Annotated in this window: 147 protein-coding genes and 2 tRNA genes; 73 read left to right on the top strand and 76 right to left on the bottom strand. The window is 60.9% G+C overall.

Translation table 11 applies throughout. The features are described from left to right. Positions 1-498 precede the first annotated feature (498 nt). On the bottom strand, positions 499-906 hold the full coding sequence (locus tag AOA62_RS06385) for a response regulator (RefSeq protein WP_017136715.1): 408 nt from the start codon (positions 904-906) through the stop codon (positions 499-501). Between the two features lie 60 nt (positions 907-966). Next, complete coding sequence (locus AOA62_RS06380; protein WP_017136716.1) at positions 967-1,161, bottom strand: Flp family type IVb pilin; 195 nt, start codon at positions 1,159-1,161, stop codon at positions 967-969. A 331-nt stretch (positions 1,162-1,492) separates the two neighbouring features. On the opposite strand from AOA62_RS06380, the gene cpaB reads away from it, so the two are divergent. The 8 genes from cpaB to AOA62_RS06340 are packed head-to-tail and all read left to right on the top strand — an operon-like array spanning position 1,493 to position 8,905. After that, positions 1,493-2,419, top strand: a complete 927-nt coding sequence (gene cpaB / locus AOA62_RS06375; protein ID WP_099488030.1) for a Flp pilus assembly protein CpaB — start codon at positions 1,493-1,495, stop codon at positions 2,417-2,419. A gap of 15 nt (positions 2,420-2,434) precedes the next feature. Beyond that, entirely contained in the window at positions 2,435-3,655 is a 1,221-nt protein-coding gene (locus AOA62_RS06370; protein ID WP_099548151.1) for a type II and III secretion system protein family protein, read from the top strand. After that, the gene (locus AOA62_RS06365) at positions 3,652-4,845 is read left to right on the top strand and encodes a pilus assembly protein (protein WP_099548150.1); all 1,194 of its coding nucleotides are present in this window, start codon (positions 3,652-3,654) and stop codon (positions 4,843-4,845) included. The genes AOA62_RS06370 and AOA62_RS06365 overlap by 4 nt, the downstream gene beginning before the upstream one ends. Beyond that, on the top strand, positions 4,842-6,104 hold the full coding sequence (locus AOA62_RS06360) for a CpaF family protein (RefSeq protein ID WP_017136720.1): 1,263 nt from the start codon (positions 4,842-4,844) through the stop codon (positions 6,102-6,104). The genes AOA62_RS06365 and AOA62_RS06360 overlap by 4 nt, the downstream gene beginning before the upstream one ends. Positions 6,105-6,123: 19 nt before the next feature. Next, positions 6,124-7,005 (top strand): type II secretion system F family protein, encoded by an 882-nt coding sequence (locus tag AOA62_RS06355; RefSeq protein ID WP_026013678.1) that lies wholly within the window; start codon positions 6,124-6,126, stop codon positions 7,003-7,005. Position 7,006: 1 nt separating this feature from the next. Next, positions 7,007-7,900, top strand: a complete 894-nt coding sequence (locus tag AOA62_RS06350; protein WP_099548149.1) for a type II secretion system F family protein — start codon at positions 7,007-7,009, stop codon at positions 7,898-7,900. A 10-nt stretch (positions 7,901-7,910) separates the two neighbouring features. Then, entirely contained in the window at positions 7,911-8,633 is a 723-nt protein-coding gene (locus AOA62_RS06345) for a tetratricopeptide repeat protein (RefSeq protein ID WP_099548148.1), read from the top strand. Positions 8,634-8,635: 2 nt separating this feature from the next. Continuing rightward, on the top strand, positions 8,636-8,905 hold the full coding sequence (locus AOA62_RS06340) for a DUF3613 domain-containing protein (RefSeq protein ID WP_017136724.1): 270 nt from the start codon (positions 8,636-8,638) through the stop codon (positions 8,903-8,905). Between the two features lie 188 nt (positions 8,906-9,093). On the opposite strand, the gene AOA62_RS06335 is transcribed toward AOA62_RS06340, so the two are convergent. Both AOA62_RS06335 and AOA62_RS06330 read right to left on the bottom strand, forming a co-directional pair. Beyond that, positions 9,094-9,876: a response regulator transcription factor gene (locus AOA62_RS06335; RefSeq protein ID WP_017136725.1), complete on the bottom strand. Its 783-nt coding sequence runs from the start codon at positions 9,874-9,876 to the stop codon at positions 9,094-9,096. Positions 9,877-10,002: 126 nt separating this feature from the next. Then, positions 10,003-10,476, bottom strand: coding sequence for a prepilin peptidase (locus AOA62_RS06330; RefSeq protein ID WP_099548147.1), 474 nt, complete (start codon positions 10,474-10,476; stop codon positions 10,003-10,005). Positions 10,477-10,548: 72 nt separating this feature from the next. Here AOA62_RS06330 and AOA62_RS06325 point away from each other — a divergent pair, with 72 nt between their 5' ends. Next, positions 10,549-10,989 carry a TadE/TadG family type IV pilus assembly protein gene (locus tag AOA62_RS06325; protein WP_017136727.1) on the top strand — a complete coding sequence of 147 codons (441 nt, stop codon included), beginning with the start codon at positions 10,549-10,551 and terminating at the stop codon, positions 10,987-10,989. Next, entirely contained in the window at positions 10,986-13,715 is a 2,730-nt protein-coding gene (locus AOA62_RS06320; RefSeq protein WP_099548146.1) for a PAS domain-containing sensor histidine kinase, read from the top strand. The genes AOA62_RS06325 and AOA62_RS06320 overlap by 4 nt, the downstream gene beginning before the upstream one ends. Here the strand turns inward: AOA62_RS06320 and AOA62_RS06315 are convergent. From AOA62_RS06315 to AOA62_RS06295, 5 genes are all read right to left on the bottom strand, one after another. After that, positions 13,712-15,688, bottom strand: coding sequence for a pilus assembly protein TadG-related protein (locus AOA62_RS06315; RefSeq protein WP_099548145.1), 1,977 nt, complete (start codon positions 15,686-15,688; stop codon positions 13,712-13,714). The two genes, AOA62_RS06320 and AOA62_RS06315, sit on opposite strands and share 4 nt — an antisense overlap. Before the next feature lie 418 nt (positions 15,689-16,106). Further along, a complete protein-coding gene (locus tag AOA62_RS06310; protein WP_099548144.1) occupies positions 16,107-16,664 on the bottom strand; it encodes a DUF4136 domain-containing protein in 558 nt (185 codons plus the stop codon). A 45-nt stretch (positions 16,665-16,709) separates the two neighbouring features. Further along, a complete protein-coding gene (locus AOA62_RS06305; protein ID WP_017136730.1) occupies positions 16,710-17,312 on the bottom strand; it encodes a DUF4136 domain-containing protein in 603 nt (200 codons plus the stop codon). A gap of 24 nt (positions 17,313-17,336) precedes the next feature. Continuing rightward, positions 17,337-18,086, bottom strand: a complete 750-nt coding sequence (locus AOA62_RS06300; protein ID WP_099548143.1) for a methyltransferase domain-containing protein — start codon at positions 18,084-18,086, stop codon at positions 17,337-17,339. Next, entirely contained in the window at positions 18,079-18,387 is a 309-nt protein-coding gene (locus tag AOA62_RS06295) for a MazG-like family protein (RefSeq protein WP_017136732.1), read from the bottom strand. Before AOA62_RS06295 ends, AOA62_RS06300 begins: the two co-directional genes overlap by 8 nt. A gap of 154 nt (positions 18,388-18,541) precedes the next feature. On the opposite strand from AOA62_RS06295, the gene AOA62_RS06290 reads away from it, so the two are divergent. From AOA62_RS06290 to AOA62_RS06275, 4 genes are all read left to right on the top strand, one after another. After that, a complete protein-coding gene (locus AOA62_RS06290; RefSeq protein WP_017136733.1) occupies positions 18,542-18,835 on the top strand; it encodes a hypothetical protein in 294 nt (97 codons plus the stop codon). A gap of 3 nt (positions 18,836-18,838) precedes the next feature. Then, the gene (locus AOA62_RS06285) at positions 18,839-20,188 is read left to right on the top strand and encodes an MATE family efflux transporter (protein WP_017136734.1); all 1,350 of its coding nucleotides are present in this window, start codon (positions 18,839-18,841) and stop codon (positions 20,186-20,188) included. A gap of 124 nt (positions 20,189-20,312) precedes the next feature. Next, the gene (locus AOA62_RS06280; RefSeq protein WP_143521779.1) at positions 20,313-21,845 is read left to right on the top strand and encodes a M91 family zinc metallopeptidase; all 1,533 of its coding nucleotides are present in this window, start codon (positions 20,313-20,315) and stop codon (positions 21,843-21,845) included. A 130-nt stretch (positions 21,846-21,975) separates the two neighbouring features. Continuing rightward, on the top strand, positions 21,976-22,404 hold the full coding sequence (locus tag AOA62_RS06275; RefSeq protein WP_099548141.1) for a hypothetical protein: 429 nt from the start codon (positions 21,976-21,978) through the stop codon (positions 22,402-22,404). Between the two features lie 8 nt (positions 22,405-22,412). Here AOA62_RS06275 and AOA62_RS06270 read toward each other — a convergent pair whose 3' ends face one another. The 5 genes from AOA62_RS06270 to AOA62_RS06250 all read right to left on the bottom strand — a co-directional run bounded on the left by AOA62_RS06270 (position 22,413) and on the right by AOA62_RS06250 (position 27,756). Continuing rightward, positions 22,413-23,276 (bottom strand): alpha/beta hydrolase, encoded by an 864-nt coding sequence (locus AOA62_RS06270; RefSeq protein WP_099548140.1) that lies wholly within the window; start codon positions 23,274-23,276, stop codon positions 22,413-22,415. Between the two features lie 181 nt (positions 23,277-23,457). After that, positions 23,458-25,371: an arginine decarboxylase gene (gene speA, locus AOA62_RS06265; protein WP_056860452.1), complete on the bottom strand. Its 1,914-nt coding sequence runs from the start codon at positions 25,369-25,371 to the stop codon at positions 23,458-23,460. Between the two features lie 212 nt (positions 25,372-25,583). Further along, positions 25,584-25,955 (bottom strand): translation initiation factor Sui1, encoded by a 372-nt coding sequence (locus tag AOA62_RS06260; RefSeq protein WP_012722004.1) that lies wholly within the window; start codon positions 25,953-25,955, stop codon positions 25,584-25,586. A gap of 194 nt (positions 25,956-26,149) precedes the next feature. Next, positions 26,150-26,686 carry an NUDIX hydrolase gene (locus AOA62_RS06255; RefSeq protein WP_026013681.1) on the bottom strand — a complete coding sequence of 179 codons (537 nt, stop codon included), beginning with the start codon at positions 26,684-26,686 and terminating at the stop codon, positions 26,150-26,152. A 2-nt stretch (positions 26,687-26,688) separates the two neighbouring features. Then, complete coding sequence (locus AOA62_RS06250; RefSeq protein WP_017136740.1) at positions 26,689-27,756, bottom strand: DUF2333 family protein; 1,068 nt, start codon at positions 27,754-27,756, stop codon at positions 26,689-26,691. A gap of 299 nt (positions 27,757-28,055) precedes the next feature. On the opposite strand from AOA62_RS06250, the gene AOA62_RS06245 reads away from it, so the two are divergent. The 13 genes from AOA62_RS06245 to AOA62_RS06175 all read left to right on the top strand — a co-directional run bounded on the left by AOA62_RS06245 (position 28,056) and on the right by AOA62_RS06175 (position 44,938). Beyond that, positions 28,056-29,726 (top strand): PleD family two-component system response regulator, encoded by a 1,671-nt coding sequence (locus AOA62_RS06245; RefSeq protein ID WP_017136741.1) that lies wholly within the window; start codon positions 28,056-28,058, stop codon positions 29,724-29,726. Between the two features lie 53 nt (positions 29,727-29,779). Continuing rightward, on the top strand, positions 29,780-31,741 hold the full coding sequence (locus tag AOA62_RS06240) for a methyl-accepting chemotaxis protein (protein ID WP_099548139.1): 1,962 nt from the start codon (positions 29,780-29,782) through the stop codon (positions 31,739-31,741). 272 nt (positions 31,742-32,013) lie between these two features. Then, on the top strand, positions 32,014-32,469 hold the full coding sequence (gene aroQ, locus AOA62_RS06230) for a type II 3-dehydroquinate dehydratase (RefSeq protein ID WP_017136743.1): 456 nt from the start codon (positions 32,014-32,016) through the stop codon (positions 32,467-32,469). Between the two features lie 24 nt (positions 32,470-32,493). Next, positions 32,494-32,955 carry an acetyl-CoA carboxylase biotin carboxyl carrier protein gene (accB, locus tag AOA62_RS06225; RefSeq protein WP_017136744.1) on the top strand — a complete coding sequence of 154 codons (462 nt, stop codon included), beginning with the start codon at positions 32,494-32,496 and terminating at the stop codon, positions 32,953-32,955. A 17-nt stretch (positions 32,956-32,972) separates the two neighbouring features. After that, entirely contained in the window at positions 32,973-34,334 is a 1,362-nt protein-coding gene (accC, locus tag AOA62_RS06220; protein WP_017136745.1) for an acetyl-CoA carboxylase biotin carboxylase subunit, read from the top strand. 198 nt (positions 34,335-34,532) lie between these two features. Continuing rightward, entirely contained in the window at positions 34,533-35,411 is an 879-nt protein-coding gene (gene prmA, locus AOA62_RS06215; protein WP_017136746.1) for a 50S ribosomal protein L11 methyltransferase, read from the top strand. Between the two features lie 30 nt (positions 35,412-35,441). Beyond that, on the top strand, positions 35,442-36,668 hold the full coding sequence (locus AOA62_RS06210) for a DUF3426 domain-containing protein (protein ID WP_099548137.1): 1,227 nt from the start codon (positions 35,442-35,444) through the stop codon (positions 36,666-36,668). 185 nt (positions 36,669-36,853) lie between these two features. Next, a complete protein-coding gene (gene dusB / locus AOA62_RS06200) occupies positions 36,854-37,867 on the top strand; it encodes a tRNA dihydrouridine synthase DusB (RefSeq protein WP_099548135.1) in 1,014 nt (337 codons plus the stop codon). Continuing rightward, the gene (gene fis / locus AOA62_RS06195; protein ID WP_003221275.1) at positions 37,864-38,184 is read left to right on the top strand and encodes a DNA-binding transcriptional regulator Fis; all 321 of its coding nucleotides are present in this window, start codon (positions 37,864-37,866) and stop codon (positions 38,182-38,184) included. The genes dusB and fis overlap by 4 nt, the downstream gene beginning before the upstream one ends. Before the next feature lie 81 nt (positions 38,185-38,265). Continuing rightward, positions 38,266-39,873: a bifunctional phosphoribosylaminoimidazolecarboxamide formyltransferase/IMP cyclohydrolase gene (gene purH, locus AOA62_RS06190; protein ID WP_099548134.1), complete on the top strand. Its 1,608-nt coding sequence runs from the start codon at positions 38,266-38,268 to the stop codon at positions 39,871-39,873. A 125-nt stretch (positions 39,874-39,998) separates the two neighbouring features. Continuing rightward, positions 39,999-41,291: a phosphoribosylamine--glycine ligase gene (gene purD, locus AOA62_RS06185; protein WP_017136750.1), complete on the top strand. Its 1,293-nt coding sequence runs from the start codon at positions 39,999-40,001 to the stop codon at positions 41,289-41,291. A gap of 115 nt (positions 41,292-41,406) precedes the next feature. Then, on the top strand, positions 41,407-44,178 hold the full coding sequence (locus AOA62_RS06180) for a hybrid sensor histidine kinase/response regulator (RefSeq protein WP_099548133.1): 2,772 nt from the start codon (positions 41,407-41,409) through the stop codon (positions 44,176-44,178). Between the two features lie 163 nt (positions 44,179-44,341). Continuing rightward, positions 44,342-44,938: a MarC family protein gene (locus AOA62_RS06175; protein ID WP_017136752.1), complete on the top strand. Its 597-nt coding sequence runs from the start codon at positions 44,342-44,344 to the stop codon at positions 44,936-44,938. Here the strand turns inward: AOA62_RS06175 and AOA62_RS06170 are convergent. The 5 genes from AOA62_RS06170 to cobG form a co-directional block, all read right to left on the bottom strand. After that, positions 44,935-45,711, bottom strand: a complete 777-nt coding sequence (locus AOA62_RS06170; RefSeq protein ID WP_017136753.1) for a hypothetical protein — start codon at positions 45,709-45,711, stop codon at positions 44,935-44,937. The two genes, AOA62_RS06175 and AOA62_RS06170, sit on opposite strands and share 4 nt — an antisense overlap. Before the next feature lie 237 nt (positions 45,712-45,948). Further along, positions 45,949-47,586: a precorrin-3B C(17)-methyltransferase gene (gene cobJ, locus AOA62_RS06165; protein ID WP_099548132.1), complete on the bottom strand. Its 1,638-nt coding sequence runs from the start codon at positions 47,584-47,586 to the stop codon at positions 45,949-45,951. After that, positions 47,586-48,317 (bottom strand): precorrin-2 C(20)-methyltransferase, encoded by a 732-nt coding sequence (locus tag AOA62_RS06160; RefSeq protein ID WP_017136755.1) that lies wholly within the window; start codon positions 48,315-48,317, stop codon positions 47,586-47,588. Before AOA62_RS06160 ends, cobJ begins: the two co-directional genes overlap by 1 nt. Then, positions 48,317-48,943 carry a precorrin-8X methylmutase gene (locus AOA62_RS06155; RefSeq protein WP_017136756.1) on the bottom strand — a complete coding sequence of 209 codons (627 nt, stop codon included), beginning with the start codon at positions 48,941-48,943 and terminating at the stop codon, positions 48,317-48,319. The genes AOA62_RS06160 and AOA62_RS06155 overlap by 1 nt, the downstream gene beginning before the upstream one ends. Beyond that, on the bottom strand, positions 48,936-50,282 hold the full coding sequence (gene cobG, locus AOA62_RS06150; protein WP_099548131.1) for a precorrin-3B synthase: 1,347 nt from the start codon (positions 50,280-50,282) through the stop codon (positions 48,936-48,938). Before cobG ends, AOA62_RS06155 begins: the two co-directional genes overlap by 8 nt. Before the next feature lie 38 nt (positions 50,283-50,320). Between cobG and cbiE the strand changes: the two genes are divergently transcribed. Both cbiE and AOA62_RS06140 read left to right on the top strand, forming a co-directional pair. Next, the gene (cbiE, locus tag AOA62_RS06145; RefSeq protein ID WP_099548130.1) at positions 50,321-51,526 is read left to right on the top strand and encodes a precorrin-6y C5,15-methyltransferase (decarboxylating) subunit CbiE; all 1,206 of its coding nucleotides are present in this window, start codon (positions 50,321-50,323) and stop codon (positions 51,524-51,526) included. Next, positions 51,523-52,242 carry a cobalt-precorrin-6A reductase gene (locus AOA62_RS06140; protein ID WP_099548129.1) on the top strand — a complete coding sequence of 240 codons (720 nt, stop codon included), beginning with the start codon at positions 51,523-51,525 and terminating at the stop codon, positions 52,240-52,242. The genes cbiE and AOA62_RS06140 overlap by 4 nt, the downstream gene beginning before the upstream one ends. Before the next feature lie 29 nt (positions 52,243-52,271). On the opposite strand, the gene AOA62_RS06135 is transcribed toward AOA62_RS06140, so the two are convergent. Beyond that, entirely contained in the window at positions 52,272-52,520 is a 249-nt protein-coding gene (locus AOA62_RS06135) for a DUF6124 family protein (RefSeq protein ID WP_099548128.1), read from the bottom strand. A gap of 670 nt (positions 52,521-53,190) precedes the next feature. On the opposite strand from AOA62_RS06135, the gene AOA62_RS06125 reads away from it, so the two are divergent. The 9 genes from AOA62_RS06125 (at position 53,191) to AOA62_RS06085 (ending at position 63,306) form a co-directional block, all read left to right on the top strand. After that, positions 53,191-53,586 (top strand): DUF2946 domain-containing protein, encoded by a 396-nt coding sequence (locus AOA62_RS06125; protein ID WP_068931263.1) that lies wholly within the window; start codon positions 53,191-53,193, stop codon positions 53,584-53,586. Positions 53,587-53,632: 46 nt separating this feature from the next. After that, complete coding sequence (locus tag AOA62_RS06120; RefSeq protein WP_099548126.1) at positions 53,633-54,115, top strand: copper chaperone PCu(A)C; 483 nt, start codon at positions 53,633-53,635, stop codon at positions 54,113-54,115. A 10-nt stretch (positions 54,116-54,125) separates the two neighbouring features. Then, entirely contained in the window at positions 54,126-54,536 is a 411-nt protein-coding gene (locus tag AOA62_RS06115; RefSeq protein ID WP_017136763.1) for a DUF2946 domain-containing protein, read from the top strand. A 93-nt stretch (positions 54,537-54,629) separates the two neighbouring features. Further along, positions 54,630-56,690, top strand: coding sequence for a TonB-dependent copper receptor (locus AOA62_RS06110; protein WP_026013683.1), 2,061 nt, complete (start codon positions 54,630-54,632; stop codon positions 56,688-56,690). Positions 56,691-56,805: 115 nt separating this feature from the next. Continuing rightward, the gene (locus tag AOA62_RS06105) at positions 56,806-58,188 is read left to right on the top strand and encodes a PepSY domain-containing protein (protein ID WP_099548125.1); all 1,383 of its coding nucleotides are present in this window, start codon (positions 56,806-56,808) and stop codon (positions 58,186-58,188) included. A gap of 152 nt (positions 58,189-58,340) precedes the next feature. Then, positions 58,341-60,449 (top strand): TonB-dependent siderophore receptor, encoded by a 2,109-nt coding sequence (locus AOA62_RS06100; protein ID WP_099548124.1) that lies wholly within the window; start codon positions 58,341-58,343, stop codon positions 60,447-60,449. Between the two features lie 117 nt (positions 60,450-60,566). Then, positions 60,567-61,355 carry an ABC transporter ATP-binding protein gene (locus AOA62_RS06095; RefSeq protein ID WP_099548123.1) on the top strand — a complete coding sequence of 263 codons (789 nt, stop codon included), beginning with the start codon at positions 60,567-60,569 and terminating at the stop codon, positions 61,353-61,355. Further along, complete coding sequence (locus AOA62_RS06090; protein ID WP_017136768.1) at positions 61,352-62,299, top strand: ABC transporter substrate-binding protein; 948 nt, start codon at positions 61,352-61,354, stop codon at positions 62,297-62,299. Before AOA62_RS06095 ends, AOA62_RS06090 begins: the two co-directional genes overlap by 4 nt. Then, entirely contained in the window at positions 62,296-63,306 is a 1,011-nt protein-coding gene (locus tag AOA62_RS06085; protein WP_017136769.1) for an iron ABC transporter permease, read from the top strand. Before AOA62_RS06090 ends, AOA62_RS06085 begins: the two co-directional genes overlap by 4 nt. A gap of 2 nt (positions 63,307-63,308) precedes the next feature. On the opposite strand, the gene AOA62_RS06080 is transcribed toward AOA62_RS06085, so the two are convergent. Continuing rightward, the gene (locus tag AOA62_RS06080; protein WP_099548122.1) at positions 63,309-69,200 is read right to left on the bottom strand and encodes a DUF4329 domain-containing protein; all 5,892 of its coding nucleotides are present in this window, start codon (positions 69,198-69,200) and stop codon (positions 63,309-63,311) included. 299 nt (positions 69,201-69,499) lie between these two features. Here AOA62_RS06080 and urtA point away from each other — a divergent pair, with 299 nt between their 5' ends. The 11 genes from urtA (at position 69,500) to ureC (ending at position 79,642) form a co-directional block, all read left to right on the top strand. After that, the gene (gene urtA, locus AOA62_RS06075; protein WP_017136771.1) at positions 69,500-70,765 is read left to right on the top strand and encodes an urea ABC transporter substrate-binding protein; all 1,266 of its coding nucleotides are present in this window, start codon (positions 69,500-69,502) and stop codon (positions 70,763-70,765) included. Between the two features lie 140 nt (positions 70,766-70,905). Next, positions 70,906-72,408 carry an urea ABC transporter permease subunit UrtB gene (gene urtB / locus AOA62_RS06070; protein WP_099548121.1) on the top strand — a complete coding sequence of 501 codons (1,503 nt, stop codon included), beginning with the start codon at positions 70,906-70,908 and terminating at the stop codon, positions 72,406-72,408. Further along, a complete protein-coding gene (gene urtC, locus AOA62_RS06065) occupies positions 72,408-73,475 on the top strand; it encodes an urea ABC transporter permease subunit UrtC (protein ID WP_017136773.1) in 1,068 nt (355 codons plus the stop codon). Before urtB ends, urtC begins: the two co-directional genes overlap by 1 nt. Continuing rightward, a complete protein-coding gene (gene urtD, locus AOA62_RS06060) occupies positions 73,472-74,305 on the top strand; it encodes an urea ABC transporter ATP-binding protein UrtD (RefSeq protein ID WP_169986495.1) in 834 nt (277 codons plus the stop codon). The genes urtC and urtD overlap by 4 nt, the downstream gene beginning before the upstream one ends. Positions 74,306-74,433: 128 nt before the next feature. Continuing rightward, complete coding sequence (gene urtE, locus AOA62_RS06055; protein ID WP_065930636.1) at positions 74,434-75,132, top strand: urea ABC transporter ATP-binding subunit UrtE; 699 nt, start codon at positions 74,434-74,436, stop codon at positions 75,130-75,132. Positions 75,133-75,163: 31 nt separating this feature from the next. Beyond that, a complete protein-coding gene (locus AOA62_RS06050) occupies positions 75,164-76,003 on the top strand; it encodes an urease accessory protein UreD (protein ID WP_099548119.1) in 840 nt (279 codons plus the stop codon). A 159-nt stretch (positions 76,004-76,162) separates the two neighbouring features. Next, a complete protein-coding gene (ureA, locus tag AOA62_RS06045) occupies positions 76,163-76,465 on the top strand; it encodes an urease subunit gamma (protein WP_017136777.1) in 303 nt (100 codons plus the stop codon). 9 nt (positions 76,466-76,474) lie between these two features. Then, positions 76,475-76,987 carry a GNAT family N-acetyltransferase gene (locus tag AOA62_RS06040; protein ID WP_017136778.1) on the top strand — a complete coding sequence of 171 codons (513 nt, stop codon included), beginning with the start codon at positions 76,475-76,477 and terminating at the stop codon, positions 76,985-76,987. Between the two features lie 5 nt (positions 76,988-76,992). Then, entirely contained in the window at positions 76,993-77,526 is a 534-nt protein-coding gene (locus AOA62_RS06035; protein ID WP_099548118.1) for a GNAT family N-acetyltransferase, read from the top strand. Next, complete coding sequence (locus tag AOA62_RS06030; RefSeq protein ID WP_099548117.1) at positions 77,523-77,828, top strand: urease subunit beta; 306 nt, start codon at positions 77,523-77,525, stop codon at positions 77,826-77,828. The genes AOA62_RS06035 and AOA62_RS06030 overlap by 4 nt, the downstream gene beginning before the upstream one ends. A 113-nt stretch (positions 77,829-77,941) precedes the next feature. Continuing rightward, positions 77,942-79,642, top strand: coding sequence for an urease subunit alpha (gene ureC, locus AOA62_RS06025; RefSeq protein WP_099548116.1), 1,701 nt, complete (start codon positions 77,942-77,944; stop codon positions 79,640-79,642). Here the strand turns inward: ureC and AOA62_RS06020 are convergent. Both AOA62_RS06020 and AOA62_RS06015 read right to left on the bottom strand, forming a co-directional pair. After that, on the bottom strand, positions 79,639-85,653 hold the full coding sequence (locus tag AOA62_RS06020) for a DUF6543 domain-containing protein (protein ID WP_099548115.1): 6,015 nt from the start codon (positions 85,651-85,653) through the stop codon (positions 79,639-79,641). The two genes, ureC and AOA62_RS06020, sit on opposite strands and share 4 nt — an antisense overlap. 103 nt (positions 85,654-85,756) lie before the next feature. Then, the gene (locus AOA62_RS06015; protein WP_017136782.1) at positions 85,757-86,695 is read right to left on the bottom strand and encodes a DnaJ C-terminal domain-containing protein; all 939 of its coding nucleotides are present in this window, start codon (positions 86,693-86,695) and stop codon (positions 85,757-85,759) included. A gap of 238 nt (positions 86,696-86,933) precedes the next feature. Between AOA62_RS06015 and AOA62_RS06010 the strand changes: the two genes are divergently transcribed. Continuing rightward, the gene (locus AOA62_RS06010; RefSeq protein ID WP_099548114.1) at positions 86,934-88,208 is read left to right on the top strand and encodes an Hsp70 family protein; all 1,275 of its coding nucleotides are present in this window, start codon (positions 86,934-86,936) and stop codon (positions 88,206-88,208) included. Positions 88,209-88,331: 123 nt separating this feature from the next. Here AOA62_RS06010 and AOA62_RS06005 read toward each other — a convergent pair whose 3' ends face one another. The 3 genes from AOA62_RS06005 to AOA62_RS05995 form a co-directional block, all read right to left on the bottom strand. Further along, positions 88,332-89,345, bottom strand: a complete 1,014-nt coding sequence (locus tag AOA62_RS06005) for an AI-2E family transporter (RefSeq protein WP_017136784.1) — start codon at positions 89,343-89,345, stop codon at positions 88,332-88,334. 191 nt (positions 89,346-89,536) lie between these two features. Then, positions 89,537-89,839: a PsiF family protein gene (locus AOA62_RS06000; protein ID WP_017136785.1), complete on the bottom strand. Its 303-nt coding sequence runs from the start codon at positions 89,837-89,839 to the stop codon at positions 89,537-89,539. 72 nt (positions 89,840-89,911) lie between these two features. Continuing rightward, positions 89,912-90,700 carry a helix-turn-helix transcriptional regulator gene (locus tag AOA62_RS05995; RefSeq protein WP_017136786.1) on the bottom strand — a complete coding sequence of 263 codons (789 nt, stop codon included), beginning with the start codon at positions 90,698-90,700 and terminating at the stop codon, positions 89,912-89,914. A gap of 98 nt (positions 90,701-90,798) precedes the next feature. Between AOA62_RS05995 and AOA62_RS05990 the strand changes: the two genes are divergently transcribed. After that, the gene (locus AOA62_RS05990; protein ID WP_099548113.1) at positions 90,799-91,686 is read left to right on the top strand and encodes a DMT family transporter; all 888 of its coding nucleotides are present in this window, start codon (positions 90,799-90,801) and stop codon (positions 91,684-91,686) included. Between the two features lie 113 nt (positions 91,687-91,799). Here AOA62_RS05990 and AOA62_RS05985 read toward each other — a convergent pair whose 3' ends face one another. Beyond that, positions 91,800-92,690, bottom strand: coding sequence for a triacylglycerol lipase (locus tag AOA62_RS05985; protein ID WP_099548112.1), 891 nt, complete (start codon positions 92,688-92,690; stop codon positions 91,800-91,802). 201 nt (positions 92,691-92,891) lie between these two features. Here AOA62_RS05985 and AOA62_RS05980 point away from each other — a divergent pair, with 201 nt between their 5' ends. Further along, positions 92,892-93,422, top strand: a complete 531-nt coding sequence (locus AOA62_RS05980) for a bacterioferritin (protein WP_017136789.1) — start codon at positions 92,892-92,894, stop codon at positions 93,420-93,422. A gap of 204 nt (positions 93,423-93,626) precedes the next feature. Here AOA62_RS05980 and AOA62_RS05975 read toward each other — a convergent pair whose 3' ends face one another. Beyond that, on the bottom strand, positions 93,627-95,693 hold the full coding sequence (locus tag AOA62_RS05975; RefSeq protein WP_099548111.1) for an AsmA family protein: 2,067 nt from the start codon (positions 95,691-95,693) through the stop codon (positions 93,627-93,629). Between the two features lie 346 nt (positions 95,694-96,039). On the opposite strand from AOA62_RS05975, the gene AOA62_RS05970 reads away from it, so the two are divergent. Next, positions 96,040-96,450, top strand: coding sequence for a hypothetical protein (locus AOA62_RS05970; RefSeq protein WP_099548110.1), 411 nt, complete (start codon positions 96,040-96,042; stop codon positions 96,448-96,450). Between the two features lie 164 nt (positions 96,451-96,614). Beyond that, positions 96,615-97,247, top strand: coding sequence for a TetR family transcriptional regulator (locus AOA62_RS05965; protein WP_017136792.1), 633 nt, complete (start codon positions 96,615-96,617; stop codon positions 97,245-97,247). Between the two features lie 6 nt (positions 97,248-97,253). Here the strand turns inward: AOA62_RS05965 and AOA62_RS05960 are convergent, their stop codons facing one another. Beyond that, a complete protein-coding gene (locus tag AOA62_RS05960; RefSeq protein WP_017136793.1) occupies positions 97,254-97,742 on the bottom strand; it encodes a C40 family peptidase in 489 nt (162 codons plus the stop codon). A 339-nt stretch (positions 97,743-98,081) separates the two neighbouring features. Between AOA62_RS05960 and ureE the strand changes: the two genes are divergently transcribed. From ureE to AOA62_RS05935, 5 genes are all read left to right on the top strand, one after another. Then, positions 98,082-98,582: an urease accessory protein UreE gene (gene ureE, locus AOA62_RS05955; protein ID WP_017136794.1), complete on the top strand. Its 501-nt coding sequence runs from the start codon at positions 98,082-98,084 to the stop codon at positions 98,580-98,582. Next, positions 98,579-99,253, top strand: coding sequence for an urease accessory protein UreF (locus AOA62_RS05950; RefSeq protein ID WP_099548109.1), 675 nt, complete (start codon positions 98,579-98,581; stop codon positions 99,251-99,253). Before ureE ends, AOA62_RS05950 begins: the two co-directional genes overlap by 4 nt. 9 nt (positions 99,254-99,262) lie before the next feature. Next, positions 99,263-99,877, top strand: a complete 615-nt coding sequence (gene ureG, locus AOA62_RS05945; RefSeq protein ID WP_017136796.1) for an urease accessory protein UreG — start codon at positions 99,263-99,265, stop codon at positions 99,875-99,877. Between the two features lie 23 nt (positions 99,878-99,900). Continuing rightward, complete coding sequence (locus tag AOA62_RS05940) at positions 99,901-100,473, top strand: HupE/UreJ family protein (RefSeq protein WP_017136797.1); 573 nt, start codon at positions 99,901-99,903, stop codon at positions 100,471-100,473. A gap of 171 nt (positions 100,474-100,644) precedes the next feature. Then, entirely contained in the window at positions 100,645-101,754 is a 1,110-nt protein-coding gene (locus AOA62_RS05935; RefSeq protein WP_099548108.1) for an AGE family epimerase/isomerase, read from the top strand. A gap of 102 nt (positions 101,755-101,856) precedes the next feature. On the opposite strand, the gene AOA62_RS05930 is transcribed toward AOA62_RS05935, so the two are convergent. The 9 genes from AOA62_RS05930 to AOA62_RS05885 all read right to left on the bottom strand — a co-directional run bounded on the left by AOA62_RS05930 (position 101,857) and on the right by AOA62_RS05885 (position 113,056). Further along, a complete protein-coding gene (locus tag AOA62_RS05930; RefSeq protein ID WP_099548107.1) occupies positions 101,857-102,762 on the bottom strand; it encodes a cation diffusion facilitator family transporter in 906 nt (301 codons plus the stop codon). 257 nt (positions 102,763-103,019) lie between these two features. Continuing rightward, on the bottom strand, positions 103,020-103,787 hold the full coding sequence (locus AOA62_RS05925) for an SDR family oxidoreductase (protein WP_017136080.1): 768 nt from the start codon (positions 103,785-103,787) through the stop codon (positions 103,020-103,022). Positions 103,788-104,587: 800 nt separating this feature from the next. Next, positions 104,588-105,304 carry an ABC transporter ATP-binding protein gene (locus AOA62_RS05915; RefSeq protein WP_069786861.1) on the bottom strand — a complete coding sequence of 239 codons (717 nt, stop codon included), beginning with the start codon at positions 105,302-105,304 and terminating at the stop codon, positions 104,588-104,590. Then, positions 105,301-106,176, bottom strand: a complete 876-nt coding sequence (locus AOA62_RS05910) for an ABC transporter ATP-binding protein (protein ID WP_017136078.1) — start codon at positions 106,174-106,176, stop codon at positions 105,301-105,303. The genes AOA62_RS05915 and AOA62_RS05910 overlap by 4 nt, the downstream gene beginning before the upstream one ends. Beyond that, positions 106,173-107,450 (bottom strand): high-affinity branched-chain amino acid ABC transporter permease LivM, encoded by a 1,278-nt coding sequence (gene livM / locus AOA62_RS05905; protein WP_017136077.1) that lies wholly within the window; start codon positions 107,448-107,450, stop codon positions 106,173-106,175. The genes AOA62_RS05910 and livM overlap by 4 nt, the downstream gene beginning before the upstream one ends. A 2-nt stretch (positions 107,451-107,452) precedes the next feature. Then, complete coding sequence (locus tag AOA62_RS05900) at positions 107,453-108,367, bottom strand: branched-chain amino acid ABC transporter permease (RefSeq protein WP_017136076.1); 915 nt, start codon at positions 108,365-108,367, stop codon at positions 107,453-107,455. Positions 108,368-108,616: 249 nt separating this feature from the next. Beyond that, positions 108,617-109,753, bottom strand: a complete 1,137-nt coding sequence (locus AOA62_RS05895; RefSeq protein ID WP_099548106.1) for a branched-chain amino acid ABC transporter substrate-binding protein — start codon at positions 109,751-109,753, stop codon at positions 108,617-108,619. 374 nt (positions 109,754-110,127) lie between these two features. Next, the gene (locus tag AOA62_RS05890; RefSeq protein WP_056860510.1) at positions 110,128-111,411 is read right to left on the bottom strand and encodes an FAD-binding oxidoreductase; all 1,284 of its coding nucleotides are present in this window, start codon (positions 111,409-111,411) and stop codon (positions 110,128-110,130) included. Between the two features lie 154 nt (positions 111,412-111,565). Then, positions 111,566-113,056, bottom strand: a complete 1,491-nt coding sequence (locus AOA62_RS05885) for an aldehyde dehydrogenase family protein (RefSeq protein ID WP_017138439.1) — start codon at positions 113,054-113,056, stop codon at positions 111,566-111,568. A gap of 153 nt (positions 113,057-113,209) precedes the next feature. On the opposite strand from AOA62_RS05885, the gene AOA62_RS05880 reads away from it, so the two are divergent. From AOA62_RS05880 to nadE, 3 genes are all read left to right on the top strand, one after another. Then, positions 113,210-114,097 carry a LysR family transcriptional regulator gene (locus tag AOA62_RS05880; RefSeq protein WP_017138440.1) on the top strand — a complete coding sequence of 296 codons (888 nt, stop codon included), beginning with the start codon at positions 113,210-113,212 and terminating at the stop codon, positions 114,095-114,097. A gap of 214 nt (positions 114,098-114,311) precedes the next feature. Beyond that, complete coding sequence (pncB, locus tag AOA62_RS05875) at positions 114,312-115,526, top strand: nicotinate phosphoribosyltransferase (protein ID WP_017138441.1); 1,215 nt, start codon at positions 114,312-114,314, stop codon at positions 115,524-115,526. Between the two features lie 3 nt (positions 115,527-115,529). Beyond that, positions 115,530-116,357, top strand: coding sequence for an ammonia-dependent NAD(+) synthetase (gene nadE, locus AOA62_RS05870; protein ID WP_099548105.1), 828 nt, complete (start codon positions 115,530-115,532; stop codon positions 116,355-116,357). 124 nt (positions 116,358-116,481) lie between these two features. On the opposite strand, the gene azu is transcribed toward nadE, so the two are convergent. After that, positions 116,482-116,928 carry an azurin gene (gene azu, locus AOA62_RS05865; RefSeq protein ID WP_099548104.1) on the bottom strand — a complete coding sequence of 149 codons (447 nt, stop codon included), beginning with the start codon at positions 116,926-116,928 and terminating at the stop codon, positions 116,482-116,484. Between the two features lie 333 nt (positions 116,929-117,261). Between azu and AOA62_RS05860 the strand changes: the two genes are divergently transcribed. Beyond that, positions 117,262-117,444 (top strand): hypothetical protein, encoded by a 183-nt coding sequence (locus AOA62_RS05860; protein ID WP_017138444.1) that lies wholly within the window; start codon positions 117,262-117,264, stop codon positions 117,442-117,444. A gap of 46 nt (positions 117,445-117,490) precedes the next feature. Here the strand turns inward: AOA62_RS05860 and AOA62_RS05855 are convergent, their stop codons facing one another. From AOA62_RS05855 to rnr, 13 genes are all read right to left on the bottom strand, one after another. Then, entirely contained in the window at positions 117,491-118,381 is an 891-nt protein-coding gene (locus AOA62_RS05855; protein WP_017138445.1) for a transglutaminase family protein, read from the bottom strand. Continuing rightward, positions 118,381-120,867 (bottom strand): circularly permuted type 2 ATP-grasp protein, encoded by a 2,487-nt coding sequence (locus AOA62_RS05850; protein WP_099548103.1) that lies wholly within the window; start codon positions 120,865-120,867, stop codon positions 118,381-118,383. Before AOA62_RS05850 ends, AOA62_RS05855 begins: the two co-directional genes overlap by 1 nt. A 159-nt stretch (positions 120,868-121,026) precedes the next feature. Then, a complete protein-coding gene (locus AOA62_RS05845) occupies positions 121,027-124,317 on the bottom strand; it encodes a DUF2126 domain-containing protein (protein WP_099548102.1) in 3,291 nt (1,096 codons plus the stop codon). A 187-nt stretch (positions 124,318-124,504) separates the two neighbouring features. Further along, complete coding sequence (locus tag AOA62_RS05840) at positions 124,505-124,954, bottom strand: hypothetical protein (protein ID WP_099548101.1); 450 nt, start codon at positions 124,952-124,954, stop codon at positions 124,505-124,507. Next, positions 124,951-125,883: an NAD synthetase gene (locus tag AOA62_RS05835; protein WP_099548100.1), complete on the bottom strand. Its 933-nt coding sequence runs from the start codon at positions 125,881-125,883 to the stop codon at positions 124,951-124,953. Before AOA62_RS05835 ends, AOA62_RS05840 begins: the two co-directional genes overlap by 4 nt. A 161-nt stretch (positions 125,884-126,044) precedes the next feature. Next, positions 126,045-128,348, bottom strand: coding sequence for a YgiQ family radical SAM protein (locus AOA62_RS05830; protein WP_017138450.1), 2,304 nt, complete (start codon positions 128,346-128,348; stop codon positions 126,045-126,047). A gap of 190 nt (positions 128,349-128,538) precedes the next feature. Next, the gene (gene dnaB, locus AOA62_RS05825) at positions 128,539-129,936 is read right to left on the bottom strand and encodes a replicative DNA helicase (protein WP_017138451.1); all 1,398 of its coding nucleotides are present in this window, start codon (positions 129,934-129,936) and stop codon (positions 128,539-128,541) included. A gap of 110 nt (positions 129,937-130,046) precedes the next feature. Beyond that, on the bottom strand, positions 130,047-130,493 hold the full coding sequence (gene rplI, locus AOA62_RS05820; RefSeq protein ID WP_003171376.1) for a 50S ribosomal protein L9: 447 nt from the start codon (positions 130,491-130,493) through the stop codon (positions 130,047-130,049). 18 nt (positions 130,494-130,511) lie between these two features. Beyond that, positions 130,512-131,405, bottom strand: coding sequence for a hypothetical protein (locus AOA62_RS05815; RefSeq protein WP_099548099.1), 894 nt, complete (start codon positions 131,403-131,405; stop codon positions 130,512-130,514). Between the two features lie 36 nt (positions 131,406-131,441). Continuing rightward, on the bottom strand, positions 131,442-131,672 hold the full coding sequence (gene rpsR, locus AOA62_RS05810; protein ID WP_002551829.1) for a 30S ribosomal protein S18: 231 nt from the start codon (positions 131,670-131,672) through the stop codon (positions 131,442-131,444). Between the two features lie 28 nt (positions 131,673-131,700). Continuing rightward, a complete protein-coding gene (gene rpsF / locus AOA62_RS05805; RefSeq protein WP_003217491.1) occupies positions 131,701-132,123 on the bottom strand; it encodes a 30S ribosomal protein S6 in 423 nt (140 codons plus the stop codon). A 327-nt stretch (positions 132,124-132,450) separates the two neighbouring features. Next, positions 132,451-133,206: a 23S rRNA (guanosine(2251)-2'-O)-methyltransferase RlmB gene (rlmB, locus tag AOA62_RS05800; protein WP_017138453.1), complete on the bottom strand. Its 756-nt coding sequence runs from the start codon at positions 133,204-133,206 to the stop codon at positions 132,451-132,453. Beyond that, positions 133,203-135,839, bottom strand: a complete 2,637-nt coding sequence (gene rnr, locus AOA62_RS05795; RefSeq protein ID WP_099548098.1) for a ribonuclease R — start codon at positions 135,837-135,839, stop codon at positions 133,203-133,205. Before rnr ends, rlmB begins: the two co-directional genes overlap by 4 nt. Before the next feature lie 224 nt (positions 135,840-136,063). Here rnr and AOA62_RS05790 point away from each other — a divergent pair. The 4 genes from AOA62_RS05790 to AOA62_RS05775 all read left to right on the top strand — a co-directional run bounded on the left by AOA62_RS05790 (position 136,064) and on the right by AOA62_RS05775 (position 139,113). Continuing rightward, a tRNA-Leu gene (locus AOA62_RS05790) sits at positions 136,064-136,150 on the top strand. 153 nt (positions 136,151-136,303) lie between these two features. Further along, a tRNA-Leu gene (locus tag AOA62_RS05785) sits at positions 136,304-136,390 on the top strand. Between the two features lie 144 nt (positions 136,391-136,534). Then, positions 136,535-137,560: an extracellular solute-binding protein gene (locus tag AOA62_RS05780; protein WP_099548097.1), complete on the top strand. Its 1,026-nt coding sequence runs from the start codon at positions 136,535-136,537 to the stop codon at positions 137,558-137,560. Then, on the top strand, positions 137,560-139,113 hold the full coding sequence (locus AOA62_RS05775; protein WP_099548096.1) for an iron ABC transporter permease: 1,554 nt from the start codon (positions 137,560-137,562) through the stop codon (positions 139,111-139,113). The genes AOA62_RS05780 and AOA62_RS05775 overlap by 1 nt, the downstream gene beginning before the upstream one ends. A gap of 108 nt (positions 139,114-139,221) precedes the next feature. Here AOA62_RS05775 and AOA62_RS05770 read toward each other — a convergent pair whose 3' ends face one another. The 12 genes from AOA62_RS05770 to AOA62_RS05715 all read right to left on the bottom strand — a co-directional run bounded on the left by AOA62_RS05770 (position 139,222) and on the right by AOA62_RS05715 (position 153,571). Continuing rightward, positions 139,222-141,156 carry a methyl-accepting chemotaxis protein gene (locus AOA62_RS05770; RefSeq protein WP_099548095.1) on the bottom strand — a complete coding sequence of 645 codons (1,935 nt, stop codon included), beginning with the start codon at positions 141,154-141,156 and terminating at the stop codon, positions 139,222-139,224. Between the two features lie 140 nt (positions 141,157-141,296). Next, positions 141,297-142,586, bottom strand: a complete 1,290-nt coding sequence (locus tag AOA62_RS05765) for an adenylosuccinate synthase (protein ID WP_017138458.1) — start codon at positions 142,584-142,586, stop codon at positions 141,297-141,299. A gap of 54 nt (positions 142,587-142,640) precedes the next feature. Next, positions 142,641-143,828 (bottom strand): ATP phosphoribosyltransferase regulatory subunit, encoded by a 1,188-nt coding sequence (locus AOA62_RS05760; RefSeq protein ID WP_017138459.1) that lies wholly within the window; start codon positions 143,826-143,828, stop codon positions 142,641-142,643. A gap of 292 nt (positions 143,829-144,120) precedes the next feature. Beyond that, positions 144,121-144,987, bottom strand: a complete 867-nt coding sequence (hflC, locus tag AOA62_RS05755) for a protease modulator HflC (RefSeq protein WP_017138460.1) — start codon at positions 144,985-144,987, stop codon at positions 144,121-144,123. Further along, on the bottom strand, positions 144,987-146,165 hold the full coding sequence (gene hflK, locus AOA62_RS05750) for an FtsH protease activity modulator HflK (RefSeq protein WP_017138461.1): 1,179 nt from the start codon (positions 146,163-146,165) through the stop codon (positions 144,987-144,989). The genes hflC and hflK overlap by 1 nt, the downstream gene beginning before the upstream one ends. A gap of 96 nt (positions 146,166-146,261) precedes the next feature. Next, complete coding sequence (gene hflX / locus AOA62_RS05745; protein ID WP_017138462.1) at positions 146,262-147,563, bottom strand: ribosome rescue GTPase HflX; 1,302 nt, start codon at positions 147,561-147,563, stop codon at positions 146,262-146,264. A gap of 12 nt (positions 147,564-147,575) precedes the next feature. Then, a complete protein-coding gene (hfq, locus tag AOA62_RS05740) occupies positions 147,576-147,836 on the bottom strand; it encodes an RNA chaperone Hfq (RefSeq protein WP_003188059.1) in 261 nt (86 codons plus the stop codon). A gap of 93 nt (positions 147,837-147,929) precedes the next feature. After that, on the bottom strand, positions 147,930-148,901 hold the full coding sequence (miaA, locus tag AOA62_RS05735; RefSeq protein WP_099548094.1) for a tRNA (adenosine(37)-N6)-dimethylallyltransferase MiaA: 972 nt from the start codon (positions 148,899-148,901) through the stop codon (positions 147,930-147,932). After that, positions 148,901-150,799 (bottom strand): DNA mismatch repair endonuclease MutL, encoded by a 1,899-nt coding sequence (gene mutL / locus AOA62_RS05730; RefSeq protein WP_178075623.1) that lies wholly within the window; start codon positions 150,797-150,799, stop codon positions 148,901-148,903. Before mutL ends, miaA begins: the two co-directional genes overlap by 1 nt. A gap of 14 nt (positions 150,800-150,813) precedes the next feature. Further along, complete coding sequence (locus tag AOA62_RS05725) at positions 150,814-152,235, bottom strand: N-acetylmuramoyl-L-alanine amidase (RefSeq protein ID WP_017138465.1); 1,422 nt, start codon at positions 152,233-152,235, stop codon at positions 150,814-150,816. Positions 152,236-152,252: 17 nt separating this feature from the next. Next, complete coding sequence (gene tsaE, locus AOA62_RS05720; RefSeq protein WP_099548093.1) at positions 152,253-152,723, bottom strand: tRNA (adenosine(37)-N6)-threonylcarbamoyltransferase complex ATPase subunit type 1 TsaE; 471 nt, start codon at positions 152,721-152,723, stop codon at positions 152,253-152,255. After that, on the bottom strand, positions 152,711-153,571 hold the full coding sequence (locus AOA62_RS05715; protein ID WP_099548092.1) for an NAD(P)H-hydrate dehydratase: 861 nt from the start codon (positions 153,569-153,571) through the stop codon (positions 152,711-152,713). Before AOA62_RS05715 ends, tsaE begins: the two co-directional genes overlap by 13 nt. A gap of 63 nt (positions 153,572-153,634) precedes the next feature. Between AOA62_RS05715 and queG the strand changes: the two genes are divergently transcribed. Next, positions 153,635-154,699: a tRNA epoxyqueuosine(34) reductase QueG gene (queG, locus tag AOA62_RS05710; protein ID WP_017138468.1), complete on the top strand. Its 1,065-nt coding sequence runs from the start codon at positions 153,635-153,637 to the stop codon at positions 154,697-154,699. Here the strand turns inward: queG and AOA62_RS05705 are convergent. Both AOA62_RS05705 and orn read right to left on the bottom strand, forming a co-directional pair. Further along, entirely contained in the window at positions 154,696-155,313 is a 618-nt protein-coding gene (locus AOA62_RS05705) for a trimeric intracellular cation channel family protein (protein WP_169986743.1), read from the bottom strand. The two genes, queG and AOA62_RS05705, sit on opposite strands and share 4 nt — an antisense overlap. A 415-nt stretch (positions 155,314-155,728) precedes the next feature. Beyond that, complete coding sequence (orn, locus tag AOA62_RS05700) at positions 155,729-156,271, bottom strand: oligoribonuclease (protein ID WP_060767947.1); 543 nt, start codon at positions 156,269-156,271, stop codon at positions 155,729-155,731. A 107-nt stretch (positions 156,272-156,378) separates the two neighbouring features. Here orn and rsgA point away from each other — a divergent pair, with 107 nt between their 5' ends. Beyond that, positions 156,379-157,410 carry a small ribosomal subunit biogenesis GTPase RsgA gene (gene rsgA / locus AOA62_RS05695; protein WP_003171340.1) on the top strand — a complete coding sequence of 344 codons (1,032 nt, stop codon included), beginning with the start codon at positions 156,379-156,381 and terminating at the stop codon, positions 157,408-157,410. A gap of 455 nt (positions 157,411-157,865) precedes the next feature. Here rsgA and motB read toward each other — a convergent pair whose 3' ends face one another. Further along, entirely contained in the window at positions 157,866-158,891 is a 1,026-nt protein-coding gene (gene motB, locus AOA62_RS05685; RefSeq protein ID WP_017138471.1) for a flagellar motor protein MotB, read from the bottom strand. Between the two features lie 3 nt (positions 158,892-158,894). Further along, entirely contained in the window at positions 158,895-159,746 is an 852-nt protein-coding gene (gene motA, locus AOA62_RS05680; protein ID WP_017138472.1) for a flagellar motor stator protein MotA, read from the bottom strand. Between the two features lie 166 nt (positions 159,747-159,912). On the opposite strand from motA, the gene AOA62_RS05675 reads away from it, so the two are divergent. The 3 genes from AOA62_RS05675 to asd are packed head-to-tail and all read left to right on the top strand — an operon-like array spanning position 159,913 to position 163,197. Next, complete coding sequence (locus AOA62_RS05675; protein WP_017138473.1) at positions 159,913-161,448, top strand: HDOD domain-containing protein; 1,536 nt, start codon at positions 159,913-159,915, stop codon at positions 161,446-161,448. 57 nt (positions 161,449-161,505) lie between these two features. Then, complete coding sequence (gene rhdA / locus AOA62_RS05670) at positions 161,506-162,321, top strand: thiosulfate sulfurtransferase (RefSeq protein WP_099548090.1); 816 nt, start codon at positions 161,506-161,508, stop codon at positions 162,319-162,321. 15 nt (positions 162,322-162,336) lie between these two features. Beyond that, complete coding sequence (gene asd / locus AOA62_RS05665; RefSeq protein WP_017138475.1) at positions 162,337-163,197, top strand: archaetidylserine decarboxylase; 861 nt, start codon at positions 162,337-162,339, stop codon at positions 163,195-163,197. Between the two features lie 141 nt (positions 163,198-163,338). Here asd and serB read toward each other — a convergent pair whose 3' ends face one another. Beyond that, on the bottom strand, positions 163,339-164,553 hold the full coding sequence (gene serB, locus AOA62_RS05660) for a phosphoserine phosphatase SerB (protein ID WP_017138476.1): 1,215 nt from the start codon (positions 164,551-164,553) through the stop codon (positions 163,339-163,341). Positions 164,554-164,686: 133 nt separating this feature from the next. Between serB and AOA62_RS05655 the strand changes: the two genes are divergently transcribed. Further along, a complete protein-coding gene (locus AOA62_RS05655) occupies positions 164,687-166,219 on the top strand; it encodes an AhpA/YtjB family protein (protein WP_099548089.1) in 1,533 nt (510 codons plus the stop codon). Positions 166,220-166,408: 189 nt separating this feature from the next. Here AOA62_RS05655 and AOA62_RS05650 read toward each other — a convergent pair whose 3' ends face one another. The 7 genes from AOA62_RS05650 to cpdA form a co-directional block, all read right to left on the bottom strand. Then, positions 166,409-167,116: a membrane integrity-associated transporter subunit PqiC gene (locus tag AOA62_RS05650; RefSeq protein WP_026013799.1), complete on the bottom strand. Its 708-nt coding sequence runs from the start codon at positions 167,114-167,116 to the stop codon at positions 166,409-166,411. 176 nt (positions 167,117-167,292) lie between these two features. Continuing rightward, positions 167,293-169,557 (bottom strand): DNA topoisomerase IV subunit A, encoded by a 2,265-nt coding sequence (gene parC, locus AOA62_RS05645; protein ID WP_017138479.1) that lies wholly within the window; start codon positions 169,555-169,557, stop codon positions 167,293-167,295. A 10-nt stretch (positions 169,558-169,567) separates the two neighbouring features. Then, a complete protein-coding gene (locus tag AOA62_RS05640; RefSeq protein ID WP_017138480.1) occupies positions 169,568-170,089 on the bottom strand; it encodes a TIGR02281 family clan AA aspartic protease in 522 nt (173 codons plus the stop codon). Then, positions 170,086-171,081, bottom strand: a complete 996-nt coding sequence (locus AOA62_RS05635) for an esterase-like activity of phytase family protein (protein WP_099548088.1) — start codon at positions 171,079-171,081, stop codon at positions 170,086-170,088. The genes AOA62_RS05640 and AOA62_RS05635 overlap by 4 nt, the downstream gene beginning before the upstream one ends. Beyond that, on the bottom strand, positions 171,081-172,985 hold the full coding sequence (gene parE, locus AOA62_RS05630) for a DNA topoisomerase IV subunit B (RefSeq protein WP_099548087.1): 1,905 nt from the start codon (positions 172,983-172,985) through the stop codon (positions 171,081-171,083). The genes AOA62_RS05635 and parE overlap by 1 nt, the downstream gene beginning before the upstream one ends. 44 nt (positions 172,986-173,029) lie before the next feature. Further along, positions 173,030-173,638: a YqiA/YcfP family alpha/beta fold hydrolase gene (locus tag AOA62_RS05625; protein WP_099548086.1), complete on the bottom strand. Its 609-nt coding sequence runs from the start codon at positions 173,636-173,638 to the stop codon at positions 173,030-173,032. 178 nt (positions 173,639-173,816) lie between these two features. Then, the gene (gene cpdA, locus AOA62_RS05620; protein ID WP_099548085.1) at positions 173,817-174,632 is read right to left on the bottom strand and encodes a 3',5'-cyclic-AMP phosphodiesterase; all 816 of its coding nucleotides are present in this window, start codon (positions 174,630-174,632) and stop codon (positions 173,817-173,819) included. Positions 174,633-174,701 lie beyond the last annotated feature (69 nt).

Below are 174,701 nucleotides of genomic sequence, written 5' to 3'. Positions count from 1 at the left end.
CTGATGTACCGAGGTGTCTGCATCGCAGGCAAGCCAGCTCCCACAGAAAAGCAGCTCTTCAGTGTATGCAAATCCGCAGCCGACCTCATATTCAAAACTGCATGCGCTCCCACATTCAGACCGAGTTGTATCAAGTAGATAGGCTTTGGCTTTGCACTTGATCTGGCTTTTGCTTCAACCACTCAGGTCGGCTTTCAGGCCGCCGTGCTCTGCTTTTGATCTGAGGCGCCCCGTTAACCACGATGGCCGAACGCAGGCTTGAATCCGTGGGTAACCCGGCAGGACGCCGGGTTAGCCGCGCTGGGCCAAGGATGGCCCATCGCGGCGGCCCACGGATTCAAGCCGGAGTGAGGGCACACCGAGCCTAAGCGAGGTGCCGAGTGGTGGGGCACAGACCTTTTGGTTACTTTTGGGGCGTTTGCCAAAAGTGACCCGCTGTAAGAGCGGAACCATAGGCCGCCGTTACCGCAGCAACGGATATGTACTCAACAACCCCCGCTACAACCGAGACTTGCGCAAAGGAAAAAGACTGTTAAGCGTATCAATCAAGCGCACCAGATAAATGGGCTTGCGAAACAAATCCAACACCTGCAACCGCAGCATGTCACTCACATCATCCATCTCCGCATGCCCAGACATCACAATCACCGGCAAATGCTGACGATCCGTGTGCTCACGCAAGCGCTTGATCAACGATATCCCACTCTCCTCTGGCATACGCAGGTCAGTGATAACCAGGGCAATGTCAGGATTCAGCGTCAGTTCCTGCAATGCGTAAGTCACAGAGCTGGCGGTAAAACAAACGAAGCCCTCGTTCTCCAGCGACTCCGCCAGTTCTACGAGGGCATCTTCTTCGTCGTCCACCAACAGGATTTGTTGACGGAAAGGTACAGCTGCAGCATTCATGGGCACTACCTGATGTCACCACTCAAAACCATCTGAAATCAACAGCAGGCCGTCCCAAACTCACAACGCGGTGATCGCCGCCTGAATTCTGGCAAAGAAGGCCGTAATCTGAGGCCCCAGCGTCGTCCCGGCTGCCAGTATCACCAATGCTACAATCGCCACGAGAATGAGGTACTCAATCGCGGTCGCGCCCTCTTTGCGATGAAAAAGTAGCTGAAGTTGAACATGGAGTTTAATCAACAGTTCGAGGATCATCGTACTACTCCTATGGGCGACCAGACGCCCTAGCTCGGTGCTGCACAGTAATTGCCATGTGCCACCTGAGCATTGTCAACAAACCCCACCCTCACAACTGTAAGAACTGATTAATCACAAAGTAGTGGTCGTTTTGCTGGCGCCTGAATCCCTTGTTTTCAAGGCTATCGAGGCGCGCCACGAAGAAATCTTTCTGTCAGTAATGGCATTTTGTCCTAGCTGAACTACCTTCAAATAGCGAAATAGTTAGTCACTGTTCATAGCAGCCGAGTTGCGGAATTAGCCTGTTGGGATCGACGGGTTTTGGTGCAACAGGAAAAGGAGAGCCGTCATGAACACGCGTCTCAGCATGGTACTTGCCGGTGTGCTCTTGGTCGGTGCGCTGTTTGCCGGTTATTGGGGGTTGGTGCTCAGCCGCGAACCTGCCCCGGCGCCGCCACCACCGCCTACCGCACCGGTAGAAAAAGCCGTCGCCGTGGTCGAGGACCAGACCCGCCAATCGGTGGTGGTACTGGCCCACGATGTACCGCCCTTTATTGCCCTGACCGCCGCAGACCTGAGCATCGAAAAACTGCGCACAGCGCCAGCGGGCAGTATGACCAGTGTTGACCAGGCCATCGGCCGCACACCATGGCGCGCCTTGCAGGCCGGCACCTGGCTCAACGATGAGAGCTTCAGCCCCGGTGGCCCACTGGCCCGCATGATCCGCCCCAACGAACGCGCCCTCGCGGTTGCCGTCGATGAAGTGATTGGCGCTGCCGGCCAATTGAGCCCAGGCGACTATGTGGACGTGTTGCTGTACCTGCGCCAGGACGTCGCCAACGTCGAACAATCCGCTCAAGTGGTGATCCCTGCCATGCGCCTGCTCAGTGTCGGCGATCAAATGGGCCTGACCAACGACGGCGTTCCCGCTTCACCACCAGCAATGACCGCCGAAGAAAAAGCCCAACGCCATGCCCCCTCTCGCACCGTGGTGCTGGCCGTGCCCGAACAACTGCTGAGCCAACTGATGCTGGCGACCCAGGCCGGCACCTTGCGCCTGGCGGTGCGCAGCGCCGATGAACGCTTGCTGAGCCACTACTGGGCCGGTGAGAGCGATGCACCGGGCAAGCTGCAAAGCGCTAACCGCGACCTCTACCAATTCACCCAGCTGGCCTTCGTCCAGGCGCCCAAAAAAGTCGCCCAGGGTGGCCCCGCGCGCCGCACCGGTGTTGAGGTGATACGCGGTAATCAAGCAACCCAACAAACACCCGACTGAACAAGGATGCTGTGCATGAACCGACGTTTCGCACCGGTGTTCACGCTGAAAATCGCCTGTGCCCTGATGCTGTCGAACTTGTCTGTGGGGCTCGTTGCAGCCGCCCCGGGCAACTGCGGCAGCCTGGGCCAATTACCCGCAGCACTGTCGGTGGGCGAGGGCCTGCAACAGGAGCTGCAATCCCCTGTCGCCATCACACGCCTGGCCATTGGCGACCCGAAAATTGCCGACGTACACCTCAATGGCGATCGCGGTTTCCTGCTCACCGGCGTGGCCTCCGGCACCACCAGCCTGATGGTCTGGACCGCCTGTTCGAACACGCCGCGCCAGAGCATGGTGTTCGTCAAAGGCAAGGCTACCTCGGCATTGACCAGCCTGTCGCTGTCGCCGTCAGAAGACCCGACGCTGCCCAGCCAGGTACAGACCGATATCCGCTTCGTCGAAGTCAGCCGCTCCAAACTCAAGGAAGCCAGCACCAAGATCCTCGGCATCGGCAGCAACTTTTTCCTCGGCAGCCCCAAATTGCTCTCGCCTACCGTCGACACGTTCAAGCTGCCGGTGAGCACCACCAACTTTAATATCGGCTTTGGCGGCGGGCGGGTTTCTGCCCTGATCAATGCCCTGGAAAGCAGTGGTTTTGCCTACACCCTGGCGCGTCCAAGCCTGGTAGCCATGAGTGGGCAAAGTGCGACTTTCCTGGCCGGCGGCGAAGTACCGATCCCGGTGCCCAGCAGCGCCAGCAACAACATCTCGATCGAGTACAAAGAGTTCGGCATTCGCCTGACACTCACGCCAACGGTGATCGACCACAATCGCATCTCCCTCAAGGTGGCCCCCGAAGTCAGCGAGCTGGACTACACCAATGCCGTGGTCATTCAAAACATCCAGGTGCCGGCCCTGACCATCCGCCGCACCGACACCAGCGTGTCACTGGCCGACGGCGAAAGTTTTGTGATCAGCGGCCTGATCAGCAGCACCAACACCACCAATATCAGCAAGTTTCCAGGCCTGGGCGATATCCCGATTCTCGGTGCGTTCTTTCGTGATTCCTCGGTCAACCGCCAGGACAAAGAGCTGCTGATGATCGTCACCCCGCACCTGGTGCAGCCGCTGGCCGCGAACGCCCAACTGCCGTCCTTGCCCGGCGAGAAGCTGCGCAACTACGACCCGAACTGGTACCGCCTGTACTTCCTGGAAAATGGCAATTTCGACCGACTCAATGGGTTGTCTCAATGAGCGATAGCCTGAGCCAGACGTTTCTGGCAATCACCCGCAACAGCACCGACCTGGAATGGCTGCAGGGCGCGCTGGCACCGCTTGGCCAAGTGGTCAGCGCCGGCAGCGGCACCCTCGACGAGCTGCTCGCGCTGGTGGACGTGACCTTCGCCAACCTGGTGTTTATCGGCCTCGACCGCGAACACGTGGTGGCCCAAAGCGCGCTGATCGAAGGCGCGCTGGAGGCCAAGCCGATGCTCGCCATCGTCGCCCTCGGCGATGGCATGGACAACCAGCTTGTACTCAATGCCATGCGCGCCGGCGCCCGCGATTTTGTCGCCTATGGCTCACGCTCCAGCGAAGTCGCCGGGCTGGTACGTCGCCTGAGCAAACGCCTGCCGCCGGTGACCACCAACACCCAACTGGGTGGCCTGACCGTGCTCTACGGCACCCAGAGCAATGCCGACGGCGCATTGCTGACCAGCCACTTGGCGCTGGTGGTGCAAAAGAGCGGCCAGCAAACCCTGTTGCTCGACCTGGGCCTGCCGCGCGGTGACAGCCTGGCGTTGCTGGGGCTGGAAAGCTCGTTCAATTTCGGCGATGCCTTGCGCCACCTCAGGCGCCTGGACAGCACCTTGATCAACAGCGCGTTTACCTGCGCCGAAGACGGCCTGCGCATCCTCGCCTACGCCCCCAACGACGAGCCCCTGGCACAGACCAGCGCGGCCGAGCTGTACATGCTGCTCAGTGCCTTGCGCCAACACTTCCAGCACATCGTGGTAAACCTCGCCGGCCAGCCCGACAGCGAAGCGCTGCGCACCTTTGTCAGCCATTGCGACAAGCTGTTGTGGTGTACCGACCAGAGTGTGCTGGACTGCCGTCGCAACCTCGGCGTGCTGAACCAGTGGCGCGAAAAAGGCATGAAGCTGGAACACGCCAAGCTGCTGGTCGACCGTTACATCAAAGGTTGCGCGCCCGACGCCGAAGCCCTGGGCAAAAGCTATGGGCTGGAGGTGATCGCGGTGCTGCCGCTGAGCCCGGAGGTGCGCCTGAATGCCAAGAACCAAGGGCAAACCCTGTTCGCCCTGGCCCCACGCGAAACCCTGACCCACAACCTCAAAGCTTTGGGCGAGCGCCTGGCAAAGCGCTCCGAAGGCATGAAGCAACCCTCGCACACCTGGTTTGAACGCCTGCTGAGGGCTGGCAAATGAACGGTGAAAAACTCTTCGGCGCCCCCGCTCGCGGCCTCGGTGGCAACACTGACCACGACGGGCTCAAGCTGGTGCTGCATCGCTACATCATCGATGCCATCGAGGAGTCAGGCAAAAACTTGCTGGAGGGTTCACGCCCGCTGTTGGCGCAGTTTGTCATCGACAAAGTGGCTGAATACATCAACCGCATGCACCTGGCGATTTCCCGTTATGAGATGGAGCGCCTGGCCGAAGAGATCGTCGATGAACTGACCGGTTTCGGCCCGCTGGAAGTGCTGCTGCGCGACCCGTCAGTGACCGAAATCCTGGTCAACGGCCCGCACCGGGTGTTTATCGAACGTGACGGTTTGCTGCATCAAAGCGACCTGCGCTTTATCGATTCGCACCACGTTGAACGCGTGATGCAACGCATCCTCGCACCGCTGGGTCGGCGCCTGGATGAATCGTCGCCGATGGTCGACGCACGCCTGCCGGATGGCAGCCGGGTCAATGCAATCATCCCGCCGATTGCCCTGGACGGGCCGTGCCTGTCGATTCGTAAGTTTCGCAAGGACATGCTCAAAAGCAGCGACCTGGTGGCGATGCAGACCATCGACCAGAACATCTTTGACTTCTTCCAGGAAGCCGTGGGCAAGCGCTGCAATATCCTGATCAGCGGCGGTACCGGCACCGGTAAAACTACGCTGCTCAATATTCTCAGCCAACTGATCAACCCCCATGAACGCCTGGTCACCATCGAAGACGTGGCCGAGCTGCAATTGGGCCACCCCCACGTGGTGCGCCTGGAAACCCGCCCGCCGAATGCCGAGGGCCACGGCGAGGTCAAGGCCAGCGACCTGATTCGCAACGCCCTGCGGATGCGCCCCGACCGCATCATCCTTGGTGAGATCCGTGGCGTGGAAGTGCTTGATGTACTCACCGCCATGAACACCGGCCACGACGGTTCCATGAGTACCGTGCACGCCAACAACGCTGCCGATGCATTGCTGCGCCTGGAAACCCTGGTGGGCTTGACCGGCCGTGTGGTGGCGGAGAAAACCCTGCGGCAAATGATCTGCGCGGCGCTCGATGTGGTGATCCAGTTGACCCGTTTGCCGGACGGGCGTCGTTGCGTCAGCGAAGTGGTGGAGGTGGTGGGTATCCGCGAAGACGTGTACGTGACCAATACCCTGTTCCGCCATGACCGGCGCACTGGCTTCGGCTTCTTGCGCGAGGCGGTCAACCCTGCCGGCGATAAACTGCGCCGCGAACCGGCTTAGCCTTGAAAGGGACATGACCATGACCGGGGCCATCCTGCTACTCATCTGTTTGATCCTGATCGGCCTGTCGATCCGCTCCTTTCAGAACGGCCTGCGCCGTGCCCAGACCGAGCGGGTACTGAGCCGGCTCGCCGAGGGCCAGCCGCAGCTCACCGAAGAAGCCAACCAGTGGAGTGGCGTGGAACGGATGTTCCTGCGCGCAGGCCTGGGCAAACCCACGGACAGCCTGGGCCTGTGGCTGGCGATCTGGGCCCTGGGCGTGGCGTTGGGGCTGCTGGTGGCCGGCTGGCTCGGCCTGCTGGTGATGCTGGTGCTGCCGCCGGTGCTGCTGCGCCTGTACATCGCCTGGCGCTACCAGCGGCGCATCAAGCGCATGATCGAACAGCTGCCGCAATTGCTCGACCACACCGTGCGCAGCCTCAAGGCCGGGCGCACCCTGGCCGACTCGGTGCTGGGCGGTATCGAGATCACCGAAGACCCGCTGCAACAGGCCATGGGCCGTATCCAGCGCAATGTGCAGTTGGGCGTAAGCCTGCCGGAGTCGACCCACGACTTTGCCGAGTTCTACGAGCGTGATGAGTTTCGCCTGTTTGCGCTGGGCTTGAAGATCAACCATCGCTATGGCGGCAATGCCAGCGAACTGTTGGAAAACCTGATCAAGATGATCCGCGAGCGCGAGCAGGCCGCCCGCCAGTTGCGCGCCCTGACCGGCGAAACCCGCGTGACCGCCTACGTGCTCGGCGCCCTGCCCATCTCGATGATCGGCTACTTCCTGGTGGTGAACCCGGCGTACCTGATGACCATGTGGAACGACGGCACCGGGCGCACGCTGTTGTTCGTGGCACTCGGCATGCAACTGCTGGGCTGCTTCACCTTGTGGCGCATGCTGCGGAGTGTATGAGATGGCTATCCCACTGCTGATCAGCGCCGTAATGCTCCTGGCCGCCCTGGCGCTGGTGCTGGCCAACCTGCTCAAACACCGGCGCGGCCAGCGCCTGGTCGCCCAGCGCTTGCAGGGCCAGATGGGCCGTGAACGCACGCTCAATACGTTGATGCGCCAATTGGGCAACAGCCCTATCGCGCAACGCTCGGTCAGTCTGGACAACGAAACCCAACTGCTGCTCAGCCGCGTCGGTTGGCGCCAGGCCAGCCAACGTTCCATGTTCGCCGCCCTGCAGGTCGGCACGCCGCTAGTGGCGCTGGGCGTGGTGCTGGTGGGCCAGGAGCTGCTGTTTCCCCACACGGCCTCGCCGTGGCTGGCGCCCGCAATCGGTATGGGCATCGGTTACCTGTTGCCCAAACGCATCCTGGCCTGGGCCGCCAAGGCGCGTCAGCAGCGCATTTCCCGTGAGGTCTCGACCTTCATTCCGCTGCTGCGCATCCTGTTCGAGTCCGGCATGGCGGTTGAACAAGCGCTGCGCGTGCTGAGCATTGAAGCGCAGCGCCTGCTGCCGGACCTGACTTATGAACTGCGCCTGATCCTGACGCGTGTCGACTCCGGCCTGGAGCTGAGCGAAGAGCTGGGCAAGACCGCGCGGATGCTGGCCGTGGATGAATTCACCGACACCTGCACCATCCTCCAGCAACTGGTCCAGCAAGGCGGCGGTGCAATGAAATCGCTGCTGGCGCTCAAACAATTGCTCGACGACCGCCGCCTCACGCGCATTCAGGAGTTCGTGTCGAAGATGTCGGCAAAGATGTCGGTAGTGATGATGGTGTTCCTGTTTCCCGCCCTGCTGATCGTGCTCGGGGGGCCGGCGTTCATCGGCATCTCCCGGGCCTTGAGTAACTTATGAGGACCGCCCGATGAAAGCCTTGATAGCCGGTTTGAGCCTGTTGCTGCTCGGGGGGTGTGCCACCAACGGCCAAACGCCGTGGGCGGCCCTGACAGCGGGCGGCAGTTGCCCCAAACCAGGGTCGGACCAGGAACTGGCGCTGAACCTGGCCGATGAAATGGCCGGCGACGGCAAGCTGCACGCCAGCCTGGCGAACCTGCAGAGCCTGCCGGCCAACCTGCCCCAGGTGCGCCTGCGCCAGGCCAAGGCGTATCGCCTGCTCGGGCGTAGCGAGGCGCAGGGGCTTTATCAAAGCCTGATCGGCACCTGCATGGCGGCTGAAGGCGAACACGGCCTGGGCCAGTTGGCCTCGGCCGAGGGCGACAACGGCCAAGCCATGGCGCACTTGCAACGCGCGGCCCGGTTAGCGCCGACGGATGAAAAAATCCGCAATGACCTGGGCGTGGTGTACCTCAACCAACTGCGCCTGGAAGACGCACGCTTCGAGTTCATGACTGCCATGGAGCTCAAGCAGAGCGACCCGCTGGCGGCGATCAATCTGGTGACCCTGATGATCTATCAGGACAACTGGAAGCAGGCCGCGCAGGTGGCCAGCCAAATGAACCTGAGCCCTGAACAGGTTACCGACGCCCAGGCCCGCGCCGAGAAACTCAAAGGCGCCAGCGTTCCCGTCGCCAAGGTCAAAGACCAGGTGGCTACCATGAGTGATGCCGCAAGCACCCCGAGGAATTGATCATGAAAATGCTATATCTCACCAGCCTCGCCGTGCTGGCACTGCCCCTCAGTGTCATGGCCATTGAGCCCGGCCCGTCATCGCCGCAGCAGGCGGTGACCGAAAGCTGGCTGACCTTGCAGTCCAGCGGGAAAGCGGCCTCAAGCACCCAGCAAAAAGCTTCCGCCGCCGAGCGTGACCTGGCGGCGCAACGCTTGCTGGAAAGCTACAAGCACCCGATTCCGGAGTACTTCGATCAGAAGGCGGGCGGGACAGCCCAGGGCGGTAGTTGATAGCAGGACGCGGAGCGTCCTGGGCGGCATTCCCACGCAGAGCGTGGGAACGATCATTCAGACACAAGCGGGCTTTCTGTGGCGAGCAAGCTTGCTTGCGCTGGGGTGCGAAGCGCCCCCAAAAAAGCCGGAGACTGCTGCGCAGTCAACGGGAGCAAGCTCCCTCGCCACAGCAAGCCCGCTCCCACTCAGTGGGCGGTGACTCGCTGGCGCATCGCCGAGTTGTTGGGCGACAACGCCAGCGCCAACTGCGTGCGGTTATGCATGTGCGTCAGGCGCAGCACCTGGGACACATACAGCTTCACGGTGTTCTCGGTAATGCCCAGCTCACAGGCAATCTGATAATTGGTCTGCCCCTTGCCCACCAGCCGCGCCACATCCAGCTGACGTGGCGACAGTTGGTTGAAGATCGCCGGAATCTCCACCGGCCCGGCCTCCTCGGCCGACGCCTCGTCATTCTCATGCCCTGGCGGGCTGCGGCGTGCTTTGTCGAGGTCCTGGTACAGGTCGTTGATGGACTCGGAAAGAAATTGCAGCTTCTGGTTCAAGTGCCCCAGTTGCAGCTCTTTCTTGCGCTCCTCCAACGCCGCTTCCTGGCGCTGCAAGCCTTCGAGCAGCTCATCGAGGTTGATTGGCTTCTGGTAGTAATCCGCGATCCCCGCGCGCAGCGCCTTGATCACATCCTGCTTGTCCGCACGGCCGGTCAACATGATCGCCTCAAAGGCGCGTTGCTTGCCCGCTACCTTCTGCAGGGCCTGGACCAACTCGATGCCGTCCATGTCCGGCATATGCAGATCGCACAGCACCAGGCCAATCTCGGCGTCTTCGGTAAAACGCTTCAAGGCCTGCTGGCTGGATTCACACGGGACGCAGCGGAAACCGCTGCTTTCAAGAAATTCACAGAGCTCTTCCACGATCAGCGGTTGATCGTCGACCACGAGCACTTTTACTGCAGAGGTAAGCTTGTTCACGCGCTACTCCATGCATTGCAAGCCAAAAGTTTGACTAATCCTTCACCACGAATATTCCCGTACATCTACGTATTAAACGTAGACGTACTTTCCGACTATGTACATAGCGTTAATACCCTCAGGCGATTAATGGATCCAAAACCAGGTGGCGGCGAACCCCACCAGTAAAAACGGCGCAAACGGCAGTTTTCTTGACGGGTCCGGCGCCAGATAACCCAGATGCTTTTTAACCCCTTGACTCATAAGCGGCCAAAGCTTTGGCGCTGCCAATAGCCACACCAAATTGGCGATCGCGGCCCCCACAAATGAACCCAGCAAATAGTCGGCATTGGAGGCCAGCGCCAAGGCCGCGAGCAGCTTTACATCCCCCGCTCCAAGGCGGCCCAGGGCGTAACCGGGCAAGGTCAGCAGCAGCGCCAGGAAAAACGCCCACAGCCCCTGCCCGACGGAGGCGCCGAGCCAGGTGTTGCCCGTCCACACGAGGTAGATCAACGCCAACAACGCCGCGCCCAGCGTCAGGCGATTGGCAAGCAAGCGCTGGCGAACGTCCTGCACGGCACACAGCCCCAACCACAACAGCACCACTGCACTATGGATCACGTAAAAAACATCCCTTTTCGCCGATTGATTCTATGCTGATATCAAGTAGTAGCCGTCAGGGTAGACGCGGTGATGAAAACAAGCCTCCCGGAAAAGCAAAAAGGCGCGGCAGCCATCGAGTTCATTGCCGTGTTTGTGATTTTTTTTGCCGTGTTCTACGGCACGGTCAGCTATAGCCTGCCGCTGCTGCTGTTGCAGTCGTTCAACCAGGCCACCGCCGAAGCCGTGCGCCAGAGCGTAGGGCTGGACCCGAATATGCAAGGCTACCCCGCCGCCGTACAGGCCACTGCCAAAACGGCGGTCGCCAACCGTTTGGGGTGGATTCCCAACGCCTACAAATTCGACGCTTCCACCCAAGTCACCACCACCTTCACCAGCGGGCTGTTGTCGGTGCAGATCAACTACCCGTCGGCCAACCTCCAGGCGGTGCTGCCCTTTATTGTCCTGCCGGGCATCGGCACCGTGCCGCAGTTACCGGCAACTCTGCAGGCCCAGTCGAGCCTGCAGTTTTGACTTCGGGGGACAGACTTTTCGGGCGCTTGCTCGGTCGCAATGGCGCGCTGGAAATCGACACGCCCGCGCCGCCGTCTGCCGGGTTGCATGTGCAACTGGATAGCCAAGGCCGCGTGCTCGACCTCAGCGGCACGTTGCGCCCACAGTTGCCGCCACTGGTTAACTCGCCGCGTTTGCAAGAACTGCTGAGTGCCCATAGCGCCGTAACGGTTGAAGGCGTGCCCGCCGACTGGCAGCGCCACAGCCTCGACCTGGATTTTCACGGGATCGCCGGGCAAACCCTGCACACCCGCGGCACGCTTGAACCCCACGACAATGGCTGGCTGCTGCATGCCGTAGACATTGGTGATTTGCTCGGCGGCCGGCAATTGGCCGAGCAGCGCGAACAGAACCACCAATTGAGCAGCCGCGTCAGTGAACAACTGCGCGTGTGCAGCCTCAGCCGCCTGCCCGAGGTGTTCAACGAACAGTTAAGCAGCGTGGCGCAGCGCTGGCGTATCCCCTGCGTGGCCCTGGCGCTGCTCGATCAGGAAGACCAGGGTTGGAGGGTCTACAGCCAGTACGCCAACCATGATGCACCGTTGTTCTGGCACACTGGGCAACGCCTCGGGACCTGCCTGGACAGCCTCAACGGCACCACGCCGCTGAGCCTGAAAGCGCCTTATGGGCGCGGCGAGCACCCGCGTTTGCACAGTATTTTCGGCAATGCCGATGGGTTCCTTGTGCCCTATCGCGATGGCCAAGGCATCGCCGCATGGCTGCTGTGCGGCGCGTACAGTGGCCAACTGCACAGCAACGACCGCGACTGGCTGAACCTCGCCGCCGCCCTCGCCGCCCCACTGCTCAGCCGCCTGCGCGAACACCGTCACCATCAACAACTCGAGCGCCAGGAAGCGTTGCAAGGCCTGCTGGGCACGGGCTGGTTTGAGTTATTGCCCGCCAGCGGCGAAATCCAGCTCGCCCCCCAATTGATGCGCAACCTCGACCCGGAAGACGGCCCGACCCGGCAACCCCTCGAAGCGTGGCTGAACCACATTCACCCCGCCGACCGCCAGGAACTGCACAGCCGTCTACGCGACCTGCAAACCCTCGGCAAACCCTTGCTCGCCAGCGCGCGCCTCAACCGTGGCGACAGCGTCGCGCCGACCTGGTATCGCGTGCAGGGCCAGGTGCTGGGCGCCGGTGAACAGCGGCGCTGGGTCGGTTTTATGCTCGACATCAGCGACATCCAGAACCAGCAGCTGCAAGCCGATGCCGCCCGCGCCCGCCTGGATAACCTGATTGCCAGCTCACCGGCGGTGATCTATGTGCAGCGCTATGTGAATGGCGCGCTGCAGCCGGTGTTTTTCAGTCACAGTCTGCTGCCCTTGCTCGGTCGCACCCTGGCCGAATGCACCCATGACAGCCTGGTGCAATGGGTACACCCGGACGACCGCGACCTGTACTTCCAGCGCACCCGCCAATTGCTGCGTGAAGGCAGCGTGCGCAGCCGTTACCGCGTGCAAGACACACACGGGGATTACCACTGGCTGCTCGACGAAGCCAAGCTGCTGCGCGACGACTTGGGCGTGCCGGTAGAAGCGGTCGGCCTGTGGCTGGATGTGACCGAGGCAACCTTGGCCGCCCAGCAGGTCAAGGACAGTGAGGAGCGCTATCGCATCCTTGTGGAAGACTCCCCGGCAATGATCTGCCGCTACCGCCCGGACCTGACCCTGACCTTCGGCAACACGCCGCTGGCCAATTACCTGGAGTGCCTACCTGCGCAGTTGCGCGGGGTCAACCTGGGTGAATGGCTGTCGACCGAACAGCGCGAAGCGTTTGTGCAGCGCATACAGCAGTTGACGCCGGAGTTCCCGGTGAGCACAGCCGAAATCAGCCTGCAATTGCCCGGCCGCGAACATGCCTGGTGGGTGTGGTCGGACCGAGGCGTCTTTGATGAGCACGGCACCCTTGTGGAAGTGCAGGCCGTGGGCCGCGATAACACCGAAGTGCGGCGCTCCCAGCAGCAACTGACGCAAAGCGCGAAAATGGCCACCCTCGGTGAAATGGCCACGGGCCTGGCCCATGAGATCAACCAGCCGCTGAACGTGATGCGCATGGCCATCGTCAATGTGCTCAAGCGCCTGAGCAATGGCGACGTGCAGATCGACTACCTGACCGAAAAACTCCAGCGCATCGACGCCCAGGTACAGCGTGCGGCGCGGGTGGTCGACCATATGCGTGTGTTCGGCCGCCGCTCGGAGGTCGAGCAGCAACCTTTTGACCCGGCGCAGGCGTTGGAGGGCACCTTGTCGTTGCTCAGTGAAGGCCTGCGTGGCAAAGGTGTTGAAGTGCGCCTGACCCAGGCGGATATCCCGGTGCAGGTCAAAGGCTACGTCGACCAGCTTGAGCAAGTGCTGATCAACCTGATGGTCAACGCCCGCGATGCGCTGTTGAGCCAGCGCGAAAAGAACCCCGAGCTGCGCCCGTGGATTGCCCTGCACACCGAACACGACAGCCGCCACGTGCGCATCTGGGTCGAAGACAACGGCGGCGGCATCGACCCGCGCTTGCTGGAACGCATCTTCGAGCCGTTTTTTACCACCAAGCCGATTGGCGTGGGCACCGGGTTGGGCCTGTCGGTGAGTTACGGCATCGTCGAGAACATGGGCGGGCGCCTGAGCGTCAGCAACGGCGAACACGGCGCACGGTTCTGCGTGGAACTGCCCAGGGCCATCGACGTTTAAATCACCAGGTAAGCCTCGCCGGTCTGGCCACAGGTGAGGTTGGCGCCGACGTTCACATTCACCAGGCTGATGCCGAGCATACTCAGCAGGTTGTTAAGGATCGGGTTGAGCAGCGGGCCGAGCAAGCCATCCACCACCGGCGTGACAATCGCGCTGACGGCACTGAGCAGCGCTGTGACCGTAGGCGCCAGAATGCCCAACGGGCTTCCTCCGGACGGTTGGTAAGCCGTGATGCCCACGCCATTGAGCGTGGTTGAAAGGCTGCTCACCACATTGGTGGCGGGTGCCGCAGCCTGATAGGTCGGCGCAAGGCCCACGTTCGGCGGCGTGGCAAACGGCGTGGTACTGGAGAACACCAGGGTTTGATTGCTCTGCGCAATCGGACTGACCACCTTGATCGCGATGCCACCACCGGCAAACGGCACGCGCGGGTCACAGCTGCCGATGCCGAGTATCTTGTGGCAGGTCTTGGTACCAATATCGATCAGGGGTAACGGCGCTACCGTCATCGGCAAGGTGGTGGAAAACGCATTGGTAATACTGCCCACATTCAACGACGCCAGCGAGGTGGTGGTGTACGCCGTCAGGCTCTTGGTGCCCGCGTTGCCGGTGGGGCAGCTGTAGGCGGTGACGTAACTGCTCGCGGCCCCGGCATCCAGTACGATGTTAATCGGCAGGTTGCCGGGTAGCACCAGCAAATCCGCCTGCTGGCAACCAGCGCCCAGCAAGCACAAGGCCGAGTTGATCGTGCTCACCAGGTTCAGGTTCAGCAGGCTGCCGAGCACCGGCGTCAGTGGACCCAACAAGTCGTTTACCGCCGTGTTCAGCCCCGACAACGCACTTAATACCGGCAAGCTCACGGTCACTTCAGTGCGCACCTGGGCGGTACGTACGTAAATTTTATTTGGCCCTGTAGGGTTGGCCGCCGCCAGCACCGGGTTGCCGATCGCTGACAACTGTGGCGGTTCGATCACTTTGACCTGAGTGGTGATGTTGGCCAACCCCAGCACACTCACGGGCAAGGTCGCCGCCGCCGCGCTTTTGCTGTTGGACAGTTGCACCACGCCCTGGATCAGTTGGAACACCTGCAAGTTGGCATTCAGCGCCGCAGCGGTGGTGCCGGTCTGCAATTGCAAAATCTGCCCGACGGTCAACGGTGCCTGGTTGATCGCGGCGACTTGCAAGCTGCCCAGGGCGGTGATCACGTCCGCCGTTGCGCCATTGGCGGTCAGTACGGTGACCGCGGCCTGGATCAATTGCGCGGCGGTGACGTTGGTGTTGAGCAGCTGGGTGTAGTTACCGGCGGCCACGTTGAGGTTGACCGCCAGTTGGTTGAGGTAACTGAGCAGGTTGATATTGGTATTGAGCAAACCATTCCACCCGGCGACCGTCAGGTTGACGTTACCGCCGAGCAAGCCACTGAACAGCGGGTTCAACAGGCTCGCACTTGCGGTGTTGACGCTGGCCAGGGTGCTGTTGATGGTCAGTTGGGCCGAAGGTGGCGTGGGCACCGCCGCTACGGCGGTCGCGGTCAATACGGTATTGATGCTCACCGGATTGCCGGAGAACAACGCCCAAACCCCGGCGGCCACGCTGGTGGTCACGGTTTTGCTCACCACCACTTGAATCGCCGATGACACTGCAGGGTTGGCACTGAACATGCGTCGGCCCGACGCGCCGGTGGTCACGGTGCCGCATTGGGTCACCAGGGTATTGCCGCTGCCCACCACAAAATGATTGCGCGCCACACTCTGCCCGGCAAACGCTGCCGCGCTCAACCCGCTCAGGCACGTGCCGCTGCGGCTCACCGCTTCCAGCGCCGCCGTATCTGCCACGCCTTGCAGCTTGCGCTTCTCCAGGTACAGGCGGCCGCTGTCGATCATCAACAATGTAAAGGCCAGCGCCACCGCCAACACGCCGGCGGCCATCAGGCCGATTGCGCCACCTTGCCTGGAACCAAGTCGGGGAGACATCGAGCACTCCTGTGCCGGCGAGTTGCCGAGCGCTTACTCTCCTGGGATGCAATTGAGTGTAGACAAGGGCTGGAGGTGGTGAAGATCAAAAATGTGGGGCTTGCCCGCGATGGCCATCGATATCTATACAACCGGTTAGTGGCAAGTGGACTGTTGTGGCGAGCAGGCTTGTCCTGCGTTGGGTCGCGAAGCGGCCCCAGTATAGGCACTGCAGTTTTCCCGAAAGAACTCAGCGTCCGGGTTTGGGGCTGCTTCGCGACCCAACGCAGGACAAGCCTGCTCGCCACAGGAGAAATTGGCTGCCTTCAAACGTTGTGTAGATACCTGTGCCACGATGGCGGTGGATCAGTCAGTGCATCGGTGACTGACAGACCGCTATCGCGGGCAAGCCCGCTCCCACAGGGTTTGGCGGTGGTCTTTAGTGCGGAGGGTAGTTGGAGAGGATCCTGGTCACCGTGCTGCGAATGGCATCACTGCGATCCTGCGGGTTCGGCGTGCTGGCCATCATCTGCTCGTCGCTGCCACGCCATACCAGTTTGCCGTCCTTGCCGTCGAGCAGGTCGATCTGGATGGTCGCCACTTTGTAGGTGATGTTGCGCGTTTCGTTGTACATCGGCCCGCCCCAGTAGCCATTCCACGGGCCGCCCCAGGCGCCGCCGTAGTTGGTGGTGACTTGTTGCTGGCGCTCTTCGACGATCAGGTAGGCCTGTACATTCAGGTCGGCCCTGGTGCCTGCGGCTGCGGGGCGCAGGCCGCGCTGGTCGAGTTGCTCGCCCACGGCCTGGCGAATGCGTTGCTCGGTGAGGTCGCTCTTGATCCGTGGATCATCCGGGCGGTATTGCAGGGCAGGGTCTTTCCAGGCCCAGTTGCGGTACGCGCCAAAATCGCGGCTGGCATCAAAGTCATGGTTGACCTGGCTGGTCTGGCAGCCACTCAACAAGACCACTACAGCGAGTGCAGCAAGGCGACGAAGCATGGGGGTTCTCCAAAAAATGGAATAAGCCTGAGATGAGAATAGCTGCTAACTGGGTGGATAAGCGCTCATTGCCTTCTGCATCGCTTCGCGCAACGCATCAGCGCGTTCGCTCAGGCTACCCTGGCTGGTGGTTTCGGCGCTGGTGCTCCATACCGGCTGGCGCGTGCGGGCATCGAACAGGCTCACGCGGGCCACCGCAACTGTCACTTCATAGGTGCGTACCACCGGCACCGTGTTGTACATGCCGTAGCCATTGCCATAGCGGTTATAGCCACCGTAGCCGTAGCCATAGTCGTCCTGCACCTGGCGCAGGCGTTTTTCCAGACGCACGTCAGCAGTTACCAGCAGGTCGGGGGCGCGGCTGTCATGCAAAGGGCGCAAGCCGCGCTGATCTAGAGCGCCGCTGACCGCTTCGGCTATTTGCGCCGAATCCGCCCAGGCCGTCCCCGCGGGCAACTGGCCGTTAAGCCAGCCCCAACTGCGGTAGGCGCCATAGTCGCGCATCGGCGCCGGGTAGGCGCTGGCATCAAAGGTGTTCGCCGCCTGGGCCGGAGCCGGCGGCATAGGGGCCGAGGCGGCCACGTAGGGGTTGGGCGTGGAGCAAGCGCCCAAGCCGAGGGATAACAGGATCAAACAGAGACGACGCATTTCGACCTCCGCAGACTGGGCCGCTTAAACCGGACGGCAGATCCAGTGCAAATAACGCCCAAGTCCGGCAAAGCTTGGGTGACGACGGTGAGCGAGTTCCATCTCCAACAAGTCCTGCAGATTGGCGCGAGCCTGGAATTCCATCGGCATATAGTCGTGGAACACCCGCACGCCACTTTGGCTTTCGACCTGCCAAAGCCCCTCGAGTTGCGCCGCCAGTTCCCGTGGGTCGAGCGGTTGTTGCGGGGTAAGGCTCTGCTTCTCGCCGGCCATGTCGTTCTTGCGCATTTTGCGGAAGTGGCCTTTGAGCAGGTTGCGGTAAATCAGCGCATCGCGGTTGTAGAACGCCAGCGACAACCAGCCGCCGGGCACCGTGAGCTGGTGCAGCACCGGCAGGATCGCGTGAGGTTCGGCCAGCCATTCGAGCACGGCGTGGCACAGGACCAGGTCGTAGGGCTCGGTGAGTTGGCCGAGCAATTGCTGCCAGGGCGCATGGATAAAAGTCGCGGTCTGCCCGGCGTCGGCAAACCGCTGACGGGCGCCTTCAAGCATCGGCTCGGCGGGCTCGGCCAGGGTCACTTGATGGCCGCGCTCAGCCAGCCACAGCGACATATGCCCCAGGCCCGCGCCGATATCCAGTACGCGCAAAGGGCGCTCGGGCAAGGCTTCAGTCAGGTCGGCCTGCAACACTGCCAGGCGAATCGCGCCTTTGGCGCCACCGTAGATCTTCTCGGCAAAGCGCGTGGCCAAATGGTCAAAGTGACGGTCACTCATGGGCAAACCGCCGTTCGCTGTCGGCCAGTTTGGCGCGTACCACTTCGTTCATGTCCAGGCCCAGCTCACTGCACAGCAACAGCAGGTACAGCACGATATCGCCGACTTCCTGCCCGGCGTGGGTGAGTTTGTCCGCCGGCAGTTGGCGCGACTGGTCTTCGGTCAGCCACTGGAATATTTCCACCAGCTCGGACATTTCCACACTGGCGGCCATGGCCAGGTTTTTAGGGCTGTGGAAGCGCTTCCAGTCGTTGGTATCGCGAATACGGTGCAAGCGTTCGGTGAGGTGTTCGAGGTTCATGCGGGGGCTCCTGAAGGTGTATAGCTTCGGGCGGATGCCGGGCGAAGGCAAGTGAATCCCTGTAACGCGTAAACCTCTATGCTAAAAGGGAACTCGCTTGGTGTAATAACGACCAAAGGCTCAGCGACGCCCACCTCTTCATCAGGACACACACATGCAGGTAGAAAGCTTTTTCGAATGGTTGGGCCAGGCACTGGGGTCCGTCATCCGCTTTATCGTCGACGGGCTCAGCGGGCTGTTCGGCGCCTTGACCCACGCGGGCGGCAACTTTATTGAAGGCCTGTCGCGCACATTGGGCATGGACACCTCGATCATCAGCATCGCCGCCCTCATCATCGGGTTGATGTTGCTGTACTCGGCGGTGCGTGCGTTTATGCGCGCCTCGATCATTATGGGAATTATCTGGTTGATGCTGGGTTTGTGGTTGCTCAGCTGGGTTGTGCATTAATACTTGAAAACACTCACCCTGCTGACAGATTGGCGCGACCGCCGCACCCATCGCCGCGTCTGGGCATTGGCGGCGCCGATGATCTTGTCGAACATCTCGGTGCCGCTGGTGGCCCTGGTGGACAGCATGGTCATCGGCCACCTGCCCCACGCCCATCAACTGGGCGCTGTGGCCGTGGGCGCCAGCCTGTATACCTTCCTGGCCTGGGCCATGGGCTTTCTGCGCATGGGTTCCACCGGGTTTGCCGCACAAGCCGCCGGGCGCGGGGATGGCGCGGCGCTCAGGCAAATCCTGCTGCAAGGTTTGTTGCTGGCGCTGGGGCTGGCCATGCTGCTGGGCACGGTGGGCATTCCGCTGAGCCATCTGGCCCTGGAGTGGATGCAGCCCTCGCCCGAGCTGAACCAACTGACCCGCGATTTTTTCCACACCCGCTTGTTCGGCCTGCCCGCCGCGCTGGCCAGCTATGCCTTGGTCGGCTGGTTCCTCGGCACGCAAAATGCCCGCGCACCACTGGCTATCCTGCTGACCACCAACCTGGTCAACATCGCCTTGAACCTGTGGTTTGTACTCGGTCTGGATTGGGGTGTGGTCGGCTCAGCACGCGCCTCCGTTATCGCCGAATGGACCGGCGCCCTGCTCGGCTTGGCCCTCACGCAAAAAGCCCTGCGCGCGTATCCCGGGCATATCGCCTGGGCCGCTTTGCAGCGGTGGCAAAGCTGGCGGCCGCTGTTGGCGGTGAACCGCGATATTTTTATCCGCAGCCTGGCGCTGCAGTCGGTGTTTTTCATGATCACGGTGCAAGGCGCACGCCTGGGCGATGCCACCGTGGCGGCCAATGCGCTGCTGCTCAATGGTCTGCTGTTGACGGCCCACGCCCTCGACGGTCTGGCCCACGCAGTGGAAGCGCTGTGCGGGCACGCCATCGGCGCCCATGATCGCCAGGCATTGCGCCGTTCGCTGGTGGTCGCTTGTGGCTGGTCATTGATCGCCAGCCTAGGGTTCGCCCTGCTGTTCACCTTCGCCGGGCACTTGTTTATCGCCATGCAAACTGACATCCCCAGCGTGCGCGAAACCGCCGATATCTACCTGCCTTACCTGGCCGTACTGCCGTTGATTGCGGTGTGGAGCTATTTACTGGACGGCCTGTTTATCGGTGCAACCCGCGCGCGGGAAATGCGTAACGGCATGCTGTTGACGGTGGTGATTGTGCTGCCATTCGCATGGGCCTTGCAGGGCTTGGGCAATCATGGGCTGTGGGTCACCTTCCTGCTGTTCATGGCCCTGCGCAGCCTGACACTGTGGGCAATTGCCTGGCGCCTGAACAAACAGGACCGCTGGCTCAGCGCCCGTTAGTAAAGAATGGCCGGTTTGCAGCGTAAGAAAAACTCACAACTGCGCGTGGAGCCTTTGCAAGGGCTACAACCACAGAGGATCCGCCTGGCCCACTCTCGCGAGCCAGAAGGAAACAGGAGCCTGCGTGAACACAGTACTTCCCCGCATTCCCCTCGGCGCATCCGACGCTCCGACATTGGCACCCCAGCCTGAAACGCCCAGCCCCTCGGCACCCACGCCTGACATTGGGCACCAGACACATACGTTGTTCAACGAAGCCAATGTACTGATCAAACGCGAAGTGGAAACCTGGCAAGACAGTGCCGGCAACTATCACTCAGCCAGCATGACTCACATCGTCACCGGCGATCAGGCAGACAATATAAAGATCACAGCCCATGACAGCAGGACATTGACGGCCATCATCAATGGGAAAACCTACCCCTTCCCAATGCCCGAAAGCACAGACCTGCACATGATAAATATTGAGACCCAGGGCGGAAATGACTCGGTGGTCATTGGCCCTGGCGTTAAGGCACCTGTTCGGATCATCACGGGCGACGGCAATGACCGGGTCAAGACCGGCGCCGGCTATGCACGGGTCAATGGCGGCAGCGGCAACGACTCCATTCACCTGGGTAGCGGTGGCGGAATCGCCTTGGGTGGTGACGGCGATGATCGGATGCGCGCAGGCACGGGCAGTGCCGTGCTGAGCGGTGGCAAAGGCAATGACGTGCTGCATGCAGGCAAGGGCGCCAATCACCGACTGGTGTATTTGAACGGCGACCAAGGCAATGACCAGCTGTATGCAGGCGCAGGCATCAACGTTTTAAATGGAGGCCGCGGCGACGATAAACTGGTGGGCGCCCGCAAGACCACGTTTTACGCAGGCGCAGGCCATGACGTGATTCACTCCACGAGTAAAAAAGATCGCATTTACGCCAAAGCGTCCGACAAGATTCATCACAATGGGCCTTCAAACGTCACGTTTATGGAGGTCAAGAACGTCGGGAGAAAAGGGCTGAAGATAGAAGGCAAACCCGAGTTCATCGACGCCGTGCAAGACGTTCTCGACCAGCTTCGAGGTTCGCCTGTCGGCCAGCGGATGCTTGAGCAAATGGACGACTTCGTGGACGACATAAGGTCTCCCGTCACCCTGCGAGAGTCTGCCGACATGAACGCCAGTTACTACTACTTCCGCAACGCCTACAGCGACGCGCTTTCCGCTTGGCAAACTTCGCAGTTTCAAAGCGAATCAGAATTGGGCTACATCAAAAATGAGGTGGCCGGTGCAGTCGCCACTCACGCCGAAATAGAGCTTCAAACCTTCCACTTCGGCCAACAGCTGTCGACCACACCGATGCTTGCACTCCAGCACGAGTTGGCCCATGCCTTCAATGGCGCCACTGGCACCTACCAACCCGGAAACCAACAGGCTTTTGGCCTCGATGGAAACCCCATTGAGCGCTACGGTCAGCCGGTTTTCGTTAATAACGTCGAGTACCAAGCACTCGGCCTCGCCATTGAGGACGGGGAGCTGTTCGATCACGACAACAACCCGCTCACCCGGCCAACCACCCTCAATCCATCGCCCTTCACCGAGAATGCGCTACGCCAGGAAATGGGCGTGCCCTTGCGTGATCGCTACCTATGGGATGAGGCGCCGCACGCAGTTTAATCAATGGGCGGGAGCCAACCTGTCAGTTCTCACAGGTTACAAACCCGACTTTCCGGCGTTGAATGGAGATCGCCGCTGAAGAGCCTTCAGCTTAAGGCTGCGATCTTATTGCACTCAAGGAAGAACCCACATGAGTAACAACACCTACTTGCTTATCGGCGCGTTGATAGTGGTCGCATTGATCGCCGCCGCTGTTATTCGCTCGTCCAAGAAGAAACAAGCCAAGCCCCCTGTCGAAGCCGTCGCCGAGCCGTCCGTTCAGGTTCCCCCCGTCACTCCGGACACGGGCGAATGGACACTCAAACTGGACGACGCTCCGTCAACACTCCCAGCGCAGCCCGCCATCCAGAAAGGCGTGGAGGTTTGGAATCAAACGGATTTCCACTTCTTCGTGACACAACAAGGCATAAGAGCGACGCTGCCACCCCAGGGTCGAACACTGATGGACAATAGCGCTAGTCTGACAGTCAGCCCTTCAGCGCAAAACACGCTGCAGTCTGTAGCGCTGGAGGAAACCAGCCCCGAGAGCTCAGCGCAGTACACCCTGATAATCCGGTAAAGCTAGCCTCACTGGCCTGGAGTGGAGCGAATAAACGCCGTGACCCGATCCAGCACCGGCGCCAGCCAGCGCAATGGCTTGGCAATGGATGCCACTAATGTCGCGTGGCTGGTTCTGGTGAAATAAAACGCCTCGACCGGCACCCCCGCTTCGTGCAGCTTTTTCGCCAGCCCGCCCGTGTTGCGTGTGGGGTTGACCAGCGTGTCGCTCTGCGAGGCGATCAACAGGCTCGGCGGTGCATCATGACTGACGTGGTTGATCGGCTGGGAATCGGGCGGTGAGTCCGGGAAGAAAAACACAGGGCGCACATCGCGGTTTTCAATCGGCAGGAAGTCATAAGGCCCGGCCAGGCCGATCCAACCCTTGAGCATCGAGGGTGACAGGTTCACTTCTTTGAGCCAACGCGCATCCAGCGCCAGCATCGAGGCGTTGTACGCGCCGGAGCTATGGCCCATCAGGTAGAGCTGCTTGGGGTCGGCGCCATATTCGGCGATGTGCTGATGAGTCCAGGCCACCGCTTGGGCGCCGTCCTGGAGAAAAGCGGGGTAACGCACTTGCGGATAGAGCCGGTAGTCCGCGACGACCACCACAATGCCGCGTGAAGCCAGGGCTTCGCCAACGAAACCGTAATCATCCTTGGAGCCGCTGTTCCAGCTGCCGCCGTAGAAAAACACCACGACCGGGGCGCTGGGCAAGGCGGTGACAGGGCGATAGACATCGAGCCTCTGGCGCGGGTCAGGGCCGTAGGCAATCGATGAGGTTTTGGTGAACGTGCTGGAAGGGGTCAGTGCGTTGAGCACTTTGATCGGCGAGCAGGCCGTGAGGAATGCGGCGACCGCCAGGGTTAACGCTTGCAGCCATTTGCTCGACATCGTTCAGACCTCACACAGAAGGTACGACCAAACGAAAATCCAAATGTGGGAGCTGGCTTGCCTGCGATGGCGGTGTGTCAGCCCTGAATGTGCGGACTGATACACCGCCATCGCGGGCAAGCCCGCTCCCACACTGGATCTCTGTCACTTTGAGATCCTTGTCAGCCTGGGAGCAGTGTACTTACGAGGACAGGTAGGACGAACGCGTCAGCCCCAGACGCAACGCATCCAGGAACTGCGTACGCTCGCTGGCACTGATCTTCGCGCTGGCGCACTTGTCGCGGTAGTGCGTCATCAACTCCTCCGGCGACAAGTGCACGTAGCGCAGCATGTCTTCGATGGTGTCGTGGGTCTCGATCCCGGCGCTGTACACCGAACCGTCTTCACGCTGGTAGATGTTTACCGAGTCGGTGTCACCGAACAGGTTGTGCATGTCACCGAGAATTTCCTGGTAAGCGCCCACCAGGAAGATGCCCAGCAAATAGTCTTCACCTTCGTTCAAGCCATGCACCGGCAGGCTGGTCTCGATGCTCTGCTCGTCGACGTATTGCTTGATCTTGCCGTCGGAGTCGCAGGTCAGGTCTTGCAGCACGGCGCGGCGCAGCGGCTCTTCGTCGAGACGGTGCAGCGGCAGAATCGGCAGCACCTGGCCAATGGCCCAGGTGTCCGGCAAGCTTTGGAATACCGAGAAGTTGCAGATGTACTTGTCGGCCAGCTTGTCGTTGAGCTCGTCCAGCACTTGGCGGTGCGAGCGCTGGCGGGCTTTGAGCGAGTTGTGCAGGCGACGGCATACGGCGAAGTAGCACTGTTCGGCCAGGGCTTTTTCCGCCAGGGTCAGCTTGCCGTCGGCATACTGGGTGGCCACGTCGCTCATGTAGTGAGTGGCGCGCCAGTAAGTCTCGGTGACCATTTCGATGTCGGTCGGGCCCAGCAGGTCCACCAGCCACTGCACGGTTTCCGGCAGGCTTTCCTTGTTCTCGATCTGCGGGATTTCGTCGTTGTGTTTTTCAACGTCGGTGACCTGCACCACCAGCATGGCGTGGTGGGCGGTCAGGGAGCGGCCGCTTTCGGAGAAGATGTGCGGGTGCGGCAGGCTCTGCGCGTCGCAGAATTCCTTGAGCATGCCCACGACCACACCGGCGTAATCGTCCATGTCGTAGTTGATCGAACTGGCGTTACGCGAGTGCGTGCCGTCGTAGTCCACGCCCAGGCCACCGCCCACATCGATGTGATCGACCGGCAGGCCGAGGTTGCGCAATTCGCCGTAGTAACGAATGGCTTCCTTGAAACCGTGCTGGTAGTCGGCCAGGTTGGCGATCTGCGAACCCATATGAAAGTGCAGCAGGCGGATGCCCTGGTCCAGGCCGGCAGCGCGGAAGCGCTCGACCACCGACAGCAATTGCGCCGCCGACAAACCGAACTTGGACTTCTCGCCACCGGTGTCGGCCCATTTGCTCGACGCCAGCGACGACAAACGCACACGCAGGCCAACCTGCGGCTTGACCTTGAGGCTCGCAGCCTCTTCGATCACCAGGCCGACTTCGGATTCTTTCTCGATCACGATAAACACATTGTGACCAAGCTTCTGGCCCATCAGCGCGAGGCGGATGAACTCACGGTCCTTGTAACCGTTGCAGACGATGGTGCCGCCCTTGGGTGCCAGGGCCAGCACGGCCAGCAGCTCGGGCTTGGAGCCGGCTTCCAGGCCGATCGACACGTTCTGGGTGGCGATGATGTTCTCGATCACCGCTTCCTGCTGGTTCACCTTGATCGGGTACAGTGCGGTGTACTTGCTCTGGTATTCCAGGCGCTCGATGTTCGAATCGAACGCACCGGTCAGCTGGCGTACACGGTCTTGCAGGATGTCGGGAAAACGCACCAGCAGCGGCAAGGACAAACCGCTTTTGCGCAGCTCGTCAACTTGCTCGTACAGATCAACCGGTGTGCTGTTCGGGCCGTTCGGACGGACTTCAACGCGACCGGCATCATTGATCGCGAAATACCCGGCCCCCCAATGGCGAATCCCATAAACACTGCGGCTGTCCGCAACTGTCCATTGGCTGCCATCGTCTTTGCGTGTGCGTCGTACGGACATCGAAGTCCCCTATATAAAGTCGAAGATCACCACGCCCTTCTTGCAAGGCTGGCGAAGTCTAAAGAATGAAAATGACGATTTGCCTGTAAGGAAGGTAGACCCCACTCGCAGGACAGAGTTTAGACACCGGTCAGGAACAGGCTCTGTGAAAACCATGGAGACGACAGTTCGCGTTCAGCAAAGGGCCATCGGGGTGGGTTTCACAGAGGCTGCTAGCCGCCGGATTTCTTCGCTTTGTAACCCAGCTTGATCAGCTCGGCCAACAGCAACTCGACGTGATCGCCCTGGATCTCGATGACGCCGTCTTTCAACGCGCCACCGGTGCCACAGCGCTTTTTCAGCGTGGTAGCCAGTTCCTTCAGGGCTTCTTCAGCCAAGGGCACGCCAGTGATGGTAGTCACCGTCTTGCCGCCACGGCCTTTGCTCTCGCGTCGTACGCGGGCAATGCCGTCGCCTTCAGGGATCAGGGTCTGTTTGCAGGTACACGAATCCACGGGCTGACGACAGTCCGGGCAGTGTCGACCTGCGTCGGTGGAAAATACCAGGCCACCAAGGGCGGCGAAGGATGCGGCTTTTTTGGCCACCGGCAATCCTCTTGGGAGGACAAAGACTGATCGGAACCCGGCTCTCGTTACAAAAGGCAGCTTACCGACCGCGAAGCCCCACTCAGGCAGGGGCAGCGCTACCGAAACGCCAAGGCGGTTCGGGTGAAAAGGCGCGCAGTGTAACGGCAAAAAGCCGCCTTGCTAAGAGCCAAATAGCGCCAATTTATGCAACTTTAGCGACGTGAGGCCAGATAGCGCCGCAAGCCCTCTTGAGCATCCGGGCAGTAAGGCTTTTGTTGAGCTTCCTGCAGGACCGTTTCAAGGGGCAGAAACCGCGCTTCCATGACCTCCTCGGGCTGCAAGCGCAATGGGCCATCCCAGACTGCCGAGTAAGATTTGCACCAGAGCCGGCTGCCCTCCTCCTCAAAGTAGAAGTGGTCGTGCTCGACCAGTTCCACACCGCCCACGCCGAGTTCTTCTTCCAGCTCACGGGCAGCCGAAACCGCGTAGGTCTCGCCCGCCGCCACCATGCCACCTGCCGCCGTGTCCCAAAAGCCGGGATACAGGGCTTTGCTCAGGGTGCGTCGGTGCACACACAGTTCACCGGCGGAGTTGAACAGGAAGATAAAGGTGCAACGGCCGATCAGGCCGCGCTGACGCAGGTCGGACCTGACAAGGTCGCCGAGCAGGTTGTCCTGCTCGTCCACCCAGCAGATCAGTTCAGCATCAGAGGCCTCACGGTGTGCGACCTCCTTTTGAGAAGCGTCCATCATTACCCCTGGTTGAGGAGCTGACGCAAATCTATAACTGCAGCGTTTGCCCGGGAAATATAGTTGGCCATGACCAACGAGTGGTTGGCGAGGATGCCAAAGCCACTGCCGTTAAGAATCATAGGGCTCCACACCGGCTCCTGCGAGGCTTCCAACTCGCGAATGATCTGACGCACGCTGACGGTGGCGTTTTTCTTGGCCAGCACGTCGGCGAAGTCGACTTCAATCGCGCGCAACAGGTGAGACAAGGCCCACGCCTGGCCACGGGCTTCGTAGAACACGTTGTCGATCTGCATCCATGGGGTTTCCACCACTTCTTCATCGACCTGCGGCACTTCACCCGGCGCCAGGGCCTCGGTTTTCAGTGCGGTGTTGAGCTTCACCCGACCCACACTGGCCGACAGGCGTTGCGACAACGAACCCAGGCGCGTGGCGACATCACCCAGCCAGTTGTTCAGGTTGTCGGCGCGGGCATAGAACAGCGCGCCCTTCTGGTTCGGGTCGGACAGTCGTGCCTCGTAGCGGCTCAGGGAGTTGATGCCTTCCTGGTATTCCGACTCGCTGGACGGCAGCACCCAGCTCTTGTTGTCGAAGTTAAAGCGCGGTTCAGCCTTGGCCAGGTCCGCGTCTTCAGCCGACTGCGACTGTGAACGGGCGAAGTCTTTACGCAAGGCGCGGGTCAGGTCACGCACCTGCACCAGCACGCCATATTCCCAGCTCGGCATGTTATCCATCCACAGGCCTGGCGGGAAACGGTCGTTGGAAATGTAGCCACCAGGCTTGTTCAGCAAGGTGCCGACCACGGTCTTGAGGGTTTCGACGGTGGTGTAGCCAATCACCATCTGCTTGCCTTCCTTCTCGGCGGCAAGCTGGGCGTTTTGCTGGACCGGGAACAGCGCCGGCTCTTCGCTCCAGTACCAACCCAGGCCGCCGGTGACCAACAGGTACAAGGCCAGCACGCTGAGCAGCGCTTTGCTCATCAGCAGGTTACGAAAGTAGCCGCGTTGGGTCGACTTTGGCTCAGGGGCGGGGCCTTTGGCACTGCCTGCACGGTTTTTCCAGTCCAGCATGGCGATATCCTTTCAATCACTTGAGTTCATGCACGTCAATTGTCCGGGTGCGGTCAAACACTCCGACCACAACCCTACCCCATCGTGCCCATCGGCGCGGGGCTTTTAACCGAAAGTGGCAGGTGGGAGACGTTCGACTATAAAGGATGCACGCTTTTTACGCAGCGTGACCATTGGGTCGGTAACTGAATCCCCAAGACTTGCACTTAATTGACGTATGACACTCATGCAACAGAAAAGAGGTGCTAGCATAGAGCCATCAGTCGACCTCAGCATGCACCCTCACTAGTAGTCAGGATATGACCGAGCCAGAAGACCCCAGCCGTGAGCGTCTCAAGCACCATTTTGCCCAGCGGGTAATTCATCAGGCACGTCAAATTCTTGAGATCTGGCAACGCCTGCAACGCAGCGAATGGTCGAACACCGATTTGTCCGAACTCAGCGAAGCCAACCTGCGCCTGCTGCGCTTTGCCGAGCGTTTCGAACAGCCGGAACACGGCCAGCTGGCACGACACATCGGCGAATCGCTCAAGGTGGTGGACGAAAATCGCGGCCGGCTGAGCAGCCAGGTCATCACCGAACTCAACCGCCTGATGCAACGCCTGTCCCGCACCGGTCTGCGCCAGGGTGATCAGCTGGAACAAACCTTACTGCCGCCGATGCGCAAGCCCATCTACGTGATGCTGGCCGATCACGACCGCGCCGAACGCCTGGCCAAGCAGTTGGAATTCTTTGGCATGAGCGCCCAGTCCCTGGACAGTGTGCCGGCGTTTCGTGCCTCCCTCGCCGAGCGCCTGCCGTCGGCGATTGTGATGGATGTGGACTTCTGCGGGGCGGGCCTGGGCCTCAAGTTGGCCGCCGAAGCCCAGGAAGGCCTCGAGCAAAAGCTGCCACTGCTGTTTTTCAGCTTGCACGAAACCGACACGCCAACGCGCCTGGCCGCCGTGCGCGCCGGTGGCCAGGAGTTCCTCACCGGCACCCTGGAAGCGTCGAGCCTCTTGGAAAAGATCGAAGTGCTGACCTGCGTCGCGCAGTACGAACCTTATAAAGTGCTGATCATCGATGACTCGCGGGCACAAGCGCTGCACACCGAGCGCCTGCTCAACAGCGCCGGCATCGTCACGCGCACCTTGATCGAACCGATCCAGGCCATGGCCGAACTGGCGGATTTCCAGCCGGACCTGATCATCCTCGACATGTATATGCCTGCCTGTACCGGCACCGAACTGGCCAAGGTGATTCGCCACAACGACCGGTACGTCAGTGTACCGATCATCTACCTGTCGGCCGAAGACGACCTGGATAAACAACTGGACGCCATGAGCGAAGGCGGCGACGACTTCCTCACCAAGCCGATCAAGCCGCGCCACCTGATCACCACCGTGCGCAACCGAGCCGCCCGTGCCCGTAACCTCAAGGCGCGAATGGTGCGCGACAGCCTGACCGGGTTGTACAACCACACCCATATCCTGCAATTGCTCGAAGACTGCAGCTTCCGCGCCCGCCGCGAGAACAAGCCACTGAGCTTTGCGATGCTCGACATCGACCACTTCAAGCGCGTCAACGACAGCCACGGCCACCCCATGGGCGACCGCGTGATCAAGAGCCTGGCGCTGTTTCTCAAGCAACGCCTGCGCAAGACCGACTACATCGGGCGCTACGGCGGCGAAGAGTTCGCCATCGTGATGCCCGACACCGACCTGGAGTCGGCCTGCAAGGTATTGGACGAAATCCGTGGGCGCTTTGCCGAAATTCACTATCCGGCCCAGCCGCAGGATTTATGGTGCACCTTCAGCGCCGGGCTGGTAGAGCTGTGCGACGGCTCCGACAGCCTGATGATGGCTGCCCAGGCCGACGAGGCGCTGTACCGCGCCAAGGACGCAGGACGCAACCGCGTGCAAGCCGCTCGTACATCAAAGCAAAGTGCCACCTTTTCACCGGAATCCACCGAATCCGTCATAACTTTGTAATGGAAACGCAATAACTTCAGGCACTTATCTTTTGCTGTCGGTTGAAACCACGCATGCGCCTGAAGCTGCTGACCAATCTCAATACCCTTCTGCTGGTGGCCGTGTGCCTGGCCCTTGGAGCGACGCTATGGTGGTCGCAACGTGCGCTGGAACGGCCTTATCTGCTGATGGAACGCTACCTGGGCCTGTCGCAGACCTTTCAGAACCAGGCCGCACGCAACATTGATGATTACCTCTCCAGCGGCGATGCCCTGCGTTTGAGCAGCGCCAGTCAAAGCCTGGAAAACCTGTTGCAGCACCTTGACGAATTGCCGGCAGAACTTGGGCAAAACCTGCGCCCCAGCCTGGTGGATCTGGACACCTTCAGCAAAACCGACCTGCTCGCCGCCGGCAAACTGGCGGGCGACCCGCAAGCCCTGTTGCTGCAAGCCGAACGTGAGCTGGGCGCGAACCTTGAGCAACTGAGCCAATACGCCACGGGCGTCAACTCTCCAGACGCCGCTCGCTACCTGCCGCCCTTGCTGGCCGCGTCCCAGCACTTGGGTAAACTGTCCCTGGCCCGCGACAAACTGGTCAGCAGCGGGCGCGCGGAGTTGGCCGATGACGTGGAGCGCGAAGTCGCCAGTATCCGCACTCAGGCCGACGTGTTGGCGGCGTTGCCATTGCTTGGTGTCAAGGCCAGCAGTGAATCCAGCGCCGATGATTTTTCCGCCATGATGGGCCTGGAAAACAGCGAGAAAGCCGAAGTTCAGGACACCGGCGTCGACCTCAAGCGCGAACTCAACAGCCTGTTGACCCGCTACCCCGCCGAACTCAAGCGTACCCGCGAGCAAATCCAGCAGCGCACCGCACTGGCCGCCGCCACTCATTTAAAAATCGCCGCCGTGCAACAGGCCATCTCCGGCCTGGAGCCGGTGGTACGCGCCCAACACGCCAGGATCCAGGGCGAAGTTCGCCTGTTGCAAGGCGTGATGATCGGCCTGATCCTGCTGATTGCCTTGCTGATCGACACCCTGCAACGGCGCCTGGCGCGGGTGCTGACCAACCTCGCGCCCGCCCTGTCGACCTGGGCCGAAGGTGATTTCAGCCAGCCGATTGCGCTGGGCAAGACCAACCGCGAACTGCACGATATTGAAGCCTCGCTGAACCGCTTGCGCGCTTACCTGGTGGACCTGGTGGGCACCATTCGCGCAAATGCCGAACAAGTCGCCGGCAGCAGCCGCGCCCTGGCCGAGCTGAGCAGTGGCCTGCACGACGGGGCCGAGCGTCAGGCCGGCGATACCGCGCAGATCCGCGATTCCCTGGGCGAGCTGGAAGCCACCATTCAGCAAGTGGCCGGCGATGCCAGCCAGGCCGCCGGTGCCAGCCGCAGTGCAGGCCTGGCCGTGGAACAGGGCCAACGGGTGATCGGCCTGAGCCTCACCGGCTTGCACGCACTGGTGGGTGAAGTGCAGCAAAATGCGCAGATGATCGAGAAACTCGCGGAAGAATCCGCCACCATCGGCGGCGTGCTCACCGTGATTCGCTCGATTGCCGACCAGACCAACCTGCTGGCCCTCAACGCCGCCATCGAGGCTGCGCGCGCCGGGGAAGCCGGGCGTGGGTTTGCCGTGGTGGCTGACGAAGTGCGCACCCTGGCCCAGCGCACGGCGGGCGCCACCGCTGAAATCCAGGGTTTGATCACCGGCCTGCAAAGCGCCGCCCATCAGTCGGTGCAGGGCATGCGCGCGCAGGTCGAACACGCCGAAGCCACCGCCCAGCAGGCCCAGGCGGCCGACGGCGCGCTGGATGAAATCGTCGGGGCGATCCAGACCATTTCCGACACTGCCGTGCGCATCGCCGATGTGACCGCGCAGCAGAGTGGCGCCGTCAGTGAGATTCGTGACAACAGCGAGCGGATTCACCAGCTGGGCGAGGATAATCTGCTGCGAATCGGCCAAGGCCGCAGCCAGGGTGAGCATCTGTTGGAACTGGGTGGGCAACTGAACACTGCCGTGCAAGCGTTTCGCGTCTAATGCGATCGAGATCGTGCCCACGCTCTGCGTGGTCATGCATCCTGTGACGCTCTGCGTCACGACTTTAGAGCGGGACGCGGAGCGTCCGGGGCGGCATTCCCACGCGGAGCGTGGGAACGATCAATCACTGACCAAATCCAGCCTCACAGTCACAAATTTTGCGCAATCATCGCTAATCGTGCCGCCTACTGCATAGAACTGGACAGTCACAAAGGCTTTGCGGCATAGTCGCCGGGTTCTGACGCACCCACATCAATAACAAGGAACAGCCGATGGCGACCTTACTGGTTCTTCACGGACCCAACCTGAACCTGCTCGGTACCCGTGAACCGGGTGTCTACGGGGCGGTGACCCTGGAACAGATCAACCTTGATCTGGAACGCCGGGCGCGTGAAGCCGGCCACCATTTGCTGTACCTGCAAAGCAATGCCGAGTACGAATTGATTGATCGCATCCATGCCGCGCGTGGCGAAGGCGTGGACTTTATCCTGATCAATCCCGCCGCTTTTACGCATACAAGTGTTGCATTACGTGACGCGCTGCTGGCGGTGAGCATCCCATTTATCGAAGTGCATTTGTCGAACGTGCACAAACGCGAAGCTTTCCGCCATCACTCCTACTTCTCCGACGTAGCAGTAGGTGTGATCTGCGGCCTTGGCGCCAGCGGTTACCGACTGGCCCTGGAGGCCGCCCTGGAACAACTTGAACAACCGGCCAAGCGCCCCTGACCGACCCTTGGGAGTTGATGATTCATGGATATCCGTAAAGTTAAGAAACTGATCGAACTGCTGGAAGAATCCGGTATCGACGAGCTGGAAATCAAGGAAGGCGAAGAGTCCGTACGGATCAGCCGCCACAGCAAGACCCCGGCTCAACAGTTCTACGCGCCACAGATGCAAGCACCTGCTCCGGCTGCCGCACCTGCCGCCGCCCCGGCTGCTGCCGCTGCACCTGCCGCCCCAGCCGCGCCTGCGCTGAACGGCTTCGTGGTCAAGTCGCCAATGGTCGGTACTTTCTACCGCACCCCGGCACCGACCTCGCCAGCCTTCGTTGAAGTCGGCGCAACCGTGAAAGTGGGCGACACCATCTGCATCGTTGAAGCGATGAAAATGATGAACCACATCACCGCTGAAAAAGCCGGCGTCATCGAATCCATCCTGGTAGAAAACGGTCAGCCGGTTGAGTACGACCAGCCGCTGTTCACCATCGTTTGAACCGCGGAGCGCCTTCGATGTTGAAACCTGCGAAGAAACTGCAAAAAGTCCTGATCGCCAACCGCGGCGAGATCGCGCTGCGTATCCTGCGCGCCTGTAAGGAAGAGGGCATCAAGACCGTCGCTGTTTACTCGACGGCCGATACCGAATTGATGCACGTGAAACTGGCGGACGAAAGCATTTGCATCGGCCCGCCACTGGCCACGAACTCGTACCTGAAAGTCTCGAACATCATCGCGGCCGCTGAAGTGACCGGCGCTGATGGCATCCACCCAGGCTACGGCTTCCTCGCGGAAAACGCCGATTTCGCCGAACAGGTGGAAAAATCCGGCTTCGCCTTCATCGGCCCTAAAGCCGAAACCATCCGCCTGATGGGCGACAAGGTTTCGGCCAAGGACGCCATGATCGCAGCCGGCGTGCCAACCGTTCCAGGTTCCGACGGCCCACTGCCGGAAGACGAGGCAACCGCCCTGCGCATTGGTCGCGAAGTCGGTTACCCGGTGATCATCAAGGCCGCCGGTGGCGGTGGTGGTCGCGGCATGCGTGTGGTGCACAAAGAAGAAGACCTGATCGAAGCTGCCAAGCAGACCCGCTCCGAAGCGGCTGCCTGGTTCGGCAACCCGATGGTCTACCTGGAGAAGTACCTGACCAACCCACGTCACGTGGAAGTGCAGGTACTGTCCGACGGCCAGGGCCACGCCATCCACCTGGGCGACCGCGATTGCTCGCTGCAACGTCGTCACCAGAAGGTGTTGGAAGAAGCTCCGGCACCGGGCCTGGACGAAACCGCGCGCCAGGAAGTACTGGCTCGTTGCGTCAAGGCGTGCATCGACATCAACTACCGTGGCGCCGGTACCTTTGAGTTCCTCTACGAGAACGGCCGCTTCTACTTCATCGAGATGAACACTCGTGTGCAGGTAGAGCATCCGGTTTCGGAGATGGTCACCGGTATCGACATCGTCAAGGAGATGCTGAGCATCGCCGCCGGCAACGTGCTGTCCTTCACCCAGGACGACGTCAAGATCCACGGCCACTCCCTGGAGTGCCGGATCAACGCCGAAGACCCGAAAACCTTTATCCCAAGCCCTGGCCTGGTCAAGCATTTCCACGCGCCGGGCGGCAACGGCGTGCGTGTGGATTCGCACCTGTACAGCGGCTACAAGGTTCCGTCCAACTACGACTCGCTGATCGGCAAGCTGATCACCTGGGGCGCCACCCGCGACGAGGCCATGGCCCGTATGCGCAATGCCCTGGACGAAATCGTGGTAGACGGCATCAAGACCAACATCCCGCTGCATCGGGATCTGGTACGCGATGAAGGCTTCTGCGAAGGTGGTGTGAACATTCACTACCTGGAACACAAGCTGGCCAACCAGTAAGTGCTCCACCCAACAAAGCCGCCTTCGGGCGGCTTTGTTGTTTGTGGGCCCGCAAGAACACCGCCGCCCCCATGTGTGCGGGCTTGTGTGGGAGCTGGCTCCCACATAAGCCCGCTCGCCACAAACTCGCCGCTCGCGTAAACTTGCGCGCTTTCGCGACCCAGCCGTCGCACACTCATTTTTTCAAAGGTGCCCGCCATGCCTTGGCTGCAAGTCCGTCTCGCCATCAGCCCAGAACAAGCCGAAACCTACGAAGACGCTTTCCTCGAAGTCGGCGCCGTGTCGGTGACCTTCATGGACGCCGAAGACCAGCCGATCTTCGAACCGGAACTCAATACCACGCCGCTGTGGTCCCACACCCATCTGCTGGCCCTGTTCGAAGACGGCACCGATGCCGCCGCCGTGCTGGCCCACATGGAACTGCTCACCGGCAGCCCGCTGCCCGAGCACCACAGCGAAGTGATCGAAGACCAGGATTGGGAACGCAGCTGGATGGACAACTTCCAGCCGATGCGTTTCGGCCAGCGCCTGTGGATCGTGCCAAGCTGGCACGCCGCGCCTGAGCCGAATGCCGTCAACTTGCTGCTGGACCCGGGCCTGGCGTTCGGCACCGGCACCCACCCTACCACCGCGCTGTGCCTGGAATGGCTGGACGGCCAGGACCTGAGCGACTGCAACGTGCTGGATTTCGGCTGCGGCTCAGGGATCCTGGCGATTGCCGCGCTGCTGCTGGGCGCCAAGGAAGCGGTCGGCACCGATATCGACGTGCAAGCCCTGGAAGCTTCCCGTGATAACGCCGGGCGCAATAACATTGCTGAAGGCAAATTCCCACTCTACCTGCCGGAAGATTTGCCCCAGGTGCAGGCCGATGTGCTGGTGGCCAATATCCTCGCCGGCCCGCTGGTGTCGTTGGCGCCGCAGCTGTCGAGCCTGGTCAAGCCGGGCGGGCGCCTGGCGCTGTCGGGCATCCTCGCCGAGCAAGGCGAAGACGTGGCCGCTGCCTACGCCAAGGATTTCGAACTGGACCCGATCGCCAACCGTGATGGCTGGGTACGCATCAGTGGTCGTCGGCGCTAGAATGAGCGCTTGCCTGAATCGGATGGCCGCATGACCGACAGTTTCGTCACCCAGTGCCCACACTGCCAAGCCCGTTTTCGCGTCAGCCACGCACAACTGAGTGTGGCCCGCGGCGTGGTGCGCTGCGGCTCGTGCCTGCAAGTGTTCAACGCCGCTCGCCAGTTGCTGGAGCAGCGCGGCCAGGTGCCTGCGCCTGAGCAGCCGGCCGTTGCCGAGAAGGCCACTGAGCCGACCGCCGAGGCCCCACGGGCCATCAGCCAGAAGCAGTGGAACGCCGAAGAACTGGACCTGGACAACCTGGATCTGGACGAAGAACTGGCCAAGCTGGAGCGTCGTCAGGCACCCGCTGACCGTCGCCAGCCTGAAGATGCCCTGAGCGCTACGCGCGGCACTGCCAAGGCCGAAGAAGAACAGTGGGCCGCCAGCCTGTTCAGTGAACCGCCCGAGGAGCGCACCCCAGCGCCCGAGGACGAGCCAGAGCCAGAGCCAGAGCCAGAGCCGGCCACTGCGACACGCCAGCGCACCGAACCCTCCATGTCGTTTCGCCTTGACGACATCGACGATGAACCGCCACTACGCTCGGCGCCCCACGTTGAAGATGACGATATCGCCCCGCCGTTCACGCCCTTGACCCAGGCCCTGGACGAACCGGCCCCCGAAGATCGCCCGCAACCGCGTCGCAAGCGCACGCGCCCCGAGCCAAGTGTTCACGATGACGTACTCCAGGACCTGGAAGACGACCCGCTGCACCTTTACGCCCAAAAGCGCCCGTCCGGCTGGGGCCGCCGCCTGATCTGGATGCTGCTGGTGCTGATCGCCGCCGCAGGCCTTGCAGGCCAGTACATCGCGTATCAATTCGACGACCTGGCCCGCCAGGATGCCTACCGCCCATGGTTTCAGCAGCTGTGCCCGTCACTGGGTTGCACGGTGCCATCGCGGGTCGATATCGCCCATATCAAGAGCAGCAACCTGGTGGTGCGCAGCAACCCGGAGTTTGCCGGGGCGCTGGTGGTGGATGCGATCATCTATAACCGGGCGACGTTTTCCCAGCCCTTTCCGTTGCTGGAACTGCGTTTCGCCGACATGAACGGCAATCTGATCGCCAGTCGTCGCTTCAAACCCGGCGAATACCTGAGCGGCGAATTGGCCGGCGTCAGCGAAATGCCATCGCAGACACCGATCCACATCTCCCTGGATATCCTTGACCCAGGCAATAAAGCGGTGAATTACAGCCTGAGTTTTCACTCGCCCGAGTGAACCGGCGCAGGTTCTGAGGTTTGACGGCAAATTATTGACTTTGCGCTGCGCAACCAAACCGGCGGCGATAAAGAAATAACTGTTCAGATTTTATCCAATTCAGCCTTTATCCAGTCATCGAGAGCGGGTATCATGCCAACCCTTTTTCGAACTCTAATGATCCGGCCCCACAACAGGGAAGTCCTATGTCGGCGGTACGCATCGGCCCATACACATTGCAAAACGGCTTGATCCTCGCCCCGATGGCGGGCGTCACCGACCAGCCCTTTCGTCAGCTGTGCAAGCGTTTGGGCGCGGGTCTAGTAGTCTCTGAAATGGTCACCAGCGACATGAGCTTGTGGAACACCCGCAAATCGCGGATGCGCATGATCCACGAAGGTGATCCCGAGCCCCGCTCGGTGCAGATCGCCGGGGGTGATGCGCAAATGCTGGCAGATGCGGCCCGAGCCAACGTGGAGTTGGGCGCACAGATCATCGACATCAACATGGGCTGCCCGGCCAAGAAGGTCTGCAACAAGGCCGCCGGTTCCGCATTGTTGAAAGATGAGCAGTTGGTAGCCGAGATCCTGCAGGCCGTTGTCGCCGCAGTGGATGTGCCGGTCACCCTGAAAATTCGTACCGGCTGGGACCGGGACAACAAAAATGGCCTGACAGTGGCGAAGATCGCTGAACAGGCCGGGATTACAGCGCTGGCGGTGCATGGCCGCACCCGCGCCGACCTTTACACCGGTGAAGCCGAGTACGACACCATTGCCGCGATCAAGCAGGCGGTGTCGATGCCGGTCTTTGCCAATGGCGATATCGACTCAGCCGAGAAAGCCCGGCGCGTGCTGCACGCAACCGGCGCCGATGGCTTGTTGATTGGCCGGGCCGCCCAGGGGCGGCCATGGATTTTTCGTGAGATCGAACACTTTCTGCGTACCGGCGAAGTCTTGCCGGCACCGGAGTTGATCGAGGTGGAACGTATTCTGCTAGAGCATCTGGCCGCCCTGCACGCCTTCTATGGAGACGTGATGGGAGTACGCATTGCTCGCAAGCATGTCGGCTGGTATCTCGCCACCTTGCCGGGCGCCAAGGAATTCCGCGCTCAGTTCAATCGTTTGGATGAAACGCAGGCACAGGTCGCCACCGTTCGTGAGTTCTTCGCCGAACGTGACAAGAGCCTGGGAACAGGGGATGGAGAGGGGGTGGCCGCATGACGATGATGACCGAGACTTTAGTGAGTGGAACAGCACCCGTGAGCGACAACGTCAATTTGAAACAGCACCTGAACACGCCGAGCGAAGAAGGTCAGACCCTTCGTGGGAGTGTCGAGAAGGCGCTGCACAATTATTTCGCCCACCTTGAGGGCGCTTCCGTCACGGACGTGTACAACCTGGTGCTCTCCGAAGTCGAGGCGCCGTTGCTCGAAAGCGTGATGAACTACGTCAAGGGCAACCAGACCAAAGCCAGTGAGCTGCTGGGCCTCAACCGTGGCACCTTGCGCAAAAAGCTCAAACAATACGATTTGCTGTAAGCATTCAATCAAACCAGAAAGGCGCCCGCGTAAAAACGGTCGCCTTTTTTGCTGACTCCTTTGCTTTTGATGGAAATTGAAATGACCGACCAGACCACCCGCCTGCCGATCCGCCGCGCCTTGATCAGTGTCTCCGACAAGACCGGGATCCTCGAATTTGCCCGGGAGCTGGAAGCCCTTGGCGTGGAAATCCTCTCCACAGGCGGGACCTTCAAACTGCTGCAGGACAACGGCGTGGCCGCAGTAGAAGTCGCGGACTACACCGGTTTCGCAGAAATGATGGACGGTCGGGTCAAGACCCTGCACCCGAAAATCCACGGCGGGATCCTCGGTCGTCGCGGTATCGATGACGCCATCATGAGCGAACACGGCATCAAGCCGATCGACCTGGTAGCCGTTAACCTTTACCCGTTCGAAGCCACCATCAACAAGCCAGGCTGCGACCTGCCGACCGCCATCGAGAACATCGATATCGGCGGCCCGACCATGGTTCGCTCCGCTGCCAAGAACCACAAAGACGTGGCCATCGTGGTTAACGCCAGCGACTACGCGCAAGTATTGGAAAGCCTGAAAGCCGGCGGCCTGACCTACGCCCAGCGTTTCGACCTGATGCTCAAGGCGTTCGAACACACCGCCGCCTACGACGGCATGATCGCCAACTACATGGGCACCGTGAACCAGGCCGCTGAAACCCTGAGCACAGAAGGCCGCAGCCAGTTCCCGCGCACCTTCAACAGCCAGTTCATCAAGGCCCAGGAAATGCGCTACGGCGAGAACCCGCACCAGAGCGCGGCGTTCTACGTTGAGGCCAAGCCTGCCGAAGTCGGCATCGCCACCGCGACCCAGCTGCAAGGCAAGGAGCTGTCCTACAACAACGTGGCCGACACCGACGCCGCGCTGGAATGTGTGAAGAGCTTCGTCAAGCCAGCCTGCGTGATCGTCAAGCACGCCAACCCGTGCGGCGTGGCTGTGAGCCCGGACGCTGAAGGCGGCATTCGCCAGGCCTACGAACTGGCCTACGCCACTGACACTGAATCCGCGTTTGGCGGCATCATTGCCTTCAACCGTGAGCTGGACGCCGAGACCGCCAAGGCGATCGTCGAGCGCCAGTTCGTTGAAGTGATCATTGCCCCATCCGTCAGTGAAGAAGCTCGCGCCATCGTCGCCGCCAAAGCCAACGTGCGCCTGCTGGCCTGCGGCGAGTGGTCAGCAGACCGCGCCGCTGCCTGGGACTACAAGCGCGTCAATGGCGGCTTGCTGGTACAGAGCCGCGACATCGGCATGATCGGCAGCGAAGACTTGAAGGTCGTCACCAAGCGCGCCCCGACCGAGCAAGAGATCAACGACCTGATCTTCGCCTGGAAAGTCGCCAAGTACGTTAAGTCCAACGCGATTGTCTACGCCAAGAACCGCCAGACCATCGGTGTCGGCGCCGGCCAGATGAGCCGCGTGAACTCGGCGCGTATCGCCGCGATCAAGGCAGAACACGCAGGCTTGCAGGTAGCGGGTTCGGTGATGGCTTCCGACGCGTTCTTCCCGTTCCGTGATGGCCTGGACAACGCCGCGAAAGCCGGTGTTACCGCCGTGATCCAACCGGGTGGCTCGATGCGTGATGCTGAAGTGATCGCGGCCGCTGATGAAGCGGGCATCGCGATGGTCTTCACCGGCATGCGCCACTTCCGCCACTGATTGATCGTTCCCACGCTCCGCGTGGGAACGCAGCCAGGGACGCTCCGCGTCCCTCGGACGCAGAGCGTCCGTAGAGGCATTCCCACGCAGAGCGTGGGAACGATCATCCTAACGAGGGTTTTGAAATGAATGTTTTGATCATTGGCAGCGGTGGCCGCGAACACGCCCTGGCCTGGAAAGTTGCCCAGGACCCACGCGTTCAGAAGGTTTTCGTCGCCCCCGGCAACGCCGGCACCGCCATTGAAGCCAAGTGCGAAAACGTCGCTATCGACGTCCTGGCCCTTGAGCAGCTTGCTGATTTTGCCGAAAAAAATGTTTCCCTGACCATCGTCGGCCCGGAAGTACCGCTGGTTGCCGGCGTTGTGGACCTGTTCCGCAGCCGTGGCCTGGACTGCTTCGGCCCAACCGCCGGTGCCGCCCAACTGGAAGGCTCCAAAGCCTTTACCAAGGATTTCCTGGCTCGCCACAAGATCCCGACGGCCGACTACCAGAACTTCACCGAGATTGAGCCGGCCCTGGCTTACCTGCGTGAAAAAGGCGCACCGATCGTGATCAAGGCCGATGGCCTGGCCGCCGGTAAAGGCGTGATCGTCGCCATGACCTTGCAGGAAGCCGAAGACGCCGTACGCGACATGCTCGCCGGTAACGCGTTTGGTGATGCAGGCTCGCGTGTGGTGATCGAGGAGTTCCTCGACGGCGAAGAAGCCAGCTTCATCGTGATGGTCGATGGCAAAAATGTGTTGCCGATGGCCACCAGCCAGGACCACAAACGTGTTGGCGATGGCGACAGCGGCCCGAACACCGGTGGCATGGGTGCCTACTCCCCTGCCCCGGTCGTCACCGCCGACGTGCACAAACGCGTGATGGACCTGGTGATCTGGCCAACCGTGCGCGGCATGGCCGACGAAGGCAATGTGTACACCGGTTTCCTCTACGCTGGCCTGATGATCGACAAAGCCGGCAACCCGAAAGTCATCGAGTTCAACTGCCGCTTCGGCGACCCGGAAACCCAACCGGTGATGCTGCGTCTGCAATCGAGCCTGGTGCTGCTGGTGGAAGCCGCATTGGCCCAGGCCCTGGACAAGGTTGAAGCACAGTGGGACCCGCGCCCGAGTGTCGGCATCGTACTGGCGGCCGGTGGTTACCCAGCCGACTACGCCAAGGGCGATGTGATTGAAGGCCTGGATGCGGCTGCTACGCTGGAAGGCAAGGTGTTCCATGCAGGCACCGCGCTCAAGGACGGCAAAGTTGTAACCGCAGGTGGCCGTGTATTGTGCGCCACCGCAATGGGTGCCAGTGTCGACGCCGCGCAGCAACAGGCGTACAAACTGGCGGCAAAAATCGACTGGAAAGGTTGCTTCTACCGCACGGACATCGGCTATCGCGCCATTGCCCGTGAACGCGGCGAGAACAACTGAACAGCTACGCTTGCGTAGCTATCCGTTCGGCTAGGTAAGGGCCTCTGGCCCTTGCCGTACCCATGTCGCCCCGCGCATAGTTAACCCGTGCATCAACCTAAGAAGGGATTTCGCCGTGCGCTGGCTCAGGATCGCCATAGGTTTTACAGTCAGCTTGCTGACCCTGCTCTGCTTGTTCCCGGCCCAGGCCGCCGCGCAAGGCAGTGGCTGGGCAGTATTGCTTGATGAACAGGCCGACCTGCAACTGAGCGACATCCGCTCCGCCCGCTACACCAATCAATTCAGCCCCATCGAACTCGACCGGATTACCGCTGCGCAGCCGGACGGTGCGTTGTGGGTACGCTTCAAGCTGCAACCCGGCAAGCACGAACAAGTGCTGCGGGTATTCGCCCCGGACCTGTCGCACCTGAACCTGTATGTGCTCGACGGCGACATGCTGGTGGAGCAGCAAAGCACCGGTACCCGCCAGCCCCAGGCGGAACGCCCGCTGCCCAGCAGCGATTTCATGCTGCCGATGCCCCAGAGCCAGAAGCCCCTTGAGGTGTACCTGCGCCTGGTCTCGGAACACGAACTGCGCCCCTACATCACCCTGGAACCGGCCGTGCTCGCCGCCGCCGACCAGACCCAGACGCTGATCTACGGCCTGCTGTTCGGCTGCCTGCTGATGCTGATCCTGCACAACCTCACACGCTTCGCCTACCACCGCTCGCGCAGCAGCCTGTGGCTGGCGGCCTGCGAAGTATTGTTGATGCTGAGCCTGGCGCTGTTGCTCAACCTGGTGGGGCCGTGGCTGCCAAACTGGCACGCGGTGCAGACCCCGGGCGCCTACCTCGCGCTGCTGCTGACTGCGCCGTGCGGGCTGATGTTTGCCTATCGCTTCTTCATGCCCTTGGGCCCGCACCCGCTGAACAAGCTGTTGATGGCCGACATCCTGCTGATCGTGCTGTGCGGCCTGCTGCTGTTGTTTGTCAACACCTTGCCGCTGAACATCATCACCTACGCGCTGGTCGCCCTGGCAGGCTTGAGCATGTTGTTTATCTCGGCTTACCACTGGCAGAAAGGCTACCGGCCGGCGCGCTTGTTTGTGGTGGCGATGGTGGTGTTCAACATCGGCACCCTGATCATCCTGCCCGCCCTGCTGGGCCTGACGCTGGTGGCACCGCAAGGTTTGATCGTGACCCTGCTGAGCTTTATCTGCCTGAGCGGCCTGCTGATGAGCCTGGCCCTGGGCGAACGCCAGCGCGCCATTGTCGAAGCACGCTTCAGCCTCAGCCGCGACCTGGCGGCCAGCAATGCCGAGATCGCCGCCAAGGCCGAATTCCTGGCCAAGATCAGCCACGAAATCCGCACGCCCATGAACGGCGTGCTGGGCATGACCGAGTTGCTGCTCGGCACGCCGCTGTCGGTGAAGCAGCGTGACTATGTGCAGACCATCCACAGCGCCGGCAATGAACTGCTGACGCTGATCAACGAGATCCTCGACATCTCCAAGCTCGAATCCGGGCAGATCGAACTGGACGACGTGCAATTTGACCTCAACGCGCTGATCGATGACTGCTTGAGTATCTTCCGCGCCAAGGCCGAACAGCAGAACGTCGAGCTGATCAGCTTTATCCAGCCGCAGGTGCCCCGCGTGATCAGTGGCGACCCCACGCGCCTGCGCCAGGCGCTGTTGAGCCTGCTGGAAAACGCCCTGCAAAAAACCGATGAAGGCGAAGTGCTGATCGTAGTCGCCCTGGACGAACGCAGCACCAAGCCACGCCTGCGCATCGCCGTACAAGACAGCGGCCTGCCGATGGATGCCGCCGAACGCGACGCGCTGCTGCACAGCGAACTGCACAGCAAGAACTTCCTCTCGGCTACGCGCCTGAGCGGCCACCTGGGCCTGGTCATCGCCCGCCAGTTGATCCTGTTGATGAACGGCGAGTTCGGCATCAAGAGCGGCAGCCACCAGGGCAGCACGCTGTGGCTGACCCTGCCACTGGACCCGGAACGCCTGGAGCACCCGACGTCCGACCTCGACGGGCCGCTCAAAGGCGCGCGGGTGTTGGTGGTCGATGACAACGACACCTGCCGCAAAGTGCTGGTGCAGCAATGCACCGCCTGGGGCTTGAACGTCAGCGCTGTGCCGTCCGGCAAAGAAGCCCTGGCGCTGCTGCGCACCAAAGCGCACCTGCGCGACTACTTCGACGTAGTGCTGCTGGACCAGAACATGCCCGGCATGACCGGCATGCAACTGGCGGCGAAGATCAAGGAAGACCCGAGCCTGAACCACGACATTCTGCTGATCATGCTCACCGGCATCAGCAATGCGCCGAGCAAGATCATCGCGCGCAACAGCGGGATCAAACGCATCCTCGCCAAGCCAGTGGCCGGCTACACACTCAAGACCACCCTGGCCGACGAACTGACCCAGCGCAGCAAGGGCACAATTGCGCCGCGCCCTGCTCTCAGCGCGCCGGCAGCAGTCACCGTGCCCAGTGACTTCAAGATCCTGGTGGCTGAAGACAACAGTATCTCCACCAAAGTGATTCGCGGCATGCTCGGCAAGCTCAACCTCAACCCGGACACCGCCAGCAACGGCGAGGAAGCGCTGGAGGCGATGAAAGCCCAGCGTTACGACCTGGTGTTGATGGACTGCGAAATGCCGATCCTCGATGGCTTCTCTGCCACCCAGCAATTGCGCGCGTGGGAAGTCAGCCACCAGCGTATTCGCACGCCGGTGGTGGCGCTGACGGCGCATATCCTGTCGGAACATAAAGAACGCGCACGCCAGGCCGGCATGGATGGCCACATGGCCAAGCCGGTGGAGTTGTCGCAGTTGCGTGAACTGGTGGAGTTTTGGGTGGCGCAGCGTCAGCAACGCCCGGAGCACGCCCCGTCGTGACCTTGAAATGCAGCCTCCTGTGGGAGCTGGCTTGCCTGCGATGGCGGAGTGTCAATCACACACCCTTTGTCTGCTCCACCGCTATCGCAGGCAAGCCAGCTCCCACATTTGCCCGGTTGCGCCTGATAGACTCCGCAAACCTCTCCTATCGCGAGCCGCGCCCATGCTCCACGTGTTATTCAGCGTCTACCTGAAAATGCTGGTGCTCTACAGCCCGTTCTTTGTGCTGTCCTGCTTTATCAGCCTGACCCGTGGTTACTCCAGCAAAGAACGGCGCCGGCTGGCCTGGAAGGTCGCGTTGGCCACGCTGGTGTCGAGCGTGTTGCTCTACCTGTTCGGCCGGGTGATTTTCAGCGTGTTCGGCATTACCGTGGATGCATTTCGCATTGGCGCCGGCAGCGTGCTGTTTATCTCGGCCCTGGGCATGGCCCAAGGCAAGTCGGCGGTGCAGACCGACAATGTGCAGCAGGACGTGACCATCGTACCGCTGACCATCCCGCTCACGGTCGGCCCCGGCACCATCGGTGCACTGTTGGTGATGGGCGTGAGCCAGCCCCACTGGGATGACAAGTTCATGGCCATCGTCAGCATTGCCCTGGCCAGCTTCACGGTCGGTGTGGTGCTGTATTTGTCCAACCGTATCGAACGCATTCTGGGTGACCAGGGCTTGCAGATTGTCAGTCGGTTGATGGGGTTGTTCGTGTGTGCGCTGGCCGCGCAGATCATCTTTACCGGCGTGCGCGGTTATCTGGTGCCTTAAATCCGGTACTTCGCGATTGCCAGTTGCACCTTGTCGCCGGCACTCTCGCGCATCAGCTGGATGGTTTTTTCATTGACCACAGAGGTATTGAGCACCAGGCAAGTCTGGCCGCTGAAAGCCTCGACCGAAGAGCTGTCCCACTCCAGAAACGGCAGGCCCAGCTGTTTGCTCACACCGTGGGTGCTGTAAGTCACCAGCACCATCATCACCTCTCCCGCCGTTTCAGCACAGGACGCCAGGCCGAAATCACCGCCCTGATGCACGGTGCTATTGCGCTTGAACAGCTCAAACGAGGCAGGCTGTTGCTTCAAGGCCAGCAGCGCATCCGCCGCCAGTTTCGGCAACGCCGCCAGCAGCGGCCCTGCCAGCGAGGCCGCCGCCAGCGCGGCGATGATATTCAGCGCCGCCACCTGCACCGTCAGCCCTTTGCCGGAGCTTGATACCCGCTCAAAAGCGCTGCGCACCGGCAACCAGCCCAGGCTGACCATCACCTTGATAAATTCGTCATACCAGGCCTCACTCCCCCGTTGGACCTTCAACACATCACTCACATAACTGCTGGCCAGCAGGTAGCTTTTACGAATGTATTCACGGTTCAGCGCCGACATGCCCTCGATAAACGAAATCACGCCGTTGTTCACGACGGCTGCATTGCTGTCATCTTCCGCGTCCAGGAACACCGAGCGTTTGGCGCCCGGCGCCCCTGGCAGCTTGTAGGCGGCAATCAACTTGCGCCTTTTGGCACTGATGATCCTTTTGTGATGTCGCTCCATTTTCAGTTCTCCACAAGCACCCCACATGGGGCTTGTCTCCACACTAGTCCAGCTGCTGGCGCGCTTTCCAGACCACAAACATCGCTTGGCGCCCCCGTCGAAAAAACGTCAACCAGCAATAACGAGGCATACCGGTAGACCTTCCTTTTTTCATCGGCAAAAAAAGAAAAAGCCCCGAGTAACAACAGGTTTTCACCCTGCGTTACTCGGAGCCTTCTTACCTGCCGCGAGCTGATTTCAGGAAGCGGGTTTCTCGCCGTACCAGCGTGGCGTGTACACCCATTCGCCGCCACCGGCGCGGGGGAATACGCAGGTGGTGGACGAGCCGATCAGCACCATGGTGCGCATATCCACTTGCTCAGGCGTCAACTGCCCCAACGTGGTGACGCGCAAGGTCTGGCCAGGGCGGCCAATGTCGCGACCCAGCACCACCGGTGTTGCGGGCGTGCGGTGCAACGCGACGATTTCCAGGGCACGCCCCAATTGCCACGGCCGCGAACGCGAGATCGGGTTGTAGAACGCCAGCGCCAGGTCGGCCTGGGATGCAAGGTCCAGGCGTTTTTCGATAATCGACCAGGGCTTGAGGTTGTCCGACAACGACATCACGCAGAAGTCATGCCCCAATGGCGCGCCCGCCTGGGCGGCAGTAGCCAGCGAGGCTGAGACGCCCGGCAGAATGTCCAGCTCGACCTGATGCCAGGCCGGGTCACTGGATTCGTGCAACGCCTCAAGCACCGCCGCCGCCATGGCAAATACGCCAGGGTCACCGGACGACACCACCACCACCGAACGGCCTTGAGCGGCCAATTCGAAGGCATGGCGAGCACGCTGCATTTCTTCGCGGTTGTCGGTGCAGTGTTGCACTTGGTCGTCGCGGAACGGCCCGGCCATGCGCACATAGGTTTCGTAGCCCAGCACATCGGTGCAACGCGCCAGCTCGGCCTTCACCGCCGGCACCATCAACTCGGCTGCGCCAGGGCCAAGGCCGATCACGGCAAGGCGGCCACGGGCACGGCCGACCTGCGACAGGTCCAGCGGTTGCTCTGCCACTGTGATAACGATGTCCGCGCCTTGCGCCACTTGCGCAAAACGCAACGGCACACCTAATTCCACTGCGGCTTGCTGCAACGAGGCTTCGGCCATCTGCGTGTCGCTGGCCAGCAGGCACGCCAGGGATTGCACGGCGATACCGGCGTCATGCAAAGCCGTTCGCACGCGCAGAGCTAAATCCACACCTGGCTTACAGGTGACACACACCGTCTTCGGATAAATCAGCAACTCATTGGCAGCCGGCACGCGCTCGGCACTGCCCACGTGAATCGCCAACCGTGCGTGCTGATCCTGCGGCAAATTCGCCTGATCCAGCCACGGCGCCACACCTTCGATGCGCACGCTTTCGCCGGCCAACAGGTCCGAGACAAACCGCTTGCCCAGTTCCAGGTCCGCCAACGCATAACCCGCTGGCGGGTTGAGCAGGCAGGTGCCAAAACGCAGCTCGCCGCTGGTGGTGATTGCCGCGGCGACGCCGAGTGCCGCGCCAATGTCGCGCGCCATCCGGTTCACACCGCCCAGGCCGCCGAGCAACGGCACCACGGCGCTGCCATCTTCAGCCACGGCCAGCACGGCGGGCTCTTCGCCTTTTTCCAGCAGCAGCGGCGCCAGCGTGCGGATCACGATACCGGCAGCACACAGGGCAATCAGTGGCGTGCCTTGTTGGTAAAGCTGGCGCAGGGTCGCGCCGAACTCACTGTAGGTCTGGTCCGCCCCTTCAACTCGCCGGGCCAAGCCGTGGATCAGCGCGCCAGGGTATACCTGCGCGATCTTGCGCGCCGTCGCCAGGCTGCCTTGGCCGAGAATGACAATCGCCGGGCGCATCAACCTTGCCACCTTTCACCCGGCACGATGATCAGCGAGAAGTACGGCGAGGACGCTGGGTCGACTTGATCCAGCGGCACGATCTTCTGGTTGGCCATGGTCGCGCGTTCCACGTACAGCGCACGTTCGGCCAAACCGAGCTCTTGCAGCACCTGGCGCACCTTTGGAAAGTTACGGCCCAGCTTCATGATCACGGCGGCATCGGCATCCGCCAACCGACGCTTGAGGTCGTCGTGGGGCAACACGCCGGAGAGCACCGACAGGCTCTGGTTGCGGTACACCAACGGCGCGCCAAGCACCGAAGCGCCGCCGAGCATTGAGCAGACGCCGGGGATAACCTGGGCTTCATAACGCTCGGCCAAACGGTCGTGCAGGTACATGTAGGAGCCGTAGAAGAACGGATCGCCTTCGCAGATCACCGCCACATCGCGGCCAGCGTCCAGGTGCGCGGCCACGTCGAGGCTGGCGTTGTCGTAAAAGTCGCTGATGATCTGCTCGTAAGACATCGGTGCCGGCAGCACTTCGGTGGTCACTGGGTACACCAGTGGCATCAAGGTCTGCTGCGCCACCAAGTGGTCTTCGATAATACCGAAAGCATTGCCTTTCTTGCCCTTGGCCACGAAATACGCCACCACCGGCGACTCGCGCAGCAGGCGCAGCGCCTTGAGGGTGATCAGTTCGGGGTCACCGGGGCCAACGCCCAGGCCAATCAAACGTCCGCGTGCCTGCATTACTCGACCTCCGTGGCCAAGGCGTTGACCGCCGCGGCAGCCATCGCACTGCCGCCCAGGCGGCCTTGCATGATCACAAACGGCACGCCACGGCTGTCGGCCGCCAGCATCGCCTTGGATTCGGCGGCACCAACAAAGCCCACCGGGAAGCCCAGAATCAACGCTGGTTTCGGCGCGCCGGCGTCGAGCATTTCCAGCAGGTAGAACAGCGCCGTCGGCGCGTTGCCGATCACCACCACGCTGCCTTCCAGGTGCGGGCGCCACAGTTCCAGCGCGGCAGCTGAACGGGTGTTGCCCAGCTCCCGCGCCAACTCCGGCACGCTGTCGTCGCGCAAGGTGCAGATCACCTGGTTATTGGCCGGCAGGCGCGCGCGGGTCACGCCTTCGGAGACCATGCGCGCATCACACAAAATCGGCGCGCCAGCGGCCAGCGCATCGCGCCCGGCCTTGCCTGCGCCTTCGGAGAACTGCAGGCCGTCGATGGCATCGACCATGCCGCAGGCATGAATCACCCGCACCGCGAGTTTTTCCAGGTCGGCAGGGATGCGCTCCAACTTGGCTTCCGCGCGAATAATGGCGAAGGAGTTGCGATAGATCTCCTGACCGTCGCGGATGTAATCAATCATCGGTGTTGCTCCGTGTGCGGCCGCGTAACAGGGCGCCCGCCGCTTCAATGGAAAGAGTGCGTGCGTGCAGCCGGCCGAAACCGGGGTGGGCTGCCTCGCGAAAATAGACGTCGTAGTGGCCGGGGCTTACCGCCAGCAAGGTGACCGGCGCGGTGTGTGCGGCAGCGCAAGAGCGTGGGCAGCCGGACAGGTGCACCTCGGCGCCAGGTTGCAGCGCGGCCAGTTGCAGGGCATCGGCCTTGGTGTCGGCCAGGCCTTTGGCGCAGCCGCTTGAACCGGTGCAGGCGATCATGCGTGCCAGGGGTTGGTCGACTGAGCCAAGGAAGCCCAATTGCTCCAAGCCTTCAGTCACGGCGCCGTGGTTTTTAAGGTTGGGCAGCAGTACGCCCTGCCACGGCGTAAAACGCAACGTACCGTCGCCGAACTCACTGGCCAACTGTGCGGCGCCTTTGAGCATGCTTGAGTCCAGACGACCCAGCGGCGCAACGGCGGCAACGTAAAACAGATCTTTTTGTCGCTGTGGATAAGTGCCCAAGTGCAACAAACCCCCACTGGGCTGGCGTTTTAACCCATCCACCGACAGTAACGGCAGGTTCAGGCGGGCCAATAAGTTATCCACAGCCAGATGACGCATGCGGGTTTGCGTCGGTGTCGCCAGGTCGAGAAACGCTTCCAGCACGGCCACGACCAAGGCATAGCCTTGCTCGAGCGGCACAGCGCCCAAGGGTGCATTCAGCCCCGGACAACCGGCCAGGCCGAAGGCCAATAGTGTTTCGCCATCGCGCTCGAACGCCGACAGCCACAAGTCATGGTGATGTTCGAGCATCGCCAGGGCTTCACCGCCATCCAACTGCACGGCGAACTTGGCCGACAGCTCATGGAAACGTGGATGGTTTTGTAAGGTGGCAAGGATCTGATCGGCCAGCGGGCGAGTGTCGAACAGCATCTGGGTGTCGATACCTGCGCTGGGGCTGAGCATCAGGTTGCGCACGTCATCGCCAGCGGCGTTGTTCGGGCCAAGGCCTGCGGCCAGCAGCGCGGCGATCAACGCCTCTTGCTCGGCACCGATCCCGCGAATCTGCAAATTGGCGCGGTTGGTCGCCTCAATCACCCCACCCGCATAGGCCTGCGCCGCGTCCGCCACAGCAACTGCCTGGGCGGCAGTGATAGAACCACCGGCCAATTTGATCCGGCATATCCCGCCATCCAGCGCCTGGACGATACGCAGCAACCCCGGACAAGCCGAGGGGCGCATGGTATTCAGAGCAGGCGTTGGGTTCACGGGGCTACCGGTTGACGGGTAAAGGCGCGGTATTATGCCTGCTTTGTCCGGCGGCATGAAAAGCCTGCCCGTCGGATGTCGTTCAAGGAATTCTTATGTCGCCCTGGCTGACGGTTGTAGGCATCGGTGAAGACGGCTTCAAGGGGCTGGGCAGAAACGCCCGGCATGCCCTGTTGCGCGCCACCCGGATTATAGGCGGCCAGCGCCAGTTGGACCTGCTGCCGGTGTGTATTCGTGGCGAGCGCCAGCTATGGCCAAGCCCGTTTTCCCTGGAGCCGGTGCTGGCTAGTCGTGGCGAGCCGGTCTGCGTACTGGCCAGCGGCGACCCGATGTTCTATGGCGTAGGTGCCAGCCTGGCGCGACAGGTGGCCGCTGAGGAATTGCTGATTTTACCGGCGCCGTCCTCCGTGTCGTTGGCCGCGGCGCGTTTGGGCTGGCCGTTGCAGGAGGTGGTGACCTTATCCCTGGTGGCGCGGCCATTGGCGGCGATTAATACGCACCTGGCCACTGGCGTGCGGTTGCTGGTGCTGAGTAATGATGGGCGCAGCCCTGCCGCGATTGCAGCGCTGTTAGCCGAGTCCGGTTTCGGGTTCAGCCGGTTGAGCGTGTTTGAACACTTGGGCGGCGTAGATGAACAGCGCATCGACGGGCTGGCTGCTGATTGGCAACACGCTTCGGTTGCGGATCTGAATCTCGTCGCCATCGACTGCCTGGCCGACGCCCACACCCCGCGCCTGTCACGCCTCGCCGGGCTGCCGGATTCGGCCTTCAAACATGACGGCCAACTGACCAAGCGCGATGTACGCGCCATGACCCTCGCCCGCCTCGCGCCAATGCCGGGCGAATTGCTCTGGGACGTGGGCGCGGGCAGCGGCTCCATCGGCATCGAGTGGATGCGTGCGCATCCGAGTTGTCGCGCACTGGCGATTGAAGCCGACGCAGGTCGCCAAGGGCTGATCGAACATAACCGCGATGCCCTCGGCGTGCCCGGCCTGCAACTGGTTCGAGGCAAGGCGCCGGACGCGTTACTCGGCCTGGAAGCACCGGACGCGATCTTTATCGGCGGCGGCGTCACCCGCGACGGTGTGCTCGACACCTGCTGGCAGCACCTGCGCCCTGGTGGGCGTTTGGTCGCCAATGCGGTGACCCTGCAAAGCGAAATGACCTTGATGGCGTGGCGCGCGCAACATGGCGGCGAGCTGACGCGCATCCATGTGGCCCAGGCCCAGCCGCTGGGTGAGTTCGACACCTGGCGCCAGGCGCTGCCGATCACCTTGCTGGACGTGGTCAAGCCGCTATGAAACGCATCCTGTTGTTGGGCGGCGTCACCGAAGCGCTGGCCATCGCCCGCACGCTGGGGCCGGAGCATATCTATAGCCTGGCTGGGGTTGGGCGCGTGCCCACTGACCTCACCTGCCAAGTGCGCGTCGGCGGCTACGGTGGGCATGCAGGCTTGGCGCAATTTGTGCGCGATGAGCAGATCAGCCTGATCCTCGATGCCACCCACCCGTACGCGGCGCAGATCAGCCAGAACGCTGCCACGGCGGCAAAAATGTGCGGCATTCCCTGCTGGGCGTTGCGGCGCCCGGCGTGGCAGCCGCAGGCGGGTGATGACTGGCGCGAGGTGGGGGATTGGGCTGAGCTGATCGAAGCCTTGAAACCCTTCAAACGTCCGTTGTTCACCTTGGGGCGTGAGCCGTTGCAGCACCTTGACGAAATCCCCGCCGATCAATTCTGGACGCTGCGCGCACTGGATGTGTATCCGGGCAATGAGCGCTGTGAAGTCATCGGCGCGCGTGGGCCGTTTCTGATTGAGGACGAGCGCGCGTTGTTTGAACGGCGTGGAATTGATGTGTTGATCAGCAAGAACAGCGGCAGTGCGGCGACCGAGCCGAAGCTGGAAGTGGCACGCGAGCGTGGCGTGCCGGTGTTGGTGTTGAAGCGGCCGGTGTTGGCGCAGGTAGATCGAGAGTTCACCGACGTGGCTGCGGTGCTACAGGCAACCAGCACTCTCTAAACACCACCGCTCCCACACTTGGAGCATTATCAGGCTGCTGCCGTCGACTGCCCTATGCCTTCATGCACGCGTTCAGCCAGCAACTGCGCCAGCTCAATCAACTGCGCAACGCCCAGCAATTCCTCTCGCTTCGGGCCATCCAGGTCAAACGCAAGGTCGCAACTCAGCGCATTGGCCGAGGCGAGTGTTTCGCTGAGGTTGACCAGCAGGTCTTCGGTGCTGATTCCATCGGCTACGGTGAATAGCCGTACGGGGGGATTTGGGGTGGGTTTGATCATTGTGAATTTCCTTAATCTAAATGGAGCCGCCACTGATCGCCGCGATGCGATGGAGGGTGGCAGCTGTGCGCAGGTTCGCGGACCGGAGATTAAGGAAACCGGCATACCCGAAGGTATCCCGCGCACAGCCACCATAGCGCCGCACAGTAGACGATAAAAAAGCGTCAACTGAAAGGAGGCAATGCTTAATCAATCCGGGCCGCGACGCCCGACCGCTGCGTGTGCAGCGGCGTACACAGACTAGAGTTCCACCTTCCTAGGGACAACCTTAAATCCCTGTCGGACGTTTCCGTAGACGACCACTACACTTAGGTTATGTAGAGGCTCAACTAGAAGCGGCCTACATGAGCAGGGCATTGCTCGTGCAATCAGCAAGCTCAACACCAAGCCATAGCCAAACACACACCAAACTGTGGGAGCTGGCTTGCCTGCGATAGCATCGCCTCGGTACTGCAGGAAAACCGAGTTGTCCGCATCGCAGGCAAGCCAGCTCCCACAGGGTTCAGCGTCACGCTGGAGATCGCGACCCGTCGGTAAAATTGGCAATCCGTGGTTCCCGGCTATCATGAAGGCAACCACTGCGACACCAAACCACACCGCCGCTTTTTACTTATGCCCCCCGATCAGGCTAAATACCCACCTGATCGCTTAACCCTACGGATTGTCCGCCATGGCCCGTCAACGCTTTGCAATTGTGTGGATCGCCTGCTTTGCAGTGCTGTTCAACGCCTTTGCCATGCCGCTGGCCAGCGCGATGCAACAGTCGCAAGACCCCGTGCAGCAATTGCTGTGGGGCAGTTTCTGTTCCTCCAATGGCGCCAGCCTCAAGACCATTGCCTTGGGCAAGTTGGACATCCCGACGCCGCCCCAGGAAGATCATTCCGCCATGCAGCATTGCTGGTGTTGCTCGGGCTCACCGCCATTAGTGGCGTTGCCGGGGCATGTGCCGCAGCTGTATGTCACACGTTTTGATGCCGTGCCGGGCCTGTCGCCGCCCGCACTGCAAGCCCCTACCCCGCGCCAGCAATGGCCGAGTCTTAACCCCCGCGCCTCTCCAACGGTCTGATTTCTTCGCAAGTGAACTGCGTTTAGAACCGTTCTGGAGAACTGCCATGCTTAAATCTTCCCTGCTGCTGGCTGCATTGTTGCTGCCGGTGTTCAGTGCTGCCAATGCCGATGACTACAAGGCCGGCAGCCTGCTGGTCAGCGATCCCTGGTCCCAGGAATTGCCGCCGAATGCGCCGACTGTCGCTGCCTATTTTGTGATTCATAACCAGGGCGAAAGCGCTGATCGTTTGCTTAGCGTCGACACGCCTGTGGCGGCCAAAGCCGAGCTGCATGAGCATGTGATGCAGGGCGATTTGATGAAGATGCAAAAGGTGGAAACCGTTGCCGTACCGGCCAAAGGTGATCTGACCTTCGCACCGATGGCCTACCACGTGATGCTGCTGGACCTGAAAGACCGCAGCCAACTGCGCGACGGCCAACACTTCCCACTCACCCTGAACTTCGAAAAAGCCGGCGCGGTGCAGGTTGAAGTCTCGGTACAAAAAGCGCCGCCGATGGCCGGCCACGAGCATATGCACGCCCAATAGGCCAACGTAAATGGGCGCCCCTCGCGCCAGGTTGTCGCCACACCGCCGCAGGCCCATGAGCCTGGCGCGCGGCAGTTGGATCAGCCTGTTCGCCATGTTGATGATTTTTATCGGTCCGCTGATTTCCCAAGCGATGCCGATGGATCATCACGCCGGTATGTCGATGCAAATGTCCATGGACATGCCGTCGACCAGCCATGGCGAGCACACGCCAGCTCCCAGCGAACACCACGCCCTCTGGGCAAAGTGCGGTTATTGCGACCTGCTCTTCAGTTGCCCGGCCCTGCCCGGCAGCGTGTCCCATGTCAGCCTCGGCACCCCGCCACCGGCGAATGCCCTGACGCCCGCCACCCGCCTGGGCCACGCCCGGCAGAGCATCTTCCCTGGCGCCCGCAGCCGCGCCCCACCTATCGCTTCGTAAGCACTTCACAGCATCACTTCACACCGGCCGACTTTAGACAGACAGCCGCAGGCTGCTGGCCGTGTTGTTTACGATTGATTGATGGAATTTGTCATGTCCAGGTTTTCTGCTGACTCCCGATTGGGATGTACCCCCGTTCTCGCCGTTCTGTGTGGCGCGCTGTTGGCACCACACGCGCAGGCTGAAGATCATGAGTTGAGCCCCACGGTGATCACCGCAATCGCCCCCAGCTCACCGCTGACCGTTGTCACCAACCCCAAAGACCCACGCCAACCGGTGCCCGCCAGCGATGGCGGCGACTACCTCAAGACCATCCCCGGCTTCGCGCTGGTGCGCAACGGTGGCACCAATGGCGACCCGGTGCTGCGCGGTATGTTCGGTTCACGCCTGAATATCCTCACCAATGGCGGCATGATGCTCGGCGCCTGCCCAGGGCGGATGGACGCGCCCACCTCGTATATTTCGCCGGAAACCTACGACAAGCTCACCGTGATCAAAGGCCCGCAAACCGTGCTCTGGGGGCCTGGCGCGTCAGCCGGCACCATCCTGTTCGACCGCGAGCCCGAGCAATTCGGCGAGCTGGGCACACGGGTCAATGCCAGTGTGCTGGCCGGCTCCAACGGGCGCTTCGACAAGGTGGTCGATGCCGCTGCCGGTGGGCCTTTGGGCTATGTAAGGGTGATCGGCAATCAGGCCCACGCCGATGACTACAAGGACGGCAATAACAACACCGTCGCCTCGCGCTACGACAAGTGGAATGGCGACGTGGCCGTCGGTTTCACCCCCGATGCCGACACCCTGCTGGAGCTCACTGCCGGCCGTGGCGATGGCGAAGCGCGCTACGCCGGGCGCGGCATGGATGGCTCGCAGTTTCTGCGCGAAAGCCTGGGGCTGCGGTTTGAAAAGTCCAATATCGGTGAGGTACTGGATAAGGTCGAAGCGCAGGTCTACTACAACTACGCCGACCATGTGATGGACAACTACAGCCTGCGTACGCCGTCGGGCACCGGCATGATGGCCGGGCCGATGGCTTCCAACGTCGACCGCCGCACCCTGGGTGCACGCATCAAGGCGACCTGGCGCTGGGCCGATGTGCAACTGATCAGCGGCCTGGATGCGCAGACCAACGAGCATCGCCAGCGCAGCAGCATGGGCATCGACACCTACAAGGAACTGCCACGGGTCAAGGATGCCAATTTCCACAACTACGGCGTGTTCAGCGAGCTGACCTGGTACGCCGCCGACCGCGATCGGCTGATCACCGGCGCCCGCCTGGACCGCGCCTCGGCCAAGGATTTCCGCCAAACCACCGGTTCGGGAATGATGGCGCGCCCCAACCCGACCGCCGACAACACTCGCGCTGAAACCTTGCCATCGGGCTTTGTGCGTTATGAGCACGACCTGGCTGACACACCCACCACCGTCTACGCAGGGCTCGGGCATTCGGAGCGTTTCCCGGATTACTGGGAGCTGTTTTCGCCCAACACCGGCGCGGTCGGTTCGGTAAATGCCTTCGACGGCGTCAAGCCGGAGAAAACCACCCAACTCGACTTCGGCGCGCAGTACAAAACCGCCGACCTTGAAGCCTGGGCCTCGGGCTATATCGGCCGGGTGCAGGACTTTATCCTGTTCGACTACAAGCCCGGCATGATGGGCACCACGTCCCAGGCCCGCAATGTCGACGCGCGCATCATGGGCGGTGAACTGGGCGCAGCGTACAAACTGACCCAGCACTGGAAAGCCGACGCCAGCCTCGCCTACGCCTGGGGCAAGAACACCAGCGACGGCAAGGCGCTGCCGCAGATGCCACCGCTGGACGCGCGTTTGGGCCTCACCTACAGCCAGGACGACTGGAGCGCCGGCGCCTTGTGGCGTGTGGTCGCGGCGCAAAACCGCATCGACCAGAACAAGGGCAACGTGGTCGGCAAGGACTTCGACAAAAGCAGCGGTTTTGGAGTGTTCTCGCTGAACGCGGCGTACCGCATCAATAAAAACTTCAAGGTCAGCACGGGCGTCGACAACCTGTTCGGCAAAGCCTATGCCGAGCATTTGAACCTGGCGGGTAACGCAGGCTTCGGCTACCCGGCCAACGACCCGCAAGCCATCAAGGAGCCGGGGCGTACGCTCTGGACCAAAGTCGACATGAGCTTCTAAAAGCATCGCGGGCAAGCCCGCTCCCACAGGGAAATGCATTCCAAATGTGGGAGCTGGCTTGCCTGCGATAGCGGCCTGACAGACAAAAATATCTAAAGCCTTGCGGAGCCTAATGATGACCACCCCAAAAATTTCCTTCTACAACCTGGCCTGGCGCTGGCACTTCTACGCCGGCCTCTTCGTCGCCCCGTTCATGGTGCTGCTGGCCCTCACCGGCATCATCTACCTGTTCAAACCCCAGCTCGACCCGCTGATGTACGGCAACCTGCTCAACGTGCAAAGCGCCGAGCACGCCCTCAGCGCCGACGAACAACTGCAACGCGCCCAGGCAGCTTTTCCCCAGGGCAAAATCAGCAAATACCTGCCACCCGCCGACGCCACCAGCAGCGCGCAATTCGTGATGCACAACGATGGCCGCGAAGTGACGGTATTCGTCGACCCGTATCGCGGCACCGTCCTCGGTGAACAGGATGCCCAATACAACCTGCAAGCCATCGCCCGCGCACTGCATGGCGAGCTGATGATCGGCACCGTCGGCGACCGTTTGGTGGAACTCGCCGCCGGTTGGGGCGTGATGCTGGTGGTATCCGGCGTGTACCTGTGGTGGCCACGCGGCAAGTCTTCGGCGGGCGTGTTGTGGCCACGGCTCAACAGCCGTGGCCGAGTGTTCTGGCGCGATATGCATGCGGTCGCCGGTTTCTGGGGCGCGGCATTTTTGCTGGTGATGCTGCTCAGCGGCATGACCTGGACCGGCTTCTGGGGCAAACAATACGCCGAGCTGTGGAATAAGTTTCCCGCAGCGATGTGGAACAACGTGCCGCAGTCCGACCAGCAAGCGCGCAGTCTCAATACGGCCAGCCAGCAGACTGTGCCATGGGCAATGGAGAACACGCCAATGCCCATGTCCGGCGACCACGCCGAACATATGAACCACGGTGCGATGCATTCAGGTCCCGCCGCGCCGACGGTACGCCTGCAACAAGTGGTCGACCTGGCCAACGCGCGCAAGGTCGAACCCGGCTACAGCATCACGTTCCCCACCACTGCCGAAGGCGTGTTTACTGTCGCGGTGTTCGCCAACGACCCACGCAATGACGCGACCCTGCATGTGGACCAGTACACCGGCAAAGTGCTCGCCGATGTCCGCTGGGAACACTACAACCTCGTCGCACGCGCCACCGAAACCGGTGTAATGCTGCATGAAGGCAAGATGTTCGGCTGGGTCAATCAACTGATCGTGCTGGTGATTTGCCTGATGATTTTACTCAGCGCGGTGAGTGGCGTGCTGATCTGGTGGAAGCGTCGGCCACACGGTGGGTTGGGAGTGCCGCCGTTGCGCCATGACCTGCCGAAGTGGAAAACCGCGATGGTGATCATGTTCGCGCTGGCGATCATTTTCCCGTTGGTGGGTGCATCGCTGATCGTGGTGTGGGCGCTGGATCGCCTGGTGCTGGCGCGCCTTTTCAACCAACGTGAATCTGCCTCAGGTTCTGCATGAAGCAAGCGAGATGCCCACGGCAGAGGCCTTCTGTAGCCTTGCGCGACTTTTGTCGCGCAGCCAATAAGTGTTAACTTATAACACTTTCTGCGTTATCGTTGCTCGCCGCGCCCTGCGGTGAGCACCCCTCTCAAGAAGCGATTGATCGACCGATGAACAAGTACCTCGCGTCCGGCCTGTGCCTGCTCGCCCTGCATAACAGCGCCCAGGCCCTGACTCTGCCCGCCAGCCCCGTGACCGCGCCCGCCGTGGATGACGAGCGCGTTGACCTGAACACGCCGACCACCGCCGGTTCGCGCTTGAACCTCACGGCCTTGCAAACCCCGGGCAGTGTCGAGAGCCAGACCGGCGAGAAGATCCGCGAGCGCGGCGACGCCAGTGTGCAGGACGCCATCTCCCGCGCCACCGGCATCAGCCGCACCGGTTCGCCGGGCGACGGCGGCACGTCGTTGCAGGCCCGTGGTTTTACCGGGCAGAGTTCGGTGCTGCAGCTGTACGACGGGCAGCGCATGTTCGACGGCGCAGGCACTTCCACCTTCCCGGTGGACACCTGGTCGGTTGAGCGCGTGGATGTGCTGCGCGGCCCGGCCTCGGTGATGTACGGCCAGGGCGCCACCGGCGCGGTGATCAATACGATTGCGAAGAAGCCGTTCACCGGCGAAATCGAAAACCATGTGCGCCTGGGCTACGGTTCCTATGACCGCCAACAGCAAGCGCTGGACAGCGGCGGCTCGCTGACTGACACACTGAGCTACCGCCTGAACGTCAACCGCCTGCGCAGCAACGGCTTCATCGCACGCGGCGACTCCGCCAGCGATTTCGTCAGCGGCGCGCTGCGCTGGCAGCCGGCCGACACCCTGAGCTTCACCCTGGCCCACGACTATGGCGACCAGAGCCCGCAGAACTACTACGGCACGCCACTGATCAACGGCCAGTTGCACAAAGGCCTGCGCGACAAGAACTACAACGTCAGCGACGACAAACAGCACTACAACGACCAGTGGACGCGCCTGACCAGCGAGTGGCAGATCAACGATAACGTCACCGCCACCAACGAGCTGTCGTACCTGAAAAACCAGCGCCGCTGGCAGAACGCCGAGAGCTATAACTTTGTGAATGGCGGCCTGGTACGTCAGGACTACCTGGGCATCAAGCACAACCAGGAACAGGTCGGTGACCGCCAGACGTTCACCTTCAAGCACACGCTGTTGGGCCTCGACAGCCAGACGGTGACGGGCGTCGAATACAACCGCATTCGCTTCCGCCTGGCCAGCAACGCGCCGTTTAACGACGTGCCGGGCGGCGGCCAACCCGTGGATATTCAGCACCCGGTGCCGCAGCCGTTTGTGAGCGACAGCCCGTTTATTGCGCAGTCGGTCAGCACCACCAAACAGCTCGCTGCTTTTACCGAAAACCGCCTGCAGCTGACCGATAAACTCTCGTTGATCACTGGCGCGCGCCGCGACTACCTGCACATCGATAGCAATGATCTGACGGCTGCGAACACAGATTCCGACAAGACCCTGACCGGCAACAACTGGAAAGCCGGCCTGGTCTACGCGATCACACCGAGCACTTCGGTCTACGGCCAGTACGCCACCAGCACCGACGGTGTCGGCAGCCTGATCAGCCTGAGCCCGAGCCAGCAGCAGTTTGGTTTGTCCACCGCCAAACAGGCCGAAATCGGCTTCAAGCAGGCGTTCTGGGACTCGCGTGGTGAATGGACCCTGGCGGCCTATCACATCGTCAAAAAGAAACTGCTGGTGAGCATCCCCGGCACCACCCTCAAGGAGCAAGTCGGCCAGCAATCCTCCAACGGCCTGGAAGCCAGCCTGGACCTGCAACTGCCCAACGCCTGGCAGCTGCAAGCCAATGCGGCCATTGTGCGGGCGCAGTACGACGACTTTTCCGAAGTGGTCAACGGCCAGGCTGTTTCCCGCGACGGCAACCGCCCGGTGGACGTGCCCAACCGCACCGCCAACCTGTGGTTGAGCAAGGCGGTGACCGATGACATTCGCGCCGGTGCCGGTGTGCGTTACGTCAGCGCCCGTTATGCCGACACCGCCAACAGCAGCGAAGTGCCGAGCTACACCGTGGCCGACGCCAGCGTATCGTGGAAGGCCATGCGCAATACCACCCTGGGCCTTGAGCTGAACAACCTGTTCAACCGCACCTACGCCGTCAGCCAGTACAACAACGGCCAACAGTGGATACTCGGGGAGCCGCGCTCGTTCTTCGTCACGGCGGACTACACCTTCTAACTGAAACACATGGACTAGTGTGGGAGCTGGCTTGCCTGCGATAGCGGTCTGCCTGATACACCGCTATCGCAGGCAAGCCAGCTCCCACAATTTACTGTGTTGAACTTGAGAATATTGATGGCCTCACTCACCCTCACCGACCTTGGTTGGACCCCACCCGGCCACGACCACTGCAATCATCGCTTCCAGCTGCGAGATGCCAGCCTGCAGGTCGGCGCGGGCGAGTTTGTCGGGCTGATCGGCCCTAACGGCAGCGGCAAGACCAGCCTGTTGCGCTGCGCTTATCGCTTCAGCAAACCCGAACGCGGTGACGTGCTGCTCGAACACCAGAATGTGTGGAAACAAAGCGCAAAATGGTGCGCACAACGCATCGCGGTGGTGCTGCAGGAGTTCCCGGACACCTTCGGCTTGCGCGTCGACGAAGTGGTCGGCATGGGCCGCACGCCCCACAAGGGGTTGTTCGATGGCGACACACTGCACGACCAGCATCTCATCCGGCAGGCACTGGAATCGGTCGGTATGCACGGCTTTGAAGACCACGCGTTCGCCACGCTCTCGGGCGGTGAAAAGCAGCGCGTGATCCTCGCCCGCGCCTTGGCGCAGCAGCCGCAATTGTTGATCCTCGACGAGCCGACCAACCACCTCGACCCACGCTACCAGTTGGAGCTGCTGCGGCTGGTCAAGCGCTTGAACATCGGCACCCTGGCCAGCATTCATGACCTGAACCTGGCCGCGGCTTTCTGTGACCGTTTATACGTGATCAACCATGGGCGCATTGTCGCCAGCGGCACGCCTCACCAAGTGCTGACCGCCGAGTTGCTGCGTGATGTCTTCGGCGTCGAAGCCTTGATCGACGCTCACCCTTTGGCCGGCTACCCCCGAATCACCTGGATAACCCAACCATGATCCTGCGCTCCCTGTTGTCTCTCGCGTTGTTGTTCGGCACTGCCCAAGCGTTTGCCGAAGCCACCCATTACCCGGTGACCGTCAAAAGCTGCAACCGCGACGTGACCTTTCAGGAAGCGCCGAAATACGCGGTCAGCCACGACATCAACATGACCCAAATGATGCTCGCCCTGGGGCTCAAGGATCACATGGCCGGCTACAGTGGCGTCACCGGCTGGAAGTCGGTGACGCCGCAAATGGCCGACACTCTCGTCGGCCTGCCGGAGCTGGCGAGCAAGTACCCGTCGGTGGAAACCCTGCTCAACGCCAACGTGGATTTCTTCTTCGCCGGCTGGGATTACGGCATGCGCGTGGGCGGCGATCTCACGCCGCAAACTTTGCAGCCACTGGGCATCAACGTCTACGAGCTGACCGAGTCCTGCGCCTTCGTAATGAAGCGCCCGGCCGCGACCCTGGACGACACCTATAACGACCTGCGCAACCTGGGCAAGATCTTCAACGTGCAGGACCGCGCCACGGCCTTGATCGCGCAGATGCAGGCGCAAGTGGCCGAGGTGCAACAGCACCTGCCCGCCGACAAGCCTCGGGTGTTCCTCTACGACAGCGGCGAAGACCGCGCCATGACCTCTGGCCGCCTGGGCATGCCGCAAGCGCTGATCACCGCCGCAGGCGGGCGCAATATCCTCGATGACATCGACGCCAGCTGGACCCGCGTCAATTGGGAGACAGTCGTGGAGCGCAACCCGCAGGTGATCGTGATTGTCGACTACAGCGAAATCACCGCCGCGCAAAAAGAACAATTCCTGTTGGATAACCCGGCGTTGCAGTCGGTGGACGCCATCAAGAATCAGCGCTTTATCGTGATCCCGTATGTGCAGGCAACGCCAGGCATCGACAACGTGCTGGCGGTGGAAACCCTGGCCAAAGGGTTCCACGGCGAATGATCAGCCGCCGCTATGCTCTGCTGCTGAGTGCGCTTGGCGCGTTGTTGCTGGTCTCTTGCGTGATCTCGCTGGGGTTTGGCTCGGCGCGGGTGCCGGCGGACGTGGTGTGGCGGATTCTGCTCAACAAGGCCTTCGGCCTCGGTGACGTCAACTGGAGCACCGGCCAGGAACATATCGTCTGGTTGATCCGCGTGCCGCGCATGTTGCTTGGCGCACTGGTCGGGGCCGGGCTGGCGTTGATCGGCGCCGTGTTGCAGGCGGTGACGCGCAACCCGCTGGCCGACCCGCACCTGCTCGGCGTGACCTCCGGCGCCACTCTCGGCGCGGTGATCGTGGTGTTGCACGTAGGGGAAGTCGTCGGCTTGCTGACCTTACCTATCGCCGCCTTCATCGGTGCGCTGCTGAGCATGCTGGTGGTGCTGGCCGTGGCCAGTCGTAACGGCCGCCTGGAGAGTGATCGCCTGCTGTTGTGCGGCGTAGCCGTGTCATTCGTGATGATGGCGGTGGCCAACCTGCTGCTGTTCATGGGCGACCATCGCGCCGCCTCGGCGGTGATGTTCTGGATGCTCGGCGGCCTGGGCCTGGCGCGCTGGGAACTGTTGGCGATCCCCACTGCGACTGTGCTGCTGGGGCTGTTGATACTGGTGGGCATGGCGCGGCCGCTGAACGCATTGATGGCCGGCGAACAGACCGCCGTGACCCTGGGCATGAACGCACGTTCTGTGCGTTTGAAGGTGTTCCTGGTGGCGTCGTTGATGACCGGTGTGCTGGTGTCCATCAGCGGCTCCATAGGCTTTGTCGGGCTGATGGTGCCGCATATTGCGCGGCGTCTTGTGGGCGCTGAGCACCGGCGCTTATTGCCGGTGTGCGCGTTGCTGGGCAGCCTGTTCCTGGTGTGGGTTGATGTCGCCGCCCGCACCCTGATCGCCCCCGAAGACTTGCCCATTGGCGTGGCGACGGCGGCGATTGGCGGGCTGTTTTTTATCGGGTTGATGCGTAAGCGCTGAACTCAGAGTTCGTCCCGATTCCGTTCATACCAGAACTCTTCGGGTTCCGGCTCTGCCTCGCTCCACTCCTCACCCAATGGCCCTGCAACTCTCCAGAAGGCATCGGTGACCAGCACTGACAATTTGCCCAAGGTTCGCAATCGCGCGACGAACACACGGGGCACTGGTGCCATACCCGGGGCAAGCAATCGGTCTTCAGATGCCGTAAACGCCGGTACGTACTTGAGCAGCGCACCATTGCGGCAGGACAGATAACAACTCTCGGCGTCAGGGGCATTCGCCCTGGCTACCGACACGTAGTCGTGAAGATCGTCCTTGGCAACGAAGTTACCCAAGAGTTCTTTATCTATCGCTTCAAAGCTGGACGTCGACGCAATGGCTTTATAGAACGCCTGCACAGCGGCGATTTTGTAGGTACTCAGTGTATTTTCAGGCGGTACATCAAACCCGGCATGATCAGCCCAGAACAACAATTCCAGGGTACTGGTACTTCCCGTACCCTGATCTTCCACCGGGTCGAGCGCGACGTACCCCGGCGTTTGCCCCGGCACCAGCACAGCGCCCAGGTACTGCTTGCCCTTGAACGGTGCAACCAAGCCTTGTGCATAGCGGGCCGCATCATCGGTGTAAGTAAACAGCGGGCCGCAGAACGAATGAAAATGCGGATCGTCGGCGAAAGCATGAGGCGCTTCATTCGGCTCCCAATGCTCAGTGACCCTCTCTTTCTTACCCCAGACCTCACTGGTCACCCGAATGTACAACTTCCCCGCGCCCGCAAGGCGGCGCACATAATCACGTACCGTAAGGGAGCCATCGAGCAATTGTGTGCGTTCGATATGTGCCTTGCTCGTCCATGGGTACAACGGCGCCGTTTTGGGAAACTCATACGTGAGCAGCGCACCGTCGCTGCACAACAGATACAGCGTCGGAGCACTGCCGTTACGTGCATAGGTGACAACGTTGAGTGCCTTGGCGATGTACTGGGGCGGGAAAAAACTGCGCGCCATTTCATCATTGCTACCGGCGATGGCCACGGTCGAAGCACAGAGATACAAACCATCAAACACATAGCCCTGCGGCAATTGGCCGTCGATAAAGACCTGTTTAAAATCAGCAAAGTCGTCTCTGACAAGCGCCAGGGTTGCCTTATAGAACGGTTTGTTAGCCGACTTGAGTACGTAACCGAAGGCCACTTCGGTTTGAGGCTTCCATAGGCGTTGAGCGTAACGAACGGCATCGACCGCCCGGGTGAAAATCGGGCTGCAGGGCGCGTCCATGAACACAGCGCGAATATCCCCAGGATGGGTTGGCGGTATATTCGCCACAAAATCCCCCACCAACTTCCTGGGCGGGCCCCATACCCCATCGCCTTCTATCACGCTCAGATTGCCGGCTTTCACCACCTCGGTGATGAAGTCCTGCGGCGAGAGCGTGCCACTGCGAAGTTGCTGCTCAATACTGTTGTCACCGTAATCACCCTTGACCTTGTTAAGTGGCGCGAGACGATCCTTGAGTCGCTCCTCCTCGGCAGAGCTCGACAGGTGGTAACTGAGGATCGAGCCACTGGGGCCAAACACATATTCACGGTTAAGGTGGGCCTCACGACGCAACAGGTTTGACAATACCGCAGTCGGTATCATGGTTTTATAGATGGCTTTTTGGGCGACGGACAACAACAACGGCCCCTCTTGATCTATCAAAGACCGATAGCGCGCAACAATCGTACTGTTCTGAGGGTAAAGCGCTAAATCAGCAGCCCGATCCGGGTATATCCAGTGTAATGCCAACCCTTGAGGTGGAAGCGCCAGTGGTTCAGTCGAGACAAACAGACCATTTCCCAGCCTGAGTATCACCCCCGCAAAACGCCGATAGTATCCGTTGTTCACCCTGGCAGCTGCGTAGCGGGCTGCATCGTCAGCACTCGCGAAGCAGGGGCTTAAACGCCGCGGTGTCAGGGTTGCGTAACTGCTCCAGCTAGGGGCGACCTGACCTTTTTTATCCCAGAACTGGCTGGTACGTACCACATGCAGCATTCCCTTCAGCGCCCACTCACTAAGGAAGCTCTGGGGTGTCTTCTCGCCGGAGTCCAATGCTTGCTGCGCCTGCGTCAGCAATGTATCTGCCGGGCCGCCACTTTTGACGTCAAGCCGCGGGGGCTCATACCGCAACAGCGCGCCATCAAGGGTGGAAAAGTACACCGACAGGTTGCTCGGGCCACTCCGAATAGCGGCAAAAAGAGCAGAGAACAATACTGTTGGCGTGACAAAAAACAGCGTCAACCAGGCGTTCGACGTATTTTGCCCGGCACGTGACCATTGCTGCGAGCGAAACAGCCCGTGCAATATAAAACCATCGGGTAGCTGGTAACCCCCCTCGGGCTTAAGTTCAAACAGGCTGTTGAGATTGAACAGTTCGCTCTCACTGACAACGCCCACTACCTCACTGGCGATGTACTGCTCCTTGTCCCTATGCTTGAGGATGAAAGCAAAACAGGCCGCCTGCGCGAAGTTGCGCGCATGCACGCGTCCGTGCAGGTTACGGGCCGCCTCATCGGCACTGGCAAATACGGCACCGTAGGTGGTGTAGTCAGGTGGGCCCGATCTTGGTGCGTAGGAATAGTTAGGCGTCCAGTCGTTGTAGACCACCGAACGCTGGCCCCATAACGGGTTGCCCAGGATGATCTTGAAGTCCCCCGCCTCGGCCAGCCGCCGGACCCAGTCGGCCGGCCGGATCTGCCCGCTGTCGAGGCGCTTGCCGAGGCTGTTGTCGCCAGCCTGCGGGCCGATATTGGCCAGCAGCAACTGTTCCTGCGCCGAATGATTTGGGGTGTACTCCAACAGGCAATCACTGGCTCCCGACAGGTACGCCACGCGACCGGCCGGAATGATCGAGTACATTTCATCATCGGAGAACACTTGCAGGTTGATCTGCGCCTCCTCATGCGTCCAGCCGCGCCGCGCAACCCAGGACGGGCTCACCATCGACAGAGCGGTATGGGAACCGTAGCGAGCATGCAACACATAAGGCTCCGGCGGGATCAACGGCCCGTTACCGTCGCGTGGAAAAAACAGAGTGAAGGCAAATGGGTTGGCCGCACTGGACACTGGCTCAGTGATAACAAAACGGCCGTCTTCGCCCTTGAGTATATAACCGCCGTAGTAGCCGCCACGCCAGTTGTTGATTTGCTCATGGGCATACACCGCGGCATCGCGCGCCGAGAGAAACGAACGGCTAAGGGTTGCCTTGTAAAACGACTCTATCAGGTTCGAGCGGTTATCTACCCTCCCGACCTTGCGCCACAATCCTCCGGCCTGCACCACCGAAAGGTCCGTCGCCGCAATAACCCTGCGCACGTAAGCCCGAGGGCTCAACGTACCGGTGAGCATGGCCGCCTGAGCACCGTTATCGTTTAGCTCGCCCGTGTCGGTTTCCCGCACCAGATCGGTGGTGTTCGTGGCTGCGGGCACCCTGAAGCTCAACAGCGATGAATCCGAGGCCAGCATGTACAGCGACAACCCACGGGCCGGGTTCTGGATGTCCTGGCTTGCGCGCGCTTGACGGGTGGCGGCCACCACCTGCGCCGGGGTGAAAAACGTACTGGCCAGCCAGGTTTCCCGGGCGGCAATTTCGCCGGTCTCGTACCAACTGCTGAAGTAAATGGCTTCCAGCCGAAATTGCGAAGGCAAGCGCAGCTTGCCGTCTGGGCGTTTTGGAAACACCAGGTTTGGCGAAAACAGTGGATCACCCTTGGGCAGTGCCAACGTCGCAACATACGCGTCATCACGGGAGTGCTTGAGTACAAAGCCACACCGGCCGCCCTCGCTCCCCGCCAGCGAAAGTGCACGCAACACCGCAAGCTCAGGCCGTGAAAACACCTGAGTAAAAAACGGTTGTTGCGGTGCAAGGGTCGCCGGCGTTCTGATCCGCCATGTGTTGCTTATACGCCCGCGAACGCCTCCCCATACCGGGTTGGCAATCACTGCCCACAACTCACCCGCCGCAGCCAGCAACCGGATGGGATGCTCGAAATCACTGCTGGTTTCACCCGGCCCGCCGCGCAGTTGCAGGTCCAGCGTTTTTTCAGCGATCGAGCCACTGCTGACATACTTGAGCAGCACATCATCTGGCCCGGACAAATAGTGGACTTTGGCGAACGTTCTTTTTTCAAAGCTGAAGAGTTGATCGGCACCGGAATAGAAGTTGTTGAACACCTGCACCTGGTCCGCCGTGAAGTGTGGAAGTGCGCGCTTGATGCCCTCAGCATCGGCGGGATGAGAGTGGTAAAAGGCCTCGGCCTGGTAATCATCAGGGGCGATGAACTTGCCCTCACTGTCACGGGCCAACATGCGCCCGTGATCAAATTGAACGCGCTCTCCTGCGATGGGATCTGTGGCGTAGAAGCGATTGCCGCGCTTGAAGACCACACCACCATACTCAATGTCACGACGCTGGCCGATCACCGCATGCGCCCAACGCGCCGCATCATCGGCGGTGATAAAGGCCGGACTGAACACCGGTAAGGGAATGCCAGAAAAGGGTCGCCAGTTCGCCTCGACCGTGCCGGTTTTGTCCCAGAGTTGGCTGCCCTTGCCGGGAGCGCTGGCCTTGAGCACCGTCAATTGTCCCGCCGCCGCCAGGCGCTGCACGAACTCACTCGGTTTGAGGCTGCCGGCGATCAAGGTCGAATCGATTTGGTTATCCACAATCGCGCCGTCAGGCTCAACACGATAAAGCTGCGCTTCGATAGCCGAGAATGAACAGGTGTAGCGCAACACCGCGCCATCTTCGGTGTTAAGAAATATCGACAGCCCGGACTGCTTGAGCAGTTCAGGCACCAATCGCCCCTGGTAAAGGTGCCGGACCAGTTCCGGGGGTGAAAAGAAATTGCGGTACAGCCATGGTTGCCGGGTCTGGGCCAATGCCGCATAGCCCGTCTTGCCCAGGCAAATACCGATCAAGTGAAAATGCGCAGGCAGGCGATGTTTGCCGTCCATGTCCTTGGGAAAAACCTCTTGCACCGAGGGCTGGCGGTCGACCGTGCCAGAAGGCTCGGTCACCCCATACAAGTCCTGGGTATCATGCTTGAGCAGGAACACATACTGGGCCGCCCCTGGCATAGCGGCCAAACGCGCCCGAGCGTGGCTGAGCGCATCGGTGAGGCTCGCCTGCACGGGGCCACAGGGCGGCAGCTCCTGGGTTTTGGTTTTGAAGGCCCGGTAGGGCGTCCATGTGTGGGGCACCTCTCCCGTAGAGCCGCCCCACACGGCGTTGGACACGACAATCGACAGCTGGCTGACGCTGGCGACTTTCTTGAATAGATTCTCCACCACACCGTCATAGCCTTCGGGCCTGCCGAACGGTTCCTTGTCCCGCAGCCACACGGCAAAACGCCGCTCGGCCTCCGAACGGGTGGGGACGTGCTTGAACAACGAACCATCAGGGCCGGACACATAGAAGGCGCTGAAAAATACCGGATCCAGAATATTGCCGATCAAGTCAGGCTCGGAATAAAAGCTGTTCAGCGCCTTGATCTGACGATCTGAAAGCTCAGGGTTGTTGCTTTTGTACTGGGTGAAAAAGTCCGGGTGCGAGTGATACTCCGCCACGCACCGATAGCCTTCGGGATGCAGGAGCCGCTTATTACTGTCCTCGTTGAGAACCGTGCCCACATCAAAAAAATTCTCGCCGCCCTCAATGGGGTCGGTCGCGTAAAACAGATCGTCGGCCAGGCTTTGCATAATGACCCCGCCATACTCCGTGTCCTGCGTGCCACCCATCTGGTGATGGGCATACCGGGCCGCATCATCCATGCTGACAAACCCCGGCCCAACCGGGGGCAACTCCACCTCTGGCTTGGGGTCTGCCCCAAACCAGCCACGTTTGACTCGTGCCATCGCATCACCTTCCTATGACAGGCTTCATGGCGCCAGGATTGGCGGCCATAAAGCCCATCTTCGGCAATGGCAGGCGACCTGGGGTGCCAAATAGGCACCCCAACAAGTCCGCCCTCACGCGATGCCCCGTTTTGAGGCTTGCCCTGCACGGGGCCGCTTTAGCGGCGCCACACTGGTGCGCCATGCGACAGCGACTGGCGCCATAGCGCCCTGAAACCGGTACTGCACGGCGCAGGCACAGCCTTTGCAAAGCCCTGTGTATCTGCCCCACAACACTATCGGTTTACGGAGATCGCACCATGAAGCGTCGTAGCTTGATCAAGGCTTTCACTTTGTCGGCATCCATTGCCGCCATGGGTTTGACCTGGACCGTCCAGGCCGCAGAGACCATCAAGGTCGGCATCCTGCACTCGCTGTCCGGCACCATGGCAATCTCCGAAACTTCGCTTAAAGACATGGCCTTGATGACCATCGACGAGATCAACGCCAAGGGCGGTGTGAACGGCAAGATGCTGGAACCGGTGGTGGTGGACCCGGCGTCGAACTGGCCGCTGTTTGCCGAAAAAGGCCGGCAGTTGCTGACCCAGGACAAGGTTGCCGTGGTGTTTGGCTGCTGGACCTCGGTGTCACGTAAATCGGTATTGCCGGTGTTCGAAGAACTCAACGGCCTGCTGTTCTACCCGGTGCAATACGAAGGTGAAGAGATGTCGCCGAACGTGTTCTATACCGGTGCGGCGCCTAACCAGCAGGCGATCCCGGCCGTGGAATACCTGATGAGCGAAGAAGGTGGCGGCGCCAAGCGCTTCTTCCTGCTCGGCACCGATTATGTGTACCCACGCACCACCAACAAGATCCTGCGTTCGTTCCTGCATTCCAAAGGCGTAGCGGATAAAGATATTGAAGAGGTCTACACCCCGTTCGGCCATAGCGATTACCAGACCATCGTCGCCAACATCAAGAAGTTCTCGGCCGGCGGCAAGACCGCAGTGATCTCCACCGTGAATGGCGACTCCAACGTGCCGTTCTACAAGGAGCTGGCCAACCAGGGCTTGAAAGCTACCGATGTACCGGTGGTGGCGTTCTCGGTGGGTGAAGAAGAGCTGCGCGGCATCGACACCAAGCCACTGGTGGGCAACCTCGCGGCCTGGAACTACTTCCAGTCGGTGGAGAACCCGGTGAACAAGAAATTCGTTGCGGACTGGAAGGCCTACGCCAAAGCCCACAACCTGCCAGGCGCGGACAAAGCCGTGACCAACGACCCGATGGAAGCCACCTACGTAGGCATCCATATGTGGGCACAGGCGGTTGAGAAAGCCAAATCCACCGATGTCGACAAAGTCCGTGAAGCCATGGCCGGCCAGACCTTCGCCGCGCCGTCGGGCTTCACCCTGACCATGGACAAGACCAACCACCACCTGCACAAGCCGGTGATGATCGGTGAAATCCAGGCCGACGGGCAGTTCTCGGTGGTATGGCAGACCGAGAAGCCGATCCGCGCCCAACCGTGGAGCCCGTACATTCCGGGTAATGACAAAAAGCCGGACTATGCCGTGAAGAGCAACTGATCCGAGGGGTGTCGGCCCTTAAGGCTGACACACACCCTGTGGGAGCTGGCTTGCCTGCGATGCAGACAACTGGGTGTATCTGATACACCGCCATCGCAGGCAAGCCAGCTCCCACATTTGTTCGAGCAAGGCCCAAGACTATGCCCACTGCCCTTTACCGCCTCATCCTCGCCGCCCTGCTGTTGCTGCCCTTTGCCGCACACGCCAGCGACGCCGAAGACTTCATCAACGCCAACCCGATGCAACAAGCCAAGCTGCTCCAGGACTGGGCCGCCCAGCCCGACCCGGCGCGCATCGAGCTGGTGGACGCGCTGCAACAAGGCCAACTTAACGTCAACGGCGAAACCAAAACCGTGCGCCTGAACAACCGCCTGCGCGGCTTGATCGACAACGTGCAAGCCAGCCAGCAACTGCTCGCCGCCGACCCGAAGGTGCGCCTCGCTGCTGCGCAAACCCTGCAAAAAAGCGCACAACCTGCACAGCTCAAATTCCTCGACCAGCAAGTCGCCGCCGAGACCAACGAGGCCGTGCACACCGCGTTGAGCCTGGCCCTGGCCAACCTGCAACTGGTTGACCCCGACCCGGTCATTCGCCTCGCCGCCGTGCGCCTGCTAGGCAGTACCGGTGACCCGCTGGCGCGCACACGCCTTGAGGCGCTGCTGGCGCCCGGTGTCGAAACCGATGCCGCCGTGCACACCGCCGCCGAGACCAGCCTGGCTCAGGTCAAACGCAAATTGATGTTCGGCGAGATCCTCGGCCAGGCTTTCAGTGGCATGTCTTTGGGTTCGATCCTGCTGCTCGCGGCCCTGGGCCTGGCGATCACCTTCGGCCTGCTTGGCGTGATCAACATGGCCCACGGCGAGATGCTGATGCTCGGCGCTTACTCCACGTATGTGGTGCAGTTGATGATGCAGCGCTACGTACCGTCGGCCATCGAGTTCTACCCGCTGATTGCGCTGCCGGTGGCTTTCTTTGTGACTGCCGCGATTGGCATGGCGCTGGAGCGCACGGTGATTCGCCACCTCTACGGGCGGCCGCTGGAAACCCTGCTGGCCACCTGGGGCATCAGCCTGATGCTGATCCAGCTGGTGCGCCTGGTGTTCGGTGCGCAGAACGTCGAAGTCGCCAACCCCGAATGGCTGTCCGGCGGCATTCAAGTGCTGCCCAACCTGGTGCTGCCGTACAACCGCATCGTGATCATCGCCTTTGCCCTGTGCGTGGTAGTGCTGACCTGGCTGCTGCTGAACAAGACGCGCCTGGGCCTCAACGTGCGCGCCGTCACCCAGAACCGCAACATGGCCGCCTGCTGCGGCGTGCCCACCGGGCGTGTGGACATGCTCGCCTTTGGCCTTGGCTCCGGTATCGCGGGCCTGGGTGGTGTGGCGCTGAGCCAGATCGGCAACGTCGGCCCGGACCTGGGCCAGAGCTACATCATCGACTCGTTCCTAGTGGTGGTGCTCGGCGGCGTCGGCCAGTTGGCCGGTAGCGTGATGGCCGCCTTCGGGCTGGGCATCGCCAACAAGATTCTTGAACCGCAGATCGGCGCCGTGCTCGGCAAGATCCTGATCCTCGCGCTGATCATTCTGTTTATCCAGAAACGCCCGCAAGGACTCTTTGCACTAAAAGGACGGGTGATCGACTGATGAACCAGCCATTGATGCTTACCGCCGCGCAAAAGGCCGGCCCCAAGATCACGATAGCGGTGGGTACGGTGATTTTGATCCTGCTGCTGGCGCTGCCTTTGTGCTCGCTGCTGTCGCCGGCAAATCCGTTTTACGTCTCGGCCTACACCCTGACGCTGGTGGGCAAGATCCTCTGCTACGCCATCGTCGCCCTCGCGCTGGATCTGGTGTGGGGCTATGCGGGAATGTTGTCCCTCGGCCACGGTTTGTTCTTTGCCCTCGGCGGTTATGCGATGGGCATGTACCTGATGCGCCAGGCGTCCGGCGATGAGTTGCCGGCGTTCATGACCTTTTTGTCGTGGACCGAATTGCCGTGGTATTGGGTCGGCACCGAGCACTTCCTCTGGGCCATGTGCCTGGTGGTATTGGCACCCGGTTTATTGGCGTTGGTGTTCGGGTTCTTCGCCTTTCGTTCGCGGATCAAGGGCGTGTATTTCTCGATCATGACCCAGGCGTTGACCTTTGCCGGGATGCTGCTGTTTTTCCGCAACGAAACCGGGTTTGGCGGCAATAACGGCTTCACAAACTTTCGCAGCATTCTGGGCTTTGGCATCACCGAGCCGGGCACGCGGGCGGTGCTGTTTGTGGCCACCGTACTGTTGCTGGTCGCCAGCTTGTACACCGGCTGGCGCCTGGCGCAGAGCAAGTTCGGCCGCGTGCTGACGGCATTGCGTGACGCCGAGAACCGCCTGATGTTCTGCGGCTACGACCCACGTGGCTTCAAGCTGTTTGTGTGGGTGTTGAGTGCGGTGCTGTGTGGTTTGGCAGGCGCGTTGTATGTACCGCAAGTGGGCATTATCAACCCCAGCGAAATGTCGCCGACCAACTCTATCGAAGCCGCCGTATGGGTAGCCCTGGGCGGGCGCGGCACCTTGATCGGGCCGTTGCTGGGCGCCGGTGTGGTCAATGGCATGAAGAGCTGGTTCACCGTGGCCTTCCCGGAATACTGGCTGTTCTTCCTTGGGGCGCTGTTCATCATCGTCACCCTGTACCTGCCCAAGGGCATCATCGGCCTGCTGAAGAAATGAGGAACGTCATGCTTGAACCTATTTTCGATGCAGGCAGCGGCCGCGATGCCATCGGTATCGGCCAGGCTGCCGGCAAGGGCCTGAACACCCGCCACGGCACCATCCTGACCCTGGAAGACATCAGCGTCAGCTTCGATGGCTTCAAGGCGCTCAATGACTTGAACCTGTATATCGGCGTCGGCGAGTTGCGCTGCATCATCGGCCCCAACGGCGCGGGCAAGACCACACTGATGGACGTGATCACCGGCAAGACCCGCCCCAGCCACGGCAAGGCCTGGTTTGGCGAAACTCTCGACTTGACCAGCATGAGCGAAGTGCAGATCGCCCAGGCCGGCATTGGCCGCAAGTTCCAGAAGCCTACGGTGTTCGAAGCCCTGAGCGTGTTCGAAAACCTGGAGCTGGCGCAAAAGACTGACAAGTCGGTATGGGCCAGCCTGCGCGCACGCCTGAGCGGCGAACAGAAAGACCGCATCGAGGAAGTGCTCGATACCATCCGCCTGACCGCCTCGGCACTGCGCCCGGCGGGGTTGCTGTCCCACGGGCAGAAGCAGTTCCTGGAAATCGGCATGCTGCTGATGCAAGACCCGCAACTGTTGCTGCTGGATGAACCGGTGGCGGGCATGACCGACGCCGAAACCGAGTTCACCGCCGAGCTGTTCAAGCGCCTGGCGGGCAAGCATTCGCTGATGGTGGTGGAACACGACATGGGGTTTGTCGGTTCGATTGCCGACCACGTGACCGTGTTGCACCAGGGCAGCGTGCTGGCCGAAGGGTCGCTTGCACAGGTGCAGGAAAACGAGCGCGTTATCGAGGTTTACCTCGGTCGCTGACGCGCACCGCTTTATGTGGGAGCTGGCTTGCCTGCGATAGCGGTGAGCCTGATACACCGCCATCGCAGGCAAGCCAGCTCCCACATTTGATCCAGTTCCCTCAGTGGGGAATTGAGGAGGTTTTGAACATGCTGCAAGTCGACAAGCTGCATCAGTATTACGGCGGTAGCCACATCCTGCGCGGGCTCTCATTTGACGTGAAGATTGGCGAAGTCACCTGCCTGCTCGGCCGTAACGGCGTGGGCAAGACCACCTTGCTCAAATGCCTGATGGGTTTGCTGCCGGCCAAAGACGGCGCGGTGAATTGGGAAGGCAAGGCCATCACCGGGTTCAAACCGCACCAGCGCGTACACGCGGGCATCGCCTACGTGCCCCAGGGCCGGGAGATTTTCGGGCGGCTGACAGTGGAAGAAAACCTGTTGATGGGGCTCTCGCGCTTCCCAGGCTCCGAAGCCAAGGAAGTCCCGGCGTTTATCTATGAACTGTTCCCCGTATTGCTGCAGATGAAACATCGGCGCGGTGGCGACCTGTCCGGCGGTCAACAGCAGCAGTTGGCAATTGGCCGCGCATTGGCCAGCCGCCCGCGCCTGTTGATTCTCGACGAGCCCACCGAGGGCATCCAGCCGTCAGTCATCAAGGAGATCGGTGCAGTGATCAAAAAGCTCGCGGCGCGCGGCGATATGGCGATCCTTTTGGTGGAGCAGTTCTACGACTTCGCCGCCGAACTGGCCGACCAGTACCTGGTGATGTCTCGTGGTGAAATCGTGCAGCAGGGCCGAGGTGAAAATATGGAAAGCGAGGGTGTGCGCGGGCTGGTTACGATTTAATCTGTTGTGTCCTGACGATAAGTAAAAAAACATGAACCTGCCCGTTACCCCTGCCCTGTTCACCCCCAGCTGGCATGCCGAGCTGGAACTCGGCTACGCGCGCTTCGGCGACACCACGCGCCCGGTAATGCGCCGCCACCTCGGCCCGCTGCGGGTGCAAAAGCACTTGTACGCCGAAGGCCCCGAGGTGTGCCAGCACATCATCGTCCACCCGCCAGGCGGGATAGCCGGCGGGGACCGCCTGGACATCAGTGCACACGTGGGTGCAGGCGCATGGGCGCAACTGACCAGCCCCGGTGCGGCCAAGTGGTATCGCGCCAGCGGCCCGGCCTATCAAACACTCGACCTCACCGTGGAAGCTGGTGCGACCCTGGAATGGCTGCCCCAGGAAACCATCGTGTTCAGCGCTGCCCAGGCCGAACTCAGCACGCGCATCGACCTGCAAGGCGATGCCCGGCTGTTCTACTGGGACGTGATCGCCCTTGGCCGCCCGGCCAGTGGTGAACGTTTTGACCTGGGCCACTTTCAATCGCACCTGGATATTCGCCGCGACGGCCAGTTGCTCTGGCATGAGCGCCAGCGCATTGTAGGCGCCGACGGTTTGCTCGACTCACCCATCGGGCTGGACGGGCAACCGGTGTTTGCCACGCTGTTGCTGACCGGCGATATAGACCCTCAATTATTGGAAACCTGCCGCGCCCTGCCCCATGCGATTCGCGGCGACCTGACCCAACTGCCCGGCTTGCTGGTCGCCCGCTGCCTGGCCAGTGAGGCGCTGCTGGCGCGGGGTTGGCTGATTGATTTATGGAAATTGTTACGTCCGAGTGTGCTTGGGCGAGAAGCGGTTCCACCCAGAATCTGGAGCACATGAAGATCAACCTGTGGAACTGAGTTTATGTGGGAGCTGGCTTGCCTGCGATGGCGGTGTGCCTGATACACCGCTATCGCAGGCAAGCCAGCTCCCACACAAGCCTGTTTCCACAGGGGATCTGCGGTGTTTTTATGAATGCTGTTTGAAGGACCTTGAACCATGGATTTGACCCCACGGGAAAAAGACAAACTGCTGATCTTCACTGCTGGCCTGGTGGCCGAGCGCCGCTTGGCGCGGGGTGTGAAGCTCAACTACCCGGAAACCATCGCCTATATCTCGGCCGCGCTGATGGAAGGTGCCCGCGATGGCCGCACCGTGGCCGAGTTGATGCACTACGGCACCACCCTGCTCAGCCGCGAGCAAGTGATGGAAGGCATCCCGGAAATGATCCCGGATATCCAGGTGGAAGCCACCTTCCCCGATGGCACCAAGCTGGTGACCGTCCACCAGCCAATCGCGTGAGGCCCAGCCATGATTCGTGATGCTACCGAGCAAGACCTGCCGGCGATCCGCGACATCTACAACGATGCGGTGCTCAACACCACGGCCATCTGGAACGAGCAACCGGTGGACCTGGCCAACCGTCAGGCCTGGTTCGCTGCGCGTCAAACCCAGGGCTATCCGATTCTGGTGGCGGTGGAAAACGATGAAGTCACCGGCTACGCCTCATTCGGCGATTGGCGCCCGTTCGAAGGTTTTCGCTACAGCGTTGAGCACTCGGTGTACGTGCGCAATGACCAACGCGGCAAAGGCCTCGGCCCGCGGCTGATGCAAGCGCTGATCGAGCGCGCCGCAACCTGCGGCAAGCACGTGATGGTCGCGGCTATCGAAAGCGGCAACCAGGCGTCTATTCGCCTGCATGAGCGCCTGGGTTTCATCACCACCGGGCAAATGCCGCAAGTGGGCATCAAGTTCGGCCGCTGGCTGGACCTGACCTTTATGCAACTGACATTGAATCCGGGCGCCGAACCGCCCAAGGAGTGAGATCGATGAGCGCTACGCAACTGCGTCGAGTCAATGCTGAAAGTTTTGCCCACTACCGCCTGGGTTTGATTGAGCTGTTGCTGGACGCGGTAAAGCACGGCGCTTCAATCGGCTTTATGGCTGACTTCGATGACGCCCAGGCCCGCACCTATTTGAGCGGCGTGCAGGCAAGTATCGAAGAGGGCAGCCTGCTGCTGTGGGTGGTGGTACGCGATGAGCAAGTGATCGCCAGCGTGCAACTGGCGCTGTGCCTGAAAGCCAACGGCCTGAACCGCGCCGAAGTGCAAAAGTTGCTGGTACACAGCAGCGCCCGCCGCCATGGCCTGGGCCAACAGCTGATGAACAGCCTGGAACTCGCCGCGCGCCAGCACAAGCGCGGCCTGCTGTACCTGGACACCGAGGCCGGCTCCGGCGCCGAAGCCTTTTACCAGTCGCTGCGCTACACCAAGATAGGTGAGTTGCCCGACTACTGCCAAAGCCCGGACGGGCGCTACACCCCGACCGCCATCTATTTCAAGACCCTGGGGCAACCTGCATGATTCCTGGTGAATATCAGATCCAGCCTGGTGACATCGAACTCAACGTCGGCCGGCGCACCCTCACCCTCAGCGTGGCCAACAGCGGCGACCGGCCGATTCAGGTGGGCTCGCACTACCATTTTTTCGAGACCAACGATGCGCTGACCTTTGATCGCGCCGCCAGCCGTGGCATGCGTTTGAATATTCCGGCGGGCACGGCAGTGCGGTTTGAGCCAGGGCAAAGTCGCGAGATCGAGTTGGTGGATTTGAGCGGGGGGCGGCGGGTGTTCGGGTTTGCCGGACGGATCATGGGCGACCTTTAGGGCCTCATCGCAGGCAAGCCAGCTCCCACAGTTGGAATGCGTTCCCCTGTGGGAGCTGGCTTACCTGCGATAGCGATATCACATTCAACACCTATTTTTCAGGGCATACACACATGAAGATCAGCCGCCAAGCCTACGCCGACATGTACGGCCCCACCGTCGGTGACAAGGTCCGCCTGGCCGACACCGACCTGTTCGTCGAAGTCGAACAGGACTTCACCGTCTACGGTGAAGAAGTCAAATTCGGCGGCGGCAAAGTTATCCGCGACGGCCAGGGCCAGAGCCAACTGCTCGCCCATGAAGTGGTCGACACCTTGATCACCAATGCGCTGATCATCGACCACTGGGGCATCGTCAAGGCCGACGTCGGCCTGAAAAACGGCCGCATTCATGCGATCGGCAAGGCCGGCAACCCGGATATCCAGCCCGGCGTGACCATGGCCATCGGCGCCAGCACCGAGGTGATTGCCGGTGAAGGCATGATCCTCACCGCCGGCGGCATCGACAGCCACGTGCACTTCATTTGCCCGCAGCAGATCGAAGAAGCGCTGACCAGCGGCGTCACCACCATGATCGGCGGCGGCACCGGCCCTGCGACCGGCACCAACGCCACCACCTGCACCTCCGGCCCGTGGCACCTGGCGCGCATGCTGCAAGCCAGCGATTCGTTCCCGATGAACATCGGTTTTACCGGCAAAGGCAATACCAGCTTGCCGGAACCGTTGATCGAGCAGGTCAAGGCCGGGGCCATCGGTTTGAAGCTGCACGAAGACTGGGGCACCACACCCGCCAGCATCGACAACTGCCTGAGCGTTGCGGACGAGTATGACGTGCAGGTCGCGATTCACAGCGACACCCTTAACGAATCCGGCTTCGTCGAAACCACCCTGGCCGCGCTCAAGGGTCGCACCATCCACACCTACCACACTGAAGGTGCCGGTGGCGGCCACGCGCCGGACATCATCAAGGCCTGCGGCTTCGCCAACGTGCTGCCCAGTTCCACCAACCCGACACGGCCGTTCACGCGCAACACCATCGATGAGCACCTGGACATGTTGATGGTCTGCCATCACCTGGACCCGAGCATCGCCGAAGATGTGGCCTTCGCCGAAAGCCGCATCCGCCGCGAGACCATTGCCGCCGAAGATATCCTGCACGATTTGGGCGCGTTCTCGATGATCAGCTCCGACAGCCAGGCCATGGGCCGTGTCGGCGAAGTGATCACGCGCACCTGGCAGACCGCTGACAAAATGAAAAAGCAGCGCGGCCCTTTGCCCGGCGACGGCCCGGGCAATGACAACTTCCGCGCCAAGCGCTATATCGCCAAGTACACCATCAACCCGGCGATTACCCACGGCGTCAGCCATATCGTCGGCTCGATCGAAGTGGGCAAGTGGGCCGACCTGGTGCTGTGGCGCCCGGCGTTTTTCGGCATCAAGCCGACCTTGATCCTCAAGGGCGGCGCGATTGCCTCAAGCCTGATGGGTGACGCCAACGCCTCGATCCCCACGCCGCAGCCGGTGCACTATCGCCCGATGTTTGCCAGCTTCGGCAGCTCGTTGCACGCCACCAGCCTGACCTTCATCAGCCAGGCCGCCCAGGACGCCGGGTTGCCCGAGGCCCTGGGGTTAAAAAAGCAGATTGCCGTGGTAAAGGGCTGCCGCGATGTGCAGAAAACCGACCTGATCCACAACGATTACCTGCCGGATATCGAGGTTGACCCGCAGACTTATCAGGTCAAGGCCGACGGCCAGTTGTTGTGGTGCGAACCGGCTGATGTATTGCCCATGGCCCAGCGCTACTTTTTGTTTTAGGTCGCACGGGGGCCGACACCCTCAGCCACGTCCAGCGGATGATCGAGCAACTCCTGACGGGTCAGCGTCTCGATCAGCGCGGCGTCTTTAATCTGCAATTGCAACTGCAGTTCGCCGGACCGATGCTTATAAAGTGCCTCGGTGATCGCGTTGGATTCAAACCTGCTCCGCAAGTCCGCCAGCTGATCGTGCAAGGGATGGCGCAGAGCGTCAAATTGCACGGCGTATTTACCGGTCAGGTAATCCTGCCAAAAGCCCCTGGACAGCAGCGCCTGAAGCTCTTGCGCGGAGTTATCCAGGGCTTTGATCGTATCAAAGGCAGTATCGAGCATCGATGAGGTCACGCCGCCCAAGTTGATATACCTGACCTGCTGCGGCTGCCCCGGTAGCTGGAGCCGATCCTTGAGGCCGTAACGATACGCCAGTCGAATTTCAACCTCTTCGGCCAGGCGCTGGGTATGGGGCACCTTATTGGCTACCGACACGCGGGGGTCATTGACGATTGCCTCGCTGCGCTGGATATCCGCCGACGCGATCTTGTCCACTTCGTGCAGGCGGAACAAACCTCTGGATAACCTTGCCAGTTGCACGCCCTGGGTCTGATCCGTGGCCTGCAAACGAGCCTTGTAGGCCATTGTGCGCACCTCCAGGTTGCTGAAGGAGAAAGCCGCAAGGTCGCAACATCCTGGCTCACCGGCCAGGTCGAGGAGTTCCTTGCGCAGGGTTTCCGATTCGGCGGTGTCCTGGGTGATACTTTCGATCACTTCCCAGACGCGGCGCTGCAAGTCGGCGTGGCCGGCACCCGCCGGTTCCAGACGCTCAAGGATGTCGAAAAACGGGGCAGCCCTCGGAGCGCGCTCCAACGCCACCCATAGGGGCCGTTTGCTACTCGCCTCTTGCGTGGACATGCCTTGGGCCCAACGCAGAAATGGATCCTGCGCGCCAGCTGTGGGGGCCACACGGTTAGGGGCAATATCAGCCGTCAACCGGAGCATGTTCGGAAGAACCTCAGACATCAGCCCAGCCTCCTCAAGGCGCCGGCTGTGTTCGCGGACTTGTTGCCGGGTTTGCTCGGTCAAAGGGTTCTCGCCGATATCCGTCACACGAGTCACGCGTTCCGTCTGCGCCAACTGCTCATCCGACGGTGCAATGACTGAGTCCGGGATAGTGGTAATACTGTTTTGGCTCAGATCTACCCATAGCAGGTTCGTTCGTTCAACCAACCCCGCAGGCCAGGTATCAATCCCTGTATTTTTCATCTGCAAGGTACGCAAATCCGTCATTTGGCTGAAATCCGGCGTCAGGCCGAGGGGGTTATCATTGAGCATCAAGTCACTGAGTGTCGCTCGCGAGGACAGTAAGGCAGCCGACTCGGCAGTCAATCGGATTCGGTTGTTTTGCAGCGACAAACGGGCCAACTCGTTCATATTCCCCACGGCAGGCGGCAACTCGAACAAATGGTTATCCGACATGTCCAGCCAGCGCACACCTTGGCAGTGCGCCAGGAAACCTTCTGGTGACGTACGCAGGTTCAGGCGGTTCAGTTTCAGTGACGTCGGGCGAATGAAATTCGCGCCAAGGTCGGGCAGGCTCGACAGGCGCAACCCACTGAGGTCCAGTTCGACGTCGATGAGTGTGGCGTCGTTGCTCAAAACGAGGGGATTACCCGCCCTCCAGCAGCTCATGATGCGTTGCCTGGCGCGATCACGATCGTTGAACTCCAGCAGGCGCTCATTTCGCCCGACGCGCTCGTTACTCTGACGCTCGTTGGAGAGGTTCCAGGCTTTTAACTGACGCTTGAACGCTTTGAATTCCTGCTCACGCTGGGCCAACTCTGCATCGGCGCGCTCGCCCAGCGCCCAAATCATCTTCCGAGAAGTTTGCACGCTGTTGTCGGGATAGAGTTCCTGCATGACCCTGAGCCTTGGATTACCACTGTCAAAGGCGCCATCAAGGGCGCCTTGCAAAAGTTCGGGCCGCGTGCGCGTCAAGGTCTCCCAGTAGCGATCGAACTGCTGCCAATAGTCGGCAGGAAACTTATTGTGCTCAAGCATGACGACGTTGTTTGTCCGAACGATCGCTTCAAGCTGCTCAGGCGGTGGTGTCAAATGCTGTGGTGGAACCTCCTGCAGGCGGTTTTCGGACAAATCGACACGTCTCAATCCAGTCAGTGCGGTTAATCCCGAGGGCCACTGCTCAATCTGCGTGTTACTGAGGTTCAACTCCACCAGATTTGGCATACCGCTGACATCGGGGGCAGCACCCAGCGGGTTGCTGCGCAGATCAAGCGTGACAAGGGCGCTGAGGTTGCTCAGCATACGGCTGGTTGGTGGAGTCAACTCAAGATTATTACCGGTCAGGTTCAACGAAGTCAGGTAGCGCATTTCACCGATAGCACTGGGTAACTCGGTAAGCCGGCAACCGATCAGGGCCAAATGCTTGACGTGGGTGAACGATGTAAGGAAAGCATCAGTCTTGCCGGTCCAGCCGCTACCGTAGATCTCAAGCCCCTCAACATGGCTGAAGTCGACGCTTAGCAGTGGTAGTTCCAGATCGCCCCTCATCATCAGCTTCAGGGGGCCTTCACTCATAAGCCGCCAGTGACTCTTGATCTCGCGCGCGATATCGGACGCACCGGGAAAATCGGCATCCCAACCATCAGCACGCGGCGGCCCACTGGCGTAAACCCAGGCATCCAACTCCCTCGTAAACGTTTTGAACTCAGCCTTCCAGTGTTTCAACCCACCCTCGACGTCGTCGCCCAAAGTGCGGACAAACGCATTGACTGCCTCCTCGTCCATCAAAGGGAACAGATCGGTGACCTGCTCGTGTACTAAATCGACATCGCTATCGACATCACTGGCCGCCTGTCGGCTGGACCCGCCGCCACCACCGAGTAATCTCAGCGTCGAATCAATCGTCGGTTTGCGCACCGGATGCTCCAGCAACACCGTGCGCAGCGGCTCACGAGGCAAAGGCGACTGCTGGATCGCTGTCTTCAACTGCTGTGCATCGGTGAACCCGAGGCTCTGGCGTTCGGCGGTGGACAACAGGTCCCAGGTTGCCCCAAAGAAGTCCCTGGGCATGGGCGCCTCGAATAAACCATTGTCCTTGAGCACCAGGGTCTTGGTGGTGGTTGAATCCGGGGAACCGATAGCATCCAGCAACGTGCCTTGGGCCGAGTAGTGACGCAACTCCACCCGCGTTCCACGCTGCCATCCAGGCAAGGTTTCCAAAGTGCGCAAGGCGAGGCGCTGGCTGTCGATGCTTGCCAGAGTGTCCAGGTGCAGGCCTTCATAGGCACGCGATACCCGGGTTTCCTGCTCAAGCCACCTCGCCTGCTCAATACGTTCCTGGGGCAGAAACCCGGTATCTCGAAAGGTGTGCAACTGTTCAACGCTCAGCCTTCTGAGCAACTCAGTAGCCATCGACGCTGGCAGCCTGGGGTAAGTCGCCATGAGCAGGCGCACATCAGGATCGTTCGTGGCATTCAAGGCTTGATAGCGCTCTTCGATCAGCGAGCCCTTAAAGGTATCGACGACATTGGCGATGTGTTCACGCAGCTTGCCGGCCCGCACCGCCAGCGACTCTTCGGCACTGCCAGGGATGTCCCGGAGCGTGGGGTCCACGCCTTGCAAGCTGAACAGCACCTCATTGAGCCACTCACCGCTCGCCAACTGGTTGTCACGGACCACCACTACGCGTTTGGGGGCAGTTGCGAAGGTCTCCTCCCACAAAATCCTGTTGTGGCTGTCCATGACCCGCAGCGGCGCATCAGGCAACATCCCTCGTCGACGCATGATTTGCAGCAGCAGCGTGAGGTCCGCCTGGGCATAGACGGCCGAGTCGCTGCTTCTCAATTGCTCGACAAACGTCGTCAGTGCCTGATGAGCCTTGAAGTGCTGGATCGTGTCATCCAACAACAAAGGCACCGGGTCATGCTCAACAAAGGTCTGGCGCAAGACGTCTTCCTCGACACCGCTGGCCATACGGGCTTGTTCCAGCGTCGCGGAGTCAAGCCCACGCTGTTCCAGCCCCAGGCGCCTCATCAGGGTCGGTTTGTCCCAGGTCAGCGGTTGCTCGATTTCATGGCTCCAGGCGCCAGCATGGTTATGCTCCAACTGCGGCTCATACGCACCAGGGCGGCTGGGGTGCTGGATGCGATACTGCCCAGTGACGGGGTCCTGCCCAACTCGATAGTGGTCACCCTCATGGTGCAAAATCAACTGGCCGTCGTGCGAGTAAAGGCCCAAAGCGTCTGGCCTGGCGTCTGTGGCCAGCTCGACAGGCGCCTTATAGGGCGCAAGATCAGGCTTCCACAGGCGGATCTTGCCGCCGGGCAACGTGACGGCTTTGAGCCGTTCAATGAAGGGTGACACTGTGAAGCGCAACGCCACCGCCTGCGCCGCCAGCGTCGCCAGGTTTTCCACCACGTCGGTAACATGCGCCCAACCTGCCTCGCGGTCGCCTTCACTGAGTTCGACCGCACCCTCAAAGACCTCGTAAAGCAGCTGACCGGCCATCACCCCGGCCATCACCAGGCCCAAGGGTGGCACGGCCATCCCCACCAGGTTCAGGCCGAACATGCCGATACTCAGGTAATGGGCTGCACGCCTTGAACTCGATGCCTTGTCAGCAGCCTCAGTGCTCACGGCCTGGTGTTGGGCATCGTTAAACAGTCGCGTGCGCAGACTGGCATGGCGATACACCCACAAGTCCGCAGCCCGCCAGAGGCCAGCGATTTCGATGGCCTGAATATTGAATTCGGGGGCTTTTATCGGAACGCGTACGGTCGGTTGCGGCTCCCCCAGCGACGAGCCGGAGGAAAAGAATGGGGCCGTCAGTAAACGCCCCCATTCCGAACGCAGCGCCTGTGAACCGAACGGTTGCGGTGGCGCATCCACCACGAGTTCGGTCAGCCTGCGGTAGTAGTAAGCGCGATCCTTATAGGCTACAAACTGGGCAAAAAGCTGTTGGTATTGCGTGGTTTGTACCCCCATGGAGCGGTCGGCACCCTGGCTGACGCTCGCGGTCAGGCGATCAGTCAATTCGTTGCGAAACTCATTAAACGTTTCATAACGCTTGATGGGGTGCTCGAGGTGGTCAGGAATATAGACGATAACCCAGCTCGAATAACGCTGCTTGGCGCATGGGGCGATGATCAGGCAGTCATGCAGGTGCAGGTTCATCAGGCTCAAGCAGCAGTAACCGACCGGCTGGTTGCCGATCACGATGTGCTTTTCGCCAGCCGTCACACGCATCAGCAAGGTGTAATCGGTGGCACCGATATCACCCTTGAGCAAGGCCAGATACGCCGCCGCCTTGAAGGCATCTTTCTGATGGCGGATGAAGCGATCCCGAAACTCGGCACGGGACCGTACATCATCAGGTATCAACTGCGCCCTGAGGTGAGCCTGGTATTGACTCCCCAAATCGAGATCACGGCATAACTGGGCGAACTCATGAATTTTCAGGGTCGTGGTGTGGCGTTCGAAGTGCTCGCGAGTATCCGGCTCGGTGATAAATCCCGAAACGCTATCGTAAAAACCGTCCTCGGCCTCCCGCGCCTCAAAGTTGCCCAGGGCAGCCTTGAGCAAGGAGAACGTCTTGACCCTGGAACCGCCGGTTTTTTTGCCAAAGGCGTCTTCAACCGGAACATACAGGCGCAACCAGGTTTGATTGACGTCCAGCGCATAACCGGCAGCCTTTAATGCCGCTTCCAATAACGGCTGGGCGAATGCTTCCAGCGCCTGGACTTTGCTTAGGGATTTCTCCAGCTCATTCAGGGAGTGGCAACGGCTCTCTAACAGCGTCTTGAGCTGATCCTTCTGCGATTGAGACGTGGCGTCGTACCAAGAGGGGATATTCGCGGGGGTCTGTTTGAGGGCCTGGCGCCGCTCAGGTGAACTGCTGACCAGGCAGGACGGGATCGCCTGTTTGATTAATTCGTAGTGTTGTCCCTGTTCACCGGGCGGGAGCGTGGAGGAGGCAATAACCTGAAGTTCGAGCATGGGATGACAACCTTGTGGTGAGAAAGATTGTCATCCTATGCAGTGCGTTTTTTTGCTGGAGCTAACTATTTAGCAAGCTCGAAAACTCATCGGGTCAGCTCGTTCAGAAGTGCTCACGGGGGTCGAAAGCGGCCTTTTCAGCCAGCGCCTGCCACAATGCCTTGACCTCATCGTCTCCAGCCTTAGGCATCACAGCCTTGAGCTGGATAAACAGATAACCGCGTTGCCCGGCCTTGTTCAACAAGCCATGGCCCTTTGCGCGCATGCGTTGGCCGTTCTGGCTGCCGGCCGGCACCTTGAGGTTAATCTTGCCGGTAAGGGTCGGCACTGCGACTTCCGCGCCCAACGCCAGCTCCCACGGGGCCAGCGGCAGGTTGATGATCAGGTTTTCGCCATCCACCTCGAACTTGGCGTGCGGCGCAAACTTGATGATCAGGTACAGGTCGCCATTGGCACCACCGCCCACACCCGGTGCGCCCTGGCCCTTGAGGCGGATGCGCTCGCCATCGGCCACACCGGCCGGAATCTTCACATTCAGGCTCTTGACGGTATTGCTGACATGCCGGCCAGACGCATCGTATTGCGGCACCTGGAAGCTGATCTGCTTGGACTCGGTGGACAGCGTTTCCTCAAGGGAAACGCTCAGTTGCATCTCCACATCCTGGCCCTTGCGCCCGGTAGGACGGCGCTGGCCGCCGCCAAAGGCGTCGCCGCGCGCGCCGAAGATCGAGCTGAAGAAGTCCGAGAAGTCGCCCGTGTCCTGGCCACCGCCATAACCACCACGGCTCTGCCAGCCCGGTGGCCCCTGGAACGGCTGGCCATGCTGGCCGTATTTACGCAGCTCATCGTACTCGGCGCGTTTGTCGGCGCTTTTGAGCGCCTCATAGGCTTCGGACGCGTCTTTGAATTTCTCTTCGGCGTCCTTTTCCTTGCTCACGTCCGGGTGATACTTGCGTGCGAGCTTGCGATAGGCGGCCTTGATTTCCTTGTCATCGGCGCTCGGCTCGACACCCAGAATCTTGTAATAGTCTTTGAAATCCATCGGCGGTTCACCATCCTTAATCGAGATCGCACAGCCCGGGGCACAACGTGCGCTGCTTTGCACCTGTTGAGTGGTGTGGCCTGGGGGTGCGTCAAAGTGTTATCGGCGCTAGCCGTATGCAACAGATGTGGGGGCAAATACCCAACTTTCAAGCACGATTTAGCGGATAGTCGGCCTACGCATCTGCGCGCGAGTGACATACACTGCGCGGCCGTTTTTTAACCGGAACCTGGAAGACATGAACAACACATCCCCAGCCCGTGCCTGCGGCATCGACTTCGGCACGTCCAACTCCACCGTCGGCTGGATCCGCCCCGGCGAGGAGACGCTTATCGCGCTGGAGGACGACAAGATCACCCTGCCGTCGGTGGTGTTCTTCAACTTCGAGGAGCGCCGCCCGGTATACGGTCGCCTGGCGCTGCACGAATACCTGGAAAACTACGAAGGCCGGCTGATGCGCTCGCTCAAGAGCCTGCTGGGTTCCAAGCTGATCAAGCACGACACCAGCGTATTGGGCACGGCCATGCCGTTCACCGACCTGCTGGCGCTGTTTATCGGCCAGCTCAAGAGCCGCGCCGAAGCCAACGCCGGTCGCGAGTTCGAAGAAGTGGTGCTGGGCCGCCCGGTGTTCTTCGTCGATGACGACCCGATGGCCGACCAGGAAGCCGAAAACACGCTGGTGGATGTGGCGCGCAAGATCGGCTTCAAGGACATCTCGTTCCAGTACGAGCCGATTGCGGCCGCGTTTGACTATGAGTCCACCATCGAGAAAGAAGAGCTGGTGCTGATCGTCGACATCGGCGGTGGTACGTCTGACTTCTCGCTGGTGCGCCTGTCGCCGGACCGTCGTCACAACGACAACCGCCAAAGCGACATCCTCGCCACCGGCGGCGTGCACATCGGCGGTACCGACTTCGACAAACAGCTGAGCCTGCAAGGCATGATGCCGCTGTTCGGCTATGGCAGCCGCATGAAAAGCGGCGCCTACATGCCCACCAGCCACCACATGAACCTGGCCACCTGGCACACCATCAACTCGGTGTACTCGCAAAAATCCCAGCTGGCCTTGGGCAGCATGCGCTACGACATCGAAGACACCGGCGGCATCGACCGCTTGTTCAAGCTGATCGAACAGCGTGCCGGGCACTGGCTGGCCATGGAAGTGGAAGAAACCAAGATCCAGCTGACCCACGAAGACAGCCGCCACGTGGCCCTGGACCGCATCGAAAAAGGCCTGAGCGTCGACCTGAGCCGGGCATTGTTCGAGTCGTCCATCGACGCGTTGCTGGAGCGTGTGCGCAACAGCGTCACGCAACTGCTTAACGATGCCTCGGTGAGCGTGGCCCAGGTGGACACGGTGTTCTTCACCGGCGGCTCCAGCGGCATTCCGGCACTGCGCCACAGCATCTCGGCGATGCTGCCGAATGCACAGCATGTGGAAGGCAATATCTTCGGCAGTATCGGCAGCGGTCTGGCGATTGAGGCGAGCAAGCGTTACGGCGCAATGGAGTAGATCGTTCCCACGCTCCGCGTGGGAATGCATCCTGTGACGCTCCGCGTCACGACTTCAACAGCGGACGCAGAGCGTCCAGGGCAGCATTCCCACGCAGAGCGTGGGAACGAGCTAACGGGCCAGTTAAACCATCCCCGCCAGCTTCAACTCACTCTTCAAATACGCATAATAAATCGGCCCCGCCACCACACCCGGCAGGCCGAATGCGGCTTCAAACACCAACATCGCCAGGAGCAATTCCCAGGATTTGGCACTGATCTGCCCGCCGACGATGCGCGCGTTGAGGAAGTACTCGACCTTGTGGATCACGATCAGATACCCCAACGCCGCCACCGCCACCCAGATCGACAGCGACAGCGCGACGATGGTGATCAGGGTGTTGGAGATCAGGTTGCCGATCACCGGCAGCAGGCCGACCAGGAAGGTCAGCACGATCAGGGTTTTGGTCAAAGGCAGGTGAATGCCGCAGAGCGGCAACACAACCGCGAGAAAAATCGCAGTGAAGGCCGTATTGAGCGCGGCAATCTTGATCTGGGCGAAGACGATATTGCGAAACGCCTGGACCAACAGGTGCAGGCGGTCGAACAGCGCGGCCGCCAGGGGTTTGCGCTTGGTCAGGTCGGGCACTCGCTGCAGGGCGATAATGGCGCCGAGCACCATGCCGATCAGCAGGGTGACGAACATGTGGGCGGCGTCTTTGCCGACCAGTTGCAGCTCGCTCAGGTGTTTGCTCAGCCAATCGCCGATGGCCACGCGGAATTCGGCGGCACTGGCGGGCAGGTAGGCGTCGACGAACGGCGGCAGTTGCCCGCGCGCGCGGTCGACCACGCCCATGAATTTGTCCAGGGAAGCCCCGGGGTTTTCCGCTTCGTGGAGCAGAAAGCTGATGGCGCCGGCAAAGATCAGGGTCAACACGCTGACGATCAAGGTGCCCAGCAACGCTACTGCCAGCCAACGCGCACGCCGGCCTTCGATCAGCCGCTGCAACTGCGGGGTAAGCATGTTGACCAGTTCATAAACCAGCAGGCCGGCCAGCAAGCTCGGCAACAGCTTGAGCGGCAGGACCAGCAATAGCCCGCCGAAAATGATGACGCAACTGACCAGCAACAACACGTGACGCTGAGAAAACGTTGGCATACAGCCTCAAAACGAACGGCGTTAAAGGATGGGCAGTCTGCCAGCCTTGAGGGAATCAAGCGAGAGGTCTGAATTGCGAACACCGTCAGTGTGGGAGCTGGCTTGCCTGCGATGGCATCACCTCAGTCTGGCTGATGCACCGCGGCGTCTGCATCGCGGGCAAGCCCGACTCCCACATGGGATCTATGTTGTTAGCTGCCTTTGAGGCAGGTGCTCATAAAGGTTTTACGCGCATCGCCAGCCAACGCCTTGGTTTTCGCCGAGGCATTGCAGTCTTTCATTTTCTGCTGCTGTGGGGTCAGGGTCTTGGCATCGTTGGCAGCTGGCGCCGACAGGCAGGTCTTCATAAAGGCCTTGCGGTCATCACCTTTGAGCGTCTTGGTGGTCGCTTGTGCATTGCAGGTGGTCATTTTATTTTGCTGGGCTGTGGCAGCGAAGCCTTGGGAACACAGCAGCAGGCCCATCATCAACAACGGAATACGCAGCATCTTCATGGAGTTTTCTCCCTGTTACCGCACCAAAGGGGCACGGCCTACGCAGCAGTGTAGTCAAAACCTGTTACATCTTCAGCGTCCGCGAATATTCGACCGTCGGTACTGCTCCGGGGTGCAGCCGGCGTGACGCTGGAACATGGCGATAAACGCCGAGGCCGTGCTGTAACCCAAGTCAAAGGCTACATGTTGCACGCTGCGGTCGCTGTCCAGGGCTTCGATGGCGGCAAGATAGCGCAGGCGCTGGCGCCATTCGCCGAAGCTGATGCCCAGCTCGCGCACAAATTGGCGTGCCAAGGTGCGCTCACTCACATGCACCTGCTCCGCCCACTGCGCCAGCGGGCGATTGTCGCCAGGGTCGGCCTGCATGCCTTCGAGCACGCCGAGCAGCCCGGGGTGGCGCGCGTAAGGCAGGAAGCAATCATGCATCGGTGCCTGTTTGAGCTGGTCCACCAGCACCTGGGCCAGGCGTATATCGGCCTCACTTTGAGGAACATTGACGTCACGCTGGGCAAAATCGCTGAGGATCGCCTTGAGAATGTCACTGATCGCCAAGGTGCACGGCGCCTGCGGGAGTTGCGCGCACAATGCCGGGGCCAGGCCCACGGAGCGATACACAATCGCCTGGGCGTTGTAGGAGCTGTGCTCGGTATTGGGTGGGATCCACACCGCGTACTGCGGAGGCGACATAAAGCGGCTGCCGGCCACCTCCATGCGCATCACGCCATTGGCCGAATAGTCCAGCGAGCCCCAGCCATGCCGGTGCGGCGTACACTCGGTGTCGGGCGCAAATTCGGAGTAGCGGAAGTAGACCGGACTCGGCAGGCTGCGAAAATCCGCGAGGCGTACGGTGTGTCTGGCCATATTGTCTGGATACAAAGGTCGGTTGTCTGGATCGCAGTATAGGCTTCTATCCAGACAGGGGGATAATCGCGGCTCATCAACACACCTGGTTTCTTTCGATGCAATACGCGTACCCCCTGCTGGCCATCTTTATCTGGGCCGGCAACACCGTGGTCAACAAACTGGCCGTGGGCTCGATCTTCCCCGCAGAAATCGGCTTTTACCGCTGGTTGCTGGCGGCATTGCTGTTTACCCCATTCATGCTCAAGCCGGTGCTGGCCAACTGGGCGCTGATCCGCCCGAACCTGGGCAAGATCTTCATCCTCGGCGTGCTGGGCATGGCGGTGTATCAAAGCCTGGCCTATTACGCCGCGACGCTGACCAGTGCCACCAACATGGGCATCATCCTGTCGCTGATGCCGTTGATGTCGCTGACCGCTGCCATCATCAGCCTCGGCCAACGCCTCACCTTCGGCGCGCTGACCGGCGCAGTGCTGTCGTTCGCAGGCGTTGTCGTAGTGGTATCAGCCGGCAGCCTCGGCGCGTTACTGCAACATGGGCTCAACCTGGGTGACGCCATGATGCTGTTCGCCACCCTGGCCTACGCGGTCTACAGCACCTTGCTGAAAAAATGGCATTTGCGCCTGCCGCCGCTGGTGTTGCTGTATTTGCAGATACTGGTGGCGGTGGTGGTGCTGCTTCCGCTGTTCCTGTTCTCGGCCAAGGCCGGCTTGGGCTGGGCGAATATCCCACTGGTGCTGTACGCGTGCCTGCTGGCGTCGATGCTGGCGCCACTGGCGTGGATGCACTCGGTGAAACACCTGGGGCCAAGCCGCACCACACTGTTTTTCAACTTGCTGCCGTTGATTACCGCATTGATTGCGGCGGTGGTGCTGAAGGAAAAACTGGCGATGTATCACTTGGTCGGCGGCTTGCTCACCTTGGGTGGGGTGATTTTGTCGGAGCGCTGGATTACGCCGGTGCGCCGTGAGGTTGGCGTCGCCTGACAGATCGCTATCGCAGGCAAGCCAGCTCCCACATTCGACCGGGTTCCAACTTTGGAATGGGGCCAACTGTGGGAGCTGGCTTGCCTGCGATGAACGATAACCCGGTCTCCCGGTTAAACCCCCGCCGCCTTCAGCCGCCGCGCATGCTCGACAAACAACCGGATCGGCTCGGCGCCCTTGCCCACCAACCCCAAGGATTGGTTGACGATATCGAAGTGATCCAGGGCGTAGTCATCGCCGATGACCGTGCCCAGGTGCGAGCTGTAGCGCCCGACCATGCCGTCACACTGGCCCTTCTCGCGCACAAAGCTGCGGGCGAACAACCGGCAACTGCGATTCGTGCCGTCCAGCAGGTTGCGCCCACGATCGGTCTTGCCCGGCTGCAAGGTGCCGGACCACGAGTAATAACGCACGCCATTGACCACTTCGGCGCCCTGCCCGCCCCAGGTAGCGGGCAGCCCTTGAGGATACTGGCGGTTAAACAACGCCACACCGGCACTGGTCAGCGAATGGTGCGAAGCCTCTAGATCGGCCTTGAAGCGCGGGCCGCGATAGCCGGTTTCCAGCAGGCCCATCACCCAGGCAACCAGGTGAAACACCGCGCTCATGAGCCTGCCTTTCACGCTGTCAGCCGGGTAATGGGCGTGGATATGGTCCGCCAGCTCCGAGCCATGGTTGGGGCCAGCCACCGACGTCACTGACGCCACCCACTCCGGGCGCCTGGCGGCGGCATAACGCGCGGTGAGCGCGCCCTGGCTATGGCCGATCAGGTTGACCTTGTCGGCGCCGGTCTCGCGACGAATCTGCGCAATGTGTACCAGCAACTGCTCGCCACGCACCTCGCTGGAATCCAGCGGCGCCACCTGAACGGCAAATACCTGCGCCCCACCCGCCCGCAGCGCCGGGACAATCCCGTACCAGTAAGGGAAAAAGCCTACGCGCACAAAGCCCAGCATGCCGGGTACCAGCACCAGGGGGTAACGCGTGGCGAGGGAATCGGGCATAGGGCGGACATCCTGGTAGGGGAAGCGATAACGCCATCCTAGACCACCCGACATGACTGCCCCATGACTGTGCCGTTTAGAAGTGTCCGGTCAGGCGGTGTGAAATCCGATAAAACTTTTTGCGCTGCCCGGGACTCACAACTTGGAGTGATCACGCCGACAGAGCGTGGCGCAAAACCGGATTAGCACCAGGAGATTGAGATGACCCAAGCAAACTTGACCGACGTTGCAACCCTGCGCAGCCGCGCCCGCCAGCACGTCGAGAACGGTGCCGTGACCGAAGGCTACGACGCCGACCGTGAGGAAATTATCCGCCTGCTCAATGAGTCGCTGGCCACTGAACTGGTCTGCGTGTTGCGCTACAAGCGTCACTACTTCATGGCCAGCGGCCTGAAAGCCAGTGTCGCGGCCGATGAGTTCCTGGAGCACGCCACCCAGGAAGCAGAACACGCCGACAAACTGGCCGAACGCATCGTGCAGTTGGGCGGTGAGCCGGAGTTCAACCCCGACCTGCTGTCGAAGAACTCCCACGCTCAATACGTGGCCGGCAACACCCTGAAGGAAATGGTCTACGAAGACCTGGTGGCCGAGCGGATCGCGGTGGACAGCTATCGCGAAATCATCCAGTACATCGGTGATAAAGACCCGACTACACGTCGAATCTTCGAAGACATCCTGGCCCAGGAAGAAGAACACGCCGATGACATGGCGGATATTCTGCAGGACCTGTAACGCGCTTCACCGCTGAACCCCATGTGGGAGCGGGCTTGCCCGCGATAACAATCTAACAGTCAGTGCCTGTATCGACTGTTACAGCGCTATCGCAGGCAAGCCAGCTCCCACATTTTTTTGCGCCGGGTCCTGATCGTTCCCACGCTCCGCGTGGGAATGCATCCAGTGACGCTCTGCGTCACATCCCCTCTAGGAGCGGACGCCTTACTTAACGGTTTTCGGCGCCTTGCCTTCCTTCATCTGTTGCAGCAACGGTGCGCACTGGTTGGGCTCATCCCCGCTCGGAGCGACCAACGCCAGCAACCCGGCAGCCGGGCCGGCGATCACACCCAGCGCGACCATGCCGGCACCCCGCAACATCAGCGGCACGGCCTTTACACCCGCATTAGGCTTGATAAACGGGCCATTGACGTACAACGGTGAACGCAGGGAGAACAAGCGAAAGCCCTTGGACTCTGGCGTGATGGTCAAGTCCAACTGCTCGGTCGCCATGTTCGCCGTGCCATCGATATAGATAATCGCGTTCTCGGTATCGAACACAAACAGCCGCGTCGTCGCCAAACCCGTCTTGATGCCAAAGTCTGCCGCCGCGCAGTTGATCTTCACTTCCTTGTCGCCAAACAAGCGGCCCACCACGTAGTTGCCCACGTTGAGCCCGGCAATTTCCATCAGGCCGCGGCTGATGGCGCCGTCATTGATCAGCATTTTCAGGTCACCGTTGGAGGTGCCCAACAAGGCCGCCACGGAGTTGCCGCGCCCGGAAATATCAGCGTCGCCGTTGAGCTCACCAAAGCTGGTCTTCATCGGTTCGAACGTCGGGAACAACTGTTTGAGCTTGAAGTTGCGTGCAGTCAACCTGGCACGGCCTTCCATTGGCGTGATGCGCCCGTTCAAGCGAATCTGCGCATCCAGCTTGCCACCCGCCACGCCAAAGCGCAGGGGTTGCAGGCTCAGCTCGCCATCGTTGAGAACCAAGTGGGTGTAGAGGTCGGTGAACGGCAAGTCGGCGCTGTGCACGATACGTTTGCCGGTGAATTCCACGTCGGCGTCCATGTCGCGCCAGCGCTCGGTGCGGAACTCTTCCACCGGCAGCACTTTGGTCGCCGGTTGCTTGCTCTCGCCACCACGGGCCTTCTGTTTGGCGTTGGAGTCGGCACCGATCAACGGTGCAAGGTCGGTCATCAGCAGTTGGTTGGACACCAGCGTACCGCTGAGCTTGGGGCGTGGCTGGCTGGCGACGTAGCTGAGGTTGCCGTGGATATCACTGTTGCCGATCTTGCCGTTGAAGTTTTCATAGGTGAATGACGCGCCGCTGGCCTCATGCAGCTTGGCGATCAGATGGCCGTCGGTGGAATAGGCCGGAGAATCGGGCAGCGTCACGCCGGTCAGCGGGTAAAGGTTGCCCAGGCTACTACCGGACAGTTTCAACCGCAGGTCCAGGGCGCCAAGGTTCAGCGGATCGGTCAGGGTGCCGGCCAGTGCGATGCTGGTGTCGGCGATTTTCACTTGCGCTTGCAGCGGGAACGGCTTGGCCGCGTCCTGCAAGGCCAACAGCCCGCCTATCTTGCCGGTGCCATCGAGTTTCTGGCCGTGGTACTGGCCTTTGACCTTGAGGCCGAATGCGTAGTCCTGCGGCGCCGAGCCTTTTTCCAGGGCCTTCTTGGCATCCGCGTCGCCGACGATTTCACCGAAGGGAATCGGCTTGCCAAGCAGGTCGATGATCACATCCAACTGGGTCTTGAGGGTTTGGTCGTCGAGGGTCACGTGGCCCTTGTCGAAACCGATGGAGCCGATGTCCACCACCCAGCTGGAAGGCTCGGCGTTGGGGTCTTTGGGGTCGAACTTGAAGGTCCAGTTGGCGCGACCGTCGGCAAGGCGCTGCAAGTCGGCGCTTGGCTCGGTGAGGTCGATACGCGGGATCACCACGCGCTGAGCCAACAGCGCCAGGGGCGAGATGCGCAGCTCAACGCGTTTGAGCGTGACCATCTGCGGTTTTTTTGACCAGTCCGGGTTGCCCAGGGTCAGGTCTTCGGCAATCACGTGCGGCCACGGCACCCAGGCACGCCAACCGCCTTCATCGGCCTCGCGCGCCCACACCACGGCGAGGTTGCCATTAATGGCAAACGGGCGATGCAATTCTTCGGAGACCTTGGCATTGAGCGGCGGCTTGATGCGGTTCCAATCAAAGAACACCAGCACCAAGACCACGATAGCGATTAACACAGCGAAGCTGGCGCAGCTCCAAAACACGATTTTACGAGTGCGCGTCATTGCACAGGACTCCTCAACACAGATAGCAAAACTAAAGCTTATAAGGCTACGACTGGCAAACCGCCGGGGGGTTTAACCCGATCAGCGATTTAGTCGCAAAAAGCCACATTCCTGATCGACAAGACAGTTTTCATCATCGACAGCGCACCATTGTTACCCAGGTTCGTGTCGAAAATACCCACCACGGTGCAAAAGCGCGGGCTTGAGAGGCGCGTTCTAGAGCCTCTGCGGGGAACAATCAATTCTGTTGATTATTACCATTGTGTTTATGAACTTTTATATCGACTTCTCGAGAGTAACATTAGCCCTGTACCCACTTTATCGCCCTCCCAAGGAGCAACCCATCATGAAACGCCAAATACTCGCTACTGTTCTGCTGTCGGTCCTGGCTTCCAGCGCATTTGCCCTGCCAGCCGCTGAACAAGCTACCCCACAGAACAAAGCTCAAGCCGTTCAGTCGAGCCAGACCCTGGCCCGCAGCGGTTCGCAAGAAGACGAAAACCGTGACTACGCCAAAGGCGCCGTTGCTGAAAACGGTCGCAACCGCCTGGAAGAGAAAGGCCTGGTAGAAGGTGGCGCTGAACAAGCCAACAAACGTGCTTACACCGAAGGCGTTGCTGAAGGTGGCCGTGATCGCCTGGAACAAAAAGGCCTGGTAGAAGGCGGTGCTGAGCAAGCCCACAAACGCGCTTACACCGAAGGCGTTGTTGAAGGCGGTGCTGACCGTCTGCAAGAACTGCATCAAGCACAGAGCTAACCCCGTGGTGGCCGAGAAAAAAGCCCGATCTGAAGATCGGGCTTTTGCTTTTATCTGACGCTTATCTGAACTGCATCACACCCCAACACCCCGCCAAGTTCGACGTAGCTGAAGCTGTTTTGCTAGAGTGCGTCGCTGTACTTGCCGACAAAGCCCGCCCGCCAATGCTGCCCCGCGCCGAACAGAAGCAACAGACCCGCCTCGCCTTGATGGACGCAGCCCGCCATCTGATGGAGTGTGGCCGTGGGTTCGGCAGCCTGAGCCTGCGCGAAGTGGCCAAGACCGCCGGGATTGTACCGACCGGGTTCTATCGTCACTTTGAGGATATGGACCAGCTGGGGCTCGTGCTGGTCAGTGAAGTCGGCCAGACCTTCCGCGCCACCATTCGCCTGGTCCGTCACAACGAGTTCGTGATGGGCGGCATCATTGATGCCTCCGTGCGGATCTTTCTGGACGTGGTTTCAGCCAACCGTTCGCAATTCCTATTCCTGGCCCGCGAACAATACGGTGGCTGCCTGGCCGTGCGCCAAGCCATCGGGGCGCTGCGTGAAGACATCACCAGCGACTTGGCTGCCGACCTTACGTTGATGCCCAAGCTCCAGCACCTGGATGCCGACGGCTTACATGTGATGGCCGACCTGATCGTCAAGAGTGTGTTCGCCACCCTGCCCGACATCATCGACCCACCGGCCCAGGCCCTGCCTGCCCACCTTACGCCCCAGGCGAAAATCACCCAGCAACTGCGCTTTATCTTTATCGGCCTCAAGCATTGGCAAGGGCTGGGCAGCACCGAATAAGCCCGGTCAGCCCGCCGTGTGGAAGCGCTTGGCGGTGGTGTAGTGCTTTTTCCAGTAGCTGTTGCTCAATGAATCGATACGCACGCGTTTGCCGGTGCTGGGCGAGTGGATGAATTTGCCCTTGCCGATATAAAGGCCGACATGGCTGACCTGTCCGCGCCCATTGCCTTTGAAAAATACCGCGTCGCCGGGCTTGAGCGCCTCGCGCTGAACAGTCGCGGCGCTTGATCGATGCATTTCTGTGGTGGTGCGCGGCAGGCGGATATTGGCTTCGGTCTTGAACAGGTAGACCAGGAAGCTGCTGCAATCAAACCCCTGGTTAACCTTGGTACCGCCGCTTTTATACGGCGTGCCGAGCAACTCATGGGCACGATCGATCACGTTGTCGATGGTGGCGGAGGGTTCGAAGGCCACAGGCGCTTTTAAATTGGCAGAGGCCGGTATGACGGCGCAGGACAAGCTGAGAATAAGTGAAACCAAAAATACTTTGAACATGATCGGCGTCGCAGAGGATTAAACACGGCGCACATCGTAATGAAACAGCGCGTAACTTTTTGAACGGCAAATCCTTCAATCACGTAGGACAAATCCGAGAAAAATCCAGTGCGAAACAGGTGAAGGAAATTTCATCCTTCACGCAACGGTTCTCAACGAAAAGCGCCCCCATCCAGTGCTATAAATCCAATAGCGCACCAATTTGAAGCGCTACCGCCATTGGCTGACGCCCTATTCGGTGGCATGTCCGTGCTTGCCTACAGGGATTTCCCGCCCATACACACGGTTGGCAAGCCCCTTGCTCTAGCTCATTTATCGCTCATAGCTGGAAGCCTCCTGATGCTGGTGATCCACCGCCGAATCGCCCCCCAAGCCCTCTGGGCCGCCGAACTGCTGCTGAACTTCGAAGCCCGCAGCAAAAGCCGCCTGCGCTGTTTCAGTGCCGACGGCGAAGACGTCGGCCTGTTTCTGGAGCGTGGCCAGCCGCCGCTGCACGATGGCGAATGCCTGCAAGCGGAAGACGGGCGCGTGGTACGCGTGGTCGCCCGCCCTGAACAGCTGCTGCACGTGACCTGCAGCAACGCCTTTGAACTGACCCGCGCGGCGTATCACCTCGGCAACCGCCATGTGGCCTTGCAAGTCGGCGACGGCTGGCTGCGCCTGCTCGATGACTACGTACTCAAAGCCATGCTCGAACAGCTCGGCGCCACCACGCAAACCCTCGAGGCTCCGTTCCAGCCGGAACACGGTGCCTATGGCGGTGGCCATCATCATTCGCGTCATGGCGATGAAGACTTCAATTACCCGCCCAAACTGCACCAGTTCGGCGTGCGTCTATGAACCCAGCCTGGGCGCTGTTGCGTCTGGCCAGTCCGCAATTGCCGATTGGTGGCTACAGCTATTCCCAAGGCCTGGAGATGGCGGTGGATAACGGCCGCGTCAATGATGCAGCCAGCGCCCGGCGCTGGATCAGCGACCAGTTGCTGCTCAACCTCGCCCGTTTTGAAGCGCCGCTGTTGCTCGCCCATTGCCGCGCCGCCGCCGAACAGGATTGGCCGCATTTGGCGCAGCTGTGCGAAGAGCACCGCGCCAGCCGCGAGACCCGCGAGCTGTATCAGGAAAGTCGCCAAATGGGCTATTCCCTGCAACAGCTGCTCAACGGTTTACCGGAGCTGGACGACGCCGCGCGCCACTTTCTGGCCCAACGTGATGAACCCCACCTGGCCCTGGGCTGGGCTTTGGCCGCCCGCGCTTGGCATATCAACCCCGATGACGCCCTGGCCGCGTGGCTGTGGAGCTGGCTGGAAAACCAATTGGCGGTGCTGATGAAAACCCTGCCGCTGGGCCAGCAAGCCGCCCAACGCCTGACCAGCCAATTGCTGCCCCTGTTGCAACAAGCCCAGCAGGACGCGGCACGCATCGACCCTCCCCATTTCGGCAGCGCCGCGTTCGGCCTGTCCCTGGCGTGTATGGCCCATGAGCGCCAATACAGCCGCCTGTTCCGTTCCTAGGAGACCTACATGAACACACAACCTTTGCGTGTCGGCATCGGCGGCCCAGTGGGCTCCGGCAAGACCGCCCTGACCCTGGCGCTGTGCCTGGCGCTGCGCGACCGCTACAACCTAGCGGTGGTCACCAACGATATCTACACCCGCGAAGACGCGGATTTTCTGGTGCGCAACCAGGCACTGGCGCCCGAGCGCATCATCGGCGTGGAAACCGGCGGCTGCCCGCACACGGCGATTCGTGAAGATGCCTCGATCAACCTCGAAGCAGTGGACCAACTCAACCGCCGCTTCCCCGGCCTGGACCTGATCCTGGTGGAGTCCGGCGGCGACAACTTGTCGGCCACGTTCAGCCCGGAACTGTCAGACCTGACCATCTACGTGATCGATGTGTCTGCCGGTGACAAGCTGCCGCGCAAGGGCGGGCCCGGTATTTGCAAATCCGACTTGCTGGTCATCAACAAGATCGACCTGGCGCCCCTGGTCGGCGCCTCGCTGGAACTGATGAACAGCGACACCACACGCATGCGCAACGGTAAGCCCTTTGTGTTCAGCAACCAGAAAACCGGCATCGGCCTGGATGAAATCGTCGCCTTTATCGAACGTCAGGGTTTGCTGACTGCAGCCTGATCACACCCCCAAAAGGAGCCTGTATGGGACTCAACAAAATTCTTGCAACCGCCGCCCTGCTGCTGGCACCGGCCCTTGCCTTCGCTCACCCCGGGCATGGCGATAATGGTCTGGTGGCCGGTATCAGCCACCCATTGGGCGGTATTGATCATTTACTGGCCATGGTCGCGGTTGGGTTGTGGGCCGCGCAGCAACAAGGCAAGGCGCGCTGGGCACTGCCTTGCGCGTTTGTCGGCACCATGCTGGTGGGCGGCCTGCTCGGCTTTGAAGGCCTGGAACTGCCGGCGCTGGAAAGCGGGATTGCTGCCTCGGTACTGGCGCTGGGCTTGGCGGTAGCGCTGGCAGTGCGGCCGCCGTTGTTTGTGGCGGTGGCGGCGACGGCGTTGTTTGCGCTGTTCCACGGCGTGGCGCACGGCCTGGAGCTGCCGGACATGTCCAGCCCGTGGGCGTATGCGGCCGGCTTTGTGGCCGCGACGGCGGCGCTGCATGCTGCCGGGTATGCGGTGGTGCGTTTCCTGCCGGCTGCTGCGGCGCCGCTGGTACGGGTTGCCGGGGCAGCTTCGGCGGCAACCGGGGTTTGGTTGCTGGCGGGCTGATTGGCGGCGCTGCTGAGGGCACCATCGCAGGCAAGCCAGCTCCCACCTTTGACTGTGTTCACAGATCCAAAGGTGGGAGCTGGCTTGCCTGCGATGGCGGTGGCACAAACACCACAGAACTCAAGCCTGCTACCATGCGCGCCTACACCTCTGCCGTGACGACGCCAGCCGATGCCCATTGCTTCCCATCCTTCCTTGAATGCCGTGCTCACGCACTTCCACACCCTGATCGTGCCGCTGTGGCAAGGCCCGGGCTGGAACGCCGAGTTGGCGTTGCCCTACGAGGCCGTGGACGCCAATCACCAGCCATTGCCCCCGCAACGCTACCGCGCCATGGCCTGCGCCCGGCAGTTGTACCTGTTCGCCAGCCTGATCGGCGAGCCGGGTGCAGCGTTTGCCGAAGAGCGTGCAGCGGCGCTGTTTCGTTCGCTGCAACGGCATTTTCATGATGCCGAACACGGCGGTTGGTTCTACAGCATCGACGCCCACGGCAAACCGCTGGACAAGCGCAAAGACCTCTACACCCACGCTTTCATCATCTTCGCCTGCGCCCACTATTGGGCCAAAGTACGCGAGCCGTTGGTGGAGTCGGTACTCGATGCGGCCCTGGCCGTGGTCGCCGAACGTTTCGCCACCGGCGACGGCCTGTACGAAGCCGTATTGGAGCGCAACTGGTCATCGCTCAAGTCCGGCCCACTGCAAAACCCACTGATGCACCTGGCCGAAGGTTTCCTCGCCACCCTGGCCGTGCGTGAAGACGCGATCACCCAGGATGCGTTGCTGGACCTCGCCACCGCCCTGCAGAAGCGCTTCATCGACCGCCAGCACGGCGTGATGATGGAAAAACCGCTGGGCGCTGTGGATAACTGGTTTGAGCCGGGACACCAGTTCGAGTGGTTCTTTTTGCTCGACTCTTCAGAGGTACTGCGCGGCACACCCTTGCATGCCTCGCTGACGCGGGCATTTGCCTATGCAGAGCTTAAGGGTGTGGATAAGTTAAGTGGCGCGGTCAGCGGCATGCTCGCGCTGGATGGCAGCGTGCGCGACGGCACGCAACGGATCTGGGCACAGGCTGAATACCTGCGGGCGCTGACCTTGCGGCCGGGCAGTGAAGCGGTGTTGCAACGCCAATTGCTGGCGCTGCAGCAGAACTTTTTGCATGAGAAAGGCTGGCATGAATGCCTGGATGCCAAGGGCGCAGTGAGCCGGCGGGATATGCCGTCGACTACACCGTATCACTTGGCGACCTGCTATCAGGGCCTGATCCAGCATCTGGGTTGACCTTTAGTGCCTCATCGCAGGCAAGCCAGCTCCCACATTTTGATGTGTGAACACAGTCAAATGTGGGAGCTGGCTTGCCTGCGATAGCGGTCTACCTGACTGTCATGCAATCCACTTGCGATCCCCAGTAAAACTGATCGTCAGCCAGCGCGCCGCATCCGGCGTACCCAACCCTGTGGATATCTCCTCACGCAGCCCATCAAGCGTCGCCACGTTAGCCACCGGGTAATTGGCCGGCAACACCACATGAATCTCGATAAACCGCGCCCGCCCGTGCTTTTGCACGTAAGACACGTAGTCATCAAAACCGTGCCTGGCCTGGGCGGCATCCATCACTTCGCGCACTTTGTCATCCAAGTGGTCCGGGGCAATGCCCAGCACCTCACGCAACGCCGGGCGCAGGATCTTGAACGCCGGCGCCAGCATGCTCAGGGCCAGCAGAATCAGGATCAATGGGTCGACATACACCGCCCACTCGCCATAGCCCTGGGACTTGAGCAACAGCGCAGCGAGGAAGCTGATCAGCAAGCCCACCGACAGCATCGCGTCCACCAGCCAACTGATGTTGTCGAACTGGATCAGTGAAGATTTGAGCTTGCGATTGCGATAGCGCACATAGAAGAAGTAGGCAAACTCGACCACGGTAAACACTGCCGCGTAGACGATCACCAGTCCCAACTCAATCTCACGCCCGCCATTGATGATGCCGAACACACCGTTGAGAAACGCGTAGATCGCGATCAACAACAAGAAGCTGCCTTCGATCAGCAGCACCATCGGTTCCAGGTGCCAGTAGCCGAACTGGAAACGCTCGTTGCTTTTCTTGGCGATCAGCTTGGCCGTGATCAGCATCAGCACCTTGATGGCGGTGGCGATCAGCGAGAAAAAGCCGTCGAACAGAATGGACTGGGCGCCAGATATCACACCCGTGACAATCCCGGCGATCGCGACCGCGAACATCAGAATCGTCGATTGTTTGAGCAGTGCCTGCTCACCTCGGTTACTCACATTTCCTCCCGTCAAAACCTTTAAACCGCACAGTGCGGAGGGGTTTTCAGGCGTGGAGTGTACCTTATGTCCTGTTTTGGCCGATTTGACGCCTTCTGAGACACTGGAAAACCTTGTGGCGAGGGAGCTTGCTCCCGCTGGGGCGCGAAGCGGCCCTAAGATTTTGGGGCCGCTGCGCAGCCCAGCGGGAGCAAGCTCCCTCGCCACAACAACAACAACAACAACAACAACAACAACAACAACAACAACAATCAGTTTCAGCCCTTGGCCCCACGCTCAATCGCAAACCCAGCCCAGGTCTGGCTCACCGGCATCAGCTCCAACCGGTTGATGTTCACGTGCGCCGGGGTATTCATCACCCAGAAGATCGTGTCGGCAATGTCCTGCGGCTGGATCGGCTCGGCACCGGCATAGGTCGCGTCATAACGCGCCTGGTCACCGCCAAAGCGCACCAGCGAGAACTCGCTCTCACACAGGCCAGGCTCGATGTTGGTCACGCGCACGCCGGTGCCTTGCAGGTCGCAACGCAGGTTCAGCGAGAACTGCTTCACGAACGCCTTGGAGCCGCCATACACGTGGCTGCCCGGGTACGGGTAGTTGCCGGCGATGGACCCCAGGTTGATGATGCCGGCGCCACGGCCGTGGGCGATCAGGCGCGGCAACAGCAGGTTGGTGGTGGTCAGCAGGCCTTTGATGTTGGTGTCGACCATGGTTTCCCAATCGTCGAGGCTGCACTTGGGCGCAGGGTCGGTGCCCACGGCCAGGCCGGCGTTGTTGATCAGCCCGCGTAGCTTGGCGAACGACGGCGGCAGGTTGGCGATGGCCTCTTCCATACCCTTGCGGTCACGCACGTCCACCACCAGGCCATGCACTTCGGTCTGCTTGGAAAGCTCTTCGACCAAGGCATTTAAACGGTCAGCACGACGGCCGGTAAGTACCAGTTTCCAGCCAGCGTCGGCAAAACGACGGGCGCAAGCTTCGCCAAAACCAGAGGTGGCGCCAGTAATAAACAGCGTGTCGGACATGGTGTTCTCCTTGCGGGCATCGGAAAAAAAACAGCCAGCAGAATGCCCTTACGCCGCGATTGCAGCAACCGCTAAGCGTATAACTTCATACACGGCTGGTTGTTTTTTGATCACATCAGGCAAAGCCTTATAGAACGTGGCGTGCAGCCATATGCACGCAGGTTATCCACAACTGCGCCCACAGTCTTTGGGGGCAAGTGTAAAAAGCGCCAAGCCGCTCTATACAAGGCTTGCAGACGATTTCAGAAAGTTTTTTGCTTGACCTTGGCCAAGGCGTATGTAGCCCAATGGCAAGAGGGAAAATCCGAACGATGGCTCCAGGCCAGTCATTCCGGCCTCTGCGGCCGTCTTTCCAGAGTTTAGTCACAGACTTATCCACAGGCTGTTCCGACATAAATCAGTCATATACCTGTGTCTTTAAACAGGTTGACAAAGCCCTCGGCAGGCCACCAAAAACTGGCTGATCAATAAACAACCACCACGCTGCAAGCCCCGTTTTTAAAGGCTTGCAGCCAGCTACTCCCACGTTACCCACAGCCGGTTCCACAGCGGATGGGGACAAGTCAAAACTGTGACAAAACAGGGATTTGCGGCGGCTATATGTCGCGCTTTGGAGGGTCTCTGGATTTGTTTTCCACAATTTGGCGGGAGCACTGAAAACACCCCAAAAACACCTGTGGATGATCGTTCCCACGCTCCGCGTGGGAATGCAGCAAAGGACGCTCCGCGTCCCCAAGCGTGACGCGGAGCGTCACAAGAGGCATTCCCACGCAGAGCGTGGGAACGATCAGGGGCAGGGATCAATGCCCGCCGAGGTAGGCGTTGCGCACTTCCTCGTTCACCAGCAACTCCTTACCGGTGCCCGTCAGGCGGATCTCGCCGTTAACCATCACATACGCCCGGTCCGACAGACGCAGCGCGTGGTTAGCGTTTTGTTCCACCAGGAAGATAGTCATCCCGGTGGCCGCCAGCTCGCGCAGTGTGGCAAAAATCTGCTTCACCACAATGGGCGCCAGGCCCAGGCTCGGTTCGTCCAGCAACAGCAACTTGGGCCGGCTCATCAGCGCGCGGGCGATGGCGAGCATTTGCTGCTCGCCACCCGACATGGTCATTGCGCGCTGGGTGCGCCGCTCCTTGAGCCGAGGAAACAGCTCGAACATGCGCTGCATGTCTTCCTGCGCATACTTGTCACCAATCGGGATGGTGCCCATCAGCAGGTTTTCCTCGACGGTCATGTCGGGGAACACCCGCCGCCCTTCCGGCGACTGCGCAATGCCGTTGGAGGCGATGTAGTGGGACGACTTGTGGGTAATGTCGACGCCGTTGTACAGAATTTGCCCGGACTCGGCGCGCGGCTGGCCGAAAATCGACATCAGCAGCGTGGATTTACCCGCGCCGTTGGAGCCGATCAGGCTCACGGTTTCGCCTTCGTTAATGTGCAGCGAGACTTTTTTCAGGGCCTGGATCGGGCCGTAAAACACGTCCAGGTCCTTCATTTCGAGGATAGGTGCACTCATACCAGCTCCTCTTCGTCTGCGCCCAGGTAGGCGGCAATCACTTTCGGGTCGTTGCGGATCGCGTCCGGGCCGCCTTCGGCGATCACGTTGCCGTGGTCGAGCACCACGATGTGGTCGGAAATACTCATCACCATGCCCATGTCGTGTTCGATCAGCACCACTGTCAGGTCGTGTTCGTCGCGCAGCAGGCGAATCATCGCGCTGAGGGCTTCGGTTTCCTGCGGGTTGAGGCCCGCCGCCGGTTCGTCCAGGCAGATGATCTGCGGCCGGGTGCACATGGCGCGGGCGATTTCCAGGCGGCGTTGCTGGCCGTAGGAAAGCTCACCGGCCAGGCGGTTGGCGCAATCGACCAGGTCCACCACTTCCAGCCAATAGAAGGCGTGGTCGAGGGCATCGCTTTCGGCCTTGCGGTAGCCCTTGGTGTTGAGGATGCCCGCCAGCATGTTGCGGTTGACCCACATGTGCTGGGCCACCAGCAGGTTTTCCAGCACCGACATTTCCTTGAACAGGCGAATGTTCTGGAAGGTCCGCGCCAACCCTGCGCGGTTGACCAGGTGGGTGCCGCCGAACATCTTGTAGTACACGCGGCTGAAGAAGCTTTTTGGCGATACAAAGTCGACGGCCTTGAAGCGTTCGCCGAGCAACTGGATCACGTTGGTCTGCTTGCCACGAATGTTCAGTTCGATCTTGCCGCCGCTGGCTTTGTAGAAGCCGGTGAGGCAGTTGAACACCGTGGTCTTGCCCGCGCCGTTGGGGCCGATCAGGGCGAAGATCGAGTTGCGTTTGACCTTGAGGCTCACATCGCTCAAGGCCTTGATGCCACCGAAGTGCATCATCAGGTGTTCCACTGAGAGGACGACTTCTTTGCTCATGGCGCCACTCCTTTACGTGGGGTCACACCGGTTCGGCTGATGCGGATCAGCCCGCGTGGCCGCCAAATCATCATCACCACCATCAACACGCCAAACAGCAGCACGCGGTATTCGGAGAAGCTGCGCAGCAACTCCGGCGCGACGGTCAAGACGAACGCCGCAATCACCACACCGACTGTCGAGCCCATGCCGCCCAACACCACGATGGCCAGGATCAGCGCAGACTCGAAGAAGGTAAACGACGACGGGTTGACGAAGCCCTGATAGCTGGCAAAGAACACCCCGGCCAGCCCCGCAGTCGAGGCCCCGATAGTGAACGCCGAAAGCTTGACCAGCACATGGTTCAGGCCCATGGAACGGCAGGCGATTTCATCTTCGCGCAAGGCTTCCCAGGCGCGGCCGACCGGCATACGGGTCAGGCGGTGCTTGATGTACAGCACGGCCAGCACCACCAGGAACAGCACGATGTAGATGAACATGAACTTGATGTTGGGGTTGTAATCGATGCCGAAGAACTCGTGGAACGGAATCCCGCCATCCTTGGCCTTGCGCCCGAACTCCAGGCCGAGAAAAGTCGGCGAAGGCACCGGCATACCGTTGGGGCCACCGGTGAACGACAGCCAGTTGTTGAGCACCAGGCGGATGATTTCACCAAAGCCCAGGGTCACGATGGCGAGGTAGTCACCGTGCATTCGCAACACCGGGAACCCGAGTATGCAGCCCGCCAGCGCGGCAGCGATGGCCGCCAGGGGCAACACACTCCAGAAGCCCAGGCCCAGGTATTGATAACCGAGCGCCAGGCCGTAGGCGCCGATGGCGTAGAACGCCACGTAACCCAGGTCGAGCAAACCGGCCAGGCCCACCACGATGTTCAGGCCAAGGCCGAGCAACACGTAGATCAGCCCGAGAATCACCACGGTCAGCAGGTACTTGTTGGCGAAGATCGGGAACACGATCGCGATCACGATCAGTGCCGGGATGATCCAGCGCAGCCGCGATTTGTAGTCCGGCGGCAACACGTGCACGCCGGAGCCACTGCTCTCGAAACCCTGCAGGATCTTCACGCCCTTGGGGGTTTGCAGGAACAGGCTCAAGGCAAAGCGCCCGGCCATCACGATGGCGACCAACGTGGCCACCCGCGCAGGCTCGAGGTTAAAGCTATAGCCGTCGAGGACCACGCCGACGATCGGGCCGAACACGATCAACGAAATCAGCCCGGCAAGGACCGTATCGACCACACTTTTCTTGATATCGATAGATTTGGCAGCAGACATGTTTACACCTTAGCCACGAGTGGGCGACCAAGCAGGCCCTGAGGACGGAAGATCAGAATCACCACCAGCAGGGAGAAGCTGAACACGTCTTTGTAGTCAGAGTTGATCAACCCCGAGAACAGCGACTCGGAAATACCCAGGATGATCCCGCCCAACATCGCCCCAGGCAGGGAGCCGATGCCGCCGAGTACCGCTGCGGTAAATGCCTTGATGCCGATGATGAAGCCGGCATAGAAGTCGAAGGTGCCGTAGTTGAGGGTGATCAGCACGCCGGCCAGGGCGGCCATGGCGGCACCAATGACGAACACGTAGGAGATCACGCGGTCGGTGTTGATGCCCAGGATCGAGGCCATCTTGCGGTCTTGCTGGGTGGCGCGGCACATGCGGCCGAGCTTGGTGTATTTGATGATGTAGGTCAGCAGGCCCATGCCGAGAAACGCGGCCACCAGGATAAACACCTTGGTGTAGGTCAACTGCACGAAGCCCGTGCCGATATCGACGCGCCAGGCGCCGGCCAGCAGGGTTGGAATGCCTTGTTGTTTCGCGCCCTGAGCGATCTGCGCATAGTTTTGCAGGATCAGGGAGATACCGATGGCGCTGATCAGCGGTGCCAGTCGGGTGGAGTTGCGCAGCGGTTTGTAGGCGACACGCTCGATGACCCAACCGTACACGCCGGTGACGACCACGGTGAAGATCAGAGTGCCGAGAATGAGCAGCGGGAAGGATTCGATGCCGAAGTAAGCCAGCAGTGCCAGACTGATCGCCGCGAGGTAAGCGGAAATCATATAAACCTCGCCGTGGGCGAAGTTGATCATGCCAATGATGCCATAGACCATTGTGTAGCCGATGGCGATCAGGCCGTAGACCGACCCGAGGGTCAGGCCGTTGACCAGTTGCTGCAGGAAAATACCATCCATAACGCAATCTCACGCGGTGAGCACCTGCACACGGTTGAGTGCGCGGCGCTTCTGGAGGAAAAGACAGATATCGATATCAACACCACTCCCTGTGGGAGCGGGGCCCTGTGTGGGAGCTGGCTTGTGTGGGAGCTGGCTTGCCTGCGATTGCATCACCTGGGTATTACTGAAGTACCGAGGTGCATGTATCGCAGGCAAGCCAGCTCCCACAACAAGCCCGCTCCTACATGGGTTCCGTGGTGCTTGTTCTTACTTCTGCTTTTCCAACTGGTGGTATTTGCCGTCTTTATCCCACTGGTAAACCACGTAGTCGGAGATTTTCAGGTCGCCCTTGGTATCCCAGGCTTTTTCGCCCATCACGGTTTTCACCGGGTGAGCCTTGAGCCACTTGGCGGCGTCTTCGCCTTTGTTGGATTTGGCGCCGTTGAAGCCAGCCGCCAGGGCCTGGATCGAGGCGTAGGCGTACAGGGTGTAGCCTTCTGGCTCAGTGCCGTTTTTACGGAACTCTTCCACCACGGTTTTGCTGTCTGGCAGCAGGCGCGGGTCGGCGCCGAAAGTCATGTACACACCATCCACGTATTGCTTGCCGCCAGCGGTGGCCACCAGTTCGTCGGTCACGACACCATCATCGGACATGAACTTGACGTCCTTGAGGCCGGCTTCACGAATCTGGCGAACCAGCGGACCGGCTTCCGGGTGCAGGCCGCCGAAGTACACGACGTCCGCACCAGTGGAGCGGATTTTGGTGACCAGCGCGCTGAAGTCTTTCTCGCCACGGGTCAGGCCTTCTTCCAGCACCGGCTTGACGCCGCGCTTGGTCAACTGGGCAGCAGTAGCGTCGGCCAGGCCTTTGCCGTAGGTGTCCTTGTCGTTGATGACCGCTACTTTTTTGCCTTTGAGCACGTCGACGATGTAGTCGCCGGCCACGATGCCTTGCTGGTCGTCACGCCCGCACATGCGGAACACGGCGCTCAGACCACGCTCGGTTACCTGTGGGTTGGTGGAGCCCGGGGTAATCATGATGATGCCCGCATCGGCATACACTTCAGACGCCGGGATGGTGTTGGACGAGCAGAAGTGCCCGACCACGCCGATCACTTTGTCCTGGTCGGCCAAGCGGTTGGCCACGGCCACGGCTTGCTTGGGCTCACAGGCGTCATCACCGGCAACCAGTTTGATCTGCTCGCCGTTGATGCCACCGGCCTTGTTGATAACATCGGCTGCCGCTTGGGCACCCTTCATGTACTGCTCACCGAAAGCTGCGTTGGCGCCCGTCATCGGGCCTGCCACGCCAATCTTCACATCAGCTTGAACAAACGCAGAAACACCCAACGCCGCTGCAACGGCGAGGGCCAGAAAACCTTTCTTGTAAAACGTCTGGGACATGAGTGGTGCTCCGAGGTTTTTGTTTATTGGCACTACGAATTCGCGTCAAACTTTCACAGGAAAGCCCAGAGCAAGGCGCGTGCCATTACTTTTTTATTCTTCAAAAAGACACGGTGTCATTGTTATTACAGGCGTTTCGACTCCCTTTGCCAGTACGTGCAACCGTCTAGCATCGAAAGGTGCAACCAATGAATCCAAAAAGTACAACCCTGGCAGGTCGCACCTGCAACCGGATGCCTAAACGACAGTTCCTACAGCTGTAACAATGTGCGTAACGGAACTGCACATTTACAGTGCGTGATTGCTACGACTTGCACCAATACAGATTAGTAGCCTGCTAAGAAGATGCAGGCTTTTGACAGGTATTTCGCTGATCAGACCACGATCCGCAGGCATTGCCCGGCGTGATACAGCGAGAACCCCGCTTCATACAGGCAACTGCGCAGGCCCACCCCGGCCAGCGGTTGCATCGGCGCAAACGGGATCGGCAGCGCCTGTGGGTTCTGGTGACACAAATAGTCTGCAAAGGCTTTGCCCACCACACTGCCCGTGGTCACGCCGCGGCCGTTATAACCGGTGACGGCGACCAGACCGGGGGCCGGCTCGAACAGGCGCATCAGGTGGTCCGGGGTGAAGGCGATGCAGCCGGTCCAAGTGCATTCCCACTGCACCGATTTGAGGTACGGGAAGTAATGCTGCTGCACCCGATCGGCCCACGCCTTGAGGAACCACGTCGGTTTCTGGTTGCCATTGCCCAGGCTGCCGAGCAACAAGCGGCCATCCGCGTCGCGGCGGATGCTGCTTAACACCTGGCGTGTGTCCCACGAGCCCTGCCCGCCGGGGAGGATCTGTTTGGCGGCGTCGTCCGTCAGCGGTGCCGAGGCGACCTGGTAGTAATAGCCGGGGAAAAAGTTGCGCCGCAGCTCAGTCCATTCACCTTCGGTATAGGCGTTGGAGGCGATCACCACTTGCGCCGCCTGCACTGAACCTTGGGTGGTCTGCACCGACCAGACTGCACCTTGGCGTTCAAGCTGAGTGACTGGCGAATGATCGAACAGTTGCCCGCCAAGCCCCACGGCGGCATTCGCCAGGCCACTGGTGTAGGCCATTGGGTTCAAGGTGCCAGCGCGCCGGTCCAGCAGGGCGGCGGCGATCTTTTTGGTGCCGGTGGCCTGTTCACACGCCTGGCCCGTGAGCAGCTCGACGGGGGCGCCACGGCGTTTCCATTGCTCTTCGCGACTGCGCAAATCCGCCTCGCCACGGGCGTTATGCGCCATGTGCAAGGTGCCCTCACGGCGCAGTTGGCAATCAATCTTGTATTTGTCGATCAGGCTGAACACCAGCGACGGTGCCGCGCCCAGCATGCGGTTGAGCTGACTGCCCACCGCCTCGCCAAAACCGGCTTCGATCTCGTCCGGCGGGATCCACATACCGGCGTTGACCAGCCCGACGTTACGCCCCGAACCGCCATGGCCGGTGCGATGAGCCTCCAGCACGGCGACGCTTTTGCCTTGCTCCAGCAGGTGAATGGCGGCCGACAAGCCGGTGATACCGGCACCGATCACGCACACATCAACCTTGACCTCGCCCTTGAGCGCGGCGCGATCGGGCCGGCCTGGGGTGAGTTGTTCCCATAAACATGTTTCGCGTAGTGCCATTGCCAGACTCCGATGAGACCCAACAAACAACTATTTCCGAACTGCAAACCCAATCAACTGTGGGAGCTGGCTTGCCTGCGATAGCGGTGTATCAGTCACCACCGCTATCGCAGGCAAGCCAGCTCCCACATTGATCCCACTTCGACTTGGGGGATCAGTCGAAGGTGATGCCTTGGGCCAGCGGCAATTCCAACGAGTAGTTCACGGTATTGGTCTGGCGACGCATATACCCGCGCCATGCATCCGAACCCGACTCACGCCCCCCACCGGTCTCTTTCTCACCGCCAAACGCGCCACCAATCTCCGCGCCGCTCGGGCCGATGTTGACGTTGGCGATGCCGCAGTCACTGCCCACCGCCGACATGAACTGCTCGGCTTCACGCACGTCGGTGGTGAAGATGCACGAGGACAGGCCTTGCGGCACGGCGTTATTCAGGCGCAAGGCTTCGGTGAAGTCGCTGTAGCCAACCACATACAGAATCGGCGCGAAGGTTTCGGTACACACCACGTCACTTTGCTCGGGCATCTCCACAATGGCCGGCGACACGTAGTAGGCATTCGGGAACTTGTCTTCCAGCTGGCGCTTGCCGCCGAACACCTTGCCGCCTTCGCTCAAGGCTTGCTCCAGGGCGTCCTGCATGTTCTCGAAGCCGTGCTTGTCGATCAGCGGGCCGATCAGGTTGCCTTCCAGCGGGTGGCCGATGCGCACTTTGGAATAGGCGGCTTTGAGACGGGTAACGATTTCTTCCTTGACCGACTCATGGGCGATTAAACGGCGCAAGGTGGTGCAACGCTGGCCGGCAGTGCCGACGGCGCTGAACAGAATGGCGCGCACGGCCATGTCGAGGTCGGCGCTTGGGCCGAGGATCATCGCGTTGTTGCCGCCCAGCTCAAGGATGCTGCGGGCGAAACGTGCGGCGACTTTCGGCGCCACTTCGCGGCCCATGCGCGTGCTGCCGGTGGCGCTGATCAGCGCAACGCGCGGGTCATCCACCAGCGCCGCACCGGCGTCACGGCCGCCAATGATCACTTGGCTGAGGTAGTCGGGGGCGCCGTCGAACTTCTTTAGTACGCGCTCGAACAATGCCTGGCAGGCCAAGGCGGTCAGCGGGGTCTTTTCCGAGGGTTTCCAGATCACCGCGTTGCCGCACACCAGCGCCAGCGTGGTGTTCCACGCCCACACGGCGACCGGGAAGTTGAAGGCGCTGATCACGCCGACCACACCCAGCGGGTGCCAGGTTTCACGCATGTGGTGGCCTGGGCGCTCGGAGGCGATGGTCAAGCCGTACAACTGGCGGGACAGGCCCACGGCGAAGTCGCAGATGTCGATCATCTCCTGCACTTCACCCAAGCCTTCCTGGGTGATCTTGCCGGCCTCCCACGACACCAACTCGCCCAGGTCGGCTTTATATTCGCGCAATACATCGCCGAACTGGCGCACCAGCTCGCCGCGACGCGGTGCCGGCACCTTGCGCCAGGCCTCGAATGCATGCTCGGCGCGACTGACCTGCTGCTCCACTTCAGCGGCACCTTCCCAGTGCACACTGCCGATACGGCTGCCATCAATCGGCGAATGCACGGGCTGTTTACCCGACTGGTACAGCGCCGGGTTTACCCCGAGACGGTCAAGCAATGCGGCAACCATGGGTCACTCCTTCAAACTCAAACAGAAAATTCGCGCCGCCACAGACACGGCGATCCAGACCTTATTTGTAGCTGGCCCAAGACTTGCCAACAAACGACGATTAGGCGAGATATCATTCCGTTTACTCATGCAAAGAATAAAAAGAGGCGTGCCGTGCTGAATAAAAGACATTTGCCCTCGATCACCGCCCTGCAGTGTTTCGAAGCCGCCACCCGCCACCTGAGCTTCACCCGCGCTGCCGAGGAACTGAACCTCACGCAAAGCGCGGTGAGCAAGCAGGTCGCGCAGCTGGAAGAATTGCTCCAACACCTATTGTTTCGCCGGGTGCGCCGCCGCTTGCAGATGACCCCGGCAGGGGATTTGTACCTGGTGGAAGTGCGCAAGATCCTCACGCAAGTGGAGATGTCCACCCACTACCTGCGCTCCTACGGCGGCGAGACCGAAGTGCTGCGCGTGTCCACGCCCTACACGTTCGGCGCGCGCTGGCTGGTGCCGCGCCTCAAGGGCTGGCGTTTGCGTCACCCGCAGATCCACCTGGACCTGTGCAACGAGCAGGAGCCGGACGAACTGTTGCAAGGCAAGGCCGACATGGCCTTCTACTTCGGCCAGCGTTCACGGCCAGGCACCGAGAGCCTGAAACTGTTCAGCGAAGAGTTGGTGCCGGTGTGTGCGCCAGAGAGCTTGCCTGCGCAGCCATTCACCGACCCCACGCAGTTGAGCAACCTGGTGCTGCTGCAAAACGCCTCGCGACCGCAAGGCTGGCATGACTGGTTCGCCAGCCAGGGCTACCAGACCGAGCACAGCTACCACGGGCCGCGTTTTGATACCTTTTATATGTGCATTCGGGCGGCGCAGGTCGGCTGTGGCGTGGCCTTGTTGCCGCGCTTTCTGGTGGAGGAAGAGCTGGCCGAGGGCAAGCTGGTGATTCCCTGGCAGCATGCGATGCCCAGCCAGGATGCGTATTACCTGGCGTATCCCGAGCATTCGGCGGAGGTGCCCAAGGTGCGTGAGTTTGTGAAGTGGATGATGGAGCAGGTTTAGCTCTTTTTGGGCTGCACCACCGTCATCGCAGGCAAGCCAGCGCCCACATTTGGAATGCATTTCAAGTGTGGGAGCTGGCTTGCCTGCGATGAGGCCAGTGGCCGCACTGAAAAAATCACTGGCAAAACCCCACAGGTCTATGCGCCACTAGCACCCTTCCTTAATTGTGCGTAAAGGCCGGCGCCCATCGCCGACCCGTCTGGAGATTCCCGTTATGAGCGAGAGTGTGTTTGCCGATCGCATCGTGCAGAACTTGCTCGACACCGACTTCTACAAGTTGACCATGATGCAGGCGGTGCTGCACAACTACCCGAACGTGGAAGTTGAATGGGAGTTTCGTTGCCGCAACAGTGAAGACCTGCGCCCGTACCTGGCGGAAATCCGCTATCAGATCGAACGCCTCGCCGAGTTGAGCCTGAGCCCCGACCAGTTGGGCTTCCTGGAACGCATCAGCTTTATGAAGCCGGACTTCCTGCGCTTTCTGGGGCTGTTTCGCTTCAACCTGCGCTACGTGCAAACCGGCATCGAGAACGGCGAGCTGTTTATCCGCCTGCGTGGGCCGTGGCTGCATGTGATCCTGTTTGAAGTGCCGATGCTGGCCATCGTCAGCGAAGTGCGTAACCGCTACCGCTACCAGACCGTCATCCTCGAACAGGCCCGCGAACAGCTGTACCGCAAGTTCGACTGGCTGTCCGCCAATGCCAGCAGCGAAGAACTCTCGGAGCTGCAAGTGGCCGACTTCGGCACCCGCCGGCGCTTCTCGTACCGCGTGCAGGAAGAAGTGGTCAGCGTGCTCAAGCACGACTTCCCCGGGCGTTTTGTCGGCACCAGCAACGTGCACCTGGCCCGCGAGTTCGACATGAAACCGCTGGGCACCATGGCCCACGAATGGATCATGGCCCACCAACAACTCGGCCCGCGCCTGATCGACAGCCAGATCGCCGCCCTCGATTGCTGGGTACGCGAATACCGTGGCCTGCTGGGCATCGCGCTGACCGACTGCATCACCACCGACGCGTTCCTGGGCGATTTCGACCTGTACTTCGCCAAGCTCTTCGACGGCCTGCGCCACGACTCCGGTGACCCGATTCAATGGGCCGAGAAAGCCATCGCCCACTACCACAAACTCGGTATCGAGCCGATGAGCAAGACCCTGGTGTTCTCCGACAGCCTGACGCTGCCCAAGGCCTTGGAGATTTTCCGCGCCCTGCGCGGCCGCATCAATGTCAGCTTCGGTATCGGCACCAACCTGACCTGTGACATTCCGGGTGTTGAACCGATGAGCATCGTGCTTAAAATGACTGCCTGTAATGGCCAGCCCGTGGCGAAGATTTCCGATGAGGCAGGCAAGACCCACTGCACCGACCCCAATTTTGTCGCCTATTTGCGTCACGTTTTTAAAGTACCTGCCCTTTCCAGCAAGGAGTGAATCATGCAAGCCGTACAGCGTGAGATTGCGCAGCAGCTCAAGGTCCAAGCACCGTTCAACGACCAGGCCGCCCTTGAGGCCGAAGTGGCGCGCCGCGTAGGGTTTATCCAGGACTGCCTGCGCAATTCCGGGCTCAAGAGCTTGGTGCTGGGCATCAGCGGCGGTGTCGACTCCCTGACCGCCGGCCTGCTGGCCCAGCGTGCAATGAAAGAACTGCGCGCCAGCACAGGTGATGAAACCTACCGTTTTATCGCGGTGCGCCTGCCCTACGAAACCCAGTTCGACGAACACGACGCCCAGGCGTCGGTGGACTTTATCGACCCGGACGAACGCCACACCGTGAACATCGGCCCGGCGGTGAAATCCCTGGCCAATGAAGTGGCGGCGTTTGAAGGCAAGGCGGCGGTGTCGCGTGATTTCGTGCTGGGCAACACCAAGGCGCGCATGCGCATGGTGGCGCAGTACACCATCGCCGGCGCGGCCGGTGGCCTGGTGATCGGTACCGACCATGCAGCGGAAGCGGTGATGGGCTTTTTCACCAAGTTCGGTGACGGTGCCTGCGACCTGGCGCCGCTGAGCGGATTGGTGAAGAACCAGGTGCGTGCGATTGCGCGGCACTTTGGCGCGCCGGAGTCGCTGGTCGAGAAGATCCCGACTGCCGACCTTGAAGACCTGTCGCCGGGCAAACCGGACGAAGCCTCACACGGCGTGACCTACGCCGAGATCGATGCGTTCCTGCACGGCGAGCCAGTGCGTGAAGAAGCGTTCAAGATTATCTGCGACACCTATCGCAAGACTGAGCACAAGCGCGTCATGCCCTTCGCGCCGTGAGGTAGACCGCAATCGCAGCGGTGCGACGATTCGACAAGCCAGCTCCCACACTTGACCGAGTTCCCCTGTTGGAAACCGGTCAAATGTGGGAGCTGGCTTGCCTGCGATGAACGATAACGCGGTGTTACTTGACTACCACAGTGCCTTTCATCATCGAGATGTGGCCCGGGAACGAGCAGAAGAACGCGTAATCCGTACCCGCCGCCAGTTTCGACACATCAAAGGTCACCGAATCTTTCTCACCAGCACCAATGATCTTGGTGTGAGCGATGATGCGAGTGTCGCCTTCTTTGAGGTAGTTTTTGTCGATACCAGCGGCCATGCCGTCGCTGGCAACGCCCGGCATGTCGGCGGCGGAACTCAGCACCCAGTTATGGCCCATGACGTTTTTCGGCAAGCTGCCGGAGTGTTCAAGGTTCACGGTGAACTTCTTGCAGCTCTTGTCGATGGTGATTTCTTTGGTGTTAAAGGACATCTGGTCGGTGGAATCAACAGTGACCGCGCACTCTGCAGCAAGCAACTGGCCGCTCGCCAGTGTCAGCAGGGAAACAGCAACGATTTTGGCAAACATGTGAATCTCCAAGGCAGGGTTTAAAAAACGCGTATTGCGACTAGGGTGCCCCAAGCAGGCTGAAATTCTTATGATCTGAATCAACAGATTGTATACAACTTTAGGCTATCAGACTGATCAACACAATCTACCAGCTAAACAACAGCCACCCGCTTATGATCGCTCCATCACCCACCGGAGCGTCTGCCATGCACTTCAATCAATTCTTCAACGGCCTGTTGGCTGCGTATGCCTGCGGTAAGTGAAGGCCAATCGCGCTGCTAAGCTGCTACCATAGCGACCCAAGGCAGCTGCGCGCCGCCCACCCTCACCTTCGACCCTAGAGGATCGCCCATGGCCAAACCTAATTACTCCTTCGCCAAACGTCAGAGAGACTTGGCCAAGGAGCAGAAGAAAGAGGAAAAGCTGCAACGCAAGAAAGCCGCTGCAGATGAAGAAGCAGGCGCACTGAACCCGGATGCTGAAGGCGAAGTGGCTGCTGATGACACCGAGACACCGAAAGACCCGGCGGAATAAATTTTGTTGAGGTGAGCAGGCCCTCCCTGCTCACCCCAACCCACTGTTACTCCAGCGGCATCACCGTCACCCGAACCTCCGGGTCATGGTTCCCTCCTCCCAGAATCACCCCACGCAACGGCGAGACATCCGAGAAATCACGGCCCCAGGCCAGAGTGATGTGCTCCAGTGCCGGCTGCACATTATTCGTCGGATCAAAATCCACCCAGCCCGCCACCGGGCAAAACACCGAGACCCACGCGTGGGAGGCATCAGCGCCGATCAGCCGTGGCTGGCCGGGCGGTGGCTGGGTCAGCAGGTAGCCGCTGATATAACGCGCGGCCAGGCCCCGCGAGCGCAGGCACGCGAGCATCAGGTGAGCGAAGTCCTGGCACACGCCGCGTCGGCGCTCCAGCACTTCCACCAAGGGCGTGGCGACCTGGGTGGCTTCGGCATCGAAGGTGAATTCGCTGAAGATCTTCTGCATCAAGGCCTGCACGCCCAGCAGCAACGGCACGCCTGGCGGGAAGCAGCTTTCGGAGAACTCGACGAAGGTGTTCTTCAGGTGCACGTAGGGCGATTCGAAGCGATAACGGCAGGCTTCGAGCATCTCCGGCGACAGTACTTGGCTGCTGTAGGTCAGGCTGTCGCGCGTCTGGTCCCAAGGCGGTGACTGCTGGAAATCCAGCGCCGGCCGCGCCAGCACTTCCACGGTCAGCCCGGCATTGACCAGCAATTCATCATGGGGCCGTTCGAACGCCAGCCGGGTGATCGGGTTGCCGAACACGTCCAGCTCATCACGACGCGACGACGGCTGCGGGCTGATATCCAATTGCTGGGAACTGCAGCGCTGCCACGCGCACGGCCGCGGCCACAGGTGCGCCAACTGCTGGGCCAGGGACACCGGGCTGTCGTAGTGGTAATGGGTATCGTGAAAAATCTGGTAGCGCGCACTCATCACACCGACACCGTTTGCTGGCTGACATCATCCACATGGGCAAAGTGGCGCAACGCCAGGCGATCCGACACTTGCCCGCTCTCATCGGCGACCGCTTGCAGCAGGTCCGCCAGGCCGTCCAACGCGGCACGTACGCTGGATTCGCCGAACAGCGGGTTCTCCAGGCAGCCCAGATCAAAACGCGACAGGCGCTCCACCAACGGCGCCAGGCCGGTTTCCCGTGGCACGCCAAAGTCATCATTGAGACGCCGCAGGGTGCGGCTGACCAGCTTCAACTGGAACAGCACCGCATGCGGGTTCTGTTCATCGAGCAGCAACAAGTCGAGCACCGGGATCAGTTGCGGCACGGCCAGGTAACGCGAGCGATAGGTGATGCTGCTGTTGCCCAGCTCCAGCAGCCATTCCAACCCGGCCTGATCAAACACCGCCACGCCACGCAGGAACGCGGCGAGGCTGCTGCTGAGAAATTGCAGGCGCTCAATACGCCGGCCCATCATCAAAAAGCGCCAGCCTTCATCACGGGTCATGTCATCCAGGGCAAACCCGGACAGCGCCGCCAGGGACATCACCAGGCGGTTGAGGAAATCCAGCAACTCGCCAAAATCCGGGGCCTCGCTTTCCAACTCCAGGGCTTCGCGCTGCAACTCCACTAGCGCTTGCCAGTTCTCGCGGGACAACTTGCCACGCACCTGGGACGCCGCCCACTGCAAGCGTTGCAGGTTGGCGCGCAGGCTCGACGGCCAGTCATCGCCGAGCAAAGCGGCAAGCAGGCGCTCGGGCAGTTCGCCCTCCTCCGGCAACAAGCGCAGGGTCTCGCCCAGCTCGACAGCGGCCTGCAAGGCTTGCGGGTCGTCGCCATCGACATAACGAGCCAGCACAATGCGCAGCCAGCGCGCGCTGTCATCACAGCGCTCGCAGTAACGGCCAAACCAGAACAGGTTTTCCACCACGCGCGACGGCAGATAAGGGTCGCGCCGCACCAGATCATGTACGCCAATCGCCCGTTGCGCGCGCCAATGCTCGCCGCCGACAGCGCGATCGCCGAGCACCCACGTGTCTTTGCTCGCGCCACCACGCTGCATCGACACCACTTCGGCATCCGCCTCAGCCGCCACGCGAGTCAGGCCGCCGGGCAGTACACGGTAGCCGTCAGCGCTGGCCACCGCGTACACGCGCATGCCGATGGCACGGTGTTGCAGATGGTCGTCGACGGTGTGCCATACCGGCGCCTGGGACAATTGCGCCAGCTCCTGGGCCACATAGGCGTAAGGCCGCGCACGCATGCGTTCGGCCAGGGCCAGGCGTTGCTCTTCGTTCAAATCGCGGCCGAATACCGGTGCGAAGCTTTGCGAAGGAAACGCTGGTTTGATCAGCAATTCCGGCAGTTTTTCCAAGGCTTCGGCCAGCACCGGCGCCTCGCCGCACCACCAGGTGGCGATGGACGGCAGGATCAGTTCTTCACCAAACAAAAACTCGTTGATCTTCGGCAGAAAGCCGAGCAAACCGGGCGACTCCAGCACGCCGCTGCCCAAGGCATTGGCCACCAGCACATTGCCCTGGCGCACCGCATCCAGCAGGCCGGGCACGCCCAGCGCCGAGTCGGTGCGCAGCTCCAGCGGGTCGCAGAAATCGTCGTCCAGGCGCCGCATGATCGCGTGCACCCGGCGCAGGCCGCTGAGGGTTTTGAGGAACACCGTGCTGTCGCGCACCGTGAGGTCGCCGCCTTCCACCAACGGGTAGCCGAGCTGGCGCGCCAGGTAGAGGTGTTCGAAATAGCTTTCGTTGAAACGCCCCGGCGTGAGCAGCACGATCAGCGGCGGCTGGTCGTCACCGGGTGCCTGGCGGGCCAGGGTTTCCTGGAGCGTGCGGAAGAAACCGGTGAGGTGTTGAACCTGCAAATCGCGGTACAGATCCGGGAATGCACGGGACACGATGGTGCGGTTTTCCAGCGCGTAACCTGCGCCCGATGGCGCCTGGGTACGGTCGGCGGTGACCCACCAGCGGCCATCCGGGGTGCGCGCCAGGTCCACGGCATACAGGTGCAGAAACGCGCCGTCCGGTGGCTGAATGCCCTGGCACGGCCACAGGAAGTTGTTGTGCCCAAACACCAGCTCCGCCGGCAACAGGCCTTCTTTGATCAAGCGCTGCGGGCCGTACAGGTCGGCGAGCACGGCATTGAGCAAACGCGCACGCTGGGCGATACCGGCCGACAGGTGCAGCCACTCATCGGCGGCCAGCACATGGGGCAGCAAGTCCAGCTCCCACGGGCGGTCGGCGCCTTTGGGGTCGGCGTAGACGTTGTAGGTCACGCCGTTTTCCTGGATCTGCCGGGTCAGCAACGCCTGGCGCTGGGCCAGTTGCACGGGCGTACTGCGTTGCAGGTGATCGAGCAGGCGCTGCCAATGGGCACGTACCGCGCCACTGTCGTCGAGCAGTTCGTGATAGGTGCCCGCAGTGAGCGGGTAACGGTCGAGCAAGTCGGGCATGGAACGCTCGGCAGAGGCAAGGGAAGTCAGTTTAAATCAAATTCAACGCGATCTTGTGTGGGAGCTGGCTTGCCTGCGATAGCGGTTTTCCTGCCACCTGATTGGCTGGCTGATACACCGCTATCGCAGGCAAGCCAGCTCCCACATTTTAGATCTCATTTAGTCATTTTTATTGGGGAAACGCCGCAAATCCAGGGTCATTGGTAGTTCATCGTTAATCACCAAGGGCGGCACAGGCAATTTGCCTGGGCTGTGGCCGAGGCGGAAAAACCGCGCCATACGCCGGCTCTCCGCCTCATTGGCATTCACCGGCAAGCTGTCGTAATTACGCCCACCCGGATGCGCGACGTGGTACTGGCAGCCGCCCAGCGAGCGTTGCATCCAGGTATCGAGCAAGTCGAACACCAACGGCGCATGCACCGCGATGGTCGGTTGCAAACAGTTGGCCGGTTGCCAGGCGCGATAACGCACGCCAGCGACGAACTCGCCGATACGCCCGGTCGGCTGCAACGGCACCGGGATGCCGTTGCAGGTCAGCAGGTAGCGTTGCGGCGCCAAGCCGCTCAACTTCACCTGCAAGCGTTCCAGGGATGAGTCCACGTAACGCACCGTGCCACCGACGGCGCCTTCTTCGCCCAGCACGTGCCAAGGCTCCAACGCCTGGCGCAACTCCAGTTCGATACCGCTGACGGCGTAGTCGCCGACCTTGGGGAAACGAAACGCCAGGTGCGCGGCAAACCATTCGGCGCGCAGCGGGTAACCAGCAGCATTCAGCTCGACGATCACGTCGGCAAAATCCTGCTCGATAAAGTGCGGCAGCAAAAAGCGATCGTGCAGCTCCGTGCCCCAGCGCGCCAGTTTTGCTGGTGCATACGGCTCACGCCAGAAGCGCGCGACCAAGGCCCGCAGCAGCAATTGCTGGGTGAGGCTCATGCGCGCATGGGGCGGCATTTCAAACGCACGCAGTTCCAACAGGCCCAGGCGGCCGGTGGCGCCATCGGGCGAATAGAGTTTGTCGATACAGAACTCGGCGCGGTGAGTGTTGCCGGTCACGTCGATCAGCAGGTTGCGCAACAGCCGGTCGACCAGCCACGGCGGGCATTCTTCGCCAGGCTCGGGCATTTGTGCGAAGGCGATTTCCAGCTCATACAGCGCGTCGTTACGCGCTTCATCCACCCGTGGCGCCTGGGAGGTCGGGCCGATAAACAGCCCGGAAAACAGGTACGACAAGGACGGATGGTTATGCCAGTAGCTGATCAGGCTGCGCAGCAAATCCGGGCGGCGCAGGAACGGTGAGTCTTTCGGCGTAGCGCCGCCCAGCACAAAGTGGTTACCACCGCCGGTGCCGGTGTGGCGCCCGTCGATCATGAACTTTTCGGTGGTCAGGCGGGTTTGCCGCGCCTCTTCGTAGAGGAACTCGGTGCGTTCTACCAGCTCATCCCAAGTGGCGGACGGCTGCACATTGACCTCGATCACACCCGGGTCCGGCGTGACCCGGAAGTTGCTCAAGCGCGTATCGAACGGCGGCTCGTAACCTTCCAGCAACACCGGGCAATGCAGTTCTTCGGCGGTGGCTTCAATAGCGGCCACCAACTCCAGGTAATCCTCGACGCGTTCCAGCGGCGGCATAAACAGGTACAAACGCCCTTCCCGTGCTTCGGCACACAAGGCGGTGCGAGTCAGCCAATCGGCGGATTCGTCGACCTTGGGCACGCGCTCGTCGCTCGGCGCAGGCGTGCCATGGCTTTGCAGTTGCGCGGTGGTCGGCAGGTCCGGCTGATCCTGATTCGGGTCGGCGGGATGCACAAATGGGTATTCCGCCGCCGTCACCCACGGCTGCGAGGCCAACGGCAGGCGGTAACCCAAGGGCGAATCACCCGGCACCAGACGGCAGTGGTTATCACGCAGGTACCAGCGCCCACTCTGCCAGCGGTCATTGGCCGCCGTGCGCGCCAGAGGCAACACTTGGCCGATGACTTTATCCAGGCCCTGGCTGAACACTTTGCGCAGGCGCTCGCGCTCCAGGTCATCACTCAGGCGCGGGTCCTGGGCGGTGACGTTTTGCGGCAGCGCACCTTCGCGCCACAGGTAGTAGAAGTTGTCTTCGAAAGCCGGGAACACAAAGCGTGCCGGCAGTTTAAGGCGCTCGGCGACACTGGCCAGGAAGCGCCCGGCCATCACGTCATCGGCGCCGTAGTCCTGTTGTTCATCGGCGATCAGCGCGCTGTTGTGCCAGATCGGCACGCCGTCGCGGCGCCAGTAGCAATTGAGCGACCAGCGCGGCAGTTGCTCGCCGGGGTACCACTTGCCCTGGCCGAAATGCACCAGGCCTTTGGGCGCGTAGTGGGCACGCATGCGCTGGAACAGCTCGGCGGACAGGCGACGCTTGTCCGGCCCCAGCGCCGCGGTGTTCCACTCGGCGCCGTCGGGATCATCGATGGAGACAAAGGTCGGTTCGCCGCCCATGGTCAGGCGTACATCATCCTTGAGCAGGTCGGCGTCGATCTGCCGGCCCAACGCCTGGATCGCCAGCCATTGCTCTTCGGTGTAGGGCTTGGTGACGCGCGGCGCTTCCCAAATGCGCTCCACCGACATCTCGTGGGTAAATTCGCACTCGCAGGGTTCCACCAGCCCGCTGATTGGCGCAGCGGACGAAGGATCAGGGCTACAGGCCAATGGGATATGCCCTTCACCGGCGAACAGCCCGGAGGTGGCGTCCAGGCCGATCCAGCCCGCGCCGGGCAAATACACCTCGCACCAGGCGTGCAGGTCGGTGAAGTCGACTTCGGTGCCGGACGGGCCATCGAGGGCTTTGACGTCGGCGGTGAGCTGGATCAAGTAGCCCGACACAAACCGCGCCGCCAACCCCAGGTTGCGCAGCAATTGCACCAGCAGCCACGCCGAATCGCGGCAGGAGCCGGAAGCGGCGCCCAAGGTGAATTCCGGCGTTTGTACGCCCGGTTCCATACGGATCAAATAGCCGATGTCGGCCGCCAGGCGCTGATTGAGCCCGACCAGAAAATCCACAGCCGGCAGCGGCGTGCGGTCGATGCCGGCCAGATAGGCGGCAAACTTTGGCGTCAGCGGCAAGGTTTCCAGGTACGGCGCCAGCTCACGCTGCTCATCGGCGGCGTAACTGAAGGGGATTTTTTCGGCGTAGGGCTCGAGGAAAAAATCGAACGGGTTGAATACCGCCATCTCGGCGACGAGGTCGACCTCAATGCGCAACTCATCAGTCTTTTCCGGGAATACCAGGCGCGCCAGGTAATTGCCCTGCGGGTCTTGCTGCCAATTGATGAAGTGCTGCTCGGGCAGCACTTTGAGCGCGTAAGACAAGATCCGCGTGCGACTATGGGCAGCCGGGCGCAAGCGCACGATCTGTGGGCCGAGTTCGACAGCGCGGTCATAGCGGTAATGCGTAACGTGGTGCAACGCGACATGAATCGACACGGCGGCCTCCTGCGAGCCAGGGCATGAACACAAAGCGCGCAAGACTTATGCCAGAGCGGCCGTCATTGCGCTTTATCGTAAGACCCGGTGCAGTACAGCACCAAAACGGCGCCAACGTGGGTGCCGTGGTGCAAGGCTTGCACATATTTGTGGCGTGCGTGTGAGGCCGGGTAGTGAATCTACCCAGTCAGCGCGTTTTGTGGCGAGCGATCGTGGCTTCGCGAAGGTGGCGGACTTCGAGCAGCTTTTGGCGCATTTCGCGGTGGCGCTTGCTGTTAAGCAGGAGCAACCCCAACAGCGGAAAGAGCACAGCCGAACCGTAGACCAGTTTGGGAATGGGGTACTGGATCATCGGCAGCACGAACAGCAGGCAGCAACCCAGATAACCCGCCACCAGGCCGGTGGCCCATGGGCGGCCACGCGCAACCATCACGTTGGCAAAGACCAGCACCGCCACCAGCAACAAAATCGCCAGGCCTGAGTAGTCGGATTTAAGCGACGGATCGACACCCCGCAAATACGTCACGCCGGCGAGGGATACAGCAGACGCGCCGGAAAAGATCGCCATGAAGATCGTGCCCATGAACACCGGGAAATAGCGCGCGAGGAAACTGCCCATGTCGGGGAAACCTTTCATTCGGTGAGGTCCTCGTACAAGCCGATTGCAAGGGTGGTGGCGGTGCCCACGCTACCGCTGCGGTAGCTGCCCACGATACCGAGGATGCCGCCCAATGCGTCTTTCATCTGGGTCAGGGTGGCATGCCGAATTTCCGTGGAGCTGAAGCTCTTGGTCAATTTGCCTGCACGCTGCTGCAACTTGAGCAACTTGGGCGTCAGGCTGGGGTCGCGCAGGCTTAGCAGCTCCTTGGTCAGTTTCTTGCGTTCCTGGCGATTTAAACCCTTGAGCAATTCATACCAACTCTTGCCCAGAGCGGCAGCCTTTTTGGCCCTGAGCAGCTTCACCGTGGTCAGCGCGCCGGTGCCGATCCCCACCAGGGAAGCCGTATCAAGGATGGTTGAAACAGCGCCGAACCATTCGGCGTCATCCATCCGGTCGTTAGCGTCAGGGTCGAGTATCTCGTTGTAGGTACGCGCCACGCCAAACCCGCATTGCGCACTGCTGGCCAGCGCCGCCGTCACGCCAATGCCCACCACGAACGCGCTGGCGCCCGCCGTAAAAGGCACGGCGACGCTGCCGCTGAACACCACGATCCAACCGATAATCGCGGCGGTGCACGACAAGCCCATATCAAACGCCTCTTTTCTGAGGCGTTCTTCCCGTGGGTCGGTCTTGACCTGCTCCACAAACTGCGCGGGCGAAATGTACTTCTGTGCTTCGCGCAAAATGATGCGCTTGGGCTTGATGCTGCAGAGGGGCTTGAATTCGCGCAGGGTGATGACATTGAAGTCGGCGTCGATGTACACCACACCGGCGCCGACAATGCCGGGGTCGGCATCGATGGCGGCGAACAACCGTGGCAGGTTGATCTGGCTTTCGATGCGCTGGCGCGCCATGAATTGGGAGCGGTTGGAGTCCATGCCGATGGAGAGCAGGGGGTTGCTCATGGGTATTCTTCCTTGAATATGAGGGTGGCCGGGCCGGCTTTGTGGGAGCTGGCTTGCCTGCGATGGCGATCTAATGGGCGACACCTTAACAAACAGGCACGCAATCGAATAGAAAGCAAAACGCCAGCACGAGGCTGGCGTTTTGCATATTCAGGTTGCGATCAGCGCGGCACGACCGGCTTGCGCGCAGGCTTGCCGCCTTTGCCCTTCGCCGCATCACTGCGTTCTTTAGCCGCCTGCTTGTTACGCGCCTGAGCTGCCGCCTTGGCTTGCTCACGCTTGTCCCACGGGTTGCTGCCATCACTGCCGCGCGGTGGCAGGCCGGTGTGCTGGGTGAGGATCCTGGTGGTGGTTTCCTTCGCAACCTTATGGCTGCCAGCCGGCGTCGAGTTCTTGCGACGGGCGCTCTGGTAGCTGTCGGTGGACGGCTGGTGCAGCGGGATCAACTGATCCTTGCCCGGCCCGATCAGGTCGGCGCGGCCCATGCGCGTCAGTGCTTCACGCAGCATCGGCCAGCCTTTCGGGTCGTGGTAGCGCAGGAAGGCCTTGTGCAGACGGCGCTGTTCCTCGCTCTTGACGATGGTGACCGCGTCGCTCTTGTAGGTGACCTTGCGCAGCGGGTTCTTGCCCGAGTGGTACATGGCGGTGGCGGTGGCCATCGGCGACGGGTAGAACGCCTGTACCTGGTCGGCACGGAAGCCATTGCCCTTGAGCCACAGGGCCAGGTTCATCATGTCTTCATCGGTGGTGCCGGGGTGGGCGGCGATGAAGTAAGGAATCAGGTACTGCTCCTTGCCCGCTTCCTTGGTGTACTTCTCGAACATGCGCTTGAACTTGTCATAGCTGCCAATGCCCGGTTTCATCATCTGGTTGAGCGGACCTTCCTCGGTGTGTTCCGGGGCGATCTTGAGGTAACCGCCGACGTGGTGGGTAACCAGTTCCTTGACGTATTCCGGCGACTCGACCGCGAGGTCGTAGCGCAGGCCGGAAGCAATCAGAATCTTCTTCACACCCGGCAACGCACGGGCGCTGCGATACAGCTGAATCAACGAGGAGTGATCGGTGTTCAGGTTCGGGCAGATGCCCGGGAACACGCATGACGGCTTGCGGCACGCGGATTCGATTTCCGGGCTCTTGCAGGCGATGCGGTACATGTTCGCGGTCGGGCCGCCGAGGTCGGAGATCACGCCGGTGAAGCCTGGCACTTTGTCGCGGATCTCTTCGATCTCGCGAATGATCGACTCTTCGGAACGGTTCTGGATGATGCGGCCTTCGTGCTCGGTGATCGAGCAGAAAGTACAGCCACCGAAGCAGCCACGCATGATGTTCACCGAGAAACGGATCATGTCGTAGGCCGGGATCTTTTCCTTGCCGTACACCGGGTGCGGGACGCGGGCGTAAGGCATGCCGAACACGTAGTCCATTTCTTCGGTGGTCATAGGGATGGGCGGCGGGTTGAACCACACGTCCACTTCGCCATGCTTCTGCACCAAAGCGCGGGCATTGCCTGGGTTGGTTTCCAGGTGCAGCACGCGGTTGGCGTGGGCGTACAGGACCGAGTCGCCACGGACTTTTTCCATGGACGGCAGACGAATGACTGTCTTGTCACGGGTCATGCGCGGGCTGGCAAGAATTTGTACGACCTTGGCTTCTTCCGGGTCTTCAACCGGGCCTTTTTCCTGCTCGATGGCGCAGGCCTGGGTGTCCTGGGTATTCACATACGGGTTGATGATCTTGTCGATCTTGCCCGGACGGTCGATACGCGTGGAGTCCACCTCGTACCAGCCTTCAGGCGTGTCACGGCGAATGAACGCGGTGCCGCGCACGTCGGTGATGTCTTCGATCTTGTGGCCCCACGACAGGCGCTGGGCAACTTCGACGATGGCCCGCTCGGCGTTGCCGTACAGCAGGATGTCGGCGCAGGCATCGATCAGGATCGAGTTGCGCACACGGTCCTGCCAGTAGTCGTAGTGGGCGATGCGGCGCAGGGACGCTTCGATGCCGCCAAGTACGATCGGCACGTTCTTGTAGGCTTCCTTGCAACGCTGGCTGTACACCAGGCTGGCGCGGTCCGGGCGTTTGCCGGCCATGCCGCCTGGGGTGTAGGCGTCGTCGGAGCGGATTTTCTTGTCGGCGGTGTAACGGTTGATCATCGAGTCCATGTTGCCGGCCGCGACGCCGAAGAACAGGTTCGGCTCGCCGAGCTTCATGAAGTCGTCTTTGGACTGCCAGTTCGGCTGCGCAATGATCCCGACGCGAAAGCCCTGGGACTCCAGCAGCCGGCCGATGATCGCCATGCCAAACGACGGGTGATCCACATACGCATCACCGGTGACGATGATGATGTCGCAGGAATCCCAGCCAAGCTGATCCATCTCCTCCCTGCTCATCGGCAGGAATGGCGCAGGACCGAAACATTCGGCCCAGTACTTGGGATAGTCAAATAACGGCTTGGCTGTTTGCATGACGGTGACCGGTGTTGAGATGAAAAATCGCGGGCGCGGAATATAGCACAAATTTTGACCAATTCCGACGGTAATGGTCGGAATTGTGCTGATGCAATCGCAGGCAAGCCAGCTCCCACATTTGAAGGTATTCACCGTTCGAGTGTGGGAGCTGGCTTGCCTGCGATAAGGCCCTTACAGGCGCTGAAACTTACTCATCATCGTCGAAGTTATAGCTACCCGGCGCCAGGTTCTCGAAGCGCGTGTACTTACCGATAAACGCCAGGCGGATAAAGCCGATTGGCCCGTTCCGCTGCTTGCCGATGATGATTTCGGCAATGCCCTTGTGCTCCGTTTCGGGGTGATACACCTCGTCGCGGTACACGAACATGATCACGTCAGCATCCTGCTCGATCGCTCCGGATTCCCGCAAGTCGGAGTTCACCGGGCGCTTGTTCGGGCGTTGCTCAAGGGAACGGTTGAGCTGGGACAGCGCCACCACCGGGCAGTTGAATTCCTTGGCCAGGGCTTTGAGCGACCGGGAGATTTCGGAAATCTCGTTGGTGCGGTTGTCGCCGCTGGAGCCTGGGATCTGCATCAGCTGCAGGTAGTCGATCATGATCAGGGCGATGTCGCCGTGCTCACGCACCAGCCGGCGAGTACGTGCACGCATCTCTGATGGGCTGATACCGGCGGTGTCATCGATAAACAGCTTGCGGTCGTTAAGCAAGTTGACCGCCGACGTCAGGCGCGGCCAATCGTCGTCTTCCAGGCGACCGGCTCGCACCTTGGTCTGGTCGATACGGCCAAGCGAGGAAAGCATACGCATGATCAGCGATTCACCTGGCATCTCCAGCGAGTAAACCAAGACGGCTTTGTCGCTGCGCAACACGGCGTTTTCCACCAGGTTCATCGCAAAGGTGGTTTTACCCATGGATGGACGGCCGGCGACGATGATCAAGTCAGACGGCTGCAAGCCGCTGGTCTTCTCGTCGAGGTCGGTGTAGCCGGTGGAAATACCCGTGATGGCGTTGTCGGTGTTGAACAAGGTGTCGATGCGGTCGATGGCCTTGGTCAACAGGTCGTTGACGCTGACTGGGCCGCCGGTTTTCGGCCGCGCTTCGGCGATCTGGAAGATCTGGCGCTCAGCTTCGTCGAGGATCTCGGCGGCAGTGCGGCCTTCAGGGTTAAAGGCGCTGTCGGCGATTTCGGTGCTGATACCGATCAACTGGCGCAGCGTGGCGCGCTCGCGAACGATCTGCGCATACGCCTTGATGTTGGCGACGGATGGCGTGTTTTTCGCCAGCTCACCCAGGTAGCCCAGACCGCCGACTTGGGAGGTCTGGCCTTCCTTGTCCAGCTGTTCGGCCAGGGTCACCACGTCGATCGGCGAGTTCTGGTCGGCCAGCTTGGCAATGGCGCGGAAGATCAGGCGGTGGTCATGGCGATAGAAATCACCGTCCGAGACTTGATCCAGCACGCGTTCCCAGGCGTTGTTATCCAGCATCAAGCCACCGAGCACGGCCTGTTCGGCCTCGATGGAATGCGGCGGCACCTTCAGGGCAGCGGTTTGCAGATCGTATTGCTCAGGAGCTGAAATATCGTTCATGGCCACTTGGAATTAGGGGTGTGTAGAAAAACAAAAGGCACGACCTGTAAACAGGATCGTGCCCGATGTTAACCGCCTGGCACGCGAGGTGCCAGTCAGTTAGGTGTTGCTTAAGCTGCTACCACTACAACGCGTACGGTGGCTTCAACTTCAGCGTGCAGGTGCACGGCTACGTCGAATTCGCCTACGTTGCGGATGGTGCCGTTCGGCAGACGAACTTCGCTCTTCTGCACTTCAACGCCGGAGGCGGTCAGTGCATCAGCGATGTCGTGGGTGCCGATCGAACCGAACAGCTTGCCTTCGTCACCGGCGGTGGCAGTGATAGTCACTTCCAGCTCAGCCAGTTGGGCAGCGCGAGTTTCGGCCGAAGCTTTTTTGTCTGCTGCTGCTTTTTCCAGCTCAGCACGACGCTCTTCAAACGCAGCCAGGTTGGCAGCGGTTGCAGCGGTGGCTTTGCCGTATGGCAGCAGGTAGTTACGACCGTAGCCGGCCTTAACGTTCACTTTGTCGCCCAGGTTGCCCAGGTTGGCGACTTTTTCCAGAAGGATCAGTTGCATGTGAAAATCCTCTAACTTTTAACCTTCACCGTTCGCGTTATCGGCGTCTTTCGACGCCAGACGACCGCGAAAATCAATCAGGCCGTCGACAATGGCCAAAACCACGAGTAACGGATAGATCAGCTGCATAAACAGCAACATCGTGACGTACAACCCCACCAGCCAGAACTTGGCCAGGCGCTTTCGCGCAACCAGCCCGTGAATCAGGGCCAGCCCGGCAAACACCAGCGGTACACTGCAAATCGGCGCCAGCAAGGCCATCTGTGGGCCGAAGTTCGGCCCGACAACCATGCACGCCAGCAGCAACATCGCCGGCCCCGCTGGGATTCTGATACTGCGAAATTCGCGACCAAAACCACCCGGGTTGTACAACAACGCTTGCCAATAACGCCCAACAATCAGGCTCAGCACGCTGACGACCTGCAACAATGCCGCAATCAGGCCGGTCAGGACCGGGGCAATCAGTGACGCAAACCGCGCTCGCTCATCTACCGACAATTGCTGGTAGAGATCCCCGAGGGCCATCGGCAGGATCTTGACGATCTCTTGCGACAGCGCTTCGATTTGCGGGCGGAAAGCCGCGCCAAGCATCACTGAGTACACCAACCCCAATGCCACGCTGACCAGCAGCGTGCGGACCCAGGACTCACTTGCGCGTAAAACCAACGCAAGGCTCGATGACCCCAGCAGTACCAGAAGTACCCGTGGATCACCGAATTGAAGCCACCAGATCAAGGCCGGCAACAATCCCAGGGCAAGAACGCCAAGGGCGTCCTTCAAACCGCGCCGCAGGAGCACAAGGCAACCTGCAGCAGCACCCAACCAATAAAGCAGCGGCAATGCCGCACATCCGGCCACTACCAGAGTGGCCTGCACGCGACCGCGCATGATGAACTCAGCTAAGGCGCGCATGCATTCAATCCCTTACTACTTGTCGACTGCCCGGTCTCAGCGGCCGTGGCTGTCGGTGTAGGCCAGCAGGGCCAGGAAGCGGGCGCGCTTGATAGCGGTGGCCAGCTGACGCTGATAACGTGCTTTGGTACCGGTGATACGGCTTGGAACGATTTTGCCGGTCTCGGATACGTAGGCTTTCAGAGTGTTGAGATCTTTGTAATCGATCTCTTTCACGTCTTCAGCGGTGAAGCGGCAGAATTTACGACGACGGAAGAAACGTGCCATTTGATAGGCTCCTTAAAAGGTCCGTGGATTACTCGTCAGCGTTATCGCTGTTGTCGCTGTCATCACTATCAGCGCTTTCGGCGCCTTCGTGCTCAGGACGGTCGCGACGCTCACGGCGCTCACTGCGGTTTTCTTCAGCCTTGAGCATCTCGGATTGGCCGGTAACGGCTTCTTCGCGACGGATGACCAGGTTACGGATCACTGCATCGTTGTAGCGGAAGTTGTCTTCCAGCTCGGCCAGGGCCTTGCCAGTGCACTCAACGTTCAGCATCACGTAGTGAGCCTTGTGAACATTGTTGATTGCGTAGGCCAGTTGACGACGGCCCCAATCTTCCAGACGGTGGATTTTGCCGCCGTCTTCTTCGATCAGCTTGGTGTAACGCTCAACCATGCCGCCGACTTGCTCGCTTTGATCCGGGTGGACCAAAAAGATGATTTCGTAATGACGCATGAATGCTCCTTACGGGTTGTAGCCTGCCGCTCAAAAACGGTCAGACAAGGAGTGAATGACACTTATGGATCTTGCCGCAGGGAGGCACATAGGTGCCTGCCAGGAAGGCAAGGGGCGCAATTGTAGAGAAGGGGGAGAAACGGCGCAAGGTGATTGGTGATTATTTGAACAATCTTCCAAACACCCTGAAACGACTGCGGGAGCTGAAATTCTGTGGGAGCTGGCTTGCCTGCGATGCAGGCACCTCGGTGTATCAGTGATACAGAGGTGATGCTATCGCAGGCAAGCCAGCTCCCACACAAGCCCGGCCGCACATTTTTGATCGGGTTACTTCTTGCTCTTGGCCTTGGCACCGCGCTGACGCTGGGCTTCGAACAGGCACACACCGGTGGCAACCGACACGTTGAGGCTGCTGACGCTACCGGCCATCGGCAATTTCACCAGGTAATCGCAATGCTCGCGGGTCAGGCGACGCATGCCTTTGCCTTCGGCACCCATGATCAGGATAGTCGGGCCAGTGAGGTCCTGGTCATAAATGCTGACCTCGGCCTCGCCTGCGGTGCCCACGATCCAAAGGCCGCGCTGCTGGAGTTTCTCCAGGGTACGCGCCAGGTTGGTCACGGCCACCAGTGGAATCACTTCCGCCGCGCCGCACGCGACTTTACGCACGACCGGCGTCAGGGTTGCCGACTTGTCCTTAGGCACGATCACCGCCAGCGCACCGGCGGCATCGGCCGAACGCAGGCAAGCGCCGAGGTTGTGCGGGTCGGTCACGCCGTCCAGCACCAGCAACAGCGGTGCGCCTTCGGTACGGTCGAGCAGCTCGTCGAGCATCGCTTCGCCCCAGACCTGGCTCGGGCTTACGTCCGCAACCACGCCTTGGTGAACGCCCTCGACCCACACGTCCATTTCACGGCGCTCGGCCTGGCCGATGGCAACCTTGTTTTGCGTAGCCAGCTCGACCAGCGCTTGTACACGCGGCTCGCTGCGGCCTTCGGCCAACCACACCTGCTTGACGCGTTTAGGGTGATGACGCAGCAGTGCTTCTACGGCGTGCACGCCGTAGATTTTTTCCAGACTCATGACTTGGCCTTAGGTTTGCGCGACCCGCCGCTTTTCGCGGGGGCCGAACCCGCTTTAGGCGGGCCTTTACGGTGTTTACTCGGTTTGCTCGACGGCTTTTCCGCCCCGTGGGACTTTCCCCCAGACGCCGCTTTACCACCGCTTTTGGCTTCGTTGAGCAACTGCTGCTTCAACTCACGGCTCTTGCGCACTTCAGCGTTTTTCGCCGCTGCATCGCTCGGGCGGTAGGCCTCTGGGGCCTTCTCCTTGGTGGACGAACGACGAGCGGCCTTGGCTGGCGCAGGCTCGGTGGGCGCTGCTTTCGCAGGCGCGCCCTTGCCTTTGCTGGCTGGCGCAGTCGGTTCGCTGCCACGCTTTTTACGGCCAGTCGGTGTTTCGGTCGGCTTGTCGGGCATGCCGAAGTCGATCTTGCGCTCGTCGAGGTCGACGCGCATGACCTGCACTTCCACGGTGTCACCCAAACGGAAGCTGCGACCGGTACGCTCGCCCGCCAGGCGGTGATGCACAGGGTCGAAGTGGTAGTAATCGCCCGGCAGCGCAGTGACGTGCACCAAGCCTTCGACGTAAATGTCGGTCAGCTCGACGAACAGGCCAAAACCCGTCACGGCAGTGATCACACCAGGGAACGACTCGCCCACGCGGTCTTTCATGAACTCGCACTTGAGCCAGTTCACTACGTCGCGGGTGGCTTCGTCGGCGCGGCGCTCGCTCATGGAGCACTGCTCGCCCAGCTGTTCCAGGGCCGCTTCGTCGTACGGATAGATCCGTGCCTTCGGAATGGTCATGGCACCGGCGCGCTTGACGTGCGGGGTGTTCTGCTTGGAGTGGATCACGCTGCGGATCGCCCGGTGCGTGAGCAGGTCCGGGTAACGACGAATCGGCGAAGTGAAGTGGGTGTACGCCTCGTAATTCAGGCCGAAGTGGCCCTGGTTATCGGCGCTGTACACCGCCTGGCTCAGAGAGCGCAGCATCACGGTCTGGATCACGTGGTAATCCGGACGGTCCTTGATGCTGGCCAGCAGCGCCTGGTAATCCTTCGGCGTCGGGCCGTCCTTGCCTTTGTGCAGGGACAGGCCAAGCTCACCGAGGAAAGCGCGCAGTTTTTCCAAACGCTCCGGCGGCGGGCCGTCGTGCACGCGGTACAGGGCAGGAATTTCGTGCTTTTTGAGGAACTCTGCGGTGGCCACGTTGGCCGCCAGCATGCACTCCTCGATCAGCTTGTGCGCATCGTTACGCGTGGTCGGCGTAATGGCCGCGATCTTGCGCTCGGAACCGAAGACAATCCGGGTTTCCTGGGTTTCAAAGTCGATTGCGCCACGTACATGACGTGCGCCCAGCAACACCTTGTACAGCGCGTAAAGCTGCTTGAGGTGCGGCACTACGTCGGCATATTCGCCACGCAGGGCCTTTGCTTCGCTGGTCTTCGGCGCTTCCAGGATGGTGCTGACCTTGTTGTAGGTCAGGCGTGCCTGGGAGTGGATCACCGCTTCGTAGAACTGGTAGTCGGTCATTTCGCCGGTTTTGGAGATGGTCATCTCGCACACCATGGCCAAACGGTCGACTTTCGGGTTCAGGGAGCACAGGCCGTTGGACAGCTGCTCAGGCAGCATCGGGATCACGCGCTCAGGGAAGTACACGGAGTTGCCGCGCACCTGGGCTTCGTTATCCAGGGCCGAACCGATCTTCACATAGCTGGAGACGTCGGCAATCGCGACGAACAACTTCCAGCCGCCGGAGAACAGGCGCAGCTTGCCAGGCTTGGCTTCGCAATAGACCGCATCGTCGAAGTCGCGGGCATCTTCGCCGTCGATGGTGACGAACGGCAGATGGCGCAGGTCGATGCGTTTTTCCTTGTCTTTCTCTTCCACTTCCGGCTTGAGCTTGGCGGCTTCCTTGAGCACAGCCTCCGGCCAGACGTGAGGAATATCGTAGGTGCGCAGCGCAACGTCGATTTCCATGCCCGGCGCCATGTAGTTGCCGACCACTTCAACAATATCGCCCTGTGGCTGGAAGCGCGCGGTTGGCCAGTGGGTGATTTTCACCTCGACGAACTGGCCGACCTTGGCGGCACCATTGCGACCCGGGGTAATCAGCACTTCCTGCTGGACCTTCGGGTTATCCGGCACTACAAAGCCGATGCCGCCTTCTTCGAAGTAACGGCCAACGATGGACTCGTGGGCACGGGACACCACTTCGACGATCACGCCTTCACGGCGACCACGACGGTCCAGGCCGGAAACGCGGGCCAGGGCACGGTCGCCGTCGAATACCAGGCGCATTTGCGCCGGGCTCATGAACAGGTCGTCGCTGCCGTCATCCGGGATCAGGAAGCCGAAGCCATCCCGATGGCCGGCGATGCGGCCCAGGATCAAGTCGAGCTTATCCACAGGCGCATAGGTGCCACGACGGGTGTAGATCAGTTGAGCATCGCGCTCCATGGCACGCAAACGGCGGCGCAGGGCTTCGAGCTGGTCTTCGGTGGTCAGACCGAACTCTTCAACCAACTGCTCGCGGCTAGCAGGCGAACCACGATCGGCGAGATGCGCCAGGATCAGTTCGCGGCTAGGAATAGGGTTTTCATATTTTTCCGCTTCACGAGCGGCCTCGGGATCGAGGGACTGCCAATCGGCCATTAGAGAGTTTTCACCTTGTCTATATGCGGGTTAGTTTGGCATACGCGTATTGAAACGGGAAATTTCAGGTGTCAACAAGCGTTTAAAAGGCCTTTGCAGCCCTCGGAAAGCGCCTTGAATGACCATTGGCGAAATTTTCCGGGCTTTTTTCATCGCAGGGCTTTACAGCTCAAAATCGCCTCCGTATAGTGCGCGCCATCGACGACGGCAACGTTGTTGATGCTGCCCAGGTGGTGAAATTGGTAGACACGCCAGCTTCAGGTGCTGGTGATCGCAAGGTCGTGGAAGTTCGAGTCTTCTCCTGGGCACCAAATTCAGATTAAACCCGCGAAAGCGGGTTTTTTCGTTTCAGGCCTCTGATTTTTAACAAGAATATTGAATTATATTTTTGATATCAGGGGTTTACAGATTAAAAAGCGCTCCGTATAGTTCGCTCCATCAACAGCGCAAGCGTTGTTGATAATGCCCAGGTGGTGAAATTGGTAGACACGCCAGCTTCAGGTGCTGGTGATCGCAAGGTCGTGGAAGTTCGAGTCTTCTCCTGGGCACCAAATTCAGATCAAACCCGCGAAAGCGGGTTTTTTCGTTTCCGGGGTTTGAAAACTTCCCCAAGGATTCTCCCCTCATCCGCACTTGAGAAGTTTTATCGTTTATCCTTGCAATGATTTGTTGCATACAAGCGAGGAACACTTCGGATGATGATCCGCGATAACCGTCTCAAGACATCCCTTCTGCGTGGCCTGACCCTCACCCTGCTTGGCTTGACGCTGCTCTCGCCCACCGCCTACTCCGCCGACAAGGTGTCCCTGACCCTGTACAACGGCCAGCACAAAGAAGTCGGCGATGAACTCGCCAAGGCCTTCGAAGCCAAGACCGGCATTCACGTCAACGTGCGCAAAGGCAGCAGCAACCAGCTCGCCAGCCAGGTCGTGGAAGAAGGCGCGCGCTCCCCTGCCGATGTGATCTACACAGAAGAATCGCCGCCGCTGAACAAACTCGGCGAGCAAGGCCTGCTGGCCAAGATTGATGCGAGCACGCTGGACGTATTGCCCAAGGATTACGTCGGCAGCAACGGTGACTGGATGGGCGTGACCGCTCGTACCCGCGTCGTGGCCTTTAACCCCAAACTGATCGCCGAAAAAGACCTGCCCAAATCGGTACTCGATTTCGCTGGCCCCGAGTGGCAAGGCAAAGTCGGCTTCGTGCCCACCAGTGGCGCATTTCAGGAGCAGGCCGTGGCGATTATCAAGCTGCACGGTCGCGAAGCTGCTGAAGAATGGCTGACCGGCCTGCGCGCCTTCGGCAAGGTGTACAGCAACAATATGGTCGCGCTCAAGGCCGTGGAAAACGGCGAAGTGGCCACCGTGCTGCTGAACAACTACTACTGGTTCGCCCTGAAGAAAGAAAAAACCAACCTGGATTCTCAGCTGCATTACTTCACCGATGGCGATGTGGGCGGCCTGATCACCGTGTCCTCGGCGGCGGCGCTCAAATCCAGCAAGCACCCCAAAGAAGCCCAGCAACTCCTGGCATTCATGGCCAGTGAAGAAGGCCAGCGCGTCATCACCAATACCTCGGCCGAATACCCGCTGCGCAAGGGCATGCAATCCAATCGCGGCCTCAAGCCGTTCAGCGAGCTGCAACCGCCGAAAGTCACCCCGGCAGACCTTGGCAACGCCGAAGAAGCCCTGGACCTGGAACGTGACGTTGGCTTGAACTGATGAACCCATCGCTACCCGCCGGGGTGTTCACCCCCCGGCGCAAACGCCCGTCGATCTGGTTGTTGTTACCCGTGCTGTTTCTGGTTGGCCTGAGCCTGCTGCCGCTGGTATATGTCGGGACCAAGGCCTGGCAGGCCGGCTGGGCGGAGGCGGTGCACCTGCTGTGGCGGCCGTATGTGTTCGGGCTGTTGCGCAACACCTTGGCTTTGATGGTTGGGGTGACGGTGGCTTGCGGCGTGATCGGCCTGTCACTGGCGTGGCTACTGGAGCGCAGCAACCTGCCGGGGCGACGCATCTGGGGAGTAATCCTGTGCCTGCCGTTTGCGGTACCGGCCTTTGTCAGCAGCTTTACCTGGGTCTCGCTGAGCGCCAACTTCGAAGGGCTTGGCGGGGCAATACTGGTGATGACCCTGTCCAAGTACCCACTGGTGTTTCTGCCGGTGGCGGCGACATTGCGCAATCTTGATCCATCCCTTGAAGAGTCGGCCCGCACGCTGGGACTGAATCGCTGGGGCGTTTTTTTCCGAATTACACTGCCGTTGCTCTGGCCCTCGCTGCTGGCCGGAGCCCTGCTGATCGCGCTGCATATGCTGGTGGAATTCGGCGCGCTGTCGATCATCGGCCTGCAAACCTTTACCACCGCGATCTACCAACAGTTCGAACTGGAATTCAGCAACGCCAATGCCGCGATGCTCTCGGCGGTGCTGCTGGTGATGTGCCTGACGCTGCTGTGGCTGGAGCTGCGGGTGCGCGGCAAAGGCCGGCATGTGCGCATCGGCCAGGGCGCGGCGCGGCATGCTGAACAGGTCAAGCTGGGCAAATGGTCGACCGTGGGCCAGCTGTACTGCCTGGCGCTGGCGATCATTGGCAGCGGCATTCCGCTGGGGATGCTCGCTTACTGGCTGGCAGTGGGCTCATCGGCGGCATTCCCGGTGGCCGAAATTGGTGAGGCGCTGCTGTCCTCTCTGGCACTGTCGTTGGGCGGCGCTGCACTTTGCCTGGTATTAGCTGTACCGGTGGGGCTGCTGGTGGTGCGCTACAAAGGCCAGTTGGCGATTTGGGCTGAGCGCCTGCCTTATCTGCTGCATGCCCTGCCAGGGTTGGTGATTGCGCTGACACTGGTGTATTTCGCCCTGCACTATGTGCCGGCGCTGTATCAGACCTCGGCGCTGCTGCTGATTGCTTATGCGCTATTGTTTTTGCCGCTCGCTCAGGCGCCGATTCGAACCGCACTGAACAAAGCTGCGCCGCAATTGGAGGAGGCGGCACGCACGCTGGGCTCCTCGTCGTTCAGCGCGTTTTGCCGGGTGACCTTGCCGATTATTTTCCCGGCCTTGGGGGCGGCGTTCGCGTTGGTGTTTCTGGATGCGATGAAGGAGCTGACGGCGACTTTGCTGCTCAGCCCTACGGGGCTGAATACCCTGGCGACTGCCGTGTGGGCGCATACCTCGAATGTTGAGTTTGCGGCGGCGGCGCCGTATGCGGCGCTGTTGATTCTGGTGTCGGGGTTGCCGGTGTATCTGCTGACGACGCGGATGTATTTGAGCCGCTGAGACCGCTATCGCAGGCAAGCCAGCTCCCACATTCGATTGCATTCCAACGCTGGAACTCGGTCAAATGTGGGAGCTGGCTTGCCTGCGATGAGGCCGGCGCAGACGACGCTAAGCCCGAAACTGCCCCAAACTCGCCTTCAACTGCGCTGCCAACCCATCCAGCACCTTGCCACTGGCCGTCGTCTCCACCACCGCCTGCGCGGCCCGCTCGGCCTGGGCGTGGATCACCTCGACCCGGCCACGCACCGCATGCGCGCCCTGGGCCTGGTGCTCGGCCGCACGCGTCGCCAGGCCAATCGCCGCATGCACTTGCTCCACCGAAGCCTGCACCGACTGTTGCAAGCGCACACTGTCGCGCAGCACCAACAACCCTTCATTCGCCTGGCGCCCGGCCTTGCCGATGGTTTCCACCGCTTCCCGTGCGCCCTGCTGCAACGCCACGATATGCGCCTGGATATCCCCAGTGGAGCTTTGGGTTTTACTCGCCAGCGCCCGCACTTCGTCCGCCACCACCGCAAAACCTCGCCCGGTCTCACCGGCACGCGCCGCTTCAATCGCCGCATTCAGGGCCAGCAGGTTGGTCTGCTCGGCAATCCCGTGAATCACCGTCAACACCACTTCGATCTGCTCGCTTTGCTGCGCCAACCGCTCGATCACCTGGGAACCGGCCTGCACTTGCCCCGCCAGCGCTTCGATCAGGCTGCCGACCTCAGCCGAGGTCCGTGAGTTTTCGTCCGTGGCCTGGCGAATACCCACCACCTGCTGCAACGCTGCCTGCATTGCATGGCTTTCGGCCTGGGCCTCATCGGCCATTTGCGACAGAGCGCGCAAGCTTTCGGCAACTTCGTCGCGCTGCAAACCGGCCGCCTTGTCAGCCCCGGCATTGCGCAAGGTCATGGCGCCGATTTCGACGCCGGTGCGCTGTGCCACATCGCCGGCCTCACGCACGATTGGCTGCAACTTATCCACAAAGCGATTGACCGCCGAGGCCATGTCGCCGATTTCGTCCTTGCTGTTGATCTGCACACGCTTGGTGAGGTCGCCCTCGCCCGCCGCCAGGTCGTCCATAGCGGCAATCAACAACTTCAGCCGATTGACCACACGGCGCCCCAGCACGATGGCGATCAGCAGTAATACGCCAAACCCGACAATGGCGAGCCCCAGGCCGATGCGCCAGCGCAACGCTCCCGCAGCGTCCTGTACGGCGCCGCTGGTGTTGGCGGTCATCTGGGTGGCAGTGGCTTGCGCCGATTGCAGGCGCGCGCCCATGGCCGCTGCGCTGTCGGCGGCGGCGCCTTTGAGGCTGTCACCGACCAACTGATCACTGCTCGCGATCAGTGCGGCAAAACGCTTGTCCAGCGCCGCCAGGTCGGCCTCTACGGCTTTGGTCGAGACGCCCATGCGGACTTTGCCGATCTCCGTGCCGTTGGGGCTGATGGACGCCTCGACGTAGAACACCGAAGGGTCGTTTTTAGCCGCATCCAGGACCTTATCCAAGGCTCGGTCGCCCTTGCCCTTGTCGAGCAGTGCCTGGTTGATCGGGTTTTCGCGATTGAGGTAACGGGTCAGGTGCTCGCCAGCGGCGTCGTCATACACCACGAACAACACGTTGGGATTACGCTGGGCGCGCCGGGCGAACTCCGACAATGTCGGCACGTCGCTGTCCCACATGGCGCGGGGCGCCACCGACGCCAGCAGTTGGGCCATGTCATTGGCCGAGTCCTGCAGGTCTTTTTCCAGGGTCGCACGCAGTTGCTTCTGCTCCTCTTGCAGGCGCGTGGAAAGCCCTGCGGTCAGGCGCTGGCGCGTGCTCGAAGACAAGCTGTCCAGGCTCGAGGTGACTTCCTTGCCGGCTTGCGCCAGCTCGCCAGACAGTTTCTGGCTGTCGGCACCCAGGCGGCTGCTTAAATCCGCTTCCAACGCCGTCACGGTGCTTCGCGTCAGGGCAACGGCCACCAGCACTTGCACCAAAAGAGCGATACCTAGGGTAACGAACACCGGCCGCAACAGCCGGCTTTGTAACAATGAGAGAACGGCAGACACGGTAAATCCCTCCACCACGGGTGCCATTAATTTGATAGCACCGCGAAAGAAAGAACCGTAGCAAGGGTCGTGCCGATTGCCAGCCGGCCACGAAAAAGGGCTCCCGAAGGAGCCCTTTTACTTTTTACATCAACAGCTTGTTAAGCGAACGGGTGACGCAGAACGATGGTCTCGTTGCGGTCCGGGCCTGTCGAAATAATGTCGATCGGCGCGCCGATCAGCTCTTCAACACGCTTGATGTAGGCACGGGCGTTGGCTGGCAGCTCTTCCAGGGTTTTGGCGCCCACGGTCGACTCGGTCCAGCCCGGCACTTCTTCGTACACAGGCTGCAGGCCTACGTAGCTGTCAGCGTCGGTCGGTGCAACATCCTTGCCTTCGGCATCTTTGTAGCCGATGCAGATGTTGATGGTTTCCAGGCCGTCGAGAACGTCCAGCTTGGTCAGGCAGATGCCCGAGATGCTGTTCACATCGATAGCGCGGCGCAGGATAACGGCGTCGAACCAGCCGCAACGACGGGCGCGGCCAGTGGTAGCACCGAACTCGTGACCTTGCTTGGCCAGGTGCGCGCCGACTGCGTCGAACAGCTCAGTCGGAAACGGGCCCGAACCCACGCGCGTGGTGTAAGCCTTGGTGATGCCCAGGATGTAGTCCAGGAACATCGGGCCAACGCCCGAACCGGTCGCAACGCCACCCGCGGTGGTGTTGGAGCTGGTCACGTACGGATAGGTGCCGTGATCGATGTCCAGCAACGAACCCTGGGCGCCTTCGAACATGATGTCTTTGCCGGCGCGACGCAGGTCGTGCAGCTCGGCGGTCACGTCCAGCATCAGCGGCTTGAGCAGCTCAGCGTATTCCTTGCACTCAGCCAGAGTCTTTTCGAACTCGATGGCCGGCTCTTTGTAGTAACCCACAAGCATGAAGTTGTGGTAATCCACCAGCTCACGCAGCTTGTCTTCAAAGCGCGGCATGTTGAGCAGGTCGCCCACACGCAGGCCACGACGTGCAACCTTGTCTTCGTAAGCCGGGCCAATGCCGCGACCGGTGGTGCCGATCTTCAGCTCGCCACGCGCCTTTTCACGGGCCTGGTCCAGCGCAACGTGGAAGGACAGGATCAGCGGGCAGGACGGGCTGATACGCAGGCGCTCGCGCACCGGTACGCCTTTCTCTTCCAGCTTGGTGATCTCACGCAGCAGGGCGTCAGGTGCAACCACAACACCGTTGCCGATCAGGCACTGCACGCCTTCGCGCAGCACGCCCGACGGGATCAGGTGCAAAACGGTTTTTTCGCCATCGATGACCAGGGTGTGGCCAGCGTTGTGGCCACCTTGGTAGCGCACTACGGCGGCAGCATGTTCGGTCAGCAGATCAACGATCTTGCCTTTGCCCTCATCACCCCATTGGGTGCCCAGGACTACGACATTCTTACCCATAACACTTGTCCTCATTCGCGCAAACTTGGTGCCGGCGATGGCCGGCAGGAAAACTCAAGAAGCCAGTGGCGATACTTGCCAAAGCCCGTTCTGCAGAATCAATTGCCGGTCGCAGTCCGCTTCACGGGCGGCGGCCAATGGCTGCCCAGGCAAAGCCTGGACAACACGCTGACCCTCACTGCGCAACTGGCAAACCTGCTGCCAGAGTGCTGCGTCCGTACTGTCGGGCATCCAGATGCCACCAGACGGCAGCTCGACCTCAGCACGCCCCAGGGTCACCAGGGTTTTCAAATCGGTAGAAAAGCCAGTCGCCGGACGTGCGCGACCGAAGTCAGCGCCGATATCGTCATAACGACCGCCCTGGGCGATGGCCTGGCCAACACCCGGCACAAAAACGGCAAACACCACACCGGTGTGGTAGTGATAGCCGCGCAACTCACCCAGGTCGAAATACAGCGGCAACTCGGGGAAGCGCGCCGACAACTGCTCGGCAATCGCAAACACATCATCCAGTGCAGCCAATACCGGCGCCGGCGCATTGGCCAGGCGCTCACGGGCAGCCACCAGCACTTCACGGCCACCGCACAGGTTCACCAGTGCGCGCAACATGTCGGCCAGGTCCGCAGGCACGCCTGCAGTCAGGGCGATGACTTCATCGATAGCCTTGCGCTGCAAGGCATCGAACAACTGTTGCTCCACTTCACCGGACAAACCAGCCGCACGGGCCAGACCACGGTAGATACCAACGTGGCCCAGGTCCATGTGTACATCCGGCACATCAGCCAGTTGCAGCATGGCCAGCATCAGGCTGATCACTTCAACGTCGCTGCTCGGGCTGGCATCACCGTACAACTCGGCGCCCAACTGGATCGGGCTGCGCGAAGACGACAAAGCACGCGGCTGAGCATGCAGCACGCTGCCGGCGTAGCACAGGCGGCTCGGGCCTTCGCGGCGCAGGGTGTGCGCATCAATGCGCGCCACCTGCGGCGTGATGTCGGCACGGAAACCCATTTGCCGGCCCGATTGCGGGTCGATGACCTTGAAGGTGCGCAGATCCAGGTCCTGGCCCGCGCCGGTCAGCAGGGATTCCAGGTACTCGATATGGGGGGTCACGACAAACTCGTAACCCCAGCTCTGGAACAGATCCAACACCTGGCGACGCGCTACTTCAATGCGCGCAGCTTCTGGTGGCAGTACTTCTTCGATGCCATCTGGCAGCAGCCAGCGGTCTACCGTTGCCATTACGCCATTCCCCTATGATCCGGGCGGCCAGCCCTCGGCCGAGCCTTGAGTGAAGCAGAAAATACCCACGCTTTGCATAATCCACGCGCAAGAGCGACGTGACGAACGGCCTGCCAGCGGCCTCGTCGGGCACTTTCCTCGAAAAACCTGTGGCGCCTGCCGAATCAAACATGCAGACGCAAAAAAGCCGGGAATTTCCCGGCTGCCGCATCATACACCCGTTTTCTGAAAGGATCACCCCGCCAGGCATTTTAGCCGCCCGACGGAGTGCGCCCTAAGGTCACAGGCTTGGTTACTTGGACTTTTCCAGGTAGCGGAAGAAGTCGCTGCTTGGGTCCAGCACCATGACGTCGGTTTTGTTCGCGAAGCTTTCACGGTAGGCACGCAAGCTACGGTAGAACGCGTAGAACTCCTGGTCCTGGCCGTAAGCCTTGGCGTAGATCGCCGCAGCTTGCGCGTCGCCGTCACCACGAGCCTCTTCAGACTCGCGATAAGCCTCTGCCAGCAGTACACGGCGCTGACGGTCGGCATCCGCACGGATACCTTCAGCCAACTCGTTACCTTTGGCGCGGTGCTCACGGGCTTCACGCTCACGCTCGGTGCTCATACGCTCGAACACGCTGCGGTTCACTTCCTTCGGCAGGTCGATAGCCTTGACCCGGACATCAACCACTTCAATGCCCAACTCTTTTTCTGCCATCGTGTTCAGCGAACGGGTGATGTCAGCCATCAGCGCATCACGTTCACCGGATACCACCTCGTGCAGGGTGCGTTTACCAAACTGGTCACGCAGGCCCGATTCCAGACGGCGCGACAAACGCTCGTCGGCAATCTGCTTGAGGCCGGAGGTCGCGGTGTAGAAGCGCTCGGCATCCTTGACGCGCCACTTGGCGTAGGCGTCAACCATCACGGCTTTCTTTTCCAGGGTGAGGAAGCGTTGTGTCGGTGCATCCAGGGTCATCAGGCGGCCGTCGAACTTGCGCACCTGGTTCACGTAGGGGACTTTCACATGCAGGCCCGGCTGGACATCCGCCTGCACCACACGACCGAATTGCAGCAACACCGCGCGCTCGGTCTGAGACACGATGTAGAAGCAGTTCCAGGCAGCGATGACCACGACGACGCCCACAATCAGGGCGGTCAGCGATTTATTGCTCATCAACGACTCTCCCTGGTACGTGTTTGCTGTTGCAGCAAGTCAGCGGCCGCACGGGCGCTCGCTTCGTTGGCAGCGGCATTCGAGCTGCTGGACGGTGCGCTGGTGCCGCTACGACCACCTTCGATCATCTTGTCCAGCGGCAGGTACAGCAGGTTGTTCTGCCCACCTTTGCTGCCGGTCACGAGAACCTTGCTGGTGTTGCTGAAAACTTCCTGCATGGTGTCCAGGTACAGACGCTCACGCGTGACTTCCGGAGCCTTGCGGTACTCGGCAACCAGTTTGGTAAAGCGATCCGCCTCACCCTTGGCGCGGGAGACCACTTCGTCGCGGTAACCGTTGGCATCTTCAAGGATACGCTGGGCCTGACCACGGGCTTCCGGTACGACACCGTTGGCGTAGGTTTCAGCCTGGTTGCGCGAACGCTGCTCGTCTTCACGGGCGCGGATCACGTCATCAAAGGCTTCCTGCACTTCGCGCGGTGCAGCTGCGCTCTGTACGTTCACCTGAGTGACGGTGATGCCGGTGCGGTAGGTATCGAGGAACCGCTGCAGGCGCTCCTTGATCTCGCTGGCCATCAATTCACGACCTTCGGTCAGCACCTGGTCCATGGCGGTGGAACCCACCACATGGCGCAGGGCACTTTCGGTTGCGTGTTGCAGGCTGATTTCCGGCTGATCAACGTTCAGCACGAAGTCCTGCAGGTTGCTGATCTTGTACTGCACGGTCAGCGGCACTTCGACGATGTTCTCGTCTTCGGTCAGCATCTGGCCCTGCTTGGTGTAGGCACGCTCACGCGTGACGTTCTCCATGTACTTCTTGTCGATCGGCGGGAAATAGATGTTCAGGCCTGGCCCGACAGTCTCGTAGTACTTGCCGAAGCGCAGCACAACAGCCTGCTCCTGCTCGTCCACCACGTACACGGCGCTGTACAGCCAAACAGCTGCGAGCACGACAAGCCCGAGGCCCAGCAGGCCATAGCCGCCGCCCTTGCTTGTGCGACCGCCGTCGTCACCGCCACCACGTTTTTTTCCACCACCGAACAACCCATTCAGGCTTTCCTGCAGCTTTCGGAAGGCCTCGTCGAGATCTGGTGGCCCCTTGCGGTCGCCATTATTGCGGCGTTTACCACCCCAAGGATCCTGATTATTCGAGTTGCCACCCGGCTCATTCCAAGCCATAGCGCTCTCCATCTGATAAAGCAAAGACGCACCCACGGCGCGCCGACCAATGCTACAGAATGCCTGCTACTGCGGCACAACCGCTTTCGGAGGCTTTTATTGCAAAGTGTGTTGTTCGATGAACTCTGTCGGTACCACACCTTCACGGCTGACCAGCCGATTCAGCTCCGAGCGCGGCAATCGAACGGCCAGCAAGCTGACACCTTCTTCGTCGTATTCTTCTTTCTGTACGGCGCCCAGTTCGAAAAACTGTGCACGCAGTCGAGCAAAACGTTGCGGCAAGCGCAAGGTGCCGACAAACAAATCGCTGCCCAGCAGTTCGGCAATCGCTTGTTCAAGCAACTCCAGACCACTGCCATCGCGCGCCGACAGCCATACCCGCTGGGGCTTGCCGTCTTCATCGCGCTGGATTTGCGGCTCAACACCCTCAAGCAAATCGAGTTTGTTATAGACCTCGAGTATCGGCAAGTCTTGTGCACCAATCTCGCCCAACACCACCATCACTTGCTCGATCTGCAACATGCGATCCGGTTCGGCCGCATCGATCACGTGCAACAGCAGGTCGGAATTGCTCGACTCTTCGAGCGTAGACCGAAATGCCTCGACCAGCTTGTGGGGCAAATGACGAATGAAACCTACTGTGTCGGCCAGGACAATCGGCCCCAGGTCGTCGATATCCAGACGGCGCAAGGTCGGGTCAAGGGTGGCGAACAGTTGGTCGGCCGCGTAAACGTCCGATTTCGTCACGTTGTTGAACAGCGTGGATTTGCCGGCGTTGGTATAGCCCACCAGGGACACGGTAGGGATATCCGCACGCGAGCGGCCACGGCGTGATTGTTCGCGCTGGCTGCGTACTTTTTCCAGGCGGCCCTTGATCTGGCGCAGGCGCACCCGCAGCAGACGGCGGTCGGTTTCCAGCTGGGTTTCACCCGGGCCGCGCATGCCGATGCCACCACCCTGGCGTTCAAGGTGAGTCCAGCCGCGTACCAACCGGGTGCTCATGTGGTCAAGCTGGGCCAGTTCTACCTGGAGCTTGCCTTCATGGGTACGGGCGCGCTGGGCGAAAATATCGAGAATCAGACCGGTGCGGTCGATCACGCGACACTCGAAAACACGTTCGAGGTTACGTTCCTGACTGGGCGTGAGGGTGTGATTGAAGATCACCAGATCGGCTTCTTCGGCGTGAACCAGGTCGCGCAGTTCCTCGACCTTGCCGCTGCCTATCAGGTATTTGGCGGTTGGCCGATGACGCGGTACGTTAAAAAACGCAACGGTCTCGGCGCCGGCCGAATTTGCCAACTCCTGAAACTCCTGCGGATCTTCGCGCGCCTCAGGGTCCTGTCCATCCAAGTGAACGAGGATTACTCGCTCACCACCACCGTGGCGCTCAAAGAACAAAGGAGACTCCTATCAGGCGTTACCTGGCTCAGCGTCACCCTGTTCATCACCTGCTGCGCTAGGCAGACGGATTGGACGAACTGGAACGACTGTCGAGATAGCGTGCTTGTAAACCATCTGGCTGACGGTGTTTTTCAGCAGGATCACGAACTGGTCGAACGACTCGATCGTGCCTTGCAGCTTGATACCGTTAACCAGGTAGATGGAAACCCCAACTTTCTCTTTACGTAAAGTATTCAAGTAAGGGTCTTGTAGCGAATGCCCTTTTGACATGTGCCGCACTCCTTTAAGGATCAATAATAAAATTCGGAAAATAGATAGCTTATGGCCGTCACACCCCCAAGGATAGACGGCAATTGCAAGGACTCAGCTCAATATGGAGACCGATCCCAAGTATTTCAAGGCGCGCGACAGATTGTCGCTGTCCAGGCTGTCCAACCAGTGCAACTCGCTCCAGCTGCGCAGCCAGGTGAACTGGCGCTTCGCCAATTGGCGCGTGGCAATGATGCCGCGCTCCTGCATTTCGGCTGACGTCAGCTTGCCATCCAGGTGTTCCCAGACTTGGCGGTAGCCTACAGCACGTATCGAAGGCAACCCGGCATGCAGGTCACCTCTGGAACGCAGTGCTACGACCTCGTCCACAAACCCCTGTTCCAACATAATTGTGAATCTTTGTGCAATTCGTTCATGCAACACCTGGCGATTTGCCGGAGCAATGGCCAGATTCGCCACAGTATAGGGCAATTGTGACTGTCCAGATGCGCCTGCATCAGCACTTTGCGCAGTTTGTTTCAGCCTGTGTTCAGTCATGGTCTGGCCGCTCACCCGCCAGACTTCCAGGGCGCGACTGAGGCGCTGGGGGTCATTGGGGTGAATGCGCGCAGCGGAAACCGGGTCGACTGCCGCCAACTGGTCGTGCAGGGCTTGCCAGCCAAGGCGTGCAGCCTCTTCTTCAATTTCGCCACGCACCTGGGCGTCGGCCGCAGGCATATCCGCCAAGCCTTCCTGCAAAGCCTTGTAATAGAGCATCGTACCGCCCACCAGCAGCGGAATATTGCCCCGCGCGGTGATCTCGGCCATGGCGGCCAAGGCATCGGCACGGAAATCGGCGGCGGAATAGCTCTCGGCCGGGTCGATGATGTCAATCAACCGGTGCGGATACTGTGCCAACAGTTCTTTTGAAGGCTTGGCCGTGCCGATGTCCATGTCCCGGTAAACCAGGGCAGAGTCGACGCTGATCAGCTCGCAAGGCAGCACTTTGGTCAGCTCGATGGCCAGGTCGGTCTTGCCGGCGGCCGTAGGGCCCATCAGGAAGATGGCGGGGGGCAAGGCACTCATCAACGGCCGCGCAAGAACAGTTTGTCCAAGTCGTCCAGGCCCATTTGGGTCCAGGTCGGTCGGCCATGGTTGCATTGCCCGCTGCGCTCGGTGTTCTCCATGTCGCGCAGCAAACCGTTCATTTCCGGCAACGCCAGGCGGCGGTTGGCGCGGATTGCACCGTGGCAGGCCATGGTACCGAGCAGTTCGTTGATATGTGCCTGGATGCGATCGCTGGTGCCGTATTCCATCAGGTCGGCCAGTACATCGGCGACCAGGCGGTTGGCTTCGGCTTGCTTGAGCAAGGCGGGAATCTGGCGAATAGCCAGGGTTTCCGGGCCCAGGCGTTGCAGTTCGAAGCCCAGCTTCTGGAACACGCTGTGGTGCTCCTCGGCGCAATCGGCCTCACGCTGGCTTACAGCCAGGGATTCCGGCACCAACAGCGGCTGGCCGCTCAGACCTTCACTGGCCATGGCGATCTTCAAGCGCTCGTACATGATCCGTTCGTGGGCGGCATGCATGTCCACCAGTACCAGGCCGTGGGCGTTTTCGGACAGGATATAAATGCCCTTGAGCTGCGCCAGCGCATAACCCAAAGGCGGAATATCACCGCCGCCCTCAGGCAATGCCACAGCGCCCGGCTCGGCCCCCGGCAGCGGTGCAAAAAATTCGCGATAGGCCGCCTGGGCCTCGGCTACCGGCACAGTCGACTGCGGGCGTGGCGTGTATTGGTACTGATAACCCGCGCCCGCACCGGACCCCGGCGCGGTGTAGGAAGGCTGCGGCTGCGGCGATTGCAGCAGGTTGGCCGCCAGGCTCATTTCGCCCTGAGGCCCGAACTCGCCAGCCTCCGGACCGCTCGGCCTTACCGCCGCCGTCACAATCGGCGCTGACAACTGATCATCCGGGCGCACATCGCCCAAGGCGCGGTGCAGCGTGCCGTAGAGGAAGTCATGCACCATGCGCCCGTCACGGAAGCGCACTTCGTGCTTGGTCGGGTGCACGTTGACGTCGACCACCGACGGGTCGACTTCAAAGAACAGCACAAACGTCGGGTGCCGCCCGTTGAACAGCACATCGCGATACGCCTGGCGCACCGCGTGGGCCACCAGTTTGTCGCGTACCGCACGGCCATTCACAAAGAAATACTGCAAGTCCGCCTGGCTGCGGGAAAAGGTCGGCAAACCGACCCAGCCCCAAAGGCGCAAGCCATTGCGCTCGATTTCAATCGGCAGCGCCTGCTCAAGGAAGCCTGCGCCGCAGATCGCCGAGACCCGCCGAGCGCGCGCGGCGTCGTCATGGGCTTCGTGCAGGCTGAGGATGGTTTTGCCGTTGTGGCGTAAATGGAACGCCACATCAAAACGCGCCAACGCCAGGCGCTTGATGACTTCTTGCAGGTGATCGAATTCGGTTTTTTCGGCCTTGAGGAACTTGCGTCGCGCGGGCGTGTTGAAAAACAGGTCGCGAACTTCAACCGACGTCCCCACCGGGTGCGCGGCCGGCTGCACACGAGGCGCCATGTCACGGCCTTCGGTTTCCACCTGCCAGGCTTGCTCGGCGCTGCGGGTGCGCGAAGTCAGGGTCAGGCGTGCTACGGAGCTGATGGACGCCAATGCCTCACCGCGAAAACCCAGGCTCATTACCCGCTCAAGGTCTTCAAGGTCGCGAATCTTGCTGGTGGCGTGACGAGCCAGGGCCAGCGGCAGGTCATCCGAGGAAATCCCGCTGCCGTCGTCGCGGACCCGCAGCAGCTTGACGCCGCCCTGCTCCACATCGACATCAATGCGCTTGGCACCGGAGTCGATACTGTTTTCCAGCAATTCCTTGATCACCGACGCCGGACGCTCAACCACCTCACCCGCAGCAATCTGGTTGGCGAGGCGCGGGCTGAGCAGTTCGATGCGCGAGCCACTGTTCAATAAGGAGTCGCTCATTACTGCGCCGCCAATTCAGTGCCAGGGATGGTCAACACCTGACCGACTTTCAACTCATCGGTCTTCAGGTTGTTGGCGCTGCGCAAGGTCGCGGCAGATACCTGGAAACGCACGGCCAGCATGGCCAGCGTGTCGCCGGGTTGCACGCGATGGTCACGCGGGCCTTGGGCGATTTTGCCGGAATCACGCAGCCAGGCAATGTAGGTACCCGGCGGCGGGTTCTGCTGGAAGAACTGGCGAATACCGGCGCTGATCGAACGCGCCAGCGCCTGCTGGTGGTTGGCGCTGGCCAGCTTCGAGGCTTCGTTGGAGTTGGAGATAAACCCGGTTTCCACCAGGATCGACGGGATATCCGGCGACTTCAACACCATGAACCCAGCCTGCTCCACGCGCTGTTTGTGCAGGGACGTCACGCGGCCAATGTTGCTGAGGACTTTTTGGCCGACGTTCAAGCTGGAGGTCAGCGAAGCGGTCATCGACAGGTCGAGCAGTACACCAGCGAGCATTTTGTCCTTGTCGTCGAGGGACACGTTGCCGGCCCCGCCGATCAGGTCGGAACGGTTTTCACTGTCGGCCAGCCAGCGTGCGGTCTCGGACGTGGCGCCACGATCCGACAAGGCAAACACCGAGGCACCGAAGGCAGCGGTTGATGGCGCGGCGTCGGCATGGATCGACACAAACAGGTCTGCACCCTTCTTGCGGGCGATTTCGGTACGGCCACGCAGCGGGATGAAGTAATCGCCGGTACGGGTCAGCTCGGCGCGATAGCCTTTCATGCCATTAACCTGGCGCTGCAGTTCACGGGCGATGGCCAGTACCACATCTTTTTCATGCTGGCCGCGCGAGCCGGAGGCGCCCGGGTCTTCGCCGCCGTGGCCGGCGTCGATCACCACAATAATGTCGCGCTTGCCCGCAGGCGCAGGTGGTGGCGGCGGCAACTTGACCTGCGGCTGCGACGGGTTGACCGGCACGGCCGGAACAGTCGCAACGCTTGGGGTTGGCGCAGGCGGCGGTGCAGCGTCGGCGGCGTTGTCGAACAGGTCGACCACCAACCGATTGCCGTATTGGGCATTAGGCGCCAGCACAAAGCTTTTCGGGGTCACGGCCTTTTTCAGGTCGATGACCACACGCAGGTCCGTCGGCGTGCGCTGGGCCGAGCGCATCGCGGTGATCGGGGTATTGGCGGTTGAGACTTTCAGCGGCGCGCCGAGGGTGGCGCCGTTGATGTCGATCACCAGCCGATCGGGCGCCGTCAGGGTAAAGACGCTGTGCTGGACCGGGCCAGACAGGTCGAACACCAGTCGCGTGTTATCCGGCGCTCGCCACAGGCGAACACTTTTCACCTGTGAAGCAGCCAGAGCATTGAAAGTCATTGCCGCAAGCAACACCCCTACGACAGCAACCATCGCGCGAAAGCGCATACCTAACCCCACCAATTTTATTTGAATTCCAATGCCAGGGCCGCGCACCAAGACTGGCCGCGCGCACTCTGGGGCAACAACTTCAGCTGACGTCCATGCTCATGCGGCGTAATGGTAATGGTCAGGTCCGGCTTTGGCAAAAAGCCTGTGCCTTTATCTGGCCACTCGATCAAGCACAGTGCGTCTTCATCGAAGTAATCACGGATACCCATGTACTCCAGTTCTTCAGGGTCGACCAGCCGATACAGGTCGAAATGGAAGGCGCGAACTGCACCGATCTCGTAGGGTTCGACCAAGGTGAACGTCGGGCTTTTTACCGCGCCCGTGTGGCCCAACCCACGAATGATCCCTCGCGACAGCGTGGTTTTGCCCGCGCCCAGGTCCCCTTCAAGGAAAATCAGTCCTGCGCCGGCCGAAACCTGTGCAATACGCTGACCCAACGCAACCATGGCGTCTTCATCAGCCAGAAAAAGGCTTACTTCAGGCACGGCGACTGCTCCTCCAGCAATTGACGAATGGCAGGTATCAGGTCGCTGGCGGCCAGGCCGCGACCATAAGTGCCTTGGCGATCCCCCGCCGTGGCGTGCAACCACACGGCCAGGCAACTTGCCTCATAGGCGGGCATGCCCTGGGCCAGCAATGCACCCACCAAGCCGCTCAGCACATCACCCAAACCGGCCGTCGCCATCGCCGGGTGACCTTGGTCACAGCGCGAAACACGGCCGTCCGGGCTGGCAATCAAACTGCCAGCACCCTTGAGGATAGCCACTGCATTGAATTTCTGGCTTAACGCGCGCGCCACGTTAAGGCGATCGGCCTGAACCGCGGCTGTCGTGATGCCCATCAACCGCGCCGCCTCGCCGGGATGCGGCGTGATCACGCTGCTGGCCGGCAGGCTTACACCGCCTGCGGCCAACTGGTTCAAGGCGTCAGCATCCCAAACTTGCGGCTGCTGGGCGTTGGCGGCAACCGACAACAGGCTTTTGCCCCAGGACGCTGCGCCCAGGCCGGGACCGATAACAATCACCGAGATTTTTTCCAGCAGCCCCATCAACTGATTGGCCGAACTGACGCCGACGGTCATCACTTCCGGCAAACGTGCGAGTGCGGCTGGCACGTGTTCCGGGCGAGTCGCCAACGAAACCATGCCTGCGCCACTGCGCAAGGCGCTTTCGGCGCTGAGCAGCCCGGCACCGCCAAAGCCATGGTCGCCGCCGATGACCAGCAGGTGACCGAACTGGCCTTTATGGGCGTCCGGGGAACGTGCAGCCAGTTGCGGCAAATGGCCGTGCAACAGCGGCTGTACGTCGGTAATTGTGTGTTTTGTCTGCGGCATGCGTCTTCAAGCTCCGATGTCTGGCAGAATTATACGCATCTAACCTGTGGTTTCCCGTGTCTCATGCCTGCAATTACTTCCGATCTGCCCGCCCTCGCCCAATCGATCAAAGACTGGGGCCGCGAGCTGGGTTTTCAACAAGTCGGCATCAGCGGCCTGGACCTGGCCGAGCATGAGCAGCACCTGCAACGCTGGCTCGACGCGGGCTACCACGGCGAGATGGAATACATGGGCGCCCATGGCAGCAAACGCTCGCACCCCGATGAACTGGTGCCGGGCACGCTGCGTGTAGTTTCGCTGCGCATGGATTATCTGCCAGGCGACACGCAAATGGCGCAGTTGCTGGCCAAGCCAGAAAAAGCCTACATCTCCCGTTACGCCTTGGGCCGCGATTACCACAAGCTGATCCGCAAGCGCGTGCAACAACTGGCCGACCGTATCCAGGCACAGATCGGCCCGTTCGGCTTTCGCGCCTTTGTCGACAGCGCGCCCGTTTTGGAAAAAGCCATTGCCGAACAAGCTGGCCTCGGCTGGATTGGCAAAAACACCCTGGTACTCAATCGCAAGGCCGGCAGCTATTTCTTTTTAAGCGAACTGTTTGTCGATTTGCCGTTGCCGGTGGACGCGCCTCACGTCACCGAGCATTGCGGCCGCTGCACCGCATGCCTGGATATCTGCCCCACCAATGCCTTCGTCGGCCCTTATGTGCTCGACGCGCGGCGCTGCATTTCCTACCTGACCATCGAACTCAAGAGTGCGATCCCCGAGGACCTGCGCCCACTGATCGGCAATCGGGTATTCGGCTGCGATGACTGTCAGATCGTTTGCCCCTGGAATCGTTTCGCCCGATCCACGGCCGAAAGCGATTTCAAGCCACGGCACAATCTGGATAACGCAGAACTGGCCGAATTGTTTATGTGGGACGAGGATAAATTCCTCAGCAACACAGAAGGCTCGCCCCTGCGTCGCGCCGGGTATGAGCGCTGGCTGCGCAACCTGGCAGTGGGCCTGGGCAACGCGCCGTCAAGCATTCCGGTACTCGAAGCCTTGAAAGCACGTCGCGATTATCCGTCCGAACTGGTGCGCGAACATGTGGAATGGGCGCTGAACCAGCACGCTACGCGCTAGTGCACGTCGTCGTTGTAGACGAACTTGGGCATTTCCCAGTGAAAACGTATCGCCAGCAGCCGCAATAAAAAGCCGCTGAACAAAGTCAGCAGAATCGCCTGCTCGCTGGGCAGTTGCAGATACAGGCACAGCATGTAGAACCAGGCGGCGAGAAACGACACGCTGGCGTACAGCTCGCGGCGAAAGATCAGCGGGATGTCGTTACAGAAGATATCGCGCAGGATGCCGCCGAATACGCCCGTGATCACGCCGCTGACTGAAGCCACCAGCATGCCGTGACCCATTTCCAAAGCAGTCATGCAGCCGATCAGGGTAAACGCCACCAGGCCCAAGGCGTCCAGCGCCAGGAACAGCGAGCGCAGACGGCGCATCAGCGGTGCAATAAAGATCGTCACCAGCGCGGCGATCGAGGTCAGCACCAGGTATTCCGGGTGTTTGACCCACGTCAGCGGGTAATGCCCCAACAGTACATCGCGCACCGAACCGCCGCCCAGCGCCGTGACGCAGGCGATCAGCACCACGCCAAACCAGTCCATCCCACGGCGCCCGGCGGACAGCGCGCCGGTCATGGCTTCGGCGGTGATGGCGATGAGGTAGAGCATCAACAGCATGATGGCGATCCTTGCGAATAGGCGCGCATTCTAATCATTGGGTGATGGCACCAAAAGGGGGCGCATGGCGAAAGACCGTATCGACAGCATCGCAGGCAAGCCAGCTCCCACATTTGAATGTGTTCACAAGTCAAAGTGTGGGAGCTGGCTTGCCTGCGATAGGGCCTGGTATCTACACAACTTGAAGGCATCCAGATTTCCCTGTGGCGAGCAGGCTTGCCCTGCGTTGGGCTGCGAAGCGGCCCCAGTAAAGACACTGCAATTTTCCTGAAAGAACTCAGCGTCTGGATTTGGGGCTGCTTCGCAGCCCAACGCAGGGCAAGCCTGCTCGCCACAACAGCCCACTTACCACAGAGTTTGTTTCAACCGGCTGCGTAGACACCAATGCTGCAATGGGGCCAGAGCAGGCGCCACAGATTCAAGCCTTGATGAAATGCTTGCGGTAATGCTGCAACTCGGCGATCGACTCGCGAATGTCATCCAGCGCCAAATGCGTGCTGCCTTTGTGGAAGCTGTCCTTGACCTCCGGCGCCCAGCGCGCCGCCAGCTCTTTGAGTGTGGACACGTCCAGGTTGCGATAGTGGAAGTAGCTTTCCAGCCCCTTCATGTGCGTATAAAGGAAGCGACGATCCTGGCAGATGCTGTTGCCGCAGATCGGCGACTTGCCCTTGGGCACCCACTTTTCCAGGAAGGCGATGGTTTCAGCTTCGGCCTCAGCCATGCTGATGCGGCTCTCGCGCACGCGCTGGGTCAGGCCCGAGTTGCCGTGGGTGCGGGTATTCCACTCGTCCATGGTGGCCAGTACAGCGTCGCTGTGATGGATGGCGATCACCGGACCTTCGGCCAAGGTGTTGAGGTTGCTGTCGGTGACAATGGTCGCCATCTCGATGATGACGTCGGTGTCGGGGTTCAGACCGGTCATTTCCAGATCGATCCAAATCAGGTTCTGTGGGTTTTGCATGGCTTGATTCTCTTGGCCCTTGGCTTAGCTGCGCAGTTTAGCAGGCGGGGGCGTGCTAGACTCGCGACCGTTTTACCCAACCTTTGCATTATCGACACGGAACACCAATGGCCAAACGCCAGCTCAATCGCCGCCAAAACTGGCGCATCGAAAAGATTCAAGGCGAACGCGCCGCTCGCGCCGCCAAACGTGAATCCTCCGCCGTGGAAGCGCTCGAGGGCGGCGACCTGGGGCCTGAACAAACGGGCCTGGTGATCGCGCACTTTGGTGTGCAGGTCGAAGTCGAGGCGCTCGAGGGCGAACTCGCAGGCTCGGTGTCGCGCTGCCACCTGCGCGCCAACCTGCCTGCGCTGGTCACCGGCGACAAGGTCGTGTGGCGTGCCGGCAACCAGGGCATCGGCGTGATCGTCGCCCAATTGCCGCGCACCACCGAACTGCGCCGCCCCGACAGTCGTGGCCAGCTCAAGCCAGTGGCGGCCAACGTTGACATGATCGTGATCGTGTTCGCACCGCTGCCCGAGCCGCATGCCAACCTGATCGACCGCTACCTGGTCGCAGCCGAGCATGCCGGCATTCGCCCGCTGCTGCTGCTGAACAAATTCGACCTGATCGACGAGCAGAACGCCCCGGCGCTCAACGCGTTGCTGGCGGTCTACCGCACCCTGGGTTACCCGGTGCTGGAAGTGTCGGCGCATCACGGCAATGGCATGGAACAACTGCAACAGCAGTTGGACGGGCGCATCAGTGTGTTCGTCGGCCAGTCTGGCGTGGGCAAGTCATCGCTGGTCAACAGCCTGCTGCCGGAAGTCGACACCCGTGTCGGCCCGCTGTCGGAACTGTCCGGCCAGGGTACCCACACCACCACCACCGCGCGGTTGTTCCACTTCCCCGGCGGCGGTGAGTTGATCGACTCCCCAGGCATCCGTGAATTCGGCCTCGGCCACGTCAGCCGCAGCGATGTGGAAGCGGGCTTCATCGAGTTCAACGACCTGATCGGCACCTGCCGCTTCCGCGACTGCAAACACGACCGCGAGCCGGGCTGTGCGTTGCTCAAGGCCCTGGAAGATGGGCGCGTGCAGCAGCAGCGAATGAACAGCTATCGGTCGATTATTGCGAGCTTGCCGGAGAGCAGCTACTAACGATCCACTTCTTGATACACATAAACCAGTGTACTGAAGCCCCTAGTCCATTGATTTAATAGGAGCAGGCATCAAGAATCCGGACCAACTGGGTGGCTCATACGCACAAGCCAGCTTGTATTCGGATTTCTCGATGCGCATAATTGCTCCGTCACCAGCGAAAGCTGGCAGGAGTCTGGATCCTTTTCGGGGTTGATCCAGCGGCGCAGAAGAGGCGAAGCAAGCTCCACTGCGCGTCGAATGAAGCCGCCTTCGGGCGGCTTTGCTTTTTGTGGGGCATTAACAACTGCACAGAAAGACTCGCTCCAAGGGCCGGGAGTACTTCGTGCCGCGCCTGTGCGTGGAGGACATGCGAGGTGTCATCAGCGGCGTCAAAGCCTACCTTCCTCTCTGAACACAAATGAAAACGCCCCGACATAGTCGGGGCGTTTTCATTTACAACCAACAAAGACCGCTTACGAACCCGGCGTTGGCGCAGGCGCCGTAGGGTCTTTCACCCCGCCGTCATCAAACAGGTTCAGCTTCTGCCGCAGCTCATGGGCCGGCAGCGGCTCCTGCCCTGGCGGAATAGCATTCGGATCTGCCGGCACTTCACCCGGAGCGCCTTCGCCCTGGGTCGGCGCCGCAGGTGGCGGCTGATCACCTTCAATCGCACGCTGGGCTTTTTTAGTCAGCACCACGATATCGATACGGCGGTTGATCGGGTTGAACGGGTCTTTAGGGTCAAACAACTGCGAGGACGCAAACCCCACCACGCGCGCCACTTGCGGGTCGGGATAGCTGCCCGCCACCAGCGCACGACGGGCGGCATTGGCGCGGTTGGCCGAAAGCTCCCAGTTGCCGAAGTCGCCTTGGCCCGCATAGGGCTTGGCGTCGGTATGACCGCTGATGCTGATCTTGTTCGGCACCGCCTTGATGGTGTCGGCCATGGCCAGCAGGATATCTTCGAAGTACGGCTTCAAGCGCGCACTGCCGGAGTCGAACATCGGCCGATTGGCCGCATCGGTGATCTGGATGCGCAAGCCTTCGGGGGTGATCTCGAAGGAAATCTGATCCTTGAACTTCAGCAGCTGCGGGTTTTCTTCGACCTTGGTCTGCAGTTCCTGCAGCAACAACTCCAGGCGCTCTTTCTCGACCTGCTCGGCCATGCTCTCGACGGTGTCGCGCTCGATCGGGATATTTTCCTGCGGCGACTCGGTCTTGACCTCGGGGTTGATGGTGCGCTCAGGCGCCAGTTGCGGTGAGCCGCCCAGGTCGATCACGAAGGGCGTGCCGCTTTCCGAAAAACCAATCGGGTCTTTGAAGTAACCGGCAATGGCGATCTTCTGCTCGGGCGTGGCGGTCGACATCAGCCACAGCACCAGGAAGAACGCCATCATCGCCGTGGCAAAGTCGGCGAAGGCGATTTTCCAGGCGCCGCCATGGTGCCCCGCAGCGAAGCGCTTGACGCGCTTGATGATTATCGGCTGGTTGTTTTCCATGACTTAGCGACCGCGAACCGCTTGTTCCAGCTCGGCAAAACTTGGGCGATGTTTCGGGTACAGCACCTTGCGCCCGAACTCCACCGCCAGCGATGGCGGCATGCCGGACGCCGAAGCCACCAGGCAGGCCTTGATCGCTTCGTACAAATTCACTTCTTCCTTGGCATCGTGGGCCAGGGACGTGGCCAGTGGGCCGAAGAAACCGTAGGCCGCGAGGATACCGAAGAAGGTACCGACGAGGGCCGCGCCCACGTGCATGCCGATAGCCTTCTGGTCGCCCTCACCCAGGGATGCCATGGTCACCACAATGCCCAGTACCGCCGCAACGATACCAAAACCGGGCATGCCGTCAGCGACGCCGGTCACGGCGTGGGAAGGATGTTCCAGCTCTTCCTTCAGGCTGAACAGCTCCATGTCGAACAGCCCTTCGAGCTCGTGCGGGGCCATGTTGCCGGAGGACATGATGCGCAGGTAGTCACAGATGTAGGCGGTCATGCGCTCATCTTTGAGCACGGCCGGGTACTTGGCGAAAATCGGGCTGGCGGCAGCGTCTTCGATGTCGCCTTCGATGGCCATCATGCCTTCGCGGCGGCTCTTGTTGAGGATCTCGTAGATCAGCCCCAGCACTTCAAGATAGAACGTGTGAGAGAAGCGTGAGCTGAACATGCCCAGCGACTTTTTGATCACGTGCATGGTCATGTAGCCGGGGTTGGCCTGCAGGAAAGCACCAAACGCGGCGCCGCCGATGATCAGCACTTCGAAGGGCTGGATCAGCGCGGCAATTTTACCGTGGGACAGGACGTACCCACCGAGCACACTTGCGATGACGACGATGATGCCGATAATTTTAGCCATAGGAGATTGGTACTTGCGCCGTCGGGTTCATGGACATAGTGGGTGCTGCAGAAAACTCTTGTTCTACTTATCGGCAAAACTGCGCCAGACTATAGCCCGTTAAGGCGAAAAGCCAATTCGGCCCGTTCCGGGCGTGTAGAACGCAAGTGATGATCGCGCCCCAATCATGGCAAACGAAACGACAGTTCCAAATACAAAACCCACCACCCTCGCCGCTTGGATCAAGCGCCTGGACGATGTGCTGCTGCCTGTTCCTCAGGCTAGTCACGAACGCGTGTGCAAGGCCATCCGCGACAGCCGCAGTTCATTGCGAGATATTGCCGAGCTGATGCAAAACAGCCCGGCACTGGTGCTCAGTGTGATGCGCGAGGCCAACAGCCAGGCGCACGGCAGCCTGTCGGGGCCGGCGGAAAACCTCGAAGTGGCGCTGAACCGCCTGGGTCTCAAACGCGCCGAAGAATTGCTCGCGCGCCTGCCCTCGGTGCCGGAAAAAGACATCCCGGTGGCTTTGCGCCAACTGCTGCTGATAAGCCAGCACGCCTCACAGCAAGCCAACGGTTTGTTCGCCAGCCGCCTGGCGCGGCTGTGGCAAGACATCCATTGGGGCAGCCTGCTGTTTCTGTCGCCGCTGTGGCCGCTGGCCGTGGCCTACCCCAAACTCCTGGAAGAATGGGAACTGCGGGTCATCCACAAAGGCCAGTCGGCGCACAAGGTCGAGCAGGAACTGTTCGGTGTACGCCTGCTCGACTTGTGCCTTGGCCTGACCGAAGCCTGGCACCTGCCGATCTGGGTGTCCCAGGGCTACAACCTGCTGCTGACCGAGCAGCGCTTGCTGGTCAAGGCGCTGCACATCGCCCGCGAAGATGACGCGCTGCGCCAGCAGCAACTGCTCGATGCCGAACCCAACCTGCGGCGCTGGTTGAACCAACCCGCCAACACCGTGCTGCTGGCCAACGGCCTGGCGATGTCGGCCCAGGAATCCTGGACCTGCCCGCACACCGAGCGCTGGCAATACCTTACCGCGCTGTACCTGCAAGCGCCGCTGTGTGACGTGCAGCAGCAGGTTCACCAACAAGCGGTCACCAGCGCGCGCACCACCTTGATGCCGGACCTCTGGCACCCGGCGCTGTCGCTGATCTGGCCGTGGCATGTGCAGAAGGTCCATCGCGGCCTGCTGCCCGCACCGCCGCCCACTGCCGAAGCACTGGCCGTGTGGCGCAAGCGCTGCACCGAGTTGCTGGTCGAACCAAGCCGCTTTGCCAACGCCATGCACTTGACCACCTGCGCCAAGGAAGCCTTGGTCGCCAGTGGCATGCAGCGGGTGCTGCTCTTTATGGCCGACCGCGCCCTGAGTACCTTGCGTGTGCATCAGGCCGATGGCTTGCCCAAGGACGCTGCCAACCTGAGCCTCGACGTCGTCAACAGCACACTGCTGCAACGCTTGCTGGAAAAGTCCGCCCAGGTGCGCCTCACGCCAGACAATCACGCGCAATTTTCTGCGCTGCTGCCGCCGATCCTGCGCCGCTGGTTTACCGGTGAACACCTGTTGCTACGCTCTCTGAGCTGCAATGGCCGCGTGGTGATGCTGATGGTCGCCGACCAGGGCGGCGGGCCGTTCTCGGAAACCACCGTGCAGGCTTTTGGCAAAACCGCTCAATGCATCGAGAAAGCGCTGCACAGCTTTACCAACCGCAGCGCCTGATGCTTGCGCTACAATCGCCCTCTTTTATCACCAACATTTGTGCCCAGGAGACCTCACATGCCTGACTTCTCTGGCTTGCCGCTGGTGATCGAGTCCAGCGACCTGCTTGGTCGCCTGGATGCCGAACACTTGATTCTGGTGGACCTCACCAGTGCCGCCCGCTACGCCGAAGGGCATATCCCCGGCGCGCATTTCGTTGACCCCAAGCGCACCCAACTGGGCCAGCCGCCAGCACCCGGCTTGCTGCCGCACAAGGCCGACCTGGAAAAGCTGTTCGGCGAACTGGGCCACACCCCGGACGCCACTTACGTCGTCTATGACGACGAAGGCGGCGGCTGGGCCGGGCGGTTCATCTGGTTGCTCGACGTGATCGGCCACCAGAAGTACCACTACCTGGATGGCGGCCTGCTGGCCTGGCTGGACGAAAAACACCCGGTATCCACCGAAGTGCCCGCCCCGGTTGGCGGCCCGGTCAGCCTCACGCTGCACGACGGCCCCACCGCCACCCGCGAATACCTGCAAAGCCGTCTCGGCGCCGCCGACCTGGGGATCTGGGACGCACGCGGCCCGCTGGAATATTCCGGCGAGAAAGTGCTCGCCGCCAAGGGTGGTCACATCCCCGGCGCCGTCAACTTCGAATGGACTGCCGGCATGGACAAGGCGCGCAACCTGCGTATCCGCCGCGACATGCCGCAGATCCTCGAAGACCTCGGGCTGACCCGCGACAAAGAAATCATCACCCACTGCCAGACTCACCACCGCTCTGGCTTCACCTACCTGGTGGCCAAGGCGCTCGGTTATCCGCGAGTCAAAGGTTATGCCGGTTCCTGGGGCGAATGGGGCAACCACCCCGACACCCCCGTCGAGATTTAAGGTTTAAGGACAGTTATGAAAAAGCAGTTGTTTATCCTCAGCCAGTACTTGCTGCCGCACCACTTGCTGTCGCGCCTGGCCGGCTGCATTGCCGAGTGCCGCGTGCGCTGGTTCAAGAATGCCTTCACGGCGTGGTTCGCCAAGCGCTATCAAGTGGACATGTCCCAGGCGCTGGTCGAAGACCTCACCGCCTACGAGCACTTCAATGCCTTCTTTACCCGCGCCCTGAAAGACGGCGCCCGCCCGCTGGATGAAACTCCAGGCGCGGTGCTGAGCCCAGCCGACGGCGCGGTCAGCCAGCTTGGCCCGATTGAACACGGTCGTGTGTTCCAGGCCAAAGGCCATAGCTTTAGCGTGCTGGAATTGCTCGGTGGTGATGCGGCGTTGGCTGCACCGTTCATGGGCGGTGATTTCGCCACTATTTACCTGTCACCGAAGGATTACCACCGCGTACACATGCCTTTGGCCGGTACGCTGCGTGAGATGGTCTACGTGCCGGGCCGGATTTTCTCGGTCAACCAGACCACCGCCGAAAACGTGCCGGAACTGTTTGCGCGCAACGAGCGTGTTGTCTGCCTGTTCGACACCGAACGCGGCCCGATGGCTGTGGTGTTGGTGGGCGCGATGATTGTGGCGTCGATTGAAACCGTATGGGCCGGGCTGGTCACGCCGCCGAAACGCGAGCTGAAAACCTTCCGCTACGACGAAGCCGCACGCGCGCCGATTCACTTGGAGAAAGGTGCTGAACTGGGCCGCTTCAAGCTGGGTTCGACCGCCATCGTGCTGTTCGGGCCGGATCAGGTGAAGTGGGCAGAGGAGTTGGTGGCGGGTACGCCGGTGCAGATGGGCCAGGGTATCGCACTGCCGAAAGCCTGATTTAAAGCTGATGCAAATCAAATGTGGGAGCCGGGCTTGCCCGCGATAGCGGCGTATCAGTCAATACTTCAATGACTGAACTATCGCTATCGCGGGCAAGCCCGGCTCCCACAGTTACTGCAATCTTGCAGTTAGATCGGCTTACAACTGCCCGTCGCGATCGCGAAAGCCCAGCAGATACAACACACCATCCAGCCCCAGCGTCGAAATCGCCTGCTTGGCCGATTGCTTGACCAGCGGCTTGGCACGGAACGCCACACCCAACCCGGCAATCGCCAGCATCGGCAAGTCATTGGCGCCGTCGCCGACCGCAATGGTCTGCTCCAGACGCAAACCTTCCTTGTGGGCCAATTCCTTCAGCAAGTCCGCCTTGCGCTGTGCGTCGACAATCGGCTCGACCGCCACGCCGGTCACTTTGCCATCCACCACTTCCAGCTCGTTGGCAAATACATAGTCAATGCCCAGCTTGGCCTGCAATTGCTTGGCGAAGTAGGTGAAACCGCCCGAGAGAATTGCAGTCTTGTAGCCCAGGCGCTTGAGTTCGGCAAACAAGGTTTCGGCGCCTTCGGTCAGGCGCAGCGAAGCACCGATCGAATCCAACACACTTACGTCCAAGCCCTTGAGCAGTGCCAGGCGCTCCTTGAAGCTGGCGCGAAAATCCAGCTCACCGGCCATGGCGCGCTCGGTGATTTCGGACACCTGCTCGCCCACACCGGCGGCCTTGGCCAACTCGTCGATGACTTCGGCTTCGATCAGCGTGGAATCCATATCGAACACCGCCAGGCGGCGGTTACGGCGGAACAGCGAATCTTCCTGGAAGGCGATGTCGACATTCAGTTCCTGGGCCACGCTGAGGAATTCGGCGCGCAAGGCTTGCGGGTCGGCCGGCTCGCCGCGCACGGAGAACTCGATGCAGCCCTTGCCTTTGTCGGCCGGCGTGTCCAACGGCATACGACCCGACAGACGGTCGATGTGATCGATATTCAAACCATATTGAGCGGTGATCGAGCTGACACGCTGCAATTGTTCGGCGGTTACTTTGCGGGTCAGCAGGGTCACGATGTGGCGCTTTTTACCCTGGCCTTCGACCCAATGCTGGTAATCGGCTTCGGAAACCGGGGTGAAACGCACCTGTTGATCAAGCTTATACGCCGTAAACAGGATGTCTTTGAGCACCGACGAGGCCTGCTCGGTGCTGGGGATTTCCACCAGGATGCCGAACGACAGCGTGTCGTGGATCACCGCTTGGCCGATGTCGAGAATGTTCACACCACCCTGGGCCAGAACACCGGTAATGGCTGCGGTGAGACCCGGGCGGTCTTCGCCGGTGATGTTTATCAGGACAATTTCGCGCAAAGCGCACCCCCAGGCTGGAAAAAAACCGCATTCTACCCACTTTCAGTGACCATCGGGCACAGCGAGCGCTTTGCCGGTTCTAGGCCTGTCGCTATACTGCGCGTCAACTTCACGGACCAAGAGCCGAGCGCAAGTGAACCGGCCCACGCCAGTAAAAACCGATAACTTCTTCCTGCTGATCTTCCGGGCACTGCGCCACCGCCGTGTACCGATCGCATTACGCATCGCCAGCCATAACGTGATCCTGGTCGCTCTGGCCCTGGTGATCTACGCCTGCGTGATGGGTTTGCAGTTCAAGCAGGCCATGCACGAGCAAGCCGACGCCCTGGGCGAGAGCCTGACGACCCAGACCGCCACTTCGGCGACTGAGTTGCTGGTGTCCAACGACATCCTCAGCCTCAACGTGCTGCTCAATAACCTGACCAAGAACCCGCTGGTGGCCCACGCCGCCATCTACAGCGTGGACAACCGGATCATGGCCGAAGCCGGGCAGCGCCCGAAAAACGGCCTGCTGGGTGAAGCCGAAGGTCTGTATTCGAGCAATATTACGTTTCAGGATGTGAAGGCCGGGCAACTGCGCATCAGCCTCGACATGCAGCAATTCCAGCAGCCGATGACCATCAGCCTGCAAAGCATGGGCATCCTCAGCGCGATCCTGCTGGCACTGGCCCTGGCCCTGAGCTTGCGCCTGGGTCGGCATATCTCCACGCCGCTGATGCAACTGCGCATCTGGCTGCGCGATATCGACGAACACACCCCGGCCACCGACCGCCAGGACGAAATCGGCGACCTCGCCCGCCAGCTTCACGCCAGCTTCGCTCCCGAGCCGGTGGTGCCTGAGGTTGAACCCGAGCCTGAGTACGACGACACCGACTACGACGACGAGCCCGAGTTTGAAGTGCGCAACCTGCGTGACCCAGGCTTTGACGAAAGCGCGCCGGTGGCCGCCCTCAAGCCTGCACCACGCCAGGTGATCAAGGCCGAAGAAGACGAACTGGACGATGAAGACCCGTTCGCCGACCTGCGCGACACCTCGGCCGCCGCACCCGTTGTGGCCTCGCAACCTGCGCCGGTAAAAAATACCGAGCCGCAGCACAGCGCCGTACTGGCTGTGCAACTGGGTGCCCAGGACCAACTGCGTCGCCTGCCCCGTGCGCGCCTCACCGAATTGCTGGAGCGCTACCGCGACTGCCTCGACCAGGCTGCGTCGCTCTATCAGAGCGAGCTGCACACCCTGAACGACGGCAGCACGTTGATGCTGTTCCACAGCGAAGACAGCGGCGAAGACTACCTGACCAATGCCATCTGCTGCGGCGAGCTGCTGCGCGCCCTCGGCCATGCCTTGCAGATTGAAGTGGCCGACAGCGGCATTACCTTGCAGCTGCAACTTGGCCTGACCGTCGGAGACGATCTGTTCGGCATGAGCCAGATCGACCTGCTGCTTACCGAGATCGCCCAGGATGCGCTGGCCTTGTCCCAACACAGCCGCAACCTGCTGCTGGTGGAGCGCAAGATCAGTGAAGATGCGCTGATCCGCCAGCGCGCACGAATCCGCCCGATCGCCAGCCCTGAAGGCGCGAGCTGTGTGGAGCGGCTGATGGAGCCGTACCCGTCGATGCTCGAGCGGCAGTTGGCGCGCATGCATGAGACCCGTAACAAGCCCTGACAGCTGATCGTCCCCACGCTCCGCGTGGGAATGCATTCCGTGACGCTCTGCGTCACTGCTGCGCAGTGCTGACGGCGGGACGCGGAGCGTCCCAAGAGGCATTCCCACGCGTAGCGTGGGAACGATCAAATCGTAGACAACAAAAAGGCCCGCTGAGTAAGCGGGCCTTTTGTTTGGGCGCGATTCAGATCAGAACCTGAACACTTCCATATCCGTGCGAATCGGCGTGGCCATCGGCATCTTAGGCTTCTGCGGAGCTGACGGTTTGGCCTGGGACGGCGCTTGCTTGCGCGGCGCCTCGGCCACTGGCGGCTGGTTGGCCAATGGCTTGAGCGCCACCGACAACTGTTGCGCCAGATGCTGCAACAACACGCCCTGGGCCTGGACCTGGGACGCGGTGGTGCCGGTATGTTCTTCCTGCAGGTGCACGATGCGGTTATCGCGCACCTGGCCACGGCGGTCGATCAAGCGCCATTGGGCGTCAAGAATCGCCGGCTGCGAAGTACCCGAGTCAAGCCGCGTGATGGTTAGCAATACCTGCACGTCCGGGGTAAAACCCGCCGGCCCAGGTGCAAGCACCACACGCTGGCTGTCGAGATGGCCAGCCACCTGACGCAACATCAGCTGGTTGATATCGGACGACAAACTGCCCGCCCAACGACCATCGGTGGAACCTTGCAGGCTGCCGTCGTTCTGACGTTGAAGCAGGGTTTCGCGTTGCAGGTAATCAGCAACAACGACCGGGCCAAGCAAAACGGCCATGCCTGCGGTTTGCGCAGGCTGAGCCGGACTTCCGCTGTCCAGCTGGTACAGCGACACCGGTTGGTGTGTGCTGCAACCCGCCAGCCCCAAAAGGCCAGCGAGCATCAAAAATAAAGGAAGGCGTGGAGCAGTCATCATCCCATCCAGGTGGCTGCCACAAGGCGAACCACAATGTAATACTAAAAATAACCTAAACACGCTCGGCCACGCCGGCGCTGGAAAGGCCATATCATCCGTGAATATGCGCCCTGACTCCAGCGCGAAAGCGCCGATCTACGCGTTAAATCGTAGATCGAGCCCTCTAATCCGCCTTAAACAGGCGTTTCCACCAGCAAAGCATCCACGCGCTGGAAGCCACGCGGCAGTTTATTACCCCGTCGGCCACGCTCACCCTTGTAGTGTTCAAGGTCGTCGGGGCGCAGTGACAGCGTGCGCTTGCCAGCCTGGAGCACCAGGGTAGAGCCTTCCGGGATCACGGCGATGTCGGTCACGTACTCTTCGCGACTGGCCACGCGCTCCCCGGGAATCCCGATAATCTTGTTGCCCTTGCCTTTACCCAACTGCGGCAAATCGCTGATCTTGAACACCAGCAAACGCCCTTCGGTAGTCACCGACGCCAGCCAGTTGCTCTCGCGGTCCTCCACGGTGCGCGGCAGGATCACCTTGGCGTTGTTCGGCAAGCTCAACAACGCTTTGCCCGCCTTGTTCTTGGCCTGCAGGTCTTCACCCTTGACCACAAAACCGTAACCCGCGTCGGAGGCGATCACGTACAGCGAATCGTCATCCGGCAGCAGCACGCACTCGAAATTCGCCCCCGGTGGCGGTGTGAGACGCCCGGTCAGCGGTTCGCCTTGGCCACGTGCCGATGGCAAGGTGTGCGCCGGCACCGAATAGCTGCGCCCGGTGGAGTCGATAAACACCGCAAACTGGTTGGAACGCCCGGCCGCAGCGGTCTTGAAACCATCGCCAGCCTTGTACGAGAGGCCGGTGGCGTCAATATCATGCCCTTTGGCGGAACGAACCCAACCCTTTTCCGACAGAACGACGGTAATTTTCTCGTTAGGCAACAGTTCGGTTTCTGTCAGGGCTTTCGCTTCTGCGCGCTCGACGATTGGCGAGCGGCGATCATCGCCATAGGTTTCGGCGTCTTTGATCAGTTCGCTGCGCACCAGCTTCTTGAGCTTGGTTTCGCTACCCAACAGGGCTTGCAGCTTGGCTTGCTCCTTGAGCAGCGCGTCTTGCTCGTCGCGCAACTTCATCTCTTCGAGCCGCGCCAACTGACGCAAGCGGGTGTCGAGGATGTAGTCGGCCTGGATCTCGCTCAGTTCGAAACGCGCGATCAGCTCGGCTTTCGGGTGCTCGGCGGTGCGGATGATGTGGATCACTTCATCCAGGTTGAGGTAAGCGATCAGCAAACCATCCAACAGGTGCAGGCGGCGCTCAACCTTGTCGAGACGAAATTGCAGGCGGCGGCGCACGGTCTGTACGCGGAACTCCAGCCATTCCACCAGCAGGTTGCGCAGGTTTTTCAGCTGTGGCTTGCCGTCCAGGCCGATGATGTTGACGTTGACCCGGTAGCTGGACTCAAGGTCGGTGCTGGCGAACAGATGCTGCATCAGCACTTCGTGGTCGACCCGGCTGTTGGTCGGGATGATCACGATGCGGCAGGGGTTTTCGTGGTCGGACTCGTCACGCAAGTCAGCCACTTGCGGCAATTTCGACGGTTTGGCCTGCATCAGCGCGGCAATCTGCTCCAGCACCTTGGCACCGGACACCTGGTGCGGCAGTGCGGTGACAATAATGTCGCCGTCTTCAATGTGGTAAACCGCGCGCATGCGCACCGAGCCCTTGCCGGTCTCGTACATCTTCAGCAGGTCGGCACGCGGCGTGATGATTTCCGCTTCGGTCGGGTAATCCGGGCCTTGAATATGCTCGCAGAGCTGCTCGACCGTAGCTTTTGGCTCATCAAGCAAACGCACGCAGGCAGTCGCGACTTCGCGCAGGTTGTGCGGCGGCACATCAGTGGCCATGCCGACCGCGATGCCGGTGGTGCCATTGAGCAGGATATTCGGCAAACGCGCCGGCAACACCAGCGGTTCGTCCAAGGTGCCGTCAAAATTCGGCCCCCAGTTCGCAGTGCCCTGGCCCAACTCGCTCAGCAGCACTTCCGAGTAACGCGACAGGCGCGCCTCGGTGTAACGCATGGCGGCGAAGGACTTGGGATCATCCGGCGCACCCCAGTTACCCTGGCCATCCACCAAGGTGTAGCGGTAGCTGAACGGCTGGGCCATCAGCACCATGGCTTCGTAGCAGGCCGAGTCGCCGTGCGGGTGGAACTTACCAAGCACGTCACCGACAGTACGCGCCGATTTCTTGTGCTTGGAGTCTGCGTCCAGGCCCAACTCACTCATGGCGTAGATAATGCGCCGCTGCACGGGCTTCAGGCCGTCGCCGATATGCGGCAAGGCACGGTCCATGATCACGTACATGGAGTAGTTGAGGTAGGCATTTTCGGTGAAGTCAGCCAGCGATCGGCGTTCTACGCCATCTAAGCTGTCTGCGAGGATGTCACTCATGCGGGCCTCATCATTGTTTGGTCTGGCGCAGCAGCATGGTGCCGCTGCGCTGGGTAAATTCAAGTTGTTTCAATGCACTCATGCCCAACAGTACCTGCTCACCGCCCAAGCCCGGCGCTACCAGCGCGCGGACGTCCTGCAGGACAATATCGCCCAGCTTCAGGCGATCAAGGCTGGTGCGGTAGCCCTGGCTACGCCCATTGGCGGTGCTCAAGGTCACGGGCAGGCCGCGCTTGAGCCCGAGGCGGTCGGCCAATTCGGCCGGCACCGCCACATCGGTCGCGCCGGTGTCGAGCATAAACTCCACCGGCGATCCGTTGATCTGGCCGCTGGCGACAAAATGCCCTTGGCCGTTGCCCAGCAATTTTACTTCGATGTAACCCTCATGCTGCTCTGAGGTCACCACCGCATTGGGGTTTTCCTGACGCGCTTCCCACTGCCCAAAAAAACGCGTGGCCAAAAACAGCCCGGCGCCCCATGCCACGAACATCAGTACACGTCCGGCACGTTTGCCGGGCGGCGCTGCCGTCATGGTTGGGCGCCCCAGCCACCGGCCGGCGCGGCAAAACGATAGACCACCGGGCGTTTTTCACCGTCGGCACGCGGGCCAAAATTATTGTCGATACCCAACCACACACCTTCGGCATCCACCACCAGGGCTTCGGCCAAGCCATAAGGCTGGGCATAACGCCGGTTCGGTGTCAGGGTTTCGTCGGCAAACGACCAGCACAGCTCGACTTTGGCCGTGACCGCATCGCGCCGGCAAATCTGGAACGCATTGCGCTCCAGGGTAAACAGCTTGCCGTTGAACAGCGCCAGGTCGGCAAAGTCCTTGGACACCGCCTTGGCGTTGGTGAACTGTGCCGGTTGCACTTCCTGGCCGGCCTCGCTCAGCAACACACAGGGCCCATCGCAATCCCACACGCTCTGGCCACGCTTGATCGAGATCAACCCTCGTCGCTCTCGCTCGGCGGCCAGCCAGATCTGATTGCCTTCGGGGTTGATCGCCAAACCTTCGAACAAGGCATTGAAGTGCAGCAACATCCCACTGGCCCGCGCTTCGCGGACCATGCCCGGAGCAATCTTCAACCATTGCGGCGCACCGTTCACCGGCACTTGCAGCACCGCCGCATGGGCTTCACTGACAATGTAGCGGTTGCCGGCGGCGTCACAGGTGATGCCTTCAAAATCCAGGTCGCCGCCACGAATGAACGATGCAGCCTTGGTGCGCGAGCGCAGCCCCCAAGGCAGGCCGGACTCGGGCACCGGTGGCACCTCGATCTTCACGGTTTCGGCCTTCCAGGTCGGCGCGCTGATATCGAGGCGGTAAATCTGGTCGTCATCGCGGTCGGAAACCGTCCACAGGTCCTGGCCACACAGCGCCAGGCCCGACAGGTTGCCACCGCGCATGCCGTCCACCAGGTGTTCGGAGACCAGTTTAAGCTCAGCCACGGGCGCGGCCACCCCTTGGGTGGCCACCAACCCGCTCAACATCAGGATCGCCAGGGCGAAACCTGTGCGCATCAGCCCAGCACCTCGGCCAGGTTACCCTTGGACTCCAGCCAGGCTTTGCGGTCCGGCGCACGCTTCTTCGCCAGCAGCATGTCCATCATTTCCGACGTGCCGGCGAAGTCTTCCAGGGTCAACTGCACCAGGCGGCGAGTGTTCGGGTCCATGGTGGTTTCGCGCAACTGCGGCGGGTTCATCTCACCCAGGCCTTTGAATCGCGTGACCTGTGGCTTGCCGCGTTTCTTCTCGGCCACCAGGCGGTCGAGGATGCCATCGCGCTCGGCTTCGTCCAGGGCGTAGAAAATCTCTTTGCCCAGGTCGATACGGTACAAGGGCGGCATGGCGACGTAGACGTGGCCGGCATCCACCAACGGGCGGAAGTGCTGCACAAACAGTGCGCAGAGCAACGTGGCGATGTGCAGGCCGTCGGAGTCGGCGTCGGCGAGGATGCAGATCTTGCCGTAGCGCAGCTGGCTCATGTCCGCCGCGCCCGGGTCTACACCAATTGCAACGGCGATGTTGTGCACTTCCTGGCTGGCCAGGACTTCGCTGCCGTCGACTTCCCAGGTGTTGAGGATCTTGCCGCGCAACGGCAGGATCGCCTGGAACTCTTTGTCCCGCGCTTGCTTGGCGGAACCGCCGGCGGAGTCACCTTCGACCAGAAACAGCTCGGAGCGCATCGGGTCTTGCCCGGCGCAATCGGCCAATTTGCCTGGGAGTGCCGGGCCTTGGGTGATGCGCTTGCGCTCGACTTTCTTGCTGGCCTTCAGGCGACGACCGGCGTTGTTGATCGCCAGCTCCGCCAGGGCCAGGCCCAGTTCCGGGTGCTCGTTGAGCCATAGGCTGAACGCGTCCTTGACCACACCGGAGACAAACGCCGCCGCCTCGCGGGACGACAAACGCTCTTTGGTCTGGCCGGAGAACTGCGGCTCCTGCATCTTCATCGACAGCACGAACGCGATGCGCTCCCACACGTCTTCCGGCGCCAGCTTCACACCGCGCGGCAACAGGCTGCGGTATTCGCAGAACTCGCGCATGGCGTCCAGCAAACCCTGGCGCAAACCGTTGACGTGGGTGCCGCCCTGGGCGGTGGGGATCAGGTTGACGTAGCTTTCCTGCACGCTGTCGCCACCTTCGGGCAACCACAGCAGCGCCCAGTCGACGGCTTCTTTATTCCCCGCCAGGCTGCCGCAGAACGGCTCGTTAGGCAGGCGTTCAAAGTCGCTGACCGAGTCTTCCAGGTAGGAGCGCAGGCCATCTTCGTAGTGCCATTCGACCTTTTCGCCGGTGCCTTTGTCTTCAAAGCTGACCAGCAGGCCCGGGCACAATACCGCCTTGGCCTTGAGTACATGCTTGAGGCGGCTGATGGAGAATTTTGGCGAATCGAAGTATTTCGGGTCCGGCGCGAAGTACACGCTGGTGCCGGTGTTGCGCTTGCCAACGGTACCGACGACCTCCAGGTCGGTGGCTTTGTAGCCATCGGCAAAGGTCATCTGGTACTCGTTGCCGTCACGCTTGACCTTGACCCGCACCAGGGTCGACAGGGCGTTGACCACGGATATACCCACACCGTGCAAGCCACCGGAGAACTGGTAGTTCTTGTTGGAGAACTTGCCGCCCGCATGGAGCTTGGTAAGGATCAGCTCGACGCCCGACACACCCTCTTCCGGGTGAATGTCCACCGGCATGCCGCGACCATCGTCGGACACTTCCAGGGAATGGTCGGCGTGGAGGATGACTTGTACCGACTTGGCATGCCCGGCCAAGGCTTCGTCGACGCTGTTGTCGATGACTTCCTGGGCAAGGTGGTTCGGCCGACTGGTGTCGGTGTACATGCCGGGGCGTTTGCGCACCGGGTCGAGGCCCGAGAGGACTTCGATGGCGTCGGCGTTATAAGAGCTAGCGCTGGGAGTGGCCATGGGGTCTCGTCGTGAGTCGTTCGATTAAAAAGTGCCCCTGGACTTTACAGTGCTGCAAAGTCGAAGGATTGATACTGATCTGCGCCAATGCCGGCAAAACTCAACATGGCCGGCAATTGCTGGGCGAACCCCTGGTAACCATGGTCGCCACCGGCCTGGATGCGCAAGGCACAGGCCCGGTAATACTGCTGGGCGAGGCGATAATCCAGGGTTTCATCCCCGGTCTGCAACCACACTTGATAACGCGCGGCATCCTGGGGCGCCGGCACTTCCAGTTCGGCCAGGGCCGTGACGTGGTCGTGGGTCAGCTCCCAGGTTTCATCGGTGTAGAGGTTCTTCTGGGTGCCCAGGTAACCGTCAAACATCCGATGCGGGCTGACCGCCGGGTTCACCAGCAGCGCCTTGAGGCCATGGCGTTCGGCAAGATGGGTTGCATAGTAGCCGCCGAGTGAGCTTCCCACCAGCAGCGGCCGCCCCAGTTCCGCAATGGCCTCTTCCAATTGAGGAATCGCCTGACGCGGGTGGTGATGCAGGGCCGGCACACGCAATTGGTCGCTCAACCCGAGGCTGTCCATCACGGTGCTCAACTGGGTTGCCTTGTTGGACGCAGGCGCGCTGTTGAAACCGTGGATATATAGAATCGACGCGGACATGCCGGGCTCTCCGTGCATCAGCCAAAGAGGCGCAGTTTACAGGGAATACAGGCAGAAGCGGATCGAATGTGGGAGCTGGCTTGCCTGCGATGGCGGCGGATCAGTTAGCTATTGATTAACTGGCCCACCGCTATCGCAGGCAAGCCAGCTCCCACATTTTGATCAGTGTTTGCAGGGTTTAATAGCCGTTGCTGCCGTAATCGACGGTAAATTCGAATCCTTTTACCCGCTCCACGCCCGTCTCCAACCGTCCGTCGGCATGCAATCGCAGCCAGCGATACCCCGGTGCCTGCTCGCTGACCTTGAAGTCCTCGCTGCCCGGCGCGAACTGGATACAGGTGGACGGCGACGCCAGCAGGCGCACGTCGTTGCGCTCACGGTCGATTTCCTGGTGCACATGGCCCCACAGCACCGCTTTTACCTGTGGGAAACGGTCGAGTACGGCAAACAGGGCTTCAGGGTTGCGCAGGCCGATGGGCTCCATCCACGCACAACCGATGGACACCGGATGATGGTGAAAACACACCAGATGATGACGGTTTGGCGCCTCGCTCAGGGCTTGGGCGAGCAATTGCAATTGCGAATCCTGCAAATAACCGGGGACCGAGCCCGGAACCGCCGAATCCAGCAGGGTGACGCGCCAATTGCCGATATCGACCACCGGCTCGAGCAAATCGCTGTGCACCGCCGCGTGGGCCATGATCTGCGGCTCGTCGTGGTTGCCAGGAATCCAGCGCGCCGGCGCGTCGATCTGCCGAGTCAGGTCGCGAAATAGCTGGTAAGACTCAAGCGTGCCGTCCTGGGACAAGTCTCCAGTGGCCAGCACCAAATCGATCTGCGGCTGTTGCTCGCGCACCAAACCAATCACCCGCTGCAGGCTGTCGCGGGTGTTCATGCCCAGCAGCGAACCGTCGGCCTCGGCAAACAGGTGGCTGTCGGACAACTGCACCAGCAGCACCGACGCATCAGGGTTCACAGCGGATACGCTCGGCAAGGCGCTCTCCCAAGGCAATCACAGGAATGGATAGGTAGCGCGATTATGCTGGGGCAGGACACAAAGAGG

It is taken from the genome of Pseudomonas sp. 2995-3, from assembly GCF_002742565.1.
Taxonomy (GTDB): domain Bacteria; phylum Pseudomonadota; class Gammaproteobacteria; order Pseudomonadales; family Pseudomonadaceae; genus Aquipseudomonas; species Aquipseudomonas edaphica.
The sequence above is the reverse complement of the archived record's forward strand: the minus strand, read 5'-3'. Positions and strand labels throughout refer to the sequence as shown.

What these genes read in the sequence shown, in the direction of transcription:
- AOA62_RS06385 (WP_017136715.1), bottom strand. Translation starts at nt 906, where the DNA reads ATGAATGCTGCAGCTGTACCTTTCCGTCAACAAATCCTGTTGGTGGAC.
- AOA62_RS06380 (WP_017136716.1), bottom strand. Translation starts at nt 1,161, where the DNA reads ATGATCCTCGAACTGTTGATTAAACTCCATGTTCAACTTCAGCTACTT.
- cpaB (WP_099488030.1), top strand. Translation starts at nt 1,493, where the DNA reads ATGAACACGCGTCTCAGCATGGTACTTGCCGGTGTGCTCTTGGTCGGT.
- AOA62_RS06370 (WP_099548151.1), top strand. Translation starts at nt 2,435, where the DNA reads ATGAACCGACGTTTCGCACCGGTGTTCACGCTGAAAATCGCCTGTGCC.
- AOA62_RS06365 (WP_099548150.1), top strand. Translation starts at nt 3,652, where the DNA reads ATGAGCGATAGCCTGAGCCAGACGTTTCTGGCAATCACCCGCAACAGC.
- AOA62_RS06360 (WP_017136720.1), top strand. Translation starts at nt 4,842, where the DNA reads ATGAACGGTGAAAAACTCTTCGGCGCCCCCGCTCGCGGCCTCGGTGGC.
- AOA62_RS06355 (WP_026013678.1), top strand. Translation starts at nt 6,124, where the DNA reads ATGACCGGGGCCATCCTGCTACTCATCTGTTTGATCCTGATCGGCCTG.
- AOA62_RS06350 (WP_099548149.1), top strand. Translation starts at nt 7,007, where the DNA reads ATGGCTATCCCACTGCTGATCAGCGCCGTAATGCTCCTGGCCGCCCTG.
- AOA62_RS06345 (WP_099548148.1), top strand. Translation starts at nt 7,911, where the DNA reads ATGAAAGCCTTGATAGCCGGTTTGAGCCTGTTGCTGCTCGGGGGGTGT.
- AOA62_RS06340 (WP_017136724.1), top strand. Translation starts at nt 8,636, where the DNA reads ATGAAAATGCTATATCTCACCAGCCTCGCCGTGCTGGCACTGCCCCTC.
- AOA62_RS06325 (WP_017136727.1), top strand. Translation starts at nt 10,549, where the DNA reads ATGAAAACAAGCCTCCCGGAAAAGCAAAAAGGCGCGGCAGCCATCGAG.
- AOA62_RS06315 (WP_099548145.1), bottom strand. Translation starts at nt 15,688, where the DNA reads ATGTCTCCCCGACTTGGTTCCAGGCAAGGTGGCGCAATCGGCCTGATG.
- AOA62_RS06310 (WP_099548144.1), bottom strand. Translation starts at nt 16,664, where the DNA reads ATGCTTCGTCGCCTTGCTGCACTCGCTGTAGTGGTCTTGTTGAGTGGC.
- AOA62_RS06305 (WP_017136730.1), bottom strand. Translation starts at nt 17,312, where the DNA reads ATGCGTCGTCTCTGTTTGATCCTGTTATCCCTCGGCTTGGGCGCTTGC.
- AOA62_RS06300 (WP_099548143.1), bottom strand. Translation starts at nt 18,086, where the DNA reads ATGAGTGACCGTCACTTTGACCATTTGGCCACGCGCTTTGCCGAGAAG.
- AOA62_RS06295 (WP_017136732.1), bottom strand. Translation starts at nt 18,387, where the DNA reads ATGAACCTCGAACACCTCACCGAACGCTTGCACCGTATTCGCGATACC.
- AOA62_RS06290 (WP_017136733.1), top strand. Translation starts at nt 18,542, where the DNA reads ATGCAGGTAGAAAGCTTTTTCGAATGGTTGGGCCAGGCACTGGGGTCC.
- AOA62_RS06275 (WP_099548141.1), top strand. Translation starts at nt 21,976, where the DNA reads ATGAGTAACAACACCTACTTGCTTATCGGCGCGTTGATAGTGGTCGCA.
- AOA62_RS06270 (WP_099548140.1), bottom strand. Translation starts at nt 23,276, where the DNA reads ATGTCGAGCAAATGGCTGCAAGCGTTAACCCTGGCGGTCGCCGCATTC.
- speA (WP_056860452.1), bottom strand. Translation starts at nt 25,371, where the DNA reads ATGTCCGTACGACGCACACGCAAAGACGATGGCAGCCAATGGACAGTT.
- AOA62_RS06255 (WP_026013681.1), bottom strand. Translation starts at nt 26,686, where the DNA reads ATGGACGCTTCTCAAAAGGAGGTCGCACACCGTGAGGCCTCTGATGCT.
- AOA62_RS06250 (WP_017136740.1), bottom strand. Translation starts at nt 27,756, where the DNA reads ATGCTGGACTGGAAAAACCGTGCAGGCAGTGCCAAAGGCCCCGCCCCT.
- AOA62_RS06245 (WP_017136741.1), top strand. Translation starts at nt 28,056, where the DNA reads ATGACCGAGCCAGAAGACCCCAGCCGTGAGCGTCTCAAGCACCATTTT.
- AOA62_RS06240 (WP_099548139.1), top strand. Translation starts at nt 29,780, where the DNA reads ATGCGCCTGAAGCTGCTGACCAATCTCAATACCCTTCTGCTGGTGGCC.
- aroQ (WP_017136743.1), top strand. Translation starts at nt 32,014, where the DNA reads ATGGCGACCTTACTGGTTCTTCACGGACCCAACCTGAACCTGCTCGGT.
- accB (WP_017136744.1), top strand. Translation starts at nt 32,494, where the DNA reads ATGGATATCCGTAAAGTTAAGAAACTGATCGAACTGCTGGAAGAATCC.
- accC (WP_017136745.1), top strand. Translation starts at nt 32,973, where the DNA reads ATGTTGAAACCTGCGAAGAAACTGCAAAAAGTCCTGATCGCCAACCGC.
- prmA (WP_017136746.1), top strand. Translation starts at nt 34,533, where the DNA reads ATGCCTTGGCTGCAAGTCCGTCTCGCCATCAGCCCAGAACAAGCCGAA.
- AOA62_RS06210 (WP_099548137.1), top strand. Translation starts at nt 35,442, where the DNA reads ATGACCGACAGTTTCGTCACCCAGTGCCCACACTGCCAAGCCCGTTTT.
- dusB (WP_099548135.1), top strand. Translation starts at nt 36,854, where the DNA reads ATGTCGGCGGTACGCATCGGCCCATACACATTGCAAAACGGCTTGATC.
- fis (WP_003221275.1), top strand. Translation starts at nt 37,864, where the DNA reads ATGACGATGATGACCGAGACTTTAGTGAGTGGAACAGCACCCGTGAGC.
- purH (WP_099548134.1), top strand. Translation starts at nt 38,266, where the DNA reads ATGACCGACCAGACCACCCGCCTGCCGATCCGCCGCGCCTTGATCAGT.
- purD (WP_017136750.1), top strand. Translation starts at nt 39,999, where the DNA reads ATGAATGTTTTGATCATTGGCAGCGGTGGCCGCGAACACGCCCTGGCC.
- AOA62_RS06175 (WP_017136752.1), top strand. Translation starts at nt 44,342, where the DNA reads ATGCTCCACGTGTTATTCAGCGTCTACCTGAAAATGCTGGTGCTCTAC.
- AOA62_RS06170 (WP_017136753.1), bottom strand. Translation starts at nt 45,711, where the DNA reads ATGGAGCGACATCACAAAAGGATCATCAGTGCCAAAAGGCGCAAGTTG.
- cobJ (WP_099548132.1), bottom strand. Translation starts at nt 47,586, where the DNA reads ATGCGCCCGGCGATTGTCATTCTCGGCCAAGGCAGCCTGGCGACGGCG.
- AOA62_RS06160 (WP_017136755.1), bottom strand. Translation starts at nt 48,317, where the DNA reads ATGCAGGCACGCGGACGTTTGATTGGCCTGGGCGTTGGCCCCGGTGAC.
- AOA62_RS06155 (WP_017136756.1), bottom strand. Translation starts at nt 48,943, where the DNA reads ATGATTGATTACATCCGCGACGGTCAGGAGATCTATCGCAACTCCTTC.
- cobG (WP_099548131.1), bottom strand. Translation starts at nt 50,282, where the DNA reads ATGCCGCCGGACAAAGCAGGCATAATACCGCGCCTTTACCCGTCAACC.
- cbiE (WP_099548130.1), top strand. Translation starts at nt 50,321, where the DNA reads ATGTCGCCCTGGCTGACGGTTGTAGGCATCGGTGAAGACGGCTTCAAG.
- AOA62_RS06140 (WP_099548129.1), top strand. Translation starts at nt 51,523, where the DNA reads ATGAAACGCATCCTGTTGTTGGGCGGCGTCACCGAAGCGCTGGCCATC.
- AOA62_RS06135 (WP_099548128.1), bottom strand. Translation starts at nt 52,520, where the DNA reads ATGATCAAACCCACCCCAAATCCCCCCGTACGGCTATTCACCGTAGCC.
- AOA62_RS06125 (WP_068931263.1), top strand. Translation starts at nt 53,191, where the DNA reads ATGGCCCGTCAACGCTTTGCAATTGTGTGGATCGCCTGCTTTGCAGTG.
- AOA62_RS06120 (WP_099548126.1), top strand. Translation starts at nt 53,633, where the DNA reads ATGCTTAAATCTTCCCTGCTGCTGGCTGCATTGTTGCTGCCGGTGTTC.
- AOA62_RS06115 (WP_017136763.1), top strand. Translation starts at nt 54,126, where the DNA reads ATGGGCGCCCCTCGCGCCAGGTTGTCGCCACACCGCCGCAGGCCCATG.
- AOA62_RS06110 (WP_026013683.1), top strand. Translation starts at nt 54,630, where the DNA reads ATGTCCAGGTTTTCTGCTGACTCCCGATTGGGATGTACCCCCGTTCTC.
- AOA62_RS06105 (WP_099548125.1), top strand. Translation starts at nt 56,806, where the DNA reads ATGACCACCCCAAAAATTTCCTTCTACAACCTGGCCTGGCGCTGGCAC.
- AOA62_RS06100 (WP_099548124.1), top strand. Translation starts at nt 58,341, where the DNA reads ATGAACAAGTACCTCGCGTCCGGCCTGTGCCTGCTCGCCCTGCATAAC.
- AOA62_RS06095 (WP_099548123.1), top strand. Translation starts at nt 60,567, where the DNA reads ATGGCCTCACTCACCCTCACCGACCTTGGTTGGACCCCACCCGGCCAC.
- AOA62_RS06090 (WP_017136768.1), top strand. Translation starts at nt 61,352, where the DNA reads ATGATCCTGCGCTCCCTGTTGTCTCTCGCGTTGTTGTTCGGCACTGCC.
- AOA62_RS06085 (WP_017136769.1), top strand. Translation starts at nt 62,296, where the DNA reads ATGATCAGCCGCCGCTATGCTCTGCTGCTGAGTGCGCTTGGCGCGTTG.
- AOA62_RS06080 (WP_099548122.1), bottom strand. Translation starts at nt 69,200, where the DNA reads ATGGCACGAGTCAAACGTGGCTGGTTTGGGGCAGACCCCAAGCCAGAG.
- urtA (WP_017136771.1), top strand. Translation starts at nt 69,500, where the DNA reads ATGAAGCGTCGTAGCTTGATCAAGGCTTTCACTTTGTCGGCATCCATT.
- urtB (WP_099548121.1), top strand. Translation starts at nt 70,906, where the DNA reads ATGCCCACTGCCCTTTACCGCCTCATCCTCGCCGCCCTGCTGTTGCTG.
- urtC (WP_017136773.1), top strand. Translation starts at nt 72,408, where the DNA reads ATGAACCAGCCATTGATGCTTACCGCCGCGCAAAAGGCCGGCCCCAAG.
- urtD (WP_169986495.1), top strand. Translation starts at nt 73,472, where the DNA reads ATGAGGAACGTCATGCTTGAACCTATTTTCGATGCAGGCAGCGGCCGC.
- urtE (WP_065930636.1), top strand. Translation starts at nt 74,434, where the DNA reads ATGCTGCAAGTCGACAAGCTGCATCAGTATTACGGCGGTAGCCACATC.
- AOA62_RS06050 (WP_099548119.1), top strand. Translation starts at nt 75,164, where the DNA reads ATGAACCTGCCCGTTACCCCTGCCCTGTTCACCCCCAGCTGGCATGCC.
- ureA (WP_017136777.1), top strand. Translation starts at nt 76,163, where the DNA reads ATGGATTTGACCCCACGGGAAAAAGACAAACTGCTGATCTTCACTGCT.
- AOA62_RS06040 (WP_017136778.1), top strand. Translation starts at nt 76,475, where the DNA reads ATGATTCGTGATGCTACCGAGCAAGACCTGCCGGCGATCCGCGACATC.
- AOA62_RS06035 (WP_099548118.1), top strand. Translation starts at nt 76,993, where the DNA reads ATGAGCGCTACGCAACTGCGTCGAGTCAATGCTGAAAGTTTTGCCCAC.
- AOA62_RS06030 (WP_099548117.1), top strand. Translation starts at nt 77,523, where the DNA reads ATGATTCCTGGTGAATATCAGATCCAGCCTGGTGACATCGAACTCAAC.
- ureC (WP_099548116.1), top strand. Translation starts at nt 77,942, where the DNA reads ATGAAGATCAGCCGCCAAGCCTACGCCGACATGTACGGCCCCACCGTC.
- AOA62_RS06020 (WP_099548115.1), bottom strand. Translation starts at nt 85,653, where the DNA reads ATGCTCGAACTTCAGGTTATTGCCTCCTCCACGCTCCCGCCCGGTGAA.
- AOA62_RS06015 (WP_017136782.1), bottom strand. Translation starts at nt 86,695, where the DNA reads ATGGATTTCAAAGACTATTACAAGATTCTGGGTGTCGAGCCGAGCGCC.
- AOA62_RS06010 (WP_099548114.1), top strand. Translation starts at nt 86,934, where the DNA reads ATGAACAACACATCCCCAGCCCGTGCCTGCGGCATCGACTTCGGCACG.
- AOA62_RS06005 (WP_017136784.1), bottom strand. Translation starts at nt 89,345, where the DNA reads ATGCCAACGTTTTCTCAGCGTCACGTGTTGTTGCTGGTCAGTTGCGTC.
- AOA62_RS06000 (WP_017136785.1), bottom strand. Translation starts at nt 89,839, where the DNA reads ATGAAGATGCTGCGTATTCCGTTGTTGATGATGGGCCTGCTGCTGTGT.
- AOA62_RS05995 (WP_017136786.1), bottom strand. Translation starts at nt 90,700, where the DNA reads ATGGCCAGACACACCGTACGCCTCGCGGATTTTCGCAGCCTGCCGAGT.
- AOA62_RS05990 (WP_099548113.1), top strand. Translation starts at nt 90,799, where the DNA reads ATGCAATACGCGTACCCCCTGCTGGCCATCTTTATCTGGGCCGGCAAC.
- AOA62_RS05985 (WP_099548112.1), bottom strand. Translation starts at nt 92,690, where the DNA reads ATGCCCGATTCCCTCGCCACGCGTTACCCCCTGGTGCTGGTACCCGGC.
- AOA62_RS05980 (WP_017136789.1), top strand. Translation starts at nt 92,892, where the DNA reads ATGACCCAAGCAAACTTGACCGACGTTGCAACCCTGCGCAGCCGCGCC.
- AOA62_RS05975 (WP_099548111.1), bottom strand. Translation starts at nt 95,693, where the DNA reads ATGACGCGCACTCGTAAAATCGTGTTTTGGAGCTGCGCCAGCTTCGCT.
- AOA62_RS05970 (WP_099548110.1), top strand. Translation starts at nt 96,040, where the DNA reads ATGAAACGCCAAATACTCGCTACTGTTCTGCTGTCGGTCCTGGCTTCC.
- AOA62_RS05965 (WP_017136792.1), top strand. Translation starts at nt 96,615, where the DNA reads ATGCTGCCCCGCGCCGAACAGAAGCAACAGACCCGCCTCGCCTTGATG.
- AOA62_RS05960 (WP_017136793.1), bottom strand. Translation starts at nt 97,742, where the DNA reads ATGTTCAAAGTATTTTTGGTTTCACTTATTCTCAGCTTGTCCTGCGCC.
- ureE (WP_017136794.1), top strand. Translation starts at nt 98,082, where the DNA reads ATGCTGGTGATCCACCGCCGAATCGCCCCCCAAGCCCTCTGGGCCGCC.
- AOA62_RS05950 (WP_099548109.1), top strand. Translation starts at nt 98,579, where the DNA reads ATGAACCCAGCCTGGGCGCTGTTGCGTCTGGCCAGTCCGCAATTGCCG.
- ureG (WP_017136796.1), top strand. Translation starts at nt 99,263, where the DNA reads ATGAACACACAACCTTTGCGTGTCGGCATCGGCGGCCCAGTGGGCTCC.
- AOA62_RS05940 (WP_017136797.1), top strand. Translation starts at nt 99,901, where the DNA reads ATGGGACTCAACAAAATTCTTGCAACCGCCGCCCTGCTGCTGGCACCG.
- AOA62_RS05935 (WP_099548108.1), top strand. Translation starts at nt 100,645, where the DNA reads ATGCCCATTGCTTCCCATCCTTCCTTGAATGCCGTGCTCACGCACTTC.
- AOA62_RS05925 (WP_017136080.1), bottom strand. Translation starts at nt 103,787, where the DNA reads ATGTCCGACACGCTGTTTATTACTGGCGCCACCTCTGGTTTTGGCGAA.
- AOA62_RS05915 (WP_069786861.1), bottom strand. Translation starts at nt 105,304, where the DNA reads ATGAGTGCACCTATCCTCGAAATGAAGGACCTGGACGTGTTTTACGGC.
- AOA62_RS05910 (WP_017136078.1), bottom strand. Translation starts at nt 106,176, where the DNA reads ATGAGCAAAGAAGTCGTCCTCTCAGTGGAACACCTGATGATGCACTTC.
- livM (WP_017136077.1), bottom strand. Translation starts at nt 107,450, where the DNA reads ATGTCTGCTGCCAAATCTATCGATATCAAGAAAAGTGTGGTCGATACG.
- AOA62_RS05900 (WP_017136076.1), bottom strand. Translation starts at nt 108,367, where the DNA reads ATGGATGGTATTTTCCTGCAGCAACTGGTCAACGGCCTGACCCTCGGG.
- AOA62_RS05895 (WP_099548106.1), bottom strand. Translation starts at nt 109,753, where the DNA reads ATGTCCCAGACGTTTTACAAGAAAGGTTTTCTGGCCCTCGCCGTTGCA.
- AOA62_RS05890 (WP_056860510.1), bottom strand. Translation starts at nt 111,411, where the DNA reads ATGGCACTACGCGAAACATGTTTATGGGAACAACTCACCCCAGGCCGG.
- AOA62_RS05885 (WP_017138439.1), bottom strand. Translation starts at nt 113,056, where the DNA reads ATGGTTGCCGCATTGCTTGACCGTCTCGGGGTAAACCCGGCGCTGTAC.
- pncB (WP_017138441.1), top strand. Translation starts at nt 114,312, where the DNA reads ATGAGCGAGAGTGTGTTTGCCGATCGCATCGTGCAGAACTTGCTCGAC.
- nadE (WP_099548105.1), top strand. Translation starts at nt 115,530, where the DNA reads ATGCAAGCCGTACAGCGTGAGATTGCGCAGCAGCTCAAGGTCCAAGCA.
- azu (WP_099548104.1), bottom strand. Translation starts at nt 116,928, where the DNA reads ATGTTTGCCAAAATCGTTGCTGTTTCCCTGCTGACACTGGCGAGCGGC.
- AOA62_RS05860 (WP_017138444.1), top strand. Translation starts at nt 117,262, where the DNA reads ATGGCCAAACCTAATTACTCCTTCGCCAAACGTCAGAGAGACTTGGCC.
- AOA62_RS05855 (WP_017138445.1), bottom strand. Translation starts at nt 118,381, where the DNA reads ATGAGTGCGCGCTACCAGATTTTTCACGATACCCATTACCACTACGAC.
- AOA62_RS05850 (WP_099548103.1), bottom strand. Translation starts at nt 120,867, where the DNA reads ATGCCCGACTTGCTCGACCGTTACCCGCTCACTGCGGGCACCTATCAC.
- AOA62_RS05840 (WP_099548101.1), bottom strand. Translation starts at nt 124,954, where the DNA reads ATGAAAGGTTTCCCCGACATGGGCAGTTTCCTCGCGCGCTATTTCCCG.
- AOA62_RS05835 (WP_099548100.1), bottom strand. Translation starts at nt 125,883, where the DNA reads ATGAGCAACCCCCTGCTCTCCATCGGCATGGACTCCAACCGCTCCCAA.
- AOA62_RS05830 (WP_017138450.1), bottom strand. Translation starts at nt 128,348, where the DNA reads ATGCAAACAGCCAAGCCGTTATTTGACTATCCCAAGTACTGGGCCGAA.
- dnaB (WP_017138451.1), bottom strand. Translation starts at nt 129,936, where the DNA reads ATGAACGATATTTCAGCTCCTGAGCAATACGATCTGCAAACCGCTGCC.
- rplI (WP_003171376.1), bottom strand. Translation starts at nt 130,493, where the DNA reads ATGCAACTGATCCTTCTGGAAAAAGTCGCCAACCTGGGCAACCTGGGC.
- AOA62_RS05815 (WP_099548099.1), bottom strand. Translation starts at nt 131,405, where the DNA reads ATGCGCGCCTTAGCTGAGTTCATCATGCGCGGTCGCGTGCAGGCCACT.
- rpsR (WP_002551829.1), bottom strand. Translation starts at nt 131,672, where the DNA reads ATGGCACGTTTCTTCCGTCGTCGTAAATTCTGCCGCTTCACCGCTGAA.
- rpsF (WP_003217491.1), bottom strand. Translation starts at nt 132,123, where the DNA reads ATGCGTCATTACGAAATCATCTTTTTGGTCCACCCGGATCAAAGCGAG.
- rlmB (WP_017138453.1), bottom strand. Translation starts at nt 133,206, where the DNA reads ATGAGTCTGGAAAAAATCTACGGCGTGCACGCCGTAGAAGCACTGCTG.
- rnr (WP_099548098.1), bottom strand. Translation starts at nt 135,839, where the DNA reads ATGGCCGATTGGCAGTCCCTCGATCCCGAGGCCGCTCGTGAAGCGGAA.
- AOA62_RS05780 (WP_099548097.1), top strand. Translation starts at nt 136,535, where the DNA reads ATGATGATCCGCGATAACCGTCTCAAGACATCCCTTCTGCGTGGCCTG.
- AOA62_RS05775 (WP_099548096.1), top strand. Translation starts at nt 137,560, where the DNA reads ATGAACCCATCGCTACCCGCCGGGGTGTTCACCCCCCGGCGCAAACGC.
- AOA62_RS05765 (WP_017138458.1), bottom strand. Translation starts at nt 142,586, where the DNA reads ATGGGTAAGAATGTCGTAGTCCTGGGCACCCAATGGGGTGATGAGGGC.
- AOA62_RS05760 (WP_017138459.1), bottom strand. Translation starts at nt 143,828, where the DNA reads ATGGCAACGGTAGACCGCTGGCTGCTGCCAGATGGCATCGAAGAAGTA.
- hflC (WP_017138460.1), bottom strand. Translation starts at nt 144,987, where the DNA reads ATGAGCAATAAATCGCTGACCGCCCTGATTGTGGGCGTCGTCGTGGTC.
- hflK (WP_017138461.1), bottom strand. Translation starts at nt 146,165, where the DNA reads ATGGCTTGGAATGAGCCGGGTGGCAACTCGAATAATCAGGATCCTTGG.
- hfq (WP_003188059.1), bottom strand. Translation starts at nt 147,836, where the DNA reads ATGTCAAAAGGGCATTCGCTACAAGACCCTTACTTGAATACTTTACGT.
- miaA (WP_099548094.1), bottom strand. Translation starts at nt 148,901, where the DNA reads ATGAGTGCCTTGCCCCCCGCCATCTTCCTGATGGGCCCTACGGCCGCC.
- AOA62_RS05725 (WP_017138465.1), bottom strand. Translation starts at nt 152,235, where the DNA reads ATGCGCTTTCGCGCGATGGTTGCTGTCGTAGGGGTGTTGCTTGCGGCA.
- AOA62_RS05715 (WP_099548092.1), bottom strand. Translation starts at nt 153,571, where the DNA reads ATGCCGCAGACAAAACACACAATTACCGACGTACAGCCGCTGTTGCAC.
- queG (WP_017138468.1), top strand. Translation starts at nt 153,635, where the DNA reads ATGCCTGCAATTACTTCCGATCTGCCCGCCCTCGCCCAATCGATCAAA.
- orn (WP_060767947.1), bottom strand. Translation starts at nt 156,271, where the DNA reads ATGCAAAACCCACAGAACCTGATTTGGATCGATCTGGAAATGACCGGT.
- rsgA (WP_003171340.1), top strand. Translation starts at nt 156,379, where the DNA reads ATGGCCAAACGCCAGCTCAATCGCCGCCAAAACTGGCGCATCGAAAAG.
- motB (WP_017138471.1), bottom strand. Translation starts at nt 158,891, where the DNA reads ATGGAAAACAACCAGCCGATAATCATCAAGCGCGTCAAGCGCTTCGCT.
- motA (WP_017138472.1), bottom strand. Translation starts at nt 159,746, where the DNA reads ATGGCTAAAATTATCGGCATCATCGTCGTCATCGCAAGTGTGCTCGGT.
- AOA62_RS05675 (WP_017138473.1), top strand. Translation starts at nt 159,913, where the DNA reads ATGGCAAACGAAACGACAGTTCCAAATACAAAACCCACCACCCTCGCC.
- rhdA (WP_099548090.1), top strand. Translation starts at nt 161,506, where the DNA reads ATGCCTGACTTCTCTGGCTTGCCGCTGGTGATCGAGTCCAGCGACCTG.
- asd (WP_017138475.1), top strand. Translation starts at nt 162,337, where the DNA reads ATGAAAAAGCAGTTGTTTATCCTCAGCCAGTACTTGCTGCCGCACCAC.
- AOA62_RS05650 (WP_026013799.1), bottom strand. Translation starts at nt 167,116, where the DNA reads ATGACTGCTCCACGCCTTCCTTTATTTTTGATGCTCGCTGGCCTTTTG.
- parC (WP_017138479.1), bottom strand. Translation starts at nt 169,557, where the DNA reads ATGAGTGACATCCTCGCAGACAGCTTAGATGGCGTAGAACGCCGATCG.
- AOA62_RS05640 (WP_017138480.1), bottom strand. Translation starts at nt 170,089, where the DNA reads ATGACGGCAGCGCCGCCCGGCAAACGTGCCGGACGTGTACTGATGTTC.
- AOA62_RS05635 (WP_099548088.1), bottom strand. Translation starts at nt 171,081, where the DNA reads ATGCGCACAGGTTTCGCCCTGGCGATCCTGATGTTGAGCGGGTTGGTG.
- parE (WP_099548087.1), bottom strand. Translation starts at nt 172,985, where the DNA reads ATGGCCACTCCCAGCGCTAGCTCTTATAACGCCGACGCCATCGAAGTC.
- AOA62_RS05625 (WP_099548086.1), bottom strand. Translation starts at nt 173,638, where the DNA reads ATGTCCGCGTCGATTCTATATATCCACGGTTTCAACAGCGCGCCTGCG.